Below are 228,865 nucleotides of genomic sequence, written 5' to 3' on the forward strand. Positions count from 1 at the left end.
TGTTGCGGGTGAAGAGGTTTGCCGCCGCGATGGACATGATCGCCGCGGGGACCAGGGCTCCGATGCCGATGGCCGCGAAGGCGACGCCCGCGAACCAGTCGGGGAACATCGTCTCGAACAGCTGTGGGATCGCCAGCTGGCCGTTCTGCACCTGGATCCCGGCCGCGATCGCCATGAAGCCCAGCAGGGCGAGCAGCCCCAGCATCAGCGAGTACAGCGGCAGGATCGTCGTGTTGCGGCGGATGACCTCGCGGCTCCTGGACGACAGCGTCGCCGTGATCGAGTGCGGGTACATGAAGAGCGCCAGCGCCGAGCCGAGGGCCAGAGTGGCGTACGTCCACTGGTTGGCGTCACCGGGGACGAGGGCGCCGCGCGGCTTGTCCGTCGCCGGGTTGGTCTGGCTGTACGCCTCGCCCGCCTTGGCGAAGATGTCGTCGAAGCCGCCGAGCTTGATCGGGATGTAGATGATCGCCACCGCGATGACGATGTAGATCAGGGTGTCCTTCACGAACGCGATCAGTGCGGGGGCACGGAGACCGGAGGAATAGGTGTAGGCCGCCAGGACACCGAACGCGATCAGCAGCGGCAGGTCCTTGATGAACCAGTTGGTGTTCTCGCCGCCGCCCACGCCCATCACGTCCAGCACGGCCTGGATACCGACGAGTTGGAGGGCGATGTAGGGCATCGTCGCCAGGATGCCGGTGAGGGCGACCGCCAGGGACAGGCCCTTCGAGCCGAATCGGCCGCGTACGAAGTCCGAGGTCGTCACGTAGCCGTGCTTGTGGGAGACCGACCACAGGCGGGGCAGGAACGTGAAGATCAGCGGGTAGACGAGGATCGTGTACGGCACGGCGAAGAAGCCGGCCGCGCCCGCCGCGTAGATCGCCGCGGGGACGGCGACGAAGGTGTACGCCGTGTAGAGGTCGCCGCCGAGCAGGAACCAGGTGACCCAGGTGCCGAACGACCGGCCGCCGAGCCCCCATTCGTCGAGGCTTTCGTTCTCGGCCTTGCGCCAGCGCGCGGCCAGGAAGCCCATGACCGTGACGGCCAGGAAGAAGAAGATGAAGACGGCGAGTGCCACGCCGTTCACGCCGTCCTTCACTTCGCGGCACCCCCGGCCCGGGTCTCGGACTTGCGGGAGCGCTGGTCGCGCTGCCACAGGACGTACGCGGTGGCCGTGAGCGCGGTGGAGATGAACACCCAGGCCATCTGGTACCAGTAGAAGAAGGGGATACCGATGAACGCCGGGTCCGTCTTGGCGTACGAACCGACCCAGAGCATCGCCACGAACGGTGCAATCAGGCACAGGGCGATGACCACCCTGACAGGTGTCACCACCGGCGGTCTCACTTCAGGCGCTTCTGACATGTCCCGGTTCCGTCCCCTCACTGATCGCCACTGGTCACCTGCGCAACGCGCAGGAAATGTAAGGGACGGGTTCCGTCGTATGGAACCCCCTGTCCGGATAACGGATGCGAAGGTTGTGTGTTCAGCGCCGGTGGAACCGCTGGTGGAGGTCTGCTTTCTGTCGATCCGTCCGCCTGCGCTCGAACTCCCGTCGGGACGGCACCGGTGCGTCGGGGGCATGGGCGCACAGATGTCCATGTGGCGGTCGTACGCCGACTCGCCGATCGGCTCGCGTACGTATCGGCACGCACCCAAGCCGGGCGTAGCAGTGGTGGGCGATCGCGTACGACCCGGCGTGGCCGCGGCCCTCACCCCGGCTCCAAGTGGCTCAGTCCTGCGGGCGCTTGAGCCTCGCCACGAACTTGTACCGGTCACCTCGGTACACCGACCGCACCCACTCCACCGGCTGCCCTTCCTGGTCCAGCGAGTGCCGGGAGAGCATCAGCATCGGCAGGCCCACGTCCGTGCCCAGCAGACCGGCCTCGCGCGGGGTGGCCAGTGAGGTCTCGATGGTCTCCTCGGCCTCGGCTAGACGGACGTCGTACACCTCGGCGAGCGCGGTGTAGAGGGAGGTGTACTTGACCAGTGACCTGCGCAGGGCCGGGAAGCGCTTGGCACTCAGATGGGTCGTCTCGATCGCCATCGGCTCGCCGTTCGCCATGCGGAGGCGCTCGATGCGCAGGACCCGGCCGCCGGCGGTGATGTCGAGCTGTCCCGCCAGGGTGTCGTCGGCGGTGATGTAGCCGATGTCCAGCAGCTGGGACGTGGGTTCGAGGCCCTGGGCGCGCATGTCCTCGGTGTACGAGGTGAGTTGCAGAGTCTGGGCGACCTTCGGTTTGGCGACGAACGTGCCCTTGCCCTGGATGCGCTCCAGCCGCCCCTCGACGACCAGCTCCTGCAGCGCCTGTCGCACGGTCGTGCGCGAGGTGTCGAACTCGGCGGCGAGGGTGCGCTCGGGAGGTACCGGCGTGCCGGGCGCCTGCGTCTCGGTCATGTCCAGCAGATGCTTCTTCAGGCGGTAGTACTTGGGCACGCGTGCGGTACGGACGGTCGCCCCGTTCTCGTTCTCCGCACTGCTGACGTCGGTGCTCATGCTCCGCCTTCCCGGCTCCTCGTGGCGTGATCCCTCTGTATACCTTCGCAGGCCCCGCTGGTCTAGTCCACGGAGAGGTCTCCGCTGGTCCACTCCGCGAGGGTGCAGTGGTCTACCTGAAGAGTGTGGCTCAAGCGGACGGTTTTCGCTGGCTTATTACATAAAGGTTCCTGCATATATAGGTCGCATAACAGCTGGTGAGAGGCGGTTCGAGCACCCTTGACAGAGCGAATGGTCTGAGCCAAGCTCCGGCGTACTGGTCTACACCATTGGTCCAGGTCCTGGCCCCATGGGCGGTACGTCTGTCACCGCGGGGAGCAGGGGGGTTTGTGGCATCCCTGAGCAATGGCATCCCTGAGGAGGGTGGCGTGAAGAGGAAGCTGACGATCGCGGTCTGTATCGCGGGCATGATGGTCTCCGTCGCGGCGTGCGGGGGCGGTGGGAGCAAGAGCTCGGACACCGGCTCGGACACCAAGGAACTGACGGTCTGGCTCACGGTGGACGCGCAGAACAACTGGCCGGAGCTGGTCAAGGCCGCCGACGCGGCGATCGAGAAGAAGCACCCCGGGATCACCATCAAGCACGAGTACTACGGCTGGCCCGACAAGAACGCCAAGCTCGACGCCGTCCTCGCCACCGACAAGGCCCCCGACGTGGTCGAGATGGGCAACACGGAGATGCTCGCCTACATGGTCAAGGGCGCCTTCGCTCCCGTCGACGCGGCGAAGTTCGACAACTCCGACGCCTGGCTGGACGGCCTCAAGGCCTCCGTCACCTACGAGGGCAAGACCTACGGCGTCCCGTACTACGCCGGTGGCCGCGTCGCCAACTGGCGCAAGGACGTCTTCGCCGCCGCGGGCGTCAAGTCCACGCCGAAGACGTACGACGAACTCACCGCCGCCCTCGACAAGGTCCAGAAGAAGCAGGGCGACAAGTTCAGTGCCTGGTACCAGCCCACCCGCGACTGGTACGCGGCCATGTCCTTCGTCTACGACGCCGGTGGCTCCATCGCCGTCGAGTCCGGCGGCAAGTGGAAGGCCAACCTCTCCTCGCCCGAGTCCCTCAAGGGGCTCGACGCGTTCAAGAACGTCGTCGACAAGTACATGCACGGCGACAAGACCAAGGACGAGTCCGACCGCTACATCGTCTACGGCCAGGGCAAGTCCGGCATGATCTTCGCCCCCGCCTGGGAGGGCGCGACCGCCGCGGCCAAGGAGAACGACAAGACCGGCAAGCTCGAAGGCAACGTCGAGAACTTCGTGATGCCCGGCCCGTCCGGCAAGAACCTCCCCGTCTTCCTCGGCGGCAGCGACCTCGCCGTCCCGGTGAAGTCCGACGCGCAGACCGTCGCCGCCGAGTGGATCAACGCCTTCACCGGCCCCTCCGGCCAGAAGGGTCTGATCGAGAAGGGCAACCTGCCCAACAACAAGACCGACCTCGCCACCCTGAAGGACGACCCGGCGACGGCGGTCCCGGCCACCGCGGCCGAGTCCAACTGGTTCGTCCCGATGGCTCCCGGCTGGGGCCAGGTCGAGAAGGCGCAGATCCTGCAGACGATGCTGCAGTCCATCGGCACCGGCAAGCAGTCGGTCGAGGAGGCCGCGAAGACGGCGGACGCCGAGATCGACAAGGTCATCAACAACGAGTGACGGTGACCCGCGGGTCGGGCCCCGGCCGAGGTGGCCGGGCCCGGCCGGGGGTGCCACGGCCCTCGGCCGGTGGGTGCCACAGGTCCGGTCGATGGGCGATTTACGAAAGTGCCGCGATGGGGCGTCGGGTCGGTGCCGGTGCGTCGTGGCTGGTCGCGCAGTTCCCCGCGCCCCTTACGGGGCGAGGCTGACGGGGCACTGATCGGCCCCTTCTTCCTTTGCTTTAGGAGCGCGCGATGAGTGCCGCAGACACGACTGCCCCTGCGAAGGTGCCGCCCGCGCGGCCGGCGCCACCGCCACCGTCGGCCGCCCCGGAACGGCCGGCCAGAAAGCGGACTCCCGGCGGATCCGCCGTCCCCTGGGCCCTTCTGGCCCCCTGCCTGCTGATTCTCGCCGTCGTCCTCGGCTATCCGCTGGTCCGCCTCGTCACCCTGTCCTTCCAGGAGTTCGGCCAGTCCCAGCTGTGGGGGTTCAAGCCCGCCGAGTCGGTCGGCTTCGACAACTTCTCCAAGGTGCTGGGGGACAGCGAGTTCTGGGCGGTCGTCGTCCGGACCATCGTCTTCGCCGCCGCCTCCGTCATCCTCACGATGGTCATCGGCATGGCGATCGCCCTGCTGCTCCAGCGGGTCTCCGGCTGGGTGAAGACGCTCATCAACATCGCGCTCGTGGCGAGTTGGGGCATGCCGATCATCGTGGCCACCACCGTCTTCAAGTGGCTCTTCGACTCCGACTACGGCATCTTCAACGCGCTCCTCAGCAAGCTCCCCGGCGTCGACATGATCGGCCACAACTGGTTCGCCAGCGGACCCGAGGGCCTGGCCGTCATCACGCTCCTCGTGGTGTGGGGCGCGGTGCCGTTCGTCGTCATCACCCTCAGCGCCGGACTCACCCAGGTCCCCAAGGAGTTGGAGGAGGCCGCCCGCCTGGACGGCGCCGGTGCGTGGGGCGTGTTCCGCTATGTCACCCTCCCCATCCTCAAGCCGATCATCGTGATGCTCACGACCCTCTCCGTCATCTGGGACATGGGCGTCTTCCCTCAGGTATTCGTGATGCGGGGCGGCCACCCGGAGGCCGAGTTCCAGTTGCTCACGACCTATTCGTACGACAAGGCGTTCGTCGTCAACGACTACGCGCAGGGCTCGGCGATCGCACTGCTGACCGTGCTGCTGCTGCTCGGCGTGATCGGCGTCTACATGCGCCAGATGCTGAAGATCGGAGAAGTCGAATGAGCGGCACGAGCACGATCGCCACCCGGGGAAGCCGCTCGGGGCGCCGGAAGCCGAAGCTCGGCTGGAACCTCCTCGGCCTGTTCGTCTTCGTCACCGCGGGCTTCCCCGTCTACTGGATGCTCAACACGGCGTTCAAGCCCGCCAAGGACGCGATCGACCCCGACCCCAGCCTGCTGCCGACGTCGATCACCTTCGCCAACTTCGGCCGGGCGCTGGACATCGCCGACTTCTGGGGCCCGGTCGGCCGCAGCCTCGTCGTCTCCCTCACGGTCGTCGTGATCGGCATCGTCGTCGGCATGCTGGCCGCCCTCGCCATCTCCCGCTTCGCCTTCCGCGGCCGGAAAGTCGTCATCGTCGGCATCCTGGCCGTGCAGATGGTCCCGCTGGTCGCGATGATCATCCCGGTCTTCCTGCTCCTGAACGACCTCGGCCAGTACGACCGCCTCACCGGCCTGATCATCACCTACCTGACCTTCATCCTCCCGTTCACCGTGTGGACCCTGCGCGGCTTCATCGTCAACATCCCGCGCGAACTGGAGGAGGCGGCCATGGTCGACGGCTGCTCCCGCACCACCGCCTTCCTCCGCGTGGTGTTCCCGCTGCTCGCGCCGGGCATGGTGGCGACCTCGGTCTACGGCTTCATCCAGGCGTGGAACGAGTACCTCTACGCCCTGATGCTGATGAGCCAGCAGAACCAGACCGCGACCGTCTGGCTCGGCAACTTCACCACCAAGCACGGCACCGAATACGCCCCGATGATGGCCGGCTCCACCATGATGGCCGTGCCGATCGTCGTCCTCTTCCTCCTCGTCCAGCGCAAGATGGCCGCGGGCCTCACCGCGGGCGCAGTGAAGGGATAACCGACCCTGATGTCACCGACGACATTCGCCACCGGCTCGCCCGGTTCTTCTTCAGGGCAGGACAGCCTCGCGCGGGACGCGCTGACGGTGCTGCAGCCCGGCTTCACGGGAACCACCGCCCCCGACTGGCTGCTGCGCCGCCTCGGCGAGGGCCTCGCCTCCGTCGGCCTCTTCGGCCGCAACATCACCTCGCCCGGACAGTTGGCCGCCCTCACCGCACAGTTGCGTGCCGAGCACGAGGACGTCCTGGTCGCGATCGACGAGGAGGGCGGCGACGTCACCCGCCTGGAGGTCCGCACCGGCTCCTCCTTCCCGGGCAACCACGCCCTGGGTGCGGTCGACGACGTGGACCTGACCAGGGAGGTCGCCCTCGCACTGGGCCGCCGCCTGGCGGAGTGCGGCGTGAACTTCAACTGGGCCCCGTCGGCCGACGTGAACGCCAACCCCGCCAACCCGGTCATCGGGGTCCGCTCCTTCGGTGCCGACCCCGACCTGGTCGCCCGCCACACGGCCGCCTATGTCACCGGCCTCCAGGCCGCGGGCGTGGCCGCCTGCACCAAGCACTTCCCGGGCCACGGTGACACCGCCGTCGACTCCCACCTCTCCCTGCCCCGCATCGACGCGGACCGCTCAGTCGTGGCCTCCCGGGACCTGGCCCCCTTCCGTGCCGCCATCGCCGCCGGTTCGCGCGCCATGATGAGCGCCCACATCCTGGTCCCGGCCCTGGACCCCGGCCTTCCGGCAACGCTGTCCCACGGCATCCTCACGGACCTCCTCCGCGGTGAACTCGGCTACGACGGCCTCATCGTCACCGACGGCATGGAGATGCAGGCCATCGCCGGCACCTATGGCATCGAACACGGCAGCGTCCTCGCCCTCGCCGCCGGCGCGGACGCCATCTGCGTCGGGGGCGGCCTCGCCGACGACGAGACCGTCCGCCGCCTCCGCGACGCCCTCGTCGCCGCCGTCCGCGACGGCGACCTGGCGGAGGAACGCCTGGCGGACGCGGCGAACCGGGTCCGGGCGCTGGCGAAGTGGACGAGGTCGGCGCAGGAGGGAGCGGGAGACGGTGACGGGACGGAGCGCGAAGCCATCGGGGAGACCGGCGGCACCGGTGGGAACGTCGGTCTCCTGGCAGCCCGCCGCGCCCTCACGACGACCTGTGCGAAGCCCCACGAGCCGCCCACCCAGCCTCTCTACGTCGCGGCCTTCACCCCGGTGGCGAACATCGCCGTGGGTGACGAGACCCCCTGGGGTGTCGGCGCGGAACTGGCCCGCCTCCTCCCGGGCACCGAGACGGGCACCTTCGCCGGCGACAGCGCCGGAGCCTCCGCCCTGGCGGTCGCCGGCACCCGCCGCATAGTCGCCGTCGTCCGCGACGAACACCGCCACCCCTGGATGACCACCGCCCTCGACACCCTCCTCACCACCCGCCCCGACACGATCGTCGTGGAGATGGGCGTCCCCCAGTCCCCACCCCGGGGTCCCCTCCACATCGCGACCCACGGCGCGGCGAGGGTCTGCGGAAGAGCGGCGGCGGAGGTCATCGCCGGGGTGCGATAGGGGCCCAGGGCGAAACGAGGACCGGGGCGGCCAAGGGCCGGGGGCGGCAAGGCTCTGTGAAGCCGCCGGTAATGCTGGGTCCGGCAGCCGCCCCTGCCCGAAGACAACCGGCAGTTCCACACAAGTAGGCGCCACAGCCCTTCTCACCGGGCCGTGGCGCCTACACGCGCCTCAGCCGCCCTAGATTCCCTGCCAGTCAGGCTTGTTGCTGTACGTGTGCCGGAAGTAGTCCGCCAGCTTCAGCTTCGACGCGGCGCCCTCGTCCACCACGACGGTCGCGTGGCGGTGGAGCTGCAACGCCGAGGCGGGACACACCGCTGCCACCGGTCCTTCCACGGTCGCCGCGACGGCGTCCGCCTTGCCCTCGCCCGTGGCGAGCAGCACCAGGTGCCGCGCCTCCAGGATCGTGCCGATGCCCTGGGTGATGACGTGGTGCGGCACCTGCTCGATGGCGCCGTCGAAGAACCGCGCGTTGTCGATCCGGGTCTGCTCGGTGAGCGTCTTGATCCGCGTCCGGGAGGCGAGCGAAGAGCATGGCTCGTTGAACCCGATGTGCCCGTCGGTCCCTATGCCGAGCAGTTGCAGATCCACACCGCCCGCCTCGGCCAGCGCCCTGTCGTACGCCTCGCACGCCCCCACCACGTCCTCGGCGGTCCCGTCGGGCCCCATGAAGGCGTCCAGGCCCAGCCCCAACGGCTCCAGCACCTCCCGCCGCAGCACCGAGCGGTACGACTCGGGATGCTCGGCCGGCAGCCCCACGTACTCGTCGAGCTGGGCCACCCGCGCCCGCGAGGCGTCAACGGCGCCGGACCGCACCTTCTCCGCGAGCGCCATGTAGATGGGCAGCGGGGTCGACCCCGTGGCCACCCCGAGCAGCGCCTCGGGCTTGCGCCGGAGCAGCTCCGCCATCGCCTCGGCTATGAGCCGGCCACCCGCCTTGGCATCCGGAACGATGACAACTTCCACGCTGTGCCTGCCGATCTGGAAAGTGAGGACTCAAGAAGACTCGACCGGCGCTTGCGGGGTCAAGCACTCCCATGTGGTGTAGACCAATCTAGCAGGGGTGGCTCCTGCCCCGCAGGGGTCGACCGGCCGAGGGCCGTTCAGTGCAGGCTCAGCAGCGAGCCCGCGCCGCGCGGCGGTCCTCGCCCACCCCCGGTACGCCGCCTTCGGCGACCTGGCTCTCGCCGCGGGATCCACCGCTCGCGCGCCGTCGCGCACGCTGCGGGAGGCCGCCGCCGTGTACACGGACCCGGGTCACCCGCACGGCCGTCTCTTCGTCCTCGCGGCCGTCGGCTGCTCGGCCCCGGAGGTGGCCGAGTGCCTGCGGGAACGGCGCAACGCCGCCATCGCGGCCTTCGAGAGCCGGACAAGGGCGGGTGTCGCGGCCGGTGAGCTGCCCGCCGACACGGACGCCACCGCCCTGGCCCGCCATGCCGACGCGGACCCAGGGCATGTCCCAGCAGGCCCGTGACGGTGCGACCGGGCAGGAGCCGGAGGCTGTCGCCGCACTCGCCATGGCGATCCGGCCCCGAGCCTGACGCTCCGCGGGACCGGCCGCGGGACCGCTCGCCGGGTCGGCCGCGGGGCCGGCCGCGGCATTCCGGCCCGCCCCCGGGCCGAAGCGGGCTACTCTGCGTGTGAGCCGTCGGCGGATGTCGGACAATGGAACAACAACAAACATCCGCCAACGCATGGACACACGCAGTGGTCTAGTCAACAATGCGTGGTAGGGCATTTGATCGATCAGCGGTTGGCCGCCGACGATCGCACGCGAACAAAGAACAAGCCTCCGCCTTCCCCGCACAGGAAGGCGGACCGAGGACCCGGCGCTCTCTGCCCTGACTGCTCCGGATCCTCACCTTCGGCCGACCGGGACCGCACACCCCACGGCCGATGTTGCTCCGGGCTGCGGTGCCGGGAGGGCTGAGGGTCCCTCTCAGGCGCCGCGGCCCGCGGGTGTCTCCGGAGCCGTGCGGCAGCCGGCACCAGAGCCCGTACCGGCCACTCCCACCACTGTTTCCGGTCATGTCCGTACCGCCAGGTACGCTCGCACACGTGCCCTCCATGAACGAACTCGTCCGCCAGCATACCGCTCTCAGCGACTCCGACCTGGAGTGGTTGCACCTGCTGGTGTCGGAGTGGCAGCTGCTGTCCGACCTCTCCTTCGCCGACCTGGTTCTCTGGGTCCCCACGCGCGACGGCACCCGCTATGTCTCCGTGGCCCAGATGCGCCCCAACACCGGCCCCACCTCGTACCAGGACGACATGGTCGGCCACCTGGTCCCGCGCGGCCGCCGCCCCCTCCTGGACGCCGCCCACGACGAGGGCCGCATCGTCCGCGAGGGTGACCCCGAGTGGCGTGAGGAGGTGCCCGTACGGGTCGAGTCGATCCCCGTGCGCAGGGAGGGGCGCGTGCTCGGCGTCATCGCGCGCAACACCAATCTGCTGACCGTGCGGACCCCGAGCCGGCTGGAGCTGACGTACCTCCAGAGCGCGTCCGACCTGGCCCAGATGATCGCCGCGGGCGCGTTCCCGTTTCCCGACCAGCAGGTCGACATGGACGCCTCGCCGCGCGTCGGCGACGGCCTCATCAGGCTCGACGCCGACGGCATCGTCCAGTACGCCTCGCCGAACGCCCTCTCCGCGTACCACCGCCTCGGCCTCGCCGCCGACCTCGTCGGCTGCCATCTCGGCCGTACGACCGCCGAACTCGCGCCCTCCCGGGGTCCGGTGGACGAGGCGCTGGCCAAGGTGGCGAGCGGGTGGGCGCCGCGCGAGTTCGAGATCGAGTCCGTCGAGGGGGTGATCCAGTTCCGCGCGATCCCCCTCAAGCCCAAGGGCTCGCGCATCGGTTCGCTGGTGCTGCTGCGGGACGTGACGGAACTGCGGCGCCGCGAGCGTGAGTTGATCACCAAGGACGCGACCATCCGGGAGATCCACCACCGGGTGAAGAACAACCTGCAGACCGTCGCCGCGCTACTGCGCCTCCAGGCCCGGCGCATCGAGTCCGAGCGCGGCCGCGAGGCCCTCGAAGAAGCCGTGCGACGGGTCGGGTCGATCGCGATCGTGCATGAGACGCTGTCCCAGAACCTGGACGAGCGGGTGGAGTTCGACGAGATCGCCGACCGGGTGCTCGCCATGGTCGCCGAGATCTCACCGGGCAAGGTCGTCGGCCGGCGCACCGGACGCTTCGGCATCCTGGACGCGGAGGTCGCCACCCCGCTCTCGATGGTCCTCACCGAGATCCTGCAGAACGCGCTCGAACACGGTTTCCGTGAAGGCGACTCCGGCACCGTGGAGGTCTCGGCCGTGCGCGGCGGCACCACCAAGGAGACCCGCCTCCTCGTCACCGTCCAGGATGACGGCGTCGGCCTCCCCGACGGTTTCGACCCGCACCGCTCGGGCAATCTCGGGTTGCAGATCGTACGGACGCTGGTGGAGGGGGAGTTGGGCGGCACCTTCGACATGGTCCCGGCTCCGGAGCGGGGCACGCAGGTGATCCTGGACATCCCGGTGCGGGCCCAGAAGTAGCGGGGCGTACGACGGCCGAAGTCGTCGTGGCCACCATGGCTGTCCTGCGGAAAGCCGTGGCCGCCATGGCTGTCCTGCGGAGAGTCGTGGCCGCCATAGCTGTCCTGCGGAGAGTCGTGGCCGCCATAGCTGTCCTACGGAAAAAAGCACCGAGCCCCGGACCATCATGTGGTCCGGGGCTCGGGCTCGTGGCTTGTTAAGCGCATCGGGGGCACTGCGCGCTGCGGCTCGGGGGCGGGAGAAGCGCACTCGCTGTGCGCGCCGCCAAGCTCAGGCTATTGCTGGGTGGGATGTCAGGCGGATGCCTGACGGGCCCGGTTGCGGGCGGCGCGGCGCTTCATGGCGCGGCGCTCGTCCTCGCTGAGACCACCCCAGACGCCGGAGTCCTGGCCGGACTCAAGCGCCCACTGCAGACACTGCTCGATAACCGGGCAGCGACGGCAGACAGCCTTGGCTTCCTCGATCTGCAGCAGCGCAGGACCGGTGTTGCCGATGGGGAAGAAGAGCTCGGGGTCTTCCTCGCGGCAAACGGCGTTGTGACGCCAGTCCATGGCTGCTACCTCTCCTTGGTATTACATGCACGTTGCTTGTGAATGTGAACGCTTTCACGAATCCCTCAACAAGTGAAGGGCCGATCACCAGACGGACTGGTGTGGTCCTGTGGATTGAGGAGGGGTTCTGGCGCTCTCTTGAGCCGGTGTTGCGGGCTGTCCCGAGCGCCACGTAGAGACTCGCAAACCTCAGCGGCGGATACAACCCCTACCGGAAAGTTTTTTTTGATTCCTCGGTGTCGACTGTGTCACAGCCGTACTTCCATGGGGTGGACCCTGGTCTAAACGTTCGAGTGGAAGGACTTTTGCCCGTTCCGCTCACACAATCACACGCAGTGCACGGCGTACGCCTGTGAACGTCACGCTCGTACGCAGTCCGAGGTGGTCGCCGTCCATCTGAAGGGGGAGGGGGGCCTTCGAATGCAAGGTGAAGTCGGTCAGATCGTGCAGGGTGGTGGCGTGCTTGCCACGGGGTCCGCGCTCGGGGGACGAAGTGAGCAACTGTGTGCCATATCGGGCGAGCGCGGGCGTCGACATGCGGCTGAGGCCGAGCACGTCGAGGCCTTTATCGAACGAGGCCTTAGGCGACGCGTACACCGGGCGATTACCCAGAAACGTCCACGGGGACGTGTTGCAGACTATGGACAGCACAAGATCGGAAATCGGGTCCTGGCCGGCCTGTTCCAAAGTGATCGTGCCGAGTCTGCGGTGGGGCTCTTCCAGAAACTGCCGGAATGCCTGACGCAGGTAAAGAGCGTGTGTGGATTTCCGTCCGCGTTCCCGCTGTTGCTCGACCCGGCCGATCACACCCGCGTCGAATCCGAGGCCTGCACAGAACGTGAACCAGCGGGACGGCACCGCCTCGTCCTCCGTGCCCGGGGTGCCCGAGGCCACGCCCAGGCCGACCGTCCGCTCCCGGCGCTCGCGCAGGGCGTCGAGCAGGACGCCGGTCGCCTCCACGGCGTCGTTGGGCAGACCCAGGGCGCGTGCGAAGACGTTGGTGGAGCCACCGGGGACCACGGCGAGGCGGGGGAGGCGGTCGGGGTCGGGGCCGTGGTGCAGCAGGCCGTTGACGACCTCGTTGACCGTGCCGTCTCCGCCGAGCGCGACGACCAGTTCGATGCTGTCCTTGCCCTCCGCGGCCTGCCGGGCGAGGTCCCGGGCGTGACCCCGGTACTCGGTGGTGACCGCCTCGAGCTTCATCTCGCTCGCGAGGGCGTGGATCAGCACATCGCGCGTACGTGCGCTTGTGGTGGTAGCCGCTGGATTGACCACGAGAAGTGCACGCATGGGTTGCAGGGTACCTACTGGGTGGTACCCGGCCCATACCGAGGTGCGGATCAAGGGGGAGATCGGGTAGTGACGAAGAGCACGTGGGGGCGGGCGAAAGCCAACATGTGCCCGGCGCCGGGTCGGATCGGGCGAGAGGGGCGAGGGCTACCCTTCAGGCGTGAGCCCTGAGCAGACCCCCACCCCGGACACCTCCGACGCCGAGTCCCGCCCCGGGCGGCTGACCGCAGCGGCCGCGCTGGCCGCACTGGAGGGGGTGGCCCTGCTGGTGGGCGGAGGGGCCATGCTCGTCCTGGGCCTCACCGGTGACTCGGGCGACCTGAGCACCGGCGTCACCGGGGGGATCACGCTCCTCGCGCTGGCCCTGCTGCCACTGATCGCGGCGCGTGGGCTGCTGCTGCGGCGGAGCTGGAGCCGGGGGCCCGCCGTCATCACCCAGATCATGGCGCTGCCGGTGGCCTACAACCTGTTGCGCGCCGACAGCGTGGCGATCCCGGCGGGCATCGTGCTGGCCGTGATCGCGGTCGCCGCGCTGGTCCTGCTGATCAATCCGGCTACGACCCAGGCCCTCGGAATCCAGGGGCCGGGCCGGGCGGAGGAGACGAAGCGGTAGCGCTCCGCCGGAATGCGCCGGGAAGCCGTGGACCGTCGGTGCCCGGTCGCGCTCGCGGGGCGGAGCCCTGTGGCGACACGGCACCGCGCCCCTGACGGGGCGCGGACGCTACTCCTCCACCAGCAGCTTCTCCCGAAGCTGTGCCAACGTCCTCGCCAGCAGCCGTGAGACGTGCATCTGGGAGATGCCGACCTCCTGGGCGATCTGCGACTGGGTCATGTTGCCGAAGAAGCGCAGAAGCAGGATCCGCTTCTCACGGGGCGGGAGGTCCTCCAGCAGCGGCTTGAGGGATTCCCGGTACTCGACGCCCTCCAACGCCTCGTCCTCGGCGCCGAGGGTGTCCGCGACGGCCGGTGACTCGTCGTCGGTGTCGGGGACGTCCAGGGACAGCGTGGAGTACGCGTTGGCCGACTCCAGGCCCTCCAGGACCTCCTCCTCCGAGATGGCCAGCTTCTCGGCCAGCTCGTGCACCGTCGGGGACCGGCCGTGCTGCTGGGACAGCTCGGCCGTGGCCGTGGTCAGCGCGAGACGCAGCTCCTGAAGCCGGCGCGGCACCCGCACCGCCCAGCCCTTGTCCCGGAAGTGCCGCTTGATCTCGCCGACGACCGTCGGGGTCGCGTACGTGGAGAACTCCACGCCGCGGTCCGGGTCGAAGCGGTCCACCGACTTGATCAGACCGATGGTGGCGACCTGCGTCAGGTCGTCCAGCGGCTCACCGCGGTTGCGGAACCGGCGCGCGAGGTGCTCCACGAGCGGCAGATGCATCCGGACCAGCCGGTTGCGCAGCTCCGCGTACTCCGCACTGCCGTCCGGCAGGGCGCGCAGCTCTACGAACAGGGCTCGCGCCCCGCTGCGGTCCTGAGGGTTGTGCTGTGTGCTTCGCACGGTCTGCGCGTTCTGCGCGCCCGCCTCGTCGTGTCGCTCGTGCTCGCTCATAGTCCCGCCCGCCGTCACCGTTCCCTCAGCTCTCGACTGTGCTAGAGCGGGGGAGGCCCCAGTCCGCCCTCGTGAGGACGTGGTGCTCCGGAGGGCACCCTCCGGATCCCGTTGCCCGTCGGAGGACGCCTCGGGCTCCTCGCCGTCGGCCGGCTCGGTCCACCGAGACGCTCCGGCCGCCGCCGAGGACTCGTCCTCCGGGTGCGGCCGGGCCTGCTCGGGGATGCCGTCGACGCTGTCCGCCAGATGCGCCGGCCCGCTCGGACCACCGTCGTCCTCCGCGGGAAGTTCCCGTGTGCCGCGTTCTTCGTCCCGCACCGGCCCGTCCCCGTTCCTCACGCCGGCCCGGGTCCCGCGCCGCGCTGTTTGTAGAGGCTGATCGAAACGGTTTTGTCGTCGGCCACCGCGGAGGAGACCTTGCCCGCCAGGGCCGACAGCACGGTCCAGGCGAAGGTGTCGCGTGCGGGGGCGTGGCCGTCCGTGGTGGGGGCCGAGACGGTGACCTCCAGTGAATCGTCGACCAGTCGGAAGACACAGCTGAGCACCGAGCCGGGCACGGCCTGCTGAAGCAGGATCGCGCAGGCCTCGTCGACCGCGATGCGCAGGTCCTCGATCTCGTCGAGGGTGAAGTCCAAACGGGCCGCGAGGCCGGCCGTCGCCGTACGCAGCACCGACAGGTAGGCACCCGCGGCCGGCAGCCGGACTTCCACGAAGTCCTGGGTCCCGGGCTCGCCTGCGATCTGGGACACCCTCACCTCCAAGGTGGTACAAGCTTTTTCGGGGGCCGAGGGTCGCCCCCCGGGGTAACGCGCTACGTGGTTCAGCGGTGACGCTATCGCGCCACCGAGCGCCGTGTCCTCGGGGTCCTGGGGACCCCACCCCGTGCTGTCACTCATAGTAAGCCTATGAATACGCTCGGTGGCTAGAGGTTTGCGGGCCTCAAATAGGAAGAGCGCGCGCCGGATTGACGTACCCAGGCGTCGGACTGCCGAACCGTGTCACACGAGTACGTCGACGTGCCACGGGGTGACATGGTTCCGTCGTGCGCGTTCCGGCTCCGGTCGTCATACGCGGACATGGTCCGTCAAACGAGTACATGGTCCTCGAAGCACCAGCGCCAGGTCTCGCCCGCCTCGAACGTACGCATGATGGGATGGCCGCTCTCCTTGTGGTGCTCGGTCGCGTGCCGCATCGGTGAGGAGTCGCAGCAGCCCACGTGCCCGCACTCCAGGCACATCCGCAACTGCACCGGGTGACTTCCGGCGGCCAGGCACTCCGGACAGGTCTCGGTCAGGGGATCGGGCTCGGGGTGCGGCAGCGCGTCCGTGTGCGTGCACTGTTTCATGATTGCCAGGTTACGACGGGTGCGCGGGACCTCGCGCGGAAACGAAGGCGGCGGAAGCGATGCACTTCTTGCCCTTGCTGTTGCTGGTCGCCGGGAGTGCGACGGTCGCCGGTGCCGCCCGGCGTACGCCGGTGCCCGCTCCGCTGCTGCTGGTCGCGGCGGGGCTCGCGGTGTCGTATCTGCCCGGAGTGCCGCACTACGAACTCGACCCCGAGATCGTTCTGCCGCTGATCCTGCCCCCGCTGCTGTACACGGCCGCCGGCGACAGCTCGTACCTCGACCTGCGGGCCCAACTCCGGCCCGTGGCGCTGCTGTCGGTCGGGTATGTCCTCTTCGCGACCCTCGCGGTCGGCTGGGCCGCCTACCTGATCGTGCCGGGCATGCCGCTGACCGCCGCGCTGGTGCTCGGCGCGGTCGTGGCACCACCGGACGCGGTCGCGGCGACGGCGGTCGCCCGGCGGGTGGGGCTGCCGTCGAGGGTCACCACGATTCTGCAGGGCGAGTCCCTGGTGAACGACGCGACCGCGATCACCGCCTACCGGGTGGCCCTCGCGGCCACCATCGGCGAGGGCGCGAGCTGGACCGGCGGGATCGTGGAGTTCCTGGTGGCGGCGGTCGGCGGCGTCGCGGTGGGGCTGCTGCTGATGATGCCGATGCACTGGCTGCGCACACACCTGAAGGAGGCGCTGCTCAAGAACACCCTCTCCCTGCTGATCCCGTTCGTCGCCTACGGGCTCGCCGAGTGGGTGCACGCCTCCGGGGTGCTCGCCGTGGTCGTCGTCGGCCTCTACCTCGGCTACCGGAACTGGCAGGTCGACTTCGCCACCCGCCTCCAGGAGGAGGCCGTCTGGAAGATGGTCGCCTTCCTGCTGGAATCCGCCGTGTTCGCCCTCATCGGCCTCCAGCTCCCGGTCGTCCTCGAAGGGCTGGGCGAGTACGAGGGGGTCCGCGCCTCCTGGTACGCCGTGGCCGTCTTCCTCGTCGTGGTCGCATCCCGGTTCGTGTGGGTGTATCCGGCGACCTTCCTGCCGCGGATGCTGTCGCAGCGCATCCGGGAACGGGAGGACAACCCCACCTGGAAGGCGCCGTTCGTCATCGCCTGGGCCGGCATGCGGGGCGTCGTCTCGCTGGCCATCGCCTTCTCGATCCCGCTCACGGTGAACGGCGGGGACGACTTCCCCGAGCGGAACCTGATCCTCTTCCTGACCTTCACGACCGTCATCGGGACGCTCGTCATCCAGGGGCTGACCCTGCCGCCGCTCATCCGGGTCCTGAAGCTGCCGGGACGCGACCAGCAGGCCGAGACCCTCGCCGAGGCCAACGCCCAGGCCCAGGCGTCCCGCGCCGCCGAGGCCCGCCTCGACGAACTCCTCGCGAACGAGCACAACGAACTGCCGCCACCCCTCGTCGACCGCCTCCGTTCGGTCCTGGAACGGCGCCGCAACGCCGTCTGGGAGCGGCTCGGCGCGGTGAACCCGGTGACCGGGGAGAGCGTCGACGACACCTACAGCCGCCTCTCCCGGGAGATGATCGGCTCCGAGCGCCACGTCTTCGTGAAGCTGCGGGACGGGCGGTACATCGACGACGAGATGCTGCGCACGCTGCTGCGGCGACTGGACCTGGAGGAGGCGGCGGTCTACCGGGAGGCGTCCTAGCGCCGCGGCACCAGGCGGTTTCTGACGGCTCTTGAAGCCGTTGGTGAGCGGTTACGGACGAGTCCGGTGAGGCAGTCAGTGCCTCACGAGTCACCCCGCGCGGCGCCGGTCGGCCGGATGATCTCCGACCGGGAGCCAGCAGAAGCGCCCTGGGCGGACCTGGGGCCGTCCTGGGGCGCGTGTTCCCCGAAGGGACGTCCGGTGATCACCGCGGCGACCGTCGTCCCGCGCGGGAAGGCGCCCTCCGCCGCCAGGGCGACAAGTCCGTGCAGCAATTTGGCGACATAGAGACGCTCCACGGGGAGGGAGTGGCGGGTCTCGAAGTCGGTGGCGAAGGCGTCCAGTTCGGGGGTGGTGCGCGCGTAGCCACCGAAGTGGAATCGGTCGTCGAGACTCCAGTCGCCGCGCGGGCCGCCGAAAGCCCGGTCCTGCAGCTGTCGTATCTCCTCTTCGAGGAAGCCCCCTTTGAGAACCGGAACCCCGAGGGCGCGCTGGTCGGGGGCCAGGCCGGCGGCCAGACCGGCGAGGGTGCCGCCGGTGCCGCAGGCGACGGCCACGACGTCGGCCCGGTCGCGCAGTTCCGCACCGAGGTCCTGGCAACCGCGGACGGCGAGGGGGTTGCTGCCGCCCTCCGGGACCACGTACGCGTCCTCGGCGTCGGCGGCGCGGAGGACGTCGGCCAGGGTGGCCGGGTCGGACTTGTGGCGATACGTCGATCTGTCGATGAAACGCAGCCGCATGCCGTCCGCCGCGCAGCGCGCCAGGGACGGGTTGAGGGGGCGGTCGGCCAGTTCCTGACCGCGGACCACGCCGATGGTGGGCAGGCCCAGGAGCCGGCCCGCGGCGGCGGTGGCGCGGAGGTGGTTCGAGTAGGCGCCGCCGAAGGTGAGCAGCGGGCGGCCGGCCGCGGCTTGCAGGTTGGGGGCCAGCTTGCGCCACTTGTTGCCGACGAGCTGCGGATGGATCAGGTCGTCCCGCTTGAGGAGCAGCCGGACGCCATGGCGCGCGAAGCGCTCGTCCGTGACCTCCTGGAGGGGGGAGGGCAGCCGCGGGCTCAGGCCGGTGGCGGGGTCGGGGGCGGAGGGCTGGCCGGTCACGTGCCCATTGTCGGACAAGTGACCGGTGGGTGTCGGGTTCGCCCCCGCGATCGTGACCGCTACGCCAGACGGTCCTTGACGCGTTTTCTCATGGCGGCCATGGTGAAGCCCCGCGGGTCGACCTTGCCGGGCTGCCATTCGAGGTGGCCGATGACGGACCGCTGGTTCCAGCCGTGGTGGCGGCAGACGGCGGCGGAGACCCGTTCGATGGCGTCGAGCTGGGCCTCCGGCCAGGGGTCCTGGCCGTCGCCGAGGTTCTCGCACTCGAAGCCGTAGAAGTGGCGGTTGCCGTCGGTGTTGGCCTCGTTGTCCTTCGGGAGCGCCCTTTCGGCGATCACGGCCCGCAGGACGTCGTCGTCGCCGAGGCCGGCGTGGTTGGCGCGGCCGTAGCCGACGAGGTGGACGCGGCCGTCCTTGGTGATGACGCCGTGGCACAGCGGGCCGGGCAGGCCCGAATACCCGTCACGGCAGATGCGCACCGTGCGTTCGCTGCCCGAGGTGACGGTGTGGTGGATCATCACACCGTGGACGGGGCCCCAGGGGCCCACGTGATTGCGGTTGTGATGCTCCCAGTCGCCGACCTCGACGACCCGGACGCCCTCGTTCTTGAGGACGGTGAGAAACCTGCCCGCGGACATGGGTGGGGCCATGGCCGACTCCTTCGTGCTGTGCGACGGCCGCTGGTCGTGGCCGCCTCGTACGCAGGCTTGTACCCCCGCCTCGGGGCGCAAGCGAGTTGACGGTGGGGCGTGCGGGCGTATCCGGTCAGATTCGTGAGGGGCTCGGACAGGGGCGCGAGTGGTCGACAAAGCCGACGGATATGCCCAGTCTTCTAAGATCCATTCCCGCTCTTTCGGGTAATAGCACCGGCACGCTCCGTGATGGGAGGGTGGGTCGCGAGATCGGTGACCGCGATATCAGTGCACACCCGGAGGGGAAATCCGTATGTCGGTAGGCGAAGAGGTTCGCTCGCAGCAGGAAAAGCCGCAGCAGAGTCTCGGCACGGCAGCTGCCCGGAACCTGGCCACCACCACGAAGTCCACCCCTCAGATGCAGGAGATCAGCTCGCGCTGGCTGCTGCGCACCCTGCCCTGGGTGAACGTGCAGGGTGGTACGTACCGGGTGAACAGGCGGCTCACCTACGCGGTCGGCGACGGCCGCGTCACCTTTGTGAAGACCGGTGACCGGGTCGCCGTCATCCCCGCGGAGCTCGGCGAACTGCCGGCCCTGCGGACGTACGAGGACCTCGACGTGCTGGGCGAGCTGGCCCAGCGGTGCGAACAGCGGGAGTTCGCGCCCGGTGCCGTGCTGGCCGAATTCGGCAGCCAGGCGGAGGAGGTGTTCCTGCTCGCCCACGGCAAGGTCGAGAAGATCGGCACCGGACCCTACGGCGACGACGCTGTCCTCGGCGTGCTGGCGGACGGGGCCTACTTCGGTGAGCAGTCCCTGCTCGACCCCGAGGCGATCTGGGAGTACACGGCCCGTGCGGTCACCGCCTGCACGGTGCTCGTCCTGCCGCGCCAGGCCGTCGAGCAGCTCGCGGAGCGCGCCGAGACCCTGAGCGAGCACCTTCAGGAGCTGCGCGCGATCCCGTCGCAGCGCACCAACAAGTACGGCGAGAAGGAGATCGACCTCGCCGCCGGCCACAGCGGTGAGCCGGACATCCCGCACACCTTCGTCGACTACGAGGCCGCGCCGCGCGAGTACGAACTCAGCGTCGCCCAGACCGTACTGCGCATCCACACACGCGTGGCCGACCTCTACAACCAGCCGATGAACCAGACCGAGCAGCAGATCCGGCTCACGGTCGAAGCGTTGAAGGAGCGCCAGGAGCACGAGCTCGTCAACAACCGCGAGTTCGGTCTCCTGCACAACTGCGAGTACGACCAGCGGCTCCAGCCGCACGACGGTGTGCCCAGCCCGGACGACCTGGACGAACTGCTCTGCCGCCGCCGGGGCACCAAGCTGCTGCTCGCTCACCCGCGCGCGATCTCCGCGTTCGGCCGCGAGCTGAACAAGCGCGGGCTCGTCCCGGAGACGATCGACATCGCCGGGAACCGCATCCCCACCTGGCGCGGTGTGCCGATCTACCCGTGCAACAAGATCCCGGTGACCGAGGCCAGGACCACCTCGATCATCGCCATGCGTACCGGCGAGGACGACCAGGGCGTCATCGGTCTGCGTGCCGCAAGCATCCCGGACGAGATCGAACCCAGCCTGTCCGTGCGCTTCATGGGCATCAACGAGCAGGCGATCATCAAGTACCTCGTGACGGCCTACTACTCGGCCGCGGTCCTGGTCCCCGACGCGCTCGGCGTTCTGGAGAACGTCGAGATCGGCCGCTGGCGGTGACCTTGTCCGACCGGACGTCGGGTCCCCGCCCGTCAGGGCGGGGACACGACGGGAGCACGCGCCCATCGGCAGCGGAACCGCCACCGTTGCCGTCACCGTCCGCCGACTCTCCGAGGCGATCCCATGGGTGAGTTCATGACGGAGACGAAGCGGGGCCCCGACGAGACCCTGGTCGGCGGCGCTCCGCAGGGCGAGATCCCGGAAAGGCGGAGCCCCGTCAGGATTCCTCCGGAGCGGACGGGGCCAGTGGGGCCGACGCAGGCCGTGGAGGCGGTGGACCCCTCGGAGGTGGTGGCCCCGGCGGGAGCCGCGGTTGAGCCGGGAACCCGGGATGCGACGGGGGGTGTGACACCGCCGGCGATCGTGGATCCGATGCGGGCCTTGGAGCCGGAGGAGCCCCTGGGCCGGAGAGGAGCGTTGGAGCTGAACGGGTCCCTGACACCGGTGGGGGGCTCGGAGCCGGACAGGCACCTGGGGTCGGCGGGAGCCGTGGATCGGAGGACAGCCCTGGATCCGACGGGGGGCGGGGGCCGGCACCGGCTCGGAGCTCTGGATCCGAAGGGAGCCGGTGAGTCGGCGACGCCGGTGCCGCCCCCAGGTGATCGAGGGCCGGCCGGGCGGCTGGGCGGGGCGAGTGCCTTCGACGGGCAGGAGGCGGCCGGGATCCTGGAGCGGGCCCGGGTGTCCGTCGACCCCGAACTGCGCCGGGCCGTCCAGTCGTTGCCCGGCTCGATGCGCCGGGTCGCGCGCTACCACTTCGGCTGGGAGGACGCGCACGGCGTCCCGGCCGCGGGGAACGCGGGCAAGGCGATACGTCCGGCCCTGGTCCTGGCCGCCGTCGCCGCGCTCGGCGGGCGCGAGTCCGCCGCCGTACGGGCCGCCGCCGCGGTGGAGCTGGTGCACAACTTCACCCTGTTGCACGACGACGTGATGGACCGGGACGCCACCCGCAGGCACCGGGCCACCGCGTGGACCGTGTTCGGTGTCCCCGACGCGATCCTCGCCGGGGACGCGATGCAGGCCCTTGCTCAGCAACTGCTCGCCGAGGACCCGCATCCGGCGTCGGCCGCGGCCTCCGCACGGCTCGCGTCCTGCGTCGTCGAACTGTGCGCGGGCCAGCACACGGACACCGAGATGGAGGGACGCCGGCCCGAGGAGGTCACCCTCGACGAGGTGCTCGCCATGGCCGAGGCGAAGACGGGCGCACTGCTCGGCTGCGCCTGTGCGATGGGGGCTTTGTACGCGGGCGCCGGTGAGGAGGACGTCGAGGCGCTGGACGCGTTCGGGCGTGAGGCCGGGCTCGCCTTCCAGCTCATCGACGACGTGATCGGCATCTGGGGGGACCCCAGCCGCACCGGCAAGCCGGCGGGGGCGGATCTCATGGTCCGCAAGAAGTCCCTCCCGGTGGTCGCCGCGCTCGCCTCCGGCACCCCGGAGGCGGCCGAACTCGCCGAGCTTTACGGACTCCCGTACGAGGAGGGAGATCTGGAACGCACGGCACTCGTGGTGGAGCGGGCGGGCGGTCGCGACTGGGCGCAGATCCAGGCGGCCGACCGTATGTCCCGAGCCATGCACGAACTGTCCCGTGCGGTCCCGGACCCGGAGTCGGCCGGCGGACTTCTCGCGCTGGCCGAGTTCGTGACGCGCCGCAGCAGCTGAGGTGGGGCCGAGCGTCGGTCGATGCTCCGGAGGTGGTGTGGCGTGCCGGCCTGACCCTGCGCGGTACCGGTGCCTTCGGACTGCCGGCGGGTCCCGCACATCCCCACGGTGTGCGGGGCCCGCCGGCTTTTTCGCCCTCGCCGTCCCTACCCGCTCCCCTCACCCAGGTGCTGTGTCCCTTCGACCCCCCTGGCGCCCAATAGCTCGGGGACGACTGCGATCGGGCGGGTGCGGATCGTGTGTGGTCGCTCGCGCAGTTCCGCTCGTTCGGTACGGCGGGGAGCGCTCCGACCCCGTCGGCCATACCCTGAGGGCATGGGCATCGACGAGCATGTCTGCCCGGTCTGCGGACAGCCTGTGGCCACGGTCGTACGGCGGCACAAGACGCTGGGCGCGTGGGTACCCGTATGGAGTCCGGGTCCGTGCAGGAATCACGAGTGTGCGGCGTACGTCGACGAGGCCGTCGTGGCCGCGGAGACCGCCGCGGAGAAGCCCCGGGCAGTGGCCCGGCGGACGCACGGGAGCCACGGCGCGCATGGTGGTGACGGAGCGCACGGTGGTCCTGACACGGGCGTGGGCGAGGCCGATACACGGGTCGGGGCCACGCCTGCGACGACGGAGGCCACTGAGACGCCTGAGACCCCTGAAGTGAGGACCGAGGAGAAGGCCTGACCGGCCCCGCCGGGGAGGTCGGCCTGCGGCCCGGGCCATGGTTCCGCGGCTCCGGAGAAGAACTCGGCGAATTTGTCGCGCGGGTGTGTCGAGAAGTGCGGGGTGGCTCCGACGTCTCCTGTGAGAGCTGCCCGCCGCGGGTGGTTCGAACCGAGGAAGGCGAAGGAGCGGACTCATGAAGTACCTGGTGATGGTCCTGGGCACGCAGGCGGACTACGAGGGCATGCGCGGCGAGGCGTCCGAGCACTCCCCGGCCTGGACGCGGGAGCAGCTGCAGGCCATGTACGCCCACATGGGCGCGATCAACGACGACCTCGCCGAGACCGGAGAGATGATCGACGGGCAGGGGCTGGCCGAGCCGGCGCGGACCCGGTTCGTCACCGCCGACGCCGACGGCAAGCCGGTGATCACGGACGGGCCGTACCCGGAGACCAAGGAACTGCTCGCCGGCTACTGGCTCCTGGACTGCGCGAGCCTGGACCGGGTCACGGAGATCGCGGCCCGCGTCGCCCGGTGCCCGGGTCCCGAGGGGCTCGCGGAGTACCCGGTGGTCATCCGGCCGGTACTGGACGGCGCGGGGGACATCTGAGCCGGTCGGAGGGCGTCGGAACCTCCGTCGGAGAGCATCGGAAGGTCGGATGAGCGAGGTCGAGGGCCTGTTGCGCCGTTGCGCGCCGCAGGTCCTCGGCGCCCTCGTGCGGCGGTACGGGCACTTCTACGCCGCCGAGGACGCCGTGCAGGAGGCGTTGCTCGCGGCGGCCGGCCAGTGGCCGTCGAACGGGGTGCCGGACAACCCGCGCGGGTGGCTGATCAAGGTGGCCTCGCGGCGGCTGACGGACGCGTTGCGCAGTGAGGACGCGCGGCGGCAGCGGGAGGCGAGGGCGGCCGCGCTGGCGCCGCGCGACGCGTTCGTGGCGCCGGCACCCGGGGTGGATCGGGCGCCGAACGAGGACGACACCCTGACCCTGCTCTTCCTGTGCTGCCACCCCGGACTGTCGGTGCCCGCGCAGATCGCGCTGACGTTGCGGGCGGTCGGTGGGCTGACCACGGCCGAGATCGCGCGGGCGTGTCTGGTGCCCGAGGCGACGATGGCCCAGAGGATCAGCCGGGCCAAGCAGAAGGTGCGGGGGGTGCGGTTCGGGCGGCCCGACAACTGGGAGGAGCGACTGCCGGCTGTGCTGCAGATCCTGTATCTCGTCTTCAACGAGGGATACACGGCGACATCCGGGGCGAGTCTGCAGCGGGCCGATCTGGCGGTCGAGGCGATCCGGTTGACGCGGACGGTCCATCGGTTGCTGCCCGCGGACCGTGAGGTGGCCGGGTTGCTGGCACTGATGCTTCTCACCGATGCGAGACGGGCCGCTCGAACGGACTCGCGGGGTGAGCTGGTGCCGCTCGACGAACAGGATCGGGGCCGGTGGGACAAGGCGGGTATCGCGGAGGGGGTCGCTCTGGTGACTCGGGCGCTGGCGGGGGCGCGGGGGAGGGCGGGACCGTATCAGGTGCGGGCGGCGATCGCGGCGGTTCATGACGAGGCGGACTCGTACGACGCCACGGACTGGCGGGAGATTCTCGGGCTCTACGACGTGCTCGTCGAGCTGGTTCCCGGACCGGTCGAGCGGCTCAGCCGGGTGGTCGCGCTGGCCATGGTGCGGGGGCCGCGGGCCGGGCTCGCCGCGTTGGAGACGTTGGGGGAGGACGCGGCCGCGATCGGGCATCGCGTGGAGGCGGTTCGGGGTCATCTGCTGGAGCGGGCGGGGGAGACGGAGGCTGCGCGCGCCGCGTACGAGTCGGCTGCGCGCCGGACGCTGAGCCTGCCTGAGCAGAGGTATCTGTCGGCACGGGCGGCTCGGCTGACGGAGTAGGCGTCTGGCCCGCAGACGTCTGGTCCGCAGGCGCCTGGCCCGCTGTTTCGGGCCCGAGGATGTGAGGTGTCACTTCGCCGTCGGCGGCAGCCCGCCCGTCTCCGGGGATCGGCCCGTCAGGCAGTACGTGCCGCCCGTCGGGTCACGCATCACCGTCCAGTGCGGGTGCCGGGCCACGACGTCGGCGCCGAGGGTTTCGTGGCGGGCTCGTGTGGCGTCGATGTCGGTGCAGGCCAGGTCGAGGTGGGCGGAGGTGGGGCGGGGGGTGTCGAGGCGTTGGAGGAGGATACGGACGGGGAGACCGGTCGGCGGGCGCAGGACGTGGAACTCCGGGAGTGAGCCCGGGTAGGAGTCCCAGCCCGACAGGGCCGCCCAGAACGCGACCTCGCCTTCGAACTCGGCCGGCGCCACGTCCAGGCACACCTGGTCCAGTCGGCTCCCGTCGACCACCGGCGGCCGCGCGGACTCCCCGTGCCACGGCACCGCGCAGAAGAGCTGACCGGCGGGTGAGCGCAGCACCGCCCAGCCGTCGTTCGGGGCGACCACCTCGGCGCCGAGCCGGACCGCCCGGTCGACGAGCGCGGGGACGTCCTCGGCGGCCAGGTCCAGGTGAGCGCCGCCGGCACCGGACAGGACACCCTGCGCCTTCACACACGCGTCGCCCGTCTCGGGCAGCAGGGTCACGAACTCACCCCCGTCGCCCCGGGGTTCGGACAACTCGGTCGCCGTGACCGCCGTCCAGAAGGCGCATGCCCGTTCGAACCCGGCCATCGGGCGGTCGACGAAGGCATACGTCCACCGGATCACTTCACCCGCCGCGCCCACTCCACCCGCCGCGCCCGCGGGGTAGGCCGCCCCCGCGGGGTCGGCCGCACCCGCCCCGTCTCCGCCCGAGCCCGCGTCCCCGTGGCCGTTGTCGCCGTTCCCGCCCACTCCACCCACAGAGCCGCTCCCTCTCGTACGGTCCGGTCCTCACGGCCGAACGACACGTACGGTCTCCCGCCGCCCGGCTCCACGCAACGAGGTTTCCGCTGGTCGGTCATTCCGGCAGGCAGGCCGCCCCGGCTCTCGTCGGCTCACCCCCGGCGCTGCATGAAGCGCAGCATGTTGCCCGCCGGGTCGCGGAAGGCGCAGTCGCGGACGCCGTAGGGCTGGTCGGTGGGCTCCTGGAGGACATCGGCGCCGGAGGCCTCGACGCGGGCGTAGAGGGCGTCGCAGTCGGTGGTGGTGAAGTTGACCCCTCGCAGGACGCCCTTGGCGAGGAGCATGGCGATGGTCTCGCGGTCGGCGGGGGAGATGTCGGGGTCGGCGGCGGGGGGTTCCAGGACGATCTCGACGTCGGGTTGGAGAGGGGAGCCCACGGTCACCCAGCGCATGCCCTCGAAGCCCACGTCACCGCGGACCTCCATGCCCAGCACGTCACGGTAGAAGGCGAGCGCCTTGTCGTGGTCGTCGACGGCGAGGAAGCACTGGGCGAGCCTCACATCCGGGGCCGGGAGCCCGTGCGCAGCGTTCGTGACCTTCGGATCGTTCGTAGCCATGTCCTCACGCTAGTGCCGCGGCAGGCGACGTTCGCCCCGTCGCGACGCAAACGCCGGCTGCCGCGACACTAGGACGCTTCGCCCGGTTCCGCCGTGCGTATGCGATGGCGGGCCGGCCGGGTCAGGCGCTTCGCCACGCACGCGGGGATCGCCGCGCTCTCCTCGTGCGAGCGCGCCCGGTACGCGCTCGGCGTCTCGCCGACCAGCTCGGTGAAACGGGAGCTGAAGGAGCCCAGCGACGTACACCCCACGGCGATGCACACCTCGGTCACCGTCAGGTCGCCGCGGCGCAGCAACGCCTTGGCGCGCTCGATGCGGCGGGTCATGAGATAGCCGTACGGGGTCTCGCCGAAGGCCACGCGGAAGCTGCGTTGGAAGTGCCCGGGGGACATCAGCGCGGTCCGGGCCAGGGCGGTCACGTCCAGCGGCTCGGCGTACTCGCGGTCCATGCGGTCCCGCGCCCGCCGCAGCCGCACCAGATCGTCCCGGTTCATGCCGACAGCATCGCACCGACCACTGGCCACCGACCACTGGCCACCGACCACTGGCCACCGGCCACCGACAACGGGCCAGGTGGCCAGGGACAGAGCGCTCGCGGCATGCGGATCAGCCGTCCGACCTGGCCGGACGTGCCGGGAGCCGCCCTTCCCGCCGCGCTCGGCCCCTGCCTCGATCACCCCTTCACCGCCGAGCTGGCCACCCCCTGTACGAACCACCGCTGGAAGAAGACGAAGACGATCAGGACCGGGAGGACGAGGAGGACGCCGAAAGCGAGGATCTGGCCCCAGTCCGGGGGCTGCTGGCCCTGGAAGACGCTCATTTCCAGCGGCAGCGGACGTACCGACGGGTCGGAGACCATCAGGACGGGCCACAGGAACGAACCCCACTGGGTGAGGAACGTCAGGATCGCGACCGACGCGAACGCCGGCTTCGACATCGGGACGATGATCGCGAAGAAGGTGCGCCAGGGGCCCGCGCCGTCCAGCCGGGCCGCCTCCTCGATGCTCGGCGGGATCGAGCGGAAGAACGTGTGGAACTGGTAGACCGAGAAGGCGTTGGCGACGAACGGGAGCGCCTGGATGAAGAGGGTGTTCCGCTGGTCGTTGAACAGGTAGAACAGCGGCACGGCCACCGACTCGAACGGGACCAGCATCAGCAGCAGGACGAGGGTGAAGACGGCTTCCCGGCCCCGCCACCTGAGCCGCGAAAGCCCGTACGCCGCCATCGAGTTGATGAAGAGTCCGCCGGTCACCACCACGAACGCCACCAGCAGCGAGACGCCCATGAACTGCCAGAAGTAGCCCGTGCTGTCGGAGTTCAGGCTGTCCAGGACGGCGGCGTAGTTGTCGAAGGACAGGTGGGTGGGCAGGAAGCCGGACAGTCCGTTCAGGACCTCGTCGGACGGCTTGAGGCTGCCGAGGAGAAGGTAGAGGACGGGCAGTGTGAAGACGAAGGCCAGGACGGAGAGGACGGCGTAGTCGAGGAAGCGGCGCAGCGGGCCGGGGGACAGGCCGGCATCCGTGCTCTTGCTCATGGGTGTACGAGGACGCGTGCTCATCATCGTGCTCATGCTCAGTCCTCGTTGTCGGGCCGGACGACGCGGCGCTGGATCAGGGTCAGGGCGACGACGATCAGGAAGAAGACGACGGTGATCGCGGACGCCTGGCCGATGTTGTTCTGGTCGAAGGCCGTGGTGACGGCCTGGTACATCACCGTGCGGGCGGCGTCCTCGTCGAGTCCGCCGCCCTTGACCAGGACGTACACCTGGTCGAAGACGCGGAAGGACAGCACCGAGGTGAGCATGGCGACGAAGACGAGGGTGCCGCGGATGCCGGGCAGGGTGACGTGCCGGAACTGCTGCCAGCCGGAGGCCCGGTCGAGCTGGGCGGCCTCGTAGAGCTCGCCCGGGATCTGCTGGAGCCCGGCGAGCAGGATGACCATCTGGAAGCCCACGCCCTGCCAGACGGAGAGCACGATGATCGAGCCCATCGCGGTCAGCCCGTCGCCGAGCCAGTCGAACGCGCCCCAGTTGCCGAAACTCACCGCTTCCAGCGCCGAGTTGAGCATGCCCTGGTCGCTGCGGGCGAGGATCAGCCGCCAGATCACGGCCACCAGGGCCATCGGGAAGACGACCGGCATGAAGAAGAGTGAACGGAAGACACCGATCGCCTTCAGTTTGCGGTTCAGCAGGATCGCGAGGCCCAGGGCGAGGCCCGTCTGGAGGGGGACGACGATCACGGCGAAGGTCAGGTTGTTGAGCAGCGCCCGCAGGAACGGGCCGGACAGGTCGGGGTCGGTGAACAGTCGCCTGTACTGCTCGACACCGAAGAAGGTGGGCTCCAGCGGGGAGCCGAGGCGCACGTTGTAGAAGGAGAGCACCACGGCGTAGCAGAAGGGGATGCCGACGAAGGCGATGAGCCCGGCGACGGCGGGCGCGGACATGAGCAGTCCGTGCAGCCACTCGCGGTTCCGGCGGGACGGCCGCCGGGCCGGTGCGCCGACGGATGAGGCCTGCTTCCGGCCTGGGGCCGCAGCGGGCGCGGGTTCCACGGTTTTCACGGGTGGGGTCCTCTTCCCGGCGGGGCGGGCGGCCACGGTGCGCGTGCCCGCCCCGGTCGATGGGTTCGACTGAACCCGACGGGTCCAACTGAACCCGTGGGTCCGATGGCTCCGATGGGTCCGATGGGTCCGACTGGGCTCGTGACTACGGGATCTCGTAACCGGCGTTGTCCGAGAAGTCCCGGTCGATGGCGCGGGCGGCCTCGGCCAGGGCGTCCTTCGGGTCGGCGCCCCCGTAGATGGAGTTGACGGCCTCGCTGAACTTCGCGGTCACCACGGGGTATCCGGCGGTCACCGGGCGGGTGACGGCGACGCAGGACTTGCTGATGTCGCTGTCGCCGCAGGGCTTGGCGAGCTGGTCCGCGAAGAGCTGGAGGGGGCCGCCCTCCTTGTAGAGCGGGCTCGCGGCGAGCGCGGACCTGGTGGCGGGCGGGGCCCCGTTGGCCTTGGTCATCGCGCCGACGTTGGCGTCGTCGAGGAGGAAGTCCAGGAAGGCACCGGCGGCCTTGGCGTTCTTGGAGTTCGCGCCGACGCCCCAGGACCACGAACCCTGGCCGGTCTTCGGGCCGTCGCCGAAGTCGGGCAGCGGCAGCACGACCAGGTCGTCGCCGAGCGCCTCGCTGTAGGCGGGGTACATCCAGTGCCCGACCCAGCTCAGGGCGACCCGGCCCCGGGCGAAGGCGTTGCCGTCGGTGTTCGCGTCGGTGTAGGTCTTCCAGGACTGGAAGGTCTTCATGGCCGAGACCACGGCCGGGGCGTCGATGGCCCCTTCCGCCTTGCCGTCCTTGAGCAGGGAGCCGCCGGCCGACCAGACGATCGGGGCGAAGCCGTAGGTGCCCCATTCGTTGGCGTAGCCGCTGCCCTCCTGGAGGTCGACGACCTTGCCGTCGGCGTCCTTCGCCCTCAGCGCCTTGAGCGCCGCGTCGAACTCGTCCGCCGTCCAGGCGTCGTCCACGCCCTTCGGATACGTCACTCCGGCCGCGTCCAGCTTCTTCTTGCTGCCGTACATGCCGAGCCCGGAGTCGAACATGCCCAGGCCGTAGTGCTTGCCGTTGATCTCGCCCTGCGCCTTGCTCGCGTCGGTGGCGTTGTCGAGGGTCTCGGCGGAGACGTAGTCGTCGATCGGGGCGAGCTTCTTGGTGTAGACGAAGTTCGCCATGGTCGGGCCGTCGAACTCCAGTACGTCCGGCAGTTTGTCGGCGTCCGTCGCCGTGATCGTCTTGGTGTAGTCGGTCTCCGGTATCAGCTTCAGCTCGACCTTGACCTTGTCCTGCGAGGAGTTGAACGACTTCACCGCGCTCTGCAGCGCCTCCGACTCGGCCTTCTGCCCCTGGTGGGCCCAGACGCTGATCGTCCCCTCACCGCTGCCGGCCTCGGCGGACGTGTCGCCCCCACCGCCCCCGCCGCAGGCGGCCAGCGCCGCCAGGGGGAGGACCAGGGCCAGGCCCGCACGGGCCGTGCGGCAAAACCTTCGGCTGGTCGAGCTGGTGTTCGGGCTCATGGTGTGTGCCTCCGTGCGGGATGAGGGTGCGAGGTGCGGGGTGCGGGGAGCTTTCCGGCGTGGGGGTGGGACTTTCCGGCGTGGGGGAGCTCAAGAGGTGCGGAGGTGCGGGGAGTCACTGCGGTCCGCGCGGGTACGGCGGCGCCGTCGTCTCGCGCAGGACGAGCCGGATGGGCATCTGCACGTGGCCGGGCTGTTCGGCTGGCGGTTCGTCCAGCTGCCGCAGCAGCAGCCGGGCAGCCTCCGCGCCCTGGCCCGCGACCGGCTGGGCGACGGTGGTCAGCCCCACCACGTCGGCGAGTTCGTGGTCGTCGAAGCCGACCACGGACACGTCGTCCGGCACCCGGAGCCGATGCCGCCTGAGCGCGCGCAGCGCGCCCATCGCCATTTCGTCGGACTGGGCGAACACGGCGGTCGGCGGCCGGGACGCGGCGAGCAGCTCGGTCATCGCCCGCTCGCCGCCGTCGACGGTGTAGTCGCCGTCCGCCACCAGAGCCGGATCGTGCTCGATCCCGGCCTCGGCGAGGACGTGCAGATAGGCGGCGCGACGGTCGAGGGGTGTGGTCCAGTGCAGTGGACCGCTGGCCCCGGAGATCATGCCGATCCGGCGGTGGCCGAGGTTCGCCAGATGCCGTACGGCGCTCTCCGCGCCCGCCCGGTCGTCGATGCCGACCACCGTGAAGCCGGGCCGGGGCCCCCCGACCGTGGAGGCCAGCGGCACCCCGAGCGAGCGCAGGGCGGCGGACTCGTCCTCGTCCGGGATGAGCAGCGAGAGCACCGCGTCGACCCGCTTGCGCACCGGCAGCATGGTGAAGAAACGCTTGCGAGCCTCGGGCGAGCCGAGGTTGTACAGCAGGACGTCGTACCCGGCAGCGCTGAACACCTGCTCGGCGGCATCCAGCACGGTGCCGAAGAACCAGCGGCCGATGTACGGGGCGACGACCCCGATCGTGTAGGTCCGCCCGCTGGCCAGGCTGGACGCCGAGCGGGACGCCGTATAGCCGAGCTGCGCGGCGACGACCGCGATCTGCCTGCGTACCTCGTCCGAGACGCCCGGCCGGCCCCGCAGCGCGCGGGACACGGTGGACGCCGACACCCCGGCGGCGGTGGCGACATCGGTGATGCTGACCGTCACGGCGGATTTCTCCCATCGGTAGGCGTGGGCACGGCGTCATCGCGTGAATATCGCGCCGGTTTCACGTCGGTGTGAGCTGTGGGGTGACGTGACCGTAGACCCGCCCCCGTTGTTGCGCAAGCGTTTGCGTTCAGTTTTACTTGCGCTGATTCTCAAGCGAGACCTTCAGGAACCATGGCCAGCGCACGCGTTTGGGCGCTGCGAGCGACAGGACTGCCGCGCATGCGATACGCCCCGCCCGGACTCTGCGTGAACGACTTCGCGCTGCTCCGTGACGACGACGGCACCTATGCCGTGCTGCATCTCCAGGGCCCCTGGACCACCGAGTTCGACCATCTGCGGATGGAGACCTCCTACGGTCGGGCCACCTCCGCCGACCTGGTCGGCTGGCGGCCCGAGGGCACCGCCTTCGGCAACGGTCTGCCCGGCCGCTTCGACCAGCAGGCGGTCTGGACGATGCACCCGTTGCGCCACGGCACCGGCATGGCGATGTTCTACACGGGCGTGAGCGGACTGACGCCGGACGGCTGGCCGCTCCAGTCCGTGGGGCTCGCGTACTCCGACCGCACGGACGGCACGGGCTGGCGGCGCCACGGCACGACACCCGTCGTCGAGGCGGACCCCCGCTGGTACCGCACCGCCGACCGCATGGGCTGGCGCGACCCGTTCGTCGTGCGCGACGACGAGGGCGACGGCTGGGCGATGGTGATCTGCGCGAGCGACGCCTCCCTCCCCGTGGAGGTCGGCGGCTGCGTCGCCCTCGCCACCTCCCCCGACCTGGAGCACTGGACGGTCCACCCACCGCTGATCGCCCCCGGCGACGTCGACGAACTCGAATGCCCGGTCCTGGAACGCCTCGACGACGGCACCTGGCTCCTCCTCGGCTCCATCGGCGCGACCCGGGGCTTCGAGGCATGGACGGCCCCGCGCCTGCGCGGCCCATGGATCCGCCGGGGCCCGCTCGGCCCCACGGGGGCGTACGCCCCCCGCGTCATCCCCGCTCCCGACGGCTCCCGGGTCGTGCTGCACACCACCCCCCGCCGCGTCGGCCTGACCGACACCGGCGACCACTGCCGAGGCATGCTCGCCCAGCCCAAGTCCCTGGTCACGCGGGAGGACTCGGCCCCCCAACTGGTGTGGTGGCCGGGCCTGGACGCCTGGCTGGGGGAAGAGACGAACGACCCGGTCCTCCACGCCGTCGGCGACCTCACGCTCTCCGGCCGCCCGGTCGAAGTCACCCTGCGCACCGACTCCCTCGATCCCGGCCGCCCCGCCCTCACCGTCGGCTGCGACGGCAAGGACCTCCGGGTCACCGGCGCCGACGGCACGCCCCTCGCCGAGACCGTCCTCCCCGAACAGGCCGCCGCGCTGCGCATCCTGACCATCGGTGAGTACGTCGAGATCTACGCCGACGGCGTCTTCGCCCTGACCATGCTCTCCTACGCGGGCCACCCCGCCCCCTGGACGGCTGCCACCGAGACCTCCACGTGGACCGTCCCCGTCCGCCCCCTCCGCCTCCCGGACCCCGACCGCGACGACGCCTCGGCGATCTGGCCCGGCCCGGCCCGGAGTTGACCCGATCACCCGTACGAGTGCGGTCGGCCTTCCGGGGGAGTGGGGGCGGTACCTCTCCCACTCGGGGGCCTCCGCAGGGGAGTTCCAGGGGGTGGGGCGCAGGCGCGACAAGACGGTACCGCCTCGGGGAGCGAGGAGAGCTCGGCGACCGGGAGCGAGGAGACTCCGGCGACCGGTGCCGTCCGGATCGGTGATGACGGCCGGGTCGAGCACTACGACGGCACCGCGTGACGCCCGTAGGGAGAGTTGCCCGACGACGGCGCCCCTTCGGGACGGGCTTCCGGTACGACGACGGTGACGGCGCCGCGCGGTCATGAGCGCCCAGCCTCACGGGGTGCCCCAGGCCCAGGATCCCGGGCCGGACGGGGAACAGCCGGCCGCGGTCACGCTCGCGGACGCCTCCGTCGCCGGTATGCGCGCCGTGGCGCCCGGGACGATCATGGCCACCGCCGCCGTGGGCGGACTGCTGCTCGGCGGGTTCCCGACGGCAGCCATCGGTAGGTCCATGGCTTCGGCGACCTCGCGTCGGCCGTCGGCGGGCCGGCCTTGGCGGTGGTCCGTCCGGCGGCATCCTCCACCCGGCCCGGCATCCTCGGCAGCCGGCCCGGAACACGACCGCACCCGGCCCGTCACACCGCCGTACGGGACGGCGGCAAACGGACCGGGTGCGGTTGAGACAGGCAGGTTCAGGCCTTCTTGGTCTCCAAGTAATCGGCCGGGTCTGCGACCTGCAGTGATCTTTGCTGTGGGTCTCTGGCCCGGCCTTTTCTTGATTGTTGGCGACGGGGTGCGATGGACTTTATTGGGTGTCCTGCGGACCGTGTGCGGACTGGTATGTGAAGTGAAGCTTCTCCTCGACCATGGCCACCATCTCGAGGAGTCATCGCCTGCGCGCGCAGAACTCCGTACGTCGACTCCAGAGGGCTGACCTTCTTGGGCTCGGAGTGCAGCGCGCTGACGCCCTGAACCTCCATCTAAACCTCGGCCACGAGAAGGGCGACGAGACCAGGGCCGGCCCAGGCAATTCGCGCGATGACACGTCACGCAAGCGGGTACTGACCGACCTCGGCGCAGCCGGGATCGACACACCCAGAGACCGGACCGGCTCCTGGGCCGTGGACGCCAGGCATCGAGTTCTTCGGTGGCCTCGTCGGTCGCGCGGGAAACAGGTCGCGGGAGAGGTCCACGTCGCAGATCTCCGCGAAGACCACCAGGGCTTACGCAAAACAAGACACACCGCGACGTAAGACCAACTGCCGTGAAGCCCAACGCTGTTGATGTACACTCAATTGCCCTCGCAGGGGATTCCCGGCAATGCGGCCTTCGCTCAATTCACCTCGCGATGCACACGCCTGCCCGCGATTCCGAACAAGAGGTACAACTGTGCGTAAGTTCGGAACCCGTAATACCTGGAAGTGGATCGGTATGGTTGCTTCCATGGGCTGTTGTGAAGTACTCGGAACAAGGTGGACTTCACCGGATGCCATACGGACTTGGGCAGAAGTGTGACTGTTCAGCTGCGTCGTGCTGTCATCGGACCCGACACCGGATACGACGAAAAGACGTACACGGCATGCTTCAACGGTGGAACGTCGTCCGGCGAGTGGGGTGCCGGAACCGAGGGCCACGACTACTACTTCCGCATCACCGAGGTCGATGGCGGTTCGCTGGTCGGCCCGACGATCAGCGTCGATCGGACCCGTATGTCGTTCTAGGTGACACTGGATTCTGAATACCTGGGTGGAGACCTGAAACGCAGGTCTCCACCTGCCTCTTGATGAAACAGACAGAGGCACCCCCACGCTGAAATACCAAGGTGTCGCATGCCCATTTCGATGTCCGAGTGTTTCTTCTCCTATCGGCGTAGACGCCCGGTGCTGCGTGATCTCAGCTATACGCTGCCGCCCGGGCGGACCGTGCTCCTGGGGCCGAACGGAGCGGGAAAGAGTACCCTGTTGGGCTTGTGCGCATCTGCGCTGCGCCCCGATTCCGGTTCCGTCACCTATGGCGACCTGAGCACCGGCCGGCGTCGCGCGCTGCCCGCGTTCCGTAGGCGTGTGGCATGGATGCCTCAGCAGGTGGGGCAGGTGCCGGGGCTCACGGCCCGGGATCAGGTCGCGTATTCCGGTTGGCTCAAGGGGATGCCCCGGCGCGAGGCGTGGCGTGAGGCTCTCAAGGCCCTGGACCGCGTGGAGTTGGCCGATCGGGCGGATGACAAGGTCCAGGAACTCTCCGGGGGGCAGCAGCGGCGCGTCGCAGTGGCGCAGGCCCTCGTGCATGACGCAGAGGTCCTTCTCCTCGATGAGCCGACAGCGGGTATGGATCCCCGGCAGCGGCAGGTCTTCCACCAGATTCTCGCCGATCTGTCGAAGGAGGTGCACATCGTTCTCTCCACCCATGACACCTCGGACATCGCCAACTCGTACGAATCGGTCGTGGTTCTGTTGGACGGTCAGGTGCGCTTCTCGGGAACGGTGGTGGACTTCCTTTCCCACGCGAGCGCGACGGCGGCATCCGACGAGCAGCGGGCCACCTCCGCTTATCAGGAATTCACCGAGATCGATGGGGCGATCTCGTGGTGAACCGATTCCCCTTCGCTCGACACTCGGCCGTCATCGGGCTCGGAGCCCCGACGGTGGCTCTGGCCATATACTTCACCGCCTACCAGCCCATGCCGTTCACCGGTGAGGATTCCATCGTCGTGGTCTCGGTGGCCCTGAAGGTCGCCGCGCTGGGAATCGCCTTGGTGGCCGCCTGGGACGCAGGGAGGCTTCGCCAGGCTCGGATCACAGCCGCCCCGTCCAGCCGCCACCTGCTGCGAATATTTGTCGATGCGATGGCCCCCACCCTGGCCCTGGTGATCATCAGCTGGGTGGCGTCCTTCCTGTTGGTGATCAGCTATCTGGGAGGCCCCGCACCAGGGCTCCACGACACCGTTCCAATGGTCCGAAGTCTTGCGATCCCCTTCAGCGCAGTAGCAGTCGGTTTCTTCCTCGGGCTCTCCCTTCCGCCCGTTATCGCCCGCCCCCTTGCGGTGGTGATCACGGCGCTGTGGGTCTTCGTCGCCTATACGCTGGGTATCCCATGGCTGCGGGCGATATCCGGATTCGACATGAGCACTCCGACCTATACGGATGTCGTGGACCGCGCCTACCTCATGGCACCGGCGATCCTGGCTCTCGGGCTGCTGCTCGGTCTTGTCGCGCTCAGCCTGCTCTCACGTCCGGCGCTGCGCGCCGCCGCCGTGGCCTGCTGCGTCCTCGCGGGCTTCGGGGCGTCGTATCCTCTGGTGAGTGACGCCCCGCGCTACGCCGACCCCACCGTTCCCCGCACTTGGGCAACGACGTGTGAGCGAACTGCCCCGGTGATCTGTGTGCCCGGCGAGTTCGCCGACGACATCCCCGCGCTGCACCGCTCCGCTCAACACGCGCTGCCCCACCTGCGAGAGGTCGGGTTCACCCCACCCCGGAAGCTGGCCTTCGTCTCGGAGGATCTACCGCTGGCACGCGACACCTGGCGAACCTTCCTCCAGAAGCCGGTGACCCGCCACCGCAGCCGGGCCGTCTACGTCAGCGCCTTGGTTCCGACAGGGCTCCACGACTGCCCGGACCTTCCTGATGACTACGTTTATCCGGGGCGCGGAGCCGCTTCCGCCTGGATCGGCCTGACGGTTGGGATGTCACAGGCAGAGGCCGCCCGCAGCTACGGACCCAGCGGTGTGTACCGGGCACGCTGGGTGCGCAGCCTCCCCGAGGCGAAGCAGTACGCCTGGTACAAGCAGCAGTTGAGTTACCTCGAGTCATGCGACGAGCAGGTCCACGAGAAGGCCCGGGCGGGAGCCAAGGCCGAGAACGAGCGGGGCCGAGCGCTGGGCCCGCAGTTGGAGGATCCGGCGGACATGGCACCGGGGGTGGACCGTTGACCCTCTGGGCGCGCGTACGAAGAATCTGGCTGCTGCCTGTGGCCCTGTTCGCCTGGACGCTCCTCCTTGTACTCGTGCGCGACGACGTGGCGAAGGTTCCCCAGATCGCCGCGCAGGGCAGCTTCTCGATCAAGCTGATGAACTTCGTCCCGCTCATCCTGTGCATTCCGACGATGTACTGCATGAGCCGGCGCCTCATCGCCACCGAAACCACAGCGGCGCGAGCGGTCGCCGTCGTCGACCGGCTGGCTCTCCTGCTTCTGGGGGTGAGCGCGGCGGGACTGGGGTTTGCACTCGGGGAGTTCCTGGACATGCCGACAGCGGTGGCGGGCGGACGAAACACCGTCATGGTGCTGGGCCTCGCTCTCCTCGTACACAGCTGGTACGGCCCGATCGCCGGTGGCGCGGCGGCGACCATGTTCGTGATGGTCAGCATTGTCACCGGCCTGGCGGGAGACCAGAGGCCGTACCCGTGGGCGGTTCTCCTGATGGAGTCCACCAGCGTCGTGGCGGCAGTCGTGGCGGCGGTCAGTTTCACTGCCGGTCTGATCACGATGTCGTACCGCCGACAGATACCGGGTTGACTTGCCCCTCGGGCTGAAGCCCGAGGATTCTCCACGGACCGGTGGGAGAGGCACCTCAGCCGGTCGGGCTTCTGGCTCACCTCGGCCCAGGAGTTCCACGACCCCCGGCTGGGCCACTGGCCCACCACCCTGCTGATCCGCGCCCGCAAGCTCTGACAGCCGCGTTCATCCGGCCCCTGGAGGACCGACGCGCCTGCCCTGCCTGCTCCTCGACATCGACGGCGTCCTCATACCGTTCCCCGGCGCGGAGGGCGCTACCCCGGCCACCCACTCCCGCCACGACGTCGTCCCCGCCGGCCGGGACGCCGACGACCCGGTCACGGTCTGGCTCCACCCGGACCATGGCCGCTTGCTCATGGACGTGATCCGAACTGGCCTCGTCACCCCCGCCTGGTGCACCAGATGGCGGCAGGACGCCGGCACTCTCATCGGCCCCTCCTGGGCCTGCCGGACCTTCCGTACGTCGACCTGCCGCGCCCTCACATCACGACCAGCCACCCCAATGGCTACCTGTGGAAACGCGATCACGTCGATGTCTGGCCGGGCGACGCCCCGGCCATCTGGATCGACGACGACTTCACCGGCCTCGATCACGCCTGGGCCGCGGAGCGCACGGCCAAAGGAGCAGGGACTGTCCTCATACAGCCCGACCCCCGTGTGGGGCTGCTGCACGAGCACCTGGCTGAGGCCACGACGTGGGCCTCGCGGCTGTCCGCGGCGCGTGCCGCCTGACGACGGATGCCCTCGCTGCCGTGGGTAGCGAGGGCATCAGCGGGCACATCCTGATCCGCCGCCGTCAGCGGCTCCGGTCGACGTGCTCAGGCCGGGGCTCGCGCCGCGGTGAGGCAGCCGACTGGGGTACGGAGGAGGCCGGAGTGTTGCAGTAGCCGCACGGCCGCGGTTGAAGACAAGGTCATCGCGGCCAGCCCCTGCAAGCCGATCACGCTGCCGCCGATGCCCGACGAGGAGGTTATGCCACCTACCGTCGCGCAGGTCGAGGCGATGGCCTCCGCCATACCGCCCTACCTCCGCGCGGCGATCGTCGTCCTGGCCGGATCAGGATTGCGCATAGGCGAGTTGCTGGGCCTCAAGGTTTCGGACATCGACTTCAAGAGCGGCACCATCCGTGTCGAGCGGCAGCGGCTGCAGTCCGGCCTGATCGAACCGCCGAAGACCGGCAAGTCCCGGCGTACGGTCCCGGTCGGTGAGGTCGTTACCGACGCGCTCCTCGCGCATCTTGCCGCACGGCCCACGAAGGAATGGCTCTTCACGATGGAGGAGGGTGAACCCCTCAACTACCGTCGCTGGAAGACCGAATGGAACTGCGCTCGCCGGGCGCTGCAGAAGGCGGAGAACGAGGCGGCCTCGTGCGAGGACCGCAAGGCGGTCGAGCTGCCGCACATGGTGACCCACGACCTTCGCCACTTCTACGCCTCCGCACTCATCGCCGGCGGGTCAAGCGTCAAGCAGGTCCAGCTCATCCTCGGTCACGCCTCCGCCGTCCCTGCGGATCTACGCGCACCTGTGGCCGGGCGAAGAAGACCGCACCCGGACCGTCATGGACGCCGTGCTCGGCGGCATGCGGACCGGGTGCGGACCGGTTGACCAGACGACCAAGGAAATCGCAGGTCACATGGCGTGATCAAAGATCAGGCCTTCTTGGTCTCCCAGAAGATCTTGTCGATCTGGGCGATGTAGTCGAGCGCCTTCTGGCCCGTCGCCGGGTCGGTGGACGCCTTCGCGGCCGAGAGGGCCTTGAGGGCGTCGTTGACCAGCTGGTGCAGCTCCGGGTACTTCTCGAAGTGCGGAGGCTTGAAGTAGTCGCTCCACAGCACCGAAACGTGGTGCTTGGCGAGCTCGGCGCGCTGCTCCTTGATGACGGTCGCGCGAGCCTGGAAGTGAGGGTCGTCGTTGGCGGCCATCTTGTCCTGCACGGCCTTCACCGACTCCGCCTCGATGCGGGCCTGGGCCGGGTCGTACACACCGCAGGGCAGGTCGCAGTGGGCGCTGACCTTCACCTTGGGGGCAAACAGGCGGGAAAGCATGGAGCATTCCTTCCTCGTGATCGTCTTCTCAGGTGGGACATTACTCCCTGCGAGAGTCGTTTTCGCGAGTGCCCCCATGGGCTTAGGACAAAAGTCCGGGGTCAGACTGGGACTGGTGGAGGAACGGACCGGGGAGGTGCCGGGGATGCCGGAGCTGTCGCAGGAGAGTGAGCGGGGCAGGGCCCTCCTGCCCTTCGGGGTGGCCGAGGTCACAGGACCGTCCATGGTTCCCACGCTGCGTCACGGGGACCAGCTGCTCGTCCACTACGGGGCCCGCCTCGGGGTCGGTGACGTGCTCGTGCTGCGGCACCCCTTCCAGCAGGACCTGCTCGTGGTCAAGCGGATCGCCGAGCGGCGCGACGGCGGCTGGTGGGTGCTCGGGGACAACACGTACGCGGGTGGGGACAGCACCGACTACGGGGTCGTCCCCGACGAACTCGTCCTCGGCAAGGTGCGGTTCCGGTACCGGCCCCGGCCGGACGGTCAGCGCTCGCCGTTCGCGCTCGCCCGCTGGGCGCTCTCGGCCGCCCGGCCCGTGCTCGGCGACCGGTCCGCCTCCAGGCGTTTGCGGGCCCGGTAGGCCGCCACGTTGGCGCGGGTCGCGCAGCGGTCCGAGCAGTAGCGGCGGGAGCGGTTGGTGGAGGTGTCGAGGTAGGCGTTGCGGCACGGCGCCGCCTCGCACAGGCCGAGCCGGTCCACGCCGTACTCGGTGAGGTGGAAGGCCAGGCCCATGGCCGCGGTCGCCGCATAGCCGGCCGTCGCGTTCGAGGGATGGTCCGCCAGATGCATGTGCCACAGCGGGCGGCCGTCGTCGTCCCGGTGGTTGTGACCGGAGATCTGCGGGCTCACCGGGAACTCGAGCAGGAGCGAGTTCAGGAGGTTCACCGCGAGCGTCTCGTCGCCGCCGTCGGCCGCTTCGAACACCGAGCGCAGCCGGGCCCGTACGCCCCTGAACCGGGTCAGGTCGGCGTCCGCCGCCCGGCGGGCAGCGTCCTGGTTGGCACCGAAGAGCTCGCGCACCGCGTCGACCGTGGTCAGGGAGTCCTTGCCGCGACCCGGCTCCTCGCTGTTGACGAGCCGCACGGCATAGTCCGAGTAATAGGCCAGTTCCACTTGTAGTCCTTACGGGGGCGCTCTATGGTCGTGATGCGGGTCAGGTAATGGCTGCTCGTACTTACAGGGTATTACGTGGTAGACGGAAGATGCGGTATGCGGACAGAGGGGACCTCATGACCACCACGGCCGGAACCGACTGGCATGCCTGGCAGAAGAGCTGGGACCGCCAGCAGGAGTGGTACATGCCGGACCGCGAGGAGCGGTTCCGGGTGATGCTCGACATGGTCGAGGCCTTCGCCGGCCCCGAGCCCCGTGTCCTCGACCTCGCCTGCGGTACGGGTTCCATCACGTCCAGACTGTTCGCGCGGTTCCCGAAGGCCGTCAGTACCGGCGTGGACCTCGACCCGGCGCTCCTCACCATCGCCGAGGGCACGTTCGAGGGCGACCGGCGGGTCACCTTCGTCACCGCCGACCTCACCGACCCCGACTGGACGACGCGACTGCCGTACGACTCGTACGACGCCGTCCTGACGGCCACAGCCCTGCACTGGCTGCACAGCGAACCCCTCGCCGCTCTCTACGGTCAGGTCGCGGAACTCGTCCGCGACGGCGGTGTCTTCATGAACGCGGACCACATGATCGACGAGACGACGCCCCGGATCAACGCGGCGGAGCGCGCGCACCGTCACGCGGGTATGGAACAAGCCAAGGCGGACGGCGTCGTCGACTGGGCCGAATGGTGGCAGCTCGCCGCCCAGGACCCTCTCCTCGCCGCGCCGACGGCCCGCCGTTTCGAGATCTACGGAGAGCACGCCGACGGTGACGTCCAGAGCGTCGGCTGGCACGCACGCGTCCTGCGCGAGAAGGGCTTTGCCGAGGCCCGCGCGGTGTGGTCCTCGCCCTCCGACTCGCTGGTGCTGGCCGTGAAGTAGAGCGCCGCCGCACCGGTACACGAGTAAGGGGCGGTACGGGATTCCGTACCGCCCCTTCACTCCTGTCTCGCCGCCGCTCTACAGCACCTTGGACAGGAACGACTGGGTGCGCTCCTCCTGGGGGTTGGTCAGCACGTCACGGGGGTTGCCGGACTCGACCACCACCCCGTCGTCCATGAAGACCAGGCTGTCGCCGACCTCGCGGGCGAAGCCCATCTCGTGGGTGACGACGACCATCGTCATGCCGGACTCGGCCAGGTCGCGCATGACGTCGAGGACGTCGCCGACCAGCTCCGGGTCGAGCGCCGAGGTCGGCTCGTCGAAGAGCATCAGCTTCGGCTCCATGGCCAGCGCGCGGGCGATGGCCACGCGCTGCTGCTGACCGCCGGAGAGCTGGGACGGGAAGTTGCCCGCCTTGTCGCCGAGACCGACGCGCTCCAGCAGTTCGCGGGCGCGCTCGCGGGCCTGGGCCCTGCTGACGCCCTTGACCTGGACCGGCGCCTCCATGACGTTCTCCGCGGCCGTCATGTGCGGGAACAGGTTGAAGCGCTGGAACACCATGCCGATGTCACGGCGCTTGAGCGCGACCTCGCTGTCCTTGAGCTCGTACAGCTTGTCGCCCTTCTGGCGGTAGCCGACCAGCTCGCCGTCGACGTACAGCCGTCCGGAGTTGATCTTCTCCAGGTGGTTGATGCACCTGAGGAACGTGCTCTTGCCGGAGCCGGAAGGGCCGATGAGGCAGAACACCTCGCCCGTCTGCACCTCCAGGTCGATGCCCTTGAGGACCTCGACGGGGCCGAACGACTTGTGGATGCCCTCGGCCTTCACCATGGCGGTCATGCCGAGACTCCCTTCGGGCGGCGCACGGGCAGCACGGCCGTCTTGAAACGCTGCATCGGTGTCGGCGGGAGGGTCCGGGAGGAACCCTTCGCGTAGTGCCTCTCCAGGTAGTACTGCCCGACGCTGAAGATGCTGGTCAGGATCAGATACCAGGCGGCGGCGAGGAACAGCATCTCCACGGTGGAGCCGGAGCCCTGGCCGATGTCCTGGGCCGCCTTGAGCAGATCCACGTACTGCACCGTCGAGACGAGCGACGTGGTCTTCAGCATGTTGATGACCTCGTTGCCCGTGGGCGGCACGATCACGCGCATCGCCTGCGGGATGACGACCCGGCGCAGGGTCTTGGAGTGGCTCATGCCGAGCGCGTGCGACGCCTCGGTCTGGCCCTCGTCGACCGACAGCAGACCGGCACGGCAGATCTCCGCCATGTACGCGGCCTCGTTGAGACCGAGGCCGAGCAGCGCCGTCAGCAGCGGCGTCATGAACGAGGACCAGTAGTCCTTGTAGATCGGGCCGAGGTTGATGTACTCGAAGACCAGGCCCAGATTGAACCAGACGAAGAGCTGGACCAGGACCGGCGTGCCGCGGAAGAACCAGATGTAGAACCACGCGATCGACGAGGTCACCGGGTTCTTGGACAGCCGCATCACGGCGAGCAGGATGCCGCCGACGATGCCGATCACCATGGACACCACGGTGAGCAGGAGGGTGTTCAGGACACCCTCGATGATGCGGTCGTCGAAGAAGTAGTCGGGGATCGCGCCCCAGTTGATCTTCTTCGCCTGCGCGAACGCGTAGATGATCGAGCCGAGGAGAGCGAGCGCGATGGCCGCGGACACATAGCGCCCCGGGTGCCGGACCGGAATGGCCTTGAGGGCCTCCGGGCCGGCGGGGGGAGTGTCCGAGGGACCGTCCGTCTTGCTGACGTCAACAGTCACGGGTGGAGCCTTTGCCTTTCAGAACCGAGCCGAGATTCAGGAGCCGCCGTTGACCTTGGCCTCGGTGATCGCGCCGTCCTCGACGCCCCACTTCTTGATGATCTTCTCGTACTCGCCGCTGTCGATGATCGCCTGGACGGCGGCCTGCAGCGCGTCACGCAGCTCGGTGTTGTCCTTGGCGACGGCGATGCCGTACGGGCCGGCCTCGACCTGGTCGCCGACGATCTCGAAGTAGTCGCCGCCGCCCGAGGTCTTCACCGAGTAGGCGGCGACCGGGTAGTCGGCGGAGACGACGTCCGCACCCTTGGAGCGCATCCGGGTCTCGGCCTCGGGGTTGGTGGCGAAGTCCTCGATCTTGAGCGCCTTGCCGCCGTCGTCCTTGCACTTCTTCGCCTGGTCCTTGGCGAGATCGTGCGAGAACGTGTTGCGCTGCACCGCGATCGTCTTGCCGCAGAGGTCGTCCCAGGTCTTGATGCCCTGGTCGTCGCCCTTGTTGGTGTACAGCGAGACACCCGCGGTGAAGTAGTCGACGAAGTCGACGCCGGTGCCGACCTTCTTGCCGGTGTCGGCGTCGATGCCCTCCTGGCGGTCCTTGGTGTCGGTCATGGCCGACATCGCGATGTCGTACCGCTTGGCCGCCAGGCCACCGATGAGGGTGTCGAAGGTGGCGTTCTGGAACTTGAAGTCCACGCCGAGCTGCTTGCCCATCGCCGCGGCGATGTCGAGGTCGATGCCGACGACCTTGCCGGACTCGTCCTTGTACTCCACCGGGGCGTACGCGATGTCCGAACCGACGTTGATCACGCCCTTGTCCCGGACGGCCGCGGGGAGCTTGTCGGCGAGCGGGGCCGCGCTGGTGGAGGCGGTCTCGGAGCCGGTGTCCTTGCTCTTGGTCTGGTCACCGCAGCCGGTGAGCAGCAGGGTGCCCGCGACCGCGATCGCTCCGACGGCGGCTGTACGGGAACGCAGGCCGGTCGTACGACAGGTGGTGCTTGCGGTCATGGTGGGTTCCTCCGGCGGGGTGGTGTGGAGTTGCCGACAGGTCGACGATTAACACGCGTCTTCGAGTGTGGCGACCTCGTGTGATTACGGCATCTTGCCATTCGGGCATGTGCATTCAGATGACCAGCCATGTCAAAATCGGATAACGGGTGACCCCCGTATGACCCACGAACCGCTGCGGACCGGGTGATCACACCGGATCCTGTGCGGGGATTCCTCCTTCCGGCCGGAAGATCTTCGGCGCATCTCAGGATGCGGTCGGCTGCGATCTCCGCACTCATGGCCGTACAGGACTTGTCGTGATGTGACCCGACTTGTCCCGTCATCCGTCGATGAGTCGAACGATCCATGATCGTCTTCAAATGACCTTCGAGTTGTGACCTTCGAGGTATGAGGACGTGTGGACTCGTCGCCGGTACCGTCCGTCCGGTAAGAAGGTTCCTTACACCCCTCATCCGGGGCCCAGGGCGCGTGTGCGGCGCGCCCGTCGCGTCTGAGCCCGCAGGCGTCGCTGTACGTATCGGTGACCTGGGCCTTACGCGGTGCCCGCCCGCTCCCGAACCGGGAGCGGAACACCCTCGAACCATGAAGATCTAAGGGGTAAAAAAAGTGGCAGCGGAGATTGTCAATCCTCGCACCGACAGCGGCGACGGCAGTACGGGTCAGGAGGGCGGAGGGGAGCCTCTCAATTCCCTCGACTCCTTCGACCCCGCCTTCGCGCTGCACCGCGGCGGCAAGATGGCCGTGCAGGCCACCGTGCCGATCCGTGACAAGGACGACCTGTCCCTCGCCTACACGCCCGGCGTCGCGCGGGTGTGCACCGCCATCGCCGAGCAGCCGGACCTGGTCAACGACTACACCTGGAAGTCGTCGGTCGTCGCCGTCGTGACGGACGGTACGGCGGTTCTCGGGCTCGGCGACATCGGCCCTGAGGCCTCCCTCCCCGTGATGGAGGGCAAGGCGATCCTGTTCAAGCAGTTCGGCGGCGTCGACGCGGTGCCGATCGCGCTCGCCTGCACGGACGTCGAAGAGATCATCGAGACCGTGGTCCGACTCGCGCCCTCCTTCGGTGGCGTGAACCTGGAGGACATCTCCGCGCCCCGCTGCTTCGAGATCGAGAAGCGGCTCCAGGAAGCCCTCGACATCCCGGTCTTCCACGACGACCAGCACGGTACGGCGGTCGTGACGCTGGCGGCGCTGCGCAACGCGGCAAAGCTGACCGGCCGAGGGCTGGGCGATCTGCGGGCCGTGATCTCGGGTGCGGGCGCGGCCGGTGTGGCCATCGCCAAGATGCTGCTGGAGGCCGGTCTCGGCGATGTCGCGGTCGCCGACCGCAAGGGCATCGTCTCCGCGGACCGCGAGGACCTCACGCCGGTCAAGCGGGAGCTTGCCGAGCTGACCAACAAGGCCGGGCTCTCGGGCTCCCTGGAGGACGCCCTCGCGGGCGCGGACGTCTTCATCGGCGTCTCCGGCGGTACGGTCCCGGAGCAGGCGGTGGCCTCGATGGCCCAGAACGCGTTCGTGTTCGCCATGGCCAACCCCAACCCCGAGGTGCACCCGGACGTCGCCCACAAGTACGCGGCCGTCGTCGCGACCGGGCGCTCCGACTACCCGAACCAGATCAACAACGTCCTCGCCTTCCCGGGGATCTTCGCGGGCGCGCTGCAGGTGCGGGCCTCCCGGATCACCGAGGGCATGAAGATCGCGGCGGCCGAGGCGCTGGCGTCGGTCGTCGGGGACGACCTCGCCGCTGACTACGTCATCCCGTCGCCCTTCGACGAGCGGGTCGCCCCGGCGGTGACCGCGGCGGTCGCCGCGGCGGCTCGGGCCGAGGGTGTGGCTCGGCGCTGATTTTTTGGGGCGGTGCGGGGTGGTTCTTCGCCCCCGCCGCCCCTACCCATTCCCTTCCCCAGGGGCTGTGCCCCTTCGACCCCCGTCGCGTGGGACGGTTCGGGGTGGGTGGGCAGGCGCGGGTTCGGTGGGGGCTGGTCGCGCGGTCCCCGCCGCCCCTGGAAAACAGGGGCTGCGCCCTGTGCTTTTCGGCCCGAGAAGGCCGTAGGCCCTCAAGGGGATCAAGGGGTGTGGGGAACTGCGCGAGGAGCCCCGCTCGGTCAAGGGGTGTGGGGAACTGCGCGAGGAGCCCCGCTCGGTCAAGGGGTGTGGGGAACTGCGCGAGGAGCCCCGCTCGGTCAAGGGGTGTGGGGAACTGCGCGAGGAGCCCCGCTCGGTCAACGGGCGTGGAGAACTGCGCGAGGAGCCCCACTCGGCCGCAGTCGTCTACGAACCCGCCCCCCAAGCTGTCAGGCGCCGAGGCCGACTGGGACGGGACGCGTGTCACAGCGCTCTTCCGTTCCATCGCCCCCGGCGTCGCCCTATGGTCAGGCGCATGTTCGCTGCCTACGCCGCCCGCATCGACCGTGACCAACCGCTCAACGGACTGGAGTTGGGTGACCTCCCGGCCCCTGGACCGAGGCCCGGCTGGACGACCGTGAAGGTGAAGGCCGCCTCGCTGAACCACCACGACCTGTGGTCCCTGCGGGGGGTCGGCCTCGCGGATGACAAGCTGCCCATGATCCTCGGCTGTGACGCCGCCGGTGTCGACGAGGACGGCAACGAGGTCGTCCTGCACTCGGTGATCGGCCAGACCGGCCACGGTGTCGGCCCCGAGGAACCCCGCTCGATCCTCACCGAGCGCTACCAGGGCACCTTCGCCGAGCTAGTCTCCGTCCCCACCTGGAACGTGCTCCCGAAGCCGGCGGAACTCTCCTTCGAGGAGGCCGCGTGCCTGCCCACCGCCTGGCTGACGGCCTACCGCATGCTCTTCACCAACGCAGGTGTACGCCCCGGCGACTCCGTCCTCGTCCAGGGCGCCGGCGGTGGTGTCGCCACCGCCGCGATCGTGCTCGGCAAGGCGGCCGGACTGCGGGTGTTCGCCACCAGCCGGGACGAGGCCAAGCGCAAGCGGGCCCTGGAGCTGGGCGCGGTGGAGGCGCTGGAGTCGGGGGCACGGCTGCCGCAGCGCGTCGACGCGGTCATCGAGACCGTCGGCGCCGCCACCTGGTCCCACTCGGTGAAGTCGCTGCGCCCCGGCGGCAGCCTCGTCATCTCGGGTGCCACCAGCGGTGACCGCCCCTCCCACGCCGAACTGACCCGCATCTTCTTCCTCGAACTCAAGGTCGTCGGCTCCACCATGGGCACCAAGGACGAACTGGAGGACCTCCTCTCCTTCTGTGCCGCGACCGGCGTCCGCCCCGTCATCGACGAGGTACTGCCCCTGGACCGCGCCCGCGAGGGCTTCGAGCGCCTGGCAGCGGGGGACCAGTTCGGCAAGATCGTGCTCACCAACCCCTGACGGACTGTTTCGAGACGACGACGGCCGGCCCGGAGATCCGGGCCGGCCGTCGTCATGTCAACTGAGGTTGACGCCACCGTGACTGTCAACGTAAGTTGACATCATGACCGAAGCAACGGATCTCGCCGAGCGCGCGGGCGATCGTGACCCCCGGGTCGGGCTGCGGGCCGTCGCCGCACTGCGGAGGCTGCTGGAGCAGTTGGAGTCGGTGCAGGTGCGCAGCGCGCGCAATCAGGGCTGGTCGTGGCAGGAGATCGCCGCGGAACTCGGAGTGAGCAGGCAGGCCGTGCACAAGAAGTACGGGAGGCATTGATGTTCGAACGGTTTACGAAAGACGCCCGTGCCGTGGTCCTGGGCGCGGTCGACCACGCCGAGCGCGCCCACGCGAGGGAGGTCACCGAGGAGCACCTCCTTCTCGCCCTGCTGGACCGCAAGGCCAGCCGGGCCTCGTTCGCCCTGGCCGCGCTGGGGCTCGCCGAGGCCGACCGCCGGGACTCCGTGGAGCGGGCGCTCGCCGAGGCCCGGCGCCGGGGCGGCCTCTCCCGAGCCGACGTGGATGCCCTCTCCGGCCTCGGCATCGACCTCTCGGAGATCGTCTCCCGCGTCGAAGAGGCCCACGGGGTGGGGGCGTTGGAGTCGGACCGGAAGGGCGCCAGGAGCGGCTGGGGGATTCGCTCCGGCCACCGCCCCTTCACCCGTGACGCCAAGGACGTCCTCACCCGCTCCCTCCGCACCGCCCATGCCCACCGCGACCGGCACATCGGCGACGAACACCTCCTCCTCGCCCTCACCACCCGCCCCGGCGTCCCGGCCGAGGTCCTCGCGGACCATGGGGTGACATACGAGGCGCTGGAGCGGGTTCTGTATGGGGCGGGGGAGGCCAAGGCGGGGTGAGAGTGGGCTGGGAGGTGGGGCGGGGGCCTTCTCCTACGGTGGGGTGCGGACTCGGTGTCGGGGTCGGGGTGGGAGTGGGGGCGATCGTGCCTCGCGGGCTGCTCGTTCGTCGTGGCTTGTCGCGCGGTGTTGCCCCCGCGTCCCTGACAGGGCGGTGGCTCTGACGGGGCCGCGCCCCATCTCGGCTCATCGCTTGGGCATCCGCAGCACCACTCCGATGTGGGCCGCCGCTGTCGACAGGTGGCGGCGGGCGTCGCGGAGTTGGTCCTCGGTCACGCCGTGGTCGCGGGCCGCGTCACGGATGTCGTCGCGGAAGCGGTCCAGGAGGCGGTCGAGGTCGCGGGCCGGATCCCCCGTGGGGGTCTCGTGCACCCAGGCGGGCTCGTAGTCGGCCGGGAACTCCTCGGGAGTGGCCGAGTACTCGGGCTCCTTGGCACCGGCCCGGGTTCCGGTCCTCGCGGCGCCGGAACCCGCCGAGGCCCCGGCGTCCGAACCCCCCTCCGTGCCGGTGGCTCGCGAGCCGGACTCCGCCCCCGTGCGCCCGAAACCGAAGTCCTTGCCGAACTCCTTTCCGAAATCCTTCCCGAACTCGCCGAACTCCTTGGCCAGTTCGGTCAGACCCTCCCGTACGCCCGTCGGCCAGTCGCCCCGGGTGAAGTGGTCCTGGACATGGTCCTGGACTCGCTTGGCGATGCGCTGCAGCTCCTCCTGGGCCTGGGTGCGGGCATGGTCCTGAGCCTCCTTGGCCTGGCGGCGGGCGCGCTGGGCCTCCTCGCGGGCGCGTCGGCTCTCGTCCTTCGCGCGGCGGGCCTGTTCCTTCCACTCCTGCTTGACGCGGCGCATCTCCTCCTTCGCGGCGCGCCAGGACTCGTTGTCGGCGTAACCCCCGAACTCCCCGAGCGGCCCCTGCTCCCCGTCGCCCGTCCCGGCGCCCCTGCGGGCCTCGGAGGCAGCCGCCCGCATCTCGCGGCGCAGGTCGCCCGCCGCGCCCCGTACGTCGGCCCGGATCTCGGCGGCCAGCTCCACCACGGACTCACGGATCTCCAGCTCCAGGTCGGCCAACTCGCCGCTTCGGTCGGCCAGTTCGGCGCGGCCCGCGTCCGTGATCGCGTACACCTTGCGACCGCCCTCGGTGGTGTGGGTGACCAGGCCCTCGGCCTCCAGCTTGGCCAGGCGGGGGTAGACGGTGCCGGCCGAGGGTGCGTACAGGCCCTGGAAGCGTTCCTCCAGCAGCCGGATCACCTCGTAGCCGTGGCGAGGCGCCTCGTCCAGCAGCTTCAGCAGATACAGCCGCAGGCGTCCGTGGGCGAAGACGGGAGGCATGTCAGAGCACCTTCTTGTCGGTCGTGCGGCCGGTCGAGCGGCCGGTCGTGTCGTCGGCCCGGCTGTCGGTCCCGGCGGTCGGCGCGGGCATGTGGCCTGGTGCGTCGTCCGACGACTCGGGTGGGCCGGCGGACGGATTGTCGGTCACGTCGTCGGGCGGGCCGGCGGCGGGCGGGGGGCCGGTGACGTCATCGGTTCGGCCGGCGGCTGAGGGGGGCGGTGGAGCGCTTGACGGTGTGCCGGGCATGCTCCCCGGCTTCTCGTCCCACGGTTCGCTCTCCTCCGCCGGGGGCCTGCGCAGGAGGGCGATGGAGCCGGAGACGGTCGTGGCCTTGAGGCGGCCGTTGCCCGTGCCGAGGCGGCCGGTGACCTTGTGGGCGCCCCAGGGGCCGCTGACGCGGAGGTCTTCGAAGGCGTTGGAGATGGTGCCGCTGGCGGTGTTGGCCTCGACCTCGGCGTCGGTGGGGTGGGGGAGGCGGATGGCGATCTCGCCGGAGACGCTGGTGAGGCCGATGTCGGTGGGGCCGCCCGCGGGGTCGAGGTCGAGGATGATGGAGCCGCTCACCGAGTCGGCCTTCACGCTGGGGCAGGAGCCCTCCATGACGGTCAGGTCGCCGGAGACGGAACTGAGCCGCAGGTCGCCCGTGAGGGCCTGCGTCTCCACGTTCCCCGAGACCGTCGTGGCGCGCACCGGGCCCGACAGGCCGACCAGGGTGGTGTCGCCCGAGATGCCCTTCACTTCCGTACGCCCGTCCAGCCCGGACACGACGGCCGTGGCGCCGACCACGCCCACCTCGACACGGGTGCCCGTCGGGACGGCGAGCGACACCAGGACGTTGCGACGCCAGCCCTTCCGGTCGAGCCATTTCAGGAAGCCCTTCCAGGGCAGGTCGTCGTAGGCCACGGTCAGTGTGCCGTCCTTCTGCGTCACCGTCAGGGGCGGGCCCTCGATGTCGGACACCTCCAGACGGGCGGAACCCCCGTCGGTGCCCACCACGTTCACCGTTCCGTTGACGACTCGCACATGCAGTGCCGTCACCGGATCGTCGAACGTGAGCTTCCGCGGCTCGGCGACGGACCACTCGGACATGGTGCTGACCTCCTCGACAGACCGACAGGACGGAACACGCCACACACGCAACACACGTCACACGTCACACATGCACCACGCACCACGCACCACACGCCGTACGTGTCATGCATGCCATACGCGCAATATCGCGTTTCCGTAATTCACGATATATCGCGGTCACGGAAAGTCAAGACACCCGTTCTGGCGATCCCGCAGGGATATATGCATGCAAATCGCCCTAGCGTGGGGTGTATGTCGACGGAACGCTCCCAGGGATCGCGTGACACCCGGCCCACGCCCGGCCCCGGCGCGCTCCTGCTCTGCCGGGCGGATCCCGACTCCGTCGCCCCGGTCGCCCAACTGCTCCGCGAGCGCATGCTGCTCACCCCGGCCGGTCCGGAGTGGACCGCGCTCGTGCCCGAGGGAAAGCCCTGGCTGCAGGGCGGAGAACCGGTCGATCGCGTCCTCACCGGCTGGGCGGGTGCCCTCGCCGTCGGCGTCCCCTGGCCCGTGCTCGCCCTCTGGTGGGACGCCGACCGCAGCGGCTACACCCTCGCCGCGGGATTCCGCCGCACCGTCGGCTACGTATGGCTGGCGAACGGCACGCCGGCCGGCGAGGACGAGGCGATGCGCACGTTCGCCGCCCGTCTGGGCCTGGACCCGGTCCTCGACGCGCAGTCGCTGGACGGCCTCACGAGGCCCGACCCGGCGGCGGACGCCCGCGCCAGGCTGCTGGGCCTCCTCGCCGTCCTCACCCGCGCGGGAATGACGCTCCCCGCCGGCCTCACCCCGGGCGAACCCGCCGACCGCCTCCGCGAGGTCGCCCGCGTCCAGCCCGGCGTCCAGCGCATCGAGTGGACCGGCTGGCGCGGGGCCGTCCGTACGGAACTCGACGCCCTCGAACGCGGCCGCCTCGGCCCCTGGCTCCCCTGGGCCGGCACCCCCAGAGCCCGCGCGCTGGCCACCGCCCAACTCCTCGCCGGCCTACCGCTCACGGCCTGGGGCCTGCACCGCCGAAGCGCGGGCTGGCTGGTCTCCGGCAGCCTCCTGATCGCCCACGGCACCCTCGGCCTGCTGTACGACCTGGCCCACCCCCGCGACTGACCGCCACGGCCCCTCGGGGATCCGGAGAAGGCCTCCCGGGTCGGTTACTCGTCCTCGTCCTCGTCGTCCAGCCGCGCCAGCCACGTCGCCAGCCGCTCCACCGGCACCTCGAAGTCCGGGTTCAGATCGACGAACGTCCGCAACTGCTCGGCGAGCCACTCGAAGGAGACCTCCTCCTCGCCGCGCCGCTTCTCCAGTTCCTCGATGCCACGGTCCGTGAAGTACATGGGTCAAGGATAAGTGCGCCGAAACGGCCGGGCCGCACCCCCGGAGAGGGGGTGCGGCCCGGTTGCGTACGGACTTCGAGGGCCGTCAGGCCTCGAACACCTCACGCACCAACTGCTCCTGCTCGGCCTGGTGCCGCTTGGCCGAACCCACCGCCGGCGACGAGCCGTGCGGGCGGGAGATGCGGCGCAGGCGCTCGCCGTGCGGGACGTCCGCGCCGACCGCGAGGTCGAGGTGGTCGATCAGGTTGAGGGCGATGAAGGGCCAGGCGCCCTGGTTCGCCGGCTCCTCCTGGACCCAGAGGTATTTCTCGGCGTTCGGGTACTTGTTGACCTCGGCCTGGACCTCGGCACCCGGCAGCGGGTAGAGGCGCTCGATGCGGATGATCGCCGTGTCCGTGACGCCGCGCTTCTGACGCTCGGCCTCCAGGTCGTAGTAGACCTTGCCGGCGCAGAAGACGACCTTCTTGACCGCGTTCGGGTCGACCGAGCCGTCGCCGATGACCGGGCGGAACTCGCCGCTCGTGAACTCCTCCGCCTTCGACGCAGCGGCCTTGAGGCGCAGCATCGATTTCGGGGTGAAGACGACCAGCGGCTTGTGGTGCGGGTTGTGCACCTGCCACCGCAGGAGGTGGAAGTAGTTCGACGGCGAGGTCGGCATCGCGACCGTCATGTTGTTCTGGGCGCACATCTGGAGGAAGCGCTCCGGGCGGGCGGACGAGTGGTCCGGGCCCTGGCCCTCGTAGCCGTGCGGGAGCAGCAGGGTGACGCCGGACGTCTGGCCCCACTTCTGCTCCGCCGACGAGATGAACTCGTCCACGACCGTCTGGGCGCCGTTGACGAAGTCGCCGAACTGGGCCTCCCACATCACCAGGGACTCGGGACGGGCGAGCGAGTAGCCGTACTCGAAGCCCATCGCCGCGTACTCGGAGAGCAGGGAGTTGTAGACGTTCAGCCGCGCCTGGTCCTCGGAGAGGTACATCAGCGGCGTGAACTCCTCGCCCGTCTCACGGTCGATGATCACCGCGTGACGCTGGCCGAAGGTGCCGCGCTGCGAGTCCTGGCCGGCCAGGCGGACCGGGGTGCCCTCCAGGAGGAGAGAGCCGATCGCGAGGGTCTCGCCCATGCCCCAGTCGATCGTGCCGTCCTCGACCATGGCCGCCCGGCGCTGCAGCTGCGGCAGCAGACGCGGGTGGGCGGTGATGTGGTCCGGGACGTTGACCTGGGACGCGGCGATGCGCTTGACGGTCTCCGCCGTGATCGCGGTGTTCACCGCGACCGGGAAGCCGTCCTGCGGGTCGTGGACCTCGCCGGAGACCGGCTGCGAGGTGGCCTCGCGGACCTCCGTGAAGACCTTCTCCAGCTGGCCCTGGTAGTCCTGCAGGGCCTGCTCGGCCTCTTCCAGGGTGATGTCGCCGCGACCGATGAGGGACTCGGTGTACAGCTTGCGCACCGAGCGCTTCTTGTCGATCAGGTCGTACATCAGCGGCTGGGTGAAGGCCGGGTTGTCCGACTCGTTGTGACCGCGGCGGCGGTAGCAGATGAGGTCGATCACCACGTCCTTGTTGAACGCCTGGCGGAACTCGAACGCCAGCCGCGCGACGCGGACCACGGCCTCCGGGTCGTCGCCGTTCACGTGGAAGATCGGGGCCTCGATCATGCGCGCCACGTCCGTGGCGTACATCGAGGAACGCGAGGACTCCGGGGCGGCCGTGAAGCCGACCTGGTTGTTGATGACGATGTGGACCGTGCCGCCGGTGCGGTAGCCGCGCAGCTGCGACATGTTCAGGGTCTCGGCCACCACGCCCTGGCCCGCGAAGGCCGCGTCGCCGTGCAGGGCCACCGGCAGGACCGTGAAGTCCGTGCCGCCCTTGTTGATGATGTCCTGCTTGGCGCGGGAGACACCTTCGACGATCGGGTCCACGGCTTCCAGGTGCGAGGGGTTCGCGACCAGGCTGACCTTGATCTGCTCGCCGTCGAGGCCCGTGAAGGTGCCCTCGGCACCCAGGTGGTACTTCACGTCGCCGGAGCCGTGCATCGACTTCGGGTCGAGGTTGCCCTCGAACTCGCGGAAGATCTGGGCGTACGACTTGCCGACGATGTTCGCCAGGACGTTCAGCCGGCCGCGGTGGGCCATGCCGATGACGACCTCGTCGAGACGGGACTCCGCCGCCGAGTCGATGACCGCGTCGAGCAGCGGGATGACCGACTCGCCGCCTTCGAGTGAGAAGCGCTTCTGGCCGACGTACTTCGTCTGCAGGAAGGTCTCGAAGGCCTCGGCCGCGTTCAGCCGGCGCAGGATGCGCAGCTGCTCCTCGCGCTCCGGCTTGGTGTGTGGGCGCTCGATGCGGTCCTGGATCCAGCGGCGCTGCTTCGGGTCCTGGATGTGCATGAACTCGACGCCGGTCGTACGGCAGTACGAGTCACGCAGGACGCCGAGAATGTCGCGGAGCTTCATCAGGGACTTGCCCGCGAAACCGCCGACCGCGAACTCGCGCTCCAGGTCCCACAGGGTGAGCCCGTGCTCGGTGATGTCGAGGTCGGGGTGCTTGCGCTGGCGGTACTCCAGCGGGTCGGTGTCGGCCATGACGTGGCCGCGGACCCGGTAGGAGTGGATCAGCTCGAAGACGCGCGCGGCCTTGGTGACGTCGTCGTCGTGGCTGGCGTCGATGTCCTTGAGCCAGCGGACCGGCTCGTAGGGGATGCGCAGCGCCTCGAAGATCTCGTCGTAGAAGCCGTTCTCCCCGAGGAGGGAGTTGGCGACGACGCGCAGGAACTCGCCGGAGGCGGCGCCCTGGATGACCCGGTGGTCGTAGGTCGACGTGAGCGTCATGACCTTCGCGATGCCGAGCTTGTTCAGGGTGTCCTGGCTGGTGCCCTGGAACTCGGCCGGGTAGTCCATCGAGCCGACGCCCATGATGACCGACTGACCGGGCATCAGACGCGGCACGGAGTGGACGGTGCCGAGGCCGCCGGGGTTGGTCAGGGAGACCGTGACACCGGTGAAGTCGTCCATCGTCAGCTTGCCGTCGCGGGCGCGGCGGACGATGTCCTCGTAGGCCTGCCAGAACTCGAAGAAGTTCAGCGTCTCGGCCTTCTTGATGCCCGCGACGACCAGCTGACGGTCGCCGTTGGGCTTCACCAGGTCGATGGCGAGGCCGAAGTTGACGTGCGGCGGCTTGACGAGGGTGGGCTTCCCGTCCTTCTCCGCGTAGTGCCAGTTCATCGACGGCATGGCCTTGATGGCCTGCACCATCGCGTAGCCGATCAGGTGCGTGAAGGAGATCTTCCCGCCCCGGGCGCGCTTCAGGTGGTTGTTGATGACGATGCGGTTGTCGAACAGCAGCTTCACCGGGACGGCGCGCACGGACGTGGCCGTGGGCAGTTCCAGGGAGGCGTTCATGTTCTTCGCGACCGCGGCGGCGGGGCCGCGCAGCGTGATCAGCTCCGGGCCCCCGGCGGCGGCAGCGACGGGCGCGGCCTGCTTCGCCGGGGCGGCAGCCGCCGGCTTGGCGGGCGCGGCGGCCGCGGGCTTCGCGGGGGCCGGGGCCGGAGCGGCGGCGACGGGCTTCGGGGCAGCGGGGGCGGGCGCGGCCGGGGCGGCGGGTGCGGCCTGGGCCGGCGCGGCGGGTGCCGCGGGTGTGGTGGTCGCTGCGGCTCCCGCGGCCGCAGTGCTCGCCGGAGCCGAGGCGGCAGCTGCGCCTGGCTTGTAGTCGGCGAAGAAGTCCCACCAGGCTCGGTCTACCGAGTTCGGGTCCTGGAGGTACTGCTGATAGATCTCGTCGACGAGCCACTCGTTCGGACCGAAGGCCGCGGCGGGGTTCTTACCCGCTTGGTCTGCGTCGGTCGAGATGCTCGAGTTACTGGGGGACTGTGGCGACACGGCGGCAACCGCCCTCTTCCGCTTCACAAGGTGATGGACAGCGGGAATCAAGGCTACGCCCCCGTGGCCGGGAAGGTCAGGCCGGGTCCGCTCTTCGTCGCGTAAGTCACATCGGAAAGTGTGTTTCGGGGGTGGAAATGGCGGGAAACAAGCGTGGTTCCGGTCCGGAATGGGTGTGAGGTGCGGGTGCCGGGCATGCGTCGGGTGGGGCCTGCGGGTATGTGCTCGCGGCCCTCTGCCTGAACGCACCTGATCACACGTGTCCGGCTGTGCGGAACTGGCGTGGATCTTGTGGCTCCGCTTCGAACTTTACGTCAACTTGGCAGAGAAGTAAGCCCCGAGAGGATGAGCGATATTCGGCAATGGTGGGGGGATTCAGCCATGCGTGATCTGGGTATTGCGGGATTTTTCCGCCCCCGCCGCCCCTACCCGTCCCATCCTGTCCCTGGGGGCTGCGCCCCCAGACCCCCTGGCGCGTGGGTGGGTGGTCGGGTGCGGGGCGTGTGTGGTTGCTCGCGCAGTTCCCCGCGCCCCTGAAAAGCCTGCGGTTGCCCGCGGCCCCGAAAGCCCGTCCCCGGCCGTGGTCCCGAGAGAGCCTGCGGTTGCCCAGGGCCCTGGAAGCCCCTCCTCCCCCGTGGTCCCGAGAGAGCCTGCGGTTGCCCAGGCCCTGGAAGCCCGTCCTCGGCGGTGGCCCCGAGGAAGCCTGTCTTCGCCCGTTGCCCCGAGAAAGCCTTTGGTTGCCCAGGCCCTCGAAGTCAGTCTCGGGTCGTGGCTTCGAGAGGTTGTGGTGGGCTGCGGTTTGGCGAGGCTTGCGGGTGGGTTGTCTGCCGTTCCCAGGGTTTGCGTTGTCCGGCGCCTCAGGGGCCTGCGGGTTGGCCGTGAGGTGACAGGCTCGCTTCGCCTCGGACGTGGTGTCAGACCTGGGCCGGGCGCTGGCCGTTCTGTGCGGGCACCCCCGGCAGGAGCACCTGGATGCGGCAGCCCTTCGGGGACTCGGCGACGCCGATGCGGCCGCCGTGGAGGTCCACCGCCCAGCGGGCGATCGCGAGCCCCAGGCCTGTGCCGCCGTCGCTGCCGGGGCCGTGGGGGGAGCTGACGGCGCCGCGGTTGAAGCGTTCGAAGACGCGGTGCCATTCGGATTCGGGGATGCCGGGACCCTCGTCGAGGACTTCGAGGTCGAGGGACTCGGGGGTGAGGCCGCGGCGGGCCTTCACCGTGACTCGGCCGTGCGCCGGGCTGTGCTTGACCGCGTTGTCGATGAGGTTGGCGACGACCTGGTGGATGCGCTCCGGGTCCGCGTTCGCGGTGAGCTCCGGAGGGTGGACGTCCAGGTGCAGGTGGACGTCCGTGCGGGTGTGGTTGCCGGAGCCGGAGGTGATGCCGCCGCGGGCCGAGGAGACCATCTGGGCCTCCTTGAGGACGCCCGAGAGGTACGGCCAGACCTCGAAGCGGCGGCGCCGCAGCGGGACCACGCCGTTGTCCAGGCGCGAGAGGTCGAGCAGGGTCTCCACCAGGCGGCCCAGGCGTTCCGTCTGCTTCAGGGCCGTACGCATCGTCTCGGGGTCGGCCTGGGTGACACCGTCGACGATGTTCTCCAGGACCGCACGGAGGCCGGCGATGGGCGTGCGGAGCTCGTGGGAGACGTTCGCCACGAGTTCCTTGCGCTGGCGGTCCTGGGCCTCCAGCTCGTCGGCCATGAGGTTGATCGTGTGCGCGAGGTCGCCCAGCTCGTCCCGGCGGTTCTCGCTGACCCGGCGGGTGTAGTCGCCGCGCGAGATCGACCGGGCGACCGCGTTCATCTCGTCCAGGGGGGCGGTGAGCGAATGCGCCACGAACTGCGTAATCAAGAGCGTGGCGATCATCGAGAACACCGTGATGAAGCGCAGCTCCGTCTTGGTGTGCACCGCGATCATCGACAGACCGGTCGTGATCAGGACCGAGATGACGACGAGCGCGCCGAGCTTCGTCTTGATCGAGAAGGGACGCAGGCCGCTGAGCGGTCCCGCGCCCTTCCGCGACTGCGCGCCTCCGAGATTCCGCGACCTCGGGTCACCGACTCCGCTCATGACGCCACCAGCCCTCTGTCCCTACGTGCCTGCGTATGCCCTGCGCACACGGTGTGAGCACGGCTTCAGGGGGTCGGGGTCTCCAGGGCGTACCCCACACCGTGCACCGTGCGGATCCGCTCCGCGCCGATCTTCCGCCGCAGCGCCTTGATGTGGCTGTCCACGGTCCGCGTCCCGGACGCGTCCGCCCAGTCCCACACCTCGGCGAGCAGTTGTTCGCGCGAGAGTACGGCACGCGGGGTGTTCGCGAGACATACGAGGAGGTCGAACTCGGTGGGCGTGAGGTGTACGTCCTCGCTGCGCACCCGGACACGGCGCTGCGCGTGGTCGATCTCCAGCTCGCCGAGGCGCAGGATGCCCGAGCGAGGTGTGGTGGCGGCCAGCGCGGCCCGCTCCACCCGGCGCAGCAGGACGTGCACGCGGGCGGCCAGCTCACGCATGGAGAACGGCTTGGTCATGTAGTCGTCGGCACCGACGCCGAGCCCGACCAGCATGTCCGTCTCGTCGTCCCGGGCGGTGAGCATCAGCACGGGGACGGGCCGCTGGGCCTGGACGCGCCTGCACACCTCCAGGCCGTCGAAGCCGGGCAGCATGATGTCGAGGATCAGCAGGTCGGGCTGCCAGGCCTCCGCGGTGTCGACCGCGGCCGGCCCGTCGGTCGCGGTCTGCACGACGAAGCCCTCGGCGCGCAGGCGGGCCGCGATGGCGTCGACGATCGTCGGGTCGTCCTCGACCACGAGCACCCGGCGCTGTGCGCCCGGCGTCGCTGTGGTGCTGCTGTGGGTGGTGTGTGTCTGCTCCATCGCCCGCCCCTGTGTTGCTTTCCGGAATCCGTGGGGTGATCCCTTGACTACGCACGGCTGCGCATGACTGCGATTGACGCTTGAATGATCGGCGCCAGGAAAGCAGGGTACGGGCAGTCACCGCACCACGGCTATCCAGGTCGGATCGCAAGGTGCACCACGTCCGGAACTCCTCGGGCAACCATGATCTCTTCGGTACGCACCTGTTGGAATCCGGCATTCCGCAAGGTTTCCTCGAATTCCGCAGAAGGCTGCGCCGACCACACGGCAAGCACCCCACCAGGTCTCAACACCCTTGCACAGCTTGCCAATCCAGCTGGTGAGTACAGGTTTTGGTTGGCCTCGGAGACGGTCCAGCCGGGCCCGTTGTCGATGTCCAGGCAGAGCGCGTCGAACGTGGCGGATGTCTCATTGACGTACGCGACGAGATCGGCTTCCACGATGTCCGTACGGGGGTCCGCGAGCGCTTCCGCGGACACCTCTGCCAGCGGACCCGCGCGGTGCCACTCGATGACGGAGGGTTCGCGTTCGACAACCGTGATCGCCCCCCAGCGTGGATCCGCGGCGGCGTGTGCGAGCGAGAAGCCGACACCCAGACCCCCGATCAGCACACTTGGCCGAGAACGGCCGGTCAGGGCGTCGAGGGCGGCGTCGACCAGCAGCCGTTCCGAGCGTCCGTCCGAGGTGTCCATCAGGAAGCACCCGTTGGCGATGATCTGCAGCAGCTTTCCGTGCCGCCGCAGCACGACCTCGCCGTAGGGACCCTCGCGCCGGTCGATGACTTCGGGTGCGTCGACCTCGGGTTCGTCGATGATGGGCATCCGCCCATCTTTACGTGTCCGTGGTGTGGGGGGCTGCCGAATTACGGTGCCCCGGCGACGACTTGGCGTGATCAGGGCGCGGGCGGAGCGGGATAGGGGCGCCGGGCCGTGGCCGTGCGGGAAGACCGGGTTCTCGGTGTCGTCGGGCCCATCAGGGCGGGACGCCTTCACCTCCGCCATGGGACGCGGCAGTTCGAAGGGTGGTCGGACCTCGGCTCACGCCCGTCCGAGGGCCGCGGCGAGCAGGGACGCGTCGAGGGCCCCGTAGCCGGCGACGAGCACGGCGGCCTTCGCGGCGATCTCCGGGAGTACGGAGGCCGCTCCGGATTGACGCGGGCCGGCGACCCCGAGCGGAAGTTGGACGCGAAGGACCCGGGCCGGAGCGAGTGGCGCTGGGCCGTGCCGTGTCGCCGAGGGCCGTCAACTACCTGGCCCTGAAGGGCCGGGCTTGCAGGCAGAGTGAGACGTGATGCCCCACTGTGGTTCCCTGCGTCCGGTACCGCTAGGCGGTACTGGGGCGGTTGACTGCGCCCCGCTTCCACGCGGCATCGGCCCGGTGGGCGATGTTGCGGGAGCCGTTGTGGTCCGCGTGCAGGACGATCCCGCAGGATCTGCACGCGAACCGGGCTTGGCCGGTCCGGTTGGTCCGGTGCGTGTGCCAGCACTCGGAGCACTGGCGGGAGGTGTTGCGCGGGTCCACATGGACCACGGGCACACCTGCCCGCTTGGCTTTGTACTCGACGAACGCGCCGAGCTGGGCGAACGCCCAGGAGTGCAGTCGTGCCCGCTGGTCTTTCCTGGCCGTAACCCTCTGGCGGATACCGGACAGGTCTTCCAGTCCGATGCCCCGGGAGGTGCGTTCAGCGGTGGCGACGAGCTTCTTGGCGATGATGTGGTTGCGCTGGGTGGCGTACCGGGATTCCTTGCGCCGCTGGCGCTTGAGGACCCGGGCCGTGCTCTTGGTGCGCTTCTTCTGGAGCCTGGTGCGCAGGTCACGCTTGCGCTGCCGGTACCGGTTGACCTGACGTCCGGCCATGATCTCGCCGTCGGAGGTGGTGGCGATGTTGACGATGCCGAGATCCACCCCGAGGAAACCGTCAGGCTCGTACGCCTCGGGTTCGGCGGCGTCGATGGTGGCGACCAGGAAGAACATGCCGTCCCGCATCACCAGGTCGGATTCTCCCTTGCGGGAGGCCAGCAGGCGCATCGCCCCGGGCGCGCACACGAACGGGATGCCCTTGATCCGCCCGGCAACCGTCCAGACGGACACGGTCCGGGCGTCCAGGTTCCAGGTCAGGATGCGGTCGTCGTACGGCTGCGCCGCACCCTCCCGGAAACGGATCGGCTTCGCCTCCACCTTGGCCCGGCGCTTGGATCCCTCGGGGCCGTAGTTCCCGGCCCGCAGGTTCGCCTTGAGCGTGGCGTACGCATCACACACCTTCTTGACGGTGCGTACGGCAGCCTGCGCCCCGAGATCAAAGTCGGCCTTGATGCGGTGGTACACGGCATCCTGCAACCCGTTCCGGCGCTTCAGGTCCCTCGCGAACGCCACCTCGGACGCCGCGTTCGCGGCCCGGTTGCAGGCGCGCAGGGTCGCTGCCAGTGCGTCCGCGTCATGAGCGGACGCAGGCAACAACTTCACCTGCGCGACAATCTTCACACATAACACGCTATTGCGGTGGATTATCGGAGGGCAACTTGCCGTACAGGCACGGCCTTTCGCCCTGACGGCGAAACCCCGCCCCCTGCCCCGCTACGCGGGAGCTTCGATTCCTCCCCGGCCTGAAGGCCAGGGCATCCTCGAAGGAGACACGGTGAACTTCGCGCTCGTCAGCGGCGCCTCCACCCTCCACCCCAGGGACTCGTACAGCGCCCGCCCGTCCGGCGTTCCGCCCAGCACCCCCACCTCGGCGCCCTGTTCGAGCGCGGCACGGGTGAGGGTGCGCATGACGACCGTGCCGAGGCCGCGGCGGCGGTGGTCCGGGGACGTCTCTATCTGGTCGACGACCGCGGTCGTTCCGGTCGGGGCGATCTGGCCGCGCGCGGCCCAGGAGCCGTCCGGCGCGGCGACCATCACCCGGGTCACGCCACCCAACGTCCAGGTGCGGAGCCGATAGCCGTCGGGGGCGGGGGCCGGGGTCTCGTGCGTCCTGAGCCGCACGGACATCAGACAGCCCGGTTCCGGGTCGACCCACCAGCCCTCACCCAGCCAGGGGCCGACCCTCGACGATTCCGCGAAGACCTTGAGCCAGGTCCCGGCTCCGGTGACGGCGTCCGCGACCTTCCGGACCGTCGCCTCCTCGACCTCGTCGTTCGTCGCCGCGAAGACGTGGCGGGTGACGTGCTGGGCCATGCCCATGTCGATCGTGCACCCCCACGGCTCGACCGCCGGGGGCGCGGCACCGCGCGACACGACCCATCCGTCGATCCAGGCCCGCACGATTCCGTCCACCGCAACCCCTGTGTGTGTAATGGATGAGATTACTTAAAGACTATTACAGGGGTCGGGGTGGGTGAGACCCCCGCCGAGGGGTTGGCCGGCCGTCCACCCCGCCCGGAGGGCAGGCGGGGAGACGGAGAAGCCCAGGGCGGCAAGCGCCTGTGCCGGCCTTCCTCGCGCCTCCTCGCGCGAGGAGGCGCGAGGAGGTGCGAGGAGGTGCGAGGAAGGAGGGGATCGGCTGTCGGGTCTCGGTGCGCCGCGGGCCGCGGCGAATCCGGCCGTGGTGCGGTGTGCCCTGATCAGGGCAGCCCTGATTCCGGTGCTCCGGCCGCGCGTTGCGGCCCTCGGGGTCTTCGGTGGGAGTGTGCGCTTGGGCGGCGGTTGATCGCCCACAGCGAACGGCCCGTCCCTTGGGGAACATTCCTCGGCTCACGTGCATTGAGTCGGCATAGCTCAACTTGACTGCCTAGGGAGAGATCATGGCATCGACGTCCTCACCGCTCACCCTGCCCGTGCTGCCGCTCGACGAAGAGGTCGTGCTGCCGGGAATGGTGGTGCCGCTGGACCTCAATGACACGGATGTTCGGGCCGCGGTAGAGGCCGCGCAGGCGGCGGCGCGCGCGGAGCCGGGGAAGCCGAAGGTGCTGCTGGTGCCGCGGATCGACGGGGCGTACGCGGGCACGGGCGTGCTCGGGACCGTCGAGCAGGTCGGCCGGCTGGCCGACGGTGATCCCGGGGCGCTCATCCGCGCCGTTCGCCGGGTGCGGATCGGCGCCGGGACCACCGGGCCCGGCGCCGCCCTGTGGGTCGAGGGGACGAGCGTCGACGAGAACGTGTCGGATCCGCTGCCCGGGCAGGTCGCCGAACTTGTCAAGGAGTACAAGGCACTTGCCACCAGCTGGCTGCGCAAGCGCGCTGCCTGGCAGGTCGTGGACCGGGTGCAGGCGATCGACGACGTGTCGGCGCTCGCCGACAACTCCGGGTACTCGCCGTTCCTCACCACCGAGCAGAAGATCCAGCTCCTGGAGACCGGCGACCCCGTCGCCCGGCTGAAGCTCGCCACCCAGCAGTTGCGTGACCACCTTGCCGAGCAGGACGTCGCCGAGACCATCGCCAAGGACGTCCAGGAGGGCGTCGAGAAGCAGCAGCGCGAGTTCCTGCTGCGGCGGCAGCTCGAAGCCGTGCGCAAGGAACTGCGTGAGCTGAACGGCGAGCAGGACGGTGAGGAGTCCGACGACTACCGGGCACGCGTCGAGGCCGCCGATCTGCCGGAGGCGGTACGGGAGGCCGCGCTCAAGGAGGTCGACAAGCTGGAGCGGTCGAGTGACCAGTCGCCCGAGGGCGGCTGGATCCGGACCTGGCTCGACACTGTGCTCGAACTGCCCTGGAACGAACGGACCGAGGACTCCTACGACATCCGGGGTGCCCAGCGGGTGCTCGACGCCGAGCACGCCGGGCTGCAGGACGTGAAGGAGCGCATCACCGAGTACCTCGCGGTGCGCAAGCGGCGTGCGGACCGGGGGCTGGGTGTCGTCGGCGGGCGGCGCGGCGGTGCCGTGCTCGCGCTCGTCGGGCCGCCCGGTGTCGGCAAGACCAGCCTCGGCGAGTCCGTGGCCCACGCGATGGGGCGGAAGTTCGTCCGGGTCGCGCTCGGCGGCGTACGGGACGAGGCGGAGATCCGCGGACACCGGCGTACGTATGTGGGCGCCCTGCCCGGTCGGATCGTCCGGGCGATCAAGGAGGCGGGCTCCATGAACCCCGTCGTCCTGCTCGACGAGATCGACAAGGTCGGCTCCGACTTCCGGGGCGACCCGGCCGCCGCGCTGCTCGAAGTCCTCGACCCCGCGCAGAACCACACCTTCCGGGACCACTACCTGGAGGTCGAGCTGGACCTGAGCGACGTCGTCTTCCTGGCCACGGCCAACGTCCTGGAGGCGATCCCGGAGGCGCTGCTCGACCGTATGGAACTTGTCCGGCTGGACGGCTACACGGAGGACGAGAAGGTCGTCATCGCCCGGGACCACCTGCTGCCCCGGCAGCTGGACCGGGCCGGGCTCGGCGCCGACGAGGTCGTCCTCGACGAGAGCGCGCTGCGCAGGCTCGCCGGTGAGTACACGCGCGAGGCGGGCGTACGGAACCTGGAGCGGTCGGTCGCGCGGCTGCTGCGCAAGGTCGCGGCCCAGCACGAACTGGGGCAGCGGAAGCTGCCGTTCACCGTCACCGACGGGGACCTGCGCGAGCTCATCGGGCGGCCGCACCACGTGCCCGAGTCGGCCCAGGACCCGGCGGAGCGCCGTACGGCCGTGCCGGGCGTCGCGACCGGGCTCGCGGTCACCGGTGCGGGCGGCGACGTGCTCTACGTCGAGGCGTCGCTCGCCGACCCGGAGACGGGTGCGGCGGGGCTGACCCTGACCGGCCAGCTGGGCGATGTGATGAAGGAGTCCGCGCAGATCGCGCTCTCCTTCCTCCGCTCGCACGGCGCGGAGCTGGAGCTGCCGGTCGCGGACCTGAAGGACCGGGGTGTGCACATCCACTTCCCGGCGGGCGCGGTCCCCAAGGACGGCCCGAGCGCCGGCGTCACCATGACGACGGCCCTCGCCTCGCTCCTGTCCGGCCGGCTCGTCCGCACCGACGTGGCGATGACCGGTGAGGTCTCGCTGACGGGGCGGGTGCTGCCCATCGGCGGTGTGAAGCAGAAGCTGCTCGCCGCGCACCGGGCCGGCGTCACGACCGTCATCATCCCGAAGCGGAACGAGGCGGACCTCGACGACGTCCCCGCCGAGGTTCTCGACAAGCTCGACGTCCACGCGGTCACCGATGTCCGCCAGGTGTTGGAGCTGGCGCTCGCCCCGGCGCGGGCGGGGGTGGAGGTGCCGGTGGCCGCGTGATCGCCGGGGCGGCGTTCCCCGGGCTTCGTCGGCCCGGGGAACGCCGTCCCGGAGGCGGCTCTCCGGGGCCGGTCGGTCGGACGGCGGTCCGGTACGTGGGCGGGTGCGGGTCCGGTGGGGGCTGGTCGCGCAGTTCCCCGCGCCCCTGAAAGACCAGGCCCCTGCGGGTCTGAAGCCCATGGCCCTGCGGGTCTGAGAGCGACGGACCCTGCGGGTCTGAAGGTGACCGGGCCTGCGCGCCTGAGAGGCGACCGCGCCTGCGGGTCTGAGAGGCGACCGCGCCTGCGGGTCTGAAGGTGACCAGGCCTGCGGGTCTGAAAGGTGACCAGTCCTGCGGGCCCGAGGGTGATGGGTCTGCGGGTCGAAAAGCTGCGGGGCGCAGCCCCTGCTTTTCAGGGGCGCGGGGAACTGCGCGACCAGCCCCCACCGGACCCGCAGCGGACCCCCACCGGACCCGCAGCGGACCCCCACCGGACCCGCATCGGACCCCCACCGGACCCGCAGCGGACCCCCACCGGACCCGCAGCGGACCCGGGCGGTGGTTCGCCAGGCTGCGTCGGCCGCCCGACCCCAGCCCGACCCCCGCCCGGCCTTCGTGTGGCGCCCCAGACTCCGGTGGTGGTGTGACGGACACCCGCCGGACGGGTGAAGGCCCGGGTCCCCCGTGAGGGAGACCCGGGCCTTTCCCATGGGCCGACGGGCACGCGTGCCGACAAGCCGACGGGCACGCGTGCCGACAAGCCGGCCGGCGTGCGTGCCGACAAGCCGGCCGGCGTGCGTGCCGAGGAGCCGGCAGTCGGCACACCTGCGGAAGCGCCCGCGAGAGTGAGGCGGTCCGTGTCGGCCCGTGGCTGCGAAATACTGAACGGCGCTGCCTGCCACGGCGGCCCTGGCGGAAATATTCAGGAACCCGGAACGGAATCAGGAGCGCTGACGTGCACGACGAGGGCGGAAACGGCGACGGCGGTGGTGCCGGGTCCGGCATGCCGACGAGCGGTATGGACCAGGCGTTCCTGGCGCTGGAACGGGAGTTGACGGTCCTGCTGCGGCGGGCCCGCGCCAAGTCCGGGGAGATGGCCCGTGCCGTCCACCCCGACCTGGAGTCCGCCGCCTACGGGCTGCTGGCCCGCCTCGACGAGGCCAGCCGCCTCCGCGCCACCGAACTCGCCGCCTACATCGGCGTCGGCAAGGCCACCATGTCGCGTCAACTCCGCGCCCTGGAACACCTCGGCCTCATCGCCCGCGAACCCGACCCCGCCGACGGCCGCGCCTGGCTCGTCCATCTCACGGAGGAGGGCCGGGCCCGCTTCCGGGCGGTCCGGGACGCCCGCCGGGTCGCGTACGTACGGCAGCTCGCGGGGTGGGACCGGGACGAGGTGGCCCAGCTGGCACAGTTGCTGCACCAGCTGAACCGAGGCGTGGAGAGCTGAGCGCCGGAAAGGCCCTCACAACTCCACGAACACCACGCTCGCGTCGTCGTGCCTCTTGCCGCGCCCCAGGAAATCGCGTTCCGCGTCCGTGACTTCGAGCTCCCGCACCCGCTGCACCAGGCCGTGCGCCCCCGCCTTCCGCACGAAGGTGAGGCAGTCCGGCCAGCCGCCCTCGCGGAACATCTCCACCCAGCGGCTCGCGCCGTCCGTCAGCGCGACCAGCGAACGGACCTCCTCGCGGGGGACGGTTCCCGTCACCGCCCGTGCGGCCACGGCGGGATCGGCGGCCGCCGTCCAGAAGCCGCCCTCCCTGTTGCGGAGGGTCGAGTCGACGCTCGCGGCCGTGGCCAGGGCGGCCCTCGGCAGCAGGGACAGACGGTCGTCCAGTACGGCCGTCACCGTGCCGTCCGGTCGTTCGAACAGCAGGGCCGAGTCCGACAACACCAGGTACTCCACGGCCGTCGACGACCAGCGGGCGAGAGCCACTGTGGCCTGCGGGGTTCGTGGGTGAGAAAGGTCACAGGTTTGGGCGTGGGCCCGGGCGGTACTGGAAATGGCCTGTGAAAGCACGTCGGGCAACGGCGAATCCCGCTCCGAAACGGACAGTTCGGTCAGGGTGCCGCCGAGGCGGGAAGTGAACCATGCGACTGGATGTCGACAGCCGTAGCCGTCGGGCGGCGGGGTCACGCCGTCGAGGACGACGAGGGCGCCGCCCTGTCCCCCCGCGGGCAGGGCCACCGACGCGAAGTCCTCGTTGGGGCGGAGAGGGTCGCCGGGCTCCGAGACGAGTTCGGTGCGCATTCGGCCAGTCTGCACGAGCCCGCCACAAGATCCGTGAAAGGCCGACAACGGTCGCCGTACGACCCGGACCCTCCAGAAGGGGAGCCGGGTTTGGCATGGAATGATCGTGAGCGGTGAAGCGCGGCGGCGAATACTGTCAAAGCACGTCGCCGACGTCCAACCGGCCCGACGTGCGGGACAGCGGCACCAGCCGGAAGAACTTGCCCGCCAACTCCCCTGCGATGTTCACTCCTTCGGGTGGCGGGACTGATGATGCGGGACCACTGCCCACCGGCACTGGGAGGGTCGGGAGCCGTACCGGGGGGACGGCTGTACAGGACATACGTCATGTGAGTGGTCGACGGATCGTCACCCCGGCCCATGGGTACACGAGTCAGGAATGCGAGCACCGGTGCAGAAGACGCGGCCTCGGCGCGCAGACAAGCAGGCAGCTTCGAAGGCCTCCGCGGCCTCCCCGAACCAACCGGGGACGGCACAGGCGCAGGCCCCCGTCGGCACCGGGCGGAAGGCGCGCGTACGCAACCGGCTCATCGTCGCCGTGGCCGTCGTGGCCGCCGCCATAGCGGGCGCGGGAGCGCCCTCGATCCTCGCCGCCTCGGAGCAACTGCACGACACCCAGAGCCTGGTCACGCTCGCCGGACAGACCCAGGAGACGCTCACCCTCGCGCACGCGCTGGCCGACGAGCGCGACGAGGTCACCGCGTACATCGCCGCCGGACGGCCCAAGTCGGCCGCGCCCAGCAAGCAGCGCAGTGACCGTGTCGACACCCAGGTCGAGGAGCTGAGCGCGGACACCGGCGCCTCCGCCGCGATGCGGGAGACCGTCGAGAGCGCCGAGTCCATCGCCGGCATACGGGAGGCGGCGCTCTCCGGGAAGAGCACCGCTCTCGAAGCGCACACGGCGTACACCGCCGTCGTCACCGAGCTCCACGCCCTCGCCGAGGAACTGGCCGAGCGGCTGCCGCCCCGCGCGGGCGGCGGCGCCTACGCGCTCGCCGAACTCGACACCGCCGTCCAACAGGCCGCCGCCGCCCGCGGGCTGCTCGTCGCCGCGCTCAGCGTCCCGACGACCACCGAGACGATCGTCGACCCCGTCACCGGGCTGCCCACCACCACGACCGGCGCCTCGGCCGCCGACGCGAAGCAGCGCGACGCCCTCACCGTCGCCGCCCAACAGGCCCGCGTCCGCTCCGACGCCGCCCTCGCCCAATTCCGCGAGACCGCGCCCGCCGCCGGCCGCTCCTCGTACGACGCCACGGTCACCGGCCCCGAGGCCGACACCGCCGACACATACCTGACGGACCTCACCGACCAGCCCACGCTCTCCGACAGCGAGGCGGGCACCAGCGCGAAGAAGGTCGGCGCGGCGCTCTCCGCCCGGGTGGACCTGATGCGCGGCGTCGAGTCCTCCCTGTACGACCGGCGCACCAAGGACCTCGCCCAGCTGCGCGACGAGGACGTCACCGCGCTGGAGATCCGGATAGCGGTCCTCGGCGCCCTGATGCTCCTCGCCGTCGGCGTCGCCACCGGCATGGCCCGTTCCCTCACCCGCCCGCTCGCGGTGCTGCGCATCGGCTCCGCCCGCGTCGCCGGCGACCCGGCCACCGAGGAACCGGTCAAGTTCACGGGCCGCGACGACGAGTTCGCCCAGGTCGTACGCTCCGTCAACGCGCTCCACGCGCACGCCCTCGCGCTGCACGAGCGGCTCGCGCCCCTGGAGGGCGACCGCAAGCACCTGATCGGCCAGCGCCAGACGATGGCCGACGACCGCGACCGGCTGCGCGCCGAACTCGCCGAGGCCACCACGCACCTGACGAAGGTCCAGCACAGCGTCCACGCGACCTTCGTCAACCTCGCGCTGCGCACCCTCGGCCTCGTCGAGCGGCAACTCGCCGTCATCGAGGCGCTGGAGGAGCGCGAGCAGGACCCCGACCGCCTCGCCACCCTCTTCAAGCTCGACCACTTCGCGACCGTCATGCGCCGCCACAGCGAGAACCTTCTCGTCCTGGCCGGCCACGAGCACATCCAGCACCACGCCGGCCCCGTCCCGCTCGTCGACGTCGTCCGTGCCGCGGTCAGCGAGATCGAGCGGTACGAACGCGTCCGCATCGCGGCGCTGCCGCCGGGCGCGCACGTCGCCGGGTTCGCCGCGGACGACCTCAGCCACCTCCTCGCCGAACTCCTGGAGAACGGCACGTCGTTCTCGCCGCCGGAGATGTCCGTCGAGGTCTCCGGCTGGCTGATGGAGAACGGCGAGATCACCCTCTCCGTCCAGGACGGCGGCATCGGCGTCGCCCCCGAGCGGCTCGCCCGGCTCAACTCCCGCCTCACCGACTTCGACCCCGAGGCGCCCTACGAGCAGGAGGAAGGCGAGGGCCTCGGCCTCGGCCTGTACGTCGTCGCCCGCCTCGCCCACCGGCTCGGCACCCCCGTGCGGCTCCAGGAGCACGGGACGGGCGGCACCGCCGCGGTCGTCGTCCTGCCCAAGGGACTGCTGGCCCCCACGCCCGCCGTGCCCGTGGGCACTCCGGTCTCGATCACGTCCTCGCTCTCCCTGCCGGGCGTCGACGCCGAGGCCAACTCGAACGTCCTGCCCGGCCGTTCCGTCGCCGTACGCGAGCCGGAGGGCGACGGCGACCCGCTCATCGAGGCGGCCGAGCGGGCACTGCTGGCGAGGGAGGCCGTGGGGACGGCCGCCGGCGCCGCCGAGGCCGCCGGGGACGTCGTACCGGAAGACGACGAACCCGAGGCCGAATCCGAGGCCGGCCCCGAAACCGGGGCCGAGTCCGTGTCCGAGACGACGATGGAGCTCTTCGCTCCGGTGGCCCCGGGGAAGGGCGCCGACGAGGAGAGCGACGAGTACATCGCCGGCGAGGCCACCGACGAGCCGTACACGTTCGATCCCGACACCCACGAGCGTGCCGCCGACGAAGGGAACGCGGCGCGCACGGCGGAGGTGTCCCGGGCCGGGACGGCCGGGCAACGGGTCGAGGAGCCCCCGCGCCTCACCGACAAGGGTCTGCCCAAGCGCACGCCCAGGATCACCGCGCCCACACCCACGGCTCCCCGGCCACGGGTCGGGGGAGTGAACGCCGAGGAACTGCGCCGTCGGCTCGGCGGGTTCCACGAGGGGGCCAAGGAGGGGCGCCGCGACGTCGAGGCGGAGATCGCCGAGCAGTCGGGTGAGACGCGGATGCCCGTGGCACGTGAGTACCGGACAGAGGCAGTTGACACCACGGGGGGCACTTCCGAGGAGGAAAGCAGTTGACCGCGCCCATTACCTTCGGACTGAGCAGTGAAGCCCGCAACCTGCACTGGCTCCTGACCAACCTCGTCGAGGAGGTGCCGGGACTGCTGTCGGTCGCGGTGGTCTCCTCCGACGGCCTGCTGCTGCTCTCCTCCGACCCCGGCAGACACGCCGAGGCCCGCCAGACCCGGGAGGAGCGGCCCCAGGGCCCCCGGGGCTCCGCCGCCGACCTGGCCACCATCGTCTCCGGCATCGGCAGCCTCACCATCGGCGCCGCCAAGCTGATGGAGTTCGGCGGGGTCAAGCAGACGATGGTCGCGATGGAGGCGGGCAGCCTCTTCGTGATGTCGATCAGCGACGGCTCGTTGCTCGGAGTGCACGGCTCCCCCGACTGCGACATGAGCGTGGTGGCCTACCACATGGCGCTCTTCGTCGGCCGCGCCGGCCACGTCCTCACCCCGGAACTCCGCAGCGAACTCCGCAAGTCCCTGGAGGCCGAGGCGGCCGGGAGCAGCCGATGAGCGGCCAGAGCCAGAGCCAGAAGAAGAGCAGGGCGCGCGCCCCCGAGTCCGGTCCCGCGAAGCGGCCGACCGTGCCGAAGGGCGCGAAGAGGCTCCCCGTGCGCGGCGGCGACCGCAAACCCGCCCGCGTACGCCCCTACTCGCTCACCGGCGGCCGTACCCGGTTCGGTCACGTCCTCCTCGTGGAGACGTTCGTGGCCGTACTCGAAGCCCCGGCGGAGCAGCCTCGGTTGGCCGGGGGTTCCTCCCACATGCTCGGTGGTGGGGGAGGTTCACCCCACTCCAAGGTGATGCCCGAGATGCGGGCCATCGTCGAACTCTGCCGCCGTATGCGGACGGTGGCGGAGATCGCCGCGCTGCTGAAGATGCCGCTCGGTGTGGTCCGCGTCCTCCTCAGCGATCTCGCGGACCAGGGAAAGATCCGTGTGTACGGAACAGGTCACGGACCGGGACAGCCGGACCGCGCTCTGCTGGAAAGGGTGCTGAGTGGACTCCGCCGTCTCTGACGCCGCCTCGGCCGGCGTCAACCCCGCCGCCTCGGCCGGCGTCAACCCGGGCGTCGACGACGACGCCCCCCGCGTCGAGGTCGACGCGAACGCTCCTCGTCTCGACACGGAGACCGGACGCGTCGACACGGACACCGGACGCGCCGGTCCCGGCGCGCCCGGCGTCGACGTGGACGCGGCCCCGCCCGGGGGCTACGCCCGCGCCGCCTCCCGCGGTCTCGACCGGCTCGCCGACACCGTGGCGGCCGAACCCTTGGCGGAGCCCGAGGAGGAGCTGAAACCCTGGCAGTCCGACCTCAGCCGGGCCCCCATCGCCACGAAGATCGTGGTGGCGGGCGGCTTCGGCGTCGGCAAGACCACCTTCGTCGGCGCGGTCTCCGAGATCACCCCGCTGCGGACCGAGGCGCTGATGACCGAGGCCAGCGCCGGCACGGACGACCTCTCCGCGACGCCGGACAAGCTCACCACCACCGTGGCCATGGACTACGGCCGCATCACCCTCGACGACGACCTCGTCCTCTACCTGTTCGGCACGCCCGGCCAGGAGCGGTTCTGGTTCATGTGGGACGACATGGTGCGCGGCGCGATCGGCGCGGTCGTCCTCGCCGACACCCGCCGCCTCGGCGACTGCTTCCCCGCGCTCGACTACTTCGAGAGCTGCGGACTGCCGTACATCGTCGCGGTCAACGCGTTCGACGGCAGCGTGCGGTACGAACCCGACGACGTACGGGACGCGTTGACCGTGCCCGCACATGTACCTGTCATGATCATGGACGCACGCAAGCGGGCCTCCGCGATGGAGACCCTGCTGGCGCTGTGCGGCCACGCGATATCCCTCAGCCCCGAGTAGTCCCTTCAGTCCCTCCCAGCGGGACGGCACGGGACGCCACGGACGAACCAGGAGACCTGTCCGGATGCGGAAGATTCTCGTCGTCGGAGCCGGCCAGTCCGGGCTGCACCTGGCCCTCGGGCTCCAGTCGCACGGGTACGAGGTCACACTGATGTCCAATCGGACCCCGGACGAGATACGCGCCGGCCGGATCATGTCCACCCAGTGCATGTTCGACTCGGCACTGCGCCACGAGCGCGACCTCGAACTGAACTTCTGGGAGTCCCAGACCCCGAGGATCGAGGGCGTCGGTGTCTCCGTCGCCGGACCGGACGGGGAGCGCGCCGTCGACTGGGTCGGCCGGCTGCGCGGGTACGCGCAGGCCGTGGACCAGCGGGTGAAGATGGCCGGCTGGCTGGAGACGTTCACGCGGCGGGGCGGCCAGCTGGTCGTCCACGGGGCCGCGGTCTCCGACCTCGACTACTTCTCCCGCATGTACGACCTCGTGCTCGTCACCGCGGGCAAGGGCGAACTGGTGCGGATGTTCCGCCGCGACGCCGCCCGCTCGCCCTACTCGGAGCCGCAGCGCGCGCTCGCCGCGGTGTACGTCCACGGGCTTGGCCCCCGCCCCGAGCACCCGGAGTTCGACGCGGCCCGCTGCAACCTGGTGCCCGGCCTCGGTGAACTCATCGTGCAGCCGGTCCTCACCACCTCCGGCCGCGCCGACGCACTGTTCTGGCTGGGTCTGCCCGGTGGCCCGCTCGACGTCTTCGACGGCGTCCATGACGCCGAGGAGCAGCTAGCCCTGACCCTGGACCTCATGAAGCGGTACGTCCCCTGGGAGTACGCGCGCGCGGCCGGGGCCGAGGTCACGGACGCGGGCGCTGCGTTGACCGGCCGCTACACACCGGTCGTCCGGCACCCCGTCGCCCGGCTTCCCGGTGGCGGCCCGGTGCTGGGCGCAGGTGACGTCGTCGTGGCCAACGACCCGCTGACCGGGCAGGGGGCGAACTCGGCGACCAAGTGCGCGGCCGTCTATCTCGCCGCGATCCTCGACCACGGGGACAGGGAGTTCGACGAGGCGTGGATGCGGCGCACGTTCGAACGGTTCTGGCAGGTCGCGGGGCCCGTCACCAAGTGGACCAACACGATGCTGGCTCCACCGGCCGAGCATGTGCTGGGACTGGTCGGGGCGGCCGAGGGGCTGCCGGTGGTGGCGGATCGTTTTGCCAATGGCTTCGACGATCCGGCGGATTTCGAGGGCTACTTCTACGATGCGGAGAAAACGCGGGCGTACCTTTCGGAGGTCGCCGGGGGATAGGCCGGGGCGTGTGGGTGGGTTCTCACGGGTCCGGGGTGCGCGTCGTGTGTGGTTGCCCGCGCAGTTCCCCGCGCCCCTGAGAGCCTGTGGCCCCGAGCGGCTTCGACGGGTCGGCCCCGGTGTTCCCGTCCGACTCCCTGATGCCTGCCAGCTGTTCCGGGGTGAGGGAGGCGAGGAGTTTCTCGATCTCGTCGAGGTGGTCGCGTGCGGTGTCGTGTTCCCTCTTGCGCCGTTCCGTGAGGGTGAGTTGGCGGTCCAGGGCGGCTCGGGCCCTGCGGGCGAGGGTGTCGGCGGCCTGTTCGCTGCTGATCATCCGTTCGATCGTTTCGGCCCGCTTCCGGGCCACCTGACCGATCACATGGCCCTGCTCCAGCGCCCGGTGCGGGTCGCGGGTCATCAGCAGCCGTACGTACGGGGAGAGCGCGGTGCTGCTGTTCTGGTACTGCTGCCGGGCCAGTCGGCCGGCCGCGCCCCGGCTGTCGTGCAGGGAGAGGCGGGCCCTCGCGAGCCACCGGTCGAGGCTCGCCACCACGGCCCGCTGCTTGGTCAGCTCCTTGCCGGTCGCGGTGTACGCCTCGGTGGCCTTCTCGGTCTCGCGGTGGAGCCGCTGGAGGTCGGCGAGGAGGTCGGCGACCGAGCGGTCGCCGGGGGCCGGTGTCGGTGCCGGCGCCGGGTCCGCGGGGGTGTCGGCGGCGGGGGGTTCCGGTACGGCCATGACCGGGGTGGGGGCCGCGGTGAGGAGGGCGCCGGTCGTGAGCGCCGTCACCGTCGCCGTACCGACCAGGCGCAGAAGCCTTCCTGACACGTCATCACCTCCGGTGCGGGGGTGGGCCGTCCACCTCGCATCGGCAGGATGGGGGGAGCCGGGGGCGGTCGCGCGCCGGGTGGACCGTTCGGTGCCCGGGTGTCACTCGTCGGTGGGGCGCGGCTTCACGGGCGGCGTGGCGGGTTGCCCGTCCGAGGAGTCGGTGGTGGCCCCGGTGCCGGGGCCGGTCGGGGTGTCCGGCGTGGACCAGGGCCACTTCGGGCGGCGGCGGGGGTCAGCGTCGGGGGCGTACTCGTACTTCCACAGCTGATGCATGAAGCCGCCCCGGCCGGCGTCGACGCGGCGGTAGACGAGCACGGTCGGCGGGCCGCCGTCGGCGTCGGGGACCGGGACCCGGTACGTCTTCGGGGGGTGCCCGGTGATGCCGAGCAGCACGGGCAGGACGCGCCCGTCGAGGGGGCCGCCCACGAAGGGGGTGTCTTGGCTCTTCACCGGACCAGTGTCACAGCAGGTGGCCGGCGTCGCCGACCACGGGGAGGATACGGCGGGCCAGGGTGCCGACGGCCCCGGCTGCGGTCTCGACGGGCAGGGCGTGCCGTACGGCGGCGGCGGTCTGGGGGTCGCGGCCGGCGGTGGCGATGAGGCACGCGACGAACTGCTCGACGAGCCAGTCGCGGAGTTCGCCGACGTCCGGCTGCTTGCCCTCGTCGAGCCAGATGAGGGAGGCGGCCTCCACGGAGGTGATCCACATACGGACGGTCATGCGCAGCCGCAGGCCCGGCTCGGCCACCTCCAGATGCCGCAGGATGTGGTCGGCGGCGGCCCGCCGGACCCCGTCCACGATGGCCGTCGCCCGGGAGGTCTCCACGACGCTGCCACCCTGGAGCAGCGCGCTGAACCCGGTGTCGTGCTCGTCCACGAAGGCCAGATAGCGGTCGAGGGCACGGGCCAGGCGGCTGGTCAGGGAGCCCTCGGCCGGTTCGTCGAAGCACTGCTCCAGCTCCTCGGCGGCCGAGCGCAGGGCCGCCTCGTAGAGCTGCTGCTTGCCCCCGGGGAAGTAGCGGTAGACGAGGGGACGGGAGACCCCGGCCGCCTCCGCCACGTCGTCGAGGGAGACGTCCTCCGGCGCGTTGTGCGCGAACAGCTCCAGTGCGGCGTCCAGCAGCTGGCTGCGGCGCTCTTCCACACTCAGTCGACGGTACGCGCGGGTGGGGGCCTCGGACGTCATACCTCGCAGCGTAGTCGGGGGCGGGGAGGTTGGTTCGTGGAGATCGCGCCAGGGGGTGGGGGTTCGGTGCGTCGGCGGGTGCGGGCCGGTGGGGCTTCTCGCGCAGTTCCCCGCGCCCCTGAAAAGCAGGGGCTGCGCCCCTGCTCTTCGGCCCGCGGGCCCGTGGTCCTCAGGCCCGCAGAACCGTGCTCTTCAGGCCTGCGGGCCCGTGATCTTTCGGCCTGTGGAACCGTGGTCTTTGAGGGCTGCAGGGCCTCGCTCTTTCGGGCCTGCGGGCCCGTGGTCCTTCGGGCCTGTGGAGCCGCGCTCTTTCGGGCCTGCGGCACCGCGCTCTTTCGGGCCTGCGGGCCCGTGGTCCTTCCGGCCTGCGGAACCGTGGTCCTTCAGGGCCGCGGAACGTGGTCTTTCGGGCCCGTGGGGCCTGGTCTTTCAGGGGCGCGGGGAACTGCGCGACCAGCCCCCACCGGACCCGCACCCGGCGACGATCCGACCCCCACCCCCTGACGGGCCGCACCGGGCAACTCTCACGCCAACAACCCCGACGACCTCCACATACGCCGCCCCACACCCTGCAGAACCCCGATGTCGTCCAGAAAGTCGGTCAACCGCTTCGCGCCGGTCTGCATGATGTCGCGCCGGTGCGCACTGGCCCGCACCTGGGCGACAGCCACCCGCCGGTCGAGGCCGACGTTCGTGTAGACCTCGGGGTTGATGAAGGCGACGGCGAAGACGCGGGCGAACTCGCCGGAGGTGACCCGGGTGAAGCTCCGGGACAGCCGCGGGGCCGTCACCATCTGGCGGCGCAGCTCCTCGCGGGCGTAGCGCACGTGCCGGGCCTCCTCGACGACATGGATGCGGGTGACGCCCCGGACGAGCGGCTGGACCCGCTCGTCCGGGAAGGTCAGCCGCTGCATCCAGTCGAGGATCTCCTCGCCCAGGAGGGTGGAGGTGAAGGAACCGGGGGTAGTCGAGATCGTCTTGAAGAGGCGGCCCAGGTTGTGGTGCAGCCGGCTGACCGGGTAATAGGGGGTGTCGCCCTTGCTGATCAGCCGGGCGAACATCTTCGAGTGCCGGCACTCGTCCTCGATCTCCGTCAGCGCGTAGCGGACGTGCGCGCTGGTCGCGGCCTTGTCGTAGATGTGCCGTACGAGCAGCTGCATGAGGATGATCTCGAACCAGATGCCGAGGGAGGCCAGCGCCGCCGCCTCGTGCTGGGACAGCGCGATCCGCTGTTCCTCCGACATCTTCCGCCACATCGGCGTCCCGTACAGGGACACCAGCTCCGGCGGCCAGAACCACTTCCCCTCCTCGAAGGGGGCGTCCCAGTCCAGCTCCCTGTCGGGGTCGAAGGAGTGCTTCGCGGAGGACAACAGCAGCCGCTCGGCCACCTGTTCCCGGTCCTTGAGGAGCCCGAGCGCGTCGCGCAGCACCTCCGCCTCCGACACCGGGTTCGCGTTCACCGAGGGCACCGTGTTCATGGCTGTCGCAGCTCCTCGTACGGAAGATCATGGGAGTTACCGGCGGTCACCGCTTATGAGACTACCTGTCAGCAAGGCCGTCAATCCCTTGCGCGCCACTTGTCGGCGACCGGTCGGGCCGAGCGCGTGCGCGAGGGTGCCGGTGGCCGTTCCCTGCGGTGGTGGCTCGTGCAGTAGCGTTCTGGCGTGTCCATGCCTCCACCGCAGCCTCAGCCCCAGCCGTACGGTCAGCAGCCGCAGCAACCGGGTCCGTACGGTCAGCCGCACCCGCCGCAGCCCCAGCCGTACGGTCAGCAGCCGTCCCCGCCGCAGCAGTACGGTCAGCCGTACCCCGGCGGGTGGCAGCCCGTGCCGCCCCCGAAGAGCCGGGTGGGCCTCGTCCTCGGGATCGTCGGCGGCGTCGTCGCTCTCATGGTGGTCGGCGCGGTGGGGCTGTGGGTCGTCGGGACGCAGGGCACGAGCGGTTTCCCGGAGGCCGAGTACAGGCTCGCGCTGCCCGACACCGTGCTGGACGGCGAGTACACGCTGGCCCAGGACCTCTCCGACACGTCGGGGCAGCAGCTGGAGCAGGAGGCGGAGGGCGCCTGGGACGCCCGCGACGTCAAGGCCGCCGTCGGGCAGTACACATCAGCGAAGGACGGGGCCGAGGGCGCCCTGATCGTCTCGGGCATGTACGGCCGGTTCAAGAACACCGACGCCGCCCGCGACAACATGCTGAAGGGCGCGGCCGAGGTCGACACGATCACGGTGGTCGTGCCGCCCGAGGACTTCACCCCGGGCGGCTCGGACCTCACGATCAGCTGCCAGGTCGTCACCCAGAAGCAGACCGGCACCGAGGTCACGTACCCGATGTGCGCGTGGGCCGACGGCAACACCGGGGCGTCCGTCGCGGAGCTCGGCACGGCGAGCGTCGGGCAGGACCCCTCGGAGGTGGACGTGGAGGCCTTCGCGGAGCGAACCCTGAAGGTCCGCTCCGAGATACGGCAGCGGATCAGCTGAGGGCGGCGTCCGGCACGAGGGGCTCCGCCGGTCCGGCGGGGAACGACGTGCGCAGGGTGAACGCGTACGGGGTCGGGCCGTGGGCGCGGAGGTGGAGGAGCCGCTCCTCCGCCTCGGCCACGGTGGGCCGGTGGCCGGCGGGGACCCACCACAGGGCGGTGACCGCCTCGGCCAGCCGCTCGAACCACTCCCGGCGGCGGGACAGCAGCTCCCGGTGCTGTCCCTGGTACATGAACGCCGTCAGGGCGTCGGTGTCCCGCCACACCGACATGTTGATGATGAGCCATTCGTCGCCGAGGACGGGGATGTCCGTCGCGTTGCCGGAGTCGCTCTGCAGACGCCAGACGAAGCCGGCGGACTGGTCCGCGACCGCGTTCACCGGGTCCAGGGCGTCCACGAAGTCCTTCAACTGCGGTGAGTCCAACGGGGCTTTGAGACGGGCGATGTTGACCTGGGCGAGTTCGTACGCGGCGGGAGTCATGGGCGCACGATAGGTCGGGATGCCCGGGAGTCACATCCGTTTTCTCGGCTGATGGGCATGGTGCGTACGGTGTGCGCCGGTGAGGGCCGGCCGAGCGATTCCCCGCGCCCCCTAGCGGGCGGCGGTCTTCAGCACCGCCCTCATCACCTCTCTCGCGATCGGTGCCGCGTCCCCGCCCCCGCTGATGTCCCCCCGTTCCGCCTCGGCGTCCTCCACCACCACCGCGACCGCCACCTGGGGTTCCATCGCGTCGTCGGACTGGGCCCAGCCGATGAACCAGGCGAAGGGCGTGCCCGAGTTGCCGATGCCGTGCTGGGCGGTGCCGGTCTTGCCGCCGACGGTGGCGTGGCGGAGGGCGGCGTTGGCGCCGGTGCCGTCCTCGACGACGCCCCGCATGAGGTCGCGCAGGCGCCGCGCGGTGGCCGGGTTCATGGCCTGGCGGAGGGTGCGGGTGCCCGAGACGGAGACCGTGCGGCCGCTCGCCGTGGTGGTCCGCTCGACGAGGTACGGCGACCGCACCGAACCCCCGTTGGCGACGGCCGCCGTGACCAGAGCCATCTGCAGGGGGGTGGCCCGGGTGTCGTACTGGCCGATGGAGGAGAGCGCGAGCTGGGCCCGGTCCATCTCGGTGTCGAAGCTGCTGGCGGCGACCCAGAAGGGGATCCGCAGGCCCGAGTTGTCGAAGCCGAAGGCGCGTGCCGTGTCCGTCATGGCGCCGAGGCCGACGTCCACGCCCAGTTTCGCGAAGACCGTGTTGCAGGACCACTCGAAGGCATAGCGCAGGGAGGCGTCCTCACAGCCCTCGACCTCGTTGGAGAGGGACGTCGTGGTGCCCGGCAGGGTGTACGGGGCGGGGGAGCGGGTGGGAGCGTCGACGTCCGTGACCACCCCGGCGTCCAGCGCCGCGGCGGCCGTCACCACCTTGAACGTCGAACCCGGCGGATAGGTCTGCCGCACCGCCCGGTTGAGCATCGGCCTGCTCGCGTCCCCGTTGAGCCGCGCCCAGGCCTCGGCCGTCTCGCGGCCGTTGCCGGAGAGCACTTCGGGGTCGTACGACGGGCGCGAGACCAGTGCCAGGACGCGCCCGGTGGCCGGTTCGAGCGCGGCGACCGCGCCCCGGCGGGCGCCGAGCCCCAGGTAGGCCGCCCGCTGGGCCGAATCCCGGAGGGTGGTGACGACCTCGCCGCCCGCGTTCTGGTCGCGGGTGATGTCGTTCCACAGGGGGAGGAAGGACAGCAACGGGTCGCTGCCGTCGAGGACGGAGTCCTGCGTGTCCTCCAGGAAGGTCGTCCCGTACTCCTGCGAGGCGAAGCCCGTGACCGGCGCGTACAACGGGCCGTCCCGGTACGTCCGTTCGTAGCGGAGCTGCTCCCCGGTGTCCTTCGAGCCGGTGACCGGGCGTCCCTCGACGACGATGTTCCCGCGCGGCTGGCCCCAACGGGCGATCGCCGGGCGGCGGTTGGCGGGATTGTCGTCGTAGACCCGGGACTGGAAGACCTGGACGCGGGTGGCGTTGACGAGGAGGGCGAGCAGCAGCAGGGCGCACAGGGCGGCGGCGCGGCGGATGTACTTGGTCATGCGCCCCGGACCTCCGGGCCGTCGAGCGGGCCTCGGGGCAGGCGCCCGTGGTCGTACTGCCTCCTGGCGGAGTCGCTCATCCGCATCAGCAGGGCCACGATGATCCAGTTGGTGACGACGGAGGAGCCGCCCTGGGCGAGGAAGGGCATCGCCATACCGGTGAGCGGGATGAGCCCGGTGACGCCGCCCGCGATGACGAAGACCTGGAGGGCGACGATCGAGGCGAGACCGGTGGCCAGGAGACGCCCGAAGGGGTCGCGCAGGGCGAGGCCGGTGCGGAAGCCGCGCTCGACCAGCAGGGCGTAGAGCAGGAAGATCGCGGCGAGGCCGGCGAGGCCCAGTTCCTCGCCCGCCGTGGCCAGGATGAAGTCCGACTTGGCGGCGAAGCCGATCAGGACGGAGTGGCCGAGGCCGAGGCCGGTGCCGAGCAGCCCGCCGGCGGCGAACGAGAAGAGGGACTGGGCGAGTTGGTTGGGGCCCCGGCCCGCCTCGATGGACGCGAAGGGGTGCAGCCAGTCCTCGACGCGGCTGTGCACATGCGGTTCGAGCCAGCCGACGGCCACCGCGCCCACGCACGCGAGCAGCAGCCCCACCGCGATCCAGCCGGTGCGGCCCGTGGCGACGTACAGCATGATCACGAAGAGGCCGAAGAACAGCAGCGAGGTGCCCAGATCGCGTTCCAGGACCAGGACGCCGACGCTCAGCAGCCAGATGGTGACGATCGGGCCGAGGACGCGCCCGGTGGGCAGTTGGAGGCGCTTGAACCGCCAGATCTGGCGCCCGGCGTACGCCAGCGCGTTGCGGTTCGCCGCGAGATAGCTGGCGAAGAACAGCGCGAGCAGCACCTTCGCGAACTCGCCCGGCTGGAGGGAGAACCCGGCGATCCGCACCCAGATCCGGGCCCCGTTGACCGGCGGGAACAGGATCGGCAGCGCCAGCAGGGCCAGCGCGGCCACCACCGAGACGTACGCGTACCGCTGCAGCACCCGGTGGTCGCGCAGCAGGGCCACGACCGTGATGAACAGCGCCACCCCGAGCGTCGACCAGTTCAGCTGCGCGGGCGCCGCCAGGTCGGCCGGGGTCTCCAGGTCGAGCCGGTGGATCAGCACCAGGCCAAGTCCGTTGAGGAGCACCGCGATCGGCAGCAGCAGCGGATCGGCGTACGGCGCCCGCAGACGCACCACCAGATGGGCCAGCAGCGCGAGCACGCCGAGTCCGGCGCCGTAGTCGAGGGCGCCGGGCGGGACGGTGCCGTTCTTCGCCAGGCCGACGGCGCAGTAGCCGTACACGGAGAGCAGGACGGCCACGACGGTGAGGGTGAGCTCGACGCCTCGGCGCCGGAGCAGGCGTACGGCGGGCGGGGACGGCTCAGGGGGATCCGCCGCCAGGGTCGTTCCGGCTTTGGTGGTCATGCCCGGAACTTACCCAAATGAGGTGCCTTGTGGGTCTTGTCGCTCAGGCGCACGAGCGTGGCGTTTTGAAGGCCTCGATGTAGCGGGCCGAGCCCCAGGCCCAGGTGCCGTCGACGAGCAGGTACCACTGCCGGTCGCCGTCGACGCTCTGGCCGTCGGCCCGGCAGAAGATCTTGACGATCTCGCCGTGGGGTGCGACCCGGATGACCGAGCCGCCGCGGGTCGGCGCGCTGCGCAGGAACAGACCGGTACGGGCAGTGACCTTGCCCCTGACGATCTGCTGGTTCTTTTGGGGGTCCTCCTGGCCGGTGTCGGCGGCGGAGGGAGTCGTTGCGGCGAACGCCAACAGGGCGCCACCGGCAGCGGCTATACCGAACCGCATGAGCAGAATCCGCAGGGACATCGATACTCCTCCACAAAAGGGGCGAGGCTGACTGTCTGCCACGTTAGGAGGAGGGCGGACGGGGCGCCTTCTGCGATGGGCCATCGGGGCGTTCCGCCCCTGAGGGCGCTGCCCTCGAAGGGGCGTGGGGCTGCGTCCGATGTGCGGCTCCGCCGCGTGGGTGGCGATCAGCCCCCACCGACCGGCAGCCGCAGAACGGCCGACGCACCCCCATCGGCGGCGTTCTCGAATTCCAGCCCCGCCCCCAGGACTTCCGCCTGCCCCACCGCGATGGTCAGCCCCAACCCATGCCCCTTGGCGGAGCCCTCCGTACGAAACCTCTGCGGCCCCTCAGCCACCAGATAGCCAGGGAACCCGTTCCCGTGATCCCGCACGGTCACCACCGCCCCCTCCACGGTCAACACCACCGGAGGCGCCCCATGCTTGTGCGCGTTGGCCACCAGGTTCCCCAACACCCGCTCCAGCCGCCGCCGATCCGTCTCCACACACGCGTCCTCCACCACCCGCACCTCCGTCTCGCCGCTCGTGTTCGCGGCCACCCGCTCGGCCAGCACCCCGAGCCGGATCACGTCCACGTCCAGCCGCTCGCTGCCCGCGTCCAGCCGTGAGATCTCCAGCAGATCCTCGGTCAGCGTCCGCAGCGCGGCGACCCGGTCCCGCACCAGCTCCGTCGGCCGCCCCGCCGGCAGCAGTTCGGCAGCCGCGTGCAGCCCGGTCAGCGGCGTACGCAGCTCGTGCGCGACATCCGCGGTGAACCGCTGCTCGCTGAGCAGCTTCCGCTGCAGCGTGGACGCCATGGTGTCGAGCGCGGCGGCCACCGCGGCCACCTCGTCGCGGTACCGCGCCGGGTCCGTCGTCCGGGGGTCGCGGACCCGCGCGTCCAGGTCGCCCGCGCTGATCCGCCGGGCCACCTGCGAGGTCGTACGCAGCCGCCGGGTCACCCCGGTGACGCCGAGCGCGCCCACGATCAGCGTCACCCCGATCGCCAGCGCCGAGGAGCCCAGGATGGCCCGGTCGAGGTTCTCGATCGTGGCCGCGCTCTGCGCGTAGTCGATCCGTACGGCGAGGGCGCGGCCGTCGGCGGGAGCGGCCGCCCACATCGCGGGGTACCCGCCGACGGCATCGACCATGGTGCCGCGCCGCCCGCTCACCGCCAGCTCGCGCAGCGACTTCGGCAGCCCCGGCACGTCGATCCCCGAGTCGGGCGGCAGCCGGTTCCCGGCCTCGTACGCCCGTACCGCCTCGTCGAGCCGCACCAGCGCCCGGGAGCGGGCGTCGCTGACGGTCCGGTCGGTGACGGAGACATGCACGAGGGCACCGAGCAGCGCGGCCAGCCCGCAGCACATGACCGTGATGAAGGCCAGCGCCTTCCAGGTGAGCGAGGAGGTCCAGCGGCGCAGGCCGAACCGTTTCCGCGCAGGCCTCACGGCGCTCACCCCGGGCTCGCCGACGAGGAGGCGGACGGCGAGGCGGACGGCGAGGCGGAGGGTGACCGTGACGGCTTCGCCGATCCGCCCACACGCAGGATCTCGTCGCGGGTGAGCAGCATCGCCCCCTGGTCCTCGTCCCAGGTCCACTGCGTGCGGTACTCGTAGCCGACGATCGCCGCGGGGGAGCGGATGATCACGGTACGGCCGGCCAGCTCGACCGCGAGCACCGCGTCGTCGCTGGCCAGCACCTGCACCAGCCGGTCCGCCCGGAGCGTGTACATCCGCACCGCCGTCTGGTTGCCGGGCAGCAGCCGGAAGCCGAGCACCATGTCGTCGCGCCCGTCACCGGTGAGATCGCGGTAGTAGGCCTTGAGGACGGGACACCTGGCGCGGTCCCCGTCTGTCCCGTCCGTTCCGTCCGTTCCGTCCGTCCCGTCCGTCCCGTCCGTCCCGTCCGTCCTGTCCGTCCCGTCCGTCCTGTCCGTCCCGTCCGTCCCGTCCGTTCCGTTTCCGCGGCAGTCGGCCATGCGCCCGGCCGTCCCGCCGTAGAGGGCCCCGGGCCCGGAGTACACCTCGGGGTGCGCGGCGATCTCGGCGCGCACGACCGCCAACGGGTCCACCTGGTGAATGTCCTCGCCGGGAGCCCTGACGCCCTCGACGACCTCCGTCTCGGCCTCGCCGTAGTCGTAGGCGGGGGAGGAGGCGGGCGGCTCCCCGGGCCACAGCCGCGTCGGGCCGCTCGCGGTGGGTGTCGCGCCCGCGCTCACCAGGCCCCCGGAGTCGCCGCACGCACCCAGCAGCAGGGCGGCGGCCACGGCGACCGAGGCACAGGCGGCCGCACGCGCGGGGCGGCTGGGGAACACGGGACTCCTGGGTGTGCGGGCATGCGGAAGGGGTGACTGTGGTCCCGTACACCCTATTCGTGCGGAAGTGCTTCCTTCGTGACGGCTCGGTCGTGCACCCCGCGCTACTGGGCCGGCTCCTCCAACTCCTCCAGGAACCGGACCGTCGCCAGCCCGGTGTGCAGATACTCCACGAACAGCTCGTTGTGCAGCGCCCACGGCGAACGGCGGGTGCGGATCAGCCGGATCGCCTCCTCGGCGGAGTGCCCGTCGCGGATCAGCGCCTGCGCCACGACCAGACCGGACCGGTTGTACCCGCTGTGGCAGCGGACGAGGACACGTTTGCCGTCCTCCAGAGCGTCGCACGCCGCCTGCGCCAGCCGCATCACACCCGCCAGCTGCGTACCGTCCAACGGACCGTCCGGGATCGGCCACACATGGTGCTCGACGCCGTCGTCCGGCCCGTACCCCGGTAGTCGCAGCAGGGTCAGCACCAGATCGAACTCGTCGTGCACCACCGCGAACTCGATCTCCCCGGTCCCGGTCCGCCCCGCGAACTCGTGCCCGCCCATCCACAGTCCGGGCACGATCTCGCTCCACGGTTCGCCCGGAGCCGGTACCTCGGGTTGCTTCCTGCCGGTCCGCAACGGCGCCTCCCCTGGGGCCTGTGTCGGAAGTGACGTCGTCCACCCGGCAGGCGCCACTTCCGACTCGGGCCCCGGCCCCTGACGACAGGTCGTCACCTCAAAGGTAGCCGGGTTCTTGCCGATGGAGCACCCCGCCTGTTCCCATGGTCCGGGGTGATGGTGCATGAGCGGACTGCGCGTCATACCGACCTGGCGGCACGGACAGGAGCGCCTGTACGTGTGCCGGACCGACGGGAGGAACATCGCCTGGTACGACCGTGAGGCGGGCCGGGTGAACCTTCTCAGCGAGGAACACAGAGAGGACGTGCTGGCCGTCCTCGGCCCCTTTGCCACCGGCCAGGTCACCGTGGGCCCGCCACCCGTGCCCACCCCCGCCGAACTGGCCCGGCTGAGCCTGCACCCGGACGACGACCTGGCCCCCAACCGCCCCGGCGAGGCCCTGCTGATCGCCCTCGACCGAGCCCCCGGCCCGCCACGCCGGCTGCGCCCCGACCCACGCCGTCGCGCCCTGGCCGCCGAGCAGACGGTCGGCGCCGCGCTGGACCGGCTGGAGGGCGCCGGCTGGCACACCCTGCACTCCGTGCCACTGCCCGGCGGCGACCGCATCCACCACCTGGTCATCGGTCCCGGGGGCCTGTTCTGCATCCGGTCCCTGCCCGCCCGCAGACAGCGCGTCGTCGTCACCGACCCCATGGTCGCGGTCGGCCGCCATGAGCCCCGCGCGCTGCTGCGCGGGCTGCGCGCCGAGGCGGACCGAGCCTCCTACGCCCTCACCGCCGAGGTCCACCCCGTCCTCGCCGTCGCCGAACCGTCCGGCCTCGCCCTCACCACGCCCCCGCGCGAGGTCCGCGTCCTGCGCGACACGGACCTCGTCGAACTCGCCCGCACGGGCGGGCTGCTCAAACCGGCGGACGTGGAGGGGCTGCACGCGATGGCCCGGGACCGGCGGACGTGGACCCGGGTGTAGGCCGTCACGGCAGGGCGTGCGCGGCCTCCGGGTCCAGGAGCGGCGCCAACAGGTCGCCGTGGTCCTGGAGGCGGGCCGCGATGTCCTGGGCCCGGAACACCAGGTGGCCGGGGGAGGCGCACTCCTCGACCTCGGTCCAGGTCACCGGGGCGGAGACGGTCGGCTCGGGGCGGGCGCGCAGGGTGTAGGGCGTGGCCGTGGTCTTGCGGGCGGCGTTCTGGCTCCAGTCGACGAAGACCTTGCCGGGGCGCAGACTGCGGGTCATCCGGTGGACGACCTGGCGGGGCAGCGCCTCCTCCGCCTCCACGGCCAGCTCCTTGGCGTACTCCGTCACCCGCTCCGAGGACGCCCCGCGCACCGTCGCCAGCAGATGCAGCCCCTTCGAACCGGACGTCTTCGCGTACGTCTCGATCCCGTCCGCCGCGAGCCGGTCCCGCAGCCAGCAGGCGACCTCGCAGCACTCCACGACCGTCGCGGGCGCCCCCGGGTCCAGGTCGAGGACCAGCCGGTCGGCCTCGTCGGAGGAGGCGACGGTCCACTGCGGCGTGTGGAACTCGGCGACCAGGTTCGACGCCCACATCAGGCTCGCCAGGTCCTGGACCAGCACCATCCGGGCCGGGCCCTCCATCCGCCGCACCTCGGCGGTGGTGACCCAGTCGGGCGTGCCCGGCGGCACGTTCTTGGTGAAGAAGACCTCGCCGCCCGGCCCGTCCGGATAACGGAGGAAGGAGACCGGGCGGTCACGCAGATGCGGCAGCAGGGCGTCCGAGGTCGTGGCGTAGTAGTGCAGCAACTCGCCCTTGGTGAAGCCAGTCGCCGGGTGGAGGACCTTCTCCAGGTTGGAGAGGGCGACCCTGTGGCCCTCCACCTCGGTGATCGGTGTCATGGGAGTCAGAATCCCATGATTCGGTGTGAAAGCGGGCGAATCGGATGATGGGCGGGCGCCTGCGGATGCGGTCGGGCGCTCGCGCATACGGTCGGGTGCCCGCCGATACGGCCGGCGCCACAGCTGGGTCAGGCGCCGGCCGCGTACGGTCGGGCGCCCACGTACGCGCTCAGGCACCCGCCGCGATCAGGCATCCCGTACCCCCCAGGCTCCCTGTACCCCCCAGGCTCCCTGTACCCCCCAGGCTCCCCGTACCCCCCAGGCTCCCCGTACGCCTCAGGCGCCCACGTACGCGGCCAGGTGCTCCCCCGTGACGGTCGAGCGGGCCGCGACGAGGTCGGCCGGGGTGCCCTCGAAGACGACCCGGCCGCCGTCGTGACCGGCCCCGGGGCCGAGGTCGACGATCCAGTCGGCGTGAGCCATGACCGCCTGGTGGTGCTCGATGACGATCACCGACTTGCCCGCGTCGACGAGCCGGTCGAGCAGCCCGAGCAGCTGCTCCACATCGGCGAGGTGGAGGCCGGTGGTCGGCTCGTCGAGGACGTAGACCCCGCCCTTGTCGCCCATGTGCGTGGCCAGCTTGAGCCGCTGCCGCTCGCCGCCGGAGAGCGTGGTGAGCGGCTGCCCGAGGGTGAGGTAGCCGAGCCCGACATCCGCCATCCGCTCGATGATCCGGTGGGCCGCCGGGGTCCGCGCCTCACCGTCGCCGAAGAACCCCTCGGCCTCGGTCACCGACATCGCGAGCACCTCGCTGATGTCCCGCCCGCCGAAGCGGTACTCCAGCACCGACGCCTCGAACCGCTTCCCCTCGCACTCCTCGCACGTGGTGGCGACGCTCTGCATGATGGCCAGGTCGGTGTAGATGACGCCGGCGCCGTTGCAGGTGGGGCAGGCGCCCTCGGAGTTGGCGCTGAAGAGCGCCGGCTTCACCCCGTTGGCCTTGGCGAAGGCCTTGCGGATCGGGTCGGCCAGCCCGGTGTAGGTCGCCGGGTTGCTGCGCCGGGAGCCGCGGATCGCGGTCTGGTCGATCGACACCACGCCCTCGGCCCCTGCTTGTCGGGCCATCGACCCGTGCACGAGCGAGCTCTTGCCGGAGCCTGCGACGCCGGTGATGACGGTGAGCACACCGAGCGGGATGTTCACGTCGACATCCTGGAGGTTGTTCGCCGCAGCGCCGCGGATCTCCAGCGCACCGGTGGGCCTGCGCACCGTCTCCTTCAGGGCGGCCCGGTCGCCGAGATGACGGCCGGTGACGGTGTCGCTCGCCCGCAGCCCCTCCAGCGTTCCCTCGAAGCAGACGGTGCCGCCCGCCGTACCGGCGCCGGGGCCGAGGTCCACCACATGGTCGGCGATCGCGATCGTCTCCGGCTTGTGCTCCACGACCAGCACGGTGTTGCCCTTGTCGCGCAGCCGCAGCAGCAGGTTGTTCATCCGCTCGATGTCATGGGGGTGCAGCCCGATGGTCGGCTCGTCGAAGACGTACGTGACGTCGGTGAGCGAGGAGCCGAGGTGACGGATCATCTTGGTCCGCTGCGCCTCGCCGCCGGAGAGCGTGCCCGAGGCCCGGTCGAGGGAGAGATAGCCGAGGCCGATCTCCACGAACGAGTCGAGGGTGTAGTGGAGCTTCGCGAGCAGCGGCGCCACCGACGCGTCCTCGATCCCGCGTGCCCATTCGGCCAGGTCACGGATCTCCATCGCGCAGGCGTCGGCGATGTTGACCTTGCCGATCCGCGAGGAACGGGCCAGGTCGCTGAGCCGGGTGCCGTCGCAGTCGGGGCACTCGGTGAAGGTGACCGCCCGGTCCACGAAGGCCCGGATGTGCGGCTGCATCGACTCGCGGTCCTTGGCGAGGAAGGACTTCTGCAGCTTCGGGATCAGCCCCTCGTAGGTGAGGTTGACGCCGTTGATCTTCACCTTGGTCGGCTCGCGGTAGAGGAAGTCGTGCCGCTCCTTCTTGGTGTACTGGCGGATCGGCTTCTCCTTGTCGAAGAAGCCCGACTCGGCGATGACCCGCACCACCCAGCCGTCCCCGGTGTAGGTGGGGATCGTGAACGGGTCCTCGGAGAGCGACTTGGAGTCGTCGAACAACTGGGTGAGGTCGATGTCGGAGACCTTGCCCCGGCCCTCGCAGTGGGTGCACATGCCGCCGGTGCGGCTGAAGGTCACCTTCTCGGTCTTGGTCTTGTCGGCACCCCGGTCGACCGTGAGCCCGCCGCTCGCCGAGACCGAGGCCACGTTGAAGGAGTACGCGCCGGGCGGGCCGATGTGCGGCTTGCCGAGCCGGCTGAAGAGGATGCGCAGCATCGCGTTGGCGTCGGTGGCGGTGCCGACGGTGGAGCGCGGGTCGGACCCCATCCGCTGCTGGTCGACGGTGATCGCGGTGGTCAGCCCGTCGAGCACGTCCACCTCGGGGCGTGCCAGGTTCGGCATGAAGCCCTGCAGGAAGGCGCTGTACGTCTCGTTGATCAGCCGCTGCGACTCCGCGGCGATCGTGTCGAACACCAGCGAGCTCTTCCCCGAGCCGGAGACCCCGGTGAACACCGTCAGCCGGCGCTTCGGGATCTCGATGCTGACATCCTTGAGATTGTTCTCCCGCGCCCCGTGCACACGGATCAGGTCATGGCTGTCGGCGGCGTGCGGCCCGGGAGACTGCGCCTGCGTCCCCGCCCTCGTGGCCTTGGTCATCGTTCCTCCATCTGTCGTGCGGAGCCGCGTCCCGCGGTCCCGCCGGCGTCGCCCGACTGGATCCGATCCGTTGGGAACAGTACGTCTGGTCGTGCGTCTTCCGTGGTGCTAGGGCGAAGGTCGGTGGTGCCGGCCGAAGGCCGCGCGTCCACTCGGCCGGTGGTGCGGGGCCCGGGGACGGGCGGGCGTGCCTTCGCTTCCGGGACTCGGACCCGGACCTGGCCTCCGGCCCTGCGGAGCCCTCCCCGGACCTCAGACCTCGTGGACGCGGATCAGGTTGCCTGCGGGATCACGGACGGCGCGTCGCGGACGCCGTACGGCTGCCTCGTCGGCTCCTGGACGATTCCGGCACCGCAGGCCGCCGGCCCGCGCGAAGGTGCCGTCGCGCGGCCGGCGGCGGTGAGGAGGACACGGGCGCAGGTGCCCTCGGCCGTCATCCCGACGACCGTGCGCCGCTCGCCGTCGTCGACGGCCGGGTCGACGAAGCCCGCGTCGATGGTGAGGGAGGCTCATGGCCTTCACGCTAGGCGTGCTCCACCCACCCGCGCTTCTCGAATCCTGACCGGTCCGGTGACGGGGTCCGCCGAACCGGTCAGGTGACGGGGTCCGGTGAGGGGGTCCACCGAGCGGGGCCGCGGGGCGGGGCCGCGGGGCGGGGCCGCGGGGGTCGGCCGCCGGGCGCCCGGCGGCCGACGGGCAGGCGTGATCGGTCCGCGTTACGGTGTGGACAAACCGGAATCAGGGGCCCGAAAGGTGCGTGCTGCCCGTGCGATCCATCTGGAACGGCGCCATCTCCTTCGGCCTGGTCAGCATCCCGATCAAGCTGGTGAACGCGACCGAGAGCCACTCCGTGTCCTTCCGCCAGGTCCACCTGGAGGACATGTCTTCTCTGGGGGTGTGAGGCGTTGTGCGGGCGGGAGCACGGCTACGTCGCAGGTCAACTGGGGTTCTCTGGGCGTGAGGAATTGCGACAGCTGTGGCAATGCGAGCGCCTCAGCGTTGAAGCGCAGCGCAGGGGCGTCCGTGACGCGGACGCATAGATGTCAACCCTGACGATCGTCCAAGTCCGATGTTGTCGTTCGGCTCGGGTTCTCGACCCTTCCCGCTTCTACGTTCGGGCCTCATGGAACGAGAACGACGAGAGAAGATCAGGGCCAGTCGACTGCTTGGTGCTTTGGGCGTCCTCGGTGTGGGGTCGGGAGCGGTCGTCTGGCTTTCCCCGGGTGGGCTCGGTGAGGCCGGTGCGGTCAAGGTCACTGGCGGCGCTTCGGCGTCCGCGTACCGTTCGGTGACCGGGACAGTGGCGGACTCACCGTCATGGCTGGGCCCCCTACTGGAAGCAGCCACCGAGGGCACTCTGGTGATCCTCGGAATGTTGCTGGTCTGGATGTGGTGGACGGCGATTCGTCGCAACGACCCCCGAGGAGTCGCCGGATCCGTGTTGATAGGCCTCGGAACCGTCGCGGCCTATGCAGTGAGCGAGGCGGTGAAGCTGGTGGTGGACGAGGAGCGGCCTTGCCGTGCGTTAGGGACAGGGGCCGACCTTGTCGCTGAATGCCCCGGAGTGGGGGACTGGTCGTTCCCGAGCAACCACGCCACCCTGTCAGCTGGGTTGGCGGTCGGTCTGGCCGTGCTGTGGCCCCGCCTCGCCGCGATCACTCTGCCGCTGGCTGGGGCCGCTGCGCTGCTGCGCGTGCTGGTGGGGGTCCACTACCCCCACGACGTGCTCGCCGGCGCGATTCTCGGCGGCACTGTGGTGGCGGCCGTGCTACTCGCCTTCATGCCACTTGCTCAGCGGGGGGCATCACGCCTGGGGCGGCTGCGCAGGAACGATCCCGGCCTCGTGGGCCACGACCGCGGCAGCAGCCCGGTTGTCGACGCCCAGCCTCGCCAGGATGGAACTCACATGGGCTTTGACCGTTCCCTCCACCACATGCAGCCGCCGGGCGATCTGCCCGTTGGACAGACCGCTCCCGAGGAAGGCCAGTACCTCGCGTTCCCGGGCCGTGAGGGCGGCGACCCGGTCGCGGGCGGCGGAGCGCCGACCGGCCAGGACGCCCGCACCCGTCGCGGCGAGGTGCGCGACGACCCGGGCCGCGACTTTCGGTGACAGGTAGGCGGCGCCTTCGGCCACCGCGCGGACTCCGATGATCAGTTCCTCGGGCTCGCCTGACTTGATCAGGAAGCCTGCTGCACCACCGCCGAGTGCCTGAAGGATGTAGTCGTCCTCACCGAAGGTCGTCAGCATGATGACGCTCGTTGTCGGCACTGCTCTGCGGATTTCCGCCGCAGCGTCGATGCCGTTGATCCCTGGCATGCGGATGTCGAGTACGGCCACCGCGGGGCGGTGGCGCCGAGCCTGGTCCACGGCGTCGTGCCCGTCGACGGCCTCGGCGACGACTTCGATGTCCGGATCCGTGGCAAGAACGGCGCGAACCCCTGCGCGGATCATCGGTTCGTCGTCGGCGATCAGCACCCGGATCATCGAGCACTCACGGGGTGAGCGAGTCCAGGGACACCAGGGTGTCCTCCCGGAAGCAGAGCCGGTAGGCGTCGCCGGACCGGTCGTCGAACCTGTCGGCCGTCATCGCGTAGTACTCGCACGTTATGCCGTCTCCTATCGGCTCGGCAGTCAGCGGTCGGTAGTTCGTCTGCCGGTCCGGCAGACGACGCTCAACCTCGGAACGATCTTGCCCCACGTGCAGACGGGCGTAGTCGCCCGGGTCCAGGACCGACTGTGACGTCGACACCATCTCCCAGCCCACCAGCGCTCCGCTCAGCAACGCTCCCGTTACCAGGGGCGCCATGACCGCGGCGACCAGGGCCCGACCGACGCGGCGCCGAGCGCGGCGATGTTCCTGCGGCAACTCGCGATCGCGAGAGGCTGCGGGCGCGAGCGGCGGTGCCGGGGACGAGGGCGTGTGAGGGATCTGCGCGTCGACTGCGTAGCCGCCGTTGCGCGGGCCGTGGTCGAACGAACCGCCGGCCAACCGCACACGTTCTTCGATGCCGATGAGGCCTCGCCCTCCGCTCCGGGGGCGAGGCTGCGGGCTGGTTGCGGATGATGGCGGCCCGTTCTCCACCACGACCTTCGTTTCCGTTGCCGTATGCGCCACGTGGACAGTCGCTGCCGCGCCTGACGCGTGCTTGGCAACGTTGGTCAGCGCTTCCTGCACGATGCGGTGAACTGCCCGTTCGACCACCGGCGGAAGGTTGTCTGCCGTGCCATCGATGCGCAACTCCACTGCGAGCCCAGCCGCGGAAGCCTCGGAGGTCAGCCCCGTGAGGCTGGACCCGCCCGGGTCCCTCGGAATGTCGTCGGTCTCCTCACGCAGGACACCGATCACCTCGCCGAGACGCTCCACCGCGGTTGCGGCTCTGGCCCGGATGTCACCTGCGGCCCTTCGATGGTGTTCTTCAAGGCCCGGCGCGAGTTTGAGTGCCCCGGCAGACAGGGCGATCAGGCTGAGATCATGGCCGAGCACGTCATGCATGTCCTGAGCGATACGCGCCCGCTCGCGCAGTCGGGCTTGATCAGCGATCAGTTGCTGCTCGCGTTGCAATTGCTCGGCATGCTCCCACCCGGCCCGGACAACCAGTTGATACTGGCACCAGAACCGGCCTGCGAACCAGGGCAGCATCGTTGCGACGACCACCACTGTCACAAACCGGCCGGCCAGGGGGAGCCAAGCGGGCACGACGGACAGCGCCACCACGCCGGTCGCGAGAATCGCGACCAGGGCGAGCGCTGTCGGCGCGGTCCTTCCAGGCCGTCGTCCTGTCAAGAACGCTGCGATGGCAGCCGGGACAGCCCACCACGGGTTCACCATGCTCACACCGGCAGCCACCACGGCAGCCGCTGTCAGAGTAGTCCTCGGATCAAGAGCCCGCCGCACAGCAGCGGTCCCGGTCGCAGTCTCGCCGCTGATCATCGTGCTGTTCACGGAGGCGACGGTACGGACACCGGGAGCCGTCCGACACTGCCGAAAGCCCAATACGCGCCGGTGACCGGGGAACACCGTGCGCTTGCGACGTTCCCACTATGTGTGGATATCTAGCTCGACGGTCGAAGTGGACACGCGGTTCCGGCGGATGCGGGCGGGATTCCACCCGCCCGTTCTGGTCTTGCTCTTCGGTGGCTCGCCGACCTCAGGAGGCTCGTTTTCCGCGTTGGCCGCTCTTGCCGGTGAGGGCCTTGATCAGCTCCTCTCGGGTCATCGAGGAACGACCGGGGATGTCGGCTTCGGAAGCGCGCTGGTAGAGCTCAGCCTTGGTCAGGCCTTCCAGCTCTGAGGCATGAGGCTTGGCCGCCTTCTTCTCCGGACGGGCCTGGCGTTTCTCAGCCGCCTGCTTCAACGTCGCCGGAGAGCGGACCCCTGCGGCTTCTTCTGTTGTCTCTGCGCCGTTCTTCCGGGCGCTTCTGGCCCGCTCGACGCTGGCTTCCAGCGCGCCCATGAGGTCGATGACGTTGGTGGAGCGTGGTGGCGGCTCGCCCTTCTCCACTGTCTGGCCCGTGCGCTTCGCCTCCACGAGCTGGAGCATCTTCTCCTGGTAGGTGTCGTGGTACTCCTCCGGATTCCAGTCGATGCTAAGCGCCTCGACCAGCTGCACCGCTGTCTGCAACTCCTTGTCGGCGACCTGCGTCTCCTCCGGGAGACTCCCGATCTCCCGATGGGGGTCGCGGACCTCGTCCGCCCAGTGCATGGTGTGCATCGCCAGGACGTCGCCCTCGGCCTTCACGGCGACCAGATACTCACGGTTGCGCATGACGACGGTGGCGATACCGACCTTGTTCGCCTGGGCCAGGGCGCGGTGGAGCAGGGCGTAGACCTTGGCGTACTCCTTGCCCTTGGGCGCAAGGTAGTAGGTCTTGTCGAAGAACACCGGCTCGACCTGGTCCAGGTCGACGAACCCGGTGATCTCCAGCGACTTGGACTGGCCAGGAGCGATCTCGTCCAGCTCGCCGGGTTCGACGACCACGTATTCGTCCCCCATGTCGAAGCCCTTGACAATCTCCTCCATGGGGACTTCCTCGCCGGTGCGCTCGTTGACTCGCTTGTTGCGTACTCGGTCGGACGTTCCGCGTTGGAGCTGGTTGAAGCGGATCGTGTGGCTTTCCGTCGCCGTGAACAGCTGCACCGGCAGGGCGACGAGCCCGAATGAGAGAGCACCGCTCCAGACCGCTCTGGCCATTGCCTTCCCACCTCCTGTTTTCCCATGTCACCCCCGTCGGCCGTTGATCGCATCCCGGCATACGCCACCCGGACGGTTCGTTCGGAGGGAGAAGCGCGGTCAGCGGTGGGCTTGGTTGAGGGATCGGGTCAGCTCTCGGTTGGCGGCACGTGCGGCCTGTAGTTCCTCGGTGCGGTCTTCGAGTTGGCCTTGGAGTTCCACAGCCCGCTGTTCGAGGGTGGTGATCTGCCGCTGGAAGTGGTCGATGTCGGTGGGCGCTCCGAGGCCGGAGTCGCGCCAGGCCTGTTCACCGAGCTGTTGGGAGAGCCGGTTCTCCAGTTGCCGGACGCGGGCGGTGAGCCGGGCGTTGCGTTCCAGGGCGTTCGCCAGGTCCGCTTGCAGGGAGGCCCTGCTGACCTGGGTGTGTCCTTCGCCGGACTGCGGCGCCGTTGCCGCGGTGTGGATGAGTTGCAGCAGGTCGCGGTGGCGGTAGAGAAAGGAGCGGTCGACTCCGGCGGTTCGGGCGATACCGGAGGCGGTGATCTCGTCACCCGCCTTGATGGCGGCGCTGATGGCTTTCTCGACTCGCTGCCGTCGGCGTGCTGCGTCTGCCCGCTTCCCTTCGGACATGGCGTGATTGCTCTTGCTGGTCACAGTGGCCTTTCTGGTCGCAGATCGGGGAGAGGCTGGCGGACCCGAGGCATCCCCAGCAGCAGGCTTTGGCGACCGCGGCGGACCACGGATACGGCCTCCTCGACTTCGGTGCGCTGGCTTGCGTCGAGGTCGTCCATGCCGTCCTTCACTCGCTTGATGAGGCGCCTCACACGGCTGATTTCCTCGTCCGACGGCATCGCCTCGGCCTTGGCCCAGTCGTCCGCGTCCAGCGCAGCGGCGATCCGCTCCCGATTGCGCAGCAGGTCGGCGAGGTAAGCCTTCAGGTCGGGCAAGTAGGAGACGTCCGTACGGAAATGACCGCAGCCGACACAACGGAACCTGACGGGACAGTCGTGTCCACCCGCTGCCACGTTCGACGGCTCAGTACAGACGCCGTAAGGAACGGCAACCTCGCCGACGGCCCGGCGGGCGTGCTCGGAATCGAGCAGGGACTTCGCCTGCCGCCAGATACGCTTGCCGTGCCGGTCGAACTGCATCTCGGTGACCCGGTCGACGGCCTCGCGCCGCCGCTCTTCGGTGACCCGGTAGTAGGCCTGAGTGGTGTCCAGGCTCCGGTGATCCATCAAGGCCCTGAGGACGTCGACGGCGACCCCCGCGTCCGCGTGTCGCTGGCAGTAGGTGTGCCGGTACGCGTAAAGGAAGATCTTGGACTTGTCGAAAGGCATCATCCTGGTGACCTGTTGACCGTCCACCTCGACCCGAGTGGGGACCAGGAACTCGGGCAGGGACCGGATCCACCCGCGGTGGCGGCCGGAGAGCCATCCCGGCGCGATGGGCTTCCGGCCGTGGGGATTGGCCACCCGCGTGGGCAGCAACATCAACTGGTCGGTCGGTGTACTCGGGAAGTCTGCGCGGACCAGTTCCTGCTGTCTGGTGATCACTCCTGCCGTGGCCTGGGAGATCGGCAGACGGCGTCCGTGGCGGTTGGCCTTGTAGTTGTCGTAGATCAGCACGTGCTGCCCGTCGGAGTCCTGCTTGAGGCAGTCCCAGCGCAGCTGACAGATCTCCTGAGGACGCCGTCCGGTGTCGATCAGCAATTCGACCGCCACTCGGTTCTCGTTGCCGTTCCGGGCCTGGCCGACCAGCGAAGGCAACTGATCGCAGATCTGCCGCATGACCTCGGCCGGGAGGTCCTTGCCGGCTTCGGTGTCCTCCGGGTCGTCGGGAATGTCCTCCGGGAGGATGGCGAAGTCATCCGGCAGCCCGTGCAGGGGCTGACCTGGCCGGGGCAGTCCCAGTGACCGCATCCGGGCGAGATGGGTACGGACGTAGCGAACGACCCTGACCCGTCTGTGCGCCGAGATGTCCCCGCTGTGGTGCAGGAAGGACAGACGGTTGGTGAACGCGGTGATGTCCCGACGACTGAGCGTGCGAATGTCGTCGCCGTGATCTTCGCGCTGAAGCCTCAGGCTCTCGGACAGGAGGGCGAACGCGCTGAGGATGTCCTGGATGCTGCTTATGACACTGCCACGCCGCTGAGGCAGGGAAAAGAACGCCCATTCCTTGGCGGCGGCCCGCAGCCAGGGCTGGTGGATCGCAGTGAAGTCAAGGCGCCCGGTGTGTCCGAACGCGGCACCGCTCCACACGTCCTTGGCCCGCTCGCCCTCCGGCGTCAAGCCGAACCGGCTCACGAGTGTGACCAGGCTGCCGCAGAGACCCCGCGTGCCCCGGGACACATGAGCCGGGTCCACCGCGCTCAGTGACGGTAGCTCAAGTTCGCGGAGCCGGTTGGTCAGATTGCGGAGCAGGAACTGCGTGGTGTGGAGTCCCTCGCGTGTTCGGGCCTGGACACCGTAGAGGATTTCCGCCACTACACGATCCGGCAGTCCGCGCAGACTGACCTCGTTGTTCGCGGAGACGGGTGCTGTTGTGCGCCGCCATCGCTCCTCGTCGTTCTCGCTCAGCCCTCGGGCGACCGCGTTTCTCCAGCGCTCCCGGTGGGTGTGACAGTACGGCGATACGCCGTCCCTGGACCGGTGGCAGGCGGCGACCTCGCAGGGGCCGAACGCGGGCAGCGCGACCACATCGTCGAGGGAGAGGAACTCCTCCAGCGTCACATCCCGACGCTTGAGTTGCGCGAGATGAGTCGAGCACAACGGCCGCCGCCAGGACGAGAACGGCCGCTGGCATCCGGACACCGAGCAGTCCTCGACCCCGACCTGCCGCCAGTTGCCGCGGTCCATCTCGGCGAACTCCTCCAGCGGGAGCTTGCCTGCCTGCCTCCACCGCAGTCGGCAGCCGGAACACAACTGCCTGGCGACACTGGTCTGCACGCAGCCCTTCACTCGGCACAGCGGCGTGCCCAGCAGCGGGTGATCCGCGGGGAAGAACAGCACTCCGGTCTCCGGAGACCAGCCGAAGAGGGCCAGGAACTCCGGATCGACCGCAGCCCACAAGGCCGCGGCACCGTCCTCTTCCACCTCCTGCCCGAGGGGCTGGGTGCGGACCACGCTGAGCGTCATCGGCCTGACTCCTCGCCCAGGTCCCTCGGCGAGGGAACACGGCTGATCGCCTCGCGCAGCCGGGACTGCGCGGGGTGCAGGTAAGGACGAGCCGAGTCCGGGTGCTTATGGCCCAGGAGAGACTGGATCTCGTCCAACGAGCCGCCGGAGTCCGCGATATTGCTGGCGAAAGCGTGCCGCATCATGTGCGGGGTGACCTTGCGGTCCAGCCCGGCACGACGGGCCAGTGTCTCCACGGTCTCGCCGATCGCATCCGGCGTGATCGGCGATCCCAAGGGCTCACGGAAGAGGTTCACCAGCAGGAAATCACTGCCCGCCGACCCGAGCCGTTCGTGCCGCTCCAAGACGTACTGGTCGAACGCCTGCACCACCAGGAAGTCCACGGGCAGTGCCACCGGACGCCGGGACTTCGACCAGGCGTTGTTCTGGTTCTGCCGCCGTACGACATGCAGGTGAGCGCCTTCCAGGCGGCATCCCAGGGCGGCCGAGTCCACGAGCAGATGAGCGTCACCGCGACGAAGGCCCGCCGCCTGCCCGCGGCGAAGCCCCACTCGGGCCAGCAGCAGGATCAGCAACCTGTCGCGCGCCGAGCGACAGGCACGGAACATTGCCACGATCTCCGCATCGCTGGCCCGGTCCACGGCCCTCTCCGTCTCCGGCAGCCGGTGCTGAGCCTGGAGCCGGTAGCGGAGCCTGCCGTCTTCCGACTGTGCCTGAAGGGGGAGGTCCGAGCTGTCTCCGAGCTGGTAGAGCTGCTCCAGCACCCAGCCCGGGACTTCCCGCTCCGTCACCGCGTGAGCCAGGAAGCCGCGAACCGCTGTGAGCACGCCATTGATCCGGCGTGCATCCCGGGCGGGCCTCCCGCCGGGCCCTGGTACGACCGTCGCCTGCCCCTCTTCCCCAGCCGGCTGCCATTTCAGCCAGAGGATGAAGGAGCTCAAATCGCGGGCGGCTGTACGCCAGTCTCGCCCCGTCGCCGTACACCAGCGGAGAAACAGCCCGATCGCCCCGGCGTACGCCTTCGTCGTCGACTCCGCGCGGTCCTTGCTCAACCTGAGACCCCGTAGGTACCGGTCGGCTTCGATCACCACCTGCATCTCGGCGTCGACCACTGTCCAGTACGCAGCACCGGACGGCATCCGGACCGGAAATGCACGCACCCGTTGATCCCTTCACTCCACGGACAGACCGCAACGGTCCACCACGGAGCAACACCCCCGGAGAACCATCGCAGCACCCTCAACGACGAAGCGCACTGCGACGTCACGCAACGCGTCGGGAACCCCCGTAGAACGGCGGCCGCATCCGTTACCGCAAGGTCTGCGAGCTGGAGGACCGTGAGGTGACGCAGGGGGAGATCGGCAAGGCGTACGAGGACGCGGACGGCACGATGATCCCGATCACGGACGAGGACCTCGCGGCGCTGCCCATCCCGACCGCCAAGACCATCGAGATCGAGGGCTTCGTACCGGCCGAGAGCATCGACCCGCTGCAGGTGGACGCCGCGTACTACCTCGCGGCGAACGGCGTCCCCGCCGCCAAGCCGTACACCCTCCTCCGCGAGGCGCTCAAGCGCAGCGGGAAGGTCGCCATCTGCAAGTTCGCGCTGCGTGGGCGCGAGCGGCTGGGCATGCTGCGGGTCGTGGACGACGTCCTCGCCATGCACGGGCTGCTGTGGCCGGACGAGATCCGTACGACGGACGGGGTCGCCCCCGACGCGAGCGTCACCGTCCGCGACAAGGAACTGGACCTCGCGGACGCCCTCATGGACACTCTCGGCGAGGTCGACCTCGACTCCCTCCACGACGACTACCGCGAGGCCGTCGAGGAACTCATCGCCGCGAAGGCCTCCGGCGAGGAGCCGGCCGCCGCCCCCGCCCCGGCCCCGGGCGGCAAGGTCCTGGACCTCATGGCCGCGCTCGAGAAGAGCGTCCGCGACGCCAAGGAGTCCCGGGGCGAGGACGTCGCCGACATCACCCCTCTCCCGTCCCGCCCCACCCCCAAACAGCCCCCGGGCAAGAAATCGACCACCCCGGCCAGGAAGACGGCCGCCTCCCCGAAGAAGTCGACGGCGCAGTCGACTCAGCCGGCGAAGAAGACAGCGGCGAAGAAGGCAACGGCCAAGAGGACGACGGCGACGAAGACCACGGCGACGAAGACCACGGCGACGAAGTCCGCAGCAGCAAAGTCCACAGCGACGAAGACCACGGCAGCGAAGACCACCGCGAAGAAGACCCCGGCGAAGAAGGCGACATCCCGCAAACGCTCAGCCTGACCACACCCGAACGCTCAGCCTGACCAACCCCCGCTTCGTCGCACAGCGCCCGGGGCTACGTGGCGCGCCGTAGCGCGAGGACCGCGTTGTGGCCGCCGAAGCCGAAGGAGTTGGTGAGGGCGAGGTCGCCTTCGGGTGGGAGGGGGCGGGGGGCGGTGGTGACGAGGTCGAGGGTGATCGCGTGGTCCTGGTCGGCGCAGCCGATCGTCGGCGGGATGACGCCGTGGTGGAGAGTCAGGGCGGTGACCAGGGCCTCTACGGCACCGGCGGCCCCCTGAAGGTGCCCGAGGCTCCCCTTGAGCGCCGTGACGGGCACCCGGCGCCCCGACAGCACCGTGGTCAGCGCGTTCGCCTCCGCGAGGTCACCGTCGACCGTGGCGGTGGCGTGCGCGTTGACGTGGACGACATCGGCGGGTGACGCCGCCGCGTCCGCGAGTGCCCGGTGCAGCGCGAGCGCCACCCCCGCGCCCGAAGGATCGGGCGCCGCCATGTGATGCGCGTCGGCGGACAGTCCCCAGCCCGCCGCCTCGCAGTAGATCCGCGCACCGCGAGCCCTCGCACGGTCCTCCGCCTCCAGCAGCAGAAAACCCGCCCCCTCGCCGTTCACGAACCCGTCCCGGTCCTTCGCGAACGGCCGGGACGGGCTCCCCTCACCGCCGTTCAGCCCGTGCCGCGACAGCGCCCGCATCGCCGCGAACGACGCCATGATCGCCGGAGTCACCACCGCCTCGGCCCCGCCCGCGAGCGCCACGTCCACCCGCCCGTACCGGATACGGTCCACCGCCTGCCCGATCGCCTCGGTACCGGAGGCGCACGCACTCGTGACGGTCCGCGCCTCCCCGGTGATACCGAGGTCGAGGGAGATCTGCGACGCCGCCTGCGAGGGCACGCACATCGGCGTGGTGAGCGGCGAGACACTCCGCGGCCCCCGGTCCCTCAACTGCCGGTCGCCGGCCACGAGCACCGACGCGTCACCGAGGATCGCCCCGGCGGACACCCCGACCCGCGCCGGATCGAGCCCGCTCGCCGCCGTACCGACGGGGTCGAACCCCCCGTCCCGCCACGCCTCCCGCGCTGCCAGTACCGCGAACCGCGCGGCCCGGTTCATCCGCCGGGCCCGGGGCCGCGGCAACAGGTCGGCGGGATCCACCGGCACCGTCCCCGCGACCCGCACGGGTAACTCCGCGAATTCCTCCCCCTCCAGCTGCCGAATCCCGCAACGCCCTTCCAGCAGCCCCTGCCACAGTTCGCCCACACCCACACCGAGCGGCGTGATGGCCCCCAGCCCCGTGACCACCACTCGCCGCCCCACCGAGTACGACATGCGCCATCCCCCAGTCCTCCGGCCCCGTCGGGCCTCTTGTCCCAGAGATGGTTCCAGCTTCAACTGCCCACTACACCCAGCTACGGCGTGCCGACACCAGGGCCTCGCTCACGGCATGACGACACCGGGGCCCCGCCCGAGGGCACCCGGTGCTCGTGCGCGTACGCCGGCCCGGCTCAGAGCACCTTCGCGCGCACCAGCGCCGACAGGACGAGGGTGCCCGGGAGGAGGGGGAGCCAGACGGTGAGGACGCGGTAGCCGATGACGGTGGTGGTGGCGAGGGTCGCCGGCGCGCCGAAGGCGACGAGCGCGAAGACGAGCGCCGCGTCCATGGGGCCGAGCCCGCCCGGCGCGGGCACGGCACCGGCGGCCGTACTGGCGACGAGGTAGGCGAAGAGCATCTGAGTCCAGGACACCGGCAGCCCGAGCGACGAGCCGACCGAGGCGACCACGGCGCCCTGGCACAGGGGGAAGGCGGCGGCCCCACCCCACAGGGAGAGTGCGCGGACGGGTCGGCTGTGCACGAGCCGTGTGTCCGTGAGAGCGGAGCGCAGCCCTCCGATGAGGGGCCGCCGCAACGGTCGTACGGTCGTGATCAGGGTGACCACGGCGGCCAGGCTGACCCCGGTGATCGCGCCGACCAGGGCGAGGGTCTCGCCTTTCGGGAGGAGCTCGGCCAGGCGGAGCGTGCCCGGGAAGGCGACGACGAAGGCGACGATCACCAGCGTCTTGGCCACCGGTTTGACCGCCGAGTACAGGGCGAGCGAGGAGGTGGCACGGGCGAGGGGCATGCCGCGGCCCCGCAGAAAGCGCAGGACGACGGCGTGGGCGCCGATGTTGCCCGGCAGCGCGTGCCCCGCGGCCCCGGCGGCGAACTGCACGGCCAGCAACTGCCCCGGCGGAAGCCGCTCCGGCACCGCCCCCTGCCGTACGCATGCGGAGGCCACCGAGCACAGGGCCGTGAAGACGACACCGGCCAGCAGCCACCGGGGGTCGGCCGACGCCAGCCGCACCGCCCCGTCGTGGACCGTCCGCCAGTCGACCGTCGCCCACACCGCGAGCAGAGCCAACGGCAGCAGCATGAGAGCGAACCGCAACCGCCGGGCGTTGGCGGCCGACCGGGCGGGGAGCAGCGCCTGCACCCTGGCGGGCAGAAACGCCCTGACGCGCGCCGGGCGGTCGACCGCGTCCTGGCCGGGGGCAGGGGCAGGGCCGCAGGGGGAGTCGGAGAGCGCCTTGGGGACGGAGCAAGGGGCGAGGCCGGGGTTGGGATCGAGATCGGGGTCAATAGCCGTGGCCGTGGCCTGGCCCGGGACTCGGGTGAGGTCCGGGGGCCGGGCCGGGCTGGGTATCAGGGTGAGGGGGTCGGTGACCGGGGACGGGGTGGGCCGCGAGGGGGGCGGCGCGTCGAGCGGGAGCGGGAACAAAGGGCACGTCGTCCTTCCGCGTCGCGCTGGTACGGCGGGGACCGCACCGGCGGAGGCAGGGCAAGTCAAGAACGAAGGGAACCCCAGGACCGTTCCCACCCCAAATGACTCCCCGGTATGCACCACCCGAACTCCTGCCACTGACAGAACGACGACACCACTTCCGAACAGCGACTCTGCCACCGAAGCCCGTCCGAACCCCACCACCCCACATGAGACACAAGTCACCTTCCGGCCACCCCGGCACCGGGCCCCTGCCGAGATCATCACGACCGTCGGTCCACCGCCGATGCCTCCCGACGGGTCCGTCGCCGGCCGGCCCGCGCCGCTGGCGCCGCGGCCCGCCTTCGAGCTGGCCTGTCCCGCCGGGCTGACGCAGCGGTGGTCTGCCGACTCCCACACCCCGGGACGACCTGTCCGAACCGAGGGCCGCCGACACTCATCCGGCTGCTGGGCTGCTGGGCTGCTGGGCTGCTGGGCTGCTGGGCTGCTGGGTCGGCGGGTTACCGGGACGGCAGCCGCTGGGCCGCCGGGCCGTCACCGCTTCCGGCGCCCGGCGTGCGCCCCGCGCCCCGCTCCTGCACCGGCCGAGCACCCTCCATCGCTGCTGTGCTCGCCACCCTCGACATCTCCGGCACCCACGCGATCCAGCAGCAAAACATCCCCCGCCGTTCAACGGACGACGGACGACGGACGATGGAAGACGGGCGACGGGCGACGGGCGACGGGCGACGGGCGACGGACTACGGACTACGGACTACGGACTACGGACGACGCCACGGTGATCGGCCACCTGGCCCGCCCCCCCCGCTCCCGGCCCCGGCATCGGGGTGGGGTTGGCTCCCGAATCGGGTTGGGGGCGGTCCCGAATCGGGTTTGGGGTCCGGGTTCGGGGCCGGGGTCGAAGAGGCGGAGCCCCTGGTGGCGGGATTGGGCGGTGCGACGGGGGCGAGTAAAATCCCCATGGTCAAAGCCCAGTTCACAAGCTCGTGAGGCCACCGGATGACACCCCCCACACTCACCCGCCCGACGCCCTGGTGACCCCCGCACAGTCGAAAACGGGCCCCACCCCCTGCCGGGTGACAGTCTGCCGAGACTGCTGCTGCGGCACCCCCAAACTCCCCGGCGTGGACCACGAGGCCCAGACCACCCGCCTCCGAGCCGTCGTCCCCACCCGAATCTCCACCTGCCTGGACGCCTGCGACCAGGCCAACGTGATCGTGGTCCAACCCTCCTCGACCGGCCGAGCCGCCGGCGCCCGCCCCGTCTGGCTGGGCCTGGTCAACGACCCCGACGCCACCGAGGACATAGTCACCTGGGTCCAGTCCGGCGGCCCAGGCATCACCCCCATGCCCCCCATCCTCGATCTCTACGTCTTCACCCCACCAAACCGCCGAACCACCACCTGACGCCTCCCGCACCCCACAAGCTCCCCGTCCCACCGCCCTGCCCCGCCCCGCAAAACGCGAAGCTCCCGAACGTTCCGGTGCCTGTAGCCCTGCGTGGTGACGAAGCCACCGGGGACCCGCACGGCCGGCGCCGGCCGCGCGGCATGGCCCAGGCCGACGCAACGGCCCTGGGCGCTTGCCTGAGGCGTACCCCATGACTCGTCCGGGGTGGCCAAGGCCCTTCGTTGCAGGGTCTGTAGTCGCTCGGGAGATGTGCAACGAGTTGAGCGTGCGCCGTCGAAGCCTCAGTGGCTGAGCCCACAGCCGGTCATTCGAGGCAGTTCGATTCCCCAGGGGCCGGCTGACGGACTCATGGGGGACCGGCAGAAGTCACCGCAGATCGCTTCCCGTGAGGAATCGATGGGCTGCCCGCAGACCTGCCTCGTCCCTGGCCCACAGCCCCCAATTGTCCAGCCGCTCCTGCTGAAACAGCTCCGCGAACGTCCGCCACAGGTGTACTCGAAACCCGTCGGACTCCCACCACCACTCCGTGTTCCCGGAACCTTCCCGGATCAAGGACAGCCGTGAAGCCGCCTCCCTGACCCCCGCAGTGGACTGTCCTGCCTTCTTCTCCACCACTGGGATCCAGCTCTCGCACTCCCAGTACAGTGCGTCCGCCTCGATCAGGGCGTCGGCGTCCGGGAACACGGCCACGTCCACGCCGAAGCGGTACACCACCGCGCCGTCGCTCCGCAGCTTCACGGAATACGGGTGCGCCACCTCGTGGTCGACGAACTCCGCAAGCGGCCCGTGGTCCACGCTGTCCTCGTAGTACGGCCACGGCTCGAAACGAATCTCCTCCTGGAACGACCAGGCGGAGGTGCGATAGACCAGCCCGCCGTAGCGGTCTTGGGCCTGCCGGAGCCCGGCGAGCGTCATCGTGGTGTCCACTTCGGGAAACGGCGCGAGCCGGGCGATGACCTCGGTGTCGTCCGGGTTGTCCTGCGTGGGGAAGGGAACGGTGCGGGCCCGCGCTGCGAGGAAACGCCGCCCCCTGTCCGTCAGCCGTCCCGGTGTGTTGAGGATGTACTGCATCAGGCCATCATCTCCCTGCCCCTGAGATCATCCATCTGAGCGGAACCACTCCTCTGTGGGGGCACAGGGCTGCACGGTTGCGTCCAGGGAAGTGGTGTACGGGTTCGACCTGATCCGGGGGTTTGCTCAACGCGGCCTGGTGACCCGGGAAGAATGCGCCGAGGACGGACGCGGCATCGGGATGGTGCCTGCATAGACGAACGGCCACCGGCTGATCTTTCAAGACGACCAAGTCTTTGAAGGAGATCAGCACGATGACCGCATCCGACAGTCTGCCCCTGCACGCCCTTGCCGAGGACAATCTCGCCTCGGCGAGTCCGGACCCGCTGCGTGCGAGGGTCAAGACGTTCGCCGACGCGCTGATATTGCCGGTCGGGGGCGCATCGATGAGGAACACGGTGATCAGCAGAGGGATTTCGGATTCTTGAGCGGCCGGTTGCCGTGCGGGAGGGGGGCGTTGCCGGTCCGGGCGAGTGCGGTGTACGCGGCCCAGGCGTCCAGGAAGGGCGGGACGACCGTGCGGCGGGGGCCGACGGCGGTGAGCAGGAGGGCGGACCGGACGTCGGCGGGTGGGGCGGCGGGGAAGGCGGACAGGAGCAGTGCGACGGCGCCGGTCACGAACGGGGCGGCCGCGCTCGTGCCGGTGACCGCCAGCGGGCGGCCGTCGACGCCGAGGCCGAGGCCGACGACGCCCTCGCCCGGAGCACCGAGGCCGCGTGCGCCGATCGAACCGCCCAGATTGGAGAGGTTCATCGGCCGGCCCCGCCGGTCGTACGCGACCACGGGGACGGTCCACGGGTGGCGGGTGAGGACGGAGGTGCCGACCGCGCCCTGGTTCCCGGCGGCCACGATCGTGATCACGCCCCGGTTGGCCGCGTGGTCGAGCGCCCACTCCAGCTCGCGGTGGTCCGTGCTGGAGGGGCGGTCGGGCGCGACGCTCAGGTTCAGCACCCGGGCGCCGGCGTCGACGCACTCGACGATGGCGGCCGCGAGGTCCTCCGGCCGCGCGGCCGGGGTGACCGGGACGGCGGGGGCGGCGGGTCGGCCGGTGACGCGGCCCGCCGCGAAGATGGGGCGCAGCAGGAAGGTGCAGCCCGGGCAGATGCCGGGCGACCGCGAGGTCCGGCCGGCGCCGAGGAGTCCGACGACGTAGGTGCCGTGGCGGCAGGACGCGTCGTCGCCCGTCGGGCGGCAGGGATCGTCACCCTGCCCGCCCCGGTCGCCGGCCCCGCCGGGCAGCACGCGCAGGTGTCCGCCGGCGAGTCCCGGGTGGCCGAGGGCGACGAGGCCGTCTACCACCGCCACGACGATCTCCGGCCGGCCGGCGCCGCGCGCCATCAGGCGCGCGAGCCCGGTCTGTTCCAGCGGTTCCGCCATCGCACCGTCCTCGGTGTGTCGTCATCCTCGGGCCGTCCAGGCCGTCCTCACCAGACGTTCACGGCGACGCGACGCGTGAACGGTCCGTCGGAGCCGGGGTTGTTGCACTCATGACGGCAGTCCTTCAGGCACTTCTGGCACCGGAAGCCGTAGGGGTACCCACGGCACGCCGAGCGGCAGACGATGGGGCACTCCACCACGCTGCAGAATCCCGCCGAATCGTCCTGCGGGATGACGGCGGACAGGCGGCCGGCACGACCACCGCCGGGTGTCCGATAGTGTCCGCCGGTCCGCTGGAGCGCCGATTCGGCGGTGAAGCCCGGAACATTCATCTCTCACACCTCCTTGGTCCCGCGCCGGTCGGGCGGCACGGATCAACGGTCGTAGTAGGGAGCAAGCTTGTTCACCAGGAACGGGAAGACTTCGGTCACGTCCACCCGGACGAAGAACTTCTCGGTCACGTCCGTCTGGCGGCCCGTGTAGGAGAGCACGACATCGAGGACCCGGCGGGCACCGCTCAGCCGGGACTCGCGGAAGACGACCCCGCTGAGGCTCGCGTCGGCGGCGAACGCCTCCACGGTCTTCTCATAGATGCGGGGGTACCGGACCGCGAGGTAGTTGATGGCGCGGTGCTCGTCGGTGTCGCCCGCGTTGTCCCCCAACTGCATGACACGGCGCAACAGTTCGTTGGACGAGCGGGTGAACCACTTGTCGCTCGTCCCCTCCGGCTTGCTGATCTCCGCGATCAGCTCGTCGCTTGTGAAGGAGTAGACCTGTTCGAAGGCCACGACCGGGAGGGTCAGGCCGTTGCAGAGCGACGGCGGGGCGAGCGGCCCCCGGTGTCCGATGACCACATCCAGGTCGGTGCCCTTGGGTTCGGGGCGGACGGCTTCGACGAGCCGGTCGAAGTCCACGGGATCCCGGGGCCGGAGGATGTACGTCTCCATGCCCTGGACGCTCAGCACGTAGCACAACTGCCGTGCGAGATAACGGTTCTCCGGCCGCGCGATGGCCGCGCAGACGGCTTGCCGGTCCGTCAGGTTCGCGTTCGCGGACCGGGCCACCGCCTGGGCGACCTCCTTCTCGACCGCCAGGCTCGGGGCCCGGAAGTCGACCTGGCCGAGCACGTACACGTAGTTGCTGGCGGTGTCCGGTGCGACCTGCTCCGTCCGCGCGGCCCCGCATTCGGCACAGGTCGGGACGATGGCGGCGTCGGCGGCGGCCAGCGCGAGGACCGGGTCCGGATGCACTGGGTGTCCCTGGGCGATCGGCGAGTCCGTCGCAGGACCGGCCCCGGGACCGGTCGGGAGGTCTGCCGGGCGATCAGTCGGGGGACTTGTCGGGAGGTCCGCCGCGGGTTCCGTCGGGTGGTCCATGGGTGACTCCTTGTGCCTTGCGGGGCTCGTGCCGTACGGGCCGCGGGCCTCACGATCGGTGACCGCGACCCGTCGAGAACACCAGCCATCGGTTGAGCGCGGCCGCGCGTTGTTCGCAGCCGCCGCAGGGCTTCCTCACCCCCATCGTGCTCGTCACGCGCTTGACGGCGTCCCCGAGGCCGATGGACTCGTCCGTGACGAAGCCGGGGAGGCGCACCCGGTGCGGGCGGCGTTCGCCGGCCCGGGCGGTGCCGTCCTGCTTCTCACCTTCGGTCATCCTTCTCACCCCTCGGGTGGCGGGCGGTCGCGGTCCGCGGCAGCCCGGCCGGGAGAACTGCCGGAAACGACCGGGTAGCAACCGGAGATTCGGGAACGGACAGTGACGAACAGTGGTGGGGGATGGGCAGTTGGGCACGAGGACTCACACACACTCGCGCTGATTCCAGACTGCGCCAGCCCGCTCCGTCGCGCACCTTGGCGCGCACCCTGCGCGTAACCTGGACAGTGAGGCTGCTCGCTCGGGGGCGTCGGCCGAACTGCGGTCGGCGCGGCCTGCTCGTCCGGATCACCCTGACGGGAGCGACACCATGACCATCCCCGGATTCCACGCCGAGGCGGCCGTCCGCCGGATCTCCGGCCGGTACACGACAGGCTGGCCCACTCGGAGCCTGCGCCGCGCCGCCGCCGAGCGGATCGTGCCCAGCTTCACCGAGGAGGAGCGTCAACAGCTGATCTTCTGCAACCAGCGCGTGGACAACTGCCTGGGCGACTGCGAACCCCTGGCGGACAACTTCTACGAGTGGCAGCGGTGCAGCCAGACTTGCTGGGAGTACTACGACCAATGCGTCGCCGATCCGCCGCTCGAATGGTAGGCGCCCGTCGCATCCGCGTCATGGCGGGGCCGGCAGTCCGGCCGCCGGCCGCCCTGGCGATGGTGTTCAAGCTGGTGGAGTCCGCGCAGGACCGCTGGCGCGGACTTACCGGAGCCCACCTGGTCGCGCTGGCTCCGTTCCGGCGCCAAGTTCGAGAACAGCGTCCTGGTCGAACGCGAGGAGGTCGCCGCAGCCTGATCACGCGTCAACCGATCCACAACTATTGACAACTGCTCCGACCTGGCACGCCGTGCTTCGTAACGTGGCGATGGCGCCCATTAGAGTCTTTCCGGCCACCACCTTGGAGGGAAGCCCCTTCCGCAAGGACCCCGCCGTTGACTACCGCGTCCGCGGATGGATCTTCGTAGCTCGATCGGACTGGGCACCGGGTTGGTGGGAAGTTTTCCCTTATTCGTACCAGGTGGACCCGCGCATCGTCGCCAACCCTGAACAGGCTCGCAACCTTCTGCCGGCCGTCTCCTCTACGGGCGGATACCGGCGTGACGCGGCCGTCGCCCAGACCTCGACATACACCCGCTCCGAGCGGCACACGCCTGCACATACGCGAAGACCCCGGCCTCAGCGTTTCCGCTGGTGACGGGGTCTTTGGGCACCTCATGAAGGGTGCCCCCGGCAGGATTCGAACCTGCGCACACGGCTCCGGAGGCCGCTTGGCAACGGGAGAACACAGCAGGTCACGACCCTGGAAGTGGCAGATCAGGCGGGGCGAGTCCACGGATAGGCCACGGAAGCTGAGCACCGCTCTAGCCGTTCGATCCGAGTCCGCTCCGACTGCTGCCTTCCACTGATGTGAGCCGTTAGTCCCATAGCACCACGCTCAGCGTGACTGACTCGGGAAGGATGGGATCGGCGGATTTGATGGAGAAGGCACCCAAGGCGCCTTCGGTCGTAGCGAAGCAGTAGGTTCCGCCCATCCCATTACCTCGGAAGACGCCAATCCAGGCAGGCCCTTGGGAGAGTCCAGGTGGCAGTCGCTCCTCACAATCGGCTCGGTCCAAGTCCGCTACATCTCCCGGTGCTTCGGCAGCATGACCACTGAGTACGATGACTGTTGGAGATGCCTGGTAGTCACCCCGAAGATCATCATCGACGCCAGATAGCACCGGCTTTTTGGTATCGAGCTCCATACCTTCCGATGAGGCCACGTTAAGAGCAAAGGGCAGCGTCACCGGTCCACGCCAACGCACCGCGGCGGGAGCTGACTGCTTGGGCTTGTCCTCTTTTGGCGCATCGGGCGAGTCTGGCGGGGTCGGACTGGGCGAGTCCTGCTCTGTTGGTGACGCCGACCAGATCTCATCGCTCGTGACAGGGGGGACAGGTGGTGGCTCGCTTCGACCGCAAGAGGAGGTGATGACTGCGCCGATAATGGCAGCTGTGGCCGCGATCAGTGCCACCGTGATGCTGACCCGCGCCGTAGTCCCACTCGGCCCCGCAGCGGAAGCTGACCCTGGAGGCGTAGGCGCCTGCGATGTAGATCCGTCACCAGCACCTGGCTGGCCACCTGGAGTTGTGCCGGTCATGCTTCCCACCCCCGTGCTCGGACCCCCCAATACGGGCAAGCGTAGCGGTACGGTTACGGTAAGTGGTGCTGATCGGCTGACGGCCTCTGAGGGGGACGACGGCGTTTACCCATGGCGGTTCATTGACCCACTAGGCCGGTGAGCTCGGCGGCTGGTACGCCCCAGTTGCAGGCACGCCCTGCGCGGCAGTTGCGCGAACCTCAGCCGACGACAGTCAGCCACGAGGGCGGGTGCGCCGGCCGATCAGGTGCGCGTGTGTCTCGCTGTACCCCCACCGGCATCAGCCACGCTATTGGCATTTGCCGTCGACAAGAGCAAGCACCGACGGCGAAGCCGTGACCAGAGTGCCTGAGCCCTCAGCTTGGGAAGCTGCGGGCATTTGGGGCTGGCTCGGGTGCTGACCTGGGCGAACGGCTAAGGGGTGGCCTCGGCGGGCGTGACTGCGGTCCCCGTGATTCCCTGCTGTTCCCCGCTCGATCTGGTGCGCTTGTGGTGCGATCGAGCAGTAGCCCACCGGGGGCGCCCGAAATTGGTACGCGTTCGGGGCTCGGTTGTCGGCACCCTGGGGTCATGAGTCGTTGGAAGCTCTACGACAACTGGCACGCCGATCTGGCCGGCCTCTCTGTCGAGCAACTCCGGGAGCGCAGGGCTTTCGCCGCTCAGCGGGTTGAGGGTGCCGTGGCGCGTGGCGTGGGCCGCAACCCCAAGGCCGCGCGGGAGTGGCGGGAGAGGCTTCGCGCTGTCGATGACGAACTCCTGAGGCGGGGTGTCCAGAAAGCGTAGCCATCGTGTGAGCCATCTGAGCCTCAGCCGACGACGGTCAGCCACGATGGCGGGTTCGCCGACCGATCAGGCGCGCGTGTGCCTTGCTGCGCCCCTACCGGCCTCAGCCACGCTTCAAGGTTTGTGTCGACCAGCGCAACACGTGACGGCCGGCCCGTGACGATCCCGGCGCCTTCTGATCCGTAGCTCTACAAGCAGGGCGGCCGTGTGGCGTCGCTACGACGAGGCATCTGAGCGCCGACGGCCGGAGAGCCGGCGCCAAGCCACCAAGAGATTGATTACGAGTAGCGCCGCTCCCGCCAGGGGCCAACCCACAGATCCACCGTCACGGTAGGTCTGAATGCCCACTGCCAGCGCTATGACGCCGATCACCGGACCCATCAGGTCCATGACGGCGTCCAAACGATCTGTGATCTTCGACAGGTTGGCCACGGCTTGATCGTGACAGGTCAACGCCGTATCTGCACAGAGATGCCGCTGCCCAGTGTTTGTCCACAGCAAGCTGCGACGGCCGGACCGCCGTCGCACATGAAGCTCCTTGCTTTCCTCAGCTATGCCATGACGCCAGCTCGTAGCCGGTCTCGCAGCCATGGGCGGGACCGTAAACCATGGACTGTCAGTGAAGGCTGAGCACCTGTGGCGCGGTCAGCGGCTTCCGCACCGTGCGCACGCTTTCCAACTGTGGTGGTGGGGTGGTGGGCTGTGTGCGGGGGCGTTCACCTGCGTTCATGCGCAGCCGACCGCTGTTGCGGAACCTCCGCTCGGTCCACACGGAACGCCCGTGAACGGCGCTGAATGAGACGGAAACTGAGACGGCCCACAGCACAGAGCCTCACGAGACGTGGGAGGGCGAGGCATTGGACCGCTCGATACCCCTCGCTGCCCATACCACCTGACACTAGACTGCGCGCATGCCTGGATCCCACTCCCTCGATAACCTTGAAGAGCAGCTGCGTGGAGAGCGCGGGAGAGTTGACGTAGCGGTTCATAACTTTTCTGTCCGCGAATTGGTGCGCATGATTGCGGATGAAGAGTTGAATGCCTCCCCTAGTTATCAGAGAAAATTTCGCTGGACGGAGAGCGACGAATCTCTATTCATTGAGTCCATCTTCCTCGGGCTCCCTGTTCCGCCGATCTTCGTCGCCACCAACGTCGGATTTCAATGGGAAGTGGTGGACGGGCTACAGCGACTCTCAACGCTTGCCCATTTTTTGGCGCGCGATGCGGCTGAAGCTCGCGATTTTCAGCGGCACAGCCCACTAAAACTGGAGAAGCTCGAAAAGCTGACGGAGCTGAACGGGTGCACCTTCTCGGATCTCCCGAGAAACCTGCAAGTGTACTTTGGTAGGCAACCGTTGCAGGTTATTTCACTCACCGATAAGAGTGACCTTCAGGTGCGATTCGATGTATTCGAAAGACTCAACCGTGGCGGAATTCAGCTCACGGCCCAAGAGGTGCGGGCGAGCGTCTATAGAGGGCGTTTCTACGATTTCATTGAAGAACTCTCTATGGATGCACGCTTTGATGACATTCTCAAGTTGCAGCGCGCGCGGCAGGATGATGGCACGAGAGCGGAGCAGGTCCTCAAATTCTTTGCCTACAAAAACTATAAGGAGCATTTTGATGGCAAGGTAGAAACGTTTCTAAATAACTACATGCAGGCGGCTAATAGTGACTTCAAATATGCCATAGAAGGTGAAATTTTCGATAAGGCGCTTGCGGCTCTACATGCGGCTTGCGACGGCCAACCGTTTCTTCGTAGGCAAACTCCGGTCACGCCCCTTGTGCAATTCGAAGCGTGCCTGGTTGCGGCAGGAGAGCTGATTCAGGAAGGCACGCCGATCGTACAGGTTGCGCCAGATTGGCTAGAAGACGAGGAGTTGAGAGCTTCTACCGGTGCTGGCACTAATACTCGCTCTATGTTGAACAGGCGCGTTAAGCGGGCAAAGGAACTGCTCAGTGGCACCGCATGACAACCTGGTTATCGACATTCATCTTCGAGCAGATAAGTTCCTTCGCCGAGTGGATGACCTTAAGAAGTTCCTGGCGTTGGTCACAGGAAATTCGCAGACCTCAGGAAATCCAAGATGGTCCAGCGAAAGCCGTGATGCGCGGGCCCTTGCCATCGTCTGCGTCATGGCGGAGCTGGAGTCTTTCACTAAATATCTAATCCAAGAGACTCACATGGCCATCAACTCGTCCGCTGTCACGATGGGCGACCTGCGATCGAGTCTCCGCCAGCTCGCCGCGCACACGACTTTTGAGAGTCTTCGTGAGCTCAATGATCACAGCAAATTATGGGAACGACGAAAATACGCAACGACATTGGACGTTTGTGCGGAACCGGTAGAACTTCCCGTCAACCGAAGACAAGCGCAGCCTCCTCTCGATGGAAAGACGCTTAAACCGGAACACTTCAATCGGCTTTGGGAGATATATGGCCTGCCTGGCCTTTCTTTCCCATCGGCTGCTTGGAGTGCGTCTCTTCAGAAGATGGCAATGCTGCGCAACGACGTCGCCCATGGCAACATTTCGTATGTTGAGATCTTTCAACAAGCGGGAGTTTCACTCTCCGACGTCGAAAGGTATGTCGACGACATCGTCGAATTCTTGATTCACCTAGTTGACTCTTGGTGTCAATATCTTTCGGAAACTGGATACTTGAAGGGTCCCTAAAATGAGTCGGCGAGCCTCAGTGGCTTCGTCATGCCGAGTGGAGGCCATCGATCGGAAACGGCCCCCAATCGGTATAGTCTTTATGATCTAGCCTTATCTTTATCAGGTCGATCACAGGGGACTGTCGACATCGGTCAACCTGGCCTGCGCCTCGGCCGATCGTCCACTGAGGTCCGCCGCCGAGCGCTGCTGTTCGTGCTTGTTGGTGTCAGCCGTTGATGTCAGTCGCCACACGCGGTTTTTGCAGGGGCGACGCTGTTGAGCGATTGGGGCTGTCCCCGGTGTGGCGGAGGATGGTGCTCATGTGCGCTCTTTTCGAACCCCCCGAGCCTCGCCGCGTCTCGCCGGGCGAGTACCTGGTGTGGGACCAGGCTCTCGCCCTTCTGAACCGGGACCTGGCGGTGACGCTTCCCCAGCTGGAACCCCTGCAACTGCTGGCCGTTCCGTCCTACGCTGCGGATGAGCCGGAGGACGTCTACGTCGGCATGGCCAACGGCGAGTGGCACGGCAATTGCCTGGACCCGAACTCACAGGACAGCCTTGTCTCTGCACTGGCGAGTGTCGCCGATGCCGCGCGAGAGACCGTCATGGAGCTTCTGTGGCAGGCGTGGCCCCTGTGCTCCGAGCATGGCCTGGGTATGCATCCAAGGGAGGATGCACAGGAGCGACTGTTCTGGTGGTGCGCAGGAGAACGGTTGCGTCGCGGCCCGGCTCATATCCCATCCCGTCTGCCGTCGACCCACACACCGTGGAGCGGGCGTGGTTCAGGGCGTCAAGGTGGAGCGCGCCATTGTACGAACGACCTTGACGCCCTGGGCCGCGTCTGCTCGGCTCTGCCTGGGTCGACGGCAGACGGGATGGGGGCTCCCAGCGCACGCCACCACGGGCCGGCACTCGCGAACGTCCCCCTCCATCTCGGAGCCTGAGCGCCCCCGCCGGAGGCCTGTTCCTTGATGGGTCGTCATTGGCTGTCGGCGGCCCATGGACGCTTCGGACGCGGAACGCTGTTGGCCCAACTTGCCGTGTCCCAAAACTCCTCGGAGTGTTGGTTCCTCGTCCTTCGTGGCTGGCCAGATGCTTTGGAGGGGCGCTGACGTGGTTGCGGCTGTGTTACGGACCCATTGGGGTGAGCGAGAAGGTTGCTATTGCCACAATCGGTCTCGATCTCGGCCGCGCAAGTTGATGCGGAGAGGATCAGCCTCAGCTCTGAGTCATTTTAGCCGGAGGATCCGGCGGCTTCCCGATACCGGACAATGTTGTTTGAGCCTTCTGGTCAATAAGATGGGTGACGAGCTGCTGAGCGGCTCCGAAGATGACCGCCCAAGCTAGAATTTGTATCGGTGTGTCGAGGGCGCTCAGTCCAGGAAGGAATGCTCCCCGAATGAATAGAATTCCAATCAAAGCCGCTATCGCTCCAAGTGGAAACTTCAGAGTAGCCGCCGCTAGGGGGAGCGAGTAAGGGGAAGTGTGATCGTCACTTATTCTTCGCAGGGCGACAATTGTAGTCAATGCTGCCCCCAAGAGCCCGGCAAGTTCTACAGAAAGAACATCCAGGCGGTCAGTGTAGTCGTCAAGGAAGCGGCGATTCTCGTTAACGACCTCTTCGCCCGTTGGGCAGACGATCACATCCTCAGGAGTCGGATTTTCGGCACTGGTAATCAAGTCCCCCTTCTGTGGATGATCGAAGCACAGGTTCAGAGTCTGTGGATCAAAGAATCCCCAAATGGCAAGGGCGGCAGCCCCAATAAATGTAAGACCAGTCGCCATCCACAACATGTTGGCAAGGATTCGGACCCGCCGCAGTCTGCCGTCGAGGGAGGAGTAGGCTATGCCTAGTGCCTGGATGATGGTGATGCGATCTTGCTTGGGTATCTTCGCCTCTTTTTTGGTCTCATCCGTGACTGATTTGATTGCTGCTGCTGCTCTTGAGCGCTGAGGGCTATCTTTGTGAATGTACTGTTGGATCATTGCCTCGACGAAACCGCAGCGGGCTCTCACTTCTTCATCGGAACTCAACGCCAGCAGATTCACGTCGGCGGCTCTCACGTTTGCCCATACTCGCTCGAGCCTATTTGCCTTCCTGGGCAATTTATACCATTTGCGCTCTTCTGTGCATGCCGCTTCGGCGATCCTGAGGTGATTCCTGGCTCCGGCGAGAAGCTTTTCTTGCCTGCAGCTACTCTCCTCGCACTCTTGAATGTTAAGTTCTGTTCTGAGGTAGCGTATCCAGGCGAGTGGAAGTTCCAGCCAGGGGGCTTTCGATGCGGTATTTGCCAGTCCATTCTCAATAGCTTGTTCTGCCTGAATAGATTGCTCTTCTGTACTTGCGGTGGCGCGTTCTGCCTTGTTTTTTGCTCTGGGTCCAAGGTATAGAAAGGTGGTGCCTTGGTGCCTGGGAGGCGGCTCTTTCCCTTTAGGGGTGGACTGGGGGTCATGGGTCATCGAAGTCACCTCATTGGGTCAGGGTGAGATCGGCAGAGGTAGCAGGCTCGCAGCTTCACTAAAATTGTGTCAGCTGCTACGCGAGGGGAGGGAAGGTGGCTGGAAATTTCTCAGCGCACCAGGTCAACACTCCATACTGAAGCCGGCTGGCGTAGATCGGATGGTCAATTAGGGCGGAGCCCAATCTCGCTTTCAGAATACGCCTTCTCGTCGTGGTGTGCTCAACTTGCGGTTCCCGCTGGCTGCTCTACTCACGGTGTACCACTCTTCGGTTGGTGGCTGATTGCTGTAGCGCGCGGCACGGGCGTCGGCCGGGCTGGAGCGGGACGGAGGCAGGAGCGCAGGCCCGGCCGAGGGCCGGGCCGCGCGCGGGGAGCGGAGCGAGCCGCCTTGAACCGGTGAAGAAGGTTGTTACTCAGCAGTGGATGTGATGCGTGTCCGGTCCCGGGAGATGCTTGACACTTCGATCCCAGCTGATGGTTGACGGTGGCCGTGATCGGCTTTTCTGTGCACGTTGTTGTGGCGTGTGGCGGGAGGCCGGGATTGGCTCTGGTGGAGTTGTCGGTTGTCGAGCAGAGATACCGGGCTGTGCTCGCGGTGCTGGCGGGTGCGACGGTGACGGAGATCGCCGCGTCGCTGGGGGTGTCGCGGCAGACGGTGAGCGGGTGGAAGTCGAGGTATGCCGCCTCGGGCCTGGCGGGGCTGGCGGACCGGTCACGCAGGCCGGCCTCGTGTCCGCATCAGGCCTCCGCCGAGGTGGAGACGGCCGTGTGCGAGCTGCGGCGCAAGCACCCTCGCTGGGGTCCGCGGCGGATCGCTCATGCGCTGGAGCGGTCCGGGGCGGTGAGCCCGCTGCCGTCACGGATGACTGTGTATCGGATCCTGGTCCGTCACGGTCTGGTGGAGCCGGGGGTGCGGCGGCGGAAGCGGTCGGATTACAAGCGCTGGCAGCGGGACCGGCCGATGCAGTTGTGGCAGATGGACATCGTCGGCGGCGTGATGCTGGTCAACACGGTGACCGGTGAGCTGACCGAGGCCAAAGTCGTGACCGGGGTGGACGATCATTCCCGGTTCTGCGTGATCGCGTCGGTGGTGGAGCGGGCGACCGGTCGGGCGGTCTGTGCGGCGTTCGCGGGGGCCCTGCGGAGGTTCGGGGTGCCGGAAGAGGTGCTGACCGACAACGGCAAGCAGTTCACCGACCGGTTCGGGCAGGGCGGTGAGGTGTTGTTCGACCGGATCTGCCGGGAGAACGGGATCGCGCATCGGCTGACGCAGCCGGCGTCGCCGACCACGACGGGCAAGGTGGAGCGGTTCCATCAGACGCTGCGGCGTGAACTCCTCGACGACTGCGGCGCGTTCGAGAGCATCGAAGCGGCCCAGGCGGCACTGGATCGTTGGGTGCAGGAATACAACTCGATGCGTCCGCATCAGGCCTTGGACATGCAGTCTCCGGGAGACCGGTTCACCCCGGTGCCCGAGGAGGAGCGGGACATGCTGGGGCTGAAGATTCCCGGAGTGCTGGCGCTGGTGCCGCAGCAGCGGACACCTCCAGCGGACCCGGACCCGGACCCGGACCCGGCTCCGGCTCCGGCTCCGGCTCCGGCTCCGGCTGAAGCCTCGGCTGTGCCCGCCGCCCTGCCTGAGGTGGTCCCGGCCGCGGCGGTGGAGCCCGGTGGGCCGGTGGAGTTCGATCGGGTGGTGCCTGCGAGTGGGAATCTGCAGGTGGCGGGCAAGCAGTTTTGGCTGGGTCCGGCCCGTTCGGGGCTGACGGTGACGTTCTGGGCGGACACGTCGGTGATCCATCTGCTGATCGCTGGGACGCGGATCAAGAGCGTGCGGTCGCACCTGTCGGTGGCTGACCTGGGACGGCTGGCTGTCCGGGGCGGCCGTGCGGCCGGACCGGCCCCGCTGCCTGCCGGTGAGGGGATGGCGTTCGAGGTGGACCGGGTCGTGAACAACAGCGGCCTGGTGGGCCTGGCCGGGCGCCAGGTGCTGGCCGCGGAGATCCTCGGCGGCCGCCAGGTGGGCATCCGCCTCGACGACGAGACGCTGTCGTTCTTCGACCCATCCTCGCGAGAACTCCTGCGGGTGCGGCCCAACCCGCTGACCGGAGAGGAAGTGCGTCGGCTGCGGGGCCTGCGTCCGGCCGGACCGCCACCGCGGCCGGGCATCGAGCCGGTGCGGGTGCAGCGGCGGATCAGTGCTGTGGGCACGATCATGGTCTGCCGCCAGAGCGTCTCCCTCGGCCGCCCGTACGCAGGCCAGACGGTGACCGTGCACGTGTCTGAGACGACGATCACCGTCGAGCTGGACGGGCAGGTCCGGGTCATCCGGCGCACGACCGACATTCCCGTCCGCCACGTCAAGGCGAACAAGCCCTACAAGGTTTCCGATGTTGTCTAGGCCCACCGTCAAGCATCATCTGGGACCAGAACGTCAAACATCACCTGGGACTAGACAAGTGGATGTGATGCGCCACAGGGGCGCGTCGTACTTCTCCGGAGTGCTGCTGATCAGAAGTTGACGCAGGTCCTCGCGTAGGGAGCCGTTGAGGTTCAGAGCCTCGGTGATGCGGCGGAACGTCGTGTGGGTGACTCCGCGGTTCCGGGCCTCGGCTTCGAACTGGTCGAGTTGGGACAGCACGGCCTCGGGGTCGAGCTTCACTGGTGGCTGTTCCTTGAGCCACGCGGCCTTGTTGCGCTCGTAGTCGATCTCCGAGTAGCCGCAGATTTCGCGGCTGTGTGCCTCTACCTCGTCCAGGGTGGCAGTCGCCGTGATGGCGCGAGCCAACTGGTTACGGCTCAGCGCTTCGTCCAGGTCGACCTCATGGACAGTCGGCCCTTCGTCAGTGAGAGGGACGGGAAGGCCGGCGTCTCGCATCTCGCACGTGCCGCGTACACCTCGGGCTGTCGCCGCGAGCATCCCGGTTGCCTCGGATGGGTGCCACTCCAGGACCGAGCTGATCGGCTCAACGTCCTTGGCCGTGAAGGTGTGGACGAGAGGGCCGAGGATTCCGCGTAGTTCATCGGGAGGCAGTTCGCCGTCCAGACCGGGGCCTGCCACTAGGAGGCGGATCGGTGCGTTCACCTGGCAGCACGCGGCGAGCGTGACGGCGTCGGCGAGCGGGCTCTTTAGCGTCGGCTCATCGCCTCGGGCGAGGATGTCTCCGCCAACGTCCAAGAGATCGATCGACTCCGGTGACAAGCGGTCCACTAGCTCTTCGAGCTGGCGGGTGATGCCTTCGACTCCGTGGTGTGGGTCGATCAGCGCGAAGGTGTGTGGGAGCTCTGCCGCGAGTCGGGGGAGGGTGGAGCCTGCTGGAGCGATCGGGCGGGCTTCGGCCGGCACTGTCCGGACTGCTGGGGTGAGGTGTTGGAGGCCGGTGAAGTTGTTCGGTCCTCGGGGGCCCGGTACCGGGTCGATCAGGAGGCGGTCCCACGCGTACGTGAGGATCACCGCCTGGTCCTCGTCGCCGTAGAGGGCGGCGTGAAGCATTGCGGCGGCGACTGCGTCGCCCCCTCCTCCTGCTGCGACGATCAACCGCTTCATGCGGTTCAGCCTACGGGGTCGGGGGTTGACCACTCATCCTATAGTGGCTACTGGCCATAGCCACTTGGCCATGGGAAAGGCGAGGAGGAGGCATGCCACAGATCGAGGAGGCTCAGCCGAAGTATCTCCAGATCGCGCACTACATCCGTGATCAGATTCTTCGGGGTGACCTGCGGCCGGGGGACGAGGTGCCCTCGGAGCGGCAGTTGGCGGCGAACTGGAAGGTGTCCCGCCCTACTGCTGCGCGGTCGCTGGAGGCGCTGAGCCATCAAGGGCTCGTCGAGAAGCGTCAGGGATCGGGCACGTATGTGCGCAGCCTGGAGGTGAACCGGCGGGCGCGCGAGTTGTACGGGCGGGCTCGGCAGACCGGGAAGATCTACACGCCTGGTGAGTACGCGGTGATCACCTCGGCCGGTTGGATGGAAGCCCCGGATCACGTTGTTGAGGCTTTGGGCCTGGTCAAGGACCGCAGGGCTGTGCATCGGCGGCGGGTGACGAACAATCAGGACGGGCCGATCACGCTGTCGACTTCGTGGTTCGCTCCGGACGTCGGCCACCGCGCCCCGAAGCTCCTGGAGCCGGATCGGATCCAGGAGGGGACGCTCATGTACGTCGAGAACATGACGGGGCGCCAGGGGAGCTATGCCGAAGACCGTATGTGCTCTCGCAGTGCGACGGCAGAGGAGGCGGCAGACCTCCAGCTGCAGCCCGGTTCTGCAGTCCTGATCGTTCATCACGTCGTCTTCGACCTTCAGGACCGGCCGTTGGAGTTCGCCGAAGCCACCTATCCGCCGCATCGCTGGGCGTTCGAGCAGGGCTACCCGCTCACCTGATGGCCTGGGAGTTGCGTCGAACCGCTTGCACAGTCCAAGTGGCTAATGCCACTATCCAGGAAGTGGCTAAGGCCACTTGGATTCGGAAGGGGGCACCGAGTGACGAGTCAGCGGCCGGACCAGGGCGCGCGTGCAACTTGCCGGGGATGTCGAGGGCGCGGTTGGAAGCGCGTCGGCTCCCGCACGGCACTGGCGCTCTCCACGGCCAACGACCGCCTCAGTGCCACGTCGAAACGACGCTGCCTCGACTGCGACGGCAGCGGCAAGGAGTGAGTGCGGATGGCCTACACGATCGACCGCTTTCCCTCTGCGGACTCACCGCGACTCGGTGCCATGACCTTGCACCCCGTCGCGGAGTCCGTACCTCGGGCCCGGCGCTGGTTCCGGAAGTTCATCGCCCCGTACAACCCGGCCTGCTCGATCGACGACTGTGTGTTGATGATCTCGGAGCTGGTGACCAACGCCATTCTCTACGGACGGGCAGACGAGACCTGGACGGTGCGCGTTGCTTGGTACCGCGTGGAGACGTCGCTCCGGATCGAGGTGCACAACCCCGGGTTCCCGGCGAGTGTGCGCATGCGGCAACCGGAGGCCAGCGATGCCCACGGGCGCGGGTTGCTCCTCGTCGACTCCATCGCCGAGTCGTGGCACTCCGGTCCCAGCCGCTTCGGCGGGACAGTCGTCTCCTTCGACGTTGCCGACGCGTGGCCGTCCGATGAGGGCGTCGGGCCGGTTCTGTCCTGACGGCGCAGTTGTCGCTAGTCTGGTTGACCAGTTGACTTGGCCAATCTCGACAGGCGGCGGCGTTCATGGCGTATGAAGTGGAGGCACCGAAGTACGTCCGCCTCGCTCAGACCATTCAGCAGCGCATCGAGGACGGCACATATCCGCCCGGGACCCGCGTGCCCAGTGAGAACCAACTCGTGCAAGCCTTCGGGATGTCCCGACCAACCGTCGTCCGGGCTCTGGAACTTCTCAAGCGTGACGGCTGGCTGGAGTCCCGGCAGGGATACGGCACGATCGTCCGCGGACGTCCGGCCGTCGTGGAGCACAAGGACCGCCGGGGGACCGAAACGCTCGCACGTGATGAGACGCAGACCCCTGGGCGGCTGGTCGAGGTCGGTCGGGTTCCTGTTCCGGCGCGCGTAGCCTCTGCCCTCGGCTTGTCGAAGCGTGCCAAGGTGCTCGTGCGCCGGTTTCTTGTCGTCGAGGACGGCGAACCCGTCGAGTTGGTCTCGTCGTACTTCCCCGCCGGCCTGGTCGAAGGCACCGAGCTGGAGAGTGCGAATCCGTTGAGCGGCGGCACCCGTGCTCACCTTGAGACGCGGAAGAAAATCCGCTTCGATCACGTGACAGAACGTGTCTCGGCTCGGCTTCCTGAACGGAGTGAGGCCGAGCTGCTGGAGTTGCCGGACGGCGTGCCCGTTCTCAGTGTCCTGATCGTCGCGTGCGACGCTTCCGGTCAAGCCCTGCAAGTCGCTGATGTGCTGCTGCCCGCTGATCGGCAGGAACTCGAAGACACTTACCGACTCACCTGAACCTGCTGGCCGCCTGCTGCTCGGCTGCGACGGCCTGTCTCAAGTGCGGCGGCTGGCGAGTCGGTAGACCACGTATGAGAAGCCGAGGATGACGTTGACGGCTGCCCACAGGCCGATGATGAGTCCCACGCCGATGGTGGTTCCGGCATCGCTCGCGTCCTCGCACAGCTTCAAGGCGTCACCCGTTCGGCCTTGGCACTCTTCGGGTGTGCCGCTGCCGCTCGCGGCGCCCGCGATCACCCAGATCAGAAACAAGATCTGGACGGCCAGGAAGAGCCACAGGAAGACGCGGTGTCGCTTCTTCGGCCGGGGTGTCGTCTCGCCCTGATCGGGGCTGTTTGGCGGGGGACCTTGTGGTGGCGCGGACCACGCGTTCGGTGATGGCGCGGACCCCTGCGAGTTGCGGGGACCCCATGACTGCGGCCCCTGAGCGCGGTGTTGTTCGTCCATGGCGCGCCCTCCTCTGTGCTGCCTGGGTTCAGGGTGCGCTTGCGTTGTCGATTGCGCTCGTTGGCCGCCATCAAGCCGCTTGACAAGTCAACTTGGCATCTCTAACTTCGAACTTGCTAAGTCAACTTGTCAGGTAGCGAGTTGATCGACTCAGAAGGAGAAATCTCTGTGCGTGTGATCCGCATTGACGCCTCGACCGCGACGATCCTGCTCACCGAAGCGCCGGCGCCGAAGGTGCGCGACCGGCAGACCGGGGAGATTGCCAAGGATGCCGTGAGCGGTGAGGCGCTGATGACGGTCGGCGTCGTCTTCATCGACGAAGGCGAGTCGTCCCTGATCCAGGTCACCATCCCCGAGAGCGGGGTGACCGATGGGCTGACGGTCGGTGCTCCCGTCTCGCTGCCGGGGCTCATCGCCCGGCCGTGGGAGAGCGTGTTCAACGGCCAGCAGAGGCACGGCATCGCCTACCGGGCCACCGCCGTGGCTCCGGGTGCCTTCCCGATGGCACAGGCGGGCTGATCACCGTGACCGACCTGGTGACGCTGGCCGAGTGGGGTGCGCCGCTCGCTGCGATAGGCGGCGGCGCGCTCTACGCCCGGCACGCCCACCCTGCGGCGTACTGGTCCACGGTCGGGTTGCCGGTCTCGGTGGCCCGGCTGCTGGCCTCGTACTCCTCGACCATGGACGCGTGCGGCCTGACGGTCCCGCCGTCCCGGTGGCGGGCGCTGGCCGTCAAGGCGACCACTCGGCGGGAGATCCGGCCGGTGCCGCCTCGGCGGGGCATGGTCCGGCCCACCTCGACCGGCCTGCGGCTCCGGCTGCGGCTCGCTCCGGGACAGGAACCTGCGGACGTGGCGGCCTCAGCCGAACGTCTGCGGCACGCCTGGGGCGTCCACGCCGTGTACGTGCGGGACGTCAAGCCCGGGGTCGTGGAACTGCGGCTCGTCGGCTTCGACGTCCTGCGCAAGGTGCGGATGCCTCGCCGGACCGGATCCGGGCCGCTTCGGGTGCCGGTGGCTCTGCGCGAGGACGCGACGGCCTTCGTGCGGGACTACCGGGCCGTTCCGCATCAACTCGTCCTCGGCGCCACGCTGTCGGGCAAGTCCATGTTCCTGCGCAACCTGCTCACCGGGCTGGCCGCTCAGCCGGTCGTCCTCGTCGGGATCGACTGCAAGCGCGGCGTCGAGCTGGCGCCGTTCGCGGCCCGGCTCTCCGCCCTGGCCACCGACCCAGTACAGGCGGCCGAGCTGCTGCCCGTACTGGTGAAGGAAATGGAGGACCGCTACGACCTGATCAAGGCCCGGCAGGGCATCGGCCCAAGGACCCCGGATGAGCTGATCACCTCGGACATCTGGGGCCTGCCTGAGAGTGAACGCCCGGCTCCCATCGTGCTGTTCATCGACGAGGTGGCGGAACTCTTCCTCGTCGCCACCAGGAAGGAGGAGGAACGGCGGGACGAGATGGTCACCCAGCTCATCCGCCTCGCTCAGCTGGGCCGCGCGGCCGGCATCTATCTGGAGGTCTGCGGACAGCGCTTCGGCGCCGAGCTGGGCAAGGGCGCCACCATGCTCCGGGCCCAGCTGACCGGCCGGGTCTGCCACCGTGTCAACGACGAAGCCTCCGCCAAGATGGCGCTCGGGGACATCGCCCCCGAGGCGGTGTACGCGGCCTGCGGCATCGCGCCCGAGCTGCCCGGCCTCGCCGTCGTCGGCGACACGTCCGGCGGCTGGTCCCGCATCCGTACGCCTCACCTCTCCCTCGCCGAAGCGGCGGCCATCTGCCGCGAGACTGCCCACCTCGCACCCGACGTGCCTGCGCTCGTGCCCTTCCGCCCCTACGTCCCGCCAGCGCCCGTGGAGGCGTCCGGGCCGGTAGCCACTCCTCGCCCCGTCGCCGAGTAGCCGCACCCGCTACCACGGTCGGCGCGACCGTCCCGCGCCACGTCCCTACCCCACCCATGCCTGAAACCGGAAGGAGTCGCGCCGTGCGTGCCCTGCCCGTCCGTGTGGACGCCGTACTCGTCCAGGCGCTCATCGCCGCCGCGCTGTCCTTCGCCCACCTGCACGACCTCGCCTCCGCCGCCGGACAGGACGGCTGGAAGGCGTGGGCCTACCCGGTCTCCGTCGACCTGCTGATGGTGGCGGCCTGGCGGCGGCTCCGCTCGGGGGAGGCGAAAGCCGCCGGGTGGTGCTGGTTCCTCGTCGCACTGGTCGCCTCCCTCGGCGCCAACGTCGCCACCGCCGGACTGCTCGACCTGGACCACGTGCCCGCCTGGCTGCGCATCCTCGTCGCCGGCTGGCCCGCGGTCGCCTTCCTCGGCGGAACGCTCCTCGCCCACGGCGCACCCAAGACACCCCGCGCCATGGCCGACACCGAACCGCCCTCGACGGTCACGGACTCGGCACCCCAACCGCCCGCCACCGAGGTGGATCCGCCCGTGGCGGTGGCCGAGCTGCCATCCGCCGAAGCCGGATCGGCTCCGCCCTCACCTGCTCCCGTACCGCCCGCTCTCGTCGCCCTCGCCCGCAAGGTCGCCGACGAACACCACGCCCGAACCGGCACCCCCATCGACACCTCGACCCTTCGCGCCCGGCTCGGCGTCCCGATGCCGCTGGCCGAAGCCATCGCCGCTCAACTCACTTGACCCCGGAGGACTTTCCACCTTGCGACCGTCCACGCTCCGCGCACTCAAGCGTGCCGCCGAGCTGACCCGACAGAACCGCCTCACCGAAGCCGTGCTCATCGCCGAACCGGTGATCCTCACCGCCGACAGCTACGAGGGCGACGAAATCTTGCGCTGGCTCGCCGACCACGTCACCGCCTTCACCGGCGAATCCCCCAACGACCAGAAGGAGAACCCCTGATGCCCGCCAACCGCCGCTTTCGCAACCTCGTCCGCATCGGTCCCGTCCAGGTCGGCACCTACTACGACGGCCGTGGCCATGAGAAGCACACCGCCGCCTGCACCGCCCCGCGCTGCGGCTTCTCGACCGACTACGACAGCCGGGCCGCCGCCGAGCTGGCCGCGCGCACTCACCGCTGCGCCGTCCGCTGACCCGAGACGACACCCGAGGAGATCCCGTGACCGTCTCGCTGCCGCTCGTCTTCGTCCTGGGCGTCATCGCCTGGGCTGCGATCAAGTTCCTCGGCGTCCGCTTGTGGGTCGCCGTCGTGATCGCGCTGTTCGGCTTCTGGCTCTCGCACACCGTCCTCGCCCCGGTCATCGAGTCCGGCACCCGCTCCGGGGTCGACGTCGTCAACGGCAACCGCGACTGAGCCAACGACCGCAAGCAACTGCAAAGGAGACCGCCGTGTTCCGTCCCAAGCTGCCCGACACTCCGCACGTCCCGAGCATCGCCAGGCACATCCCGCAGAACCACGCCCCGGTTCCGGCTCACTCCGCCGGCCGCCCGATCGCCCCGTTCGTGGGCGTCGGTGTCGGCGCGGTCGCCGCCGTGGTCGTCGTGGGTGTCGTCCTCACCGCGCTCCTGGCGGCGGTCGCGGTATCGGCCATCTCCGTGGCCATCGCCGCCGTCGTCCTGCGCTCCCTCGTCAACAACGCGCACAAGCACTGACCGGCCGCCGGGGCGGCAACAAGCCGCCAAGCATCCCGCCGCCCCGGGGCCGTCCCTCCCAACCGCCGAAACAGCCGAAAGGAACACCCATCATCACCCGGCAGACTCCGCCCCCGCTGGCGGAACTCTCCATGCTCGCCTCACTCGGCACCCTGCCCGAACTGGCCCGCCAACTCTCCGGCCTGGGCGGCTGCACCCACCCCGTACGCCTCGACGGCCACCGCACCGAGTACGCCGTCGACACGACGACCGGTGAGGTCGGGCGCGTCCTGCACCACCTCGACTCGACCGCCCTCCCCGCCGGAAACCTCCTCGTCCGCTGCAACAACCGCCGTGCCACCCGTTGCGCGGCCTGCGCGGAGGTCTACCGCCGCGACACCTTCCACCTGATCACCGCCGGACTGCGCGGCGGCAAGGGCACCCCCGAGCAGGTCGGCACGCACCCGAGGGTCTTCGCCACCTTCACCGCGCCGAGCTTCGGGCCGGTCCACAACCGCCCCTCCAGCGGACGGCCCTGCCGCTGCGGTGACCGCCACGACGACACAGCCCCGGTCCTCGGTACGCCCCTCGACCCGGACACGTACGACTACGAAGCGGCTGTGCTCTGGAATGCCCACGCCGGAGCCCTGTGGCGCCGGTTCTCCATCTACCTCCGCCGCGAGGTCGCCAAGCTGGCCGGCCTCACGCAACGCGCCTTCCGCGACCACGCCCGCATCTCCTTCGCCAAGGTCGCCGAGTACCAGAAGCGCGGAGCCGTCCACTTCCACGCGGTCATCCGCCTCGACGGCCCCGAGGGCGGCGACACCTCGCCCCCGGCCTGGGCCACGGCCGAGCTGCTGAGCGACGCCATCCACGCCGCTGCCACCGCCGCTCGCGTCGGCGGTCCGACTGTCGACGGACGGGCCCACACCTTCACCTTCGGCCGTCAGCTTGACGTCCGTCCGATCCGCTCGGCCGACTTCGACGGCGGCCAGGAGCTGACCGAGCGGGCCGTAGCGGCGTACATCGCCAAGTACGCCACCAAAGGCGCCGAGACGACGACCGGCACCCTTGACCGTCCGATCCGCTTCCTCGCCGAGCTGGCCGGGGCCCGGATCACCGACCACGCCCGCCGCATGATCCGCACCGCCTGGACCCTCGGCGCACGCCCCGAACTGGCAGACCTCCGCCTACGCGCCTGGGCGCACATGCTCGGCTTCCGCGGCCACTTCTCCACCAAGTCCCGCCGCTACTCCACCACCCTCGGCGCCCTACGCGACGCCCGCGCCGAATGGCGCCGAGCACAAGCCGCCCCGCCCACACCCCAAGACGGCGAAACCACGCTCGTCCTCGCCCACTGGGTCTTCGCCGGTACGGGCCTGAGCGCGGGCGAGACCTGGCTCGCCGCGTCCCTCGAACCCGCCCCCGGAACGGAAGGAGAGCCGACATGGACTACCGCCGCGACGAACTCATGACTGTTCCGCAGGTCCTCGACGAACTTGGCGGAGTGTCCCGGCGGACGTTCTATCGCTGGCGCGAACTGGGATTGGGGCCCGCTGCTTTCAAGCTCCCCAACGGTGAGCTGAGAGTGTGGCGGAGTGATTTCAGGACGTGGCTGCGGCAGTTGGAGGCGGCGGCGTGAAGTCTCTCGACGTGAAAGTCTGGGGTGTTCGGAAGCGCGACACCAAGACGCCCTCGTACGGTGTCCGCTGGTCCGTGGCGGGCAATGTCTTCTCTGACAGCTTCCGGACCAAAGCACTCGCTGATCACTACCGTGCGAGGTTGATGCGGGCCATGCGGGACGGCGAGGAGTTCGACACGGAATCCGGGCTCCCGGCGTCCATGGAGCAGCAGAAAGCCACCGTGTCCTGGTACGACTTCGCTCTCAGGTATCTGGCGATGAAGTGGCCGCACGCCGCTCCGAACACGCGCGATGGCATCAATGAGTCACTGACGAGTGTGACCGTGGAGCTCCTCGACGAGCATGCGGGGCGTCCGTCTGATGAGGCGCTCCGCAGAGCGCTGCGGAACTGGGCATTCGTACTGCCGGGGCCCTCTGATCGGGAGCTCCCGGACGACGTGCGGAACGTTCTCCACTGGGTGTCCAGGGCATCTCGACCGCTCGCTGATCTTGCTGAGCCCGCCACGGCCCGCGCGGTCCTGGACTCGCTGAAGCTGAAGCTCGATGGCACGGCGGCCGCGGCGGAAACCGTCCGGCGTAAGCGTCGGACACTGGTCAACGCAGCCAACTATGCGGTCGACCTGGGGGAGCTGCGCGAGAACCCCGTGACTGCTGTCCGCTGGCAGAAACCGAAGGTATCCAACCAGGTGGACCCGCGCATCGTCGCCAACCCTGAGCAGGCTCGCAACCTCCTGGCGGCCGTCTCCTATGTGGGCGGATACCGGCGTGCCCGCGGCCGTCGCCTCATGGGTCTGTTCGCCGCCATGTACTTCGGCGGCCTTCGGCCGGCGGAAGCCGTCGGCCTCGTTGAGACGGACCTGACCCTCCCCGAACGGGGCTGGGGCTCGGCTCTCCTCCATCGGACCCGCCCCTCGGTCGGCAAGCAGTGGACCGACTCGGGGGAGACCCACGACGACCGCGGGCTGAAGAACCGGCCGACCGATGACGTGAGGAGGGTGCCGATCCCGCCTCACCTCGTCGCCGTGCTCCGCGAACACCTGGTCACCTTCGGCACGGCGGACGATGGACGGCTCTTCTACAGCGAGAAAGGCTCGGTCGTCCCGTCCTCGACCTACTACCGGGTGTGGCAGGAGGCGCGGCTCTTCGCGCTTCCGCCGGCCGTCGCGTCCTCGCCGCTCGCGAGTCGGCCGTACGACCTCCGTCACTCGGCGCTGTCGACGTGGCTCAACGCGGGGGTTGACCCGACCGAGGTGGCCGAACGCGCCGGCAACAGCGTGGAGGTCCTGCTGACCCGCTACGCGAAGTGCCTCGACGGACGGCAGGACGTTGCCAACCGGCGTATTGAGGACCTCCTTCGCGAATACGAGTGAGGCACCCTGCATCCCACTTGAGGCTCCGGGCATCTTGTCCGGGGCCTCTCTCGTCTTTACGCCTCACCTGCTGCGATGCTTCGGCCGAGAGCGGACGAGGGGGGCTCGTGGAGCTGAAAATCACGCGCTGGAAGCGGTACGGACATGATCGCCTGTATGCGAATGCGCCGGACGGAACCGCGGTCGGCTGGGCGGACTTGAGTACGGGGGACATCACCGTCTTAGTCGACGAGTATCGCGACGACGTGATCGCCGTGCTGGCACACCACTTACGGGACTACCCCAAGCCGGTCTTGCCGCAGGAGGGACCTGAAGCCGAAGCCCGCCCGATGCTGCCGCCTCTGACGCCGGCAGACGACCTGTCCACCAACCGTCCCGGAGAATCCCTCCGTGACCTGCTCGCCACATCCGGCCCAGGACTGATCGAGCGAGTCGTCTCACGGCTTCTGCGGCGTCGCTCGGAGTGGCACTCGTGGCGTCAGGGCCTGGCAGGGGAGAGGCGAGTAGGGGCCGAGCTGGACCGCTTGGCGCGTCGCGGATGGCGGGTCCTGCATTCCATCCCCCTGGCCAACAACGTGGACGTCGATCACTTGTTGATCGGGCCTGGAGGCGTCTTCAGCATCAATACGAAGCACCACCACAACAAGGCCGTATGGGTCGGCGACGATGCCGTGAAGGTCAATCACGGAAAACCGGCGCCCTACGCACGCAAGAGTCGGGCGGAGGCCAAGCGGGTAATCCGAGTGCTTGAGCACTATTGCGGCTTCCCTGTACCGGTGGAGCCAGTGCTTGTCTTCGTCGGCGTGACCGATCTGAAAGTGGTCGCCACACAGCTCAGCGTGCGCGTGTACCAGGAGCGTCAGGTAGCGGCACTGGCGCCGCTTTCGGGGGTGCTGACGGCTGAGCAGGTTGAGCGGGTGTACGGCGTCGCTCGTCATCGTCAGGCTTGGAGTCGGGCCTGAGCCGGTTCTCTCAGGAGGTCCCGGCCTTCCTCGCGGGAGCTGTGGGGAACCCCAGGGGTTGACCGTCGCCTGGGTGGCCTGTCAGTGCCGTCTCTTACTCTCCGTTCCTGAGTAAACAGTTCGAATGGAGAGGGGACGCGGATGGGCGGCGACACATGGACCCACACGGGCGCGTATCAGCGCGATCTGGCGGCCGCGTTTCGACAGGCTCAGGAAGACGAGCTGGCGCTGGACAACTACGGCTTCGAGGGCCAGTCCGTCGAGGAACTGTGGCGCGACCCGGAGTGGCAGGAGTACATCTTCACCGGAGGCACGTGCACCGTGCTGGACTTTCCTCTCATGATCGAGGCCGCGGACACCGACGACGGTCCGTTCATGCGGCCACTGACCGATGGTGAGGTGCGTGCGTGGGCTCCTCACGGCCGGCCCACCTACGAGGAGTGGGACGCCGCTCTCGATTCCGGGCAGTTGGACTTCCCGGGTCGCGCCCAGGGGAACTGCACAGTGCTCTACCGCGACGGCAGGCCCGCACAAATCGGTTACTGGGGGGTCACTGCCGACTAGGAGGGGACTGCTACCGACTCGCGATCTGGCCCTTGCACCCTGCCCTGCGGCCACATCGATTTGTGGGGCTCACCTGGCGTTTTGCTTCAAGATCCCGTCCACGCCTCGTCCACGGACACCGACATACGCCCGCTCCGAGCGGCACACGGCTGCACATACGCGAAGACCCCGTTCTCAGCGAAAGCGCTGATGGCGGGGTCTTTGGGCACCTCATACAAGGTGCCCCCGGCAGGATTCGAACCTGCGCACACGGCTCCGGAGGCCGTTGCTCTATCCCCTGAGCTACGGGGGCGTGTCGGGCGCCTTGTTCGGCGGCGACGGGTAGAACCCTACCAGCTCTCCGAGGGAGATCATGAACGGGTTTTTGCGGGTGTGGAGGGTGAGGTTGAGCTGGGGGGAGACCGCCCGCAGGGGGTGGAAGTGGGGAAAACCCGGACGCGGCGGTGGGCGCGGACCTACTCTCGAGTTGTGCCAGGCGCGTCCGGCCGGGTGCTTGTTGTGGACGACAACAAGGTCATCCGGCAGCTGATCAGGGTCAATCTCGAGCTGGAGGGCTTCGAGGTGGTGACCGCGGCTGATGGTGCCGAGTGCCTGGACGTCGTTCATCAGGTGCGGCCCGACCTCATCACCCTCGACGTGGTCATGCCCCGCCTCGACGGCCTCCGTACCGCCGCCCGGCTCCGTGGCGACCCCCGGACGCGACGCCTTCCGCTCGCCATCATCAGCGCCTGTTCGCAGTACGAGGTTGAGGCCGGGCTCGACGTCGGGGTCGACGCGTTCCTCGCCAAGCCCTTCGAGCCGTCCGAACTCGTTGCCCTCGTAAGGAAGTTGATGGAGCGAGGGAATGTCGGGGGCGGCGAAGCCGTGCCGTACGGGATCGAAGCCGACGGGCCCACTCCCGCAGGCGCCCCGGTCGGCGGGACCGGCGGCGGGAGCGACCACACCGAGCGCGCGGAACGCGCCGGCCGAACCGGAAACTGACCTCGCGGACCTCGCGGACCTCGAGCCCCGCCCCCCGACGCCGCTTCGCCATCCGTCCGACCGTCGCCACGCCGCGCGGGCGAATCCCCGGCCGACCCAGCCCTCCACCACCATCCACCTCCGTCCACCTCCGTCCACCTCTCGACCCTCACCGCGGCGTCTGTCGCACCTCGTCCCAGCGGCCTTCGGGCCTTCCCGCGGCCTTCGGGCCTTCACACCGGCGATCTCTCGCCTCCCCCCATGACCCTCCGGCCCTTCCCCCTTCGCGACCTCTCGACCCTCACCGCGGCATCCCGTCGCCCCCGCCCCGTCCACATACCGGACCCTGGGCTAAACCGGCTCGCCTACCCACCCCCCTCCTCCCCTACGCTTGTCCCCGTGACCCCCGTCGAGCTCTCCCGCACCGTGCTGCGCGCAGTGCGTCTTGCCGTGGCGGAGGGGGAGCTGAGCGTGGCGGTGCCTGCACGGGCCGTGGTGACTCCGCCGGGGCCCGGAGGGAGCGGGGACTACGCGACGAACATCGCGTTGCAGCTGGCCCGGCCCGCCGGACGGCCGCCACTGCAGGTCGCCGAGATACTGCGGTCCCATCTCAGCCGCACCGAGGGCGTCGCCGCCGTCGAGATCACTGGCCCCGGCTTCCTCAACATCCGTCTCGACCGGGCCGCCGTCACGGCGCTGGTACGCCGGATCCAAGGGGCTGAGGGCACCCGGGACGGTCGAGGCCCCGCCCCCCTCCCGTACGGTCACAGCGACACCCTCACCGGGCAGGTCGTCCGGCTTCGGATCCCGTACGACATCCGGGCGGAAGTCGTCGCCGACGCGCTCGGACGGATCGTCGCCAGCCAGGGCGGTCGCGTAGAGGTCGATCACATGCGGCCCCAGGCCGCCGACAAGGTCAACGACCTCGACCGCCTCGACCACCTCGACAGCCCAGTCCCCCCAGTCCCCCCCGGCCCGCCCCGTGAGCCCGGCGACCCCGGTCGGCCCGACAAGGTCACGGAACCCCATCGCCCCAGCGCCCCGGACACTCGGCCCACTGCCCCGGACACGGCCACCGCCCCCGGCGCACCCATTGACCTTCGCCCCGTCCCCGCACCGGAAGACCCCACGCCCCTCGGCCCCGACGCGCTCCGCTGGGCGCTCCTGCACCCGGCCGCCCACGACCGCCCCCGGATCACCGCGGACCTCCTCGTGCAGCGGGCCGGAAACCCCCTCTTCCGGGTCCGCTACGCCCACGCCCGAGCCCGTGCGCTCACCCGCAACGCCGCGGCCCTCGGCTTCACCGGCACCCCGGGCGCCTTGGACACCCCTTCCACCTCGGGCGACCCGAACCCCGCGGACACCCCGAGCGCCCCGAATCGGCCCCCCGTGCGCCCCATTCCCCTCACCACCCCCGACGTCACCACCCCCCTCATCACCGCCCTCACCGCATACCCCTCCACCCTCGACCGAGCGGCCACGCACCGAGCCCCCGATCGTCTCGCCCGGCACCTGGTCGTCATCGCCGACGCCCTGCTCGCCTTCCAGCACACGGTGCTGCCGCGCGGCGACGAGAAACCCTCGGCCGCCCACCGGGCCCGGCTGGCGCTTGCCGAAGCCGCCGGGACGGTGCTGGCCGGCGGCCTGTCCCTGCTCGGCATCGACGCACCCGAATACCTCTGAGCGGCCGCGGAGTTCAAGGATCAGACAGCCGACAGCCGAAGCCGACAGCCGAAGCCGAAGCCGACAGCCAAAGCCGACAGCCAAAGCCGACAGCCGACAGCCGACAGCCGACAGCCGAAGCCTCAAGCCCGAAGCTCCCAAGCGCAGAGCCCAGAGAGTCCACAGAAAGTCGTACAGACATGAGCCGTTCCGCACACCCCGCCGGTCCCCGTCACGCCGACGTGCTTCCCGAGGGGCACTACGCCGCCCCGCCCGCCGACCTGAACACACTGGACCCGAAGGTGTGGGCGCAGACCGTCACCCGCACGGACGACGGAGTCGTCAGCGTCGGGGGGATCGATGTGAAGACGCTCGCGGAGGAGTTCGGCACGCCGGCGTACTTCGTCGACGAGACCGACTTCCGGGCGCGGGCGCGCGCCTGGTGCACGGCGTTCGGGCAGGACGCCGACGTGTTCTACGCGGGGAAGGCGTTCCTGTCCCGGGCCATCGTGCGCTGGCTGCACGAGGAAGGGCTCAACCTCGACGTCTGCTCCGGCGGTGAGCTCGCGACCGCCCTGTCCGCCGGTATGCCCGCCGACCGCATCGCCTTCCACGGCAACAACAAGTCCACCGACGAGATCCACCGTGCCGTCGAGGCCGGCGTCGGCCGTATCGTTCTCGACTCCTTCCAGGAGATCGTGCGGGTCGCCCACATCGCGCAGTCGCTCGGCAGGCGGCAGAAGGTGCAGATCCGCGTCACCGTCGGCGTCGAGGCCCACACGCACGAGTTCATCGCCACCGCACACGAAGACCAGAAGTTCGGGATTCCGCTGGCCGGCGGGAAGGCGGCTGAGGCCGTGCGGCGGGCGCTCAAGCTCGACGGCCTCGAACTCATCGGGATCCACTCGCACATCGGGTCACAGATCTTCGACACGTCCGGGTTCGAGGTCGCGGCCCACCGTGTCGTCGGGCTGCTCAAGGAGATCCGCGACGAACACGGTGTCGAGCTGCCCGAGATCGATCTCGGTGGAGGGCTCGGCATCGCCTACACCAGCGACGACGACCCCCGCGAGCCCCACGAGATCGCCAAGGCGCTCACCGAGATCGTCAACCGGGAGTGCGAGGCCGCCAAGCTGCGCACCCCTCGTATCTCCGTCGAGCCGGGCCGCGCCATCGTCGGGCCGACCGCCTTCACGCTGTACGAGGTCGGCACCACCAAGCCGCTGGACGGGCTGCGGACGTACGTCTCCGTCGACGGGGGCATGTCCGACAACATTCGGACCGCGTTGTACGACGCCGAGTACAGCGTCGCGCTGGTGTCCCGGACCTCCGACGCCGAGCCGATGCTCGCGCGTGTGGTCGGCAAGCACTGCGAGAGCGGTGACATCGTGGTGAAGGACGCGTTCCTGCCGGCGGACCTGGCACCGGGTGACCTGATCGCCGTACCGGCCACCGGCGCGTACTGCCGTTCGATGGCGAGCAATTACAACCACGTACTGCGCCCGCCCGTCGTCGCCGTCAATGATGGAGAGGCCCGTGTCATCGTCCGCCGGGAGACGGAGGAGGATCTTCTCCGGCTCGACGTCGGATGATCTGACCGGTGGTTCGTTGATCCGACCGGTGTTCGGTGGGTGACTCGCCCCGACGGGTGATCGCCGCACAAAAGAAGTCCCGGAGAAACCCGGGCCGAAAGATCTCCGTCTTCCGGCCCGGTGAAAATGAAATAGATGTCTCACGATCCGGACGAGGGATAGAAACTCCCGTCCGGTGAGTGAGACTGGTTCCACCGTATTCGGTATGTCGGTATGTGAGGAAACGAGGTCGGATGATGCGTACGCGTCCGCTGAAGGTGGCGCTGCTGGGCTGTGGGGTTGTCGGCTCAGAGGTGGCGCGCATCATGACGACGCACGCCGACGACCTCGCCGCACGCATCGGCGCCCCGGTCGAGCTCGCGGGTGTGGCGGTCCGGCGACCCTCCCGGGTGCGTGAGGGCATCGACCCGGCGCTCGTCACCACCGACGCGACCGCCCTGGTCAAACGGGGGGACATCGACGTCGTCGTCGAGGTCATCGGCGGTATCGAGCCCGCCCGCTCCCTCATCACCACCGCGTTCGAGCACGGCGCCTCCGTCGTCTCCGCCAACAAGGCCCTTCTCGCCCAGGACGGCGCAGCGCTGCACGCCGTCGCCGGGGACCACGACGCGGACCTCTACTACGAGGCCGCCGTCGCCGGTGCCATCCCGCTGATCCGGCCGCTGCGCGAGTCCCTCGCCGGCGACAAGATCAACCGGGTGATGGGCATCGTCAACGGCACCACCAATTTCATCCTCGACAAGATGGATTCCACGGGCGCCGGATACCAGGAGGCCCTCGACGAGGCCACTGCCCTGGGATACGCCGAGGCCGACCCGACCGCCGACATCGAGGGCTTCGACGCCGCCGCCAAGGCCGCGATCCTCGCCGGTATCGCCTTCCACTCGCGCGTACGGCTCGACGACGTGTACCGCGAGGGCATGACCGAGGTGACGGCGGCCGACTTCGCCTCCGCCAAGAACATGGGCTGCACCATCAAGCTGCTCGCCATCTGCGAGCGGGCAGCGGACGGCGGCTCCGTCACCGCGCGCGTGCACCCCGCGATGATCCCGCTGACCCACCCGCTCGCCTCCGTACGCGGCGCCTACAACGCCGTGTTCGTGGAGTCGGACGCCGCCGGGCAGTTGATGTTCTACGGGCCGGGCGCGGGCGGTGCCCCCACCGCCTCCGCCGTGCTCGGCGACCTCGTGGCCGTGTGCCGCAACCGGCTCGCGGGCTCCACCGGGCCCGGCGAGTCCGCGTACGCCGCCCTGCCGGTCTCGCCGATGGGCGAGGTCGTCACCCGGTACCACATCAGCCTTGACGTCGCCGACAAACCGGGTGTTCTCGCCCAGGTGGCGACCGTGTTCGCGGAGCACGGCGTATCGATCGATACGGTGCGGCAGCAAGGTCGGCAAGACGGCGGCGGCGAGGCCTCTCTCGTCGTCGTCACCCATCGGGCCTCCGACGCCTCCCTCAGCGGGACCGTCGAAGCGCTGCGCAACCTCGACACCGTGCGGGGTGTCGCCAGCATCATGCGGGTTGAAGGAGAGTAACCAGCAATGACCCACCAGTGGCGCGGAATCATCGAGGAGTACCGGGACCGGCTGCCCGTCTCCGACAGCACGCCGGTCGTGACGCTCCGCGAGGGCGGCACGCCCCTCGTGCCCGCGCAGGTGCTCTCGGAGCGCACGGGCTGCGAGGTCCACCTCAAGGTGGAGGGTGCCAACCCGACCGGGTCCTTCAAGGACCGCGGCATGACCATGGCCATCACACGGGCGAAGGAAGAGGGTGCGAAGGCAGTCATCTGTGCCTCCACGGGCAACACCTCTGCCTCCGCGGCCGCCTACGCCGTACGTGCGGGCATGGTCTCGGCCGTGCTCGTCCCGCGCGGGAAGATCGCGCTGGGCAAGATGGGCCAGGCCCTGGTGCACGGCGCGAAGATCCTCCAGGTCGACGGCAACTTCGACGACTGCCTCACCCTCGCGAGGGAACTCAGCGACAACTACCCTGTGGCGCTGGTCAATTCGGTGAACCCGGTGCGGATCGAGGGCCAGAAGACCGCCGCGTTCGAGATCGTGGACATGCTCGGCGATGCGCCCGACATCCACGTCCTGCCGGTGGGCAACGCGGGCAACATCACGGCGTACTGGAAGGGCTACAAGGAGTACGCCGCCGACGGCATCGCCGCGAAGACCCCCCGTATGTGGGGCTTCCAGGCCTCCGGCTCCGCCCCGATCGTGCGCGGCGAGATCGTCAAGGACCCGTCGACGATCGCCACCGCGATCCGTATCGGCAACCCCGCGTCCTGGAGTTACGCCCTGGCCGCGAAGGACGAGTCGGGCGGCTTCATCGACGAGGTGACGGACCGTGAGATCCTGCGCGCCTACCGGCTGTTGGCCGCTCAGGAGGGCGTTTTCGTGGAGCCCGCCTCCGCCGCCTCCGTGGCCGGTCTGCTGAAGGCCGCCGAGCAGGGCAAGGTCGACCCGGGCCAGACCATCGTCTGCACGGTCACCGGCAACGGCCTCAAGGACCCCGACTGGGCCGTCGCGGGCGCCCCGCAGCCGGTCACCGTCCCGGTGGACGCGGCGACGGCGGCCGAGCGCCTCGGCCTCGCGTAGCCTTCGCTCGTCCCGGGCGTATCCTCTCGCCCAGCCGCTCGAAAAGGCCTGGGAGTCGCGCGTAGACGGCGATTCCCGGGGGATAACCCTGACAGGACCCGACAGCGGGTGCACAGGGGGCTTACGACACGCATCGTGCGCCTCCTGTGCGCCCTATGTCGCCACAGAACCTTCCTTCGATAGGCTGTAGTGAACCCGCCCGCCGCATATGCCCCGCAGGGGTGCGGCGCAGCGCCGTCCTGAACGGCCGCAGGGTCCTCACGTAGGCATCGAATGTCATTCGACAATCGTCAATCTCGCAGCTCAAGGAGAGTCATCGAGCGATGGCCGGTCCAGCGTTCCGCGCCGCCGCCGTACGGGTGCGCGTTCCCGCCACCAGCGCCAACCTAGGTCCGGGCTTCGACGCCCTGGGCCTGTCGCTGGGGCTCTACGACGACGTGGTCGTCCGGGTGGCCGACTCCGGCCTGCACGTCGACATCGCGGGGGAGGGCAGCGAGACACTCCCGCGCGACGAGCGGCATCTGCTCGTGCGTTCCCTGCGCACCGCCTTCGACCTGCTGGGCGGGCAGCCCCGGGGCCTCGAGATCGTGTGCGCCAACCGCATCCCGCACGGCCGCGGCCTCGGCTCCTCCTCCGCCGCCATCTGTGCCGGCATCGTCGCCGCCCGCGCCGTGACCATAGGCGGCGACAACCGGCTCGACGACGCCGCGCTGCTCGAACTGGCCACGGAGATCGAGGGCCACCCCGACAACGTCGCGGCCTGTCTTCTCGGCGGCTTCACGCTCTCCTGGATGGAGGGCGGCGCCGCGCGGGCGATCAGGATGGAGCCCGCCGATTCCATCGTTCCGGTGGTTTTCGTTCCCGGAAAGCCCGTTCTGACGGAGACGGCGCGCGGACTGCTCCCGCGCACCGTCCCGCACGTCGACGCTGCAACCAACGCGGGCCGGGCGGCCCTCCTCGTGGAAGCCCTGACCAGGCGCCCCGAGCTGCTGCTGCCCGCCACCGAGGACCGGCTGCACCAGGAGTACCGGGCGCCCGCCATGCCGGAGAGCGCGGCTCTGGTGGAGCGCCTGCGGGCCGACGGCGTCCCGGCGGTCATCTCCGGCGCCGGACCCACGGTCCTGGCCCTGGCCGACGAGGCCAGTGCCGACAAGGTGGCCGATCTCGCGGGTTCGGGCTGGGCCGCCAACCGGCTGGACCTCGATGCCCGAGGGGCGTGCGTCATGCCGCTCACCACCACCGTCGCCGAACCCGGCGCCGGCAGCGGCGGCGAATAGTCGTTCGGTTGCCGGATTTCGAGAGGGGGAATGTTTGTTGGATCCGGTAGTGTTAACCTCAAGTCTGCACCTGCCCCAGCCATGGCGAGGTGCTTATCGTCCCAGTTCGGGACAGCCATTCTTCCGGGAGTCTCCCAAGCCGCACTGCGCTTCGTACGTCAAGCTCTACGCCGTACGCAGGCACTGAGCGGTCTGCTGAGCAGGCCCCGGAACCGGCGTGGCCGAGCCGCGTGACACAGACACTCAGTGCCACGGCTCGGACAAGCGCCGAATCATCAGAAATTTTCCTCCGCCGCCTCCTTTGGCGAGGCGGACCACCGCCCCGGCACGGTCCACCCGAACAGGACCGAAGCCGGACAGCACAAACGGTCGCCGAGCCAGAAGGCCGACGTCCGCTCCAGGGAAGGACCCTTCGTGAGCGACACCACCGATCTGATGGGCGCACGTGTCGAGGACACCGCTGCCGCGCCCGCCACGGACGCCGCGCCTGCCAGCGGTGCCGGCTCCCGGCGGCGCCGTGGCACCGGCCTCGAGGGCATGGTGCTGGCCGAGCTGCAGCAGGTCGCATCCGGCCTCGGCATCAGGGGCACCGCGCGTATGCGCAAGAGCCAGCTGATCGAGGTCATCAAGGACGCGCAGGCGGGAGGGGGTGCCCCGGCGAAGGCCGAGGCAGTCACCGAGACCAAGCCGAAGCGCCGCGCCACCTCCAAGGCGCGCACGGGCGATGACGCCGCCCCGGCCGAGAAGGCCGCCGCCAAGAAGGCCGAGGCGCCCGCCGAGAAGGCCGAGCAGGCCGTGGCCCAGCAGCAGATCGAGATCCCCGGCCAGCCGGCCGGCGGCGACGAGGCGCCCACCGAGCGCCGTCGGCGCCGTGCCACCGCCGACGCGGGCAGCCCCGAGACGGTCACCGCCGAGGCCAAGAGCGAGCCCAAGGCCGAGACGTCGGCCCAGGCCCAGGGCGACGCCGGTGACCAGGGCGGCGAGGGCCGTCAGGGCCGTCGCGACCGCGGCCGTGACCGCGGTGAGCGTACTGACCGCACCGAGCGCACCGAGCGCACCGACCGCACCGAGCGCGGTGAGCGCGGCCGTCGGGGCAAGACCGACGAGCAGCAGGGCGGCGGTGGCCAGCAGCAGCGTGACCGCGGCCAGCAGCAGAGCCAGCAGCAGGGTGGCCGCCAGGACCGCCAGGACCGTCAGCGTGACAACGGCCCGCAGGACGACGACGACTTCGACGGCGGACGCCGTGGCCGTCGCGGCCGTTACCGGGACCGTCGTGGCCGTCGCGGCCGTGACGAGATCGGCGCTCCGGAGCCGCAGCTCGCCGACGACGACGTCCTGATCCCCGTCGCGGGCATCCTGGACATCCTCGACAACTACGCGTTCATCCGTACGTCGGGCTACCTGCCGGGCCCGAACGACGTGTACGTGTCGCTCGCCCAGGTCCGCAAGAACGGCCTGCGCAAGGGTGACCACGTCACCGGCGCGGTCCGTCAGCCCAAGGACGGCGAGCGCCGCGAGAAGTTCAACGCGCTGGTCCGCCTCGACTCCGCGAACGGCATGGCCGCCGAGTCGGGCCGTGGCCGCCCGGAGTTCAACAAGCTGACGCCGCTCTACCCGCAGGACCGGCTCCGTCTGGAGACCGACCCGGGCGTCCTCACCACCCGCATCATCGACCTCGTCGCGCCGATCGGTAAGGGTCAGCGTGGTCTGATCGTGGCCCCGCCGAAGACCGGCAAGACCATGATCATGCAGGCGATCGCCAACGCGATCACGCACAACAACCCCGAGTGCCACCTGATGGTCGTCCTTGTCGACGAGCGTCCGGAAGAGGTCACCGACATGCAGCGGTCGGTGAAGGGCGAGGTCATCTCCTCGACCTTCGACCGCCCGGCCGAGGACCACACGACGGTCGCCGAGCTCGCCATCGAGCGTGCCAAGCGGCTCGTCGAGCTGGGCCACGACGTGGTCGTGCTGCTCGACTCGATCACGCGTCTGGGCCGTGCGTACAACCTGGCGGCGCCGGCCTCCGGCCGCATCCTGTCCGGTGGTGTCGACTCGACCGCCCTGTACCCGCCGAAGCGCTTCTTCGGTGCGGCCCGCAACATCGAGGACGGCGGCTCGCTGACCATCCTCGCCACCGCGCTGGTGGACACCGGGTCCCGCATGGACGAGGTGATCTTCGAGGAGTTCAAGGGCACGGGCAACGCCGAGCTGAAGCTCGACCGGAAGCTCGCGGACAAGCGGATCTTCCCCGCGGTGGACGTGGACGCGTCCGGTACGCGTAAGGAAGAGATCCTGCTCGCCCCCGACGAACTCGCCGTCGTCTGGAAGCTGCGCCGGGTGCTGCACGCCCTCGACCAGCAGCAGGCGGTCGAGCTGCTTCTCGACAAGATGAAGCAGACGAAGTCGAACGCCGAGTTCCTGATGCAGATCCAGAAGACGACGCCGGGCAACGGCGGCGACTAGTCCGCACAGCAGAGCGCTGGGGTCACCTTCCTTTGTGAGGGTGGCCCCAGTTTTCTATATGGGACACGTGTACGATCACGGTCTTCATGCTCTGATCAAACCATTGCACTCCCAGGGGGGAATTGAGTGGCTAGACCTTTGTCCGGAGCCCTTGCCGCCGCGATAGCCGGGACGCTGCTGATGTCGTCCGCGAGTGGGGCGACCGCCGACAACGGCACGACGCCCAACGAAGCGGACGTAACGATCGCCAAGGCGATGGCGGCGGACGACACCGCGAGGGTGGCCGAGCGGGAACCGTCGTCGAGCGCGAGTTCGGACGGTGGCCTGGAGCAGTCCGCCCAGATCATCGGCGGCTCGGAGACCACGATCGGCTCGGCGCCCTGGATGGCGCAGCTCTGGTACTACGACCCGAGCCTGGACCTCGGGTTCTTCTGCGGCGGTACGGTCGTCTCGCCGACGAAGATCCTCACCGCCGCGCACTGCGTCGACAAGGACTACTACGACTGGGCCGCGTACGGCGAGATCGTCACCGGCACCGACCGGCTGCCCACGGCCGTCTACAACGACGACGGCAGCCTTGACCACGTTGACTACCACGGCGGTACCGCCACCGCGGTCTCACGTCAGTGGAACCACTCCTCGTGGAACGAGGAGGCGATCGACAACGACGTCGCCGTCCTGACGCTGGCGTCGCCGGTCAAGGCCACGCCGATCAAGATGACGACGTCGGGCGACACCACCTCGTACAAGGCCGGCACCAAGGCCAAGGTCTACGGGTGGGGCCGTACCAGCTCCAAGACCCAGGACATCTCGGAGACGCTGAAGACGGCCACGCTGCCGATCGTCAGCGACACGACCTGCGGGAACACATGGGGCGGCTACTTCGTCAAGGGCCACATGGTCTGCGCGGGTCCGCCCGCCGGCGGCACCGACGCCACGACCACCGCCACCTGCAACGGTGACTCCGGTGGCCCGCTCATCGTCAACAACAGGGTCATCGGCGTCGTCTCGTGGGGCGTCCTGGACTGCGTGGAGAAGGGCGCGTACCCGGTCTTCGCGAAGGTCAGCAAGTACGTCGGCGCGACCTACCCGAGGGTCGACGACGCCGCCATCACCCGTGACGGCAAGGCCGACGTCTTCCTGCGCAACAAGGAGACCGGCACGGGCTACGTCCGCGCCTCCACGGGCTCCAAGCTCGGCGACCGCAAGGCCCTGACCGCCGAGGGCAGCTGGACGGGCTACAACCTGGTCCAGCAGACCGACCTGAACCGGGACGGCTACCAGGACTACGTGCTGCGCCGCTCCTCCGACGGTGACGTCTTCTGGCGGCGGTACGTGCCCTCGTCCAGCACCTGGACGACCACGCAGCTCTTCGACGACTGGAAGACCCGCACCCGGATCGTCACCCCCGGTGACGTCACCGGCGACGCCCTGCCCGACCTGCTCTCGGTCGACTCGGCGGGCGCCCTGTGGATCTACCCCGGCAAGGGCACCGGTTCCTTCGGTACCCGCGTCAAGGTCGGCACGGGCTGGAGCACGTACAACGCGGTAGTCGGTCACGGCGACTTCACCGGCGACGGCAAGGCCGACCTGATCGCCCGTACCAAGACCGGCTCGAACGTCTACCTCTACAAGGGCACCGGCAAGTCCGGCACCGGCGCCTTCGCCGCCCGCGTGAAGGTCCGCTCGGACTGGAGCGCCTACAACACGCTCATCACTCCCGGTGACGTGAGTGGCGATGGCAAGGCGGACCTCCTGGCCCGTACGCCGGCCGGCACGCTGTACCTCTACAAGGGCACCGGCAAGGCCACGAGCGAGATCTTCAGCACACGGGGCTCGGTCGGCACCAGCTACGCCCAGTACGACCTGCTCGGCTGAAACACCAGGTGAGCCCGGTCCCACCGGGCTCATCCGTCACACACGGTGCCCATCGCTCTTATGCGATGGGCACCGTTCGTTGTGCAACCCTTTCCCGGATTATCCCGTCTGACCGGACGGAGCGACCATGGAGTGTCATGGCCGCATCCGACCCGGCAGGCCTGGGCCTGAGCGCAGGGGGTAACCGACCGGAAAGAGAACCGAGGAGCAGATGTCCGCCGAGAGCACGCCGGAGCCCGGCATATCGGGGAAGATCGGCACCAGCGGCCCGCGTCACCGTGCGGCCGGGGGCCGCCGCCGCAAGTCACGCGACGGGCACAGCAGGGCGGCGCTCGCCGTCCTCTGGACCGCCGCAGGCGTCCTGGTGCTCGGCGGCACCGGAATCGGTGTCCTGTACTTCAAGCTCAACGAGAACCTCAAGAGCGTCGACATCAACCAGGCCCTCGGCACCGACCGGCCCCTCGACGTCGACAACGGCTCGCAGGACATCCTCGTCCTCGGTTCCGACACCCGCTCGGGCAGCAACAAGAAACTCGGCGGCGGCACGGACGACGGCAGTGCCCGCTCCGACACGGCGATGGTCGTGCACGTCTACGAGGGCCACAAGCGGGCCAGCGTGGTCTCCATACCCCGGGACACCCTCGTCGAGCGGCCGGAGTGCACCGACGCGAAGGGCAAGACGTACCCGGCCGCCTCGTACGCGATGTTCAACTCGGCGTACTCCACGGGGGGCGCGGCGTGTGCGGTGAAGACCGTCGAATCCATGACCGGTATCCGCATGGACCACTACATCGAGGTCGACTTCGCGGGCTTCGAGAAGCTGATCAACGTCCTCGGCGGGGTCGACATCACGACGACCAAGGACATCAAGGACCCCGACAGCCATCTGAACCTGAAGGCCGGGGAGCACACCCTCACGGGCAAGCAGGCGCTGGGCCTCGTCCGTACCCGGCACGGGGTCGGCGACGGGTCCGACCTCGGGCGCATCCAGCTCCAGCAGGCGTTCATCAAGGCCCTCATCGAGCAGGTCAAGGACGTCGGCATCCTCAGCAACCCGAAGAAGGCCTACGACCTCGCCGTCTCCGCGACCGACGCCGTCACCACCGACTCCGACCTCGACTCCGTCAAGGACCTCGCGTCCTTCGCGAGCGGCCTGAAGGGCATCGGCTCCAAGAACATGACCATGGTCACGATGCCCGTCCAGTACGACCCCGCCGACCCGAACCGTGTGCTGGTGGACGAGGCGAAGGCGAAGCAGGTCTGGGCGGCGCTCAAGGCCGACAGGACGATCCCGAAGTCGGCGACGAAGGGCACGGCGACGGGGTCCGCCGAGGGCGTGGTGACCGTCGGCCAGCGGTAGATGGGCCGCGGGAACCGCGCGACCAGCCACGACGACCCTGCGGTCGCCTACCGGGCTGACGAGGCACCCCATGGCGCACACCGGCCGGGGGCGGGAGGCGCTCACCAGCGCTGACAGGGTGCCGCCCGCGCCCACCCGTGCCGCCCCAGCGGCACGACTGCCCGCAGCCGGACAGCGGTGAGAGCCGCGCGTCCGGCCGCCGGGACCGCGGTGGGGAATACCTGAGCCCACCCCCTGGTTTGGGCAGATGGCACCAGTGCTGGCAGACTGGTACGTCGGCTCCGGTTCACGCTCTCGCAGCCCGCGACAGCGACCCGGCGCCCTCCCGAAACTAGGAGACACCTTGAAGCGCGACATCCACCCCGAGTACGTCGAGACGCAGGTCAGCTGCACCTGTGGCGCGTCGTTCACCACCCGTAGCACGATCGAGAGCGGCACCATCCGTGCCGAGGTCTGCTCCGAGTGCCACCCGTTCTACACGGGCAAGCAGAAGATCCTCGACACCGGTGGCCGCGTGGCCCGCTTCGAGGCCCGCTTCGGCAAGGCCGCCGCTGCCAACAAGTAGCGAGCCCCCAGCGCCGGTCCGCGGTGCCCCTCCGGGGGCGTCGGGACCGGCGCTTTGCGGTGCAGCGCACAGGCACGGCCCACAGGCGCAGCCCATGGGTGCGGCCCACTCACAACGTCGTACAGGGAGCCGGAGAGATGTTCGAGGCGGTCGAGGAACTGGTCGGGGAGCACGCCGACCTGGAGAAGAAGCTCGCCGACCCGTCGGTCCACGCCGACCAGGCCAACGCGCGCAAGCTGAACAAGCGCTACGCGGAGCTGACCCCGATCGTCGGCACGTACCGCTCCTGGAAGCAGACCGGCGACGACATCGAGACCGGCCGGGAGTTCGCGGCGGACGACCCGGACTTCATCGCCGAGGTCAAGGAGCTGGAGAAGCAGCGCGAGGAACTGACGGAGAAGCTGCGGCTGCTCCTCGTCCCGCGCGACCCCAGCGACGACAAGGACGTCATCCTGGAGATCAAGGCCGGCGCGGGCGGCGACGAGTCCGCCCTCTTCGCCGGTGACCTCCTGCGCATGTACCTCCGGTACGCCGAGCGCGTCGGCTGGAAGACCGAGATCATCGACTCCACCGAGTCCGAGCTGGGCGGCTACAAGGACGTCCAGGTCGCCGTGAAGACCAAGGGCGGCCAGGGCGCCACCGAGCCCGGTCAGGGCGTCTGGGCCCGGCTGAAGTACGAGGGCGGGGTGCACCGCGTGCAGCGCGTGCCGTCGACCGAGTCGCAGGGCCGTATCCACACCTCCGCCGCCGGTGTGCTCGTCACGCCCGAGGCCGAGGAGGTCGACGTCGAGATCCACGCGAACGATCTGCGGATCGACGTCTACCGCTCCTCCGGGCCCGGCGGGCAGTCCGTCAACACCACCGACTCCGCCGTGCGCATCACGCACCTTCCCACCGGAGTCGTCGCCTCCTGCCAGAACGAGAAGAGCCAGCTGCAGAACAAGGAGCAGGCGATGCGTATCCTGCGCTCCAGGCTGCTCGCCGCGGCACAGGAGGAGGCGGAGAAGAATGCCGCCGACGCCCGCCGCAGCCAGGTCCGCACCGTCGACCGCTCCGAGAAGATCCGCACGTACAACTTCCCGGAGAACCGCATCTCGGACCACCGCGTCGGCTTCAAGTCCTACAACCTGGACCAGGTCCTGGACGGTGAACTCGACGCGGTGATCCAGGCCTGCGTCGACGCGGACTCGGCCGCGAAGCTGGCAGCCGCGTAAGGCACGTACGAGTAGACCAGCACGACGGAGGACTTGCGTGAACCTGCTGCTCGGGGAAGTGGCCCAGGCCACCCAGCGCCTGGCCGACGCCGGCGTGCCCTCGCCGCGCAACGACGCGGAGGAGCTCGCCGCGTTCGTGCACGGCGTCAAGCGGGGCGAGCTGCACACCGTCAAGGACTCCGACTTCGACGCCCGGTACTGGGAGGTCATCGCGCGCCGCGAGGCCCGTGAGCCGCTCCAGCACATCACCGGGCGGGCCTACTTCCGCTACCTCGAACTTCAGGTCGGGCCAGGGGTGTTCGTGCCGCGGCCGGAGACCGAGTCGGTGGTCGGCTGGGCCATAGACGCCGTCCGCGCGATGGACGTCGTCGAGCCGCTCATCGTCGATCTGTGCACCGGCTCCGGCGCCATCGCCCTCGCGCTCGCCCAGGAGGTGCCGCGCTCGCGCGTGCACGCCGTGGAGCTGTCCGAGGACGCCCTGAAGTGGACCCGCAAGAACATGGCGGGCTCCAGGGTCGACCTGCGCCAGGGCAACGCCCTGGACGCCTTCCGCGACCTCGACGGCCAGGTCGACCTGGTCGTCTCCAACCCGCCGTACATCCCGCTCACGGAGTGGGAGTACGTGGCGCCGGAGGCCCGCGACTACGATCCCGAACTCGCCCTGTTCTCAGGGGAGGACGGCCTGGATCTCATCCGGGGCATCGAACGCACGGCCCATCGGCTCCTGCGCCCCGGCGGTGTCGTCGTCATCGAGCATGCCGACACCCAGGGCGGCCAGGTGCCCTGGATCTTCACCGAGGAGCGGGGCTGGGCCGACGCGGCCGACCACCCGGACCTCAACAACCGGCCGCGGTTCGCGACCGCCCGCAAGGCGCTGCCCTGATGAGCACGCGCCCGACGACAACCCCCCAGCAGCAGTACGTGTACGAGGAGGCCCGCTAGATGGCACGGCGATACGACACCAACGACGCGACCGACCGCGCCACCGGTCTGCGCGAGGCCGCGTCCGCCGTCCGCCGGGGCGAGCTCGTGGTACTGCCGACGGACACCGTGTACGGCATCGGCGCGGACGCCTTCACCTCCGAGGCCGTGGCCGATCTCCTGGAGGCCAAGGGCCGGGGCCGCAACATGCCCACGCCCGTGCTCATCGGCTCCCCGAACACCCTGCACGGCCTCGTCACGGACTTCTCCGAGATGGCCTGGGAGCTGGTCGACGCCTTCTGGCCGGGCGCGCTGACCCTCGTCGCCAAGCACCAGCCGTCGCTGCAGTGGGACCTCGGCGACACCCGCGGCACGGTCGCCGTGCGCATGCCGCTGCACCCGGTCGCCATCGAGCTGCTGACCGAGGTCGGCCCCATGGCGGTCTCCTCCGCGAACCTGACCGGTCACCCGGCGCCGGAGAACTGTGACGCCGCCGAGGCGATGCTCGGGGACTCCGTCTCCGTGTATCTCGACGGCGGTCCGACCCCCGGCAACGAGCCGTCCTCCATCGTCGACGTCACGGGCAAGGTGCCGGTGCTGCTGCGTGCGGGCGCTCTGTCGGCGGAGGAGCTGCGCAAGGTCGTACCCGACCTCGAGGTGGCGAATTGACGGCCCCTGACGCGGGGCGTGGCATATGGGACGGGGAAGAGACGCGGACCTTCACGGGGCTGCCGCGGGACACCTTCCGCATCCTCCACGTCAGCACAGGCAACGTGTGCCGCTCGCCGATCACCGAGCGGCTGACCCGGCATGCCCTGGCGGACCGGCTCGGGGACCCGCTGTGGGGCGGTCTGGTCGTCGAGAGCGCCGGGACCTGGGGGCACGAGGGGGCGCCCATGGAGGCGAACGCGGAGGCGGTCCTCGCGGACTTCGGAGCGGACGCCTCCGGCTTCACGGGGCGTGAGCTGCTCGACGAGCACGTCATCCGCGCCGACCTCGTGCTGACGGCCACCCGGGACCACCGGGCCCAGGTCATCTCCATGGGGCACTCCGCCGGGCTGCGCACCTTCACCCTGAAGGAGTTCACCCGCCTGGTCCGCGCCATCGACCCGACCACGCTCCCTCCCCTGGAGGAGGGCATGGTCGTACGCGCGCGTGCGCTGGTCCGCGCCGCGGCGGCTCTACGCGGGTGGCTCCTGGCCCCCACCGCCGAGGCCGACGAGGTCTACGACCCGTACGGGGCGCCTCTGCCGTTCTTCCGGTCGGTGGGCGACGAGATACATCAGGCACTGGATCCGGTGGTGACGGCACTGACGGGGGTGCCGGCGCGGGCCTGACTCCTTGGTGGGGTGTGGTCGGTGGGTGGAGTCCGGCTGCGGTGTCTTGAAGCAGGGGGCCCGCCGGGGCCGTGTGCCGCGAGGGGCGCGTCGGGGATCGGTTCCGGTGGTGACGGGGATGTCGGGGGTGCCGGCGCGGGCCTGACTCCTTGGTGGGGTGTGGTCGGTGGGTGGAGTCCGGCGCGGTGTCTTGAAGCCGGGGGCCCGCCGGGGCCGAGTGGCGCGGAGGGCGCGACTTTGGTGGTGATGGCGCTGGCGGGGGCGCCGGCGGGCTTGACCCCCTGCGGTTCGCAGCGGTTCGCGGTGACAAAGTCGAGCATCCCGGGCGTCTGCGGCCTACATTGGTCGTACGTCACCGTCGACGCCCCGGAGTCCATCATGTCGGTCACCCCTGTCCTAGAGGCCGATGTCCTGCGGCGGCAGGATCCCGAGCTGGCCGACATCCTGCTCGGTGAGCTCGATCGGCAGGCGACGACGCTTCAGCTCGTCGCCGCGGAGAACTTCACCTCGCCCGCCGTGCTGGCCGCTCTGGGGTCGCCGCTCGCGAACAAGTACGCGGAGGGCTATCCGGGGGCCCGGTACCACGGTGGCTGCGAGATGGTGGACGTCGCCGAGCGGCTGGCGGTGGAGCGGGCGAAGGCGCTGTTCGGGGCCGAGCACGCCAACGTCCAGTCCCACTCGGGCTCTTCGGCCGTGCTCGCCGCCTACGCCGCCCTGTTGCGCCCCGGCGACACCGTGCTGGCGATGGGCCTGCACTTCGGCGGTCACCTCACCCACGGGTCGCCCGCGAACTTCTCCGGCCGCTGGTTCGACTTCGTCGGGTACGGGGTCGAGGCGGAGTCCGGGCTCATCGACCACGAGCAGGTGCGGACCCTGGCCCGTACGCGCCGCCCCAAGGCGATCGTGTGCGGGTCGATCTCGTATCCCCGGCACATCGACTACGCGTTCTTCCGAGAGGTCGCCGACGAGGTGGGGGCCTACCTCATCGCCGACGCGGCCCACCCGATCGGGCTGGTCGCCGGGGGAGCGGCGCCCAACCCGGTGCCGTACGCCGACATCGTGTGCGCCACCACGCACAAGGTGCTGCGCGGGCCGCGCGGCGGGATGCTGCTGTGCGGGGGCGAACTGGCCGAGCGGGTGGACCGTGCGGTGTTCCCGTTCACGCAGGGCGGCGCGCAGATGCACACCATCGCCGCGAAGGCAGCCGCCTTCGGGGAGGCGGCAACGCCGGCGTTCACCGCGTACGCCCATCAGGTGGTCGCGAACGCCCGCGTACTGGCCAGAGGGCTGGCCGAACAGGGTCTCGTGGTGGTCACCGGCGGCACGGACACCCATCTGCTGACCGTCGATCCCGCGCCACTCGGTGTCGACGGCCGAACCGCCCGCGGCCGACTCGCGGCCGCCGGGTTCGTCCTCGACTGCTGTGCGCTGCCGCATGGCGGAGCCCTCGACGTCACGGTCGGAGACGCCCGTGGCCTGCGGCTCGGTACGGCCGCGCTGACCACACAGGGCATGGGCGAGACGGAGATGGCGCGGCTCGCCGTCCTGTTCGCGGGGGTGCTGCGGGACGGCGGGGACGGCAAGCGCACGCGTGAAGAAGTGCGGGACCTGGCCGAAAGATTTCCGCCGTATCCGCGCTGAGGTGGGGTAGACGGACAACCAGGCACAGCATCACGTGCAACCATCGTCGCTACCCGGATGTCCCCAACCATATGCGCGCATCGCTAGTGTGTGGGGCTGAGATGGCCAGCGAGACCTGTGGGGAAGCCCGTGCGTGAATACCTCCTGACGCTCTGCATCACGGCCGCGGTGACGTACCTCCTGACAGGGCCGGTGCGGAAGTTCGCGATCGTGGCCGGAGCCATGCCGGAGATCCGTGCGCGCGACGTCCACCGAGAACCGACGCCCCGCCTCGGCGGTATCGCGATGTTCTTCGGACTGTGCGCCGGTCTGCTGGTGGCCGACCATCTGACCAACCTCAGCGAGGTCTTCGCCAAGTCCGACGAACCGCGCGCGCTGCTCTCCGGGGCCGCGCTGATCTGGCTGATCGGCGTCCTGGACGACAAGTTCGAGATCGACGCCCTGATCAAGCTCGGCGGCCAGATGATCGCGGCCGGTGTGATGGTCATGCAGGGTCTGACGATCCTGTGGCTGCCCGTCCCGGGTGTCGGCATCGTCGCGCTGACCCCGTGGCAGGGCACCCTGCTCACGGTCGCCCTGGTCGTGATCACCATCAACGCGGTCAACTTCGTCGACGGCCTCGACGGTCTCGCGGCCGGCATGGTGTGCATCGCCTCCGGCGCGTTCTTCATGTACGCCTACCGCCTCTGGTACAGCTACGGCATCGAGGCCGCGGCCCCCGCCACGCTGTTCGCGGCCGTGCTGATGGGCATGTGCCTGGGCTTCCTGCCGCACAACATGCATCCCGCGCGGATCTTCATGGGCGACTCCGGCTCGATGATGATCGGCCTGGTGATGGCGGCCGGGGCGATCTCCATCACGGGGCAGGTCGACCCGGACGTGTTGAACCTGTACGGCTCGGAACGCAGCACGGTCTACACCTTGGTCCCGGTCTACATCCCGCTGCTGATGCCGCTCACCATCATCGCGATCCCGGCGGCCGACCTGATCCTCGCGATCGTGCGGCGCACCTGGCGCGGTCAGTCGCCGTTCGCCGCGGACCGGGGGCATCTGCACCACCGGCTCCTTGAGGTCGGGCACTCGCACAGCCGGGCCGTGCTGATCATGTACTTCTGGTCGGCGGTCATCGCCTTCGGCACCCTCGCGTACACCGTGAACGAGGCGTCCATGTGGATCGTCCTCGCCATCGCCATGCTCAGCGGAGTCGGCCTCTTCCTCCTGCTGCTGCCCCGCTTCACCCCGCGCGCCCCGCGCTGGGCGGAACGCTTCGTACCGCCGCGCTACCGCCGCCGCGCAGCCGTCCCGGCGACCCCGGAGCCCGTTGCCGACTGGACCCCGTCCCTCAACGGAGCGACGGCGATCGGCGGCCGTACCCACGAACCGGAACGCAGCCCGGCGGGCGCGCGCCGCTGAACCGAGGCGGTACGTCGGGGCGCTCGTCGCAGTACCTCGGGAACCGGCCGGAGGCCGTGTGCGGTCCGCCGCACACGGCCTCCGGCCGTCCGTCGTGCGGGCGCAGGGCGGGGCGTGGCGCTGACGGCAAGGTAAGAATCTGACTAACACTTTGCCGATGCCATGCAAGAGCGTGACGGTGCAAACTGGCCTTATACCAGACAAGTCGGCGCTCTTTCTGCACAGACGGGCGGGTTCACTCTCATGTGTGACACCTGGCACAGCATTCAGGTAAAGACCTCATCAAATAGTTTGTGATACGGTTCACGAGAACCCGGGACAGAGTCGAAGGACCGCAATGCGACGGTCCATTGGCGTGAGATTTCCGCTCGCCCCCGGGGTCTACGCTCGTCCATGACGACACCCTGCCCCCTCAGCAAGCGGAGTTGCCGCCATGCCGTCCAATGACGTCCGGACCCTCCTTCAGGCTGCCGTACCCACGGCTGCCGCCGGCGCGATCGCCGCTGTCATCAGCGGTGTGGTCGTCGGAGGCAAGGGGGCTCTCGGTGCCGTCGTCGCGGCGGTGATCACGATCCTCTTCATGGGGATCGGGCTCTACGTTCTGCAGCGCACTGCCAAATCGCTTCCTCATCTGTTCCAGATGATGGGGCTGATGCTCTACGCGGCACAGATCCTGCTGTTGTTCATCTTTCTGTCCGCGTTCAAGAACACCACGCTGTTCCACCCCAGGGCCTTCGCGTTCACGCTCGTCGCCACCACACTCGTGTGGATCGCCGCACAGACGCGCGCACACATGAAGGCCAAGATCCTCTACGTCGAACCCGATGCGTCGACGGGCAACAAGCCCGAAAAATCGGGGCACTCGTCGTGAGGAGTAGGGCCGGGATAAGGGCGTGTGCGAACTCCTGCTATCGTCCGGTGCCAACTGCGGCATCGCGGGCGCGGGCATCTGAGCTGACGCCTGCTCAATCGCGAGGCTTGATGCCCCCCAGCCGCCCCCACATCCGTAACACCAGTCCAGTGCCGACCCGCGGCTGCGCGCCGCGCCGACACAACGAGGTTGCCGTACCCATGCGTCACGCCGAAGGAGCCCGTGGTGAGTGCTGACCGGACCCAGCTCGCCTTTGACTGGAGCTGTCGGATCATGTCCGACAACGGCTGTGGCTTCCCGGCTCCGGGCCTGCACTCGTTCCTCTTCAAGCCGATCGCCACGGTCGGCGGGTTCGAGTTCAACAAGGTGATGCTGCTCGCGCTGATCACCACCCTCCTGGTGATCACCTTCTTCACCCTCGCCTTCGGCAAGGCGAAGGTGGTCCCGGGCAAGCTGCAGATGATCGGCGAGGCGGGCTACGACTTCGTACGCCGCGGAATCGTCTACGAGACGCTGGGCCGGCGCGAGGGCGAGAAGTACGTCCCGCTCATGGTCTCGCTGTTCTTCTTCATCTGGCTCATGAACATCTGGTCCGTGATTCCGCTGGCACAGTTCCCGGTGTCGTCGATCATCGCCTACCCGATGGTCCTGGCCCTGATCGTCTACGTGGTCTGGGTCTCGCTGACCTTCAAGAAGCACGGCTTCGTCGGCTTCTTCAAGAACGTCACCGGTTACGACAAGTCGCTCGGCCCGGTGCTGCCCCTCGTGGTGATCATCGAGTTCTTCTCGAACCTGCTGGTCCGTCCGTTCACCCACGCGGTGCGACTGTTCGCCAACATGTTCGCCGGCCACCTGATGCTGGTCATGTTCACCGTTGCCTCCTGGTACCTGCTGAACAGCTGGATGATCCCGGCGGCCGGTGTCTCCTTCATCATGACCATCGTCATGATCCTCTTCGAGCTCTTCGTGCAGGCCGTCCAGGCGTACGTCTTCGTGCTCCTCGCCTGCTCGTACATCCAGGGCGCGCTCGCCGAGCACCACTGAGCACCGCGCTCCACCAGCCCCCAGAACGTCCGGTGGCCAACCCCCGCCGGTCCATGAAAGAGAAGGAAGAATCAGCATGGCTGCCCTTGAGACCCTCGCCGCTGTCGACGGCAACATCGGCTCCATCGGCTACGGCCTCGCCGCCATCGGCCCCGGCGTCGGCGTCGGCATCATCTTCGGTAACGGCACCCAGGCGCTGGCCCGTCAGCCCGAGGCCGCCGGCCTGATCCGTGCCAACCAGATCCTCGGCTTCGCCTTCTGTGAGGCGCTCGCCCTCATCGGCATCGTCATGCCGTTCGTCTACAACTGACGAACCCTGACGAGCGAACCTTTCAAGGAAAGGCACTGATGTGATCGCCAACCTGGTACAGCTGGCGGCCGGGGAAGAGCAGAACCCGCTCATCCCCCCGGGCCCCGAGCTGCTTGTGGGCGCCATCGCCTTCGCCATCGTCTTCTTCTTCTTCTGGAAGAAGGCGCTCCCGAACATCAACAAGGTTCTGGAAGAGCGCCGCGAGGCGATCGAGGGCGGTATCGAAGAGGCCGACCGTATGAAGGTCGAGGCCCAGAGCGTTCTTGAGCAGTACAAGGCTCAGCTCGCCGAGGCCCGGCACGAGGCCGCGCGTCTGCGCCAGGAGGCGCAGGAGCAGGGTGCCACGCTCATCGCCGAGATGCGGGCCGAGGGCCAGCGGCAGCGCGAGGAGATCATCGCCGCCGGTCACTCGCAGCTCGAGGCCGACCGCAAGGCCGCCTCTTCGGCCCTGCGTCAGGACGTGGGCAAGCTCGCCACCGACCTGGCCGGCAAGCTCGTCGGTGAGTCCCTGGAGGACCACGCCCGGCAGAGCCGTGTGATCGACCGGTTCCTCGACGACCTCGAGGAGAAGGCCGAGGCCACGCGATGAACGGAGCGAGCCGCGAGGCCCTGGCAGCCGCACGTGAGCGTCTCGACGCGCTGACGGACTCCACGTCCGTGGACGCGGCGAGGCTCGCCGACGAGCTGGCCGCCGTCACCGCGCTGCTCGACCGCGAGGTGTCGCTGCGTCGGGTCCTCACCGACCCGGCGCAGTCCGGCGAGGCCAAGGCCGAGCTGGTCGGCCGCATCCTCGGCGGCCAGGTCGGCGCGACCACCGCCGACCTGGTGTCCGGTCTGGTGCGTTCCCGCTGGTCGCAGCCCCGCGACCTGGTGGACGCGCTGGAGCAGCTGGCCGCCGTCGCCGACCTCACCGCCGCGCAGCAGTCGGGCACGCTCGACGACGTCGAGGACGAGCTGTTCCGGTTCGGCCGGATCGTCGCCTCGAACACCGGACTGCGGTCCGCGCTGACCGACCGTGCCGCAGGCGCCTCGGCCAAGGGCGAGCTGCTGAGCAGCCTGCTCGGCGGCCGCGCCAAGGCCACCACCGAGCGTCTGGTGACGCGACTGGTGACCGCGCCGCGTGGACGTAGCCTGGAAGCGGGACTCGAGTCCCTGTCCAAGCTCGCCGCCGAGCGCCGGAGCCGCATGGTCGCCGTCGTCACCTCGGCGGTCCCGCTGAGCGATCCGCAGAAGCGACGCCTCGGCGCCGCCCTCGCGAAGCTCTACGGCCGCGCCATGCACCTCAACCTCGACGTGGACCCGGGCGTCCTCGGCGGGATCCGGGTCCAGGTCGGCGACGAGGTCATCAACGGCTCGATCTCGGACCGACTCGAGGACGCCGGCCGCCGACTGGCGAGCTAGCACAAACTTCATAGCAGTACGTACGTATGTCTGCGGCCCGGTTGGGCCGTGCAGAGGATTCACCTCGTTCAGGGGGGAGTCCCCATCCCCCCAAGTGAAACTTCGGGCCCAACAAGGAGAGCAGGGAACCCAGATGGCGGAGCTCACGATCCGGCCGGAGGAGATCCGGGACGCGCTGGAGAACTTCGTCCAGTCGTACAAGCCGGACGCGGCCTCGCGCGAGGAGGTCGGTACGGTCACCCTTGCCGGCGACGGCATCGCGAAGGTCGAGGGTCTTCCCTCGGCCATGGCCAACGAACTGCTGAAGTTCGAGGACGGCACCCTCGGCCTCGCGCTCAACCTGGAAGAGCGCGAGATCGGCGCCATCGTCCTCGGTGAGTTCAGCGGCATCGAGGAGGGCCAGCCGGTCACCCGTACCGGCGAGGTCCTGTCGGTCGCCGTGGGCGAGGGCTACCTCGGCCGCGTCGTCGACCCGCTCGGCAACCCGATCGACGGCCTCGGCGAGATCGAGACGTCCGGCCGCCGTGCCCTGGAGCTGCAGGCTCCGGGCGTCATGGCCCGTAAGTCGGTGCACGAGCCGATGGAGACCGGCTACAAGGCCGTCGACGCCATGACCCCGGTCGGCCGCGGCCAGCGTCAGCTGATCATCGGTGACCGCCAGACCGGCAAGACCGCCCTGGCCGTCGACACGATCATCAACCAGCGCGACAACTGGCGTTCCGGTGACGTGAACAAGCAGGTCCGCTGCGTCTACGTCGCCATCGGCCAGAAGGGCTCGACCATCGCCTCCGTGCGTGGCGCCCTCGAAGAGGCCGGCGCGCTGGAGTACACGACCATCGTCGCCGCCCCGGCGTCCGACCCGGCCGGCTTCAAGTACCTGGCGCCGTACACCGGTTCGGCCATCGGTCAGCAGTGGATGTACGAGGGCAAGCACGTCCTCATCATCTTCGACGACCTTTCGAAGCAGGCCGACGCCTACCGCGCCGTGTCGCTGCTGCTGCGCCGCCCGCCGGGCCGCGAGGCCTACCCGGGCGACGTCTTCTACCTGCACTCCCGTCTGCTGGAGCGCTGCGCGAAGCTCTCCGACGACCTGGGCGCCGGCTCGATGACCGGTCTGCCGATCGTCGAGACGAAGGCCAACGACGTCTCGGCGTTCATCCCGACCAACGTCATCTCCATCACCGACGGCCAGTGCTTCCTGGAGTCGGACCTCTTCAACGCCGGTCAGCGCCCCGCGCTGAACGTCGGTATCTCCGTCTCCCGAGTCGGTGGTTCCGCGCAGCACAAGGCGATGAAGCAGGTTTCCGGCCGTCTGCGCCTCGACCTCGCCCAGTACCGTGAGCTGGAGGCGTTCGCCGCCTTCGGTTCCGACCTGGACGCCGCGTCGAAGTCGCAGCTGGAGCGCGGTCAGCGACTGGTCGAGCTGCTCAAGCAGGCTCAGTACCAGCCGATGCCGACCGAGGACCAGGTCGTCTCCGTGTGGGCCGGTACCACCGGCAAGATGGACGACGTACCGGTCTCCGACGTGCGCCGCTTCGAGAAGGAGCTGCTGGAGTACCTGCACCGCAAGGAGCAGGGCCTCATGACCTCCATCAAGGAGGGCGGCAAGATGTCGGACGACACCCTCACCGCTGTTGCCGACGCGATCGCCGAGTTCAAGAAGCAGTTCGAGACCTCGGACGGCAAGCTGCTCGGCGAGGACGCTCCGGCGGCCGTCAACGTCTCCAAGTGACGTAAGGAAGGGACCTGACTCATGGGAGCCCAGCTCCGGGTCTACAAGCGTCGCATCCGATCCGTCACCGCGACCAAGAAGATCACCAAGGCGATGGAGATGATCGCCGCCTCGCGCGTCGTCAAGGCGCAGCGCAAGGTGGCGGCCTCCACGCCGTACGCGACCGAGCTCACCCGCGCGGTCACGGCGGTCGGTACCGGTTCGAACACCAAGCACCCGCTGACCACGGAGGCGGAGACGGCGACCCGTTCCGCGGTGCTGCTCCTCACGAGCGACCGCGGACTGGCCGGCGCCTTCAACTCCAACGCCATCAAGGTCGCCGAGCAGCTCACGGCACGCCTTGAGGCGGAGGGCAAGGAGGTCGACACGTACATCGTCGGCCGCCGCGGTCTGGCCCACTACAACTTCCGCGAGCGCAAGGTCGTGGAATCGTGGTCGGGCTTCACCGACGAGCCCAGCTACGCGGACGCGAAGAAGGTCGCGGGTCCGCTGATCGAGGCCATCGAGAAGGAGACGGCGGACGGCGGCGTGGACGAGCTCCACATCGTCTTCACCGAGTTCGTCTCGATGATGACGCAGACGGCGCTCGACGACCGTCTGCTGCCGCTCAGCCTCGACGAGGTGGCGAAGGAGTCGGCGCCGAAGGGCGAGATCCTTCCGCTGTACGACTTCGAGCCGTCGGCGGAGGACGTCCTCGACGCCCTGCTGCCGCGCTACGTCGAGAGCCGTATCTACAACGCGATGCTCCAGTCGGCTGCCTCCAAGCACGCCGCCACGCGCCGCGCGATGAAGTCGGCGACCGACAACGCGGGAGACTTGATCAACACGCTCTCCCGTCTTGCCAACGCGGCCCGCCAGGCCGAAATCACCCAGGAAATCAGCGAGATCGTCGGTGGCTCCGCAGCCCTGGCCGACGCGACCGCGGGGAGTGACAGGTAAATGACGACGACAGTTGAGACGGCCGTTGCCACGGGCCGCGTCGCCCGGGTCATCGGCCCGGTCGTCGACGTGGAATTCCCCGTCGACGCCATGCCGGAGATCTACAACGCCCTTCACGTCGAGATCTCCGACCCGGCCGAGGCCGGCAAGAAGAAGACGCTGACCCTGGAGGTCGCCCAGCACCTGGGTGACGGCCTGGTCCGCACGATCTCGATGCAGCCCACCGACGGTCTGGTCCGCCAGGCCGCGGTCACCGACACCGGCACGGGTATCTCCGTCCCGGTCGGCGACTTCACCAAGGGCAAGGTGTTCAACACCCTCGGTGAGGTGCTGAACACCGACGAGCAGTACGACGGCGAGCGCTGGACCATCCACCGCAAGGCCCCCAACTTCGACGAGCTCGAGTCGAAGACCGAGATGTTCGAGACCGGCGTCAAGGTCATCGACCTTCTCACCCCGTACGTCAAGGGTGGAAAGATCGGCCTGTTCGGCGGTGCCGGAGTCGGCAAGACGGTGCTCATCCAGGAGATGATCTACCGCGTCGCCAACAACCACGACGGTGTCTCCGTGTTCGCCGGTGTCGGTGAGCGCACCCGTGAGGGCAACGACCTCATCGAGGAGATGGCGGAGTCGGGCGTCATCGACAAGACCGCCCTGGTCTTCGGTCAGATGGACGAGCCTCCGGGCACCCGTCTGCGCGTGGCCCTGGCCGGTCTGACCATGGCGGAGTACTTCCGCGATGTGCAGAAGCAGGACGTGCTGTTCTTCATCGACAACATCTTCCGCTTCACCCAGGCCGGTTCCGAGGTCTCGACCCTGCTCGGCCGTATGCCCTCCGCGGTGGGTTACCAGCCGAACCTGGCCGACGAGATGGGTCTCCTCCAGGAGCGCATCACCTCGACCCGTGGTCACTCGATCACCTCGATGCAGGCGATCTACGTCCCCGCGGACGACCTGACCGACCCGGCCCCGGCCACCACCTTCGCCCACCTCGACGCGACGACGGTTCTCTCCCGTCCGATCTCCGAGAAGGGCATCTACCCGGCCGTGGACCCGCTGGACTCCACGTCCCGCATCCTGGACCCCCGCTACATCGCGGCGGACCACTACAACACCGCGATGCGCGTCAAGACGGTCCTGCAGAAGTACAAGGACCTCCAGGACATCATCGCGATCCTCGGTATCGACGAGCTGGGCGAGGAGGACAAGCTCACCGTCCACCGTGCCCGTCGCGTGGAGCGCTTCCTGTCCCAGAACACCCACGTCGCCAAGCAGTTCACCGGCGTCGACGGGTCGGACGTCCCGCTGGAGGAGTCGATCACCGCGTTCAACGCGATCATCGACGGCGAGTACGACCACTTCCCGGAGCAGGCGTTCTTCCTGTGCGGTGGTATCGAGGACCTGAAGAAGAACGCGAAGGAGCTCGGCGTCTCCTGACGCCCGGCGACTCGTGAACAGTGGGGGGCGAGGCCACACCTCATGGGGTGCGTCCCGCCCCCCTCTGTACTCCCACAGCTGCATCGCCCGGGGGCTGTATCGATGTGCGGCTACCGCTGCGCGGCCCCCGGACCCCCGGCCGAAAGACCCGGGGTGGGCCCCGGCGATCCGATTCCCGGAGCCCTACTAGACTTGTACCCAACACCCGGCCAAGACGCCGGGTGGTGACCCGAGGAGCCACCTTGGCTGCTGAGCTGCACGTCGCGCTGGTCGCGGCCGACCGAGAGGTCTGGTCGGGCCAGGCCACCCTGGTCGTCGCCCGTACCACGTCCGGCGACATCGGCGTCATGCCCGGTCACCAGCCGCTGCTCGGTGTGCTGGAGTCGGGCCCCGTGACCATCCGTACGAGTGAGGGCGGCACCGTCGTCGTCGCCGTGCACGGCGGTTTCATCTCGTTCGCGGACGACAAGCTGTCCCTGCTGGCCGAGGTCGCCGAGCTGGCCGACGAGATCGACGTCCAGGGCGCGGAGCGAGAGCTGGAGCGCGCGAAGGCGGCGGGCGACGCCGCCGCCGAGCGCCGCGCGGATGTACGACTGCGTACGGCGGCGGCGCGCTGAGCCCGCACGCCGTGTGATGCTGTACCTCAGCCGCGGCTGGGTCTGGATGTCTTCATCCCGACCCAGCCGCGGCTGAGGCAAATGTGGGTGTTTTTTACGTTCCATTACCTGGCAGTCGCATTACCTAGGAGACGAGGAGGTCGGTGTCGATGGTCCTCGCTCTGACTGTGTGCGGGTCGGTGATCGCGCTCGTGGTGGTGGGGCTCTTCGTCTTCGGACTGCGCCGGCGCCTCATCCAGCGCTCCGGCGGCACCTTCGACTGCAGCCTGCGCTGGGACGCCCCGGAGAAACCCGGCAGCGACGAGAACGGCAAGGGCTGGGGCTACGGGGTTGCCCGCTACAACGGCGACCGCATCGTGTGGTACCGCGTCTTCTCGTACTCGCCCCGCCCCCGCCGCGTTCTGGAGCGCTCGGCGATCGAGGTGGCCGGGCGCCGTACCCCCGAAGGCGAGGAGGAGCTGGCGCTCCTCTCCGATGCGGTGATCCTCGCGTGTCTGCACCGCGGGACCCGTCTCGAACTGGCGATGAGCGACGACGCGCTGACCGGTTTCCTCGCGTGGCTGGAGGCAGCCCCGCCCGGTCAGCGCGTCAATGTCGCCTAGTCGCCACATGTAGTCGCTCTGTGTAGTGGCTCTGTGTGGTTGCTGGGTGTAGTCGCTACTTGAGTCCGTTGCTGATCGCGGTCACCAGCTCCCCGTTGCCCGTGTCGCCGCTGAACTCCCAGAAGAACGCGCCGCCCAGACCCTGGTTCCTGGCCCAGGTCATCTTCGTGCCGATGGTGGCGGGTGTGTCGTAGCTCCACCAGTTGGTGCCGCAGTGCGCGTAGGCCGTGCCCGCGACGGTGCCGGTGGCCGGGCACGAGTTCTTGAGCACCTTGTAGTCCTCGATGCCCGCCTCGTAGGTGCCGGTGGCCGCGCCGGTCGCCGTGCCGCCGGGGGCGGACTGGGTGACCCCGGTCCAGCCACGGCCGTAGAAGCCGATGCCGAGCAGGAGCTTCGAGGCCGGGACACCCTTCGCCTTCAGCTTGGCGATCGCGTCGGCGGAGTTGAAGCCCGCGGTCGGGATGCCGGAGTAGGAGGTCAGAGGGGAGTGCGGGGCGGTCGGGCCGGTGGTGGCCCACGCGCCGAAGTAGTCGTACGTCATCACGTTGTACCAGTTGAGCGAGGCCGCGGCGCCGCCGTAGTCGGCCGCGTCGATCTTGCCGCCGGAGGAGCCGTCGGCGGTGATGGCCGCGGTGACCAGGTAGTTCGACCCGAACTCGGTGCGCAGTGCCGACATCAGGTTCCTGAAGGCCGCCGGGCCCGAGGTGTCGCAGGTCAGACCGCAGGCGTTCGGGTACTCCCAGTCGATGTCGATGCCGTCGAAGACGTCGGCCCAGCGCGGGTCCTCCACGACGGCCTTGCAGGACTTGGCGAAGGCCGCCGGGTTCTGCGCGGCCTGGCCGAAGCCGCCGGAGTAGGTCCAGCCGCCGAAGGAGTACAGCACCTTGATGTGCGGGTACTTGGCCTTGAGCTGGCGGAGCTGGTTGAAGTTGCCGCGCAGCGGCTGGTCCCAGGTGTCGGCGGTGCCGCTGACGGACTGGTCGGCGGTGTACGCCTTGTCGGTGGCCGCGTAGGCGTCGTCCAGCACGCACTGGCCGTTCTTGACGTTGCCGAACGCGTAGTTGATGTGCGTGATCTTCGCGGCGGAGCCCGAGGTCACCAGGTTCTTCACGTGGTAGTTGCGGCCGTAGACGCCCCACTCGGTGAAGTAGCCGAGGTTGACCTTGGAGCCGGGGTCCGGGTTGGTGCCGCCCGTGGTGCGGACGGCGGCCGCGCCGCTCACCGGGCCGGTCTGGTCGGCGGTGTCGCGGGCCTGGACGGTGTACGAGTAGTCGGTGCCGGCGGTCAGGCCGGTGTCCGTGTGGGTGGTACCGGTGACGGTGGCGACCTTGGTGCCGCCGCGCAGGACGTCGTAGTTCTTGATCCCCTTGTCGTCGGTGGCCGCGCTCCAGCTCAGCTTCACCGAGGTGTTCGTGACGCCCGAGGTGGTCGGGGTGCCGGGGGCCGAGGGTGCCGCGTCACCGGGGACACCGGGGCCGCCGTCACAGCTTCCGCCGTTGAGCCTGCAGTTCGCCGGGGAGCCTGAGCCGCTCCCGTTGAAACCGAAGGAGACGGAGGCGCCGGGTGCGAGGGTGCCGTTCCACGACTTGTTCCTGGCGGTCCAGTGCGTGCCGGAGGAGGTGACGTCCGCGTCCCAGGCGGAGGTGACGGACGTGCCGGAGGGGAAGTCCCACTCGACGGTCCAGGAACCGATGGTCGTGGTGCCGGTGTTCTTCACCGTCCACTTGCCTTCGAAGCCGGAGCCCCAGTCCTGGGGCTTGGAGTAGGTGGCGGTCGCCTCGGTGGCCGCCTGCGCGGGGGTGGCGAGACCGACCAGACCTGCGAGGGGGAGGAGAAGGCCGGCGAGACCCGCTGTGGCTCTGTGCCTGAAGCGCATGTGCGCCTCCTTGTGGGGTGTCGTGAGCATGAGCATGACGTGGCGCAGTGCGGCCGAGAATAGAAAGGTCTGGACCATAGGTCAATGGGTCTGGACCTGTGCGCTCATGCGGGACGTGCCGGTGAGGTCAGACCCCCAACTCCTGTGCCAGCACCGCCGCTTGCACCCGGCTGCGCAGGTCGAGCTTCCCCAGCAGGCGGCTGACGTGCGTCTTCACCGTCGCCTCGGCCATGTCCAGCCGCCCGGCGATCTCCGCGTTCGACAGCCCTTCGCCGAGGCAGGACAGGACTTCCCGTTCCCGCCGGGTGAGGGCGTCGAGGACCGACGGATCGACCGTGGGTTCGCGTACGGGTTTGGCGGCGAACTCGGCGATCAGGCGCCGGGTGACGGCCGGGGCGATCAGGCCCTCGCCGCGTCCCACCGCCCGTACCGCCTCGATGAGGTCCTTCGCCTCCGTGTTCTTCAGCAGGAACCCGGCGGCGCCGGCCCGCAGCGCCCCGAAGACGTACTCGTCCAGGTCGAAGGTGGTGAGCACCAGTACATCGGCCAGGCCCTCGGCGACCACCTGGCGGGTCGCCGACACCCCGTCCAGACGCGGCATCTGCACATCCATCAGCACCAGGTCCGGCCGCAGCTCCCGCGCGAGTGCCACCGCCCGCTCCCCGTCGGCCGCCTCGCCGACCACCTCGATGTCCGGCGCGCTGCGCAGGATGAGCACCAGCCCGGCCCGTACGGCGGACTGGTCCTCGGCGACGAGCACACGGATCATGCGGGTTCTCCTTCGGTGACGGGGAGGGCGGCGCGGACGCTCCAGATCTTGCCGTGCCCCGAGCTCTCCGGGCCCGCCTCGAAGGTGCCGCCCAGCAGTGCGACCCGCTCCCGCATCCCGACCAGACCGGCGCCGGAGCCGGGCGCGCTCGGACGGTCGCGATCGCCGTACGGGCTGGTCACGGCGATGTCGAGGGAGCCGTCTGCCTGGCGCAGCGCGACGGTGACCCGGCCGGGGCAGGCGTGTTTGAGGGCGTTGGTCAACGACTCCTGCACGATGCGGTAGGCCGCCATTTCGACGGGCGCGGGGAGGGCTGCGCCATGGTCGGCGTCGAGGGCGACGTCGAGTCCGTTGGTGCGGGCTCCGTCGACGAGCGCGCCGAGCCCGTCGAGCGTGGGCGCGGCGGACGGCTCGGTGTCGTCGCCGGCGTCCCGCAGGATGCCGATCAGCCGGCGCATCTCGGTCAGCCCCTCGACGCTGTTCTCGCGGATGACCCCGAGGGCCTGTCGGGAGGTGTCCGGGTCGTCGATCGAGAGCGCGGCCGTGGAGTGGATCGCGATCGCCGAGAGATGGTTGGCGACCATGTCGTGCAACTCCCGTGCCATGCGCGCCCGTTCGGAGACGACGGCCTGGGCGCGGTCCATCTCGGCCAGCAGGGCGGTCTGTTCGGCGCGCAGCCGGGCGGCCTCGGCGGCGTCGCGGTGGTTGCGGACGATCCAGCCGGTGGCGGCGGGCATGAGGGAGACCAGTCCGACGACCAGACCGATCAGCAGGGCATCCGGCTTCCGGAAGGCCGCGAGGGGCACCACCGTGAAGGCCACCGTGACCAGTCCGGCGATCCAGGGGATCCGGCGGGCCGTGGCGGCCGGACCGTACAGCACGGCCGCGTACACCAGGTCGGTGAACATCAGCACCGTGATCAGGCTGCCCTGGGTCATCGTCTCCAGAGTCAGGGCGGCCCACCCGACCAGCAGGGCCGTGCGCGGCATGGTGCTGCGCAGCGCCTCGCAGCCGGCGGTCACGACGAGGGGCGGCAGCACCCACCAGGCGCCCTCGAACACCACGAGCCCGTCGTGGGGGGTGCGTGTGGTGAGACCCAGGCCCCACAGCAGCAGTCCGCCGAGGAGCCCGGCGACGGCGATGCACACGTCGATGCGGTGCGGGCGGGGCAGTCGTACGGCCATGGCTCCATCCAACACGGGACCGGAGCCTCGCGCCTGATGCCCGCGAACGGTCCTGGACTGCATCTTTCGATGTACCGCGACTTCGTCACCGCCGACGACGAATCGGGGGTCGGCGGCCGGGAGCCTGGAAGTGTGACCGAAAGGAGCGAGTCGTGATCGTCGCGTTGATCATCGCCTGTGAGGTCGGCTTCTGGGTGCTGCTGGCCCTGGCCCTGGCCGTCCGCTACCTACTGAAGAAGCGCCGGGCCAGTGTCGTGCTGCTGCTCTGCGAGCCCGTGCTGGAACTGGTGCTGTTCGTCGTGACCGCGATCGACCTGAGGAACGGTGCCGAGCCCAGCTGGGAGCACGGTGTGGCGGCGCTCTACATCGGCTTCACCGTGGGGTACGGCCACTACATGATCACCTGGCTGGACGGCCACGCGGCGCACCGCCTGGGCGGCGGGCCCAAGCCGCCGGGGCCGCCCAGGTACGGCCTGGCCAGGGCCCGGTACGAGGGCGGCCTCTGGCTCCGCACGGTGGTGGCGGCAGCCGTCGCGCTGGTGCTGCTCCAGGGTGCCGTCTGGTACGTCGGCGAGGACGGGAACGTCGATTCGCTGCGGTCGTTCCAGTGGACGGCGCTCCGGGCCGCGGGTATCCACGGGCTGGTGGCTCTCGCCTACCTGATCTGGCCGAAGAAGGAGCCGGGTGCCCCGGAGGGCGAGCACCGGGTCACGTACTCGAAAGAGGGTGTCGGGCGATGAGCGGCACGATGGGCAAGCCGATGAAGAACCTGGTGGAAGGGGTTGGCACCTTTGCGATCGGCCTGATCCTGTGGCTCTTCACCGACGGCGTGGAGGTCCCGGTCGTCACCCTGACCAAGGTCGGTGTGGTGATGATGTGCGTGGGTGGCGTCCTGGTCGCGACGGGCCTCCACCAGGGGGCCCGCGGAACGGCAGGCGACCGGTAGCCGCTCCGCGCGAACGCCCCGGGATGAGGCTAGCGCTCCCCGCCCGGCACCCACAGCACGTCCCCGACCTCCTTGTTCGCGGTCCTCGCGAGGATGAACAGGAGGTCGGAGAGGCGGTTGAGGTAGGTCGCGGTGAGGGGGTTCATCTCCTCGCCGTGGGCCTCCAGGGCGGCCCACGTCGAGCGCTCGGCTCGCCGGACCACCGTGCAGGCCTGGTGGAGCAGGGCCGCGCCGGGGGTACCACCGGGCAGGATGAAGGAGCGGAGCTTCTCCAGCTGCTCGTTGAAGTGGTCGCAGTCCGCCTCCAGCTTGTCGACGTAGAACTGCTCGACCCTCAGGGGCGGGAACTCGGGGTTCTCGACGACGGGGGTGGAGAGGTCGGCCCCGACGTCGAACAGGTCGTTCTGCACCCGGGTGAGGACCTTGACGACCTCCTCCGCCAGCCCGCCCAGCGCGATCGCCGTCCCGAGCGCCGCGTTGGCCTCGTTGGCGTCCGCGTACGCCGAGATCCGCGGATCGGTCTTGGGCACCCGGCTCATGTCCCCGAGGTTGGTGGTGCCCTTGTCGCCGGTCCTGGTGTAGATGCGCGTCAGATTGACCATGTGGCCAGCGTAGTTATGCTCCGGCCGTCCGGAAGACCCGTGTGCCCACCGTCACGGAGAGCGCCGTGAGGCCGACCGCGACCAGGACGCCGTACACCATGGACGGGGTGGCGTACGCGCCGACGTACGCGTCCCGCATCGCGTCCACCAGATAGCGGAACGGCACGAAGTGCGAGAGGACGTCCAGCCAGCCGGGGGCCAGTGACATCGGCAGCATGCCACCGGGCTGTTCCTGGAGCACGGCTTCGTGACCGTCACCATCGCGGAGGTGGCCGACGCGGCCGACGTCTCCGTGAACACGGTCTACAACTACTTCCCCGCCAAGGAGGACCTCTTCTTCGACCGCAGCGCGGGCATCGTCGAACGGCTCGCCCGCTGGGTGCGCGCCCGGGACCGGGGCGAGTCGGCCGTCGCCGCCGTCCTGCGCGAACTGCGCGCCGAGGTCGAGGCGGTCTCGCCGCGCGTCGGCCTGATGGAGGGCTACGACCGCTTCATGAAGGCCATCCACGAGGCGCCCGCCCTGCGTTCCCGGCTGTGGAGCATCCAGCAGGAGGTCCAGGACAACCTGGAGGCGGCCCTGAGGGAGGAGACCGGTGCCGCCGCCGACGACTCCCTGCCCACCCTGATCGCGGGTCAGATCAACTGGGTCCACCAGACGGTGATGGCGGTCATCGGGCGTGAGATGCTCGCCGGGCGCAATCCGGACGAAGTGTCCCGAGAGGTGCTTCTTCTCCTGGACGGGATGGAGGGCCTGTTGAGCGACAAGGTGCTCAACTACGGCGTACGACCCTCCGAGTGAGTGCCCCCGGTGTGATGTCCGCCCATTGAGACGTGACTCGCGTTACTAAGCGGTCACACGGCCCCCCGTGAGCGCTAGTGTCCGCCGAAGAGGTAACCCATCAACAGCGCGTACCAGGGGAGTCGCACAGTGGCACGGAAGCTCGCTGTCATCGGAGCCGGACTCATGGGGTCCGGTATCGCCCAGGTGTCCGCGCAGGCGGGCTGGGACGTCGTCCTGCGCGACGTCACCGACGAGGCGCTCAACCGTGGCATCGGCGGCATCACGGCGTCGTACGACAAGTTCGTGAGCAAGGGGAAGTTGGCGGCCGAGAACGCCGAGGCGGCCCTGGGGCGGATCACCGCCACCACGGACCTCGACGCGGCGGCCGACGCGGACATCGTCGTCGAGGCCGTCTTCGAGAAGCTCGAAGTGAAGCACGAGATCTTCCGGGCCCTGGACAAGGTCGTCCGCGAGGACACCGTGCTCGCCTCGAACACCTCCGCCATCCCGATCACCAAGATCGCGGCAGCCACCGAGCGGCCCGAGCGGGTCGTCGGCGTCCACTTCTTCTCACCGGTGCCCATGATGGGGCTGTGCGAACTGGTGCGTGGCTACAAGACCAGCGACGAGACGCTCGCCACCGCGCGTGAGTTCGCCGAGTCGGTCGGCAAGACCTGCATCGTCGTCAACCGTGACGTCGCCGGCTTCGTGACCACCCGTCTCATCTCCGCCCTCGTCGTCGAGGCCGCGAAGCTGTACGAGTCGGGTGTCGCCACCGCCGAGGACATCGACCTCGCCTGCAAGCTGGGCTTCGGCCACGCGATGGGACCGCTGGCCACGGCCGACCTGACGGGCGTCGACATCCTGCTGCACGCCACCAGCAACATCTACACCGAGTCCCAGGACGAGAAGTTCGCACCTCCGGAGCTGATGCGCCGGATGGTTGACGCCGGTGACATCGGACGCAAGAGCGGGCAGGGCTTCTACACCTACTGACGCCGACACGGCGTCACGGGCGGCACTTCCCACGCATGTGAACGCATGAGCCTCTCCGGCCTCACCCCTTGAGGTGAATTCGGTATCGGTTCGCTCACAGACGGCAACCTGAGGGTGTGAAACGCCGTCAGAGGTTGCATCACCCACATCACGGAGTACGAGACGCACTCACGGGGAGCGCTTATGTACATCAGGGGCGACCACGCCGAGCTGGTCGTCGGGGGCCGCCTCGACGTACGCAGCGCGGCGGACGCCCGTACGGTCCTGCACTCGGCCGTCGACGACGGAGCCGGCGACCTGGTGCTCGACCTGTCAGAGCTGGACTCCTGGGACGCCACCGGACTCGGGGTGATCATGGGAGCCCACCGGCGGGCGGGACGGTGCGGACGGCGGCTGGTGCTGCGCGATGTGCCGCCGCAGATGCAGCGGCTGCTCGTGGCCACCCGGCTGCACCGCATCCTGGCGATCGAGGGCGGTATCGGTCTGGAGTCGTTGCCCAGAGTCTGAACGCGTGTGCGGATCCCTACGTATGGCTCGGTGTGTGCGGGACACCCGTCGGCATGACCCCTCCGGTCGGCATGCCCCCTCGGTCGTCAAGGGGCCATGAGGAACATGGGGACCATGGGGGCGAAACGCACCACCCGCGCAATCCTCACGAGACTGTGACGTCTCGGACGGCGCGGGGCCCCGGACTGTCGGAGATACTGTGCGAAGGTTTAGGGTTCGGCTGCCCGCTGCCAGCTACCCTCAAGCGGGTTCCGGACCAGAAGCGACAGCGCGGTGTGCGGCAAGGCCGGGAGGGGCTCCAGCACACGAGACGCTTTTGGGGGGCTTGAACCGATGGACCCGAACAACCGGGGACCCGCTGAATACGGCCATGACGACGGACAGGCGCAGAGCAAGCGTCCACCACGTGACGCCCTGACGCAGGACTTCGACCGGCACGCTCCGGCACTCGCCCGCACCGTCCAGCTCCTCGCGGGCGACTTCCTGCTCACCGTCAACCCCGTCGACGGCAGCGAGATCGAGAACTGCCCGCCGGGCGAACTGCCTGGTCGGCCCGTGAAACACCCGCCCGCCGAGCGCGCCGCGATCGACAGCGCCGCCCGGCCGCCGGTCCCCCCGGGTCCCTCGCTGCCCCGGCTGCCCCTGCTCCAGCGCGACGACGAGAGAGGCCGGCTCGTCCGGCTCCTCGCGCGCGGCCGCTCCGTCCGCCTCACCGGCGCCCCCGGCTCCGGCCGCACCACCCTCCTCGACGCGGTCGCCGAGGACTGCGCGGACCTGGCCCCCGACGGCGTCGTCCGGCTGAGCGGTTTCCGGCGCACGGTCGACGACCTGCTGTACGAACTGTTCGCAGCCGTGTACAGCACACATCTGTTCCGGCCCGCACGGGAGCAGATCCTCGACGTCGTGCGGGACATCGGCGCGGTCGTCGTCCTGGACGACCTGGAGTTCGGCGGAATCGCCCTCGACGAGCTGCTCGACGCGACCCCCGAGTGCGCCTTCCTCATCGGCGCCACCCCCGACATCCCCATGCCGTCCGCCGACGCGCCCCTTGAGGAGATCGTGCTCGGCGGCTTCGACCGGGCCGGCAGCGAGCAGCTCCTCGAGCGTGCCGTCGGGCGGGTGCTCACCGAGGACGAGTCGAACTGGGCCGGTGACCTCTGGTTCGAGTCGGAGGGCCTGCCGCTGCGCTTCACCCAGGCCGGGGCGCTGCTCAGGCAGCGGGACCGGCAGCGGGCCGGCGCGGACGCCGTCGACGAGTTCGGGGTCTTCCAGGACGCGCCGTCACTGGTCGACGCGTCGTTCGGGCCGGCCGCGGACGAGCACGACATCCCCCTGCCGTCGCTCGCCGAGGGAGCCGCCCCCGCCGCGCTGCTCGCGTCCCGGCTGAGTTCCTCGGCCCGCGAGACCCTCAGGTTCGCGGTCGCCCTCGGCGGCGAGGTCCCGCACCAGGCGCACCTGCCCGCCCTCGTGGGCGACACCCACGCCGACGCGGCCCTGGGGGAGCTGGTCGGCTGCGCCCTGGTGACACCTGTCGGCGCCCGCTACCGCCTCGCCGCCGGCGTACGGACCCAGCTGGAGGCCGCCGGTTACGCCGACGACGCCGAGACGCGCGCCGGTGCCGCCGCCCAGCACTACGCCTGGTGGGCCGGGCACCCCTCGGTCACCCCCGAGCGGGTCTCGGCGGAGGCGGACGCCGTTCTGGCCGCTCTCACCGCGCTCGTGCCCGGCACGACCCCGCCCGGCGAGGGCGAGGAGAGCGCCGCAGTGGTGCTGGCCCGGCAGGCGGCGCCCGCGTTCGCAGCGGGGCAGCGCTGGAGCGCCTGGGAGCGGGCGCTGCGAGCCGGTGCGGAGGCGGCCGGCCTCGCCGACGAGACCGGCGAACAGGCCTACTTCCACCACGAGCTGGGCGTCCTCGCGCTCTGCTGCGGCCAGCTGGAGCGCGCCCGGGCCGAGCTGGAGTCCTCCATCGGGCTGCGCAACGTCCTCGCCGACAAGCGCGGCACCGTCGCCGGCCGCAGGGCTCTGGCCCTGGTCGCCGACCGCTCCGGGGCGACACCGCCCGGCGGGCGTACGGCGGCGGGGGAGGAAGTGCCGGACGCCCGGCGCGAGGAGTCGGCCTCGCCGCCCGGAGGCGTGCCGTCCCCGTACACACCGACCGGCTTCGGTGCGGTCGGCTCGGGGGCGACGGGTGCGGGGGCGACGACCGGGAGCGGTGGATCGTCCGCAGCCCTTCCGGTCAACGAAAGCACGCTCGTCACGCACCGGCCCGGCGCCGGTTCGCCCGCGCACGGGCTCAGCAGTCTCAAGGGCCTCGTCGGCGGCGCCCGGCGCAACCTGGCCGCCGCGGGTGCGGGCGCGCTGCTCGCCGCCGTCCTGGGCACCGTCGTGACCCTGGGAGCGACCTCCGACCGCAACGGTGACACCCCGGCCGAGAAGGTCGGCGTCAACCCCTCCGCGAGCGCGGGCGTCGACGACGGCGGGCTCAGTGCGGACCGCCCCAAGACAGGCGGGGACGGCGACGGGCCGGGTGCCGTGCCCGAGCCGACCGACCCGGGCCCCGACGGCTCGTACGGCACGTCGGACGACCCGGCGCCCACGAGCAGCGCGGGACCGTCGGACGACCCGAGCGGTACGGAGGGGCCGACGGGCAAGCCGACGCCGTCCCCGACGAAGACCTCGCCCAAGCCGACACCGACCGACGACCCGACGGACGATCCCACGGACGACCCGACCGACGACCCGACGGATGACCCGACGGACGATCCCACGGACGACCCGACCGACGATCCCACGGACGACCCGACGGACGATCCGACCGGCGACCCGCCGCCTCCGGACACGTCCACCACGGCCGGCGCCCCCACCGCCGGCCAGCCCGTCGAGTCCAGCAGCGCGGCAGGCACCACGAAGGCCACAGTCGGCTCGCCCGGCGGGACGGTGGCCTGAGGTTCCGTTCAGCCCGTTCGATGCCCCTTTCGGCAGGAAAGGGCCGGGTCCGTTCCTCGGACCCGGCCCTCTTTCGTGAAACGGCTCAGAACAGCCGCAGCTTGTCGTCCTCGATGCCGCGCATCGCGTTGTAGTCGAGGACCGTGCAGCCGATGCCGCGGTCGGTGGCGAGGACGCGGGCCTGGGGCTTGATCTCCTGGGCGGCGAAGATGCCGCGGACCGGCGCGAGGTGCGGGTCGCGGTTCAACAGCTCCAGGTAGCGGGTGAGTTGCTCGACGCCGTCGATCTCGCCGCGCCGCTTGATCTCGACCGCGACGGTCGCGCCGTCCGCGTCCCGGCACAGGATGTCGACGGGCCCGATGGCCGTCATGTACTCGCGGCGGATGAGCGTGTAGCCCTCACCGAGGGTCTCGATGCGGTCGGCGAGGAGTTCCTGGAGGTGCGCCTCGACGCCGTCCTTGATCAGGCCGGGGTCGACGCCCAGTTCGTGCGACGAGTCGTGGAGGACTTCCTCCATCGTGATGATGAGCTTCTCGCCGGCCTTGTTGATGACGGTCCAGACCCCCTCCTCGTCTCCCGATCCCTCCTTCAGCGTGCAGGGCGGCGACATCCAGTTGAGGGGCTTGTAGGCGCGGTCGTCCGCGTGGATCGAGACGCTGCCGTCCGCCTTCACCAGGATCAGACGGGGGGCCGAGGGGAGATGGGCGGTGAGCCGGCCCGCGTAGTCGACGGAGCAGCGGGCAATGACGAGACGCATGGTCGGCAACGCTACTCGACGCCGACGGGTGCGCGCGATTCGACCGCCGGAAGTGCCTCGGGCGCAGGCCCCTCCACTGTCGCGCGGCCCACCGGGGACCGTTCGACTGCCATGCCGGTCCCACGTGATGACTGTCGCCCTCCGTCACGCTCTTTTGCCCCTCACGTGGGCCTCCGCCGTCCCCCGGCATGTGCCTCTGTCAACTCCTGTTCGGCATTGGCTGATTGTGTGCGTCCCGCGCCTTGTCGTTGCGCGCAATCTCCTGGTGCGGTCACGTTCGGTTGCTTACCGTAGAAACTGGAGGTCGCGAACCGTGCACTCTGCGTGTTCGGTAACGCGAACTCCGACCTGTCCGTCAACCCCCGCTGTTGTGGGGGTGCGAGAGGAGAACCCATGTCGCTCGACGTCTCACCGGCCCTACTCGAACAGGCCGAGCGAGGCGAGGTCGACGAAGCCGCCTTCGTCGACTGCGTCCGGACCTCCCTGCCCTACGCGTGGGAGATGATCAGCTCTCTGGTGGCCCAGCTGAAGGTCGACGGCGGAGAGTTCGCCGACAACCAGACGCCCCCGCCGGACGAGCAGGCACGCGGACAACTGCTGCGCGCGCTCGCCAGTGACGCGATTCGCGGCGCGCTGCAGCGGCACTTCGGTGTACGCCTGGCCTTCCAGAACTGCCACCGGGTGGCGGTGTTCCCGCTGGACCCGTCCGTGGACGACAGGCTGGCCCGCTTCACCTCGATCCGCGGCCAACTCCTCAACCAGTCCGCGGAACTCCGGGACTGCTGAGGTCGTGACGCACCACGGCTTGCCGCTCCAACCGCGGGAGGTGCTTCAGTAACCGGGGCGGCAAGCTCCCCGCAGTGGCTCAGCCGAGGTGAGGCAGCACCTCGGCACCGAGTCGCCGTACGTTCTCCTCCGTCGCCGCCAGATCGCCGGAGCCCTCGACGAGCAGGGCGAAGCGGGAGATGCCCGTCCGCTCGCTGGTGGCCGCGAGGCGGTCGGCGCACAGCCGGGGAGTCCCCACCGGGTGCAGCCCGCAGAGCAGTTCGGTGTACGCCAGCGGGTCCCGCATGGAGCGGGCGCGGCCGTCGACGGTCACATGGGCGTCGAGGCCCTGCTTCAGCCAGCCCGGCATCGCCTTGGTGAGCGCCTCCACGGCGTCGGTGCGCCGGTCCGCGATCTGGCAGACGCCGGCCGAGACATGGGCCGCGCCGGAGATCTCCTCCGGCGAACGGCCCGCCGCGCGGGCGTGCTTGCGCCACAGCGCGACCATCTCGGCCTTCTCCTCGTCCCCGACGTGCATCCCGAGGAGCATCGACAGTCCGCGCTCGGCGGCCAGCCGGACGCTCGTCGGTGAGGTGCAGGCGACGACGACCTCGGGTCCGGGCGTCTCGTCCAGGTCCTCGGCGGGCCTGGGCACGACGGGGACCTCGCGGAAGCTGAATCGTTCCCCCGAGGCGGACACCGAGGGCTCCCGCAGCCAGCGCACCAGCAGATCGAGTGATTCCGGGAACCCCTTCTCGTACGCTTCGAGTCCGGCGCCGAACACCTCCAGATCGACCCACGGTCCGCCGCGTCCGACGCCCAGCGAGAAGCGTCCGCCGGACGTCACGTGCAGCAGGGCGGCCTGTTCGCCCAGGGCCACGGGATGGACGGTGGGCAGCACGCTGACCGCCGTGCCGACCCTGATCCGCCGGGTGCGGCCCAGCAGCAACGCGGCGAGTGTGATGGCCGACGGGCAGGTGCCGTACGGCACGAAATGGTGCTCGGCCAGCCAGACCGCGTCCAGCCCGGCCTCCTCGGCCACTTCCGCCGTCCGTACCGCCCGGTGGAGCGCTTCTCCCTGGCCCTGGCCGGGGAACTGGGCGCCCAGTACAAATGTTCCTACGTGCATCGCTCTTCCTGCTTCCTCGGCTCCGACTCAGGAGCTCCCCCACCGGCATAACCGTGTGACACGTGCCGAAGTCACGGCTTGGCGGCGAGATTTGCGGATTGTCTGCAGAATGGGCCGGGCGGAGGGCGATCTGGGAGGTTTGGTGACGTACGCATACCCCCACCGGGCCCGCGTAGGCTGGACACCAATCCTGCTCCCTGTATAGCCCCGTGAGGTGTCCCGTGTCCCCGCGTCGCAACCGCCCCAAGGGCGATGGTTCGTCGGGTCCGTCAGGCCGCAGCGCAGAAGACGACCGGTCGGACCGGTACGGCGGCTGGCAGACCAGCGAGCCCTGGCAGGGCGAGGAGTGGAGCGTGCGTCATGTGGCGGGCGCGAGTGCGGCGGGCAAGACCTACCGCTGCCCCGGCTGCGACCAGATGATCGCATCGGGGATGCCGCATCTCGTCGCCTGGCCCGAGCACTCGGGTGTCGACGAGCGCCGGCACTGGCACAAGGCCTGCTGGAACGCGAAGGACCGCCGCACCTCGCGGGTGCAGCGGTCCCGTAACGCGCCGCGGTTCTGACCCCGCGGCCTTCTCGATCACACGTCCCGCTGCTCCAGCAGCGCGTAGGCGCCGACGAACGACGCCGCCACCAGTCCGGTCATGATCCACAGCGGCTCCCAGCCGGACGGGCCCGACTGGCTGAGCTCCGAGCCGTAGAAGACGCTGAGCTGGCTCGGGATCGAGTACTCCAGCAGGAACTCCTGCACTTCCTTCAGCGACTCCGAGAACATGAAGATCGCGATGACCAGCGGGGCGAGGAAGACGCCGAGCATGAGCGTGATCGCACCGGCGGAGTGCCGGATCACCGAGCCCATCAGCAGCGCCAGCAGCCCGAAGAGCGCCAGGAAGAGGCTCACGCCGACCGTGGCCTTGAACCACTCCTCGCCGTCGGGGCTCGCCGCGCCGTGGCCCTCCAGGATCGCCACCGTGGCGAAGCTGACGAACGCGGTGGACACCAGGGTGACCGTGAACACGAGCGCGAAGAACACGATCGCCTTCGCGACGAGGATCCGGCCGCGGCTCGGGCACGCGGTCATCGTGGTCCGGATCATCCCCGTGCCGTACTCGGAGGAGGTGGTCAGCACCCCGAGCGTGAGGAGGCAGACGCTTCCGATCATCAGCCCGAACAGGCCGATGCCCAGCGGGGACCCGCCCTCCAGGTTCATGTCCGTGCCGGCGGCGATGAGCGCGAAGAGCAGACCGAGGCCGATCACCAGGACGACGAAGACGCCGAGCGTCCAGATCGTCGAGCGGACCGACTTGATCTTCGTCCACTCCGAGGCGATCGCGTGCCCGAGGTGGGTGCGCACCACCGGGATCGGCGAGGTGTACGAAGTGCCCGGCGCGCCCTGCCAGTTGGGGGCCGGTGGCTGCTGGGTGAGGGGAGGCTGGGGCGTGCTCATCGGGCGTCCTCGGACTTCGTCAGGTCGGCGGCGGGCGCGGCGGCAGGCGCGGCGGAGGCGGCCTGTACGGGGGCGGGCGCGGCGGAGGGCTGCGCGGGGGCCTGGGGCGCGGCCTCGGCGTACGGGTTCGGCTGGGGCTGCCCGGGGGCCGGAGCCGGGCCGGCGGGCGCCGGAGCGCCGTACGGACCGGCCGGCGGCTGACCCGGCTGCTGTCCGTGCGGCACGGGCTGACCCTGCGGCGCGTACGGCTGGCCGCCCTGCTGCGGAGCCGGCGGGGCGTACCAGCCCGGCTGGCCCTGCCCGGGCACCGGCATGGGCGGCTGCGCGCCGGGCGGCAGGGGCTGCTGGAAACCGGTCTTCTGGTCGGTCGTCGACCGGTAGTCGACGGCGCCCTGCGTCATCCGCATGTACGCCTCCTCCAGCGACGCCTGGTGCGGCGACAGCTCCCACAGGCGTACGTCGGCGCCGTGCGCGAGGTCGCTGATGCGGGGGAGCGGCAGCCCCATGACGCGCAGCGCGCCGTCCTGCTCGGGCAGCACCTGGCCGCCCGCCCCGGTCAGCGCGGCCGTCAGCTTCTCGCGCTGCTGCGGCTCGGTGTCCGGCGTCCGGACGCGCGCGAAGTCGGCGGAGTTCGCCGAGATGAAGTCCTTGATGCTCATGTCGGAGAGCAGCTGGCCGCGCCCGATCACGATGAGGTGGTCGGCGGTCAGCGCCATCTCGCTCATGAGGTGCGAGGAGACGAAGACCGTACGGCCCTCGGCGGCGAGCGCCTTCATCAGGTTGCGGACCCAGAGGATGCCCTCGGGGTCGAGGCCGTTGACCGGCTCGTCGAAGAGCAGCACCTGCGGGTCGCCGAGCAGCGCGGCGGCGATGCCGAGCCGCTGGCCCATGCCGAGTGAGAAGCCCTTGGAGCGCTTCTTGGCCACGTCCTGGAGGCCGACGACGCCCAGCACCTCGTCCACCCGGCGGGCCGGAATGCCCGACAGCTGCGCCAGGGACAGCAGGTGGTTGCGGGCGTGCCGACCGCCGTGCACCGCCTTGGCGTCGAGGAGGGCACCGACCTGACGGGCGGCGCTCGGCAGCTTGCGGTACGGATAGCCGCCGATCGTCACCTGCCCCGACGTGGGATTGTCCAGGCCGAGGATCATGCGCATCGTCGTCGACTTGCCTGAGCCGTTGGGCCCCAGGAAGCCGGTGACGGCCCCCGGCCGCACCTGGAAGGAAAGGTTGTACACGGCCGTCTTGGCGCCGTAGCGCTTCGTCAGGCCGACTGCCTCGATCATTCTCCGCACCCATCGAACAGATCAGGACGTCCGAGGACGTCGGGGCGCACGCCCCCGTAAGGATTAGGAGCTTATCGGGGCGTTGACGGTTCCACCCAAGAGCAAGTAAAACCACGCAGGTCACTGAGGCATCGGCTTGGCATGTACGTAACCGCCGGTCGGGCCGCTGATCACGGGTGACGGCCACCTGCCCCGGTCAGGCGTCACGCTTCCTCAGCATCAGATACCCGCCGAGCAGGGCCGCGGCCACCCACAGCGTCATGATGCCGAGGCCGCCCCAGGGTCCGTACGGAGTGTCGTCGTCCACGGGGGTGACCACCTGCATGATCTTGCTGCCGGCCTGGTCGGGCAGGTACCGGCCGATCTTCTCGGTGGCGCCGACGTTGCCCAGGATGTTGGAGATCAGGAAGAAGAACGGCATCAGGATGCCGAGCGACAGCATCGGGCTGCGCAGCATCGCCGCGACGCCCATCGAGAACATGGCGATGAGGGTCATGTAGAGCCCGCCGCCGAAGACCGCGCGCAGCACGCCCGGATCGCCGATCTCGGCCCGGTGCGAGCCGAGCATCGCCTGCCCCAGGAAGAACGTCACGAAGCTGGTCGCGAGACCCACCACGAAGGCGAGGACGGTGGCCACCGCGATCTTGCAGAGAAGGAAGGTGCCCCGCTGCGGCACGGCGGCCAGCGATGTCCGGATCATGCCGGTGCTGTACTCGTTCGACACCACCAGCACCCCGAACACGATCATCGCCAGCTGCCCGAGGGTCATCCCCGCGAAGCTGATGAACGTCGGGTCGAACGAGAGCCGGTCGTCGCGGCTCAGATTGTCGAACTCGTTCTTCGACAGCAGCGAGATCAGCACGCCGAGCGCGATCGTGACGACCCCCGCCAGCGACAGCGTCCACACCGTGGACGCCACCGAACGGATCTTGGTCCACTCCGAGCGGACCACCTGGGTGGCGGCCATGCGTCAGCCCTCCCGGTTCCAGCTGCTGCCCCAGTCATGGACCGGGACCGGGGCCGGGCTCGCCGCCGGGGCGCCGTCGTGCGCGTGGTACTCCACCGACTCGGCCGTCAGCTGCATGAACGCCTCCTCCAGCGAGGCCTGTTGGGGGCTCAGTTCGTGCAGCACGATCTGATGCTGGGCGGCCAGCTCGCCGATCTGCTCCGGTTTCCCGCCGTCCACCTCCAGCGTCCCGTTGCCCGTCTCCACGACCATCACGCCGACCGCGTGCAGGACGTCGAGCAGCCGTTCCCGCTGCGGTGTACGAATCCGTACGTACGACCGTGAGTTCTGCCGGATGAACTCCGCCATCGAGGTGTCGGCGAGCAGCCGGCCCTGCCCGATGACGACGAGATGGTCGGCGGTCAGCGCCATCTCGCTCATCAGATGCGACGACACGAACACGGTCCGCCCCTGCGCCGCGAGGGACTTCATCAGGTTCCGGATCCAGTGGATGCCCTCGGGGTCGAGTCCGTTGACCGGCTCGTCGAACATCAGGATCCGTGGGTCGCCGAGCAGCGCACCGGCGATGCCGAGCCGCTGCCCCATCCCGAGTGAGAACCCCTTCGCCTTCTTCCGCGCGACCGAGGTGAGCCCGACCGTGTCCAGCACCTCGTGCACCCGTGCCCGGGGGATCCCGTTGCTCTGCGCGAGACAGAGGAGGTGGTTGAAGGCGCTACGGCCGCCGTGCATGGCCTTGGCGTCCAGCAGGGCGCCGATGTACGTGAGCGGGTCCCTGAGGCCGTCGTAGTGCGTGCCGTCGATCCGTACGTCCCCCGCGGTGGGACGGTCGAGTCCCAGAATCATCCGCATCGTCGTCGACTTCCCGGCCCCGTTCGGCCCGAGGAACCCGGTCACGATCCCGGGCCGCACGGCAAAGGTCAGATGGTTGACCGCCACCTTCTCGCCGTACCGCTTGGTCAGCCCGTCGAGCTCGATCATGCGGCCACGCTAGAACGGAGGCCGGGCCCCTGCCACCGGAGGCGCGAAGCCCCTTCAGGGGCGCGGGGAACCGCGCGACCGGCCACGTACCGGTGGCAGCCGCGAAGCCGGGTAAGCCCCCGAGCCATCGAGAACCCGGCGCCGGAGCCGGGCGGGGGCAGGTCGCGCAACTCGGCGCCACGGGGTGCTGCCGTGCCTGCCCGTGCCGCGTCGGCGGCACGACTGCCGCAGTCGGGTATGGAGGAAACGGTGAGCGCCCGTAGGCCGGGTCCAGGGGGGAGCAGATCGGTCGGTTCGGCGGGTGCGGGTGAGCGGGGGCAGGTCGCGCGGTTTCCCTCACCCTGAAGAGCCGGGGCTGCGCCCCTGCTCTTCAGGGGCCCGCGGGGCCGTCGTCATCAGGGGCGCGGGGAACCGCGCGAGCAACCGCACACGACCCGCACCCGCCAACCGAGCCGCGCCATGGCGAGTTACGCGGCCGCGTAAGGGGGAATGGCCAAGGCCCGCGCCCCCCGGAGGGGAGACGCGGGCCTTGGTGGCCTCTTCCGGCTGTCGCCGTCACGCAAAGGTGTTACCGGGACTGCTGCGCCGGCACTCCGCGCGAGATCGGCTCGTCGTCCGTGACCGGCGTGCCCGCCGCGGCGACGGCCGCACCCGTGAGGGTCGCCAGCATCTCGCGCACGTTCGTCAGCTGCGCGTTGATCGAGTCGCGGCGGTTCGTCAGAGCCGCCAGCTCGCGCTCGGATTCCGAACGGATCCGGTCCGCCTTGGCGTTCGCGTCCGCGACGATGTCCTCGGCCTGACGCTGAGCGGTCTCCACCGTCTGGCGGGCACGGCGCTCGGCGTCGGTGCGCAGCTTCTCGGCCTCCAGGCGGAGCTGCTCCGCGCGGTGCTCGATCTCCGCGAGACGCTTCTCGGCCTTCTGCTGACGCGACGCCAGGTCCCGCTCGGACTGCTCGCGGCGCTTGGCGAGGTTCGTCTCGAAGTCGGCGGCGGCCTGCGCGGCCTTGGCGCGGGTCTCCTCGAAGAGGGCGTCCGCCTCCTCGCGCTTGGACTGCGCGTCCTTCTGCGCCTCCTGGCGCAGCTGCGAGGCGTCGCTCTTGGCCTTTTCGACGATCCGGACGCCCTCGTCCTCCGCCTTGGCCTTGCGGTCCGCAGCGAACGACTCGGCGTCGTTGCGTACCTGCTGGGCCGCCGACTCGGCGAGCTCGCGGTGCTGCTCGGAAGCGCGACGGGCCTCCTCGCGCAGGTCCTTCGCCTCCTCCTCGGCGAGGCGGAGGATCTTCTCGACGCGTGCGCCGAGACCCGCGTACGACGGCTCCGCGTCGGTGACCTGGGCCTGGGCGTTCTGCGTCTCGAGGTGAAGCTCCTCGATGCGCTTTTCCAGAGCGGTGATGCGGGCGAGAGCGGAGTCACGGTCGGAGACGAGCTTGGAGATACGTTCGTCCACCTGAGCGCGGTCGTATCCACGCCGCACAAGCTCGAAGCCGTAGGGGGAAGTGTCGCTCATGGGGTTCCTGTCGAATGAGACCGGTGAGGTGATAGGTGGAATCCTAGGGGGCGAAGCGGCGTGTCATCGAGCAGATGCACGTTTGATCTGGAGAATGACGCCCCTTTTGAGTGCCGACCATCGGAATGCTTGCCAGAGATTTTGCATGAAAGCCTTGGGAAGCACGGAACGAACACAAATTGGTGTCACTAGCGACTCGGGCGGAGCGGGAACATACCCGCAACGCCTCTGCATCGCTAGCCGTCTGACGACTTGCCACCCGAACGAGTCGCACCCGCCGTGGCACCCGTCTTGACTCCACCGTCCTTGCCGCCCGACGGGGCCTCAAAAGACTCCAACGCCACCAGGACGTCCTGGACACGGGAAATCTCGGCATTGATGTCCTCGCGGCGCCGGACCAGCACCTCCAGCTCGCGCTTGCCCTCCTCGACCGTGCGGCGGGCCTCACGGATCGCCTCGGCCTTGAGCTCCTCGGCCTCACGGACGAGCGTGGACTTCTTCTGCTCGGCCTCCTTCAGGAGACCCTCCGCCTTCTTCACCGCGGCGATACGGACCTTGCCCGCCTCGGAGTTGGCCTCGGAAACGATCTCCCTGGCCTTCGACGTCGCCTTCTCCAACTGTTCCTCGGCGGCTTTGATGAGCGCGTCACAACGGTCGCCGGTCGATTTCATCGTCTCGGCGGCCTCACGGCGGGCCCGCGTGTGCAGGGCCTCGATCTCGGCCGTGATGCGGTCCCGCAGCTCCTCGGCCCGCTCCCTTATGGCAGTCGCGTCCCGGCGCGCGCCGACCAGCAGCTCGTCGGCGTCCGTACGGGCCTTCTCCACCGTGGAGTTCCCCTCGACGGTCGCCTCGGAGACCAGCCGGTCGGCCTCCTTGCGGGCCGCGCCGACCATGGAGTCGGCCTGTCCCTCGGCGTCCGCGGTGGTCTTCAGTGCCTGCGACTGCGCCTCGGTGAGCAGCTTGTCGGCCTCGGCCGCCGTCTCCGTGATGAGCGTGTCGACCTGCTCGGCCGCCTCGGAGCGCCGCTTGTTGGCGTCCTTGCGGGCCTCGTCGAGGGTGTTGTCGGCCTCTTCGCGCGCATGTGCCATGAGCCGGTCGGCCTCGGTCTCCGCCTCGGACCGCGCGCGCTCGGCGTCGGCCCGCACCCGCTCGGCGTGCTGCTGCGCGGAGCCCACCGTCTCGGCGGCCTCGGCCCGCAGCCGCTCGGCCTCGTCGGTGGCCTCGCCGATCAGCCGGTCGGCCTTGGCGACGGACTCGGCCCGTACGCGCTCGGCCTCCTCGTTGGTCTCCCGCGTCAGCCGCTCCGCCTCGGCCGTCACCTCGGTGATGAGGGTGTCGGCCTGGGTGGCCGCGTCCGAACGGATGCGGTTGGCGTCGTCGCGGGCCTCGGCCCGGGTGCGCGAGGCGTCCTGGTCGGCCCGCGCGATGGCGTCCGAGGCCTCCGTACGGACCCGCTGGGCGTGCTCGGAGGCGTCCGAACGCACCCGCTCCGCGTCGGCGATGGCCTCCGCGACCGTGCGCTCGGCCAGCGCCTTGGCGGCGTCCGTCTCGTCCCGTGCCTCACGGCGGACCCGGTTGGCGTCCTCGGTGGCCCGCTCCCGCTCCGCGTAGGCGTCGGCGCGGACCCGGTCCGACTCCTCCTCCGCCTCCCGGCGCATCCGGTCCGCCACGTGCTCGGCCGTGTTGCGCAGCCCGGCGATCTCCTCCTGGGCCTGCTCGTGCAGCCCGGCGACGGACTCCCGCACCTGCTGGGCGTGGAGCTCGGCCGCCGACACCATCTCGCCGGCGCGCCGCTCGGACTCCTCGACCAGCCGTACGGCCTCGGCCTGGGCGTCCTCCACGCGCTTGCGCGCCGAGGCCAGCAGCTCCTCGCTCTGCTCGCGGGCCCGCCGGCGCTCCTGGTCGGCCTCCTGACGGGCGGCGCCGGTGAGTTCCTCCGCCTCGCGGCGGCGCCGGGCGGCCTCCTCCTGCGCGGCGGCCAGCGCCTGAGAGGCCTCCGTGGCGAGCCGCTCGGCCGCGGCCTGCGCCTCCGCCCGTACCCGGTCCGCGGTGTCCTGAGCCTCGGACTTCAGCCGCTCCGCCTCGGCCGCGGCCTCCGACCGCAGGCGTACGGCGATGGCCTCGCCCTCGGCACGGGACGCGGAGGCGTCGCCCGCGGCCTCGTCACGCAGCCGCTCGGCCTCGGCCTCGGCCTGCGCCTGGAGCGTACGGATGCGCTCGGCGGCCTCGGAGCGCAGCCGGTCGCTCTCCTCGCCGGCCTCGCGGCGGATCCGCTCGGCATCGGCGCGGGCGTCGGCGAGCGCCTCCTCGGCGGAGGCCAGGCGGGCCTCGGCCTCGGTGTGCAGCCGGGTCAGCTCCTCGGCGGCCTCGGCCTTGCGGGCCTCGACGCCGCGTTCGGTCTCCTCGCGCAGGTCGCGGGCTACGCGCTCGGCCTCGGCCTTCAGCTCCTCGGTCTGCTCGGCGGCCTCGGCGCGGTAGCGCTCGGCTTCCTTGCGGGTGCGCTCCAGGGTCTCCTCGGCCTGGCGGCGCAGCGTCGAAGCACGTTCGATGGCCTCGGTGCGGACCTTCTCGCTGTCCGCGGTGGCCGTCTGCCGCAGCTCGTCGGCGTCCGTGCGTGCCTTGGCGAGCAGTTCCTCGGCGGTCTTGGCCGCCTCCTCGATCTGCTGGACGGCCTCGCGCCGGGCCTCGGACCGGATCCGCTCGCCCTCGGCGACCGCGTCGGAGCGCAGCTGCTCGGCCTCGCCGCGCAGTCGGCGCGCCTCCTCCTGCAGCTCGACCGTCTTGGCGCGGTACTCCTCGGTGTCGTCCTTCGCCGTGCCCTTGAGCTGTTCGGCGAGGTCGTGCGCCTCGGCGCGCAGCCGGTCCGCCTCGGCCTCGGCCTCGGCGCGGACGCGCTCGGCCTCCTCGACGGCGGCCTTGGTGGTGTTCCTGGCTTCCTCGGACGCCTTGTTCAGCACGTCCTCGGCGGTCTTGGCCGTCTTGGCGAGCTGGGAGGCGGACTCCTCCGCGGTGAGCGAGCGGGCCTTCTCGGAGGCCTCGGCGACGATCTTCTCGGCCTCGGCCTTGGCGTCCGCGACGACTTCCTCGGCGGCGGCCTTGGTGGCCTCGGCCTCCTTCGTGGCCTCCGTGACCAGCCGGGCGACCTGCTCCTTGGCCGTACGTGTGCGCTGCTCGTTGGTCGACTCGGCGCCGGCGACGGCCTTGGCCGCGCTCTCCTTCGCCTCCGTGACCAGCTTCTCGGCCTCGGCGCGCGCCTCGCGCAGGGCCGCCTCGGCCTCCGTCATGCGCTGCTCGGCGGTCCGGCTCAGCTCGGATGCCTGGCGGCGGGCGGAGTCCGACTCGGTGGCGGTGGAGGTGCGCAGCTGCTCGGCGTGCTCGGTGGCCTCCTGGGCCTGCGTGGACGCCGCGTTCAGCAGCCGCTCGGCCTCGGCGCGGGCCCGGCGCAGGATCTGGTCGGCCTCGCCGCGGGCGGCCTCCGAGTCGCTCTGGAGCCGCTGACGGGCCTCGGTGGCGAGCCGCTCGGCCTCGGCGCGCGCGGCGGCCAGCGCCTGCTCGGCCTCCGCACGCGACTCGTCGACGAGCCGGCGGGCCTGGGCCTCGCTGCGGGCGCGGAGCTGCTCGGCCCACGCCACGTTCTCGTTGACGTGCGACTCGACCGTCTGGCGGCGCTCCGACAGCTCCTGGTCGAGCTGCTGGCGACGGGTGACCGCCTCCTGGTGCAGCTCCGCCTGGAGCCGTGCGGCCTGCTCGGCGTGCTCCTGGAGGATCCGCTGGGTCTGCGCCCGGGCCTGGCTCAGCTCACGCTCGGCGTCCGTGCGCAGCTGGTCGGCCTGCATCTGGGCCTGGCGGAGCATCTGCTCGGCCTGGTACCCGAGGTCGCCCCCGCTGTCGTAGGCGGGCCGGGACATGAGGGTGCGGCGCGCCTCGTGCAGCTTGGCGCGCAGCACCTCGACCTGGTAGCCGAGGTCCTCGGCGTGCTGGATCGCCTTTTCCCGCTCGGTCTTCAGCCGCTCCATCTCGGCCTCGAACCGAGAGAGGTGGTCGACGTCAGCCGCCGGCTCTCGCTCCTGGCGTTCGTAGCCCCGCACTGCGCGGTCCCATCCGTCCCCTGGTCGCAACCTCTGGCAAACGAGCTCCGTCCAACCGCCGAACGGTGCCCCCGGGGAATGGTGTCAGATCAACGGCGGAGCACGGGCTGCCGCCCTCACCCTCGTCCCCCGAAACCTGGACCCCGGCCCTCGGACAACCACTGATGGATCTCCGCGGTGCCCTTGAATCCCGCTCGTCGGAAGGCGGCAGGACCCGGGCCGTCCCCCTCGAAGGCGACGGCCGACCCCAACCCTACCGGCCCATATGTACGGGGGTCAGTGCTCAGGTGACTCAACTGGCGCCGAAGTGACCAGTTCTGTCAGTACGCCATGGCAATCCTTGGGGTGAAGAAACGTGATCCGTGACCCCATGGAGCCGACTCGGGGCTCCTCGTACAGGACGCGTACGCCCTTGTCCTTGATCGCGGCCGCCTCGCCGTCGACGTCCGCCGTGCCGAAGGCGATGTGGTGGACCCCCTCGCCGTTCTTGGCCAGCCACTTCGCGACGGTGGAGTCCTCGCGGGTGGGCTCCAGGAGCTGCAGGTAGGAGGCGCCGCCGTCGTCCGTGCTGTTGATCCTGAGCATGGCCTCGCGCACGCCCTGCTCCTCGTTGACCTCGGAGTGGTACACCTCGAAGCCGTACGTGGCCCGGTAGAACTCGACGGTCCTGTCGAGGTCGAAGCAGGCGATCCCGATGTGGTCGATTCGCGTCAGCATGGTGTCAGTGCAGCGCCCCGGCGACGGTTACGCAACGTGCGCGCGATCACACCGGCGGGCCGGTGACGGCACGGAGTGCCACTCAGTACATTCGAAGTAAACCCTCGTTCACTCACTTCTCGGCTGTGCAAGCTGGAAGGGGATCGCACCTCATGACTGGAACGAACGGCAGGACCTCGGTGATCGTCGCGGGCGCCCGGACGCCCATGGGACGATTGCTCGGTTCGCTGAAGTCCTTCTCCGGAGCCGACCTCGGCGGCTTCGCGATCAAGGCCGCCCTGGACCGTGCGGGGATCGGTGGCGACCAGGTGCAGTACGTGATCATGGGCCAGGTGCTCCAGGCCGGGGCGGGGCAGATCCCGGCGCGCCAGGCCGCCGTCAAGGCGGGCATCCCCATGGACGTGCCCGCGCTCACGATCAACAAGGTCTGTCTCTCGGGCCTCGACGCCATCGCCCTGGCCGACCAGCTGATCCGCGCCGGCGAGTTCGACGTGGTCGTGGCGGGCGGTCAGGAGTCCATGACGAACGCCCCCCACCTGCTCCCGAAGTCCCGTGAGGGCCACAAGTACGGGGCGATCCAGATGCTCGACGCGATGGCGTACGACGGGCTCACGGACGCCTTCGAGAACATCGCCATGGGCGAGTCCACCGAGAAGCACAACACGCGTCTCGGTATCCTGCGCCCCGAGCAGGACGAGATCGCCGCCCAGTCCCACCAGCGGGCCGCCGCCGCCCAGAAGAACGGCCTCTTCGAGGCCGAGATCACGCCGGTGGAGATCCCGCAGCGCAAGGGTGAACCGGTTGTTTTCAGCCAGGACGAGGGCATTCGCGGTGAGACCACCGCCGAGTCGCTGGGCAAGCTGCGCCCGGCCTTCGCCAAGGACGGCACGATCACCGCCGGCTCCGCCTCGCAGATCTCCGACGGCGCCGCCGCCGTGGTCGTCATGAGCAAGGCCAAGGCGGAGGAGCTGGGCCTCACGTGGCTCGCCGAGATCGGCGCGCACGGGAACGTGGCCGGGCCGGACAACTCCTTGCAGTCGCAGCCGTCGAACGCGATCCTGCACGCCCTGAAGAAGGACGGCCTGGACGTGGCCGATCTCGACCTGATCGAGATCAACGAGGCCTTCGCCGCGGTCGCCGTGCAGTCAATGAAGGACCTCGGCGTGTCCCCGGAAAAGGTGAACGTCAACGGTGGTGCGATCGCTCTCGGACACCCCATCGGCATGTCCGGCGCCCGTCTCGTCCTCCACCTCGCCCTGGAGCTGAAGCGGCGCGGCGGCGGGGTCGGCGCGGCCGCGCTGTGCGGTGGCGGCGGGCAGGGTGACGCGCTGATCGTGCGGGTACCCAAGGCCTGAGTTCTCCTTGTGGGGCCTTTTTTCGTGAACGGAGCTGTGATGCAGGACGTCTCCACCCTGGTGGCCCAGGCCCGGGAAGGCCGGCCGCGGGCCGTGGCCCGGCTGATCTCCCTGGTGGAGGGGGCGTCCCCGCAGCTCCGTGAGGTCATGGCGGCGCTCGCCCCGCTGACCGGCGGCGCGTATGTCGTCGGCCTCACCGGCTCGCCCGGCGTGGGCAAGTCCACGTCCACGTCGGCGCTGGTGACGGCGTACCGGCGGGCCGGGAAGAGGGTGGGCGTGCTCGCCGTCGACCCGTCGTCGCCGTTCTCGGGAGGCGCCCTCCTAGGCGACCGGGTCCGGATGTCGGAGCACTCCTCCGACCCCGGCGTGTACATCCGTTCGATGGCGACGCGCGGTCATCTGGGCGGTCTGGCGTGGTCGGCCCCGCAGGCGATCCGGGTGCTGGACGCGGCCGGGTGCGAGGTGATCCTGGTCGAGACGGTCGGTGTCGGGCAGTCCGAGGTGGAGATCGCCTCGCAGGCGGACACGTCGGTGGTGCTGCTGGCGCCCGGCATGGGGGACGGCATCCAGGCGGCCAAGGCCGGAATCCTGGAGATCGGTGACGTCTATGTCGTCAACAAGGCGGACCGGGACGGCGCCGACGCGACCGCGCGCGAGCTGAACCACATGTTGGGGCTGGGGGAGTCCCGCAGGCCCGGGGACTGGCGGCCGCCCATCGTCAAGACGGTCGCCTCACGGGCGGAGGGCATCGACGAGGTCGTGGAGGCGCTGGAGAAGCACCGGGCGTGGATGGAGGAGCGGGGGGTCCTCGTGGAGCGCCGGCGGGTCCGCGCGGCGCGTGAGGTGGAGACCATCGCGGTCACGGCCCTGCGGGAGCGGATCGGGGACCTGCACGGCGATCGGCGACTGTCGGCTCTCGCCGAGCGGATCGTGGCGGGGGAGCTGGATCCCTATCGGGCGGCGGACGAGCTGGTGGCGGGGTTGACGGCGGGCTGAGCCCAGGGCCGGGCCCGGTCCTTTTCTCGCCCCCGCCGCCCCTGCCCGTCCCATCCCCAGGGGCTGTGCCCCTTCGACCCTCGTCCGCGGCCCCGGTGGGGCTTCTCGCGCAGTTCCCCGCGCCCCTGAAAAGCAGGGGCTGCGCCCCGTGCTTTTCAACGCACGGCCCGTGGTCTTTCAGGCCCGCTGGGGCCTGGGCCTTTAGGAACGCGGGGAACTGCGCGACCAGCCCCCACCGGCGCCGCACCCGCCTACGAGCCTCCACTCCCGAGCTCCCGCGCGGGCTGTTAGCTTGGCGGCATGTTCCTTCACTTTGCGTAGAGCGCGGACGGTCCCGCAGTTGCCGAACGGTCGGCATGCGGGACATCGGTGTCCCCTTTTCGCCTCCGAGTGAGGAACCTTTCGCATGTCCGCGACCTCCCCGCGGCCCTCGTACGCCGCGGTGCTCCGCATCCCGTACGCCCGCCGCACCTTCGCCGCCGTACTCGTCGGCCGGCTCTCCTACGGCATGGTGCCCGTCGCCGTGCTGCTCGCCGTGACCCGTACGACGGGGTCGTACGCCGTCGCCGGCACGGTCATGGCCCTGTTCGGGGCCACCAGCGTCTTCCTCTCACCCGTGAGGGCCGGGCTCGTCGACCGGTACGGCCCGCGCCGGGTTCTGCTGCCGATGGCCTCTCTGTACGCCGGGCTGCTCGGCGCGCTGGCGGTGGCGAGCTGGCGGCCGGGGGCGTCGGGGCCGGTGCTGGGGGCGGTCGCGGCGGCGGCGGGGGCCTGTACACCGCCGCTCGGGCCGACGATGCGGACGGTGTGGAGTGAACTCGCCGCGGACCAGGGGCTGTTGCGGCGTGCGTACAGCCTCGACGGGGTCGCGGAGGAACTGTTGTTCGTGTCGGGGCCCTTGGTGGTGGGCGGGGTGGTGCAGTTCGCCGCTCCGGCCGCAGCCTTGGTCGTGGGGGCGCTGCTGGTGGTGGCGGGGACCTACGGGTTCGTGACCTCTCCGGCGGTGACGCGGATGCCGGGGCGTGGGCCCGCGCCGAAGGAGGGGGCCCGGGGACGGAGGCCTCGGGTGGTGGCCGGGATCGTGCCTCCTGTCGTCGCGGCCGGCGGGGTCGGGCTGTCGCTCGGCGCGCTCGACCTGCTCGTGCTGGCCTTCGCCGAGCAGCAGGGTCACGGGGACGACGTCGTGGCCTGGATCTTCGCCGCGCTGTCGGCCGGGAGCGCGGTGGGCGGCCTGTTGTACGGTGCGGTCGAGTGGTGCTCCGGCGCCCGCGTACGGCTGGCGCTGCTGACGGGGGGCCTCGGCCTCACCCTCGCCGGTGCCGGGCTCGCCCCGAACCTCGCCGTCCTCACCGGCGCCATCGTCTGCGCCGGCCTCTTCGTCGCCCCGGCCCTGACCACCGCGTACCTCGTCGCCGATGCCTCCGCTCCGCCCGTCGCCCGCACGCGGTCCGGCGCCTGGGTCAACACGGCCGTCAACGCCGGTATCTCGGCGGGAGCGGCCACCTCGGGCCTCCTGGTCGCCCACTTCTCCCCGGCCCTCGGCTTCGCCCTCGCGGGTGGCGCGGCGCTGCTCGCGGCGAGCGCCGTGGGAGCGGGGAGGCTGCGGGGTCGCGCGCCGGAGCCTCCCCGGAGCGCGGTGGAGCGGGCCGGCGCACAGCGGTGAGCGGGTCCCGGACGACGTGTCCAGGACCCTGAAAAGGCGGTAGGGGCACCCGGTGCCGGGTGCCCCTACCTGTGGGGGGAGAGGAAAGCTTTGTGTCTGGCGGGGAGGAGGTCAGTCGTTGGAGCGGTCGGCGGTGAGCTTGCCGGAGTCGAGGGCGACCCTCCAGTCGCTGCCGGTGCCGTCGGCGGCGGTGGTGTCGACCTCCCAGGCCTGGTCAGTGCTCTCCTCGTCGATGTCGACGGAGGTCACCGTGCCCTTGGCGGCGGCGGCCTGGGCGGCCTCGGCGGCGGTCACGGAGCTGCCCTTCAGGGCGGTCCGGATCTGCTCGGTCTCGGCGGCGTCGTCACCGTCGTCGTCCCGGTCGGCGTGCGAGCCGAGGACCTTGCCGGTGCCGGGGTCGACCTGGACGCTGAACCACTTGCCGCCGCCCGTCAGCACGTCGACGTCCCACACCAGGTTCGTGCCCTCGTCGTCGAGGTCGGCGGAGACCGCCGTACCGGCCTTGTGCTTCAGTGCCGTCCTGATCGCGTCGGCGGCCGTGACCTGGCCGGCCTTCGCCTCGGCGGCGTTCTCGGCCTTGTCCTCGGCGTCCTGGTCCGTGTCGCGGGCGGCCTGGTCCTCGGCCTTGTCCTGGGCCGTGTCGTCGCTGTCGGCGGTGTCGTCGACGTCGTCGCGGTCGTTGTCGTCGTTGGCCACCGACACGGTCTTCCTCGCCGGCGCCTCGTCGTCACCTGCTACCGCGATGGCGGTCGCGGTGCCGCCGCCGATCAGGGCGACGGCCGTGATGGTGGCGATGACGATGTTGCGCTTCATGGGATTCCTCCGGAATGCGACTGGCTGCAACCAGTAACGGATGGTGTCGCCGGTTGCAGGCGGCTTGTCGGCCTCGTCTGCTTTCGACGAGGACCAATCTGGCCGACCGACGCTGAAGCGGACCTGAAGCCCCCTGAAGACCGCTTCAGGTTCGGTTTGCCAAGCTGAACGCATGCGCCTGTTGATCGTGGAAGATGAGAAGCGGCTCGCGGTGTCGCTGGCCAAGGGACTGACGGCCGAGGGCTACGCCGTGGACGTCGTCCACGACGGCGTCGAGGGCCTGCACCGGGCGAGCGAGGGGTCGTACGACCTCGTGATCCTCGACATCATGCTGCCCGGCATGAACGGCTACCGGGTCTGCGGCGCCCTGCGCGCCGCCGGCCACGACGTGCCGATCCTGATGCTCACCGCCAAGGACGGCGAGTACGACGAGGCCGAGGGCCTCGACACGGGCGCCGACGACTATCTGACCAAGCCGTTCTCGTACGTCGTCCTCGTCGCCCGGGTGAAGGCGCTGCTGCGGCGGCGCGGTCCGTCGGGCGGTGCCTCGCCCGTGCACGAGGTCGGCGACCTGAAGCTCGACACCGCCGCCCGGCGCGTGTTCCTCGCCGAGGACGAGATCACCCTCACCACCAAGGAGTTCTCCGTCCTGGAACAGCTCGTGCTGAGAGCCGGTGAGGTCGTGTCCAAGGCCGACATCCTGGAGCACGTCTGGGACTTCGCCTACGACGGCGACCCGAACATCGTCGAGGTCTACATCAGCACCCTGCGCCGCAAGCTCGGCCCCACGCTCATCAAGACCGTCCGCGGAGCCGGATACAGACTGGAGGTCCGCCCGTGAAGCGCCGTCTCGGCTCGGTGAGGGCCCGCGCCACCCTCGCCGCGACCGTCGTCGTCGCCGTCGCCCTGGTCGCCGCGGGCGCCGCCGTCCTGCTCTCGCTGCGGTTCAGCCTCATCGACAAGGCGGACGCGGAGGCCGACTCCGTGGCCCGCAACGCCGCCTCGGCGCTGGCGAACGGGTTCGCCTACGACGAGCTGAGGCTGCCGGACGGCGACGAGAACCCCGTCGAGGTCCTGGACCGCAGCGAGAAGCCCGTCGCGGTCGGCGAGGACGTCGAGGGCATGAACGTGACCGCCGTCTCCTCGGACCGCCTGAACTCCGAGACCAACGACGACGCCGACGACCGGGCGGAGGGGGACCGGGACGCGGAGGACGCGGGCACTCTCGATGCCCGCGAGGTCGCCGACGAGACGTGGTACGGCGAGGGCACCGCGACCGTCGAGGGGGTGACGGCGGACTACCGGTTCGCCGCGGTCGACGTGGTCACTCCCGCCGGCGTGTCGCTCACCGTCTACGCGGGCGCCCCGCTCTCCACCGAGGAGGACGCCGTCGGCACCGCGCTGACGACGATGCTCATCGGGCTGCCGCTGCTGCTGCTGACGGTCAGCGGGGTGACGTACGTCGTCACCGGGCGGGCGCTGCGCCCCGTCGAGGGCATCCGTTCCGAGATGGCCGCCATCACCGCCTCCGAGGACCTCTCCCGGCGCGTCCCCGAGCCGGACGCGCACGACGAGATCGCCCGGCTGGCGCGTACGACGAACGAGACGCTGGCCGCGTTGGAGGCCTCGGTGGAGCGGCAGCGCGCGTTCGTCGCGGACGCCTCGCACGAGCTGCGCAGCCCGATCGCGTCGCTGCGCACCCAGCTCGAAGTGGGCGCTGCCCACCCGGAGCTGCTGGATCTTCAGGGGGCGGTCGCGGACACCGTACGACTGCAGAGCCTGGCCGCCGACCTGCTGCTGCTCGCGCGCCTGGACGCGGGGGAGCGGCCGCCGCCGGACGCGCGGTTCGACCTGGCGAAGGTCGTACGGGACGAGGTGGCGTCCCGGGAGGGCGTGACCCTGGACGGCGTCGAGTCCGTGGAGCTGCGCGGCTCGCGCAACCAGATCTGCCGTGTCCTCGGCAACCTCCTGGACAACGCCCGCCGCCACGCCCACGACCGGGTCGCCGTCACCCTGCGCACCACCCAGGACCGGGCGGTCCTCCAGGTGGCCGACGACGGCTCGGGCGTCCCCCGGGCCGACCGCGAACGCATCTTCGAACGCTTCGTCCGGCTGGATGAATCCCGGGCGAGGGACGACGGCGGCGCGGGCCTGGGCCTCGCCATCGCCAGGGACATCGCCGTCCGCCACGGAGGCACCCTGACGGTCGAGGACGCCCCCGGCGGGGGTGCGCTCTTCGAACTCCGGCTGCCCATGTGAGGGGCGCGGGGAACTGCGCGACCAGCCACGGTCAACCCGCGGCCGTAAGAGGCCCTGCAGTCCCCCGGCGCTCGAAGGGTCGGCCCGAGCGGAGCGCTACGGCTTGCCGCGATGGCTCCGCAGGTGTCCCGCGATCGGCACCAGCGACTTGTGCAGCTCCTCCAGCGCCTCTTCCGGCAGCAGATCGATGAAGTGCCGCCGTACGGAGGCGACATGATGCGGCGCCACCCGCTGCATGGTCTCCATGCCGTGCTCCGTCAGCACGGCGAACAGCCCGCGCCGGTCGGACTCGCAGTTCTCCCGGCGCACCAGGTCCGCGTTCTCCATACGCGTGACCTGGTGCGAGAGGCGGCTCTTGGACTGGAGGGTGGCGGCGGCGAGGTCGCTCATCCGCATCCGTCGGCCCTCCGACTCGGAGAGGTTCACCAGGATCTCGTAGTCGTTCATTGTCAGGCCGAACGGCTGCAGGTCCCTTTCCAGCTGGTGCGTCAGCAGCCTGTTGACGTCCAGATGGGTGCGCCAGGCGCACTGCTCCGCATCGGTCAGCCAGCGCGTGGCCGTTTCGGTCTCCATGAATGAAGTCTACCTAAAAGGTTGAAAGGCGAACTAGTGAGGGTTCGGTGCTACCGGTCGTACGGACAGGTCGGGTCCTACGGGTTGGGGCATGACAACGTGCACACGTTCGATGTCACACTCCGCAGACTACCGCTCACAGCCCGAAGCGACGCTGGAGGTCACCCAGCTGTCCGGGAAGGCGCGGTGCCCCCGCCGGCTGTCCGTGCTGACCGGGGACCCCACCGCCGCCGGGCACGCCCGGCTCGTGCGGAACCATGCCCGTGGCCTGCTCGGCCATGAGGGCCTCGGACGACTGGAGCAGGACCGTGCCCGCGCCGACGAACTCGAACTGGTGCTCCTCGCCGGAGGCGCCACCGACCCCCGTCATCGCACGTAGGCCGCCCATGAGGCCCGCCATGTAACCGTGGTCGTAGTGGTGGCACGGCGAAGGGCAGTCGGCCCATCCGACCAGGGCCTGCGGGTCGACCCGGATAGGGGGTTCCATGAACACCACCGGGCCGTTGGAGGCCGCCACGAACTTGCCCGTCCCGATCAGGGTCAGGAAGCCCGGAACGATCGACTGCTTGAGTGCCAGACTTGGCTGAAAAGCGAGGAGGTTGCCCGAGCGAATGGTCAGGTTGCCGTCCTCGAGGTCGTACGAATTGACGTCGAAGGCCCGGTCGGCGAGGAGCATCTTGCCCGAGCCCTCCGCCACGACCCAGTCGCTCGCGTGCAGAGGCGAATGGAAGGACGTACGGACGAGACCGCCGAAACGGCCGTGTCCGATGCCGTTGAAGTCCATCTGGCCGTAGTAGGCGATCATCTTGCCCTTCTGCAGGAACCACTGGCTCCCCTTGAGCTCCACGCAGAAGGTGTAGTTGTTGACGTTGTCGTCGGACGGCAGCGTCATCGGGTCGAAGACGGTCGGGCCGGCGACCGGGGCCCCGTACATGCTCACAGCTTCTCCTCCGAGGCCTGGACGTACACCGCACCACTGCCGCTCAGCTCCAACTGGAACGCCTCGCCGGAGCCCCGGCCCACCATGTCGCGCCAGCCGAGCGCGGTGGAAAGCTTGTTGCGTACGTCGCCGTGGTGCGCCACGTACGCCTGCGGGTCCACGTGGACCGGGCGCTGGGGGGTGATCGGGACCTCGATGACCCCGCCGTGCGCCATGACCGCGACGGCCCCGTGCCCCTTGAGGGTGGTGGTGAACAGGCCCTGGCCCGTCACCTGGCCCCGGACCATGCCCATGACGCCGCCCTGCGAGCCCATGAACATCGTGCCCTGCTGGAGGGTGCCGTCGAAGGCGAGCAGGCGGTCGGCCTCGACGTAGAGGGTCTCGCCGGTCAGGTTGATCACCTGGATGTGGTGGCCGCCGTGCCCGAACAGCACGGTGCCGCTGCCCTCGACGGTCATCAGCGGGGTCGCCTCGCCCGCCACCCGCCGGCCGATCATCGACGCGATACCGCCCTGACCGCCCTGCATGTTGGGGGTGAAGGACACCTCGCCCTTGTAGGCGAGCATCGCGCCGCGCTGGCTGAACAGCCGCTGGCCCGGCATCACAGTCGCCTCGATCATCTTCGAGTTGATCTCACGGAAGGCCATGTCACACGTCTCCCGCCACCGTGTTGCGCTCGCTGGGCTGGACGTAGACGAGCCCGTCGCCCTCGAAGCGGATCTGGAAGGCCTCGCCGCCGCCCTCGCCCATGAACGTGCGGAACGTCACACCGGACTGGAAGGACTGCTGGAGGTCGCCCTGGTGCGCGATGTACGCCCCCGGGTCCACCGTCAGCGGGTACTGGCGGCTCACCCGCAGCACCACCGCAGGGCCGTCGGACATGATCGCCGCCTGGCCGTGGCCCTCGATGGTCGTGGTGAACAGGCCGTTGCCCTGCGAGGCGCCGCGCAGCCCCGTGAAGCTCGTGCCCGTGCGCAGTCCGGAGTCCGTCGCGAGCAGATTGCTCGACTCCACGTACAGCTTGTCCCCCTGAAGATTCACGAGGTTGATCTCGGACGCCCGGTCCGCGAACCAGCAGGTCCCTTGCCCGGTCACCTCCATCAACGTCATCTGTTCACCCGTGAGGCGCCGCGTCACCATCCCGCGCAGACCCTCACCGCCGCCGCTCAGCTTCTTGAACGACATCTGACCGTCGTAGGCGACCATCGAGCCGTTCTTCGCCTTGACGGCGTCCCCGGTCATGTCGACGGCCAGCACTTTGCTGCCTTGAAGTCGGAACATTGCCACGGGGTGACGGTAACCGGCCAAAGGGGGGACAGGACAGGCCCTTGAGGGGGATCTCGACCCTGAAGGGACCCCTAGGGCCATCGGGAGGTTGACGGATGCCAGAATGGGCGTCGCTTGTGCTTCCGTTCACAAGGACCGCCGAGCGACGCGACGACTCGCCCCCAGACCTCACCGAAGGTGACCCGTGGACATAAAGACCGCCTCCGCCCTCCGCCGCCTGCGCCTCGTCTCCGCCCCCGAGGCCGTCTCCTTCCTGCTGCTGCTCGTCTGCTCGGTGCTCAAGCGCACCACGGAGTTCAACGCGGTGCCGGTGATGGGCTGGGTCCACGCCATCCTCTTCCTCCTGTACCTGGTCTTCTGGGCCGACGCCTGGAACCGCACGAAGTGGTCCCTGAAGACCGCCGCGCTCTACTTCGCCCTCTCCGTCCTGCCCACCGGCGGGTTCTTCGCCGACCGCAAACTTCGACGCGAGGCCGAGGACGCGGTCGGCGCGGCGTTCGCGTCCCGCGCCGGCGGCGAGAGCGAAGGGGTCGTGAAAGCGTGATCGTCGCCTTCTCCGTGACGCCGCTCGGCGTCGGCGAGGACGTGGGGGAGTACGTCGCCGACGCCGTACGGGTCGTCCGTGCGTCGGGCCTGCCGAACCGGACCGACGCCATGTTCACCTCGATCGAAGGCGAGTGGGACGAGGTGATGGACGTCATACGGCGGGCCGTCGCCGCTGTCGAGGAGCGCGCACCCCGCGTCTCACTCGTCCTCAAGGCCGACATTCGGCCCGGCGTGACGGACGGCCTCACGTCGAAGGTGGAGAGGGTGGAGCGCCACCTGTCCGAGTAGGCCGCAGGTACCCCGCGTACCGCCGTACCCGCGTACCGCCGTACCCCCGCCGTAGTGCCGAAACCACGGCCCCTGTGGGCCGGGGTTTCGCCGTGACGCGGTGTTGGAGCGCCTGGGGCCTGTGGGCGGGTGCGGGTCCGGTGGGGGCTGGTCGCGCAGTTCCCCCGCGCCCCTGAAAAGCAGGGGCTGCGCCCCGTGCTTCTCGGCCCGCGGGCAGCCGCAGCGCGTCCGTGCGCGTCAACGCACCCTGTCCGCCGAGCTGCCGGGCGCCCACACCCGTTCGGCCCAATGTGGTTGGACGCACCACCCGATCGGCCCTTTCGTGTACATATCGACTCGTTCGATCACCGGAGGGCGCCGTGAGGCTGGAGGGCTACGACTACGAGACCCACAGCAGACTCGCCGGCCCCCTCACGGAGGCGGGGGAACCGCCGTACCGCGTGCGGTACCGCAAGCTCCTCTCGAAGGAGCCGCATCGAATACGGGCCGTGCTGCTGATGACGCTGGCGCCGCTGCTGACCGGCGCCCTGCTCGTCTATCTGGTCTGGCCCACGCACTGGGTGGAGCGTGAGGGCGGCGACACGTGGCTCGTGGGGCTCGACCTCGCGATGCTGACAGCCATCGGCCTGATCGAGCTGTTCATGGTCGTCAACGTGGTGTCGATCGCGCACGCGACGATGGTCGCGCGCGATCCCGTACCGGTCGTCCCCGAAGCCGGCACGCGCGTCGCCTTCCTGACCACCTACGTCCCGGGCAAGGAACCCCTCGCGATGGTCCGGGCCACCCTGGAGGGCGCCACCCGGCTCCGGCACAGTGGCCACCTCGACATCTGGCTGCTCGACGAGGGCGACGACGACCGGGCCAAGGCCCTCTGCGAGGAGCTCGGCGTCCGGCACTTCACCCGCAACGGCGTCCCCGAGTGGAACCGCTCCAAGGGCGTCCACAAGGCCCGTACCAAGCACGGCAACTACAACGCGTGGATCGCCAGGCACGGCGAGGAGTACGAGTTCTTCGCCTCGGTCGACACCGATCACGTGCCGCTCCCCGAGTTCCTGGAGCGGATGCTGGGCTATTTCCGCGACCCGGACGTCGCCTTCGTCGTCGGACCGCAGGTGTACGGGAACTACGTCACCCCGGTCACCAAGGCGGCCGAATCCCAGCAGTTCCTCTTCCACGCCCTCATCCAGCGCGCCGGCAACCGCTACCGCGCCCCCATGTTCGTCGGCACCAACAACGTCGTACGCCTCGCGGCCCTGCGACAGATCGGCGGGCTGTACGACTCCATCACCGAGGACATGGCCACCGGGTTCGAACTGCACCGGCACCGGAACCCGGCGACGCGCGGGCACTGGCGGTCCGTGTACACGCCCGACGTGCTCGCGGTGGGGGAGGGCCCGGCGTCCTGGACGGACTTCTTCGTCCAGCAGATGCGCTGGTCGCGCGGGACGTACGAGACGCTGTTCAAGCAGTACTGGAAGGCGCCCTTCACGATGCCGTGGGGGCGCCTCTTCTCGTACACGCTGATGCTCGTCTACTACCCGATGACGGCCATCAACTGGCTGCTCGGCATGGTCAGTTGCGTGCTGTTCCTGTGGTTCGGGGCGTCCGGGACCGAGGTCGCCGCCTCCGTCTGGCTGATGCTGTACAGCGACGCGGCCGCCCTCCAGGTGGGGCTGTACCTGTGGAACCGCAGGCACAACGTCTCGCCGCACGAGCCGCAGGGGTCGGGCGGGCTCGCCGGGATGGCGATGTCGGCGCTCTCCGCGCCCATCTATCTGAAGTCGCTGAGTGCCGCCGTGCTCCGGCTGCCCTGCCGGTTCGTCGTCACGCCGAAGGGTGGCGACGCGAGCCCCGACCGGCTGCTGACGTTCCGGATCCATCTGTTCTGGGCGGCCGTGCTCGCGTCGTCGCTGACCGCGTCGTTCTTCCTCGGCCACACCCATGTGGCCATGCGCACCTGGGCCCTCCTGGCCATGGCGATCTCGCTCGCGCCCGTCGGCGCGTGGGCCGTCACCCGGCTCGCCGACCGCAAGGAATCCGCGCTCGCCGGCCCGCCGGCCCCCACGCTCGCCACCCCGCCCGCCCCCGCGCCCTCCGGCGCCACGCCCGCCCCCTCCGTCTCCGGCACCCCGACAGGAGGCAACTAGGCCATGGCCCACCAGCCTTCGAGGAAGACCAGGAAGTACCTGCTCGGGGTCGGCGCCGTCGCGCTGCTCGCCGGTCTCAACGCCCCGGCCGCCATCGGGTTCGCGCAGGAGCGGTACCACGAGTGGAAGATCGCCCAGCCCGGCTACCGGGCCGAGTACGGCTCCTGGACGCAGGTCGACATCCCGAAGCGGTTCCGGACGAACGCCATCCATGCGGCCCTGTTGCACACCGGAAAGGTGCTGATCGTCGCCGGGTCGGGCAACGAGCAGAAGAAGTTCGACAAGGGGTCCTTCGACACCGTCCTGTGGGACCCGGCGCGGAACACCTACAAGAAGATCCCCACCCCCGTCGACTTCTTCTGCGCCGGACACGCCCAGCTCCCCGACGGCAGGCTCCTGGTGGCCGGCGGCACCGCCCGCTACGAGCTGCTGGACGGCGAGGTCGAGCGGGCCGGCGGCGGCATGCGGGTCAAGAACGAGAACCCCGACAAGGCGGTCGTCCTGAAGAAGGGGACCCGCTTCCGCTCACCTGCCGGCATCGAGTACGTCAGCCGCTTCGACGTCACCGTGCCCAAGGCCAGGCGCGACTTCGACGTCACCTACGACGCGGCCGGCGTCATGCGGCCCTGGAAGACCGAGGTCGTCGCGAGCGAGGCCCGGGTCTTCGTCGAGGCCGTGGACAAGGGCGCGCAGTCCGTCATGCCCCGGCGGGCCCAGTACGAGATCCTCGGCCTCAAGGGCGAGGACGCGGCCAACACGTACGGCCTCTCCGAGAAGATCACCCTCGACAAGCAGGACTTCCAGGGGATCAGGGCGGCGTACGAGTTCGACCCGAAGGCCGAGAAGTACGTGCCGGTCGCCCCGATGCGAAAGGCCCGCTGGTACCCGACGCTCGTGGGACTGGCGGACGGGCGGGTGCTCGCCGTCTCCGGTCTCGACGACGTGGGTGTCGTCGACCCCGGCGACAACGAGATCTACGACCCGAGGACCAGGAAGTGGAAGCCCGGCCCGAAGCGGTACTTCCCCACCTACCCCGCCCTCTTCCTCACCCAGGGCGGCAAGCTGTTCTACCCGGCCTCGAACGCCGGCTACGGGCCCGACGACCTCGGCCGCGAACCCGGCCTCTGGGACCTGAGGACCAACAGGTTCCAGAAGGTGAAGGGCCTCACGGATCCCGACAGGACCGAGACCTCGGCGTCCGTGCTGCTGCCGCCCGCCCAGGACCAGAAGGTGATGATCCTCGGCGGGGGAGGCGTCGGCGAGTCCAGGAAGGCGACCTCGCGCACCGCCGTCATCGACCTGAAGAAGGACGATCCCGCCTTCGAGGACGGCCCCGACCTGCCCCGGGGCACCCGCTATCTGAACAGTGTGCTCATGCCCGACGACACCGTCTTCACCTCCAACGGCTCCGCCGATTACCGGGGCCGCAGTGCCAGCAACATCCTCACGGCGCAGTTCTACGACCCGGAGTCCAACTCCTTCCGGGGCGCCGCCGCCCCCAGGGTCGGCCGCAACTACCACTCCGAGGCCCTGCTCCTGCCCGACGGCCGCGTCGCCACGTTCGGCTCCGACCCGCTCTACGACGACCAGCGGAACACCAAGCTGGGCCACTTCGAGCAGCGCATGGAGATCTACACGCCGCCGCTGCTCCACAAGTACGGCAGGAAACGGCCCGTCCTCGGCGACGGCCCCCAGGAGGTCGACGCCAAGGGCCGCGCGACCTTCGCCACCGCCCACCCCGAACGGGTCGCCGACGCCCGCCTGATGCGCCCCAGCGCCGTCACCCACAGCACGGACGTCGAACAGCGCTCCATCGCCCTGGAGGTGACGAGGACCCGCGACTCGGTCACCGTCGACGTACCGGCGGACCGGACCCTGGTCCCGCCCGGCTGGTACATGCTCTTCGTGACGGACGGGGAGGGGACGCCGTCGAAGGCCAAGTGGATCCAGGTCAGGTGACGCTTCGGGTGGTGCGAAAGTGCAGGCCTGCCCGCACTTGTTCCACGAGGCGGCGGAGCGGTCCCGTCGGGGCGCCGGCCGGAAGCGGTGGCGCGGGCTTTCGGGGCGTACCGAAAAGCGAGACGGGGCTGACCAGCATGTGACCGGCCGGTAGGGTCGATGCCGTGCCGAAGCCGCTCAGCCTCTCCTTCGATCCCATCTCACGCGCCGACGAGCACTGGAAGCAGCGCTGGGGAAACGTCCCGTCCATGGCCGCGATCACCTCGATCATGCGCGCCCAGCAGATCCTGCTGGCGGAGGTCGACGCGGTGGTCAAGCCGTACGGGCTGACGTTCGCGCGCTATGAGGCCCTCGTGCTGCTCACCTTCTCGCAGAAGGGCGAGCTGCCGATGTCGAAGATCGGCGAGCGGCTCATGGTGCACCCCACGTCCGTGACGAACACCGTCGACCGCCTGGTGAAGTCCGGCCTCGTCGACAAACGTCCCAACCCCAACGACGGCCGCGGCACCCTCGCCTCCATCACCGACAAGGGGCGCGAGGTCTGCGACGCTGCGACCCGCGACCTCATGTCCATGGACTTCGGCCTCGGCGCCTATGACGCCGAGGAGTGCGCGGAGATCTTCGCGATGCTCAGACCGCTGCGGGTGGCGGCGGGGGACTTCGAGGAGAGCTGAGCACGGCCGTCAACGATCGACGGTCGGCTACCGCTTGTCGGTGGTTCACCGCTGTTGATCCGCGTGGACGCAGGCCCGCGCTGCTTTCGCTGCCGTCCTGTCGGGTCGACGACGTCGGGATGATCGAAATCCGGATCTGCCGACCGTGGGGACCGGGTGCCTGTCAGGTGTACGCGAATGCGTTCGCAGCATGATCGTCGCCGGGAGTGCGGCCCTGCCGGCCGCCGCGGTGACGCTGAGTGCGGCAGGGCCGGCGCAGGCCGACGCCACGGGGAGCACGGCACAGCGGGACCTTCGATCACGACGTGCGGGGACTCGGTGTGCGGGTCCCTGCCGGCTGCCTCCCGACCCACACGATCGAGGGGTCGGGCACATGGATCACCAGCCGGTTCGCGGGCGTCGAGTGCGCGGGGCCCCGGCGACCTTCTCCAGGTGGTGCAACTGGAGGATCGACTTCGCCTACGCGGACCTGGGAACCGGACGTACAGGACCTCGCGCGGCGCGACGCACGCCGAGTGCAAGGGCAACCCCCTGCGGCATGCCGCGCCGCAGAGGCTGCCGAAGTTCGGCAAGGCGTGCGCGAAGTTCCACGTCAACGGCAAACTGCGTGCCGTGCAGTGCCACAACGTCACGAAGTGAGGGCGCGCCCGTCGCGGTCGGTTCCGGGCGAGTCCGGTCAGGCCGCGGCGGGGCTCGGGGCCGATTCCTTGATGATCAGCGGCTCGACCTCGCGGCTCACCTTGCGTTCGACGAAGAAGGCGGCCGTGGGGACGGTGCCGGCGAGCAGCACCCAGGCGAGGCGGCCCAGCGGCATCTTCGCCTTGCTGCCGAGGTCGAAGGCGAAGACCAGGTACAGCACGTACAGCCAGCCGTGCGCGAAGCCGACCACCGTGACGAAGCTGTCGAAGCCGTCCATGTCCAGCAGGCGCTTCCCGATCACGCCCGCCGTCAGCAGGATCAGCAGTACGGCGGTGACGTAGGCCAACACCCGGTAGCGGGTCAAGACGCTCTTCTTCATGGCGTCGAGCGTAACGGGTGCTTTTCGGCGCCTCGCGCGCGCGTCGGCCCTGCGCCGGTCGTCGCTTACTAGGACGTCCTAGTAAATTGGGGTCATGGACGCTGACGCCATCGAAGAGGGACGCCGACGCTGGCAGGATCGGTATGACTCGGCCCGGAAGCGGGTGGGGGACTTCACCACGCTCTCCGGGGATGGGGTGGAACCTGTGTACGGGCCCCGGGCCGGGGATGTGTACGAGGGGTTCGAGCGGATCGGGTGGCCGGGGGAGTATCCGTTCACGCGGGGGCTGTATCCGACGGGGTACCGGGGGCGGACCTGGACGATCCGGCAGTTCGCGGGGTTCGGGAACGCGGAGCAGACGAACGAGCGGTACAAGACGATCCTCGCCAACGGGGGCGGGGGGCTGTCCGTCGCGTTCGACATGCCGACGCTCATGGGGCGGGACTCGGACGATCCGCGGTCGCTCGGTGAGGTCGGGCACTGCGGGGTGGCGATCGATTCCGCCGCCGACATGGAACTGCTGTTCCAGGGGATTCCGCTGGGGGACGTCACCACGTCCATGACGATCAGCGGGCCCGCCGTTCCTGTCTTCTGCATGTATCTCGTCGCCGCCGAGCGACAGGGGGTCGATCCCGGTGTGCTCAACGGCACGCTCCAGACCGACATCTTCAAGGAGTACATCGCGCAGAAGGAGTGGCTCTTCCAGCCCGAGCCGCATCTTCGCCTCATCGGTGACCTCATGGAGCACTGCGCGGCCGAGATCCCCGCCTACAAGCCGCTGTCCGTCTCCGGCTACCACATCCGTGAGGCCGGGGCCACGGCCGCGCAGGAGCTGGCGTACACGCTCGCGGACGGGTTCGGGTACGTGGAGCTGGGGCTCAGCCGTGGGCTTGACGTGGAGGTGTTCGCGCCGGGGCTGTCCTTCTTCTTCGACGCGCATCTCGACTTCTTCGAGGAGATCGCCAAGTTCCGTGCGGCCAGGAGGATCTGGGCGCGGTGGATGCGTGACGTGTACGGGGCGCGGACCGACAAGGCGCAGTGGCTCCGGTTCCACACGCAGACCGCCGGGGTGTCGCTGACCGCGCAGCAGCCGTACAACAACGTGGTGCGTACGGCGGTGGAGGCGCTGTCGGCCGTCCTCGGCGGGACCAACTCCCTGCACACCAACGCCCTCGACGAGACGCTGGCGCTTCCCGGCGAGCAGGCCGCGGAGATCGCGCTCAGGACCCAGCAGGTGCTGATGGAGGAGACCGGGGTCGCCAACGTGGCCGATCCGCTGGGTGGTTCGTGGTACGTCGAGCAGTTGACGGATCGGATCGAGGCCGACGCGGAGCGGATCTTCGAGCAGATCAGGGAGCGGGGGCTGCGGGCGCATCCGGACGGGCTGCATCCGATCGGGCCGATGACCTCCGGGATCCTGCGGGGGATCGAGGACGGGTGGTTCACCGGGGAGATCGCGGAGTCGGCGTTCCGGTACCAGCAGGCCCTGGAGAAGGGCGAGAAGCGGGTCGTCGGAGTCAACGTCCACCATGGGTCCGTGACCGGGGATCTGGAGATCCTGCGGGTCAGTCACGAGGTGGAGCGGGAGCAGGTTCGGGCGCTGGGAGGGCGGAAGGCGGGGCGGGACGACGCCTCCGTGCGTGCCGCCCTCGACGCGATGCTCGCTGCCGCGCGGGACGGGGGGAACATGATCGGGCCGATGCTTCACGCGGTGCGGGCCGAGGCGACGTTGGGGGAGATCTGTGGGGTGCTGCGGGAGGAGTGGGGGGTCTATACGGAGCCGGCGGGGTTCTAGTGGGGGCTGGGTGCCGATGTCCCTGCCAGGGCGGCGCAGGGATTCTCGCCCCCGCCGCCCCTACCCGTCCCATCCGCAGGGGCTGTGCCCCTTCCACCCCCGTCAAGGATTCGGGGCTCTGCCCCGGACCCCGTTCGCGCAGTTCCCCGCGCTCCTTAAGGGGGCGGCTGCGCCGGCCCCTTTATGCCTTGCAGCAGCAGAGTCGTGAAGTCCCTTACCCACTGTTCGTCCGCGGAGCCCGCGCTGACCAGGGTGCGGTGGACCACCGCGCCGGCCACGACGTCGAAGATGAGGTCGACGGTGCGGGAGGCGGTGGCGGGGTCGGACTCCGGGGGGAGTTCGCCGCGGGTCTGGGCGCGGGCCCGGCCCTCCAGGACCAGGCGTTTCTGGCGGTCGACGATGGACGTGCGGATGCGTTCGTGCAGGGCGTCGTCGCGGGTCGACTCGGCGATGACCGCCATGAGACCGCTTCTGGCCTCCGGGCGGGCGAGGATCGCCGCGAACTGGAGCACCACGCCTTCGATGTCGGCCGCGAGGCTGCCCCGGTCGGGCAGGCGGAGTTCGTCGAAGAGTTCCGCGACCGCGTCCACGACGAGTTCGTTCTTGCCGGCCCAGCGGCGGTAGAGGGTCGTTTTCGCGACGCAGGCCCGCGCGGCCACGTCACCCAGCGTCAGTTTCGACCAGCCCAGGTCGACCAGCGCCTCCCTGGTCGCCGCCAGGATCGCGGCGTCCGCGGCGGCGCTGCGCGGGCGGCCGCCCGCGGCGCGGGAGGCGGGGGTGCGGCTCTGCATCCGCCGACCATATCCGGCCGTTCCCGAACTTCCTCGGGGAGTCGTGAGGCAGATCACTGCGGAGTGGGTACTGAGGGGTACAGGAGAGCCTCCGGGACAGTTACGCTACGACTCGTAGCGTAAGCCTGGGGCGGATGCCTGGCTCGCGGAACGCTTTTCACGCGCGTGCTCGGAAGGGGGAGGATGTACTCATGCAGCCACGGAACATGTCCATGAGCGGAGTCGTCGACCTCGCCGCGGTGAAGGCGGCCCAAGAGGCCAAGGCGAAGGCGGAGCAGGCGCGTGCCGAATCGGCCCGGCAGGGCGGGGGAGGGGCGGTCTCCCCGGCCGACCTCGTCATCGATGTCGATGAGGCCGGGTTCGAGAGCGAGGTCCTGCAGCGGTCCACCGAAGTGCCCGTCGTCATCGACTTCTGGGCCGAGTGGTGCCAGCCCTGCAAGCAGCTCAGCCCGGTGCTGGAGCGGCTCGCCGTCGAGTACAACGGCAAGTTCGTCCTCGCCAAGGTCGATGTCGACGCCAACCAGATGTTGATGCAGCAGTTCGGGATCCAGGGGATTCCGGCTGTGTTCGCCGTTGTCGCCGGGCAGGCGCTGCCCCTCTTCCAGGGAGCCGCCCCCGAGCAGCAGATCCGCTCGACCCTCGACCAGCTCGTGCAGGTCGCCGAGGAGCGCTTCGGTCTCACCGGCCTCGTGGTGGACCCGGACGCCGAGGCCGGCGACCCCGTCGAGGCGGCCCCGCAGATCCCGGTGGGCCCGTACGACCACCTCCTCGAAGCCGCCGTGCACGCCCTGGACGCGGGCGACTTCGGCGGTGCGGTGCAGGCGTACAAGAACGTGCTGAGTGACGACCCCGGCAACACCGAGGCCGGACTGGGCCTCGCGCAGGCCGAGTTGCTGCAGCGTGTGCAGGGGGCCGACCCGCAGGACGTGCGCAAGGCGGCCGCCGAGAACCCGGGCGACGCACAGGCGCAGATCGCGGCGGCGGACCTCGACCTCGTCGGCGGTCATGTGGAGGACGCCTTCGGTCGACTCATCGACACGGTGCGGGTCACGGCGGGGGACGACCGGGACGCCGTACGGCGGCGGCTGCTGGAGCTCTTCGAGGTGGTCGGCGGCGACGATCCGCGGGTGGCCGCGGCGCGGCGCGCGCTGGCGCGGGCGCTGTTCTGACCCGCATGTGAACCATTGCCTCAGCTGAGTGTCGGCTGTGGTGGGTAGGGCCCCGGGGGGCCGGGACCGCTCCGGTCCCGGAGTACCGGGACGTGTGTTGCGCGAGTGAGAGATTTGGCGACACAGCGACACCGCGGCCGCGTTTTACCAAATCTTGGTAAACGCGGCCGCTGTTACTGGCAGTAAGAGAAAGTCGTCGATCTGTCGGGCTCTGTCCATCTGTCTGCCGTTGTGTCGCCTCACTCGGCGCCACCCAGGGTCGCTGGTCGATGCCGATGGGTCGTTGTTCGGTTATCCGTCCGTTACTAGCCAGTAACGACCCCCCTTGCGGGGGCGGCGAGAATGCACCACGATCGGCGACGCTCGGTCCTGTCCCGTATCCCGCCAACCAGTCGGGTCAACGGATTTCTGGGTCCCCACCGAGTAGAGCGGGCGACAGTGGCGCCTGTCTCTTGGGCAGGGGGGTCTCCGTCAACGACGGAGCCTGTCCAGCAGGTTGTGCGTGATGCGTGTCAGGCGCGACCAGTGGTTGTCGCTCGGGGGTGATCGCCGGTGATTCGGGCGCTTTTGCGCCACCGAGTGCGGGCGCTCTCCTTCCCGAGGACGTAGCACTTCTCCCATCCCTGCCCGGCTGAGCCGTCGCCCAGGTGGCGAGCCGGTGCCAGGAGATGTACGTCCGAGAAGGAGGAAATATGGAGTCCCAGGTGCGTGGCGGGACCAGATGGAAGCGCTTCGCTGTGGTCATGGTGCCCAGCGTCGCCGCTACAGCAGCGATAGGTGTCGCCCTGGCTCAGGGTGCTCTCGCGGCTTCGTTCAGCGTGTCGGGCCAGTCGTTCAAGGTATCGGCTGACCGGCTCGACGGTACGGGCTTCTCGCAGTACGGAGCGCTCGACGAGGGCTACACCCTCAAGGGCGAGAAGACGGTTCACCCCGTCGCCGTTTCGGCGTTCAAGACCGCGTCGATCACCAACATGTGCCAGTCGGTCGTCACCCCGGGCGTCCCGTTCCTCGGTAGCGTCAGCCTCAAGCTGACCGCCGGTACGGGTGGCAAGAAGGTCGAGGCCGAGAACCTCTACATCGACGTCGAGGACCTCTCGGCCGATGCCACCTTCCGTGGCATCGACATCGGTGTGGCGGCCAAGGACGCCAACAAGGGTCCGGGCATGAAGGGTGGCTCGGAGCAGGCCAACCCCTACGGGTTCGCCCAGCAGGCCGACTCGGCCACGCTGACCGATGTGAAGCAGACGGCGTGGGCCACCACTGCCGGAACCTTCAAGCTGAGCAACCTGAAGATGTCGCTCCACAAGGGCACCGTGGAGTGCTACTAGGCACTCCCTGGGCGGGTGAAGGGGCCTGTGCTTCTTCGCCCGCCCGTCCCTCTCGCCGTGCGCGCGACCGCCGCGCACGCGCACTTCGTACGTGAATTCCGTGCGCGCGCTTCGTACGTGCCGTACGTGAACTTGTCACAGCAACACCGTTCCAGGGAGCTGTTGTCCATGAGCGCCGAGCCAACGGGGCAGAACGAAGACTATCTCCGCGTCCTCCGGCGGCGCTTCAGCGACTGGAGGGGCAGCCGTCCCTTCTGGGCGGGCCTGTTGGTCCTGCTCGGCGGCTTCCCGATCATGTACTTCCCGTACGCGGATCTGCAGATCGGCCATCTCACGCTCGCCATGGCGACGACGGGCGGTTCGGGCTCCCTCATCATCGGCGTGCTGCTGGTGGTGCTCGGGGTCAGCCTGTGGTTCCAGCGCCATGTACGCACCTTCGCCGGAACGGCGGCGATCCTCCTGGCGCTGGTGTCCATCCCCGTCTCCAACCTCGGAGGCTTCGGCTTCGGCTTCCTGTTCGCGCTGGTCGGCGGTGCGCTGGCCATCGCCTGGGGGCCCGGTCACGACGAGGCGGCGGTGCCGTCCACGTACAGGACCCCGGCACAGTCCCGGGCCGCCCAGGACGCGGCCGCCCAGGCGGCGACTTCTCAGAACACGGCACAGCAAGGCGCGGTCCTCCTGCACAAGGGCGACGCCCCGGAGCCCGCGGCAGCGGGTTCGGTGAACGGGGCGGCGAACGACGAGGGCGACGACCTGTCAGGTACCACCCACACGAACGGGACGAACGGGAGGCACAGTGCCGGCTGACGAGGTGACCCACGGGACTTCGGTGGGAGAGTCCCGTGCGAGAACCGGACCGCGGCACGCGGCACCCAGGAAGCCCCTTCTCACCCGGCTGAACATGCCGGCGGGCAAAGCGATAGCCCTGGCGGCCATGCCGACGGCGGTCCTCATGGGCATGGGCTTCACGCCCACCCTGGCCCTCGCGGAGGACCCCGCGTCGCAGAGCCTCACGGCCGACGAGTACAAGGACTGTGTGGAGGCCCTGGAGGCCACCGAGGAAGGCACGGACACCTCCGCCTCGCCGACCCCGACGCCGTCCGCCTCCGCCACGGAGAGCGCCGACTCCTCGGACGACGAGGCGAAGGACGAGGACACACCGTCCGACGACGACTCCTCGGGCAACTCCTCGGACGACTCCGCCTCCGACGACACGTCCTCGGACGACTCCTCCTCGTCGGATTCAGGTTCCGACGACAAGGACACGGCCGACGACTCCACGTCGACCGACACCGCCGACAAGGCCGCCACCGACACCACGGACACAGCGTCGGACGCCGCCTCGGAGAGCGAGAGCGGCAACGTCCTGGAGGACATCGGCAGCGCGATCGAGGACCTGTTCACCCCGGACGACAAGGGGACGGACAGCAGCACCACGCCCTCCGAGGCCACCAGCCCGTCCCCGTCGCCCTCGGCATCTCAGGACGCCTCCGGCTCGGACGAGGACACGGACTCCGGCAAGGACGCGCAGGGCACCGTCGACGTCACGGACAAGGTCAAGGACACCGCGAAGGACGTCACCGACACCGCCGAGGACACGGCCGAGGACGTCGACGACGCGGCGAAGGACACCGCCGACGACGCCACCGCGACGCCGACGCCGACCCCGTCCCCGAGCGAGAGCACGGACCTGGACGGCTGCTTCGTCGCCACGGACGACGAGAGCGGCGTGGAGAAGGGCATCCCGGCGCTGCCCGACGACCCCTGGTACCTCAACGCCAGCTCGCTGCTGCTGAAGGGCGCCGACTACAAGGGCGTCGTCAAGGTGAAGACCGCCGACGGCACGGTCAAGGAGGTGCTGAAGTACGTCATCTCCGACGGTACCGACATCGGCGACCTCCACCAGACGGTCGACGACAAGCAGGCCGGCGTGACCTACCACGTGCAGGCCGGCAAGGGCACGACGTCCACCATCCGCGACGGCCAGACGGTCATGTACACCGAGAGCATCTCCGGCAACCTGCTGGGCCTGATCCCGGTGACCTTCGACCCGAAGCACCCGCCGCCGCTGAACATCCCGCTGATCTACTTCACCAAGGTGAAGGTCGTCCAGGCGGGCCAGTTCGGCGGGACGCTCACCGTGCCGGGGCTGCACCAGTACACCACCGAGTGAGCACCGCCCCCACGGCCGGCTGAGCGCCGTACAGGACCCTTCCGGGAGCCGCGACACACCGAGGGCGCCCCCTGTATTCCAGGGGGCGCCCTCGGTGCTGTCGTGCCCTTGCGGGGACGGCCGGGTCAGTCGCGGGAGCCGCCGCCCAGGTGGTGCACCCGGACCATGTTCGTGGTGCCCGGGACACCGGGGGGCGAACCGGCGGTGATGACGGCGATCTCGCCCTCGTTGAAGCGCTTGAGCTTGACCATCTCCTGGTCCACCAGGTCGACCATCTCGTCGGTGCTGTTCACGAACGGCACGACGTGCGACTCGACACCCCAGCTGAGCGCCAGCTGGTTACGGGTGGACTCGTCGGTGGTGTACGCGATGATCGGCTGGGACGCGCGGTAGCGGGACAGCCGGCGGGCGGTGTCACCGGACTGCGTGAAGGCCACCAGGGCCCGGCCGCCCAGGAAGTCGGCGATCTCGCAGGCGGCACGGGCGATCGAACCGCCCTGTGTACGCGGCTTCTTGCCCGGCACCAGCGGCTGCAGGCCCTTGGAGAGCAGCTCCTCCTCGGCCGCCGCGACGATCTTCGACATCGTCCGGACCGTCTCCAGCGGGTACGCGCCCACGCTGGACTCCGCCGACAGCATGACCGCGTCCGCGCCGTCCAGGATCGCGTTGGCGACGTCGGACGCCTCGGCGCGCGTGGGGCGGGAGTTGGTGATCATCGACTCCATCATCTGGGTCGCCACGATCACCGGCTTGGCGTTGCGGCGGCACAGCTCGATGAGCCGCTTCTGCACCATGGGGACCTTCTCGAGCGGGTACTCGACGGCCAGGTCGCCACGGGCGACCATCACGCCGTCGAAGGCCATCACGACGGCCTCCATGTTCTCGACGGCCTGCGGCTTCTCCACCTTGGCGATGACGGGGACACGGCGGCCCACCTCGTCCATCACCTTGTGGACGTCCCGCACGTCCTCGGCGTCCCGCACGAAGGACAGCGCCACCAGGTCGCAGCCCATCCGCAGCGCGAACCGCAGGTCCTCGACGTCCTTCTCGGACAGCGCGGGCACGTTGACGGCCGCGCCGGGCAGGTTGATGCCCTTGTGGTCCGAGATGACACCGCCCTCGATGACCTCGGTCCGCACCCGCGGGCCGTCGACCTCGATGACCTTCAGCTCGACGTTGCCGTCGTTGATGAGGACCTGGTCGCCGGGGGAGACGTCACCGGGCAGGCCCTTGTACGTCGTACCGCAGATCTGCTTGTCGCCCGGCACGTCCTCGGCGGTGATGGTGAACTCGTCACCGCGCACCAGCTCCACCGGACCCTCGGCGAAGGTCTCCAGGCGGATCTTCGGGCCCTGCAGGTCGGCGAGGACACCGATGGCCACGCCGGTCTCGGCGGAGGCGGCTCGGACCCGGTCGTAGCGGCCCTGGTGCTCGGCGTGGCTGCCGTGGCTGAAATTGAAACGGGCCACGTTCATGCCGGCCTCGATGAGGGCGACCAGTTGCTCGTGGGAGTCGACCGCGGGGCCGAGAGTACAGACGATTTTCGAACGGCGCATGGGACGATCCTATCGGTTTGTTTCGCTGCGGAATATTCCGTCTGTTGGAATAGCAAATGGGCGGCTATGCGCTCAGACGTGTTACCGGCGTGTATTACTCGGCTGCTCTTCGCTCACTCGCGTGCTCTTTGCTCATTTGTTGACCAGGGCGTACGTCTGTGTCGCGATCTCCAGCTCCTCGTCCGTCGGCACCACCGCGACCGCGACCCGCGCGCCCGCCGGGGAGATCAGCCGCGGCTCACCGCTCCGTACGGCGTTCAGGTCGTCGTCGACCGCGAGGCCCAGCCCCTCCAGGCCCGCCACGGCGGCCTCCCGCACGGGCGCCGCGTTCTCACCGACCCCGGCGGTGAACGCCACCGCGTCGACCCGGCCGAGCACCGCGCAGTAGGCACCGATGTACTTCTTCAGCCGGTGAATGTAGATGTCGAAGGCCAGCTTCGCCCGCTCGTCGCCCTCGTCGATCCGCCGGCGTATTTCCCGCATGTCGTTGTCGCCGCACAGCCCGATCAGACCGCTCTTCTTGTTGAGGAGAGTGTCGATCTCGTCCGTGGACATTCCGCCAACGCGCATCAAATGAAAGATGACGGCCGGGTCCATGTCTCCGGACCGCGTACCCATCACGAGCCCCTCCAAGGGCGTGAGTCCCATGGAGGTGTCCACACACCGTCCGCCCTCGACCGCCGAGGCGGACGCCCCGTTGCCGAGGTGCAGGACGATGACGTTCACCTCGGACGGGTCCTTGCCCAGCAGTTCGGCCGTCGCCCGGGAGACGTACGCGTGCGAGGTGCCGTGGAAGCCGTAGCGCCGGATGCGGTGCGCGTCCGCGGTCTCGACGTCGATCGCGTAGCGGGCGGCGGACTCCGGCATCGTCGTGTGGAACGCGGTGTCGAAGACGGCGACCTGGGGGAGGTCGGGCCGCAGCGCGCGGGCCGTGCGGATGCCGGTGAGGTTGGCCGGGTTGTGCAGCGGCGCCACCGGGATCAGACGCTCGATCTCGGCGAGCACGGTGTCGTCGACGACGGTCGGGTCCGTGAAGGTCAGTCCGCCGTGCACGACACGGTGCCCGATGGCGGCCAGTTCGGGGGAGTCGAGGCCGAGCCCGTCCGCGGCCAGCTCCTCGGCGACGGCCTTCAGGGCGGCCTCGTGGTCCGCGATCGACCCGGTGCGCTCGCGGGAGGCTGCGCCGTCGGTGAGCGGGGTGTGCTTCAGACGGGAGTTCTCCTCGCCGATCCGCTCGACCAGCCCCACGGCCAGCCGACTGCTGTCCCGCATGTCGAGCAGTTGGTACTTCACCGAGGAGGAACCGGAGTTGAGGACGAGTACGCGGGTGTCGGTCACGGTCTGCTTCCTGACGGGGTTCACTGGCCGAGGGTGGCCGGTGCGGCCGGGGCGGCGGAGGTCTGGGCCTGGATCGCCGTGATGGCGACGGTGGTGACGATGTCCTGGACGAGTGCGCCCCGGGACAGGTCGTTCACCGGCTTGCGCAGCCCCTGCAGGACCGGCCCGACCGCGAGCGCGCCGGCCGAACGCTGCACGGCCTTGTAGGTGTTGTTGCCGGTGTTGAGGTCCGGAAAGATCAACACCGTTGCCTGGCCGGCGACTTCGGAGTCCGGCAGCTTGGTCGCCGCGACACTCGGCTCGACGGCGGCGTCGTACTGGATCGGCCCCTCGATCAGCAGGTCGGGCCGCCGGGAGCGCACGATCTCGGTGGCTTCCCGCACCTTGTCGACATCGGCACCCGAGCCGGACGTACCCGTGGAGTACGACAGCATCGCGATCCGCGGCTCGACCCCGAACTGCCGTGCGGTGGCGGCGGACTGGACGGCGATGTCGGCGAGCTGCTCGGCGTTCGGATCCGGGTTGACCGCGCAGTCCCCGTACACCAGCACCTTGTCGGCGAGGCACATGAAGAAGACGGACGAGACGATGCCGGCGTCCGGCCTGGTCTTGATGATCTCGAAGGCGGGCCGGATGGTGGCGGCGGTGGAGTGCACGGACCCCGACACCATCCCGTCGGCGAGCCCCTCCTGGACCATGAGTGTGCCGAAGTAGTTCACATCGGACACGACGTCGTACGCCAGCTCGATGCTGACGTTCTTGTGGGCGCGGAGCTTGGCGTACTTCTCGGCGAACATGTCCCGCCACGTGGACGTCGCCGGGTCCACCAACTGGCTCTCGCCCAGGTCGATGCCCAGGTCGGCGGCCTTCTTGCGGATCTGGTCGACGGGGCCGAGGAGGGTGAGGTCGCAGACACCGCGCCGCAGCAGCACCTCGGCCGCGTGCAGGACGCGCTCCTCGGTCCCCTCCGGCAGGACCACACGACGCCGTTCGGAGCGGGCCTGCTCCAGCAGCGTGTGCTCGAACATCATCGGCGTGATGCGGTCGCTGCTCGGCGCGGAGACCCGGCCCCGCAGCTCGGTCGTGTCGACGTACCGCTCGAAGAGCCCGAGCGCGGTCTCCGCCTTGCGCGGGGTGGCCGCGCTCAACTTCCCCTCCATGGAGAAGAGTTCGGAGGCGGTGAGGAAGGAACCGGTCTCGACGGCGACCACGGGGGTGCCGGGGGCGAGGCGGGCGGCGAGGGTCAGTACCTCGTCGCTGGGCCGCTCGTTGAGGGTGAGCAGCACACCGGCGATCGGCGGGGTGCCGGCGCTGTGGGCGGCGAGGGCGCCGACGACGAGGTCCGCGCGGTCGCCGGGGGTGACGACCAGACAGCCCGGGGTCAGGGCGTTGAGGAAGTTCGGCAGCATGGCGCCGCCGAAGACGAAGTTCAGCGCGTCGCGCGCGAGCCCCGAGTCGTCGCCGAGGAGGACCTTGCCGCCGAGGGCGTGGGTGATCTGGGCGACGGTGGGTGCGGAGAGCGCGGGCTCGTCGGGGACGACGTAACAGGGCACGGGGAGCGGCAGCCGGGAGTCCCCGAGCCGCTCGGCTATCTCGGTGCGGTCGGCGGGCGCGACCCGGTTGACGACCATGGCGAGCACGTCACAGCCGAGGCCGTCGTAGGCGCGGTACGCGTTGTGCGTCTCGGCGGCCACGGAATCGGCGGTCTGCTTGCGTCCGCCGACGACGGGGATGACGGAGGCGCCGAACTCGTTGGCGAGGCGGGCGTTGAGGGAGAGCTCGTCCGGGAACTGGGTGTCGGCGAAGTCGGTACCGAGGACGAGGACGACGTCGTAGTCGCGCGCGACGGCATGGAACCGGTCGACGAGAGTCGAGATCAGCTCGTCCGTGCCGTGCTCGGCCTGGAGGGTGGACGCCTCGTGGTAGTCCATGCCGTACACGGTCGCCGGGTCCTGGGTGAGCCGGTAGCGTGCGCGCAGCAGGTCGAAGAGCCGGTCCGGTCCGTGGTGCAGCAGCGGTCGGAACACCCCCACCCGGTCGACCTGGCGGGTCAGGAGTTCCATGACCCCCAGCTCGACGACCTGGCGGCCGTCGCCGCGGTCGATCCCGGTCACGTACACGCTGCGCGTCACGTGTGCTCTCCGTTTCATGTGGGACGTGTAGGACGTGTGGTTCGGTTGGTGGGGTGCGGCAGGTCGGGGTTCGGTCGGTGAGGGGCAGTCGGTAAGGGGTCAGTCGATGGGGGTGAAAATCACCGTCCCGGCGGACAGAAACCCTCTTGACAATACCTCTGACCATGGATAAGGCGCCCATCAGCCCCGGAGTGGTGCCGGGCGGGGTGGACGGACGGGGTGGACGGGCGCGGCGACCCCCTGGGAGCCGTGAAACAATCGGACTGGCTCATAAGTACCAGCACCGAGCAGGACGCTCAGGACGATCAGGACGAGCAGGAGAAACAGCACGATGCGTATCGGAGTTCTCACCGCAGGCGGCGACTGTCCGGGCCTGAACGCAGTGATCCGGTCGGTCGTGCACCGAGCGGTCGCCCAGTACGGCGACGAGGTCATCGGCTTCGAGGACGGCTACGCCGGTCTGCTCGACGGCCGCTACCGCAGCCTCGACCTGGAGTCCGTCAGCGGCATCCTCGCCCGCGGCGGCACCATTCTCGGATCCTCCCGTCTCCAGCGCGACCGCCTCCGGGAGGCGTGCGAGAACGCGCAGGACATGGCCCACCAGTTCGGTATCGACGTACTGATCCCGATCGGTGGTGAGGGCACGCTGACGGCGGCGCGGATGCTGTCGGACGCGGGCCTGCCGGTGGTCGGCGTCCCGAAGACCATCGACAACGACATCTCGTCGACGGACCGGACGTTCGGATTCGACACGGCGGTCGGGGTCGCCACGGAGGCGATGGACCGCCTGAAGACGACCGCCGAGTCCCATCAGCGGGTGATGGTGGTCGAGGTCATGGGCCGGCACGCGGGCTGGATCGCGCTGGAGTCGGGCATGGCCGCGGGCGCGCACGGCATCTGCCTGCCCGAGCGTGCGTTCGACCCGGCCGGCATCGTGAAGATGGTCGAGGAGCGGTTCGCGCGCGGCAAGAAGTTCGCGGTCATCTGTGTCGCGGAAGGCGCCCACCCGGCCGAGGGTTCCATGGACTACGGCCACGGCGAGATCGACCAGTTCGGCCACGAACGCTTCCAGGGCATCGGCGCGGCGCTGGCGTACGAGCTGGAGCGGCGCCTCGGCAAGGAGGCCAAGCCCGTCATTCTCGGTCACATCCAGCGGGGCGGCACCCCGACCGCGTACGACAGGGTGCTCGCCACGCGCTTCGGCTGGCACGCGGTCGAGGCCGCGCACCGCTCGGAGTACGGCCGCATGACCGCGCTCCGCGGCACGGACGTGGTGATGGTGCCGCTGGCGGAGGCGGTGACCGAACTGAAGACGGTGCCGAAGGACCGGATGGACGAGGCGGAGTCGGTGTTCTAGGGGTTCCCGGGGTTTTCCGGGGTTTGCGGGGGTTCTCCGGGAAGTTTCTCCGTTTCCTAGTACGTCGTCGTTTGCCGGACCAGTGACCAGAAGTGGTCGACGATCCCGTCCAGGAAGTCGCGGCCGGCGTCGCCCGAGTCGGTGGCGGCGGTGCCGTTGGCCCAGGTGAGGGTGGCGGTCATAAGGCCCTGGTACTCGGTGTGCATCTCCCGGAGGACGTCCTCCAGGAGATGCCGGTCGAGCTGTCTGTCGAGGGACAGCAGTTTGGCGGCCGGGCGCACATGGGCCTGCCAGCGTGTGGTCACCGCGCTGTGGAGCAGCTCCCTGAGCCTCGCCTCGCGTCCTGTGGCGACGACGAGTTCGGGGAGCGAGAGGTCGAGTGCGACGGCGAGGGCGGCGGACTGGCGGTCCGTGCCGCGCCACTCCCCGCTCTCCTCCATCTGGAGATACGCGGAGAGTTCGAGCCCGACCGCGCGGGCGATGTCCTCGGCGGCGATCCCCCGGACCATCCGGTGCTCGCGCAAGGTCCTGGGCGTGCCGATGAGTTCGGCGGGCGAGCACCACAACACCCCCGCGAGCGCGGTGAGTTCGGGGCTCGTGGGCGCGATGGCGCCGCGTTCCCAGGCGGCGACCATGTCCGGGGTGACGTACGGGAGTCCGAACGAGGAGCGCATGCCGTAGGCGACGTGCTCGGGGCCCATGCCGAGGGCGATACGCAGCTTTCGGGCGGCGGGGGCATTGAAGGGCGGGGTGGGGGCGGCGGCGGTCTGCGGGTCCGGACAGGGCTGTGGGTCCGGATACGGCTGGGGGCCCGGGTGGGGCTGCGGCTGTGGATACGGGTGCTGGGGCGGCCGTTCGTGGGCTGAGCGTCGGTGCACGCGCACAACGTAGGGGTGCGGGGCTGCGGTGACTACGGGCTGTTCGGCCACAATCACAGATTGTAGGAAACTACGGATTGTGCGAGACGTGTGGCTCTTGGGGTCCGAGAGGCCTGGGTAGGGATGGCCGCATGACGAAGCTTGACGAGCACATACGCGAGCGCCTACTGGCGCCGAATTTCTGGCACTTGGCGACGGTCGGGCCGGACGGAGCGCCGCAGGTGTCACCCATGTGGGTGGACATCGAGGCCGACGACACCGCCGAATACGTCATGGTCAACACCTCCGTGGGACGGGTGAAGGAGGAGAACCTGCGCCGCAACCCCCTGGTGTCCTTGTCCCACCACGACCCCGAGAACCCCTACGACCGGGCCGAGATCCGGGGCCGGGTGGTGCGGTTCGTGGAGGGGGAGGAGGCGGAGCGCGCCATGGACCGGCTCACCCGGAAGTACATCGGGGAGGAGCGGTATCCGTGGCTGCTCCCCGGGGAACGGCGCCTGATGATCCTGATCGAGCCGGTGCGGGTGCGGCGGGTGGTGGGGGTGGAGCCGTTCCGTCCCGGCGTGTTGCCGGAGGTGTGAGGGCCGGGGGTGGCGCATGGCTGGGGCTGGTCGCAGGAGTCCATGACGCTTGGCTCCGGCACTCTCGTCACCCCTTGACCGCCCCGCCCGACGCGACCCCCTCAGTGCGGGATCGGCCTGCCCGCCTTCCGCGTCGTTCCGCTTTACCGGGTGAGCGGGACGACCAGCTCCGGGCTCGTCGTGCTCTCCGTCGCTGAGGTCCTCACCGGCATCGTGCTCTCCGTCGCTGAGGTCCTCACCGGCATCGGGCTCGGCGTCCAGGTCGTCCTCGTCCATGTCGTCCTCCACGCCAAGCCGTTCAGCCGGTACGCCAAGCCCTCCACCTGAAGACGGCCAACTACCCCTTCACCCACCGGTACTGCAGCTCCGGCCGCCCCACCTGCCCATACTGCGGACTCCGGGCCGCCCGCCCGGCATCCACCAGATGCTCCAGATACCGTCGCGCCGTGATCCGCGAGATGCCGACCGCCTCCGCGACCCCGGCCGCCGTCAGGCCCTCGCCCGCGTCCCGCAGGGCTACCGTCACCCGCTCCAGCGTCGGCGCGCTCAGCCCTTTCGGCAGGGCCGCCGGGCCCGGTGCCCGCAGGGTCGCCAGTGCCCGGTCCACCTCGTCCTGGCCGCTCGCCTCGCCGGCCGCCGCGTGGAACTCGGCGTACCGGACCAGGCGATCCCGAAGCGTTGCGAAGGTGAAGGGTTTCAGCACGTACTGCACCACCCCCAGCGACACGCCCTCCCGCACCACCGTCAGGTCCCGTGCCGACGTCACCGCTATCACGTCCGCATGGTGGCCCGCCGCGCGAAGGGAGCGGGCCAGCTGCAGGCCGTGTACGTCCGGCAGGTGCAGGTCCAGCAACAGCAGGTCCACCGGCATGCGGTCCAGCGCGCGCCGCGCCTCCGCGCCCGTGTGGGCCTTGCCCACGGCCGTGAACCCCGGGACGCGGCCGACGTACATCATGTGCGCGTCGGCGGCCACGGGGTCGTCCTCGACGACCAGGACTCTGATGGGATCGGCACCGGTCATACGTTGTCGCCTCCAGCCACAGTGGCCCGAGGGGCCTGGACAGCCTGCACCGTCTTGTCGGCACCGCTCGTGCGCAGTGGCAGCCGCACCTCGAACTGGGCCCCGCCTCCGGCCGCCTCCGACACGGTCAGCGTTCCCTCGTGCCGGCGCGCGGTCTGCCGTACGAGTGCCAGGCCCAGCCCCCGACCCCCCGGACCCGCCGGTTTCGTCGAGAAGCCGCGTTCGAAGACGGCCTCCGCGTGGGCCGGATCCACGCCGCTGCCCGTGTCCGACACCCTCAGCACCAGCACGGAGTCGTCCGCCGGTACGTCCGCGTCATCCAGCGCGTCCACCTCGTCCGTGTACGCCGTCACCGTGACTCTCGCCCCCACCGAACCCTGCGCCGCGTCCACCGCGTTGTCGATCAGGTTGCCCAGAACCGTGACCAGGTCACGTGCGGGGAGGGACTCCGGGAGCAGGCCGTCGTCGATGCGGCTGTCCTCGGACACCACCAGCTCGACGCCCCGTTCGTTCGCCTGGGCGGCCTTGCCCAGCAGCAGAGCCGCCAGCACCGGTTCGCTCACGGCCGCCACGACCTTGTCCGTCAGGGCCTGCGCCAGTTCCAGTTCCGCCGTCGCGAAGTCGATCGCCTCGTCCGAGCGGCCCAGCTCGATGAGCGAGACGACCGTGTGGAGACGGTTCGCGGCCTCGTGCGCCTGGGAGCGCAGCGCCTGCGTGAAGCCGCGCTCGGAATTCAGCTCGCCCGTGAGGGACTGCAGTTCCGTCACGTCCCGCAGCGTGACCATCGTGCCGCGGCGCTGGCCGCCCGACACCAGGGAGGTGTTCACGACGAGCACCCGTTCGGCGGTGAGGAGCACCTCGTCGACCCTCGGCTCGGACGACAGCAGCGCCCCGGTCAGCGGCGCCGGCAGGCCCAGGTCCGCAACCGAGCGGCCGACCACGTCCTGCGTCACCCCCAGCAGCTCCCGCGCCCCGTCGTTGATGAGCGCCACCCGGTACTGCCCGTCGAGCATCAGCAGGCCCTCGCGTACGGCGTGCAGGGCGGCCTGGTGGTAGTCGTGCATGTTGCTCAGCTCGGCGGCGTTCATGTTGTGCGTGTGGCGGCGGAGGCGGGCGTTGACGATATAGGTGCCCATGCCGCCGAGGGCCAGGGCGCCGGAGGCCACGCCGACGAGGGCCGTGAGCTGCTCCTGGACGCGGTCGCTGATCGCCTGGACCCTGATCCCGGCGCTGACCAGGCCGATGACCTCGCCGTTCTCCATGATCGGGGTGACCGCGCGGACCGACGGGCCGAGCGTGCCCGTGTAGGTCTCGGTGATCGAGCCGCCCTGCTGCGCCTTCTCGATGTGGCCGAGGAAGTGCTCGCCGATCCGGTCGGGGTCCGGGTGCGTCCAGCGGATGCCGTCGGGGGTCATGATCGTCACGAAGTCGACGCCGGCGTGCTGTTGAACCTCGGTGGCGTACGGCTGGAGCCGCTCGGTGGGGTCGGTGGTGTGGATCGCCGCACGGACCGACGGGGAGTCGGCGACGGTGGCCGCCACGGCCAGGGCCTGGCGGGTTCCCGCCTCCTCCGCCTGGGAGCGGTCGCTGACGTAGGTGAACAGCGCGTATCCGGCCAGGACGGCCGCGATCAGCACCGCCTGTACGGCGAAGAGCTGGCCGGCCAGGCTGCGGGGACGGAGACGGTGCGGGACGCGCATGCCAACAGTCTGCCTCCACGGGTTGGCGTGAACTAAATGAACGGAAGGGTGACCGCCCTCACAGGGCGGGGGATAGTCAGCCCATCGACTCGTCCAGCGCACGGACAGCGACAGGGAGTACGACTCCCGCACCGGGACCACATCCCCGAGCCGCCGGGAGCCCGTCTCCCATCCCCGGGAGGCACCTCTCCCACCACCGGGAGCCTGTCTCCCCGCACCGGGAGCCCCCCAGCTCCCACCGCCGGAAGCCCCCAAGCCTCCAGCCCGGAAGCCCGCCGGCTTCCACCGCCGGGAGCCCCGGCTCCCACACCCCCGGGAGCCCCGCTCCCACCGCCGGAAGTCCCCCAGCTACCGGCTCCGGGAGCCCGCCGGCTCCCGACCCCGGGAGCCCGCCGCGGCTCCCGACCCCGGGAGCCGGTCTCCCACCCCGGGAACCCGCCGGTTCCCACCCTGGGAGACCGTCTCCCGAAATTCCCCCGGTCGTGAGCCGCACGCCGGAGACGAACGAGCCGACGATGTCGTCGACGAGGAGGGCCGCCGTGGCCAGCAGCACTCATACGGCACCTAGCGCACCCGCCAAGCGGGACCGCACCCACTACCTGTACATCGCCGTGATCGTGGCCGTGGCCCTCGGCATCGCCGTGGGCCTCATCGCCCCCGACTTCGCCGTCGAGCTGAAGCCCATCGGCACCGGCTTCGTGAACCTGATCAAGATGATGATCTCGCCGATCATCTTCTGCACGATCGTGCTGGGCATCGGCTCCGTACGGAAGGCCGCGAAGGTCGGCGCCGTCGGCGGTATCGCCCTCGCCTACTTCACGGTGATGTCGCTGGTCGCCCTCGGTATCGGCCTCGTCGTCGGCAACATCGTCGAGCCGGGCACCGGCCTCGCGGTCACCGACGCGATCAAGGAGACCGGTCAGGCGCAGGTGTCGGCGGAGGCCAAGGACACCACCGAGTTCCTGCTGGGCATCATCCCGACGACGATCGTCTCCGCCTTCACCGGCGGCGAGGTCCTCCAGACGCTGCTCGTCGCCCTGTTCGCCGGCTTCGCGCTGCAGGCCATGGGTGACTCCGGGCAGCCGATCCTCCGCGGTGTCGAGCACATCCAGCGCCTCGTCTTCCGCATCCTCGCGATGGTGATGTGGGCCGCCCCGATCGGTGCCTTCGGTGCCATCGCGGCCGTGACCGGTTCCGCGGGCATCGACGCCCTGAAGAGCCTGGCCGTGCTGATGCTCGGCTTCTACATCACCTGCTTCCTCTTCGTCTTCATCGTGCTCGGCGCGCTGCTGAAGGCCGTCGCCGGCATGAACATCCTCACGCTCTTCAAGTACCTGGGCCGTGAGTTCCTGCTGATCCTGTCCACCTCCTCCTCCGAGTCGGCGCTGCCGCGCCTCATCGCGAAGATGGAGCACCTGGGCATCAGCAAGCCCGTCGTCGGTATCACCGTCCCGACCGGCTACTCCTTCAACCTCGACGGCACCATGATCTACATGACCATGGCGTCCCTGTTCATCGCCGACGCCATGGGTACGCCGATGTCGGTCGGCGAGCAGATCCCGCTGCTGCTCTTCCTGCTGGTGGCCTCCAAGGGTGCGGCGGGTGTCACCGGCGCCGGCCTCGCGACCCTCGCGGGTGGTCTGCAGTCGCACAAGCCGGCCCTGGTGGACGGTATCGGCCTCATCGTCGGCATCGACCGCTTCATGAGCGAGGCCCGCGCCCTCACCAACTTCGCGGGCAACGCGGTCGCCACGGTCCTCATCGGTACCTGGACCAAGGAGATCGACAAGGAGCGCGTGAGCGAGGTTCTCGCCGGGCAGCTGCCGTTCGACGAGAAGACGCTGCTGGACGACGGGCACGGGTCCGCGGCGGCGCCCGCGGCTGAGCCTGACGGTGAGAAGGAACTCGCCAAGGCGTAGGTCGGCCTGTAGCTGCCGGTCGAGTCCGGCTGGTCGCGCGGTTCCCCCCGCCCCTCACGGGGCACGGGCCGGCTCCCCCCGAGAAGGCCCCCCGAGAACGCCGTACGGCCGGGTCCTCCCCCGTAGACCCGGCCGTACGGCCACCAAGCCGAACAACTGAACAAGCTCCCCGAACACCGAGCGGCCAGGTCCTCCCCCTATAGACCTGGCCGCTCGGCTTTTGCCGTCTCCTCCCTCGGTGTCCTTCCTCGGTCTCCTTCCTCGGTCTCTTCCCTCGGTCTTCTCGGGCTTTCCTTGACGTCGGCGTCAAGGAATACGGTCCTCGTATGCGCATCGGCGAGCTGGCGGCACGGGCCGGGACGACGACACGGGCGTTGCGGTACTACGAGGCGCGGGGGCTGTTGCCCGCGCGGCGGAACCGGAACGGGTACCGGACGTACGACGAGGAGGATCTGAAGCTGTTGCGGCAGATCCGGACGCTGCAGGACTTCGGGTTCGACCTGGAGGAGACGCGGCCTTTCGTGGAGTGTCTGCGGGCAGGGCATCCGCAGGGCGACTCGTGCCCGGCGTCGCTGGCGGTGTACCGGCGGAAGCTGGACGAACTCGACGCGCTGATCGGTGAGCTGGCGGCCGTGCGGGCCTCGGTCGGCGAGCAGTTGACGCGGGCCGAGCAGGCGCGGGAGCGGCTGGCGGCCGAGGCGGAGGTTCCGGGGGGTCCGGAGCCGGGGTGTGAGCTGGGAGGCGGGGAGCTGTGATCAGGGCGGCGGGTGTGGCCGAGGTGACGGACGCGGACTTCGAGGCGGAGGTGATCGGGGCGGAGTTGCCGGTGCTCGTGGAGTTCACGGCCGACTGGTGTCCGCCGTGCCGGCAGATGGGACCGGTGCTCAGTGCCCTCGCCGCGGAGGAGGGGGAACGGCTGAAGGTGGTGCAGCTGGATGTGGACACCAATCCGGAGACCACCCAGGCGTACAAGGTGCTGTCGATGCCGACCTTCATGGTGTTCCGCGACGGTGAGCCGGTGAAGGCGATGGTGGGGGCGCGGCCGAAGCGACGGCTGCTGGAGGAGATTTCCGACGTCGTCCCGGCGAATTCGGCCGACGGTCCGTAGCGGATCGGTTCGGGCCACCGCGCGGTAAGCCGCATTCGGAGATTCGGGGATTCGGACCTGCAGGGATTCGGGGACTCGGAAGGCGGGATCGTGCGGTCGACGGCACGGGCCGGATCGTCATGCCGACCGCGCACACGACCGTGCGTCCGGCCCGGAGCGGCTTCACACGGGGCCACCGAGCCCCTGCCACCGCCGGGCCGGTCCGGCGGCGCGCCGCACACGAAGAAATCCCCCGGGCGATTGCGCCCGGGGGATTTCTCTGCGTATATTGAATGGTTCGCGACTTCAAGAGAATTGGTCGCAAAGAAGTTCAGTGAGCACAGTGTATCCGGGCGGGAGTGGAATTGTCAAACACCGGCTTTTCGCAAGATGAATTGCGGCGCGAGCAGGAATTCATCGATGGGCTGTACGCACGCGTGGACGCTCTGCGCGGTGCGACCGAGGGCTCGGTCACGGACGCGCTCGCCCAGGGCAACACCCCCAAGCAGGCTCGCCTCGAACGGGACATCCTGGTCGCCGAGCGTTCGGGGATGCTGGCCACGCTGAACGCCGTGGACGGCTCGCTCTGCTTCGGCCGCCTCGACCTCGCCGACGGGGCCGTCCACCACATCGGCCGGATCGGGCTGCGCGAGGACGACACCGAACGCACCCCGATCCTGATCGACTGGCGGGCGAAGGTCGCCCGCCCCTTCTACCTCGCCACCGGCCACACCCCGATGGGCCTGCGCCGCCGCCGGCACATCACCACCGACGGCCGCCGGGTCACCGCCCTGCACGACGAGATCCTCGACCTCGGCGACGAGACCCGCACCGGGTACGAGGACCCCACCGGCGACGCCGTCCTGCTGGCCGCCCTCAACTCGGCCCGCACCGGCCGCATGGGCGACATCGTGCAGACCATCCAGGCCGAGCAGGACCGCATCATCAGGGCCCCGCACCAGGGGGTGATGGTCGTGGAGGGCGGCCCCGGAACGGGCAAGACCGCCGTCGCCCTGCACCGGGCCGCCTACCTCCTCTACGAGCAGCGCGAACTGCTCGCCAAGCGCGCCGTTCTGATCGTCGGCCCCAACCCCGCCTTCCTCGGCTACATCGGCGAGGTGCTGCCGTCGCTGGGCGAGACGGGAGTGCTGCTGTCCACCGTCGGCGAACTGTTCCCCGGCGTACGGGCGACCGCGACCGACACCCCGGCGGCGGCCCGGGTGAAGGGCGGCGCCGCCATGGCCGACGTGCTCGCGGCCGTCGTACGGGACCGGCAGACGCTGCCCGACCCGGTGATCGCCATCGAGCACGACCGGGAGATCCTCATGCTCGACGACGACCTCGTAAGGGTCGCCCGTGAGCGCACGCGTGAGGCGAAGCTCCCGCACAACGCGGCCCGTGAGCACTTCGAGGGTTACATCCTCAACACCCTCACGGAGATGGTCGCCGAACGCATCGGCACCGACCCCTACGACGGCGCGAACCTCCTCGACGCCAGTGACATCACCCAGATCCGCGACGAACTGGCCGAGAACCCCGAGGTCTGGTCCGCCATCGGCCGGCTGTGGCCCCGGATCACCCCGCGCCGCCTGATCGCGGACTTCCTCGCCGAGCCGGACGCCCATCTGTCCCAGGAGGACGCCGACGCCGTACGCCGCCCCGTCACCCGGGCGTGGACGGTCGCCGATGTGCCGCTCCTCGACGAGGCCGCCGAACTGCTGGGCGAGGACGACCGGTTGGCGCGGGCCCGGGTCGAGCGCGAGCGGGAGACGCAGATCGCGTACGCGCAGGGCGTGCTGGAGGTGTCCTACGCGTCCCGGACGTACGAGTTCGAGGACAAGGAGGACGGCGACCCCGACGGCTCGGAGGTGCTGTCCGCGCACGACATCATCGACGCCGAGCGGTTCGCGGAGCGGCACGAGGAGGACGACCACCGCAGCGCCGCCGAGCGGGCGGCGGCCGACCGGACCTGGGCGTTCGGACACATCATCGTCGACGAGGCGCAGGAACTGTCGCCCATGGCCTGGCGGCTGCTGATGCGCCGCTCGCCGACCCGCTCGATGACCCTCGTCGGCGACCCGGCCCAGACGGCGGAGGCCGCCGGTGTCGGCTCCTGGGCCGACATCCTCGCCCCGTACGTCGAGGACCGCTGGGAGCACACCCGGCTCGGCGTCAACTACCGCACCCCCGCCGAGATCATGGCCGTCGCGGCCGGAGTGGTCCGCGCCGAGCGGCCGGACTTCGAGCCGCCCAGCTCGGTGCGGTCGACGGGCGTACGGCCCTGGGCGCGCCGCGCGGCGACGAAGGAACTGCCCGCGGAGGTGGCCAAGGCGGTGGCCGAGCTGACCCCGGCCGAGGGGCGGCTCGCGGTGATCGCGCCGCGCGAACTGCACCGGGCGCTCGCGGCCCGGCTGGACGACGTGACGGCCGGCGCGGAACCCGACCTGACCAAGGCCGTCGTCCTCCTCGACCCCCGGCAGGCCAAGGGCCTGGAGTTCGACTCCGTCCTCGTCGTCGAGCCGGGTCGCTTCGGTACGAGCGATCTGTACGTGGCGCTCACCCGGGCGACGCAGACGCTGGGCATCGTGCACGCGGAGGGGCTGCCGGGGGCGCTCGCGGAAGAACTGACGGTGGCCTGAAGTCGACGGGCGGGGTGCCGTCTGCCAGGTACCCGGCAGACGGCCTTCCCGTCACCGTCACCACAGGTGCATCGGGGATCACCAACCCGTAACAGTTCCGGTCATCGTCACTGCTTGTGCACGCTTCATGCGGTATGCGTGTCGGTCATGGAAACACATCCGTTCGCGGCCGCTCCGGCCGGCGGCCCCGGTCTGGAATCGCTGCGCGTGGAGCCGTTGCTGACCTCGGAGTTCGACGCGGACCCGGGCAGCGTCTACGAGCGACTGCGGAGCACGTACGGCCCCGTGGCACCGGTGGGGCTGATGGGGGTGCCGGCGTGGCTGGTTCTCGACTACTCAGAGGTGCTGGAGGTGCTGCGCAACGAAAGTGTCTGGCGGCGCGACATCCGGCACTGGCGGGCCCGGACGGAGGGGCGGCTGCCGAAGGGCTGGCCGCTCCTCGCCGGGTACGAGGTCCGGCAGACCATGTTCTTCGACGACGAGGAACACCGGCACGCCCGGCTGAGCCACCACTCGGCGATGCGGCCCTTCCAGGACGGGCACTCGCCCGAGGGCTGGGCACTGCGCGCGGCCGTCGCGCGGTACGCCGACGAGCTGATCGCCATGCTCGCGGCCGAGTCCGGGACCACCGGCTTCGCCGATCTCGCGGCGCAGTACACCCGGCCACTGCTCCTCATGGTCACGACCAAGCTGTTCGGCTGCCCCGTCGAACTCGGCGACGAGATGGTCATGGACCTGTGGCGGATGCTGGACGGCGGGCCGGACGCGGGGCCGGCGACCGGGCGGGCGCTGGGCGCGATGACCCGGCTGGCGGCGCATCGGCGGGCCCGTCCCGGGGAGGACCTGACCTCCTACATGCTGCTGTCCGACCCCTCGCTGAGCGACGAACAACTGGGCCGTGAGCTGTTCATGAACGCGGTCTACCTCAACGACATCACCGGGAACATGGTCTGCAACACCCTCCTCGAGGTGCTGCGGGGCAACGCGACCGTCCGCCGGAGCCTGTCCGACGGGCAGCTCGGGGAGACCGTGAACCGGGCGGCGCTGGTGAATCCGCCGACGGCCAACCTGTGCTTCCGGTTCGCGGCGCGTGACGTGCGGCTGGGGAACTACTGGATCCGGGCCGGTGACATCGTGTCGCCGTCCGTCGCGGCCGCGCACCGGGATCTGCTGCGGATCGGCCCGTCCCACGTCGTGGAGTCCACCATCAGTACGCGGGCGCATCTTGCGTGGGGGGCCGGGCCCCACCAGTGTCCCAGCGCCGCGCGTGAGCTCGCGGGGACGATCGTCACGACCGCGGTCGGGCGGATCTTCGACCACTTCGCCCGTGCGGAGCTCACGTTGCCGCCGGATCAGTTGCCGTGGCGGTCGGGGCCGGTGGTGCGGGGGCTGCGGTTGCTGCCGGTCCGCTATGAGCTCGCCGCGCACAGTGCGGCTCGGGTGCCGGTGGCTCGGCGGGGGGACGAGGTGGCGCCGCCGGTGGCTCCACCGGCGGCGCCGGGTGCGGAGCCGGTGGGGGAGCGGTCGGGGAGTGGGTTGCTGGGGGCGTTGCGGCGGATGATGTTCGGGGGGCGCAGGGGCGGCTGACGGCCGCCCGGGTGCCTTTTCCGCCCCCGCCGCCCCTACCCGTCCCATCCCAGGGGCTGCGCCCTTCCGACCCCCACCTGCCGGTCCGTCGTGGTTGCTCGCGCAGTTCCCCGCGCCCCTGAAAGCGAAAAGCACGGGGCGCAGCCCCTGCTTTTCAGGGGCGCGGGGAACTGCGCGACCAGCCCCCACCCACCCGCACCTGACAACGCACCCCCGGGGTCGAAGGGGCGCAGCCCCTGGGGATGGGACGGGTAGGGGCGGCGGGGGCGAGGAAAACTACGCCGGGCGGAGCCAGAGGGTGGTCAGCGGGGGCAGGGTGACGCGGATGCTGGCCGACTGGGCGTGCCAGGGGTGGGGCTCGGGTTTCACCGGGTCGGGGGTCGTGGTGTCGGTGCCACCGTAGGCCGCCGCGTCCGTGTTCAGGATCTCGCGCCAGGCCGGGACGTCCTCGGGGACACCCAGCCGATACTCCTCGCGGACGACGGGGCTGAAGTTGGAGACGGCCAGCAGCGGCGAGCCGTCCTCCGCGAACCGCAGGAACGCCAGGACGTTGTCGTCCGCGGAGTCGCCCGTGATCCAGGAGAACCCGGCGGGTCGGGTGTCCTGCTGCCAGAGGGCGGGGGTGTGCCGGTAGGCGCCGTTGAGGTCACGGACGAGGTCCCGTACGCCCCGGTGGTCGGCCTCGGCACCGTACGCGGGGTCCATGAGCCACCAGTCGGGGCCGTGCGCCTCCGACCACTCCGCGCCCTGCGCGAACTCCTGGCCCATGAAGAGGAGTTGCTTGCCGGGGTGCGCCCACATGAAGCCGAGATACGCGCGGTGGTTGGCCCGCTGCTGCCACCAGTCGCCCGGCATCTTCGACACCAGTGAGCCCTTGCCGTGCACGACCTCGTCGTGGGAGATGGGCAGGACGTAGTTCTCGCTGTACGCGTACACCATCGAGAAGGTCATCTCGTGGTGGTGGTGCTTGCGGTGGATGGGGTCCTTGGCCATGTAGTCCAGCGAGTCGTGCATCCAGCCCATGTTCCACTTCATGCCGAATCCGAGGCCGCCGAAGCCGCCGGGACCGGTGTGGTGGGTGGCGCGCGTGACGCCGTCCCAGGCCGTGGACTCCTCCGCGATCGTCACGACGCCCGGCACCCGCCGGTACACCGTCGCGTTCATCTCCTGAAGGAAGGCGACCGCGTCCAGGTTCTCCCGGCCGCCGTGCTCGTTCGGCGTCCACTGGCCCGGCTCACGCGAGTAGTCGAGGTACAGCATCGACGCGACGGCATCCACCCGCAGCCCGTCGATGTGGTACTCCTCGCACCAGTAGAGGGCGTTCGCCACCAGGAAGTTGCGCACCTCACGACGCCCGTAGTCGAACTCCAGCGTCCCCCAGTCGGGGTGCGCCGCCCGCTGCGGGTCCTCGTGCTCGTACAGCGGACGCCCGTCGAACTCGGCCAACGCCCAGTCGTCACGCGGGAAGTGGGCCGGCACCCAGTCCATCAGGACGCCGATCCCGGCCCCGTGCAGGGCGTCGACCAGGAACTTGAAGT

Annotated in this window: 204 protein-coding genes, 1 tRNA gene and 9 pseudogenes (2 of these 214 cut by a window edge); 121 read left to right on the plus strand and 93 right to left on the minus strand. The window is 69.7% G+C overall.

Annotated features, from left to right (window positions below; all coding sequences use genetic code 11):
• The 3 genes from mctP to OG858_RS30765 all read right to left on the minus strand — a co-directional run.
• A protein-coding gene (gene mctP / locus OG858_RS30750; protein ID WP_086748161.1) for a monocarboxylate uptake permease MctP crosses the window boundary here: on the minus strand, positions 1–1,102 show its 5' portion. Its footprint begins 524 nt before the window's first position; 1,102 of the gene's 1,626 nt are visible here — the first part of the coding sequence; its start codon is at positions 1,100–1,102; its stop codon lies beyond the left edge, outside the window.
• On the minus strand, positions 1,099–1,368 hold the full coding sequence (locus tag OG858_RS30755; RefSeq protein ID WP_086748160.1) for a DUF3311 domain-containing protein: 270 nt from the start codon (positions 1,366–1,368) through the stop codon (positions 1,099–1,101). The genes mctP and OG858_RS30755 overlap by 4 nt, the downstream gene beginning before the upstream one ends.
• Positions 1,369–1,735: 367 nt before the next feature.
• A complete protein-coding gene (locus OG858_RS30765; RefSeq protein WP_037695123.1) occupies positions 1,736–2,500 on the minus strand; it encodes a GntR family transcriptional regulator in 765 nt (254 codons plus the stop codon).
• Between the two features lie 368 nt (positions 2,501–2,868).
• Here OG858_RS30765 and OG858_RS30770 point away from each other — a divergent pair, with 368 nt between their 5' ends.
• From OG858_RS30770 to OG858_RS30785, 4 genes are all read left to right on the plus strand, one after another.
• Entirely contained in the window at positions 2,869–4,149 is a 1,281-nt protein-coding gene (locus OG858_RS30770) for an extracellular solute-binding protein (RefSeq protein ID WP_319262850.1), read from the plus strand.
• A gap of 236 nt (positions 4,150–4,385) precedes the next feature.
• Positions 4,386–5,378, plus strand: coding sequence for a carbohydrate ABC transporter permease (locus OG858_RS30775; protein ID WP_319319012.1), 993 nt, complete (start codon positions 4,386–4,388; stop codon positions 5,376–5,378).
• Positions 5,375–6,238, plus strand: coding sequence for a carbohydrate ABC transporter permease (locus OG858_RS30780; protein ID WP_086748157.1), 864 nt, complete (start codon positions 5,375–5,377; stop codon positions 6,236–6,238). The genes OG858_RS30775 and OG858_RS30780 overlap by 4 nt, the downstream gene beginning before the upstream one ends.
• A 9-nt stretch (positions 6,239–6,247) precedes the next feature.
• Positions 6,248–7,801 carry a glycoside hydrolase family 3 protein gene (locus tag OG858_RS30785; protein ID WP_327748395.1) on the plus strand — a complete coding sequence of 518 codons (1,554 nt, stop codon included), beginning with the start codon at positions 6,248–6,250 and terminating at the stop codon, positions 7,799–7,801.
• A 180-nt stretch (positions 7,802–7,981) separates the two neighbouring features.
• Here OG858_RS30785 and nagB read toward each other — a convergent pair whose 3' ends face one another.
• On the minus strand, positions 7,982–8,767 hold the full coding sequence (gene nagB / locus OG858_RS30790; protein WP_319066558.1) for a glucosamine-6-phosphate deaminase: 786 nt from the start codon (positions 8,765–8,767) through the stop codon (positions 7,982–7,984).
• Between the two features lie 190 nt (positions 8,768–8,957).
• Here nagB and OG858_RS30795 point away from each other — a divergent pair.
• Together OG858_RS30795 and OG858_RS30800 are read left to right on the plus strand one after the other, a co-directional pair.
• Positions 8,958–9,342, plus strand: a pseudogene (locus tag OG858_RS30795) (TetR/AcrR family transcriptional regulator); the annotation flags it as partial.
• Positions 9,343–9,859: 517 nt separating this feature from the next.
• A complete protein-coding gene (locus OG858_RS30800; RefSeq protein WP_037695140.1) occupies positions 9,860–11,335 on the plus strand; it encodes a sensor histidine kinase in 1,476 nt (491 codons plus the stop codon).
• 293 nt (positions 11,336–11,628) lie between these two features.
• Here OG858_RS30800 and OG858_RS30805 read toward each other — a convergent pair whose 3' ends face one another.
• Complete coding sequence (locus OG858_RS30805; protein WP_003992873.1) at positions 11,629–11,886, minus strand: WhiB family transcriptional regulator; 258 nt, start codon at positions 11,884–11,886, stop codon at positions 11,629–11,631.
• Positions 11,887–12,204: 318 nt separating this feature from the next.
• Positions 12,205–13,176, minus strand: a complete 972-nt coding sequence (locus tag OG858_RS30810) for a diacylglycerol/lipid kinase family protein (RefSeq protein ID WP_328544237.1) — start codon at positions 13,174–13,176, stop codon at positions 12,205–12,207.
• Positions 13,177–13,336: 160 nt separating this feature from the next.
• Between OG858_RS30810 and OG858_RS30815 the strand changes: the two genes are divergently transcribed.
• Positions 13,337–13,789: a hypothetical protein gene (locus OG858_RS30815; protein WP_086748848.1), complete on the plus strand. Its 453-nt coding sequence runs from the start codon at positions 13,337–13,339 to the stop codon at positions 13,787–13,789.
• Between the two features lie 108 nt (positions 13,790–13,897).
• On the opposite strand, the gene OG858_RS30820 is transcribed toward OG858_RS30815, so the two are convergent.
• From OG858_RS30820 to OG858_RS30830, 3 genes are all read right to left on the minus strand, one after another.
• The gene (locus OG858_RS30820; RefSeq protein ID WP_328544236.1) at positions 13,898–15,064 is read right to left on the minus strand and encodes a SigB/SigF/SigG family RNA polymerase sigma factor; all 1,167 of its coding nucleotides are present in this window, start codon (positions 15,062–15,064) and stop codon (positions 13,898–13,900) included.
• Positions 15,061–15,474: an ATP-binding protein gene (locus OG858_RS30825; protein ID WP_037695150.1), complete on the minus strand. Its 414-nt coding sequence runs from the start codon at positions 15,472–15,474 to the stop codon at positions 15,061–15,063. Before OG858_RS30825 ends, OG858_RS30820 begins: the two co-directional genes overlap by 4 nt.
• 335 nt (positions 15,475–15,809) lie before the next feature.
• Complete coding sequence (locus tag OG858_RS30830) at positions 15,810–16,070, minus strand: UBP-type zinc finger domain-containing protein (RefSeq protein ID WP_086750685.1); 261 nt, start codon at positions 16,068–16,070, stop codon at positions 15,810–15,812.
• 59 nt (positions 16,071–16,129) lie between these two features.
• Between OG858_RS30830 and OG858_RS30835 the strand changes: the two genes are divergently transcribed.
• Positions 16,130–17,725 (plus strand): Na+/H+ antiporter, encoded by a 1,596-nt coding sequence (locus OG858_RS30835; protein ID WP_327744945.1) that lies wholly within the window; start codon positions 16,130–16,132, stop codon positions 17,723–17,725.
• A gap of 83 nt (positions 17,726–17,808) precedes the next feature.
• Here the strand turns inward: OG858_RS30835 and OG858_RS30840 are convergent, their stop codons facing one another.
• Both OG858_RS30840 and OG858_RS30845 read right to left on the minus strand, forming a co-directional pair.
• Positions 17,809–18,822, minus strand: a complete 1,014-nt coding sequence (locus tag OG858_RS30840; RefSeq protein ID WP_319262835.1) for a 1-aminocyclopropane-1-carboxylate deaminase/D-cysteine desulfhydrase — start codon at positions 18,820–18,822, stop codon at positions 17,809–17,811.
• 59 nt (positions 18,823–18,881) lie between these two features.
• Positions 18,882–19,472, minus strand: coding sequence for an N-acetylmuramoyl-L-alanine amidase (locus OG858_RS30845; RefSeq protein ID WP_319262833.1), 591 nt, complete (start codon positions 19,470–19,472; stop codon positions 18,882–18,884).
• Between the two features lie 295 nt (positions 19,473–19,767).
• Here OG858_RS30845 and OG858_RS30850 point away from each other — a divergent pair, with 295 nt between their 5' ends.
• From OG858_RS30850 to OG858_RS30870, 5 genes are all read left to right on the plus strand, one after another.
• Positions 19,768–21,174 (plus strand): family 2B encapsulin nanocompartment shell protein, encoded by a 1,407-nt coding sequence (locus OG858_RS30850; RefSeq protein WP_086752522.1) that lies wholly within the window; start codon positions 19,768–19,770, stop codon positions 21,172–21,174.
• A 507-nt stretch (positions 21,175–21,681) separates the two neighbouring features.
• Positions 21,682–22,833, plus strand: a complete 1,152-nt coding sequence (locus tag OG858_RS30855) for a family 2 encapsulin nanocompartment cargo protein polyprenyl transferase (protein ID WP_373420898.1) — start codon at positions 21,682–21,684, stop codon at positions 22,831–22,833.
• Positions 22,834–23,148: 315 nt separating this feature from the next.
• Complete coding sequence (locus OG858_RS30860; protein ID WP_086752186.1) at positions 23,149–23,505, plus strand: hypothetical protein; 357 nt, start codon at positions 23,149–23,151, stop codon at positions 23,503–23,505.
• Positions 23,506–23,680: 175 nt separating this feature from the next.
• Positions 23,681–24,094, plus strand: a complete 414-nt coding sequence (locus tag OG858_RS30865; protein ID WP_086752188.1) for a YciI family protein — start codon at positions 23,681–23,683, stop codon at positions 24,092–24,094.
• Positions 24,095–24,143: 49 nt separating this feature from the next.
• Entirely contained in the window at positions 24,144–25,370 is a 1,227-nt protein-coding gene (locus tag OG858_RS30870) for an RNA polymerase sigma factor (protein WP_327744947.1), read from the plus strand.
• A gap of 69 nt (positions 25,371–25,439) precedes the next feature.
• On the opposite strand, the gene OG858_RS30875 is transcribed toward OG858_RS30870, so the two are convergent.
• The 7 genes from OG858_RS30875 to OG858_RS30905 form a co-directional block, all read right to left on the minus strand.
• The gene (locus tag OG858_RS30875) at positions 25,440–26,312 is read right to left on the minus strand and encodes a VOC family protein (RefSeq protein WP_408059436.1); all 873 of its coding nucleotides are present in this window, start codon (positions 26,310–26,312) and stop codon (positions 25,440–25,442) included.
• A gap of 134 nt (positions 26,313–26,446) precedes the next feature.
• Entirely contained in the window at positions 26,447–26,911 is a 465-nt protein-coding gene (locus tag OG858_RS30880; protein WP_046708665.1) for a VOC family protein, read from the minus strand.
• A 68-nt stretch (positions 26,912–26,979) separates the two neighbouring features.
• Positions 26,980–27,405: a helix-turn-helix transcriptional regulator gene (locus OG858_RS30885; RefSeq protein WP_319262827.1), complete on the minus strand. Its 426-nt coding sequence runs from the start codon at positions 27,403–27,405 to the stop codon at positions 26,980–26,982.
• A 179-nt stretch (positions 27,406–27,584) separates the two neighbouring features.
• The gene (locus OG858_RS30890) at positions 27,585–28,445 is read right to left on the minus strand and encodes a carbohydrate ABC transporter permease (RefSeq protein ID WP_086753633.1); all 861 of its coding nucleotides are present in this window, start codon (positions 28,443–28,445) and stop codon (positions 27,585–27,587) included.
• A 38-nt stretch (positions 28,446–28,483) separates the two neighbouring features.
• Complete coding sequence (locus OG858_RS30895) at positions 28,484–29,470, minus strand: carbohydrate ABC transporter permease (RefSeq protein WP_086753631.1); 987 nt, start codon at positions 29,468–29,470, stop codon at positions 28,484–28,486.
• 145 nt (positions 29,471–29,615) lie between these two features.
• On the minus strand, positions 29,616–30,971 hold the full coding sequence (locus OG858_RS30900) for an ABC transporter substrate-binding protein (RefSeq protein WP_086753629.1): 1,356 nt from the start codon (positions 30,969–30,971) through the stop codon (positions 29,616–29,618).
• Positions 30,972–31,086: 115 nt separating this feature from the next.
• Complete coding sequence (locus OG858_RS30905; RefSeq protein ID WP_086753627.1) at positions 31,087–32,106, minus strand: LacI family DNA-binding transcriptional regulator; 1,020 nt, start codon at positions 32,104–32,106, stop codon at positions 31,087–31,089.
• 222 nt (positions 32,107–32,328) lie between these two features.
• Between OG858_RS30905 and OG858_RS30910 the strand changes: the two genes are divergently transcribed.
• Entirely contained in the window at positions 32,329–33,681 is a 1,353-nt protein-coding gene (locus OG858_RS30910; protein WP_319066569.1) for a glycoside hydrolase family protein, read from the plus strand.
• Positions 33,682–34,008: 327 nt separating this feature from the next.
• Here OG858_RS30910 and OG858_RS30915 read toward each other — a convergent pair whose 3' ends face one another.
• On the minus strand, positions 34,009–34,176 hold the full coding sequence (locus OG858_RS30915; RefSeq protein WP_328544235.1) for a hypothetical protein: 168 nt from the start codon (positions 34,174–34,176) through the stop codon (positions 34,009–34,011).
• Between the two features lie 998 nt (positions 34,177–35,174).
• Here OG858_RS30915 and OG858_RS30920 point away from each other — a divergent pair.
• The 7 genes and pseudogenes from OG858_RS30920 to OG858_RS30950 form a co-directional block, all read left to right on the plus strand.
• Positions 35,175–35,396, plus strand: a complete 222-nt coding sequence (locus OG858_RS30920; protein ID WP_328544234.1) for a hypothetical protein — start codon at positions 35,175–35,177, stop codon at positions 35,394–35,396.
• Between the two features lie 108 nt (positions 35,397–35,504).
• Positions 35,505–36,263: an ATP-binding cassette domain-containing protein gene (locus OG858_RS30925; protein WP_328544233.1), complete on the plus strand. Its 759-nt coding sequence runs from the start codon at positions 35,505–35,507 to the stop codon at positions 36,261–36,263.
• 53 nt (positions 36,264–36,316) lie between these two features.
• Positions 36,317–37,603 (plus strand): DUF7224 domain-containing protein, encoded by a 1,287-nt coding sequence (locus OG858_RS30930; RefSeq protein ID WP_328544232.1) that lies wholly within the window; start codon positions 36,317–36,319, stop codon positions 37,601–37,603.
• The gene (locus OG858_RS30935) at positions 37,600–38,187 is read left to right on the plus strand and encodes a hypothetical protein (RefSeq protein ID WP_143677378.1); all 588 of its coding nucleotides are present in this window, start codon (positions 37,600–37,602) and stop codon (positions 38,185–38,187) included. The genes OG858_RS30930 and OG858_RS30935 overlap by 4 nt, the downstream gene beginning before the upstream one ends.
• 27 nt (positions 38,188–38,214) lie before the next feature.
• Positions 38,215–38,343: pseudogene (locus OG858_RS30940) on the plus strand (SAM-dependent methyltransferase); the annotation flags it as partial.
• Between the two features lie 37 nt (positions 38,344–38,380).
• A pseudogene (locus OG858_RS30945) lies at positions 38,381–38,919 on the plus strand (hypothetical protein).
• A 159-nt stretch (positions 38,920–39,078) separates the two neighbouring features.
• Positions 39,079–39,829: pseudogene (locus OG858_RS30950) on the plus strand (tyrosine-type recombinase/integrase); the annotation flags it as partial.
• A gap of 7 nt (positions 39,830–39,836) precedes the next feature.
• On the opposite strand, the gene sodN reads toward OG858_RS30950, so the two are convergent.
• Positions 39,837–40,232: a superoxide dismutase, Ni gene (gene sodN / locus OG858_RS30955; RefSeq protein WP_005480378.1), complete on the minus strand. Its 396-nt coding sequence runs from the start codon at positions 40,230–40,232 to the stop codon at positions 39,837–39,839.
• 145 nt (positions 40,233–40,377) lie between these two features.
• On the opposite strand from sodN, the gene sodX reads away from it, so the two are divergent.
• Positions 40,378–40,812, plus strand: coding sequence for a nickel-type superoxide dismutase maturation protease (sodX, locus tag OG858_RS30960; RefSeq protein ID WP_037696611.1), 435 nt, complete (start codon positions 40,378–40,380; stop codon positions 40,810–40,812).
• Here sodX and OG858_RS30965 read toward each other — a convergent pair.
• Positions 40,716–41,345, minus strand: a complete 630-nt coding sequence (locus OG858_RS30965; RefSeq protein ID WP_037695190.1) for a CGNR zinc finger domain-containing protein — start codon at positions 41,343–41,345, stop codon at positions 40,716–40,718. The genes sodX and OG858_RS30965 overlap by 97 nt on opposite strands.
• Before the next feature lie 116 nt (positions 41,346–41,461).
• Between OG858_RS30965 and OG858_RS30970 the strand changes: the two genes are divergently transcribed.
• Positions 41,462–42,220 (plus strand): class I SAM-dependent methyltransferase, encoded by a 759-nt coding sequence (locus tag OG858_RS30970; protein WP_319269809.1) that lies wholly within the window; start codon positions 41,462–41,464, stop codon positions 42,218–42,220.
• 78 nt (positions 42,221–42,298) lie between these two features.
• Here the strand turns inward: OG858_RS30970 and OG858_RS30975 are convergent, their stop codons facing one another.
• From OG858_RS30975 to OG858_RS30985, 3 genes are read right to left on the minus strand one after another with little or no spacing between them, the layout of a single operon-like run.
• Entirely contained in the window at positions 42,299–43,060 is a 762-nt protein-coding gene (locus OG858_RS30975) for an amino acid ABC transporter ATP-binding protein (protein WP_037695195.1), read from the minus strand.
• Entirely contained in the window at positions 43,057–43,998 is a 942-nt protein-coding gene (locus tag OG858_RS30980; RefSeq protein ID WP_319066578.1) for an amino acid ABC transporter permease, read from the minus strand. The genes OG858_RS30975 and OG858_RS30980 overlap by 4 nt, the downstream gene beginning before the upstream one ends.
• 36 nt (positions 43,999–44,034) lie before the next feature.
• Positions 44,035–45,000, minus strand: coding sequence for an ABC transporter substrate-binding protein (locus OG858_RS30985; RefSeq protein WP_319066580.1), 966 nt, complete (start codon positions 44,998–45,000; stop codon positions 44,035–44,037).
• A 609-nt stretch (positions 45,001–45,609) separates the two neighbouring features.
• Here OG858_RS30985 and OG858_RS30990 point away from each other — a divergent pair.
• From OG858_RS30990 to OG858_RS31005, 4 genes are all read left to right on the plus strand, one after another.
• Positions 45,610–46,851 (plus strand): NAD(P)-dependent malic enzyme, encoded by a 1,242-nt coding sequence (locus OG858_RS30990; RefSeq protein WP_319066582.1) that lies wholly within the window; start codon positions 45,610–45,612, stop codon positions 46,849–46,851.
• Between the two features lie 535 nt (positions 46,852–47,386).
• The gene (locus OG858_RS30995; protein WP_319269805.1) at positions 47,387–48,352 is read left to right on the plus strand and encodes a zinc-binding dehydrogenase; all 966 of its coding nucleotides are present in this window, start codon (positions 47,387–47,389) and stop codon (positions 48,350–48,352) included.
• 103 nt (positions 48,353–48,455) lie between these two features.
• On the plus strand, positions 48,456–48,665 hold the full coding sequence (locus OG858_RS31000; RefSeq protein ID WP_007384656.1) for a helix-turn-helix domain-containing protein: 210 nt from the start codon (positions 48,456–48,458) through the stop codon (positions 48,663–48,665).
• Positions 48,665–49,246: a Clp protease N-terminal domain-containing protein gene (locus OG858_RS31005; protein WP_319066586.1), complete on the plus strand. Its 582-nt coding sequence runs from the start codon at positions 48,665–48,667 to the stop codon at positions 49,244–49,246. The genes OG858_RS31000 and OG858_RS31005 overlap by 1 nt, the downstream gene beginning before the upstream one ends.
• Before the next feature lie 186 nt (positions 49,247–49,432).
• Here OG858_RS31005 and OG858_RS31010 read toward each other — a convergent pair whose 3' ends face one another.
• Positions 49,433–50,569, minus strand: coding sequence for a PadR family transcriptional regulator (locus OG858_RS31010; RefSeq protein ID WP_319066588.1), 1,137 nt, complete (start codon positions 50,567–50,569; stop codon positions 49,433–49,435).
• Between the two features lies 1 nt (position 50,570).
• Positions 50,571–51,659, minus strand: a complete 1,089-nt coding sequence (locus tag OG858_RS31015; protein WP_319269803.1) for a DUF4097 family beta strand repeat-containing protein — start codon at positions 51,657–51,659, stop codon at positions 50,571–50,573.
• Between the two features lie 234 nt (positions 51,660–51,893).
• On the opposite strand from OG858_RS31015, the gene OG858_RS31020 reads away from it, so the two are divergent.
• The gene (locus tag OG858_RS31020; protein ID WP_328544231.1) at positions 51,894–52,745 is read left to right on the plus strand and encodes a hypothetical protein; all 852 of its coding nucleotides are present in this window, start codon (positions 51,894–51,896) and stop codon (positions 52,743–52,745) included.
• Between the two features lie 44 nt (positions 52,746–52,789).
• Here OG858_RS31020 and OG858_RS31025 read toward each other — a convergent pair whose 3' ends face one another.
• From OG858_RS31025 to OG858_RS31055, 7 genes are all read right to left on the minus strand, one after another.
• Entirely contained in the window at positions 52,790–52,972 is a 183-nt protein-coding gene (locus OG858_RS31025) for a DUF6104 family protein (RefSeq protein WP_037695221.1), read from the minus strand.
• Positions 52,973–53,057: 85 nt separating this feature from the next.
• Positions 53,058–56,852: a multifunctional oxoglutarate decarboxylase/oxoglutarate dehydrogenase thiamine pyrophosphate-binding subunit/dihydrolipoyllysine-residue succinyltransferase subunit gene (locus tag OG858_RS31030; protein ID WP_327724872.1), complete on the minus strand. Its 3,795-nt coding sequence runs from the start codon at positions 56,850–56,852 to the stop codon at positions 53,058–53,060.
• 914 nt (positions 56,853–57,766) lie between these two features.
• On the minus strand, positions 57,767–58,918 hold the full coding sequence (locus OG858_RS31035; protein ID WP_319069630.1) for a sensor histidine kinase: 1,152 nt from the start codon (positions 58,916–58,918) through the stop codon (positions 57,767–57,769).
• Between the two features lie 65 nt (positions 58,919–58,983).
• A complete protein-coding gene (locus OG858_RS31040; RefSeq protein WP_046709344.1) occupies positions 58,984–59,721 on the minus strand; it encodes a response regulator transcription factor in 738 nt (245 codons plus the stop codon).
• A 131-nt stretch (positions 59,722–59,852) separates the two neighbouring features.
• On the minus strand, positions 59,853–60,542 hold the full coding sequence (locus OG858_RS31045; RefSeq protein ID WP_319269553.1) for a spermine/spermidine synthase domain-containing protein: 690 nt from the start codon (positions 60,540–60,542) through the stop codon (positions 59,853–59,855).
• A 502-nt stretch (positions 60,543–61,044) separates the two neighbouring features.
• On the minus strand, positions 61,045–62,202 hold the full coding sequence (locus OG858_RS31050; protein WP_143677091.1) for an RNA-guided endonuclease InsQ/TnpB family protein: 1,158 nt from the start codon (positions 62,200–62,202) through the stop codon (positions 61,045–61,047).
• Between the two features lie 93 nt (positions 62,203–62,295).
• Entirely contained in the window at positions 62,296–62,994 is a 699-nt protein-coding gene (locus OG858_RS31055; protein WP_319068815.1) for a GNAT family N-acetyltransferase, read from the minus strand.
• 467 nt (positions 62,995–63,461) lie between these two features.
• Between OG858_RS31055 and lon the strand changes: the two genes are divergently transcribed.
• Positions 63,462–65,870 (plus strand): endopeptidase La, encoded by a 2,409-nt coding sequence (lon, locus tag OG858_RS31060; protein WP_319068816.1) that lies wholly within the window; start codon positions 63,462–63,464, stop codon positions 65,868–65,870.
• A gap of 935 nt (positions 65,871–66,805) precedes the next feature.
• Positions 66,806–67,300, plus strand: a complete 495-nt coding sequence (locus OG858_RS31065) for a MarR family winged helix-turn-helix transcriptional regulator (RefSeq protein WP_319068817.1) — start codon at positions 66,806–66,808, stop codon at positions 67,298–67,300.
• A 15-nt stretch (positions 67,301–67,315) separates the two neighbouring features.
• Here the strand turns inward: OG858_RS31065 and OG858_RS31070 are convergent, their stop codons facing one another.
• Positions 67,316–68,101 (minus strand): protein phosphatase 2C domain-containing protein, encoded by a 786-nt coding sequence (locus OG858_RS31070; RefSeq protein ID WP_319068818.1) that lies wholly within the window; start codon positions 68,099–68,101, stop codon positions 67,316–67,318.
• A 379-nt stretch (positions 68,102–68,480) separates the two neighbouring features.
• Here OG858_RS31070 and OG858_RS31075 point away from each other — a divergent pair, with 379 nt between their 5' ends.
• From OG858_RS31075 to OG858_RS31095, 5 genes are all read left to right on the plus strand, one after another.
• Positions 68,481–71,369, plus strand: coding sequence for a sensor histidine kinase (locus tag OG858_RS31075; protein ID WP_328544230.1), 2,889 nt, complete (start codon positions 68,481–68,483; stop codon positions 71,367–71,369).
• A complete protein-coding gene (locus OG858_RS31080; protein WP_046707659.1) occupies positions 71,366–71,869 on the plus strand; it encodes a roadblock/LC7 domain-containing protein in 504 nt (167 codons plus the stop codon). The genes OG858_RS31075 and OG858_RS31080 overlap by 4 nt, the downstream gene beginning before the upstream one ends.
• On the plus strand, positions 71,866–72,375 hold the full coding sequence (locus OG858_RS31085) for a DUF742 domain-containing protein (RefSeq protein ID WP_319068820.1): 510 nt from the start codon (positions 71,866–71,868) through the stop codon (positions 72,373–72,375). Before OG858_RS31080 ends, OG858_RS31085 begins: the two co-directional genes overlap by 4 nt.
• A gap of 238 nt (positions 72,376–72,613) precedes the next feature.
• The gene (locus OG858_RS31090) at positions 72,614–73,225 is read left to right on the plus strand and encodes a GTP-binding protein (protein WP_319068911.1); all 612 of its coding nucleotides are present in this window, start codon (positions 72,614–72,616) and stop codon (positions 73,223–73,225) included.
• Between the two features lie 64 nt (positions 73,226–73,289).
• Positions 73,290–74,525, plus strand: a complete 1,236-nt coding sequence (locus OG858_RS31095) for a styrene monooxygenase/indole monooxygenase family protein (protein WP_319068822.1) — start codon at positions 73,290–73,292, stop codon at positions 74,523–74,525.
• A 22-nt stretch (positions 74,526–74,547) separates the two neighbouring features.
• Here OG858_RS31095 and OG858_RS31100 read toward each other — a convergent pair whose 3' ends face one another.
• The 4 genes from OG858_RS31100 to OG858_RS31115 all read right to left on the minus strand — a co-directional run bounded on the left by OG858_RS31100 (position 74,548) and on the right by OG858_RS31115 (position 77,997).
• Entirely contained in the window at positions 74,548–75,330 is a 783-nt protein-coding gene (locus tag OG858_RS31100; RefSeq protein ID WP_319269569.1) for a coiled-coil domain-containing protein, read from the minus strand.
• Between the two features lie 102 nt (positions 75,331–75,432).
• Positions 75,433–75,783 carry a hypothetical protein gene (locus OG858_RS31105; protein WP_319068824.1) on the minus strand — a complete coding sequence of 117 codons (351 nt, stop codon included), beginning with the start codon at positions 75,781–75,783 and terminating at the stop codon, positions 75,433–75,435.
• Positions 75,784–75,793: 10 nt separating this feature from the next.
• On the minus strand, positions 75,794–76,519 hold the full coding sequence (locus OG858_RS31110) for a TetR/AcrR family transcriptional regulator (RefSeq protein WP_328544229.1): 726 nt from the start codon (positions 76,517–76,519) through the stop codon (positions 75,794–75,796).
• A 524-nt stretch (positions 76,520–77,043) separates the two neighbouring features.
• Positions 77,044–77,997: an AurF N-oxygenase family protein gene (locus OG858_RS31115; protein ID WP_319068827.1), complete on the minus strand. Its 954-nt coding sequence runs from the start codon at positions 77,995–77,997 to the stop codon at positions 77,044–77,046.
• Between the two features lie 186 nt (positions 77,998–78,183).
• Between OG858_RS31115 and OG858_RS31120 the strand changes: the two genes are divergently transcribed.
• Positions 78,184–78,996 carry a hypothetical protein gene (locus OG858_RS31120; protein ID WP_408059437.1) on the plus strand — a complete coding sequence of 271 codons (813 nt, stop codon included), beginning with the start codon at positions 78,184–78,186 and terminating at the stop codon, positions 78,994–78,996.
• Here OG858_RS31120 and OG858_RS31125 read toward each other — a convergent pair.
• The 7 genes from OG858_RS31125 to OG858_RS31155 form a co-directional block, all read right to left on the minus strand.
• The gene (locus OG858_RS31125) at positions 78,989–79,477 is read right to left on the minus strand and encodes a DUF3291 domain-containing protein (RefSeq protein WP_319068828.1); all 489 of its coding nucleotides are present in this window, start codon (positions 79,475–79,477) and stop codon (positions 78,989–78,991) included. The genes OG858_RS31120 and OG858_RS31125 overlap by 8 nt on opposite strands.
• Before the next feature lie 111 nt (positions 79,478–79,588).
• Entirely contained in the window at positions 79,589–81,055 is a 1,467-nt protein-coding gene (locus OG858_RS31130) for a penicillin-binding transpeptidase domain-containing protein (RefSeq protein ID WP_319068829.1), read from the minus strand.
• A complete protein-coding gene (locus OG858_RS31135; protein ID WP_319068830.1) occupies positions 81,052–82,467 on the minus strand; it encodes an FtsW/RodA/SpoVE family cell cycle protein in 1,416 nt (471 codons plus the stop codon). The genes OG858_RS31130 and OG858_RS31135 overlap by 4 nt, the downstream gene beginning before the upstream one ends.
• Positions 82,468–82,510: 43 nt before the next feature.
• Entirely contained in the window at positions 82,511–82,870 is a 360-nt protein-coding gene (locus tag OG858_RS31140) for an SH3 domain-containing protein (protein WP_319068832.1), read from the minus strand.
• Positions 82,871–83,037: 167 nt separating this feature from the next.
• Positions 83,038–84,306 carry a HAMP domain-containing sensor histidine kinase gene (locus OG858_RS31145; RefSeq protein ID WP_319068833.1) on the minus strand — a complete coding sequence of 423 codons (1,269 nt, stop codon included), beginning with the start codon at positions 84,304–84,306 and terminating at the stop codon, positions 83,038–83,040.
• A complete protein-coding gene (locus OG858_RS31150; RefSeq protein WP_328544228.1) occupies positions 84,303–85,163 on the minus strand; it encodes a hypothetical protein in 861 nt (286 codons plus the stop codon). Before OG858_RS31150 ends, OG858_RS31145 begins: the two co-directional genes overlap by 4 nt.
• A 104-nt stretch (positions 85,164–85,267) precedes the next feature.
• A complete protein-coding gene (locus OG858_RS31155; protein ID WP_319068835.1) occupies positions 85,268–85,789 on the minus strand; it encodes a protein-tyrosine phosphatase family protein in 522 nt (173 codons plus the stop codon).
• Positions 85,790–85,952: 163 nt separating this feature from the next.
• Here OG858_RS31155 and OG858_RS31160 point away from each other — a divergent pair, with 163 nt between their 5' ends.
• Positions 85,953–86,756, plus strand: coding sequence for a nuclease-related domain-containing protein (locus OG858_RS31160; protein WP_327744959.1), 804 nt, complete (start codon positions 85,953–85,955; stop codon positions 86,754–86,756).
• 4 nt (positions 86,757–86,760) lie between these two features.
• Here OG858_RS31160 and ligD read toward each other — a convergent pair whose 3' ends face one another.
• From ligD to OG858_RS31175, 3 genes are all read right to left on the minus strand, one after another.
• Positions 86,761–87,642, minus strand: coding sequence for a non-homologous end-joining DNA ligase (ligD, locus tag OG858_RS31165; protein WP_319068837.1), 882 nt, complete (start codon positions 87,640–87,642; stop codon positions 86,761–86,763).
• Between the two features lie 276 nt (positions 87,643–87,918).
• On the minus strand, positions 87,919–90,327 hold the full coding sequence (locus OG858_RS31170) for an excinuclease ABC subunit UvrA (protein WP_319068838.1): 2,409 nt from the start codon (positions 90,325–90,327) through the stop codon (positions 87,919–87,921).
• A gap of 272 nt (positions 90,328–90,599) precedes the next feature.
• A complete protein-coding gene (locus tag OG858_RS31175; protein ID WP_327744960.1) occupies positions 90,600–90,764 on the minus strand; it encodes a hypothetical protein in 165 nt (54 codons plus the stop codon).
• A gap of 329 nt (positions 90,765–91,093) precedes the next feature.
• Between OG858_RS31175 and OG858_RS31180 the strand changes: the two are divergent.
• Both OG858_RS31180 and OG858_RS48565 read left to right on the plus strand, forming a co-directional pair.
• Positions 91,094–91,207: pseudogene (locus tag OG858_RS31180) on the plus strand (Ku protein); the annotation flags it as partial.
• 243 nt (positions 91,208–91,450) lie between these two features.
• Positions 91,451–92,173, plus strand: a pseudogene (locus OG858_RS48565) (phosphatase PAP2 family protein); the annotation flags it as partial.
• Here the strand turns inward: OG858_RS48565 and OG858_RS31190 are convergent.
• The 6 genes from OG858_RS31190 to OG858_RS31215 form a co-directional block, all read right to left on the minus strand.
• Entirely contained in the window at positions 92,132–92,812 is a 681-nt protein-coding gene (locus OG858_RS31190) for a response regulator transcription factor (RefSeq protein WP_328544227.1), read from the minus strand. The pseudogene OG858_RS48565 and the gene OG858_RS31190 sit on opposite strands and share 42 nt — an antisense overlap.
• Positions 92,813–92,819: 7 nt before the next feature.
• Positions 92,820–94,259, minus strand: a complete 1,440-nt coding sequence (locus tag OG858_RS31195; protein ID WP_408059499.1) for a sensor histidine kinase — start codon at positions 94,257–94,259, stop codon at positions 92,820–92,822.
• 217 nt (positions 94,260–94,476) lie between these two features.
• On the minus strand, positions 94,477–95,520 hold the full coding sequence (gene ku, locus OG858_RS31200; protein WP_328544226.1) for a non-homologous end joining protein Ku: 1,044 nt from the start codon (positions 95,518–95,520) through the stop codon (positions 94,477–94,479).
• Between the two features lie 99 nt (positions 95,521–95,619).
• Positions 95,620–96,129 (minus strand): DUF6262 family protein, encoded by a 510-nt coding sequence (locus OG858_RS31205; protein ID WP_328544225.1) that lies wholly within the window; start codon positions 96,127–96,129, stop codon positions 95,620–95,622.
• Positions 96,130–96,149: 20 nt separating this feature from the next.
• Positions 96,150–98,636: a tyrosine-type recombinase/integrase gene (locus tag OG858_RS31210; protein ID WP_328544224.1), complete on the minus strand. Its 2,487-nt coding sequence runs from the start codon at positions 98,634–98,636 to the stop codon at positions 96,150–96,152.
• Positions 98,633–99,463, minus strand: a complete 831-nt coding sequence (locus OG858_RS31215) for a tyrosine-type recombinase/integrase (RefSeq protein WP_328544223.1) — start codon at positions 99,461–99,463, stop codon at positions 98,633–98,635. Before OG858_RS31215 ends, OG858_RS31210 begins: the two co-directional genes overlap by 4 nt.
• Positions 99,464–99,927: 464 nt before the next feature.
• Here OG858_RS31215 and ku (OG858_RS31220) point away from each other — a divergent pair.
• Positions 99,928–100,911, plus strand: a pseudogene (gene ku, locus OG858_RS31220) (non-homologous end joining protein Ku); the annotation flags it as partial.
• A 55-nt stretch (positions 100,912–100,966) separates the two neighbouring features.
• Here the strand turns inward: ku (OG858_RS31220) and OG858_RS31225 are convergent.
• Both OG858_RS31225 and OG858_RS31230 read right to left on the minus strand, forming a co-directional pair.
• Positions 100,967–102,235, minus strand: a complete 1,269-nt coding sequence (locus tag OG858_RS31225; RefSeq protein ID WP_319068841.1) for a beta-ketoacyl-[acyl-carrier-protein] synthase family protein — start codon at positions 102,233–102,235, stop codon at positions 100,967–100,969.
• A 176-nt stretch (positions 102,236–102,411) separates the two neighbouring features.
• A complete protein-coding gene (locus OG858_RS31230; RefSeq protein ID WP_328544222.1) occupies positions 102,412–103,662 on the minus strand; it encodes a lysylphosphatidylglycerol synthase transmembrane domain-containing protein in 1,251 nt (416 codons plus the stop codon).
• A 1,034-nt stretch (positions 103,663–104,696) separates the two neighbouring features.
• Between OG858_RS31230 and OG858_RS31235 the strand changes: the two genes are divergently transcribed.
• Positions 104,697–105,071 carry a (2Fe-2S) ferredoxin domain-containing protein gene (locus OG858_RS31235; protein WP_319068914.1) on the plus strand — a complete coding sequence of 125 codons (375 nt, stop codon included), beginning with the start codon at positions 104,697–104,699 and terminating at the stop codon, positions 105,069–105,071.
• A gap of 369 nt (positions 105,072–105,440) precedes the next feature.
• Here OG858_RS31235 and OG858_RS31240 read toward each other — a convergent pair whose 3' ends face one another.
• Positions 105,441–106,145, minus strand: coding sequence for a hypothetical protein (locus tag OG858_RS31240; protein ID WP_328544221.1), 705 nt, complete (start codon positions 106,143–106,145; stop codon positions 105,441–105,443).
• A gap of 254 nt (positions 106,146–106,399) precedes the next feature.
• Between OG858_RS31240 and OG858_RS31245 the strand changes: the two genes are divergently transcribed.
• A complete protein-coding gene (locus OG858_RS31245; protein ID WP_319068846.1) occupies positions 106,400–106,573 on the plus strand; it encodes a hypothetical protein in 174 nt (57 codons plus the stop codon).
• Here the strand turns inward: OG858_RS31245 and OG858_RS31250 are convergent.
• From OG858_RS31250 to OG858_RS31265, 4 genes are all read right to left on the minus strand, one after another.
• Positions 106,548–107,522, minus strand: coding sequence for a S8 family serine peptidase (locus tag OG858_RS31250; RefSeq protein ID WP_319068847.1), 975 nt, complete (start codon positions 107,520–107,522; stop codon positions 106,548–106,550). The genes OG858_RS31245 and OG858_RS31250 overlap by 26 nt on opposite strands.
• A 47-nt stretch (positions 107,523–107,569) precedes the next feature.
• A complete protein-coding gene (locus tag OG858_RS31255) occupies positions 107,570–107,854 on the minus strand; it encodes a hypothetical protein (protein WP_319261547.1) in 285 nt (94 codons plus the stop codon).
• A gap of 42 nt (positions 107,855–107,896) precedes the next feature.
• The gene (locus OG858_RS31260) at positions 107,897–108,772 is read right to left on the minus strand and encodes a cyanobactin maturation protease PatG family protein (RefSeq protein ID WP_319068848.1); all 876 of its coding nucleotides are present in this window, start codon (positions 108,770–108,772) and stop codon (positions 107,897–107,899) included.
• A gap of 175 nt (positions 108,773–108,947) precedes the next feature.
• Positions 108,948–109,175, minus strand: a complete 228-nt coding sequence (locus OG858_RS31265) for a hypothetical protein (RefSeq protein WP_319068849.1) — start codon at positions 109,173–109,175, stop codon at positions 108,948–108,950.
• A gap of 310 nt (positions 109,176–109,485) precedes the next feature.
• On the opposite strand from OG858_RS31265, the gene OG858_RS31270 reads away from it, so the two are divergent.
• The 5 genes and pseudogenes from OG858_RS31270 to OG858_RS31285 all read left to right on the plus strand — a co-directional run bounded on the left by OG858_RS31270 (position 109,486) and on the right by OG858_RS31285 (position 114,770).
• Positions 109,486–109,770, plus strand: coding sequence for a hypothetical protein (locus tag OG858_RS31270; RefSeq protein ID WP_319068850.1), 285 nt, complete (start codon positions 109,486–109,488; stop codon positions 109,768–109,770).
• Positions 109,771–109,802: 32 nt separating this feature from the next.
• Positions 109,803–109,968, plus strand: a pseudogene (locus OG858_RS48570) (IS256 family transposase); the annotation flags it as partial.
• A 1,913-nt stretch (positions 109,969–111,881) separates the two neighbouring features.
• Positions 111,882–112,094: a hypothetical protein gene (locus OG858_RS31275; RefSeq protein ID WP_327724887.1), complete on the plus strand. Its 213-nt coding sequence runs from the start codon at positions 111,882–111,884 to the stop codon at positions 112,092–112,094.
• A 911-nt stretch (positions 112,095–113,005) separates the two neighbouring features.
• Positions 113,006–114,067: a DUF262 domain-containing protein gene (locus OG858_RS31280; RefSeq protein ID WP_327724888.1), complete on the plus strand. Its 1,062-nt coding sequence runs from the start codon at positions 113,006–113,008 to the stop codon at positions 114,065–114,067.
• On the plus strand, positions 114,054–114,770 hold the full coding sequence (locus OG858_RS31285) for an MAE_28990/MAE_18760 family HEPN-like nuclease (protein WP_327724889.1): 717 nt from the start codon (positions 114,054–114,056) through the stop codon (positions 114,768–114,770). The genes OG858_RS31280 and OG858_RS31285 overlap by 14 nt, the downstream gene beginning before the upstream one ends.
• Before the next feature lie 1,200 nt (positions 114,771–115,970).
• Here the strand turns inward: OG858_RS31285 and OG858_RS31290 are convergent.
• A complete protein-coding gene (locus OG858_RS31290) occupies positions 115,971–117,212 on the minus strand; it encodes a hypothetical protein (RefSeq protein WP_327724890.1) in 1,242 nt (413 codons plus the stop codon).
• Between the two features lie 558 nt (positions 117,213–117,770).
• On the opposite strand from OG858_RS31290, the gene OG858_RS31295 reads away from it, so the two are divergent.
• Positions 117,771–119,615, plus strand: coding sequence for an IS481 family transposase (locus tag OG858_RS31295; RefSeq protein ID WP_328545291.1), 1,845 nt, complete (start codon positions 117,771–117,773; stop codon positions 119,613–119,615).
• A 33-nt stretch (positions 119,616–119,648) separates the two neighbouring features.
• On the opposite strand, the gene OG858_RS31300 is transcribed toward OG858_RS31295, so the two are convergent.
• The gene (locus OG858_RS31300; RefSeq protein WP_328544220.1) at positions 119,649–120,761 is read right to left on the minus strand and encodes a DUF1152 domain-containing protein; all 1,113 of its coding nucleotides are present in this window, start codon (positions 120,759–120,761) and stop codon (positions 119,649–119,651) included.
• Positions 120,762–120,853: 92 nt separating this feature from the next.
• On the opposite strand from OG858_RS31300, the gene OG858_RS31305 reads away from it, so the two are divergent.
• The 3 genes from OG858_RS31305 (at position 120,854) to OG858_RS31315 (ending at position 123,132) form a co-directional block, all read left to right on the plus strand.
• Positions 120,854–121,594 (plus strand): GntR family transcriptional regulator, encoded by a 741-nt coding sequence (locus tag OG858_RS31305; protein ID WP_319129749.1) that lies wholly within the window; start codon positions 120,854–120,856, stop codon positions 121,592–121,594.
• A gap of 279 nt (positions 121,595–121,873) precedes the next feature.
• A complete protein-coding gene (locus OG858_RS31310) occupies positions 121,874–122,338 on the plus strand; it encodes an ATP-binding protein (RefSeq protein WP_327724892.1) in 465 nt (154 codons plus the stop codon).
• A gap of 65 nt (positions 122,339–122,403) precedes the next feature.
• Entirely contained in the window at positions 122,404–123,132 is a 729-nt protein-coding gene (locus OG858_RS31315; protein WP_327724893.1) for a GntR family transcriptional regulator, read from the plus strand.
• 39 nt (positions 123,133–123,171) lie between these two features.
• Here OG858_RS31315 and OG858_RS31320 read toward each other — a convergent pair whose 3' ends face one another.
• Positions 123,172–123,582, minus strand: coding sequence for a hypothetical protein (locus OG858_RS31320; RefSeq protein ID WP_327724894.1), 411 nt, complete (start codon positions 123,580–123,582; stop codon positions 123,172–123,174).
• A 168-nt stretch (positions 123,583–123,750) separates the two neighbouring features.
• Between OG858_RS31320 and OG858_RS31325 the strand changes: the two genes are divergently transcribed.
• The 12 genes from OG858_RS31325 (at position 123,751) to OG858_RS31380 (ending at position 131,674) form a co-directional block, all read left to right on the plus strand.
• Positions 123,751–124,101 carry an SCO3933 family regulatory protein gene (locus tag OG858_RS31325; protein WP_033530342.1) on the plus strand — a complete coding sequence of 117 codons (351 nt, stop codon included), beginning with the start codon at positions 123,751–123,753 and terminating at the stop codon, positions 124,099–124,101.
• Positions 124,102–124,106: 5 nt separating this feature from the next.
• Positions 124,107–125,483 (plus strand): FtsK/SpoIIIE domain-containing protein, encoded by a 1,377-nt coding sequence (locus OG858_RS31330; RefSeq protein ID WP_327724895.1) that lies wholly within the window; start codon positions 124,107–124,109, stop codon positions 125,481–125,483.
• Between the two features lie 83 nt (positions 125,484–125,566).
• Positions 125,567–126,226 carry a DUF2637 domain-containing protein gene (locus OG858_RS31335; protein WP_033530340.1) on the plus strand — a complete coding sequence of 220 codons (660 nt, stop codon included), beginning with the start codon at positions 125,567–125,569 and terminating at the stop codon, positions 126,224–126,226.
• Between the two features lie 19 nt (positions 126,227–126,245).
• Positions 126,246–126,446, plus strand: coding sequence for a hypothetical protein (locus OG858_RS31340; protein ID WP_327724896.1), 201 nt, complete (start codon positions 126,246–126,248; stop codon positions 126,444–126,446).
• Entirely contained in the window at positions 126,446–126,637 is a 192-nt protein-coding gene (locus OG858_RS31345) for a mobile element transfer protein (RefSeq protein WP_327724897.1), read from the plus strand. Before OG858_RS31340 ends, OG858_RS31345 begins: the two co-directional genes overlap by 1 nt.
• A 26-nt stretch (positions 126,638–126,663) precedes the next feature.
• Positions 126,664–126,858, plus strand: coding sequence for a hypothetical protein (locus OG858_RS31350; RefSeq protein WP_319120432.1), 195 nt, complete (start codon positions 126,664–126,666; stop codon positions 126,856–126,858).
• A gap of 35 nt (positions 126,859–126,893) precedes the next feature.
• Complete coding sequence (locus OG858_RS31355; RefSeq protein WP_327724898.1) at positions 126,894–127,157, plus strand: SpdD protein; 264 nt, start codon at positions 126,894–126,896, stop codon at positions 127,155–127,157.
• Between the two features lie 131 nt (positions 127,158–127,288).
• Complete coding sequence (locus OG858_RS31360) at positions 127,289–128,611, plus strand: replication initiator (RefSeq protein WP_327724899.1); 1,323 nt, start codon at positions 127,289–127,291, stop codon at positions 128,609–128,611.
• A complete protein-coding gene (locus OG858_RS31365) occupies positions 128,584–128,778 on the plus strand; it encodes a helix-turn-helix transcriptional regulator (RefSeq protein ID WP_327724900.1) in 195 nt (64 codons plus the stop codon). Before OG858_RS31360 ends, OG858_RS31365 begins: the two co-directional genes overlap by 28 nt.
• Positions 128,775–130,148: a tyrosine-type recombinase/integrase gene (locus tag OG858_RS31370; protein ID WP_327724901.1), complete on the plus strand. Its 1,374-nt coding sequence runs from the start codon at positions 128,775–128,777 to the stop codon at positions 130,146–130,148. The genes OG858_RS31365 and OG858_RS31370 overlap by 4 nt, the downstream gene beginning before the upstream one ends.
• Before the next feature lie 107 nt (positions 130,149–130,255).
• The gene (locus OG858_RS31375; protein ID WP_327724902.1) at positions 130,256–131,110 is read left to right on the plus strand and encodes a nuclease-related domain-containing protein; all 855 of its coding nucleotides are present in this window, start codon (positions 130,256–130,258) and stop codon (positions 131,108–131,110) included.
• A gap of 141 nt (positions 131,111–131,251) precedes the next feature.
• Positions 131,252–131,674, plus strand: a complete 423-nt coding sequence (locus tag OG858_RS31380) for a hypothetical protein (RefSeq protein WP_327724903.1) — start codon at positions 131,252–131,254, stop codon at positions 131,672–131,674.
• A 220-nt stretch (positions 131,675–131,894) separates the two neighbouring features.
• On the opposite strand, the gene OG858_RS31385 is transcribed toward OG858_RS31380, so the two are convergent.
• Positions 131,895–131,966, minus strand: a tRNA-Arg gene (locus tag OG858_RS31385).
• A 176-nt stretch (positions 131,967–132,142) separates the two neighbouring features.
• Between OG858_RS31385 and OG858_RS31390 the strand changes: the two genes are divergently transcribed.
• The 26 genes from OG858_RS31390 (at position 132,143) to OG858_RS31515 (ending at position 161,513) form a co-directional block, all read left to right on the plus strand.
• Positions 132,143–132,655, plus strand: coding sequence for a response regulator (locus tag OG858_RS31390; RefSeq protein WP_408059438.1), 513 nt, complete (start codon positions 132,143–132,145; stop codon positions 132,653–132,655).
• A gap of 378 nt (positions 132,656–133,033) precedes the next feature.
• A complete protein-coding gene (gene nrtL, locus OG858_RS31395) occupies positions 133,034–134,317 on the plus strand; it encodes an ArgS-related anticodon-binding protein NrtL (RefSeq protein WP_319068852.1) in 1,284 nt (427 codons plus the stop codon).
• 179 nt (positions 134,318–134,496) lie between these two features.
• The gene (gene lysA / locus OG858_RS31400; RefSeq protein ID WP_319068853.1) at positions 134,497–135,888 is read left to right on the plus strand and encodes a diaminopimelate decarboxylase; all 1,392 of its coding nucleotides are present in this window, start codon (positions 134,497–134,499) and stop codon (positions 135,886–135,888) included.
• 236 nt (positions 135,889–136,124) lie between these two features.
• Positions 136,125–137,423, plus strand: a complete 1,299-nt coding sequence (locus OG858_RS31405) for a homoserine dehydrogenase (protein WP_319068917.1) — start codon at positions 136,125–136,127, stop codon at positions 137,421–137,423.
• A gap of 6 nt (positions 137,424–137,429) precedes the next feature.
• Positions 137,430–138,488: a threonine synthase gene (gene thrC / locus OG858_RS31410; protein ID WP_046705591.1), complete on the plus strand. Its 1,059-nt coding sequence runs from the start codon at positions 137,430–137,432 to the stop codon at positions 138,486–138,488.
• A gap of 323 nt (positions 138,489–138,811) precedes the next feature.
• Positions 138,812–139,765, plus strand: coding sequence for a homoserine kinase (thrB, locus tag OG858_RS31415; protein ID WP_319068855.1), 954 nt, complete (start codon positions 138,812–138,814; stop codon positions 139,763–139,765).
• Positions 139,766–140,179: 414 nt separating this feature from the next.
• The gene (rho, locus tag OG858_RS31420; RefSeq protein ID WP_327744963.1) at positions 140,180–142,231 is read left to right on the plus strand and encodes a transcription termination factor Rho; all 2,052 of its coding nucleotides are present in this window, start codon (positions 140,180–140,182) and stop codon (positions 142,229–142,231) included.
• A 180-nt stretch (positions 142,232–142,411) separates the two neighbouring features.
• Positions 142,412–144,109 carry a trypsin-like serine protease gene (locus OG858_RS31425; RefSeq protein WP_319315986.1) on the plus strand — a complete coding sequence of 566 codons (1,698 nt, stop codon included), beginning with the start codon at positions 142,412–142,414 and terminating at the stop codon, positions 144,107–144,109.
• Positions 144,110–144,320: 211 nt separating this feature from the next.
• Positions 144,321–145,469 (plus strand): LCP family protein, encoded by a 1,149-nt coding sequence (locus OG858_RS31430; protein ID WP_319068857.1) that lies wholly within the window; start codon positions 144,321–144,323, stop codon positions 145,467–145,469.
• Positions 145,470–145,812: 343 nt separating this feature from the next.
• Positions 145,813–146,034 carry a 50S ribosomal protein L31 gene (gene rpmE, locus OG858_RS31435; RefSeq protein ID WP_037695356.1) on the plus strand — a complete coding sequence of 74 codons (222 nt, stop codon included), beginning with the start codon at positions 145,813–145,815 and terminating at the stop codon, positions 146,032–146,034.
• Positions 146,035–146,171: 137 nt separating this feature from the next.
• Positions 146,172–147,248 (plus strand): peptide chain release factor 1, encoded by a 1,077-nt coding sequence (gene prfA, locus OG858_RS31440; protein ID WP_319261483.1) that lies wholly within the window; start codon positions 146,172–146,174, stop codon positions 147,246–147,248.
• A 37-nt stretch (positions 147,249–147,285) separates the two neighbouring features.
• Positions 147,286–148,131 carry a peptide chain release factor N(5)-glutamine methyltransferase gene (prmC, locus tag OG858_RS31445; protein WP_319315974.1) on the plus strand — a complete coding sequence of 282 codons (846 nt, stop codon included), beginning with the start codon at positions 147,286–147,288 and terminating at the stop codon, positions 148,129–148,131.
• Between the two features lie 59 nt (positions 148,132–148,190).
• Positions 148,191–148,838: an L-threonylcarbamoyladenylate synthase gene (locus OG858_RS31450; protein ID WP_046705585.1), complete on the plus strand. Its 648-nt coding sequence runs from the start codon at positions 148,191–148,193 to the stop codon at positions 148,836–148,838.
• Complete coding sequence (locus OG858_RS31455; protein ID WP_037695368.1) at positions 148,835–149,506, plus strand: arsenate reductase/protein-tyrosine-phosphatase family protein; 672 nt, start codon at positions 148,835–148,837, stop codon at positions 149,504–149,506. The genes OG858_RS31450 and OG858_RS31455 overlap by 4 nt, the downstream gene beginning before the upstream one ends.
• A gap of 378 nt (positions 149,507–149,884) precedes the next feature.
• Positions 149,885–151,147: a serine hydroxymethyltransferase gene (locus OG858_RS31460; RefSeq protein WP_327744964.1), complete on the plus strand. Its 1,263-nt coding sequence runs from the start codon at positions 149,885–149,887 to the stop codon at positions 151,145–151,147.
• Positions 151,148–151,276: 129 nt separating this feature from the next.
• Entirely contained in the window at positions 151,277–152,560 is a 1,284-nt protein-coding gene (locus OG858_RS31465) for an MraY family glycosyltransferase (protein WP_319068862.1), read from the plus strand.
• 433 nt (positions 152,561–152,993) lie between these two features.
• Positions 152,994–153,431 (plus strand): hypothetical protein, encoded by a 438-nt coding sequence (locus OG858_RS31470; protein ID WP_013000662.1) that lies wholly within the window; start codon positions 152,994–152,996, stop codon positions 153,429–153,431.
• A gap of 273 nt (positions 153,432–153,704) precedes the next feature.
• Positions 153,705–154,475, plus strand: coding sequence for a F0F1 ATP synthase subunit A (atpB, locus tag OG858_RS31475; RefSeq protein WP_319068922.1), 771 nt, complete (start codon positions 153,705–153,707; stop codon positions 154,473–154,475).
• 76 nt (positions 154,476–154,551) lie between these two features.
• Positions 154,552–154,785, plus strand: coding sequence for an ATP synthase F0 subunit C (atpE, locus tag OG858_RS31480; protein ID WP_003997868.1), 234 nt, complete (start codon positions 154,552–154,554; stop codon positions 154,783–154,785).
• 40 nt (positions 154,786–154,825) lie between these two features.
• A complete protein-coding gene (locus OG858_RS31485) occupies positions 154,826–155,374 on the plus strand; it encodes a F0F1 ATP synthase subunit B (RefSeq protein WP_319068863.1) in 549 nt (182 codons plus the stop codon).
• Positions 155,371–156,186 carry a F0F1 ATP synthase subunit delta gene (locus tag OG858_RS31490; protein ID WP_319068864.1) on the plus strand — a complete coding sequence of 272 codons (816 nt, stop codon included), beginning with the start codon at positions 155,371–155,373 and terminating at the stop codon, positions 156,184–156,186. Before OG858_RS31485 ends, OG858_RS31490 begins: the two co-directional genes overlap by 4 nt.
• 133 nt (positions 156,187–156,319) lie before the next feature.
• Positions 156,320–157,918, plus strand: a complete 1,599-nt coding sequence (gene atpA, locus OG858_RS31495) for a F0F1 ATP synthase subunit alpha (RefSeq protein ID WP_319068865.1) — start codon at positions 156,320–156,322, stop codon at positions 157,916–157,918.
• Positions 157,919–157,939: 21 nt separating this feature from the next.
• Entirely contained in the window at positions 157,940–158,857 is a 918-nt protein-coding gene (locus tag OG858_RS31500) for a F0F1 ATP synthase subunit gamma (RefSeq protein ID WP_319068866.1), read from the plus strand.
• The gene (gene atpD, locus OG858_RS31505) at positions 158,858–160,294 is read left to right on the plus strand and encodes a F0F1 ATP synthase subunit beta (protein ID WP_319068867.1); all 1,437 of its coding nucleotides are present in this window, start codon (positions 158,858–158,860) and stop codon (positions 160,292–160,294) included.
• Positions 160,295–160,536: 242 nt separating this feature from the next.
• Positions 160,537–160,911 (plus strand): F0F1 ATP synthase subunit epsilon, encoded by a 375-nt coding sequence (locus OG858_RS31510; RefSeq protein ID WP_037695399.1) that lies wholly within the window; start codon positions 160,537–160,539, stop codon positions 160,909–160,911.
• 149 nt (positions 160,912–161,060) lie between these two features.
• Complete coding sequence (locus tag OG858_RS31515) at positions 161,061–161,513, plus strand: DUF2550 domain-containing protein (protein ID WP_046705578.1); 453 nt, start codon at positions 161,061–161,063, stop codon at positions 161,511–161,513.
• A gap of 55 nt (positions 161,514–161,568) precedes the next feature.
• Here OG858_RS31515 and OG858_RS31520 read toward each other — a convergent pair whose 3' ends face one another.
• From OG858_RS31520 to OG858_RS31530, 3 genes are all read right to left on the minus strand, one after another.
• Complete coding sequence (locus OG858_RS31520) at positions 161,569–163,389, minus strand: glycoside hydrolase family 18 chitinase (protein ID WP_319068868.1); 1,821 nt, start codon at positions 163,387–163,389, stop codon at positions 161,569–161,571.
• Between the two features lie 127 nt (positions 163,390–163,516).
• A complete protein-coding gene (locus tag OG858_RS31525; protein ID WP_319068869.1) occupies positions 163,517–164,158 on the minus strand; it encodes a response regulator transcription factor in 642 nt (213 codons plus the stop codon).
• Complete coding sequence (locus tag OG858_RS31530) at positions 164,155–165,342, minus strand: sensor histidine kinase (protein ID WP_319068870.1); 1,188 nt, start codon at positions 165,340–165,342, stop codon at positions 164,155–164,157. Before OG858_RS31530 ends, OG858_RS31525 begins: the two co-directional genes overlap by 4 nt.
• Positions 165,343–165,494: 152 nt before the next feature.
• On the opposite strand from OG858_RS31530, the gene OG858_RS31535 reads away from it, so the two are divergent.
• Entirely contained in the window at positions 165,495–166,082 is a 588-nt protein-coding gene (locus tag OG858_RS31535) for a hypothetical protein (RefSeq protein ID WP_319068871.1), read from the plus strand.
• The gene (locus OG858_RS31540; RefSeq protein ID WP_086747480.1) at positions 166,079–166,288 is read left to right on the plus strand and encodes a DUF5708 family protein; all 210 of its coding nucleotides are present in this window, start codon (positions 166,079–166,081) and stop codon (positions 166,286–166,288) included. The genes OG858_RS31535 and OG858_RS31540 overlap by 4 nt, the downstream gene beginning before the upstream one ends.
• 29 nt (positions 166,289–166,317) lie before the next feature.
• On the opposite strand, the gene OG858_RS31545 is transcribed toward OG858_RS31540, so the two are convergent.
• Complete coding sequence (locus OG858_RS31545) at positions 166,318–166,890, minus strand: cob(I)yrinic acid a,c-diamide adenosyltransferase (protein WP_086747479.1); 573 nt, start codon at positions 166,888–166,890, stop codon at positions 166,318–166,320.
• A gap of 13 nt (positions 166,891–166,903) precedes the next feature.
• Positions 166,904–167,113: pseudogene (locus OG858_RS31550) on the minus strand (ABC transporter permease); the annotation flags it as partial.
• Positions 167,114–167,137: 24 nt separating this feature from the next.
• Between OG858_RS31550 and OG858_RS31555 the strand changes: the two are divergent.
• The 4 genes from OG858_RS31555 (at position 167,138) to OG858_RS31570 (ending at position 172,120) form a co-directional block, all read left to right on the plus strand.
• On the plus strand, positions 167,138–167,689 hold the full coding sequence (locus tag OG858_RS31555) for a TetR/AcrR family transcriptional regulator (protein WP_319068873.1): 552 nt from the start codon (positions 167,138–167,140) through the stop codon (positions 167,687–167,689).
• 129 nt (positions 167,690–167,818) lie between these two features.
• Complete coding sequence (locus tag OG858_RS31560; RefSeq protein ID WP_327724907.1) at positions 167,819–168,667, plus strand: 3-hydroxyacyl-CoA dehydrogenase family protein; 849 nt, start codon at positions 167,819–167,821, stop codon at positions 168,665–168,667.
• Positions 168,668–168,850: 183 nt separating this feature from the next.
• On the plus strand, positions 168,851–169,174 hold the full coding sequence (locus tag OG858_RS31565) for an STAS domain-containing protein (protein ID WP_033526497.1): 324 nt from the start codon (positions 168,851–168,853) through the stop codon (positions 169,172–169,174).
• Positions 169,175–169,507: 333 nt separating this feature from the next.
• Entirely contained in the window at positions 169,508–172,120 is a 2,613-nt protein-coding gene (locus OG858_RS31570) for an ATP-binding protein (RefSeq protein ID WP_327748377.1), read from the plus strand.
• Between the two features lie 85 nt (positions 172,121–172,205).
• Here OG858_RS31570 and nucS read toward each other — a convergent pair whose 3' ends face one another.
• Positions 172,206–172,877 (minus strand): endonuclease NucS, encoded by a 672-nt coding sequence (gene nucS / locus OG858_RS31575; RefSeq protein ID WP_037695422.1) that lies wholly within the window; start codon positions 172,875–172,877, stop codon positions 172,206–172,208.
• 393 nt (positions 172,878–173,270) lie between these two features.
• Here nucS and OG858_RS31580 point away from each other — a divergent pair, with 393 nt between their 5' ends.
• Complete coding sequence (locus OG858_RS31580; RefSeq protein WP_037695424.1) at positions 173,271–173,663, plus strand: SCO5389 family protein; 393 nt, start codon at positions 173,271–173,273, stop codon at positions 173,661–173,663.
• Positions 173,664–173,742: 79 nt separating this feature from the next.
• Here the strand turns inward: OG858_RS31580 and OG858_RS31585 are convergent, their stop codons facing one another.
• Positions 173,743–174,771 carry an LLM class flavin-dependent oxidoreductase gene (locus OG858_RS31585; protein ID WP_086747477.1) on the minus strand — a complete coding sequence of 343 codons (1,029 nt, stop codon included), beginning with the start codon at positions 174,769–174,771 and terminating at the stop codon, positions 173,743–173,745.
• Between the two features lie 221 nt (positions 174,772–174,992).
• Here OG858_RS31585 and OG858_RS31590 point away from each other — a divergent pair, with 221 nt between their 5' ends.
• A complete protein-coding gene (locus OG858_RS31590) occupies positions 174,993–175,334 on the plus strand; it encodes an ATP/GTP-binding protein (RefSeq protein ID WP_086747476.1) in 342 nt (113 codons plus the stop codon).
• Between the two features lie 17 nt (positions 175,335–175,351).
• Here the strand turns inward: OG858_RS31590 and OG858_RS31595 are convergent, their stop codons facing one another.
• The 7 genes from OG858_RS31595 to mce form a co-directional block, all read right to left on the minus strand.
• On the minus strand, positions 175,352–176,218 hold the full coding sequence (locus OG858_RS31595; RefSeq protein WP_319068877.1) for an ABC transporter permease subunit: 867 nt from the start codon (positions 176,216–176,218) through the stop codon (positions 175,352–175,354).
• Entirely contained in the window at positions 176,215–177,501 is a 1,287-nt protein-coding gene (locus tag OG858_RS31600; protein WP_319068878.1) for an ABC transporter ATP-binding protein, read from the minus strand. The genes OG858_RS31595 and OG858_RS31600 overlap by 4 nt, the downstream gene beginning before the upstream one ends.
• Before the next feature lie 196 nt (positions 177,502–177,697).
• Positions 177,698–178,468 (minus strand): ABC transporter permease, encoded by a 771-nt coding sequence (locus OG858_RS31605; RefSeq protein WP_328544219.1) that lies wholly within the window; start codon positions 178,466–178,468, stop codon positions 177,698–177,700.
• 3 nt (positions 178,469–178,471) lie between these two features.
• On the minus strand, positions 178,472–179,446 hold the full coding sequence (locus tag OG858_RS31610) for an ABC transporter ATP-binding protein (protein ID WP_086750362.1): 975 nt from the start codon (positions 179,444–179,446) through the stop codon (positions 178,472–178,474).
• Between the two features lie 568 nt (positions 179,447–180,014).
• Positions 180,015–180,953: a coiled-coil domain-containing protein gene (locus OG858_RS31615; protein ID WP_037695441.1), complete on the minus strand. Its 939-nt coding sequence runs from the start codon at positions 180,951–180,953 to the stop codon at positions 180,015–180,017.
• Between the two features lie 236 nt (positions 180,954–181,189).
• Positions 181,190–185,041, minus strand: a complete 3,852-nt coding sequence (scy, locus tag OG858_RS31620; RefSeq protein WP_319068880.1) for a polarized growth protein Scy — start codon at positions 185,039–185,041, stop codon at positions 181,190–181,192.
• 276 nt (positions 185,042–185,317) lie between these two features.
• Positions 185,318–185,758, minus strand: coding sequence for a methylmalonyl-CoA epimerase (gene mce, locus OG858_RS31625; protein ID WP_013000629.1), 441 nt, complete (start codon positions 185,756–185,758; stop codon positions 185,318–185,320).
• Positions 185,759–185,910: 152 nt separating this feature from the next.
• Here mce and OG858_RS31630 point away from each other — a divergent pair, with 152 nt between their 5' ends.
• The 3 genes from OG858_RS31630 (at position 185,911) to OG858_RS31640 (ending at position 189,772) form a co-directional block, all read left to right on the plus strand.
• Positions 185,911–187,113: an acetyl-CoA C-acetyltransferase gene (locus OG858_RS31630; protein WP_086750364.1), complete on the plus strand. Its 1,203-nt coding sequence runs from the start codon at positions 185,911–185,913 to the stop codon at positions 187,111–187,113.
• A 39-nt stretch (positions 187,114–187,152) separates the two neighbouring features.
• Positions 187,153–188,109: a methylmalonyl Co-A mutase-associated GTPase MeaB gene (meaB, locus tag OG858_RS31635; protein ID WP_086750365.1), complete on the plus strand. Its 957-nt coding sequence runs from the start codon at positions 187,153–187,155 to the stop codon at positions 188,107–188,109.
• A 406-nt stretch (positions 188,110–188,515) separates the two neighbouring features.
• Entirely contained in the window at positions 188,516–189,772 is a 1,257-nt protein-coding gene (locus tag OG858_RS31640; RefSeq protein ID WP_328544218.1) for an MFS transporter, read from the plus strand.
• A 111-nt stretch (positions 189,773–189,883) separates the two neighbouring features.
• Here the strand turns inward: OG858_RS31640 and OG858_RS31645 are convergent, their stop codons facing one another.
• Positions 189,884–190,585, minus strand: coding sequence for a PepSY domain-containing protein (locus OG858_RS31645; protein WP_328544217.1), 702 nt, complete (start codon positions 190,583–190,585; stop codon positions 189,884–189,886).
• Positions 190,586–190,757: 172 nt separating this feature from the next.
• On the opposite strand from OG858_RS31645, the gene OG858_RS31650 reads away from it, so the two are divergent.
• Both OG858_RS31650 and OG858_RS31655 read left to right on the plus strand, forming a co-directional pair.
• Complete coding sequence (locus OG858_RS31650) at positions 190,758–191,426, plus strand: response regulator transcription factor (protein WP_037695455.1); 669 nt, start codon at positions 190,758–190,760, stop codon at positions 191,424–191,426.
• Entirely contained in the window at positions 191,423–192,844 is a 1,422-nt protein-coding gene (locus tag OG858_RS31655) for a sensor histidine kinase (protein ID WP_319068883.1), read from the plus strand. The genes OG858_RS31650 and OG858_RS31655 overlap by 4 nt, the downstream gene beginning before the upstream one ends.
• Before the next feature lie 96 nt (positions 192,845–192,940).
• On the opposite strand, the gene OG858_RS31660 is transcribed toward OG858_RS31655, so the two are convergent.
• The 4 genes from OG858_RS31660 to OG858_RS31675 form a co-directional block, all read right to left on the minus strand.
• Positions 192,941–193,417: a MarR family winged helix-turn-helix transcriptional regulator gene (locus OG858_RS31660; RefSeq protein ID WP_319068884.1), complete on the minus strand. Its 477-nt coding sequence runs from the start codon at positions 193,415–193,417 to the stop codon at positions 192,941–192,943.
• A 136-nt stretch (positions 193,418–193,553) separates the two neighbouring features.
• Complete coding sequence (locus tag OG858_RS31665; protein WP_319068923.1) at positions 193,554–194,351, minus strand: AIM24 family protein; 798 nt, start codon at positions 194,349–194,351, stop codon at positions 193,554–193,556.
• Positions 194,352–194,353: 2 nt separating this feature from the next.
• Positions 194,354–195,004, minus strand: a complete 651-nt coding sequence (locus OG858_RS31670; protein ID WP_033529327.1) for an AIM24 family protein — start codon at positions 195,002–195,004, stop codon at positions 194,354–194,356.
• 1 nt (position 195,005) lies between these two features.
• On the minus strand, positions 195,006–195,638 hold the full coding sequence (locus tag OG858_RS31675; protein ID WP_046708947.1) for an AIM24 family protein: 633 nt from the start codon (positions 195,636–195,638) through the stop codon (positions 195,006–195,008).
• A 190-nt stretch (positions 195,639–195,828) separates the two neighbouring features.
• Between OG858_RS31675 and OG858_RS31680 the strand changes: the two genes are divergently transcribed.
• The 6 genes from OG858_RS31680 to OG858_RS31705 all read left to right on the plus strand — a co-directional run bounded on the left by OG858_RS31680 (position 195,829) and on the right by OG858_RS31705 (position 201,897).
• Positions 195,829–196,188 carry a DUF3817 domain-containing protein gene (locus OG858_RS31680; RefSeq protein ID WP_086749200.1) on the plus strand — a complete coding sequence of 120 codons (360 nt, stop codon included), beginning with the start codon at positions 195,829–195,831 and terminating at the stop codon, positions 196,186–196,188.
• Positions 196,185–196,478, plus strand: a complete 294-nt coding sequence (locus OG858_RS31685; protein WP_086749201.1) for an MTH1187 family thiamine-binding protein — start codon at positions 196,185–196,187, stop codon at positions 196,476–196,478. The genes OG858_RS31680 and OG858_RS31685 overlap by 4 nt, the downstream gene beginning before the upstream one ends.
• Positions 196,479–196,837: 359 nt before the next feature.
• Entirely contained in the window at positions 196,838–198,625 is a 1,788-nt protein-coding gene (locus OG858_RS31690) for a glycosyltransferase family 2 protein (RefSeq protein ID WP_328544216.1), read from the plus strand.
• 3 nt (positions 198,626–198,628) lie between these two features.
• Complete coding sequence (gene glxA / locus OG858_RS31695; protein ID WP_319317693.1) at positions 198,629–200,584, plus strand: radical copper oxidase GlxA; 1,956 nt, start codon at positions 198,629–198,631, stop codon at positions 200,582–200,584.
• 164 nt (positions 200,585–200,748) lie between these two features.
• The gene (locus OG858_RS31700) at positions 200,749–201,258 is read left to right on the plus strand and encodes a MarR family winged helix-turn-helix transcriptional regulator (protein WP_037695482.1); all 510 of its coding nucleotides are present in this window, start codon (positions 200,749–200,751) and stop codon (positions 201,256–201,258) included.
• A gap of 432 nt (positions 201,259–201,690) precedes the next feature.
• The gene (locus tag OG858_RS31705) at positions 201,691–201,897 is read left to right on the plus strand and encodes a hypothetical protein (RefSeq protein ID WP_256960531.1); all 207 of its coding nucleotides are present in this window, start codon (positions 201,691–201,693) and stop codon (positions 201,895–201,897) included.
• A 37-nt stretch (positions 201,898–201,934) separates the two neighbouring features.
• Here the strand turns inward: OG858_RS31705 and OG858_RS31710 are convergent, their stop codons facing one another.
• Entirely contained in the window at positions 201,935–202,276 is a 342-nt protein-coding gene (locus OG858_RS31710) for a DUF3817 domain-containing protein (protein ID WP_319068887.1), read from the minus strand.
• 94 nt (positions 202,277–202,370) lie between these two features.
• On the opposite strand from OG858_RS31710, the gene OG858_RS31715 reads away from it, so the two are divergent.
• On the plus strand, positions 202,371–204,071 hold the full coding sequence (locus OG858_RS31715) for an acyl-CoA mutase large subunit family protein (protein ID WP_328544215.1): 1,701 nt from the start codon (positions 202,371–202,373) through the stop codon (positions 204,069–204,071).
• Positions 204,072–204,226: 155 nt separating this feature from the next.
• Here OG858_RS31715 and OG858_RS31720 read toward each other — a convergent pair whose 3' ends face one another.
• Positions 204,227–204,862, minus strand: a complete 636-nt coding sequence (locus OG858_RS31720; RefSeq protein WP_328544214.1) for a TetR/AcrR family transcriptional regulator — start codon at positions 204,860–204,862, stop codon at positions 204,227–204,229.
• A 191-nt stretch (positions 204,863–205,053) separates the two neighbouring features.
• Here OG858_RS31720 and OG858_RS31725 point away from each other — a divergent pair, with 191 nt between their 5' ends.
• The 4 genes from OG858_RS31725 to OG858_RS31740 all read left to right on the plus strand — a co-directional run bounded on the left by OG858_RS31725 (position 205,054) and on the right by OG858_RS31740 (position 209,532).
• Positions 205,054–206,031 (plus strand): tetratricopeptide repeat protein, encoded by a 978-nt coding sequence (locus OG858_RS31725; protein WP_319068890.1) that lies wholly within the window; start codon positions 205,054–205,056, stop codon positions 206,029–206,031.
• A 692-nt stretch (positions 206,032–206,723) separates the two neighbouring features.
• Positions 206,724–207,359, plus strand: a complete 636-nt coding sequence (locus OG858_RS31730; RefSeq protein ID WP_319068891.1) for a DUF6230 family protein — start codon at positions 206,724–206,726, stop codon at positions 207,357–207,359.
• A 168-nt stretch (positions 207,360–207,527) separates the two neighbouring features.
• The gene (locus OG858_RS31735) at positions 207,528–208,166 is read left to right on the plus strand and encodes a DUF6114 domain-containing protein (protein ID WP_319068892.1); all 639 of its coding nucleotides are present in this window, start codon (positions 207,528–207,530) and stop codon (positions 208,164–208,166) included.
• Positions 208,156–209,532 carry a hypothetical protein gene (locus OG858_RS31740; RefSeq protein WP_328544213.1) on the plus strand — a complete coding sequence of 459 codons (1,377 nt, stop codon included), beginning with the start codon at positions 208,156–208,158 and terminating at the stop codon, positions 209,530–209,532. Before OG858_RS31735 ends, OG858_RS31740 begins: the two co-directional genes overlap by 11 nt.
• Positions 209,533–209,657: 125 nt before the next feature.
• On the opposite strand, the gene pyk is transcribed toward OG858_RS31740, so the two are convergent.
• The 3 genes from pyk to pta form a co-directional block, all read right to left on the minus strand.
• Positions 209,658–211,088: a pyruvate kinase gene (pyk, locus tag OG858_RS31745; RefSeq protein ID WP_037695503.1), complete on the minus strand. Its 1,431-nt coding sequence runs from the start codon at positions 211,086–211,088 to the stop codon at positions 209,658–209,660.
• 132 nt (positions 211,089–211,220) lie between these two features.
• Complete coding sequence (locus OG858_RS31750; protein ID WP_328544212.1) at positions 211,221–212,426, minus strand: acetate kinase; 1,206 nt, start codon at positions 212,424–212,426, stop codon at positions 211,221–211,223.
• A 20-nt stretch (positions 212,427–212,446) separates the two neighbouring features.
• Positions 212,447–214,558: a phosphate acetyltransferase gene (gene pta, locus OG858_RS31755; protein WP_319317679.1), complete on the minus strand. Its 2,112-nt coding sequence runs from the start codon at positions 214,556–214,558 to the stop codon at positions 212,447–212,449.
• A 331-nt stretch (positions 214,559–214,889) separates the two neighbouring features.
• Here pta and OG858_RS31760 point away from each other — a divergent pair, with 331 nt between their 5' ends.
• Positions 214,890–215,915 (plus strand): ATP-dependent 6-phosphofructokinase, encoded by a 1,026-nt coding sequence (locus OG858_RS31760; protein ID WP_037695513.1) that lies wholly within the window; start codon positions 214,890–214,892, stop codon positions 215,913–215,915.
• 56 nt (positions 215,916–215,971) lie between these two features.
• Here the strand turns inward: OG858_RS31760 and OG858_RS31765 are convergent, their stop codons facing one another.
• The gene (locus tag OG858_RS31765) at positions 215,972–216,793 is read right to left on the minus strand and encodes a helix-turn-helix domain-containing protein (RefSeq protein ID WP_319068900.1); all 822 of its coding nucleotides are present in this window, start codon (positions 216,791–216,793) and stop codon (positions 215,972–215,974) included.
• 131 nt (positions 216,794–216,924) lie between these two features.
• Here OG858_RS31765 and OG858_RS31770 point away from each other — a divergent pair, with 131 nt between their 5' ends.
• Positions 216,925–217,374: a PPOX class F420-dependent oxidoreductase gene (locus OG858_RS31770; protein WP_086753538.1), complete on the plus strand. Its 450-nt coding sequence runs from the start codon at positions 216,925–216,927 to the stop codon at positions 217,372–217,374.
• A 150-nt stretch (positions 217,375–217,524) separates the two neighbouring features.
• Entirely contained in the window at positions 217,525–217,701 is a 177-nt protein-coding gene (locus OG858_RS31775; RefSeq protein WP_319068902.1) for a hypothetical protein, read from the plus strand.
• Positions 217,702–217,711: 10 nt separating this feature from the next.
• Here OG858_RS31775 and OG858_RS31780 read toward each other — a convergent pair whose 3' ends face one another.
• Entirely contained in the window at positions 217,712–218,395 is a 684-nt protein-coding gene (locus OG858_RS31780; RefSeq protein ID WP_086753540.1) for a response regulator, read from the minus strand.
• Positions 218,392–220,095, minus strand: a complete 1,704-nt coding sequence (locus tag OG858_RS31785) for a sensor histidine kinase (RefSeq protein WP_319068903.1) — start codon at positions 220,093–220,095, stop codon at positions 218,392–218,394. The genes OG858_RS31780 and OG858_RS31785 overlap by 4 nt, the downstream gene beginning before the upstream one ends.
• A 515-nt stretch (positions 220,096–220,610) precedes the next feature.
• On the opposite strand from OG858_RS31785, the gene OG858_RS31790 reads away from it, so the two are divergent.
• From OG858_RS31790 to OG858_RS31810, 5 genes are all read left to right on the plus strand, one after another.
• Entirely contained in the window at positions 220,611–222,014 is a 1,404-nt protein-coding gene (locus OG858_RS31790; protein WP_373420900.1) for a cation:dicarboxylate symporter family transporter, read from the plus strand.
• A gap of 326 nt (positions 222,015–222,340) precedes the next feature.
• Positions 222,341–222,769, plus strand: coding sequence for a MerR family transcriptional regulator (locus OG858_RS31795; RefSeq protein ID WP_086752277.1), 429 nt, complete (start codon positions 222,341–222,343; stop codon positions 222,767–222,769).
• The gene (gene trxA, locus OG858_RS31800) at positions 222,766–223,122 is read left to right on the plus strand and encodes a thioredoxin (RefSeq protein WP_306300427.1); all 357 of its coding nucleotides are present in this window, start codon (positions 222,766–222,768) and stop codon (positions 223,120–223,122) included. The genes OG858_RS31795 and trxA overlap by 4 nt, the downstream gene beginning before the upstream one ends.
• 374 nt (positions 223,123–223,496) lie before the next feature.
• Positions 223,497–225,740, plus strand: coding sequence for a HelD family protein (locus OG858_RS31805; RefSeq protein WP_086752279.1), 2,244 nt, complete (start codon positions 223,497–223,499; stop codon positions 225,738–225,740).
• Positions 225,741–225,887: 147 nt separating this feature from the next.
• A complete protein-coding gene (locus OG858_RS31810; RefSeq protein ID WP_319068908.1) occupies positions 225,888–227,327 on the plus strand; it encodes a cytochrome P450 family protein in 1,440 nt (479 codons plus the stop codon).
• Between the two features lie 276 nt (positions 227,328–227,603).
• Here the strand turns inward: OG858_RS31810 and glgB are convergent, their stop codons facing one another.
• Positions 227,604–228,865 carry the end of a 1,4-alpha-glucan branching enzyme gene (glgB, locus tag OG858_RS31815; RefSeq protein ID WP_328544211.1) on the minus strand. Its footprint extends 2,050 nt past the window's final position, so 1,262 of the gene's 3,312 nt are visible here — the last part of the coding sequence; its start codon lies beyond the right edge, outside the window; the stop codon is at positions 227,604–227,606.

This window comes from Streptomyces europaeiscabiei, assembly GCF_036346855.1.
In the GTDB taxonomy this organism is placed as follows: domain Bacteria; phylum Actinomycetota; class Actinomycetes; order Streptomycetales; family Streptomycetaceae; genus Streptomyces; species Streptomyces europaeiscabiei.

What these genes read in the sequence shown, in the direction of transcription:
- OG858_RS30755 (WP_086748160.1), bottom strand. Translation starts at nt 1,368, where the DNA reads ATGTCAGAAGCGCCTGAAGTGAGACCGCCGGTGGTGACACCTGTCAGG.
- OG858_RS30765 (WP_037695123.1), bottom strand. Translation starts at nt 2,500, where the DNA reads ATGAGCACCGACGTCAGCAGTGCGGAGAACGAGAACGGGGCGACCGTC.
- OG858_RS30775 (WP_319319012.1), top strand. Translation starts at nt 4,386, where the DNA reads ATGAGTGCCGCAGACACGACTGCCCCTGCGAAGGTGCCGCCCGCGCGG.
- OG858_RS30780 (WP_086748157.1), top strand. Translation starts at nt 5,375, where the DNA reads ATGAGCGGCACGAGCACGATCGCCACCCGGGGAAGCCGCTCGGGGCGC.
- OG858_RS30785 (WP_327748395.1), top strand. Translation starts at nt 6,248, where the DNA reads ATGTCACCGACGACATTCGCCACCGGCTCGCCCGGTTCTTCTTCAGGG.
- OG858_RS30805 (WP_003992873.1), bottom strand. Translation starts at nt 11,886, where the DNA reads ATGGACTGGCGTCACAACGCCGTTTGCCGCGAGGAAGACCCCGAGCTC.
- OG858_RS30810 (WP_328544237.1), bottom strand. Translation starts at nt 13,176, where the DNA reads ATGCGTGCACTTCTCGTGGTCAATCCAGCGGCTACCACCACAAGCGCA.
- OG858_RS30830 (WP_086750685.1), bottom strand. Translation starts at nt 16,070, where the DNA reads ATGAAACAGTGCACGCACACGGACGCGCTGCCGCACCCCGAGCCCGAT.
- OG858_RS30835 (WP_327744945.1), top strand. Translation starts at nt 16,130, where the DNA reads ATGCACTTCTTGCCCTTGCTGTTGCTGGTCGCCGGGAGTGCGACGGTC.
- OG858_RS30845 (WP_319262833.1), bottom strand. Translation starts at nt 19,472, where the DNA reads ATGGCCCCACCCATGTCCGCGGGCAGGTTTCTCACCGTCCTCAAGAAC.
- OG858_RS30850 (WP_086752522.1), top strand. Translation starts at nt 19,768, where the DNA reads ATGTCGGTAGGCGAAGAGGTTCGCTCGCAGCAGGAAAAGCCGCAGCAG.
- OG858_RS30860 (WP_086752186.1), top strand. Translation starts at nt 23,149, where the DNA reads ATGGGCATCGACGAGCATGTCTGCCCGGTCTGCGGACAGCCTGTGGCC.
- OG858_RS30865 (WP_086752188.1), top strand. Translation starts at nt 23,681, where the DNA reads ATGAAGTACCTGGTGATGGTCCTGGGCACGCAGGCGGACTACGAGGGC.
- OG858_RS30870 (WP_327744947.1), top strand. Translation starts at nt 24,144, where the DNA reads ATGAGCGAGGTCGAGGGCCTGTTGCGCCGTTGCGCGCCGCAGGTCCTC.
- OG858_RS30880 (WP_046708665.1), bottom strand. Translation starts at nt 26,911, where the DNA reads ATGGCTACGAACGATCCGAAGGTCACGAACGCTGCGCACGGGCTCCCG.
- OG858_RS30885 (WP_319262827.1), bottom strand. Translation starts at nt 27,405, where the DNA reads ATGAACCGGGACGATCTGGTGCGGCTGCGGCGGGCGCGGGACCGCATG.
- OG858_RS30890 (WP_086753633.1), bottom strand. Translation starts at nt 28,445, where the DNA reads ATGAGCAAGAGCACGGATGCCGGCCTGTCCCCCGGCCCGCTGCGCCGC.
- OG858_RS30900 (WP_086753629.1), bottom strand. Translation starts at nt 30,971, where the DNA reads ATGAGCCCGAACACCAGCTCGACCAGCCGAAGGTTTTGCCGCACGGCC.
- OG858_RS30910 (WP_319066569.1), top strand. Translation starts at nt 32,329, where the DNA reads ATGCGATACGCCCCGCCCGGACTCTGCGTGAACGACTTCGCGCTGCTC.
- OG858_RS30915 (WP_328544235.1), bottom strand. Translation starts at nt 34,176, where the DNA reads ATGGCTGCCGTCGGGAACCCGCCGAGCAGCAGTCCGCCCACGGCGGCG.
- OG858_RS30925 (WP_328544233.1), top strand. Translation starts at nt 35,505, where the DNA reads ATGCCCATTTCGATGTCCGAGTGTTTCTTCTCCTATCGGCGTAGACGC.
- sodN (WP_005480378.1), bottom strand. Translation starts at nt 40,232, where the DNA reads ATGCTTTCCCGCCTGTTTGCCCCCAAGGTGAAGGTCAGCGCCCACTGC.
- sodX (WP_037696611.1), top strand. Translation starts at nt 40,378, where the DNA reads ATGCCGGAGCTGTCGCAGGAGAGTGAGCGGGGCAGGGCCCTCCTGCCC.
- OG858_RS30970 (WP_319269809.1), top strand. Translation starts at nt 41,462, where the DNA reads ATGACCACCACGGCCGGAACCGACTGGCATGCCTGGCAGAAGAGCTGG.
- OG858_RS30975 (WP_037695195.1), bottom strand. Translation starts at nt 43,060, where the DNA reads ATGACCGCCATGGTGAAGGCCGAGGGCATCCACAAGTCGTTCGGCCCC.
- OG858_RS30985 (WP_319066580.1), bottom strand. Translation starts at nt 45,000, where the DNA reads ATGACCGCAAGCACCACCTGTCGTACGACCGGCCTGCGTTCCCGTACA.
- OG858_RS30995 (WP_319269805.1), top strand. Translation starts at nt 47,387, where the DNA reads ATGTTCGCTGCCTACGCCGCCCGCATCGACCGTGACCAACCGCTCAAC.
- OG858_RS31000 (WP_007384656.1), top strand. Translation starts at nt 48,456, where the DNA reads ATGACCGAAGCAACGGATCTCGCCGAGCGCGCGGGCGATCGTGACCCC.
- OG858_RS31005 (WP_319066586.1), top strand. Translation starts at nt 48,665, where the DNA reads ATGTTCGAACGGTTTACGAAAGACGCCCGTGCCGTGGTCCTGGGCGCG.
- OG858_RS31010 (WP_319066588.1), bottom strand. Translation starts at nt 50,569, where the DNA reads ATGCCTCCCGTCTTCGCCCACGGACGCCTGCGGCTGTATCTGCTGAAG.
- OG858_RS31015 (WP_319269803.1), bottom strand. Translation starts at nt 51,659, where the DNA reads ATGTCCGAGTGGTCCGTCGCCGAGCCGCGGAAGCTCACGTTCGACGAT.
- OG858_RS31020 (WP_328544231.1), top strand. Translation starts at nt 51,894, where the DNA reads ATGTCGACGGAACGCTCCCAGGGATCGCGTGACACCCGGCCCACGCCC.
- OG858_RS31025 (WP_037695221.1), bottom strand. Translation starts at nt 52,972, where the DNA reads ATGTACTTCACGGACCGTGGCATCGAGGAACTGGAGAAGCGGCGCGGC.
- OG858_RS31035 (WP_319069630.1), bottom strand. Translation starts at nt 58,918, where the DNA reads ATGAGCGGAGTCGGTGACCCGAGGTCGCGGAATCTCGGAGGCGCGCAG.
- OG858_RS31040 (WP_046709344.1), bottom strand. Translation starts at nt 59,721, where the DNA reads ATGGAGCAGACACACACCACCCACAGCAGCACCACAGCGACGCCGGGC.
- OG858_RS31045 (WP_319269553.1), bottom strand. Translation starts at nt 60,542, where the DNA reads ATGCCCATCATCGACGAACCCGAGGTCGACGCACCCGAAGTCATCGAC.
- lon (WP_319068816.1), top strand. Translation starts at nt 63,462, where the DNA reads ATGGCATCGACGTCCTCACCGCTCACCCTGCCCGTGCTGCCGCTCGAC.
- OG858_RS31070 (WP_319068818.1), bottom strand. Translation starts at nt 68,101, where the DNA reads ATGCGCACCGAACTCGTCTCGGAGCCCGGCGACCCTCTCCGCCCCAAC.
- OG858_RS31075 (WP_328544230.1), top strand. Translation starts at nt 68,481, where the DNA reads ATGCGAGCACCGGTGCAGAAGACGCGGCCTCGGCGCGCAGACAAGCAG.
- OG858_RS31085 (WP_319068820.1), top strand. Translation starts at nt 71,866, where the DNA reads ATGAGCGGCCAGAGCCAGAGCCAGAAGAAGAGCAGGGCGCGCGCCCCC.
- OG858_RS31095 (WP_319068822.1), top strand. Translation starts at nt 73,290, where the DNA reads ATGCGGAAGATTCTCGTCGTCGGAGCCGGCCAGTCCGGGCTGCACCTG.
- OG858_RS31110 (WP_328544229.1), bottom strand. Translation starts at nt 76,519, where the DNA reads ATGACGTCCGAGGCCCCCACCCGCGCGTACCGTCGACTGAGTGTGGAA.
- OG858_RS31115 (WP_319068827.1), bottom strand. Translation starts at nt 77,997, where the DNA reads ATGAACACGGTGCCCTCGGTGAACGCGAACCCGGTGTCGGAGGCGGAG.
- OG858_RS31125 (WP_319068828.1), bottom strand. Translation starts at nt 79,477, where the DNA reads ATGACTCCCGCCGCGTACGAACTCGCCCAGGTCAACATCGCCCGTCTC.
- OG858_RS31130 (WP_319068829.1), bottom strand. Translation starts at nt 81,055, where the DNA reads ATGACCAAGTACATCCGCCGCGCCGCCGCCCTGTGCGCCCTGCTGCTG.
- OG858_RS31135 (WP_319068830.1), bottom strand. Translation starts at nt 82,467, where the DNA reads ATGACCACCAAAGCCGGAACGACCCTGGCGGCGGATCCCCCTGAGCCG.
- OG858_RS31140 (WP_319068832.1), bottom strand. Translation starts at nt 82,870, where the DNA reads ATGTCCCTGCGGATTCTGCTCATGCGGTTCGGTATAGCCGCTGCCGGT.
- OG858_RS31160 (WP_327744959.1), top strand. Translation starts at nt 85,953, where the DNA reads ATGAGCGGACTGCGCGTCATACCGACCTGGCGGCACGGACAGGAGCGC.
- ligD (WP_319068837.1), bottom strand. Translation starts at nt 87,642, where the DNA reads ATGACACCGATCACCGAGGTGGAGGGCCACAGGGTCGCCCTCTCCAAC.
- OG858_RS31170 (WP_319068838.1), bottom strand. Translation starts at nt 90,327, where the DNA reads ATGACCAAGGCCACGAGGGCGGGGACGCAGGCGCAGTCTCCCGGGCCG.
- OG858_RS31175 (WP_327744960.1), bottom strand. Translation starts at nt 90,764, where the DNA reads ATGACGGCCGAGGGCACCTGCGCCCGTGTCCTCCTCACCGCCGCCGGC.
- OG858_RS31190 (WP_328544227.1), bottom strand. Translation starts at nt 92,812, where the DNA reads ATGATCCGGGTGCTGATCGCCGACGACGAACCGATGATCCGCGCAGGG.
- OG858_RS31195 (WP_408059499.1), bottom strand. Translation starts at nt 94,259, where the DNA reads ATGATCAGCGGCGAGACTGCGACCGGGACCGCTGCTGTGCGGCGGGCT.
- ku (WP_328544226.1), bottom strand. Translation starts at nt 95,520, where the DNA reads ATGGCCAGAGCGGTCTGGAGCGGTGCTCTCTCATTCGGGCTCGTCGCC.
- OG858_RS31205 (WP_328544225.1), bottom strand. Translation starts at nt 96,129, where the DNA reads ATGTCCGAAGGGAAGCGGGCAGACGCAGCACGCCGACGGCAGCGAGTC.
- OG858_RS31210 (WP_328544224.1), bottom strand. Translation starts at nt 98,636, where the DNA reads ATGACGCTCAGCGTGGTCCGCACCCAGCCCCTCGGGCAGGAGGTGGAA.
- OG858_RS31225 (WP_319068841.1), bottom strand. Translation starts at nt 102,235, where the DNA reads ATGTCGTACTCGGTGGGGCGGCGAGTGGTGGTCACGGGGCTGGGGGCC.
- OG858_RS31240 (WP_328544221.1), bottom strand. Translation starts at nt 106,145, where the DNA reads ATGCAGTACATCCTCAACACACCGGGACGGCTGACGGACAGGGGGCGG.
- OG858_RS31245 (WP_319068846.1), top strand. Translation starts at nt 106,400, where the DNA reads ATGACCGCATCCGACAGTCTGCCCCTGCACGCCCTTGCCGAGGACAAT.
- OG858_RS31250 (WP_319068847.1), bottom strand. Translation starts at nt 107,522, where the DNA reads ATGGCGGAACCGCTGGAACAGACCGGGCTCGCGCGCCTGATGGCGCGC.
- OG858_RS31255 (WP_319261547.1), bottom strand. Translation starts at nt 107,854, where the DNA reads ATGAATGTTCCGGGCTTCACCGCCGAATCGGCGCTCCAGCGGACCGGC.
- OG858_RS31265 (WP_319068849.1), bottom strand. Translation starts at nt 109,175, where the DNA reads ATGACCGAAGGTGAGAAGCAGGACGGCACCGCCCGGGCCGGCGAACGC.
- OG858_RS31270 (WP_319068850.1), top strand. Translation starts at nt 109,486, where the DNA reads ATGACCATCCCCGGATTCCACGCCGAGGCGGCCGTCCGCCGGATCTCC.
- OG858_RS31275 (WP_327724887.1), top strand. Translation starts at nt 111,882, where the DNA reads ATGAGTCGTTGGAAGCTCTACGACAACTGGCACGCCGATCTGGCCGGC.
- OG858_RS31280 (WP_327724888.1), top strand. Translation starts at nt 113,006, where the DNA reads ATGCCTGGATCCCACTCCCTCGATAACCTTGAAGAGCAGCTGCGTGGA.
- OG858_RS31290 (WP_327724890.1), bottom strand. Translation starts at nt 117,212, where the DNA reads ATGACCCATGACCCCCAGTCCACCCCTAAAGGGAAAGAGCCGCCTCCC.
- OG858_RS31300 (WP_328544220.1), bottom strand. Translation starts at nt 120,761, where the DNA reads ATGAAGCGGTTGATCGTCGCAGCAGGAGGAGGGGGCGACGCAGTCGCC.
- OG858_RS31305 (WP_319129749.1), top strand. Translation starts at nt 120,854, where the DNA reads ATGCCACAGATCGAGGAGGCTCAGCCGAAGTATCTCCAGATCGCGCAC.
- OG858_RS31310 (WP_327724892.1), top strand. Translation starts at nt 121,874, where the DNA reads ATGGCCTACACGATCGACCGCTTTCCCTCTGCGGACTCACCGCGACTC.
- OG858_RS31315 (WP_327724893.1), top strand. Translation starts at nt 122,404, where the DNA reads ATGGCGTATGAAGTGGAGGCACCGAAGTACGTCCGCCTCGCTCAGACC.
- OG858_RS31320 (WP_327724894.1), bottom strand. Translation starts at nt 123,582, where the DNA reads ATGGACGAACAACACCGCGCTCAGGGGCCGCAGTCATGGGGTCCCCGC.
- OG858_RS31345 (WP_327724897.1), top strand. Translation starts at nt 126,446, where the DNA reads ATGCCCGCCAACCGCCGCTTTCGCAACCTCGTCCGCATCGGTCCCGTC.
- OG858_RS31360 (WP_327724899.1), top strand. Translation starts at nt 127,289, where the DNA reads ATGCTCGCCTCACTCGGCACCCTGCCCGAACTGGCCCGCCAACTCTCC.
- OG858_RS31365 (WP_327724900.1), top strand. Translation starts at nt 128,584, where the DNA reads ATGGACTACCGCCGCGACGAACTCATGACTGTTCCGCAGGTCCTCGAC.
- OG858_RS31380 (WP_327724903.1), top strand. Translation starts at nt 131,252, where the DNA reads ATGGGCGGCGACACATGGACCCACACGGGCGCGTATCAGCGCGATCTG.
- lysA (WP_319068853.1), top strand. Translation starts at nt 134,497, where the DNA reads ATGAGCCGTTCCGCACACCCCGCCGGTCCCCGTCACGCCGACGTGCTT.
- OG858_RS31405 (WP_319068917.1), top strand. Translation starts at nt 136,125, where the DNA reads ATGCGTACGCGTCCGCTGAAGGTGGCGCTGCTGGGCTGTGGGGTTGTC.
- thrC (WP_046705591.1), top strand. Translation starts at nt 137,430, where the DNA reads ATGACCCACCAGTGGCGCGGAATCATCGAGGAGTACCGGGACCGGCTG.
- thrB (WP_319068855.1), top strand. Translation starts at nt 138,812, where the DNA reads ATGGCCGGTCCAGCGTTCCGCGCCGCCGCCGTACGGGTGCGCGTTCCC.
- OG858_RS31425 (WP_319315986.1), top strand. Translation starts at nt 142,412, where the DNA reads ATGTCGTCCGCGAGTGGGGCGACCGCCGACAACGGCACGACGCCCAAC.
- OG858_RS31430 (WP_319068857.1), top strand. Translation starts at nt 144,321, where the DNA reads ATGTCCGCCGAGAGCACGCCGGAGCCCGGCATATCGGGGAAGATCGGC.
- prfA (WP_319261483.1), top strand. Translation starts at nt 146,172, where the DNA reads ATGTTCGAGGCGGTCGAGGAACTGGTCGGGGAGCACGCCGACCTGGAG.
- OG858_RS31450 (WP_046705585.1), top strand. Translation starts at nt 148,191, where the DNA reads ATGGCACGGCGATACGACACCAACGACGCGACCGACCGCGCCACCGGT.
- OG858_RS31460 (WP_327744964.1), top strand. Translation starts at nt 149,885, where the DNA reads ATGTCGGTCACCCCTGTCCTAGAGGCCGATGTCCTGCGGCGGCAGGAT.
- OG858_RS31470 (WP_013000662.1), top strand. Translation starts at nt 152,994, where the DNA reads ATGCCGTCCAATGACGTCCGGACCCTCCTTCAGGCTGCCGTACCCACG.
- atpB (WP_319068922.1), top strand. Translation starts at nt 153,705, where the DNA reads ATGTCCGACAACGGCTGTGGCTTCCCGGCTCCGGGCCTGCACTCGTTC.
- atpE (WP_003997868.1), top strand. Translation starts at nt 154,552, where the DNA reads ATGGCTGCCCTTGAGACCCTCGCCGCTGTCGACGGCAACATCGGCTCC.
- OG858_RS31490 (WP_319068864.1), top strand. Translation starts at nt 155,371, where the DNA reads ATGAACGGAGCGAGCCGCGAGGCCCTGGCAGCCGCACGTGAGCGTCTC.
- atpA (WP_319068865.1), top strand. Translation starts at nt 156,320, where the DNA reads ATGGCGGAGCTCACGATCCGGCCGGAGGAGATCCGGGACGCGCTGGAG.
- OG858_RS31500 (WP_319068866.1), top strand. Translation starts at nt 157,940, where the DNA reads ATGGGAGCCCAGCTCCGGGTCTACAAGCGTCGCATCCGATCCGTCACC.
- atpD (WP_319068867.1), top strand. Translation starts at nt 158,858, where the DNA reads ATGACGACGACAGTTGAGACGGCCGTTGCCACGGGCCGCGTCGCCCGG.
- OG858_RS31515 (WP_046705578.1), top strand. Translation starts at nt 161,061, where the DNA reads ATGGTCCTCGCTCTGACTGTGTGCGGGTCGGTGATCGCGCTCGTGGTG.
- OG858_RS31520 (WP_319068868.1), bottom strand. Translation starts at nt 163,389, where the DNA reads ATGCGCTTCAGGCACAGAGCCACAGCGGGTCTCGCCGGCCTTCTCCTC.
- OG858_RS31525 (WP_319068869.1), bottom strand. Translation starts at nt 164,158, where the DNA reads ATGATCCGTGTGCTCGTCGCCGAGGACCAGTCCGCCGTACGGGCCGGG.
- OG858_RS31530 (WP_319068870.1), bottom strand. Translation starts at nt 165,342, where the DNA reads ATGGCCGTACGACTGCCCCGCCCGCACCGCATCGACGTGTGCATCGCC.
- OG858_RS31540 (WP_086747480.1), top strand. Translation starts at nt 166,079, where the DNA reads ATGAGCGGCACGATGGGCAAGCCGATGAAGAACCTGGTGGAAGGGGTT.
- OG858_RS31545 (WP_086747479.1), bottom strand. Translation starts at nt 166,890, where the DNA reads ATGGTCAATCTGACGCGCATCTACACCAGGACCGGCGACAAGGGCACC.
- OG858_RS31565 (WP_033526497.1), top strand. Translation starts at nt 168,851, where the DNA reads ATGTACATCAGGGGCGACCACGCCGAGCTGGTCGTCGGGGGCCGCCTC.
- OG858_RS31570 (WP_327748377.1), top strand. Translation starts at nt 169,508, where the DNA reads ATGGACCCGAACAACCGGGGACCCGCTGAATACGGCCATGACGACGGA.
- nucS (WP_037695422.1), bottom strand. Translation starts at nt 172,877, where the DNA reads ATGCGTCTCGTCATTGCCCGCTGCTCCGTCGACTACGCGGGCCGGCTC.
- OG858_RS31580 (WP_037695424.1), top strand. Translation starts at nt 173,271, where the DNA reads ATGTCGCTCGACGTCTCACCGGCCCTACTCGAACAGGCCGAGCGAGGC.
- OG858_RS31585 (WP_086747477.1), bottom strand. Translation starts at nt 174,771, where the DNA reads ATGCACGTAGGAACATTTGTACTGGGCGCCCAGTTCCCCGGCCAGGGC.
- OG858_RS31595 (WP_319068877.1), bottom strand. Translation starts at nt 176,218, where the DNA reads ATGAGCACGCCCCAGCCTCCCCTCACCCAGCAGCCACCGGCCCCCAAC.
- OG858_RS31600 (WP_319068878.1), bottom strand. Translation starts at nt 177,501, where the DNA reads ATGATCGAGGCAGTCGGCCTGACGAAGCGCTACGGCGCCAAGACGGCC.
- OG858_RS31605 (WP_328544219.1), bottom strand. Translation starts at nt 178,468, where the DNA reads ATGGCCGCCACCCAGGTGGTCCGCTCGGAGTGGACCAAGATCCGTTCG.
- OG858_RS31610 (WP_086750362.1), bottom strand. Translation starts at nt 179,446, where the DNA reads ATGATCGAGCTCGACGGGCTGACCAAGCGGTACGGCGAGAAGGTGGCG.
- OG858_RS31615 (WP_037695441.1), bottom strand. Translation starts at nt 180,953, where the DNA reads ATGAGCGACACTTCCCCCTACGGCTTCGAGCTTGTGCGGCGTGGATAC.
- mce (WP_013000629.1), bottom strand. Translation starts at nt 185,758, where the DNA reads ATGCTGACGCGAATCGACCACATCGGGATCGCCTGCTTCGACCTCGAC.
- OG858_RS31630 (WP_086750364.1), top strand. Translation starts at nt 185,911, where the DNA reads ATGACTGGAACGAACGGCAGGACCTCGGTGATCGTCGCGGGCGCCCGG.
- meaB (WP_086750365.1), top strand. Translation starts at nt 187,153, where the DNA reads ATGCAGGACGTCTCCACCCTGGTGGCCCAGGCCCGGGAAGGCCGGCCG.
- OG858_RS31640 (WP_328544218.1), top strand. Translation starts at nt 188,516, where the DNA reads ATGTCCGCGACCTCCCCGCGGCCCTCGTACGCCGCGGTGCTCCGCATC.
- OG858_RS31645 (WP_328544217.1), bottom strand. Translation starts at nt 190,585, where the DNA reads ATGAAGCGCAACATCGTCATCGCCACCATCACGGCCGTCGCCCTGATC.
- OG858_RS31650 (WP_037695455.1), top strand. Translation starts at nt 190,758, where the DNA reads ATGCGCCTGTTGATCGTGGAAGATGAGAAGCGGCTCGCGGTGTCGCTG.
- OG858_RS31660 (WP_319068884.1), bottom strand. Translation starts at nt 193,417, where the DNA reads ATGGAGACCGAAACGGCCACGCGCTGGCTGACCGATGCGGAGCAGTGC.
- OG858_RS31665 (WP_319068923.1), bottom strand. Translation starts at nt 194,351, where the DNA reads ATGTACGGGGCCCCGGTCGCCGGCCCGACCGTCTTCGACCCGATGACG.
- OG858_RS31670 (WP_033529327.1), bottom strand. Translation starts at nt 195,004, where the DNA reads ATGGCCTTCCGTGAGATCAACTCGAAGATGATCGAGGCGACTGTGATG.
- OG858_RS31675 (WP_046708947.1), bottom strand. Translation starts at nt 195,638, where the DNA reads ATGTTCCGACTTCAAGGCAGCAAAGTGCTGGCCGTCGACATGACCGGG.
- glxA (WP_319317693.1), top strand. Translation starts at nt 198,629, where the DNA reads ATGGCCCACCAGCCTTCGAGGAAGACCAGGAAGTACCTGCTCGGGGTC.
- OG858_RS31710 (WP_319068887.1), bottom strand. Translation starts at nt 202,276, where the DNA reads ATGAAGAAGAGCGTCTTGACCCGCTACCGGGTGTTGGCCTACGTCACC.
- OG858_RS31715 (WP_328544215.1), top strand. Translation starts at nt 202,371, where the DNA reads ATGGACGCTGACGCCATCGAAGAGGGACGCCGACGCTGGCAGGATCGG.
- OG858_RS31720 (WP_328544214.1), bottom strand. Translation starts at nt 204,862, where the DNA reads ATGCAGAGCCGCACCCCCGCCTCCCGCGCCGCGGGCGGCCGCCCGCGC.
- OG858_RS31725 (WP_319068890.1), top strand. Translation starts at nt 205,054, where the DNA reads ATGCAGCCACGGAACATGTCCATGAGCGGAGTCGTCGACCTCGCCGCG.
- OG858_RS31730 (WP_319068891.1), top strand. Translation starts at nt 206,724, where the DNA reads ATGGAGTCCCAGGTGCGTGGCGGGACCAGATGGAAGCGCTTCGCTGTG.
- OG858_RS31735 (WP_319068892.1), top strand. Translation starts at nt 207,528, where the DNA reads ATGAGCGCCGAGCCAACGGGGCAGAACGAAGACTATCTCCGCGTCCTC.
- pyk (WP_037695503.1), bottom strand. Translation starts at nt 211,088, where the DNA reads ATGCGCCGTTCGAAAATCGTCTGTACTCTCGGCCCCGCGGTCGACTCC.
- OG858_RS31760 (WP_037695513.1), top strand. Translation starts at nt 214,890, where the DNA reads ATGCGTATCGGAGTTCTCACCGCAGGCGGCGACTGTCCGGGCCTGAAC.
- OG858_RS31770 (WP_086753538.1), top strand. Translation starts at nt 216,925, where the DNA reads ATGACGAAGCTTGACGAGCACATACGCGAGCGCCTACTGGCGCCGAAT.
- OG858_RS31780 (WP_086753540.1), bottom strand. Translation starts at nt 218,395, where the DNA reads ATGACCGGTGCCGATCCCATCAGAGTCCTGGTCGTCGAGGACGACCCC.
- OG858_RS31785 (WP_319068903.1), bottom strand. Translation starts at nt 220,095, where the DNA reads ATGCGCGTCCCGCACCGTCTCCGTCCCCGCAGCCTGGCCGGCCAGCTC.
- OG858_RS31790 (WP_373420900.1), top strand. Translation starts at nt 220,611, where the DNA reads ATGTCGTCGACGAGGAGGGCCGCCGTGGCCAGCAGCACTCATACGGCA.
- OG858_RS31795 (WP_086752277.1), top strand. Translation starts at nt 222,341, where the DNA reads ATGCGCATCGGCGAGCTGGCGGCACGGGCCGGGACGACGACACGGGCG.
- OG858_RS31810 (WP_319068908.1), top strand. Translation starts at nt 225,888, where the DNA reads ATGGAAACACATCCGTTCGCGGCCGCTCCGGCCGGCGGCCCCGGTCTG.